This is a genomic window from Rhizobium sp. 862_C5_N1_2, assembly GCF_051811205.1.
Taxonomy (GTDB): Bacteria; Pseudomonadota; Alphaproteobacteria; order Rhizobiales; family Rhizobiaceae; genus Rhizobium; species Rhizobium leguminosarum.
The window spans coordinates 1,067,138-1,291,105 of record NZ_JBPWPT010000001.1 but is presented as its reverse complement, the minus strand read 5'-3'; the positions used below and the strand labels follow the sequence as shown (position 1 = coordinate 1,291,105).

Annotated in this window: 221 protein-coding genes, 1 tRNA gene and 2 pseudogenes (2 of these 224 only partly in view); 121 read left to right on the top strand and 103 right to left on the bottom strand. The window is 61.3% G+C overall.

All coding sequences use genetic code 11. From position 1 onward, the window contains the following. The 4 genes from ppx to ACD590_RS06525 all read right to left on the bottom strand — a co-directional run. Positions 1–1,110 carry the 5' portion of an exopolyphosphatase gene (gene ppx / locus ACD590_RS06540; RefSeq protein WP_018241494.1) on the bottom strand. 411 nt of this gene lie to the left of the window's left edge, so the window shows 1,110 of its 1,521 coding nt (coding positions 1–1,110); the start codon lies at positions 1,108–1,110; its stop codon lies off the left edge, out of view. A gap of 12 nt (positions 1,111–1,122) precedes the next feature. Then, entirely contained in the window at positions 1,123–3,327 is a 2,205-nt protein-coding gene (locus ACD590_RS06535; RefSeq protein WP_018241493.1) for an RNA degradosome polyphosphate kinase, read from the bottom strand. A 66-nt stretch (positions 3,328–3,393) separates the two neighbouring features. After that, positions 3,394–4,107, bottom strand: coding sequence for a DnaA regulatory inactivator HdaA (gene hdaA / locus ACD590_RS06530; RefSeq protein ID WP_018241492.1), 714 nt, complete (start codon positions 4,105–4,107; stop codon positions 3,394–3,396). Further along, entirely contained in the window at positions 4,100–5,224 is a 1,125-nt protein-coding gene (locus ACD590_RS06525; protein ID WP_018241491.1) for an AI-2E family transporter, read from the bottom strand. The genes hdaA and ACD590_RS06525 overlap by 8 nt, the downstream gene beginning before the upstream one ends. Before the next feature lie 245 nt (positions 5,225–5,469). On the opposite strand from ACD590_RS06525, the gene purM reads away from it, so the two are divergent. Beyond that, on the top strand, positions 5,470–6,543 hold the full coding sequence (gene purM / locus ACD590_RS06520) for a phosphoribosylformylglycinamidine cyclo-ligase (RefSeq protein WP_018241490.1): 1,074 nt from the start codon (positions 5,470–5,472) through the stop codon (positions 6,541–6,543). Then, positions 6,540–7,211, top strand: coding sequence for a phosphoribosylglycinamide formyltransferase (gene purN / locus ACD590_RS06515; RefSeq protein WP_018241489.1), 672 nt, complete (start codon positions 6,540–6,542; stop codon positions 7,209–7,211). Before purM ends, purN begins: the two co-directional genes overlap by 4 nt. Here purN and ACD590_RS06510 read toward each other — a convergent pair. Next, a complete protein-coding gene (locus ACD590_RS06510) occupies positions 7,208–8,377 on the bottom strand; it encodes an alpha-D-ribose 1-methylphosphonate 5-triphosphate diphosphatase (RefSeq protein WP_018241488.1) in 1,170 nt (389 codons plus the stop codon). The two genes, purN and ACD590_RS06510, sit on opposite strands and share 4 nt — an antisense overlap. A 236-nt stretch (positions 8,378–8,613) precedes the next feature. Here ACD590_RS06510 and ACD590_RS06505 point away from each other — a divergent pair, with 236 nt between their 5' ends. After that, positions 8,614–9,234 carry a PadR family transcriptional regulator gene (locus tag ACD590_RS06505; RefSeq protein WP_245484456.1) on the top strand — a complete coding sequence of 207 codons (621 nt, stop codon included), beginning with the start codon at positions 8,614–8,616 and terminating at the stop codon, positions 9,232–9,234. A gap of 4 nt (positions 9,235–9,238) precedes the next feature. Beyond that, the gene (locus tag ACD590_RS06500; RefSeq protein WP_018241486.1) at positions 9,239–10,537 is read left to right on the top strand and encodes an FAD-dependent oxidoreductase; all 1,299 of its coding nucleotides are present in this window, start codon (positions 9,239–9,241) and stop codon (positions 10,535–10,537) included. Between the two features lie 67 nt (positions 10,538–10,604). Here the strand turns inward: ACD590_RS06500 and ACD590_RS06495 are convergent, their stop codons facing one another. Together ACD590_RS06495 and ACD590_RS06490 are read right to left on the bottom strand one after the other, a co-directional pair. Then, the gene (locus ACD590_RS06495) at positions 10,605–11,195 is read right to left on the bottom strand and encodes an NUDIX domain-containing protein (protein ID WP_018241485.1); all 591 of its coding nucleotides are present in this window, start codon (positions 11,193–11,195) and stop codon (positions 10,605–10,607) included. Next, on the bottom strand, positions 11,192–13,396 hold the full coding sequence (locus tag ACD590_RS06490; RefSeq protein WP_439002331.1) for a molybdopterin-containing oxidoreductase family protein: 2,205 nt from the start codon (positions 13,394–13,396) through the stop codon (positions 11,192–11,194). Before ACD590_RS06490 ends, ACD590_RS06495 begins: the two co-directional genes overlap by 4 nt. 16 nt (positions 13,397–13,412) lie before the next feature. Between ACD590_RS06490 and ACD590_RS06485 the strand changes: the two genes are divergently transcribed. Then, positions 13,413–14,282: a 23S rRNA (adenine(2030)-N(6))-methyltransferase RlmJ gene (locus ACD590_RS06485; RefSeq protein WP_018241483.1), complete on the top strand. Its 870-nt coding sequence runs from the start codon at positions 13,413–13,415 to the stop codon at positions 14,280–14,282. 62 nt (positions 14,283–14,344) lie between these two features. Continuing rightward, a complete protein-coding gene (locus ACD590_RS06480; protein WP_018241482.1) occupies positions 14,345–14,941 on the top strand; it encodes a glutathione S-transferase family protein in 597 nt (198 codons plus the stop codon). A gap of 77 nt (positions 14,942–15,018) precedes the next feature. Here the strand turns inward: ACD590_RS06480 and ACD590_RS06475 are convergent, their stop codons facing one another. Then, the gene (locus ACD590_RS06475; RefSeq protein ID WP_018241481.1) at positions 15,019–15,654 is read right to left on the bottom strand and encodes an outer membrane protein; all 636 of its coding nucleotides are present in this window, start codon (positions 15,652–15,654) and stop codon (positions 15,019–15,021) included. Positions 15,655–16,019: 365 nt separating this feature from the next. Between ACD590_RS06475 and ACD590_RS06470 the strand changes: the two genes are divergently transcribed. From ACD590_RS06470 to ACD590_RS06450, 5 genes are all read left to right on the top strand, one after another. Further along, a complete protein-coding gene (locus ACD590_RS06470) occupies positions 16,020–16,787 on the top strand; it encodes an SDR family oxidoreductase (RefSeq protein WP_439002330.1) in 768 nt (255 codons plus the stop codon). Then, positions 16,784–18,826 carry an excinuclease ABC subunit UvrC gene (uvrC, locus tag ACD590_RS06465; RefSeq protein WP_018241479.1) on the top strand — a complete coding sequence of 681 codons (2,043 nt, stop codon included), beginning with the start codon at positions 16,784–16,786 and terminating at the stop codon, positions 18,824–18,826. Before ACD590_RS06470 ends, uvrC begins: the two co-directional genes overlap by 4 nt. Before the next feature lie 215 nt (positions 18,827–19,041). Then, the gene (gene pgsA, locus ACD590_RS06460) at positions 19,042–19,632 is read left to right on the top strand and encodes a CDP-diacylglycerol--glycerol-3-phosphate 3-phosphatidyltransferase (RefSeq protein ID WP_003547103.1); all 591 of its coding nucleotides are present in this window, start codon (positions 19,042–19,044) and stop codon (positions 19,630–19,632) included. Further along, positions 19,629–19,883 (top strand): molybdopterin converting factor subunit 1, encoded by a 255-nt coding sequence (gene moaD / locus ACD590_RS06455; protein ID WP_439002329.1) that lies wholly within the window; start codon positions 19,629–19,631, stop codon positions 19,881–19,883. The genes pgsA and moaD overlap by 4 nt, the downstream gene beginning before the upstream one ends. Before the next feature lie 258 nt (positions 19,884–20,141). Continuing rightward, on the top strand, positions 20,142–20,603 hold the full coding sequence (locus ACD590_RS06450; protein ID WP_130652145.1) for a molybdenum cofactor biosynthesis protein MoaE: 462 nt from the start codon (positions 20,142–20,144) through the stop codon (positions 20,601–20,603). Positions 20,604–20,705: 102 nt separating this feature from the next. On the opposite strand, the gene ACD590_RS06445 is transcribed toward ACD590_RS06450, so the two are convergent. After that, positions 20,706–21,602: a branched-chain amino acid ABC transporter permease gene (locus ACD590_RS06445; RefSeq protein WP_018241477.1), complete on the bottom strand. Its 897-nt coding sequence runs from the start codon at positions 21,600–21,602 to the stop codon at positions 20,706–20,708. Positions 21,603–21,667: 65 nt separating this feature from the next. Between ACD590_RS06445 and ACD590_RS06440 the strand changes: the two genes are divergently transcribed. Together ACD590_RS06440 and ACD590_RS06435 are read left to right on the top strand one after the other, a co-directional pair. After that, the gene (locus tag ACD590_RS06440; RefSeq protein ID WP_439002328.1) at positions 21,668–22,213 is read left to right on the top strand and encodes a CGNR zinc finger domain-containing protein; all 546 of its coding nucleotides are present in this window, start codon (positions 21,668–21,670) and stop codon (positions 22,211–22,213) included. Then, positions 22,210–22,713 carry a hypothetical protein gene (locus ACD590_RS06435; RefSeq protein WP_018241475.1) on the top strand — a complete coding sequence of 168 codons (504 nt, stop codon included), beginning with the start codon at positions 22,210–22,212 and terminating at the stop codon, positions 22,711–22,713. Before ACD590_RS06440 ends, ACD590_RS06435 begins: the two co-directional genes overlap by 4 nt. Positions 22,714–22,797: 84 nt before the next feature. On the opposite strand, the gene ndk is transcribed toward ACD590_RS06435, so the two are convergent. Both ndk and ACD590_RS06425 read right to left on the bottom strand, forming a co-directional pair. Beyond that, entirely contained in the window at positions 22,798–23,220 is a 423-nt protein-coding gene (gene ndk / locus ACD590_RS06430) for a nucleoside-diphosphate kinase (RefSeq protein WP_003547097.1), read from the bottom strand. 81 nt (positions 23,221–23,301) lie between these two features. Next, positions 23,302–23,991 carry a glutathione S-transferase family protein gene (locus ACD590_RS06425; RefSeq protein WP_439002327.1) on the bottom strand — a complete coding sequence of 230 codons (690 nt, stop codon included), beginning with the start codon at positions 23,989–23,991 and terminating at the stop codon, positions 23,302–23,304. Positions 23,992–24,130: 139 nt separating this feature from the next. Between ACD590_RS06425 and ACD590_RS06420 the strand changes: the two genes are divergently transcribed. From ACD590_RS06420 to ACD590_RS06360, 13 genes and pseudogenes are all read left to right on the top strand, one after another. Then, the gene (locus ACD590_RS06420) at positions 24,131–24,640 is read left to right on the top strand and encodes a DinB family protein (protein ID WP_018241473.1); all 510 of its coding nucleotides are present in this window, start codon (positions 24,131–24,133) and stop codon (positions 24,638–24,640) included. A 210-nt stretch (positions 24,641–24,850) separates the two neighbouring features. Continuing rightward, a complete protein-coding gene (locus ACD590_RS06415; protein ID WP_026188346.1) occupies positions 24,851–25,900 on the top strand; it encodes a GGDEF domain-containing protein in 1,050 nt (349 codons plus the stop codon). A 135-nt stretch (positions 25,901–26,035) separates the two neighbouring features. Next, a complete protein-coding gene (locus tag ACD590_RS06410; RefSeq protein ID WP_439002326.1) occupies positions 26,036–27,919 on the top strand; it encodes an ABC-F family ATP-binding cassette domain-containing protein in 1,884 nt (627 codons plus the stop codon). Positions 27,920–28,047: 128 nt separating this feature from the next. Beyond that, positions 28,048–28,893 (top strand): annotated as a pseudogene (locus ACD590_RS06405) (polysaccharide deacetylase family protein). Positions 28,894–29,362: 469 nt separating this feature from the next. Next, the gene (locus ACD590_RS06400) at positions 29,363–30,193 is read left to right on the top strand and encodes a transporter substrate-binding domain-containing protein (protein ID WP_018241469.1); all 831 of its coding nucleotides are present in this window, start codon (positions 29,363–29,365) and stop codon (positions 30,191–30,193) included. Positions 30,194–30,217: 24 nt separating this feature from the next. Further along, positions 30,218–30,964 carry an amino acid ABC transporter permease gene (locus ACD590_RS06395; RefSeq protein ID WP_439002325.1) on the top strand — a complete coding sequence of 249 codons (747 nt, stop codon included), beginning with the start codon at positions 30,218–30,220 and terminating at the stop codon, positions 30,962–30,964. After that, positions 30,961–31,743 (top strand): amino acid ABC transporter permease, encoded by a 783-nt coding sequence (locus tag ACD590_RS06390; RefSeq protein ID WP_018241467.1) that lies wholly within the window; start codon positions 30,961–30,963, stop codon positions 31,741–31,743. Before ACD590_RS06395 ends, ACD590_RS06390 begins: the two co-directional genes overlap by 4 nt. 11 nt (positions 31,744–31,754) lie before the next feature. Then, positions 31,755–32,537, top strand: coding sequence for an amino acid ABC transporter ATP-binding protein (locus ACD590_RS06385; protein WP_026188345.1), 783 nt, complete (start codon positions 31,755–31,757; stop codon positions 32,535–32,537). Between the two features lie 9 nt (positions 32,538–32,546). Further along, positions 32,547–33,905: an MmgE/PrpD family protein gene (locus ACD590_RS06380; protein ID WP_439002324.1), complete on the top strand. Its 1,359-nt coding sequence runs from the start codon at positions 32,547–32,549 to the stop codon at positions 33,903–33,905. A 14-nt stretch (positions 33,906–33,919) separates the two neighbouring features. Next, on the top strand, positions 33,920–35,224 hold the full coding sequence (locus ACD590_RS06375; protein WP_026188343.1) for an LLM class flavin-dependent oxidoreductase: 1,305 nt from the start codon (positions 33,920–33,922) through the stop codon (positions 35,222–35,224). Between the two features lie 54 nt (positions 35,225–35,278). After that, positions 35,279–37,321, top strand: coding sequence for a prolyl oligopeptidase family serine peptidase (locus ACD590_RS06370; RefSeq protein ID WP_439002323.1), 2,043 nt, complete (start codon positions 35,279–35,281; stop codon positions 37,319–37,321). Between the two features lie 98 nt (positions 37,322–37,419). Next, complete coding sequence (locus tag ACD590_RS06365; RefSeq protein WP_018241461.1) at positions 37,420–38,346, top strand: Gfo/Idh/MocA family protein; 927 nt, start codon at positions 37,420–37,422, stop codon at positions 38,344–38,346. Positions 38,347–38,418: 72 nt separating this feature from the next. Continuing rightward, positions 38,419–38,922, top strand: coding sequence for a hypothetical protein (locus ACD590_RS06360; RefSeq protein WP_439002322.1), 504 nt, complete (start codon positions 38,419–38,421; stop codon positions 38,920–38,922). Positions 38,923–39,007: 85 nt separating this feature from the next. Here ACD590_RS06360 and ACD590_RS06355 read toward each other — a convergent pair whose 3' ends face one another. Both ACD590_RS06355 and ACD590_RS06350 read right to left on the bottom strand, forming a co-directional pair. Further along, positions 39,008–39,457 (bottom strand): DNA polymerase III subunit chi, encoded by a 450-nt coding sequence (locus ACD590_RS06355; RefSeq protein ID WP_018241459.1) that lies wholly within the window; start codon positions 39,455–39,457, stop codon positions 39,008–39,010. Next, positions 39,457–40,947: a leucyl aminopeptidase gene (locus ACD590_RS06350; protein WP_018241458.1), complete on the bottom strand. Its 1,491-nt coding sequence runs from the start codon at positions 40,945–40,947 to the stop codon at positions 39,457–39,459. The genes ACD590_RS06355 and ACD590_RS06350 overlap by 1 nt, the downstream gene beginning before the upstream one ends. A 144-nt stretch (positions 40,948–41,091) precedes the next feature. On the opposite strand from ACD590_RS06350, the gene ACD590_RS06345 reads away from it, so the two are divergent. The 7 genes from ACD590_RS06345 (at position 41,092) to rsmA (ending at position 49,565) form a co-directional block, all read left to right on the top strand. Next, the gene (locus tag ACD590_RS06345) at positions 41,092–41,865 is read left to right on the top strand and encodes a phosphatase PAP2 family protein (RefSeq protein ID WP_439002321.1); all 774 of its coding nucleotides are present in this window, start codon (positions 41,092–41,094) and stop codon (positions 41,863–41,865) included. Between the two features lie 100 nt (positions 41,866–41,965). After that, entirely contained in the window at positions 41,966–43,147 is a 1,182-nt protein-coding gene (gene lptF, locus ACD590_RS06340) for an LPS export ABC transporter permease LptF (protein WP_026188342.1), read from the top strand. Next, positions 43,144–44,232, top strand: a complete 1,089-nt coding sequence (gene lptG, locus ACD590_RS06335) for an LPS export ABC transporter permease LptG (RefSeq protein ID WP_018241455.1) — start codon at positions 43,144–43,146, stop codon at positions 44,230–44,232. The genes lptF and lptG overlap by 4 nt, the downstream gene beginning before the upstream one ends. Then, entirely contained in the window at positions 44,232–46,574 is a 2,343-nt protein-coding gene (locus tag ACD590_RS06330; protein ID WP_193446076.1) for an LPS-assembly protein LptD, read from the top strand. The genes lptG and ACD590_RS06330 overlap by 1 nt, the downstream gene beginning before the upstream one ends. A 184-nt stretch (positions 46,575–46,758) precedes the next feature. Beyond that, on the top strand, positions 46,759–47,703 hold the full coding sequence (locus ACD590_RS06325; RefSeq protein ID WP_028733611.1) for a peptidylprolyl isomerase: 945 nt from the start codon (positions 46,759–46,761) through the stop codon (positions 47,701–47,703). Positions 47,704–47,709: 6 nt separating this feature from the next. Then, positions 47,710–48,738, top strand: a complete 1,029-nt coding sequence (gene pdxA / locus ACD590_RS06320; RefSeq protein ID WP_439002320.1) for a 4-hydroxythreonine-4-phosphate dehydrogenase PdxA — start codon at positions 47,710–47,712, stop codon at positions 48,736–48,738. Beyond that, positions 48,738–49,565, top strand: a complete 828-nt coding sequence (gene rsmA, locus ACD590_RS06315; RefSeq protein ID WP_439002319.1) for a 16S rRNA (adenine(1518)-N(6)/adenine(1519)-N(6))-dimethyltransferase RsmA — start codon at positions 48,738–48,740, stop codon at positions 49,563–49,565. Before pdxA ends, rsmA begins: the two co-directional genes overlap by 1 nt. Before the next feature lie 43 nt (positions 49,566–49,608). On the opposite strand, the gene gmk is transcribed toward rsmA, so the two are convergent. From gmk to fabD, 7 genes are all read right to left on the bottom strand, one after another. Next, on the bottom strand, positions 49,609–50,271 hold the full coding sequence (gmk, locus tag ACD590_RS06310; RefSeq protein WP_018241450.1) for a guanylate kinase: 663 nt from the start codon (positions 50,269–50,271) through the stop codon (positions 49,609–49,611). Positions 50,272–50,274: 3 nt separating this feature from the next. Then, the gene (locus ACD590_RS06305) at positions 50,275–51,162 is read right to left on the bottom strand and encodes a YicC/YloC family endoribonuclease (RefSeq protein WP_047621529.1); all 888 of its coding nucleotides are present in this window, start codon (positions 51,160–51,162) and stop codon (positions 50,275–50,277) included. 18 nt (positions 51,163–51,180) lie between these two features. Beyond that, positions 51,181–52,398, bottom strand: a complete 1,218-nt coding sequence (gene mltG, locus ACD590_RS06300; RefSeq protein WP_026230833.1) for an endolytic transglycosylase MltG — start codon at positions 52,396–52,398, stop codon at positions 51,181–51,183. 180 nt (positions 52,399–52,578) lie between these two features. Then, entirely contained in the window at positions 52,579–53,841 is a 1,263-nt protein-coding gene (fabF, locus tag ACD590_RS06295) for a beta-ketoacyl-ACP synthase II (protein WP_018447415.1), read from the bottom strand. 93 nt (positions 53,842–53,934) lie between these two features. Beyond that, a complete protein-coding gene (locus tag ACD590_RS06290) occupies positions 53,935–54,171 on the bottom strand; it encodes an acyl carrier protein (RefSeq protein WP_003547058.1) in 237 nt (78 codons plus the stop codon). A gap of 287 nt (positions 54,172–54,458) precedes the next feature. Further along, positions 54,459–55,196, bottom strand: coding sequence for a 3-oxoacyl-[acyl-carrier-protein] reductase (fabG, locus tag ACD590_RS06285; protein ID WP_018241446.1), 738 nt, complete (start codon positions 55,194–55,196; stop codon positions 54,459–54,461). 30 nt (positions 55,197–55,226) lie between these two features. Continuing rightward, positions 55,227–56,171: an ACP S-malonyltransferase gene (fabD, locus tag ACD590_RS06280; RefSeq protein ID WP_018241445.1), complete on the bottom strand. Its 945-nt coding sequence runs from the start codon at positions 56,169–56,171 to the stop codon at positions 55,227–55,229. Positions 56,172–56,372: 201 nt separating this feature from the next. On the opposite strand from fabD, the gene ACD590_RS06275 reads away from it, so the two are divergent. The 6 genes from ACD590_RS06275 (at position 56,373) to ACD590_RS06250 (ending at position 62,127) form a co-directional block, all read left to right on the top strand. After that, the gene (locus tag ACD590_RS06275) at positions 56,373–57,416 is read left to right on the top strand and encodes an aldo/keto reductase (protein ID WP_018241443.1); all 1,044 of its coding nucleotides are present in this window, start codon (positions 56,373–56,375) and stop codon (positions 57,414–57,416) included. A gap of 369 nt (positions 57,417–57,785) precedes the next feature. Beyond that, entirely contained in the window at positions 57,786–58,253 is a 468-nt protein-coding gene (gene rpsF, locus ACD590_RS06270) for a 30S ribosomal protein S6 (protein ID WP_003547040.1), read from the top strand. A gap of 14 nt (positions 58,254–58,267) precedes the next feature. Further along, entirely contained in the window at positions 58,268–58,516 is a 249-nt protein-coding gene (gene rpsR / locus ACD590_RS06265) for a 30S ribosomal protein S18 (RefSeq protein ID WP_003547038.1), read from the top strand. A gap of 155 nt (positions 58,517–58,671) precedes the next feature. Beyond that, entirely contained in the window at positions 58,672–59,658 is a 987-nt protein-coding gene (locus ACD590_RS06260) for a DUF2232 domain-containing protein (RefSeq protein ID WP_018241442.1), read from the top strand. Positions 59,659–59,680: 22 nt separating this feature from the next. Beyond that, positions 59,681–60,259 (top strand): 50S ribosomal protein L9, encoded by a 579-nt coding sequence (gene rplI / locus ACD590_RS06255; protein WP_018241441.1) that lies wholly within the window; start codon positions 59,681–59,683, stop codon positions 60,257–60,259. 371 nt (positions 60,260–60,630) lie between these two features. Further along, entirely contained in the window at positions 60,631–62,127 is a 1,497-nt protein-coding gene (locus ACD590_RS06250; RefSeq protein ID WP_026188341.1) for a replicative DNA helicase, read from the top strand. Between the two features lie 24 nt (positions 62,128–62,151). On the opposite strand, the gene ACD590_RS06245 is transcribed toward ACD590_RS06250, so the two are convergent. The 3 genes from ACD590_RS06245 to ACD590_RS06235 form a co-directional block, all read right to left on the bottom strand. Further along, positions 62,152–62,454, bottom strand: a complete 303-nt coding sequence (locus tag ACD590_RS06245) for an AzlD family protein (RefSeq protein WP_018241439.1) — start codon at positions 62,452–62,454, stop codon at positions 62,152–62,154. Next, complete coding sequence (locus ACD590_RS06240; protein ID WP_130652132.1) at positions 62,451–63,155, bottom strand: AzlC family ABC transporter permease; 705 nt, start codon at positions 63,153–63,155, stop codon at positions 62,451–62,453. The genes ACD590_RS06245 and ACD590_RS06240 overlap by 4 nt, the downstream gene beginning before the upstream one ends. 67 nt (positions 63,156–63,222) lie before the next feature. Then, entirely contained in the window at positions 63,223–64,044 is an 822-nt protein-coding gene (locus ACD590_RS06235) for an AraC family transcriptional regulator (protein ID WP_439003517.1), read from the bottom strand. A gap of 190 nt (positions 64,045–64,234) precedes the next feature. Here ACD590_RS06235 and alr point away from each other — a divergent pair, with 190 nt between their 5' ends. Continuing rightward, positions 64,235–65,398, top strand: coding sequence for an alanine racemase (gene alr / locus ACD590_RS06230; protein ID WP_018241436.1), 1,164 nt, complete (start codon positions 64,235–64,237; stop codon positions 65,396–65,398). A 10-nt stretch (positions 65,399–65,408) separates the two neighbouring features. Here the strand turns inward: alr and ACD590_RS06225 are convergent, their stop codons facing one another. Then, entirely contained in the window at positions 65,409–66,044 is a 636-nt protein-coding gene (locus ACD590_RS06225; protein WP_018241435.1) for a LysE family translocator, read from the bottom strand. A gap of 164 nt (positions 66,045–66,208) precedes the next feature. Between ACD590_RS06225 and radA the strand changes: the two genes are divergently transcribed. The 4 genes from radA (at position 66,209) to ACD590_RS06205 (ending at position 70,781) form a co-directional block, all read left to right on the top strand. Then, positions 66,209–67,609 carry a DNA repair protein RadA gene (gene radA, locus ACD590_RS06220; RefSeq protein ID WP_012756823.1) on the top strand — a complete coding sequence of 467 codons (1,401 nt, stop codon included), beginning with the start codon at positions 66,209–66,211 and terminating at the stop codon, positions 67,607–67,609. A 90-nt stretch (positions 67,610–67,699) separates the two neighbouring features. Then, on the top strand, positions 67,700–68,326 hold the full coding sequence (locus ACD590_RS06215) for a CvpA family protein (protein WP_018241434.1): 627 nt from the start codon (positions 67,700–67,702) through the stop codon (positions 68,324–68,326). Positions 68,327–68,474: 148 nt separating this feature from the next. Continuing rightward, positions 68,475–69,965, top strand: coding sequence for an amidophosphoribosyltransferase (purF, locus tag ACD590_RS06210; RefSeq protein ID WP_018241433.1), 1,491 nt, complete (start codon positions 68,475–68,477; stop codon positions 69,963–69,965). Positions 69,966–70,040: 75 nt separating this feature from the next. Next, complete coding sequence (locus ACD590_RS06205) at positions 70,041–70,781, top strand: SDR family NAD(P)-dependent oxidoreductase (RefSeq protein WP_018241432.1); 741 nt, start codon at positions 70,041–70,043, stop codon at positions 70,779–70,781. Positions 70,782–70,894: 113 nt separating this feature from the next. Here the strand turns inward: ACD590_RS06205 and ACD590_RS06200 are convergent, their stop codons facing one another. Beyond that, positions 70,895–71,644 carry a glycoside hydrolase family 25 protein gene (locus ACD590_RS06200; RefSeq protein WP_018241431.1) on the bottom strand — a complete coding sequence of 250 codons (750 nt, stop codon included), beginning with the start codon at positions 71,642–71,644 and terminating at the stop codon, positions 70,895–70,897. Positions 71,645–71,975: 331 nt separating this feature from the next. Here ACD590_RS06200 and cysS point away from each other — a divergent pair, with 331 nt between their 5' ends. From cysS to rarD, 7 genes are all read left to right on the top strand, one after another. Then, entirely contained in the window at positions 71,976–73,367 is a 1,392-nt protein-coding gene (gene cysS, locus ACD590_RS06195) for a cysteine--tRNA ligase (RefSeq protein ID WP_439020854.1), read from the top strand. Further along, a complete protein-coding gene (locus ACD590_RS06190; protein ID WP_018241429.1) occupies positions 73,364–73,840 on the top strand; it encodes a GFA family protein in 477 nt (158 codons plus the stop codon). The genes cysS and ACD590_RS06190 overlap by 4 nt, the downstream gene beginning before the upstream one ends. Continuing rightward, positions 73,837–74,325 (top strand): GFA family protein, encoded by a 489-nt coding sequence (locus tag ACD590_RS06185; RefSeq protein WP_026188340.1) that lies wholly within the window; start codon positions 73,837–73,839, stop codon positions 74,323–74,325. The genes ACD590_RS06190 and ACD590_RS06185 overlap by 4 nt, the downstream gene beginning before the upstream one ends. After that, complete coding sequence (locus tag ACD590_RS06180; protein WP_018241427.1) at positions 74,322–74,798, top strand: GFA family protein; 477 nt, start codon at positions 74,322–74,324, stop codon at positions 74,796–74,798. Before ACD590_RS06185 ends, ACD590_RS06180 begins: the two co-directional genes overlap by 4 nt. Beyond that, positions 74,795–75,757: a prolyl aminopeptidase gene (gene pip, locus ACD590_RS06175; protein ID WP_018241426.1), complete on the top strand. Its 963-nt coding sequence runs from the start codon at positions 74,795–74,797 to the stop codon at positions 75,755–75,757. The genes ACD590_RS06180 and pip overlap by 4 nt, the downstream gene beginning before the upstream one ends. Positions 75,758–75,880: 123 nt before the next feature. Then, positions 75,881–77,494 carry a citramalate synthase gene (gene cimA, locus ACD590_RS06170; protein ID WP_065277867.1) on the top strand — a complete coding sequence of 538 codons (1,614 nt, stop codon included), beginning with the start codon at positions 75,881–75,883 and terminating at the stop codon, positions 77,492–77,494. Positions 77,495–77,713: 219 nt separating this feature from the next. After that, positions 77,714–78,628: an EamA family transporter RarD gene (rarD, locus tag ACD590_RS06165; RefSeq protein WP_018241423.1), complete on the top strand. Its 915-nt coding sequence runs from the start codon at positions 77,714–77,716 to the stop codon at positions 78,626–78,628. A gap of 465 nt (positions 78,629–79,093) precedes the next feature. Here rarD and ACD590_RS06160 read toward each other — a convergent pair whose 3' ends face one another. Further along, the gene (locus ACD590_RS06160) at positions 79,094–79,717 is read right to left on the bottom strand and encodes a TIGR00730 family Rossman fold protein (RefSeq protein WP_018241422.1); all 624 of its coding nucleotides are present in this window, start codon (positions 79,715–79,717) and stop codon (positions 79,094–79,096) included. A gap of 154 nt (positions 79,718–79,871) precedes the next feature. On the opposite strand from ACD590_RS06160, the gene ACD590_RS06155 reads away from it, so the two are divergent. The 5 genes from ACD590_RS06155 to ACD590_RS06135 all read left to right on the top strand — a co-directional run bounded on the left by ACD590_RS06155 (position 79,872) and on the right by ACD590_RS06135 (position 86,241). Then, positions 79,872–81,896 carry a LysM peptidoglycan-binding domain-containing protein gene (locus ACD590_RS06155; protein WP_439002318.1) on the top strand — a complete coding sequence of 675 codons (2,025 nt, stop codon included), beginning with the start codon at positions 79,872–79,874 and terminating at the stop codon, positions 81,894–81,896. A 313-nt stretch (positions 81,897–82,209) separates the two neighbouring features. Beyond that, complete coding sequence (locus tag ACD590_RS06150) at positions 82,210–84,087, top strand: ABCB family ABC transporter ATP-binding protein/permease (protein ID WP_018241420.1); 1,878 nt, start codon at positions 82,210–82,212, stop codon at positions 84,085–84,087. After that, on the top strand, positions 83,985–84,920 hold the full coding sequence (locus ACD590_RS06145; RefSeq protein WP_280758191.1) for a phosphatidylserine decarboxylase: 936 nt from the start codon (positions 83,985–83,987) through the stop codon (positions 84,918–84,920). Before ACD590_RS06150 ends, ACD590_RS06145 begins: the two co-directional genes overlap by 103 nt. Positions 84,921–84,938: 18 nt before the next feature. Further along, positions 84,939–85,784: a CDP-diacylglycerol--serine O-phosphatidyltransferase gene (gene pssA, locus ACD590_RS06140; RefSeq protein WP_018447395.1), complete on the top strand. Its 846-nt coding sequence runs from the start codon at positions 84,939–84,941 to the stop codon at positions 85,782–85,784. A gap of 310 nt (positions 85,785–86,094) precedes the next feature. Beyond that, positions 86,095–86,241 carry a hypothetical protein gene (locus tag ACD590_RS06135; protein WP_018447394.1) on the top strand — a complete coding sequence of 49 codons (147 nt, stop codon included), beginning with the start codon at positions 86,095–86,097 and terminating at the stop codon, positions 86,239–86,241. 225 nt (positions 86,242–86,466) lie between these two features. Here ACD590_RS06135 and ACD590_RS06130 read toward each other — a convergent pair whose 3' ends face one another. Together ACD590_RS06130 and ACD590_RS06125 are read right to left on the bottom strand one after the other, a co-directional pair. Then, positions 86,467–87,231 (bottom strand): SOS response-associated peptidase, encoded by a 765-nt coding sequence (locus ACD590_RS06130; RefSeq protein ID WP_439002317.1) that lies wholly within the window; start codon positions 87,229–87,231, stop codon positions 86,467–86,469. Positions 87,232–87,272: 41 nt separating this feature from the next. Next, on the bottom strand, positions 87,273–87,593 hold the full coding sequence (locus ACD590_RS06125) for a YnfA family protein (protein WP_439002316.1): 321 nt from the start codon (positions 87,591–87,593) through the stop codon (positions 87,273–87,275). Positions 87,594–87,776: 183 nt separating this feature from the next. Between ACD590_RS06125 and ACD590_RS06120 the strand changes: the two genes are divergently transcribed. The 8 genes from ACD590_RS06120 to ACD590_RS06085 all read left to right on the top strand — a co-directional run bounded on the left by ACD590_RS06120 (position 87,777) and on the right by ACD590_RS06085 (position 92,876). Beyond that, positions 87,777–88,193: an NUDIX hydrolase gene (locus tag ACD590_RS06120; protein ID WP_439002315.1), complete on the top strand. Its 417-nt coding sequence runs from the start codon at positions 87,777–87,779 to the stop codon at positions 88,191–88,193. A 34-nt stretch (positions 88,194–88,227) separates the two neighbouring features. Further along, entirely contained in the window at positions 88,228–88,671 is a 444-nt protein-coding gene (locus tag ACD590_RS06115) for a TIGR02301 family protein (RefSeq protein WP_439002314.1), read from the top strand. Positions 88,672–88,774: 103 nt separating this feature from the next. Further along, the gene (locus tag ACD590_RS06110; protein WP_003546972.1) at positions 88,775–89,032 is read left to right on the top strand and encodes a hypothetical protein; all 258 of its coding nucleotides are present in this window, start codon (positions 88,775–88,777) and stop codon (positions 89,030–89,032) included. Between the two features lie 18 nt (positions 89,033–89,050). After that, the gene (locus ACD590_RS06105) at positions 89,051–89,803 is read left to right on the top strand and encodes a hypothetical protein (protein WP_026188338.1); all 753 of its coding nucleotides are present in this window, start codon (positions 89,051–89,053) and stop codon (positions 89,801–89,803) included. A 98-nt stretch (positions 89,804–89,901) separates the two neighbouring features. After that, positions 89,902–90,801 (top strand): CAF17-like 4Fe-4S cluster assembly/insertion protein YgfZ, encoded by a 900-nt coding sequence (ygfZ, locus tag ACD590_RS06100; RefSeq protein WP_439003516.1) that lies wholly within the window; start codon positions 89,902–89,904, stop codon positions 90,799–90,801. After that, entirely contained in the window at positions 90,798–91,406 is a 609-nt protein-coding gene (locus tag ACD590_RS06095; protein WP_018241411.1) for a YfbR-like 5'-deoxynucleotidase, read from the top strand. The genes ygfZ and ACD590_RS06095 overlap by 4 nt, the downstream gene beginning before the upstream one ends. Continuing rightward, positions 91,403–91,933 (top strand): tyrosine phosphatase family protein, encoded by a 531-nt coding sequence (locus ACD590_RS06090; protein WP_439002313.1) that lies wholly within the window; start codon positions 91,403–91,405, stop codon positions 91,931–91,933. The genes ACD590_RS06095 and ACD590_RS06090 overlap by 4 nt, the downstream gene beginning before the upstream one ends. Positions 91,934–91,991: 58 nt before the next feature. Beyond that, positions 91,992–92,876, top strand: coding sequence for a mechanosensitive ion channel family protein (locus ACD590_RS06085; RefSeq protein ID WP_018241409.1), 885 nt, complete (start codon positions 91,992–91,994; stop codon positions 92,874–92,876). A gap of 103 nt (positions 92,877–92,979) precedes the next feature. Here ACD590_RS06085 and ACD590_RS06080 read toward each other — a convergent pair whose 3' ends face one another. Together ACD590_RS06080 and ACD590_RS06075 are read right to left on the bottom strand one after the other, a co-directional pair. Next, positions 92,980–93,495: a superoxide dismutase family protein gene (locus ACD590_RS06080; RefSeq protein ID WP_115157003.1), complete on the bottom strand. Its 516-nt coding sequence runs from the start codon at positions 93,493–93,495 to the stop codon at positions 92,980–92,982. 219 nt (positions 93,496–93,714) lie between these two features. Continuing rightward, positions 93,715–94,056: a hypothetical protein gene (locus ACD590_RS06075; RefSeq protein ID WP_131702310.1), complete on the bottom strand. Its 342-nt coding sequence runs from the start codon at positions 94,054–94,056 to the stop codon at positions 93,715–93,717. Positions 94,057–94,496: 440 nt separating this feature from the next. Between ACD590_RS06075 and ACD590_RS06070 the strand changes: the two genes are divergently transcribed. From ACD590_RS06070 to ACD590_RS06060, 3 genes are all read left to right on the top strand, one after another. Continuing rightward, entirely contained in the window at positions 94,497–96,401 is a 1,905-nt protein-coding gene (locus tag ACD590_RS06070; RefSeq protein WP_130759554.1) for a putative bifunctional diguanylate cyclase/phosphodiesterase, read from the top strand. Between the two features lie 137 nt (positions 96,402–96,538). Further along, positions 96,539–97,198: an HD domain-containing protein gene (locus ACD590_RS06065; protein WP_197728771.1), complete on the top strand. Its 660-nt coding sequence runs from the start codon at positions 96,539–96,541 to the stop codon at positions 97,196–97,198. Between the two features lie 9 nt (positions 97,199–97,207). Next, positions 97,208–98,065, top strand: coding sequence for an MOSC domain-containing protein (locus ACD590_RS06060; RefSeq protein WP_130759553.1), 858 nt, complete (start codon positions 97,208–97,210; stop codon positions 98,063–98,065). A gap of 100 nt (positions 98,066–98,165) precedes the next feature. Here the strand turns inward: ACD590_RS06060 and ACD590_RS06055 are convergent, their stop codons facing one another. The 12 genes from ACD590_RS06055 to rpoZ form a co-directional block, all read right to left on the bottom strand. Further along, complete coding sequence (locus ACD590_RS06055) at positions 98,166–99,161, bottom strand: aldo/keto reductase (protein WP_130759552.1); 996 nt, start codon at positions 99,159–99,161, stop codon at positions 98,166–98,168. A 101-nt stretch (positions 99,162–99,262) separates the two neighbouring features. Continuing rightward, positions 99,263–100,033, bottom strand: a complete 771-nt coding sequence (gene recO / locus ACD590_RS06050; protein WP_018241402.1) for a DNA repair protein RecO — start codon at positions 100,031–100,033, stop codon at positions 99,263–99,265. A 124-nt stretch (positions 100,034–100,157) separates the two neighbouring features. Then, positions 100,158–100,643 (bottom strand): response regulator, encoded by a 486-nt coding sequence (locus ACD590_RS06045; RefSeq protein WP_018241401.1) that lies wholly within the window; start codon positions 100,641–100,643, stop codon positions 100,158–100,160. 147 nt (positions 100,644–100,790) lie between these two features. After that, complete coding sequence (locus tag ACD590_RS06040) at positions 100,791–101,543, bottom strand: Crp/Fnr family transcriptional regulator (RefSeq protein ID WP_020049310.1); 753 nt, start codon at positions 101,541–101,543, stop codon at positions 100,791–100,793. 72 nt (positions 101,544–101,615) lie between these two features. Beyond that, positions 101,616–102,557, bottom strand: a complete 942-nt coding sequence (gene era / locus ACD590_RS06035) for a GTPase Era (protein WP_439002312.1) — start codon at positions 102,555–102,557, stop codon at positions 101,616–101,618. Positions 102,558–102,564: 7 nt separating this feature from the next. Next, positions 102,565–103,284 carry a ribonuclease III gene (gene rnc / locus ACD590_RS06030; RefSeq protein WP_003558092.1) on the bottom strand — a complete coding sequence of 240 codons (720 nt, stop codon included), beginning with the start codon at positions 103,282–103,284 and terminating at the stop codon, positions 102,565–102,567. Then, a complete protein-coding gene (gene lepB / locus ACD590_RS06025) occupies positions 103,281–104,024 on the bottom strand; it encodes a signal peptidase I (RefSeq protein WP_018241399.1) in 744 nt (247 codons plus the stop codon). The genes rnc and lepB overlap by 4 nt, the downstream gene beginning before the upstream one ends. 177 nt (positions 104,025–104,201) lie before the next feature. Continuing rightward, positions 104,202–104,606: a holo-ACP synthase gene (gene acpS / locus ACD590_RS06020; protein WP_018241398.1), complete on the bottom strand. Its 405-nt coding sequence runs from the start codon at positions 104,604–104,606 to the stop codon at positions 104,202–104,204. 38 nt (positions 104,607–104,644) lie between these two features. Next, entirely contained in the window at positions 104,645–105,235 is a 591-nt protein-coding gene (locus tag ACD590_RS06015) for a DUF2062 domain-containing protein (protein WP_018241397.1), read from the bottom strand. Positions 105,236–105,396: 161 nt separating this feature from the next. Beyond that, positions 105,397–105,546 (bottom strand): DUF3563 family protein, encoded by a 150-nt coding sequence (locus ACD590_RS06010; RefSeq protein ID WP_003558084.1) that lies wholly within the window; start codon positions 105,544–105,546, stop codon positions 105,397–105,399. 183 nt (positions 105,547–105,729) lie between these two features. After that, positions 105,730–107,964: a RelA/SpoT family protein gene (locus tag ACD590_RS06005; protein ID WP_130759550.1), complete on the bottom strand. Its 2,235-nt coding sequence runs from the start codon at positions 107,962–107,964 to the stop codon at positions 105,730–105,732. Between the two features lie 206 nt (positions 107,965–108,170). Continuing rightward, positions 108,171–108,575, bottom strand: coding sequence for a DNA-directed RNA polymerase subunit omega (gene rpoZ, locus ACD590_RS06000; protein WP_018241396.1), 405 nt, complete (start codon positions 108,573–108,575; stop codon positions 108,171–108,173). 297 nt (positions 108,576–108,872) lie between these two features. Between rpoZ and ACD590_RS05995 the strand changes: the two genes are divergently transcribed. Then, positions 108,873–109,454 carry a LabA-like NYN domain-containing protein gene (locus tag ACD590_RS05995; RefSeq protein WP_018241395.1) on the top strand — a complete coding sequence of 194 codons (582 nt, stop codon included), beginning with the start codon at positions 108,873–108,875 and terminating at the stop codon, positions 109,452–109,454. A gap of 72 nt (positions 109,455–109,526) precedes the next feature. Here ACD590_RS05995 and smpB read toward each other — a convergent pair whose 3' ends face one another. Together smpB and dapA are read right to left on the bottom strand one after the other, a co-directional pair. Next, the gene (smpB, locus tag ACD590_RS05990; protein ID WP_018241394.1) at positions 109,527–110,006 is read right to left on the bottom strand and encodes an SsrA-binding protein SmpB; all 480 of its coding nucleotides are present in this window, start codon (positions 110,004–110,006) and stop codon (positions 109,527–109,529) included. Between the two features lie 101 nt (positions 110,007–110,107). Then, positions 110,108–110,992, bottom strand: a complete 885-nt coding sequence (dapA, locus tag ACD590_RS05985) for a 4-hydroxy-tetrahydrodipicolinate synthase (RefSeq protein WP_018241393.1) — start codon at positions 110,990–110,992, stop codon at positions 110,108–110,110. A gap of 214 nt (positions 110,993–111,206) precedes the next feature. On the opposite strand from dapA, the gene ACD590_RS05980 reads away from it, so the two are divergent. Beyond that, entirely contained in the window at positions 111,207–113,282 is a 2,076-nt protein-coding gene (locus ACD590_RS05980) for a lytic transglycosylase domain-containing protein (protein ID WP_439002311.1), read from the top strand. A gap of 65 nt (positions 113,283–113,347) precedes the next feature. Beyond that, complete coding sequence (locus ACD590_RS05975; protein WP_439002310.1) at positions 113,348–114,244, top strand: alpha/beta fold hydrolase; 897 nt, start codon at positions 113,348–113,350, stop codon at positions 114,242–114,244. A gap of 103 nt (positions 114,245–114,347) precedes the next feature. Here the strand turns inward: ACD590_RS05975 and ACD590_RS05970 are convergent, their stop codons facing one another. From ACD590_RS05970 to ACD590_RS05955, 4 genes are all read right to left on the bottom strand, one after another. Then, a complete protein-coding gene (locus ACD590_RS05970; RefSeq protein WP_115157013.1) occupies positions 114,348–115,412 on the bottom strand; it encodes a porin in 1,065 nt (354 codons plus the stop codon). A 556-nt stretch (positions 115,413–115,968) separates the two neighbouring features. Beyond that, a tRNA-Ser gene (locus ACD590_RS05965) sits at positions 115,969–116,059 on the bottom strand. 168 nt (positions 116,060–116,227) lie between these two features. Next, complete coding sequence (locus ACD590_RS05960; protein WP_026188336.1) at positions 116,228–117,445, bottom strand: NAD(P)/FAD-dependent oxidoreductase; 1,218 nt, start codon at positions 117,443–117,445, stop codon at positions 116,228–116,230. A 185-nt stretch (positions 117,446–117,630) separates the two neighbouring features. Further along, positions 117,631–118,746, bottom strand: coding sequence for a Gfo/Idh/MocA family protein (locus ACD590_RS05955; RefSeq protein ID WP_018241388.1), 1,116 nt, complete (start codon positions 118,744–118,746; stop codon positions 117,631–117,633). 208 nt (positions 118,747–118,954) lie between these two features. Here ACD590_RS05955 and ACD590_RS05950 point away from each other — a divergent pair, with 208 nt between their 5' ends. The 8 genes from ACD590_RS05950 to ACD590_RS05915 all read left to right on the top strand — a co-directional run bounded on the left by ACD590_RS05950 (position 118,955) and on the right by ACD590_RS05915 (position 127,467). Next, positions 118,955–119,830, top strand: coding sequence for a MurR/RpiR family transcriptional regulator (locus tag ACD590_RS05950; protein ID WP_027685308.1), 876 nt, complete (start codon positions 118,955–118,957; stop codon positions 119,828–119,830). Positions 119,831–119,922: 92 nt separating this feature from the next. Then, the gene (locus ACD590_RS05945) at positions 119,923–121,857 is read left to right on the top strand and encodes a bifunctional 5-dehydro-2-deoxygluconokinase/5-dehydro-2-deoxyphosphogluconate aldolase (RefSeq protein ID WP_130759547.1); all 1,935 of its coding nucleotides are present in this window, start codon (positions 119,923–119,925) and stop codon (positions 121,855–121,857) included. A 202-nt stretch (positions 121,858–122,059) separates the two neighbouring features. Further along, entirely contained in the window at positions 122,060–123,910 is a 1,851-nt protein-coding gene (gene iolD, locus ACD590_RS05940; RefSeq protein WP_130759546.1) for a 3D-(3,5/4)-trihydroxycyclohexane-1,2-dione acylhydrolase (decyclizing), read from the top strand. A 64-nt stretch (positions 123,911–123,974) separates the two neighbouring features. Beyond that, on the top strand, positions 123,975–124,895 hold the full coding sequence (iolE, locus tag ACD590_RS05935) for a myo-inosose-2 dehydratase (RefSeq protein ID WP_018241384.1): 921 nt from the start codon (positions 123,975–123,977) through the stop codon (positions 124,893–124,895). Positions 124,896–125,106: 211 nt separating this feature from the next. Further along, a complete protein-coding gene (gene iolB, locus ACD590_RS05930; RefSeq protein ID WP_130759545.1) occupies positions 125,107–125,904 on the top strand; it encodes a 5-deoxy-glucuronate isomerase in 798 nt (265 codons plus the stop codon). An 89-nt stretch (positions 125,905–125,993) separates the two neighbouring features. Then, entirely contained in the window at positions 125,994–126,203 is a 210-nt protein-coding gene (locus tag ACD590_RS05925) for a DUF1127 domain-containing protein (RefSeq protein WP_027685313.1), read from the top strand. Between the two features lie 66 nt (positions 126,204–126,269). Next, entirely contained in the window at positions 126,270–127,106 is an 837-nt protein-coding gene (locus tag ACD590_RS05920; protein WP_439002309.1) for a helix-turn-helix transcriptional regulator, read from the top strand. Between the two features lie 199 nt (positions 127,107–127,305). Continuing rightward, positions 127,306–127,467, top strand: coding sequence for a hypothetical protein (locus ACD590_RS05915; RefSeq protein WP_165420880.1), 162 nt, complete (start codon positions 127,306–127,308; stop codon positions 127,465–127,467). Positions 127,468–127,573: 106 nt separating this feature from the next. On the opposite strand, the gene ACD590_RS05910 is transcribed toward ACD590_RS05915, so the two are convergent. Then, on the bottom strand, positions 127,574–128,941 hold the full coding sequence (locus ACD590_RS05910; RefSeq protein ID WP_113543789.1) for an MATE family efflux transporter: 1,368 nt from the start codon (positions 128,939–128,941) through the stop codon (positions 127,574–127,576). An 85-nt stretch (positions 128,942–129,026) separates the two neighbouring features. Then, on the bottom strand, positions 129,027–129,467 hold the full coding sequence (locus ACD590_RS05905) for a glyoxalase superfamily protein (RefSeq protein WP_018241378.1): 441 nt from the start codon (positions 129,465–129,467) through the stop codon (positions 129,027–129,029). A gap of 355 nt (positions 129,468–129,822) precedes the next feature. On the opposite strand from ACD590_RS05905, the gene ACD590_RS05900 reads away from it, so the two are divergent. Continuing rightward, entirely contained in the window at positions 129,823–130,155 is a 333-nt protein-coding gene (locus ACD590_RS05900) for a hypothetical protein (protein WP_018241377.1), read from the top strand. Here ACD590_RS05900 and ACD590_RS05895 read toward each other — a convergent pair. Next, positions 130,106–130,369, bottom strand: a complete 264-nt coding sequence (locus tag ACD590_RS05895; RefSeq protein ID WP_018516529.1) for a hypothetical protein — start codon at positions 130,367–130,369, stop codon at positions 130,106–130,108. The genes ACD590_RS05900 and ACD590_RS05895 overlap by 50 nt on opposite strands. Positions 130,370–130,460: 91 nt before the next feature. Here ACD590_RS05895 and ACD590_RS05890 point away from each other — a divergent pair, with 91 nt between their 5' ends. Further along, positions 130,461–131,327, top strand: coding sequence for a LysR family transcriptional regulator (locus tag ACD590_RS05890; RefSeq protein ID WP_439002308.1), 867 nt, complete (start codon positions 130,461–130,463; stop codon positions 131,325–131,327). Positions 131,328–131,391: 64 nt separating this feature from the next. Here the strand turns inward: ACD590_RS05890 and ACD590_RS05885 are convergent, their stop codons facing one another. Further along, positions 131,392–131,838 (bottom strand): baeRF12 domain-containing protein, encoded by a 447-nt coding sequence (locus ACD590_RS05885; protein WP_026188334.1) that lies wholly within the window; start codon positions 131,836–131,838, stop codon positions 131,392–131,394. Positions 131,839–132,000: 162 nt separating this feature from the next. Here ACD590_RS05885 and ACD590_RS05880 point away from each other — a divergent pair, with 162 nt between their 5' ends. From ACD590_RS05880 to ACD590_RS05870, 3 genes are all read left to right on the top strand, one after another. Continuing rightward, the gene (locus ACD590_RS05880) at positions 132,001–132,402 is read left to right on the top strand and encodes a DUF2177 family protein (protein WP_028734296.1); all 402 of its coding nucleotides are present in this window, start codon (positions 132,001–132,003) and stop codon (positions 132,400–132,402) included. 234 nt (positions 132,403–132,636) lie between these two features. Then, positions 132,637–133,038, top strand: coding sequence for a pilus protein PilZ (locus tag ACD590_RS05875; protein ID WP_003578226.1), 402 nt, complete (start codon positions 132,637–132,639; stop codon positions 133,036–133,038). A gap of 95 nt (positions 133,039–133,133) precedes the next feature. After that, the gene (locus tag ACD590_RS05870; RefSeq protein ID WP_018241372.1) at positions 133,134–134,249 is read left to right on the top strand and encodes a pyridoxal phosphate-dependent aminotransferase; all 1,116 of its coding nucleotides are present in this window, start codon (positions 133,134–133,136) and stop codon (positions 134,247–134,249) included. 124 nt (positions 134,250–134,373) lie between these two features. Here ACD590_RS05870 and ACD590_RS05865 read toward each other — a convergent pair whose 3' ends face one another. Next, complete coding sequence (locus ACD590_RS05865) at positions 134,374–134,640, bottom strand: SEL1-like repeat protein (RefSeq protein ID WP_018241371.1); 267 nt, start codon at positions 134,638–134,640, stop codon at positions 134,374–134,376. 443 nt (positions 134,641–135,083) lie between these two features. On the opposite strand from ACD590_RS05865, the gene ACD590_RS05860 reads away from it, so the two are divergent. The 3 genes from ACD590_RS05860 (at position 135,084) to ACD590_RS05850 (ending at position 137,461) form a co-directional block, all read left to right on the top strand. Beyond that, the gene (locus ACD590_RS05860; RefSeq protein ID WP_003558027.1) at positions 135,084–135,422 is read left to right on the top strand and encodes a DUF2147 domain-containing protein; all 339 of its coding nucleotides are present in this window, start codon (positions 135,084–135,086) and stop codon (positions 135,420–135,422) included. A 269-nt stretch (positions 135,423–135,691) separates the two neighbouring features. Continuing rightward, positions 135,692–135,871, top strand: coding sequence for a hypothetical protein (locus ACD590_RS05855; RefSeq protein ID WP_018241368.1), 180 nt, complete (start codon positions 135,692–135,694; stop codon positions 135,869–135,871). Positions 135,872–135,958: 87 nt separating this feature from the next. Then, the gene (locus tag ACD590_RS05850; RefSeq protein ID WP_018241367.1) at positions 135,959–137,461 is read left to right on the top strand and encodes an AMP nucleosidase; all 1,503 of its coding nucleotides are present in this window, start codon (positions 135,959–135,961) and stop codon (positions 137,459–137,461) included. A 9-nt stretch (positions 137,462–137,470) separates the two neighbouring features. Here ACD590_RS05850 and ACD590_RS05845 read toward each other — a convergent pair whose 3' ends face one another. Further along, positions 137,471–137,686, bottom strand: coding sequence for a hypothetical protein (locus ACD590_RS05845; RefSeq protein ID WP_245268222.1), 216 nt, complete (start codon positions 137,684–137,686; stop codon positions 137,471–137,473). Between the two features lie 155 nt (positions 137,687–137,841). On the opposite strand from ACD590_RS05845, the gene ACD590_RS05840 reads away from it, so the two are divergent. From ACD590_RS05840 to ACD590_RS05825, 4 genes are read left to right on the top strand one after another with little or no spacing between them, the layout of a single operon-like run. Next, entirely contained in the window at positions 137,842–138,201 is a 360-nt protein-coding gene (locus tag ACD590_RS05840) for a YciI family protein (protein WP_018241365.1), read from the top strand. 10 nt (positions 138,202–138,211) lie between these two features. Next, positions 138,212–138,571: a YciI family protein gene (locus tag ACD590_RS05835; RefSeq protein WP_018241364.1), complete on the top strand. Its 360-nt coding sequence runs from the start codon at positions 138,212–138,214 to the stop codon at positions 138,569–138,571. Positions 138,572–138,574: 3 nt separating this feature from the next. Next, positions 138,575–138,934, top strand: a complete 360-nt coding sequence (locus ACD590_RS05830; RefSeq protein ID WP_130759543.1) for a YciI family protein — start codon at positions 138,575–138,577, stop codon at positions 138,932–138,934. A 9-nt stretch (positions 138,935–138,943) separates the two neighbouring features. Further along, positions 138,944–140,185, top strand: coding sequence for an RNA polymerase sigma factor (locus tag ACD590_RS05825; RefSeq protein ID WP_130759542.1), 1,242 nt, complete (start codon positions 138,944–138,946; stop codon positions 140,183–140,185). On the opposite strand, the gene ACD590_RS05820 is transcribed toward ACD590_RS05825, so the two are convergent. Further along, a complete protein-coding gene (locus ACD590_RS05820; RefSeq protein WP_130759541.1) occupies positions 140,153–141,115 on the bottom strand; it encodes a lysylphosphatidylglycerol synthase domain-containing protein in 963 nt (320 codons plus the stop codon). The two genes, ACD590_RS05825 and ACD590_RS05820, sit on opposite strands and share 33 nt — an antisense overlap. A gap of 180 nt (positions 141,116–141,295) precedes the next feature. Between ACD590_RS05820 and ACD590_RS05815 the strand changes: the two genes are divergently transcribed. From ACD590_RS05815 to ACD590_RS05800, 4 genes are all read left to right on the top strand, one after another. Then, entirely contained in the window at positions 141,296–142,789 is a 1,494-nt protein-coding gene (locus ACD590_RS05815; RefSeq protein WP_130759540.1) for an ArnT family glycosyltransferase, read from the top strand. A 137-nt stretch (positions 142,790–142,926) separates the two neighbouring features. Then, positions 142,927–143,943, top strand: coding sequence for a glycosyltransferase family 2 protein (locus tag ACD590_RS05810; RefSeq protein WP_130759539.1), 1,017 nt, complete (start codon positions 142,927–142,929; stop codon positions 143,941–143,943). A 12-nt stretch (positions 143,944–143,955) separates the two neighbouring features. Then, positions 143,956–145,455, top strand: a complete 1,500-nt coding sequence (locus ACD590_RS05805) for a glycosyltransferase family 39 protein (RefSeq protein ID WP_130759538.1) — start codon at positions 143,956–143,958, stop codon at positions 145,453–145,455. 1 nt (position 145,456) lies between these two features. Further along, positions 145,457–146,944 carry an ArnT family glycosyltransferase gene (locus ACD590_RS05800; RefSeq protein ID WP_130759537.1) on the top strand — a complete coding sequence of 496 codons (1,488 nt, stop codon included), beginning with the start codon at positions 145,457–145,459 and terminating at the stop codon, positions 146,942–146,944. 6 nt (positions 146,945–146,950) lie between these two features. Here ACD590_RS05800 and ACD590_RS05795 read toward each other — a convergent pair whose 3' ends face one another. Next, positions 146,951–148,318, bottom strand: coding sequence for an aspartate aminotransferase family protein (locus tag ACD590_RS05795; protein ID WP_439002306.1), 1,368 nt, complete (start codon positions 148,316–148,318; stop codon positions 146,951–146,953). 57 nt (positions 148,319–148,375) lie between these two features. On the opposite strand from ACD590_RS05795, the gene ACD590_RS05790 reads away from it, so the two are divergent. Beyond that, positions 148,376–148,507, top strand: coding sequence for a hypothetical protein (locus ACD590_RS05790; protein ID WP_281052007.1), 132 nt, complete (start codon positions 148,376–148,378; stop codon positions 148,505–148,507). Positions 148,508–148,584: 77 nt separating this feature from the next. On the opposite strand, the gene ACD590_RS05785 is transcribed toward ACD590_RS05790, so the two are convergent. After that, the gene (locus ACD590_RS05785) at positions 148,585–149,085 is read right to left on the bottom strand and encodes a hypothetical protein (RefSeq protein WP_130759536.1); all 501 of its coding nucleotides are present in this window, start codon (positions 149,083–149,085) and stop codon (positions 148,585–148,587) included. 258 nt (positions 149,086–149,343) lie between these two features. Between ACD590_RS05785 and ACD590_RS05780 the strand changes: the two genes are divergently transcribed. Further along, a complete protein-coding gene (locus ACD590_RS05780) occupies positions 149,344–149,865 on the top strand; it encodes a tetratricopeptide repeat protein (RefSeq protein WP_130759535.1) in 522 nt (173 codons plus the stop codon). A gap of 118 nt (positions 149,866–149,983) precedes the next feature. Here the strand turns inward: ACD590_RS05780 and ACD590_RS05775 are convergent, their stop codons facing one another. The 14 genes from ACD590_RS05775 to ACD590_RS05710 form a co-directional block, all read right to left on the bottom strand. Continuing rightward, on the bottom strand, positions 149,984–150,544 hold the full coding sequence (locus tag ACD590_RS05775; RefSeq protein ID WP_130759534.1) for a hypothetical protein: 561 nt from the start codon (positions 150,542–150,544) through the stop codon (positions 149,984–149,986). A 79-nt stretch (positions 150,545–150,623) separates the two neighbouring features. Further along, a complete protein-coding gene (locus ACD590_RS05770; RefSeq protein WP_130759533.1) occupies positions 150,624–151,928 on the bottom strand; it encodes an AAA family ATPase in 1,305 nt (434 codons plus the stop codon). A 15-nt stretch (positions 151,929–151,943) separates the two neighbouring features. Then, on the bottom strand, positions 151,944–152,888 hold the full coding sequence (locus ACD590_RS05765) for a type II secretion system F family protein (RefSeq protein WP_113543783.1): 945 nt from the start codon (positions 152,886–152,888) through the stop codon (positions 151,944–151,946). Positions 152,889–152,895: 7 nt separating this feature from the next. Next, positions 152,896–153,849, bottom strand: a complete 954-nt coding sequence (locus ACD590_RS05760) for a type II secretion system F family protein (protein WP_113543782.1) — start codon at positions 153,847–153,849, stop codon at positions 152,896–152,898. Then, positions 153,846–155,294, bottom strand: a complete 1,449-nt coding sequence (locus tag ACD590_RS05755; RefSeq protein ID WP_113543781.1) for a CpaF family protein — start codon at positions 155,292–155,294, stop codon at positions 153,846–153,848. The genes ACD590_RS05760 and ACD590_RS05755 overlap by 4 nt, the downstream gene beginning before the upstream one ends. A gap of 19 nt (positions 155,295–155,313) precedes the next feature. Then, positions 155,314–155,886, bottom strand: a complete 573-nt coding sequence (locus ACD590_RS05750) for a L,D-transpeptidase (protein WP_113543780.1) — start codon at positions 155,884–155,886, stop codon at positions 155,314–155,316. After that, complete coding sequence (locus ACD590_RS05745) at positions 155,883–157,025, bottom strand: pilus assembly protein (protein ID WP_113543779.1); 1,143 nt, start codon at positions 157,023–157,025, stop codon at positions 155,883–155,885. Before ACD590_RS05745 ends, ACD590_RS05750 begins: the two co-directional genes overlap by 4 nt. A gap of 28 nt (positions 157,026–157,053) precedes the next feature. Next, positions 157,054–157,677 carry a TadE/TadG family type IV pilus assembly protein gene (locus ACD590_RS05740; RefSeq protein WP_047621478.1) on the bottom strand — a complete coding sequence of 208 codons (624 nt, stop codon included), beginning with the start codon at positions 157,675–157,677 and terminating at the stop codon, positions 157,054–157,056. Further along, complete coding sequence (locus tag ACD590_RS05735) at positions 157,671–158,150, bottom strand: TadE/TadG family type IV pilus assembly protein (protein WP_130759532.1); 480 nt, start codon at positions 158,148–158,150, stop codon at positions 157,671–157,673. The genes ACD590_RS05740 and ACD590_RS05735 overlap by 7 nt, the downstream gene beginning before the upstream one ends. Continuing rightward, positions 158,147–159,748 carry a TadE/TadG family type IV pilus assembly protein gene (locus ACD590_RS05730; RefSeq protein WP_047621476.1) on the bottom strand — a complete coding sequence of 534 codons (1,602 nt, stop codon included), beginning with the start codon at positions 159,746–159,748 and terminating at the stop codon, positions 158,147–158,149. Before ACD590_RS05730 ends, ACD590_RS05735 begins: the two co-directional genes overlap by 4 nt. Before the next feature lie 93 nt (positions 159,749–159,841). After that, positions 159,842–160,147, bottom strand: a complete 306-nt coding sequence (locus ACD590_RS05725) for a hypothetical protein (RefSeq protein WP_047621631.1) — start codon at positions 160,145–160,147, stop codon at positions 159,842–159,844. Further along, positions 160,131–161,618, bottom strand: coding sequence for a type II and III secretion system protein family protein (locus ACD590_RS05720; protein ID WP_113543778.1), 1,488 nt, complete (start codon positions 161,616–161,618; stop codon positions 160,131–160,133). The genes ACD590_RS05725 and ACD590_RS05720 overlap by 17 nt, the downstream gene beginning before the upstream one ends. 57 nt (positions 161,619–161,675) lie before the next feature. Continuing rightward, complete coding sequence (gene cpaB / locus ACD590_RS05715; protein WP_113543777.1) at positions 161,676–162,593, bottom strand: Flp pilus assembly protein CpaB; 918 nt, start codon at positions 162,591–162,593, stop codon at positions 161,676–161,678. A gap of 99 nt (positions 162,594–162,692) precedes the next feature. Then, a complete protein-coding gene (locus ACD590_RS05710) occupies positions 162,693–162,887 on the bottom strand; it encodes a Flp family type IVb pilin (protein WP_113543776.1) in 195 nt (64 codons plus the stop codon). Between the two features lie 258 nt (positions 162,888–163,145). Here ACD590_RS05710 and ACD590_RS05705 point away from each other — a divergent pair, with 258 nt between their 5' ends. Next, complete coding sequence (locus tag ACD590_RS05705) at positions 163,146–163,676, top strand: A24 family peptidase (protein ID WP_018447340.1); 531 nt, start codon at positions 163,146–163,148, stop codon at positions 163,674–163,676. 92 nt (positions 163,677–163,768) lie between these two features. Here the strand turns inward: ACD590_RS05705 and ACD590_RS05700 are convergent. After that, positions 163,769–164,035, bottom strand: a pseudogene (locus ACD590_RS05700) (hypothetical protein); the annotation flags it as partial. On the opposite strand from ACD590_RS05700, the gene ACD590_RS05695 reads away from it, so the two are divergent. Next, positions 163,943–165,292 carry a glutamine synthetase family protein gene (locus ACD590_RS05695; protein ID WP_130759531.1) on the top strand — a complete coding sequence of 450 codons (1,350 nt, stop codon included), beginning with the start codon at positions 163,943–163,945 and terminating at the stop codon, positions 165,290–165,292. The pseudogene ACD590_RS05700 and the gene ACD590_RS05695 overlap by 93 nt on opposite strands. Positions 165,293–165,311: 19 nt before the next feature. Here the strand turns inward: ACD590_RS05695 and ACD590_RS05690 are convergent, their stop codons facing one another. After that, positions 165,312–166,256, bottom strand: a complete 945-nt coding sequence (locus tag ACD590_RS05690; RefSeq protein ID WP_018241337.1) for a diacylglycerol/lipid kinase family protein — start codon at positions 166,254–166,256, stop codon at positions 165,312–165,314. A gap of 302 nt (positions 166,257–166,558) precedes the next feature. On the opposite strand from ACD590_RS05690, the gene ACD590_RS05685 reads away from it, so the two are divergent. Beyond that, positions 166,559–167,803 carry an MFS transporter gene (locus tag ACD590_RS05685; RefSeq protein ID WP_197728770.1) on the top strand — a complete coding sequence of 415 codons (1,245 nt, stop codon included), beginning with the start codon at positions 166,559–166,561 and terminating at the stop codon, positions 167,801–167,803. Here the strand turns inward: ACD590_RS05685 and ACD590_RS05680 are convergent. After that, positions 167,762–168,166, bottom strand: a complete 405-nt coding sequence (locus ACD590_RS05680; protein ID WP_018241335.1) for a winged helix-turn-helix transcriptional regulator — start codon at positions 168,164–168,166, stop codon at positions 167,762–167,764. The two genes, ACD590_RS05685 and ACD590_RS05680, sit on opposite strands and share 42 nt — an antisense overlap. Positions 168,167–168,269: 103 nt before the next feature. Here ACD590_RS05680 and ACD590_RS05675 point away from each other — a divergent pair, with 103 nt between their 5' ends. Together ACD590_RS05675 and mgtE are read left to right on the top strand one after the other, a co-directional pair. Next, the gene (locus tag ACD590_RS05675) at positions 168,270–169,283 is read left to right on the top strand and encodes a zinc-binding alcohol dehydrogenase family protein (RefSeq protein ID WP_130759530.1); all 1,014 of its coding nucleotides are present in this window, start codon (positions 168,270–168,272) and stop codon (positions 169,281–169,283) included. Positions 169,284–169,588: 305 nt separating this feature from the next. Further along, entirely contained in the window at positions 169,589–170,962 is a 1,374-nt protein-coding gene (gene mgtE, locus ACD590_RS05670) for a magnesium transporter (protein ID WP_130759529.1), read from the top strand. Positions 170,963–170,985: 23 nt separating this feature from the next. On the opposite strand, the gene ACD590_RS05665 is transcribed toward mgtE, so the two are convergent. Beyond that, positions 170,986–171,507 carry an Lrp/AsnC family transcriptional regulator gene (locus ACD590_RS05665; RefSeq protein ID WP_173883546.1) on the bottom strand — a complete coding sequence of 174 codons (522 nt, stop codon included), beginning with the start codon at positions 171,505–171,507 and terminating at the stop codon, positions 170,986–170,988. A gap of 96 nt (positions 171,508–171,603) precedes the next feature. Between ACD590_RS05665 and ACD590_RS05660 the strand changes: the two genes are divergently transcribed. Continuing rightward, positions 171,604–172,509: a DMT family transporter gene (locus ACD590_RS05660; protein WP_018447334.1), complete on the top strand. Its 906-nt coding sequence runs from the start codon at positions 171,604–171,606 to the stop codon at positions 172,507–172,509. Between the two features lie 97 nt (positions 172,510–172,606). Here the strand turns inward: ACD590_RS05660 and ACD590_RS05655 are convergent, their stop codons facing one another. Both ACD590_RS05655 and ACD590_RS05650 read right to left on the bottom strand, forming a co-directional pair. Further along, on the bottom strand, positions 172,607–173,221 hold the full coding sequence (locus ACD590_RS05655) for a L,D-transpeptidase (RefSeq protein ID WP_017990864.1): 615 nt from the start codon (positions 173,219–173,221) through the stop codon (positions 172,607–172,609). A 135-nt stretch (positions 173,222–173,356) separates the two neighbouring features. Next, positions 173,357–175,021, bottom strand: coding sequence for an electron transfer flavoprotein-ubiquinone oxidoreductase (locus ACD590_RS05650; protein ID WP_439002305.1), 1,665 nt, complete (start codon positions 175,019–175,021; stop codon positions 173,357–173,359). Between the two features lie 252 nt (positions 175,022–175,273). Here ACD590_RS05650 and ACD590_RS05645 point away from each other — a divergent pair, with 252 nt between their 5' ends. After that, complete coding sequence (locus tag ACD590_RS05645; protein WP_130759527.1) at positions 175,274–176,062, top strand: SDR family oxidoreductase; 789 nt, start codon at positions 175,274–175,276, stop codon at positions 176,060–176,062. Between the two features lie 10 nt (positions 176,063–176,072). On the opposite strand, the gene ACD590_RS05640 is transcribed toward ACD590_RS05645, so the two are convergent. After that, a complete protein-coding gene (locus ACD590_RS05640; RefSeq protein ID WP_130759526.1) occupies positions 176,073–176,951 on the bottom strand; it encodes a phosphotransferase family protein in 879 nt (292 codons plus the stop codon). Positions 176,952–177,257: 306 nt separating this feature from the next. Between ACD590_RS05640 and ACD590_RS05635 the strand changes: the two genes are divergently transcribed. The 6 genes from ACD590_RS05635 (at position 177,258) to ACD590_RS05610 (ending at position 184,742) form a co-directional block, all read left to right on the top strand. Next, positions 177,258–178,568, top strand: coding sequence for an efflux RND transporter periplasmic adaptor subunit (locus ACD590_RS05635; protein ID WP_130759525.1), 1,311 nt, complete (start codon positions 177,258–177,260; stop codon positions 178,566–178,568). Further along, complete coding sequence (locus ACD590_RS05630; RefSeq protein WP_439002304.1) at positions 178,565–181,681, top strand: efflux RND transporter permease subunit; 3,117 nt, start codon at positions 178,565–178,567, stop codon at positions 181,679–181,681. The genes ACD590_RS05635 and ACD590_RS05630 overlap by 4 nt, the downstream gene beginning before the upstream one ends. Positions 181,682–181,899: 218 nt before the next feature. Next, the gene (locus ACD590_RS05625) at positions 181,900–183,192 is read left to right on the top strand and encodes an Hsp70 family protein (protein WP_018446190.1); all 1,293 of its coding nucleotides are present in this window, start codon (positions 181,900–181,902) and stop codon (positions 183,190–183,192) included. A gap of 68 nt (positions 183,193–183,260) precedes the next feature. Further along, positions 183,261–184,163, top strand: a complete 903-nt coding sequence (locus ACD590_RS05620) for a uracil-DNA glycosylase (RefSeq protein WP_018241324.1) — start codon at positions 183,261–183,263, stop codon at positions 184,161–184,163. A gap of 131 nt (positions 184,164–184,294) precedes the next feature. Then, a complete protein-coding gene (locus ACD590_RS05615; RefSeq protein WP_439003515.1) occupies positions 184,295–184,486 on the top strand; it encodes a hypothetical protein in 192 nt (63 codons plus the stop codon). A gap of 97 nt (positions 184,487–184,583) precedes the next feature. Beyond that, positions 184,584–184,742 carry a hypothetical protein gene (locus ACD590_RS05610; protein ID WP_017990856.1) on the top strand — a complete coding sequence of 53 codons (159 nt, stop codon included), beginning with the start codon at positions 184,584–184,586 and terminating at the stop codon, positions 184,740–184,742. A 99-nt stretch (positions 184,743–184,841) separates the two neighbouring features. Here ACD590_RS05610 and ACD590_RS05605 read toward each other — a convergent pair whose 3' ends face one another. Both ACD590_RS05605 and ACD590_RS05600 read right to left on the bottom strand, forming a co-directional pair. Beyond that, entirely contained in the window at positions 184,842–185,714 is an 873-nt protein-coding gene (locus ACD590_RS05605) for a hypothetical protein (RefSeq protein WP_130759523.1), read from the bottom strand. 244 nt (positions 185,715–185,958) lie between these two features. After that, positions 185,959–186,897 carry a DMT family transporter gene (locus tag ACD590_RS05600; RefSeq protein ID WP_047619748.1) on the bottom strand — a complete coding sequence of 313 codons (939 nt, stop codon included), beginning with the start codon at positions 186,895–186,897 and terminating at the stop codon, positions 185,959–185,961. Between ACD590_RS05600 and ACD590_RS05595 the strand changes: the two genes are divergently transcribed. The 4 genes from ACD590_RS05595 to ACD590_RS05580 all read left to right on the top strand — a co-directional run bounded on the left by ACD590_RS05595 (position 186,896) and on the right by ACD590_RS05580 (position 193,688). Further along, positions 186,896–187,153 carry a hypothetical protein gene (locus ACD590_RS05595; protein ID WP_028733907.1) on the top strand — a complete coding sequence of 86 codons (258 nt, stop codon included), beginning with the start codon at positions 186,896–186,898 and terminating at the stop codon, positions 187,151–187,153. The two genes, ACD590_RS05600 and ACD590_RS05595, sit on opposite strands and share 2 nt — an antisense overlap. Before the next feature lie 89 nt (positions 187,154–187,242). Further along, complete coding sequence (locus tag ACD590_RS05590; RefSeq protein WP_309506630.1) at positions 187,243–188,349, top strand: methyl-accepting chemotaxis protein; 1,107 nt, start codon at positions 187,243–187,245, stop codon at positions 188,347–188,349. 188 nt (positions 188,350–188,537) lie between these two features. Further along, on the top strand, positions 188,538–191,186 hold the full coding sequence (gene pepN, locus ACD590_RS05585) for an aminopeptidase N (RefSeq protein WP_439020853.1): 2,649 nt from the start codon (positions 188,538–188,540) through the stop codon (positions 191,184–191,186). Between the two features lie 192 nt (positions 191,187–191,378). After that, the gene (locus ACD590_RS05580) at positions 191,379–193,688 is read left to right on the top strand and encodes a PAS domain-containing sensor histidine kinase (RefSeq protein ID WP_130759520.1); all 2,310 of its coding nucleotides are present in this window, start codon (positions 191,379–191,381) and stop codon (positions 193,686–193,688) included. A gap of 20 nt (positions 193,689–193,708) precedes the next feature. Here ACD590_RS05580 and ACD590_RS05575 read toward each other — a convergent pair whose 3' ends face one another. The 6 genes from ACD590_RS05575 to ACD590_RS05550 all read right to left on the bottom strand — a co-directional run bounded on the left by ACD590_RS05575 (position 193,709) and on the right by ACD590_RS05550 (position 201,883). Next, entirely contained in the window at positions 193,709–194,056 is a 348-nt protein-coding gene (locus ACD590_RS05575; protein WP_018241318.1) for a hypothetical protein, read from the bottom strand. A 98-nt stretch (positions 194,057–194,154) separates the two neighbouring features. Further along, on the bottom strand, positions 194,155–197,112 hold the full coding sequence (locus ACD590_RS05570; RefSeq protein WP_439002302.1) for a bifunctional [glutamine synthetase] adenylyltransferase/[glutamine synthetase]-adenylyl-L-tyrosine phosphorylase: 2,958 nt from the start codon (positions 197,110–197,112) through the stop codon (positions 194,155–194,157). 133 nt (positions 197,113–197,245) lie between these two features. Continuing rightward, positions 197,246–198,655 (bottom strand): sensor histidine kinase, encoded by a 1,410-nt coding sequence (locus ACD590_RS05565; protein ID WP_018446198.1) that lies wholly within the window; start codon positions 198,653–198,655, stop codon positions 197,246–197,248. Beyond that, positions 198,652–199,407, bottom strand: coding sequence for a response regulator transcription factor (locus tag ACD590_RS05560; RefSeq protein ID WP_018241315.1), 756 nt, complete (start codon positions 199,405–199,407; stop codon positions 198,652–198,654). Before ACD590_RS05560 ends, ACD590_RS05565 begins: the two co-directional genes overlap by 4 nt. 66 nt (positions 199,408–199,473) lie before the next feature. After that, the gene (locus ACD590_RS05555) at positions 199,474–201,069 is read right to left on the bottom strand and encodes a Do family serine endopeptidase (RefSeq protein ID WP_018241314.1); all 1,596 of its coding nucleotides are present in this window, start codon (positions 201,067–201,069) and stop codon (positions 199,474–199,476) included. A 337-nt stretch (positions 201,070–201,406) separates the two neighbouring features. After that, entirely contained in the window at positions 201,407–201,883 is a 477-nt protein-coding gene (locus ACD590_RS05550) for a MarR family winged helix-turn-helix transcriptional regulator (RefSeq protein WP_197728238.1), read from the bottom strand. A 58-nt stretch (positions 201,884–201,941) separates the two neighbouring features. Here ACD590_RS05550 and ACD590_RS05545 point away from each other — a divergent pair, with 58 nt between their 5' ends. Beyond that, a complete protein-coding gene (locus ACD590_RS05545) occupies positions 201,942–202,361 on the top strand; it encodes a cupin domain-containing protein (protein WP_018241312.1) in 420 nt (139 codons plus the stop codon). Positions 202,362–202,451: 90 nt separating this feature from the next. On the opposite strand, the gene ACD590_RS05540 is transcribed toward ACD590_RS05545, so the two are convergent. From ACD590_RS05540 to ACD590_RS05505, 8 genes are all read right to left on the bottom strand, one after another. Then, positions 202,452–202,907: a cytochrome c-type biogenesis protein gene (locus tag ACD590_RS05540; RefSeq protein ID WP_028733901.1), complete on the bottom strand. Its 456-nt coding sequence runs from the start codon at positions 202,905–202,907 to the stop codon at positions 202,452–202,454. Then, positions 202,904–204,901: a heme lyase CcmF/NrfE family subunit gene (locus ACD590_RS05535; RefSeq protein ID WP_439002301.1), complete on the bottom strand. Its 1,998-nt coding sequence runs from the start codon at positions 204,899–204,901 to the stop codon at positions 202,904–202,906. The genes ACD590_RS05540 and ACD590_RS05535 overlap by 4 nt, the downstream gene beginning before the upstream one ends. Beyond that, a complete protein-coding gene (gene ccmE / locus ACD590_RS05530) occupies positions 204,898–205,395 on the bottom strand; it encodes a cytochrome c maturation protein CcmE (RefSeq protein ID WP_222283952.1) in 498 nt (165 codons plus the stop codon). The genes ACD590_RS05535 and ccmE overlap by 4 nt, the downstream gene beginning before the upstream one ends. Further along, positions 205,392–206,537: a c-type cytochrome biogenesis protein CcmI gene (ccmI, locus tag ACD590_RS05525; RefSeq protein ID WP_425338006.1), complete on the bottom strand. Its 1,146-nt coding sequence runs from the start codon at positions 206,535–206,537 to the stop codon at positions 205,392–205,394. The genes ccmE and ccmI overlap by 4 nt, the downstream gene beginning before the upstream one ends. 183 nt (positions 206,538–206,720) lie before the next feature. Further along, positions 206,721–207,143, bottom strand: coding sequence for a lipA protein (locus ACD590_RS05520; RefSeq protein WP_018482550.1), 423 nt, complete (start codon positions 207,141–207,143; stop codon positions 206,721–206,723). Positions 207,144–207,261: 118 nt separating this feature from the next. Next, complete coding sequence (locus ACD590_RS05515; protein ID WP_003546769.1) at positions 207,262–208,665, bottom strand: sensor histidine kinase; 1,404 nt, start codon at positions 208,663–208,665, stop codon at positions 207,262–207,264. Continuing rightward, positions 208,655–209,326 carry a response regulator transcription factor gene (locus ACD590_RS05510; protein WP_018241306.1) on the bottom strand — a complete coding sequence of 224 codons (672 nt, stop codon included), beginning with the start codon at positions 209,324–209,326 and terminating at the stop codon, positions 208,655–208,657. The genes ACD590_RS05515 and ACD590_RS05510 overlap by 11 nt, the downstream gene beginning before the upstream one ends. 55 nt (positions 209,327–209,381) lie before the next feature. Beyond that, positions 209,382–209,630, bottom strand: a complete 249-nt coding sequence (locus tag ACD590_RS05505) for a hypothetical protein (RefSeq protein WP_018241305.1) — start codon at positions 209,628–209,630, stop codon at positions 209,382–209,384. 374 nt (positions 209,631–210,004) lie between these two features. On the opposite strand from ACD590_RS05505, the gene ACD590_RS05500 reads away from it, so the two are divergent. Then, positions 210,005–211,228, top strand: coding sequence for an MFS transporter (locus ACD590_RS05500; RefSeq protein ID WP_222283950.1), 1,224 nt, complete (start codon positions 210,005–210,007; stop codon positions 211,226–211,228). Between the two features lie 282 nt (positions 211,229–211,510). On the opposite strand, the gene ACD590_RS05495 is transcribed toward ACD590_RS05500, so the two are convergent. Together ACD590_RS05495 and ACD590_RS05490 are read right to left on the bottom strand one after the other, a co-directional pair. Continuing rightward, complete coding sequence (locus ACD590_RS05495) at positions 211,511–211,816, bottom strand: Dabb family protein (RefSeq protein WP_003546748.1); 306 nt, start codon at positions 211,814–211,816, stop codon at positions 211,511–211,513. Positions 211,817–211,836: 20 nt separating this feature from the next. Next, the gene (locus ACD590_RS05490; RefSeq protein WP_018241304.1) at positions 211,837–212,523 is read right to left on the bottom strand and encodes a hypothetical protein; all 687 of its coding nucleotides are present in this window, start codon (positions 212,521–212,523) and stop codon (positions 211,837–211,839) included. Positions 212,524–212,679: 156 nt separating this feature from the next. On the opposite strand from ACD590_RS05490, the gene ACD590_RS05485 reads away from it, so the two are divergent. Continuing rightward, positions 212,680–212,811 (top strand): hypothetical protein, encoded by a 132-nt coding sequence (locus ACD590_RS05485; protein ID WP_018241303.1) that lies wholly within the window; start codon positions 212,680–212,682, stop codon positions 212,809–212,811. A gap of 124 nt (positions 212,812–212,935) precedes the next feature. Here the strand turns inward: ACD590_RS05485 and ACD590_RS05480 are convergent, their stop codons facing one another. The 4 genes from ACD590_RS05480 to ACD590_RS05465 form a co-directional block, all read right to left on the bottom strand. Beyond that, positions 212,936–213,496, bottom strand: a complete 561-nt coding sequence (locus ACD590_RS05480) for a TetR/AcrR family transcriptional regulator (protein ID WP_018446208.1) — start codon at positions 213,494–213,496, stop codon at positions 212,936–212,938. Positions 213,497–213,518: 22 nt separating this feature from the next. Beyond that, entirely contained in the window at positions 213,519–213,980 is a 462-nt protein-coding gene (locus ACD590_RS05475; RefSeq protein WP_112906387.1) for a nuclear transport factor 2 family protein, read from the bottom strand. 107 nt (positions 213,981–214,087) lie between these two features. Next, positions 214,088–215,041 (bottom strand): pyridoxamine 5'-phosphate oxidase family protein, encoded by a 954-nt coding sequence (locus tag ACD590_RS05470; protein ID WP_222283949.1) that lies wholly within the window; start codon positions 215,039–215,041, stop codon positions 214,088–214,090. Between the two features lie 60 nt (positions 215,042–215,101). After that, positions 215,102–215,713 carry a glutathione S-transferase family protein gene (locus ACD590_RS05465; RefSeq protein WP_028733894.1) on the bottom strand — a complete coding sequence of 204 codons (612 nt, stop codon included), beginning with the start codon at positions 215,711–215,713 and terminating at the stop codon, positions 215,102–215,104. Between the two features lie 143 nt (positions 215,714–215,856). Here ACD590_RS05465 and ACD590_RS05460 point away from each other — a divergent pair, with 143 nt between their 5' ends. Further along, entirely contained in the window at positions 215,857–216,756 is a 900-nt protein-coding gene (locus ACD590_RS05460) for a LysR substrate-binding domain-containing protein (RefSeq protein WP_439002300.1), read from the top strand. Between the two features lie 89 nt (positions 216,757–216,845). Here the strand turns inward: ACD590_RS05460 and ACD590_RS05455 are convergent, their stop codons facing one another. Beyond that, on the bottom strand, positions 216,846–217,214 hold the full coding sequence (locus ACD590_RS05455) for a DUF983 domain-containing protein (protein WP_222283994.1): 369 nt from the start codon (positions 217,212–217,214) through the stop codon (positions 216,846–216,848). Between the two features lie 322 nt (positions 217,215–217,536). Further along, a complete protein-coding gene (locus ACD590_RS05450) occupies positions 217,537–218,940 on the bottom strand; it encodes a PLP-dependent aminotransferase family protein (RefSeq protein ID WP_439002299.1) in 1,404 nt (467 codons plus the stop codon). Between the two features lie 387 nt (positions 218,941–219,327). Between ACD590_RS05450 and ACD590_RS05445 the strand changes: the two genes are divergently transcribed. Then, on the top strand, positions 219,328–220,233 hold the full coding sequence (locus ACD590_RS05445) for a S1C family serine protease (RefSeq protein WP_018241295.1): 906 nt from the start codon (positions 219,328–219,330) through the stop codon (positions 220,231–220,233). Positions 220,234–220,305: 72 nt separating this feature from the next. Here the strand turns inward: ACD590_RS05445 and ACD590_RS05440 are convergent, their stop codons facing one another. After that, a complete protein-coding gene (locus ACD590_RS05440) occupies positions 220,306–221,307 on the bottom strand; it encodes a LacI family DNA-binding transcriptional regulator (protein WP_439002298.1) in 1,002 nt (333 codons plus the stop codon). A 208-nt stretch (positions 221,308–221,515) separates the two neighbouring features. On the opposite strand from ACD590_RS05440, the gene ACD590_RS05435 reads away from it, so the two are divergent. From ACD590_RS05435 to ACD590_RS05425, 3 genes are all read left to right on the top strand, one after another. Then, positions 221,516–222,430 carry a sugar phosphate isomerase/epimerase family protein gene (locus ACD590_RS05435; RefSeq protein ID WP_047619719.1) on the top strand — a complete coding sequence of 305 codons (915 nt, stop codon included), beginning with the start codon at positions 221,516–221,518 and terminating at the stop codon, positions 222,428–222,430. 42 nt (positions 222,431–222,472) lie between these two features. Continuing rightward, on the top strand, positions 222,473–223,396 hold the full coding sequence (locus tag ACD590_RS05430; RefSeq protein WP_439002297.1) for a TIM barrel protein: 924 nt from the start codon (positions 222,473–222,475) through the stop codon (positions 223,394–223,396). A 107-nt stretch (positions 223,397–223,503) separates the two neighbouring features. Further along, positions 223,504–223,968, top strand: the 5' end (the start) of a protein-coding gene (locus ACD590_RS05425; protein ID WP_439002296.1) for a Gfo/Idh/MocA family protein. Its footprint extends 699 nt past the window's final position; the window shows 465 of its 1,164 coding nt (coding positions 1–465); the start codon lies at positions 223,504–223,506; its stop codon lies off the right edge, out of view.

The window sequence follows — 223,968 nt, the reverse complement described above, 5'->3', positions numbered from 1 at the left end:
GCTGATATCGGCAAGCAGACAGGCGGCCTGGCGGTAGCGGCTTTCCTCTTCAGTTTCCTGGATGCCGAAAAGGGGCATCATGCGGCCGGTCCATTCCGCCAACTCGCGGGCATGCTCCGGCGAACGGGCACGCAGAATTGCCAGTTCTCCGGCGGCGGCAAGCAGCGGATCGGCGCGGCGCTCGGCCTCCGACAGCAGCGAATAGAGATATCCCTCGCGCACACCCTGCGCCGAGAAGGAAATCAGCGACGGCTTCATTGCACTCAGCACTTCCTTCATGGCGACGGCGCCGAAAGGCAGCAGCGAACGGCGGTGCTTGGAAACGGCCTGCAGTGCCGGCTCCCTGGAGTCGCGCGCGGTCACCACCTGGTCGAGGAACTGCATCATTCCTTCGAACGACACCTCATAGCCCTGCATCATGTGCAGCGGATAATGAGTGATTTCCATGTGCAGCTTGGCGATGTTTCGCCAGGTTCCGCCGACGGCGTAGAAGGTGCGCCCCTCGCCTTTCGACAGCAGCTTTGCCGTCTTCAACTGCTTGCGGGCAAAGGTCTGGGCCTTGGAGAGCGAACCGCCGGCATATTCCGACAGGCGCAGGCCGCCGAGCGGCAGCGTGATGCCCTTGCCGAACTCCTTGCCCTTGATATCGATCAGTTCCAGCGAGCCGCCACCGAGGTCGCCCGCAATGCCGTCAGGATTGTAGAAACCGCTGATGATGCCGAGCGAGGCGAATTTCGCCTCCTCCTCACCCGAGAGTACGCGGACCTTGCGTTTAAGGATGGTTTCCGCCTGATGAATGAAATCAGGACCGTTGCTCGCCTCGCGCGCAGCCGCCGTCGCCAGCACATACATGGTGGCAGCGCGGGCCTGGTCTGACAGAGCCTTGAAACGGTGCAGCGCCGCCAGAGCCCGCGCGACGCTGTCTTCGTCCATCTTGCCGGTAAGAGCGACGCCCTTGCCGAGGCCGCAGAGGACCTTTTCGTTGAACAGGACGGTTGGCGAACGGGACATGCCTTCGTAGACGACAAGACGAATCGAATTCGATCCAATATCGACGACGGAGACCGGGGCGATCCCCGGAAGGCGCCCCTGGGCTTCAGATTCAACCATTTAGGTCCAGTTTTACTTGTTGTTGCGGCCTTCGAGCAGGCCGGCGATCAGCTTCGGCGCACTGGACTTCAGAGCTTCACCACGGCCCGACAGGCTCGGATTGGTCATGAAATACTGCTGCGCATTGAACGGTTCTTCGCCCCTGCGCACTTCCATGCGTCGCGACGTACCGTCGGGCAATATCTCGTAGCTTTGTTGATTGTCAATCACGTTGCCGAGCATAATCTGTGACAAGACCTGCTCGTGAACAGTCGGATTCGTCAACGGAACCATGGTTTCGACACGGCGATCGAGGTTTCTCGGCATCATGTCGGCCGAGCCGATGTAAACCAGCGCCTTGTCGGACGGCAGGCCGTGGCCATTGCCGAAGCAGAAGATGCGGCTGTGCTCGAGGAAGCGGCCGACGATCGACTTGACGCGGATCTTTTCCGAAAGGCCGGGCACCTGCGGACGCAGGCAGCAGATGCCGCGCACGACGAGGTCGATCTCGACGCCGGCATGGCTGGCGCGATAGAGCGCGTCGATGATGTCGGGGTCGACAAGCGAATTCATCTTCATCCAGATCGCGGCCGGCGCGCCGTTCCTGGCATGCTGAATCTCTTCCTCGATGTGGCGCAGGATGCGCGGGCGCATCGTATAGGGCGAGATCGCGAGCTGCATGCCCTGCTCCGGTTCGCCGTAGCCGGTAATGAAGTTGAAGATGTTCGCCATGTCGTGGGCGATGACGGGATTGCAGGTGAAATAGGACAGGTCTGTATAGATCTTCGCGGTGATCGGGTGGTAGTTGCCCGTTCCGAGGTGGCAATAGGTTCGCAGCTTGCCTTCCTCGCGCCGAACGACCATCGACATCTTGGCGTGGGTCTTGAGCTCGATGAAGCCAAAGACGACCTGCACGCCGGCGCGCTCGAGATCGCGCGCCCAGCGGATGTTCGCCTCTTCGTCGAAGCGGGCCTTGAGCTCGACCAGCGCCGTCACCGACTTGCCGGCTTCGGCGGCGTCGATCAGCGCGCGGACGATCGGGCTGTCGTTGGAGGTGCGGTAAAGCGTCTGCTTTATCGCCAGGACGTCAGGATCGCGCGCAGCCTGGAGAAGAAACTGGACCACGACGTCGAAAGATTCGTAGGGGTGATGGACGACCATGTCCTTTTCGCGGATGGCGGCGAAGCAGTCGCCGGCATGTTCGCGGACGCGCTCGGGAAATCGCGCATTGTAGGGGGCAAACCTGAGATCTTCGCGAGGCGCCTTGGTAATCTCGGACAGGGTGTTCAACGCCAGAAGGCCCGGCAGAACGGCGACGCGATTATCAGGGATATTGAGCGCCTGGACGACGAACTGACGCAGCGAGGCCGGCATTTCCGAGTCGGTCTCGATGCGGATGACCTTACCGCGGCGGCGGCGTTTCAGCGCCGTTTCGAAGAAGCGGACGAGATCCTCGGCCTCTTCCTCGACTTCGATATCGCTGTCGCGGATGACGCGGAACGTACCGGAGCCCTGCACCTCGTAACCCGGGTAGAGCCGGTGGATGAAGATGTTGGCGACATCTTCCAGCGTGATGTAGCGGATCGTGTTTCCATCATCCGGCAGACGGACGAAGCGGTCGAGCGCCACCGGCAGGCGCAGCAGCGCCGTCATCGGCTCGCGGCCATTCTTGCTAACGAGCTGCAGACCGATCGAGAAGCCTAGATTCGGAATGAAGGGGAACGGGTGGGCAGGATCGATCGACAACGGCGTCAGGACCGGGAAGATCGCCTGTTCGAATTCGGCGGCCAGCCACTGGCGGTCGGCATCGCTCAAGGCGCCGGGGCGTACGATCAGGATGTCTTCCTTGGCGAGATATTGTTGCAGGACGGCCAGCGAGGCCTGCTGCTCCATCTGCAGATGGTCGATCTCCTGCAGGATCGAATCGAGCTGCTCGGCCGGCGTCTTGCCGTCGGGACTGCGGATGGCGATGTTCTGGCGTACCTGGCCCTCGAGGCCGGCGACACGCACCATGAAGAATTCATCGAGGTTGGCGGCCGAGATCGACAGGAAGCGGACGCGCTCGAGCAGCGGATGCTCGGTATTCAACGTTTCTTCCAGGACACGGCGGTTGAATTGCAGCCAGGAGAATTCTCGGTTGATGAAGCGCTCGGGGCTCTTGAGCAGCTCTTCCAGCGGGGGGGTGTTGTCGTTGATTTCCGGAGTGAGTTCCTGATGTTCTGCGACTGCGCTATCCATGGTCCGCTTACCCCGTTTTCAATCGCCAAAGGCAATTATATCAGTTTGACGACGGAACTGTGACAGTCAATCGGCCGGTTCCGAATTTCCCAATTCATTCAATACTTCGGCAGCAAGAGACCGGGTGATTTTGGTGCCTCGCGACAGGGCCAGCCGGTCAAGCCTTTCGACGATCGTCTGGGCCGCGTTCAGCGACCGCTCCATCCGGTTCACGATATAGAGCACGAGTTTGTCATCTATATAAAGCTGCCGGTCGGCGAAGAGCTTGACGATCACCTGCGACAACAGCGCCTCATCGGGTTCGCCGATCTCGACGACGGTTGCCGCTTTCAGGCGCGAGCGCAGATCGGGCAGCAAAACTGGCCACGACATCGGCCAGAGGCGGCTGGTGATCAACAGGCTGGTGCCGTTTTCGCGCACGCTGTTGATGACATGGAAGAGCGCGTTGTCGTCGAAGCCGAGGCGGTCGGCGTCCTCGAACAGCACCGGGCCGGCGGCGGCGGCAACCGCGGCGTCCGAGCCAAGCTCGGGATGGATGTCGACGGCGCCGCTCAATTCCCGCCAGATGCGGGCGAGATGTGATTTTCCCGAGCCGACGGGGCCGGCGAGCACGACAACCGGTGATGGCCATGCCGGCCAGGCATCGACGATCGAAACGGCGGCGGCAAGACGCTCCGAGATCAGGAGGTCGTCGCGCCCGCTTGCGGCATCGTGCGAAAAGACCAGCGGCAGCTGCTCTCCGGCTTTGCGCTTCGGATCAGCGTTCTTCACGTCATTCATTGGGAACTGATTTCGTCTTCCGGGCGCGGCCACTGAGCGACCCGCCAAAATAAAGATCGCTCTGAAGGTAGCGTGAAAGCGCGAAACGAACAAGGACGCCGACGGCGGCGGCGGCCGGCACCGCGACCAGAAGCCCTACGAAACCGAAGAGCGCGCCGAAGGCAAAAAGCGCAAACATCAGCCAGACCGGATGCAGGCCGACGCTCGAGCCGACGAGCTTCGGCTGCAGAATGTTGCCTTCTAGGAACTGGCCACTGAAGAAGACGACGAGCACCAGGCCGATCCAGGGATAATCGGGCCAGAATTGCACAAGCGCCACGCCGATGGCGAGCACGAGGCCAACCATCGAGCCGACATAGGGAATGAAACTGATCATGCCGGCGAAGAGGCCGATCAGCAGGCCGAAATTCAGCCCGACAAGAGAAAGGCCGACGGCATAATAGATGCCGAGGATGAGGCAGAGCGAGCCCTGGCCGCGGATGAAACCGGCGATCGCCTGGTCGATCTCCTTGGCGATCTGGCGGACATCGCCGACATAGTCGCGCGGGATCCACTGGTCGACCTTGGCAACCATACGGTCCCAATCGAGCAGGATATAGAAGGCGACGACGGGGGTGACCACGAGCAGCGATATGACGTCGACGATCGCCTTGCCCGAATTCCAGATCTGCGCGAAGAGCCCGGTGAGGAAGCCCATGCCCTCCGACAGGATGCCGGAGAGATTGTCCTTGATCGTGCCCATCTGGTTCTCGACCCAGTCCGGCAGCAGCGAATTCTGCGCCTGCGTGATGAACTGCTGTAATTGGCTGATATAACCCGGCAGACGCTGAGCGAAATCGTTGAACTGGCTGATGAGCACCGGAATGAGGATCATCAGCGCCAGCGTGAAGACGATGACGAAGGCGACGAGAATGCCGATGGTCGCCATCATGCGGCTCAGACCCAGGCGTTCAAGCCGGTCAGCCACCGGATCAAGGAAATAGGCAATCGCCATGCCGGCGATGAAGGGCAGCAGGATCGAGCTGAAGACATAAAGGAAGACGATGAAGAAGACGAGCACTACCAGCCAGAAGAAAATCTGACGCTTGAGACTGTTGCCGCTGACATGCTGTGGCATCGCTTCCCCGCTGATCACTCGCCGCCGCCAAACGCCGCACCCGAACCGGAGCGGCCATTCAGCACATAGGATGCAGGCGCAAAGATGGTCAACCCTGTCGTGCCAAATCCCCGAAAGGCTGGAGGAAGACGCGGGAAATTGGGGGCTTTTGCCATGCAACGCTTGCATAAACGCCCCTGTCATGCAATTGCGACCGGCAGATGACGCGGCACGTTTGCCGCTTGAAATAGCCATCGGAGACCAGCATGAGCCAGTCTGGGAAAAACGGCCTGACATATAGCGATGCGGGCGTCGATATCGATGCCGGAAACCTCCTCGTCGAGAAGATCAAGCCGGCGGTGCGCTCGACGCGCCGTCCCGGCGCCGACGGCGAGATCGGCGGCTTCGGCGGGCTCTTCGACCTCAAGGCCGCAGGCTTTACCGATCCGGTTCTCGTTGCCGCCAATGACGGCGTCGGGACCAAGCTGAAGATCGCGATCGATGCCGACTATCACGACACCGTCGGCATCGACCTGGTCGCCATGTGCGTCAACGATCTCGTGGTGCAGGGCGCCGAGCCGCTGTTCTTCCTCGATTACTTCGCGACCGGCAAGCTCGACCCCGACCAGGGCGCGGCTATCGTCGGCGGCATTGCCGCCGGCTGCCGCGAGGCCGGCTGCGCGCTGATCGGCGGCGAAACGGCCGAGATGCCCGGCATGTATTCCTCCGGCGACTACGACCTCGCCGGCTTTGCCGTGGGTGCTGCCGAACGCGGCAAGCTCCTGCCATCAGGCGATATTGCCGAGGGCGATGTCATCCTCGGCCTTGCCTCCTCCGGCGTCCATTCCAACGGCTTTTCGCTGGTGCGCAAGATCGTCGAACTGTCCGGCCTCGACTGGAGCGCAGCCGCACCGTTTGCCGAAGGCCGGCTGCTCGGCGAAGCCCTGCTCGAGCCGACCCGCATCTATGTGAAGCCGCTTCTGAAGGCGATCCGTGAGACCGGCGCCATAAAGGCGCTGGCGCACATCACCGGCGGCGGTTTCCCGGAAAATATTCCGCGCGTCCTGCCGAAGCACCTGGCGGCCGAGATCGATCTTGACGCCGTCAAGGTTCCGCCGGTGTTTTCGTGGCTCGCCAAGACGGGCGGCGTCGAATCCAGAGAAATGCTGCGCACCTTCAACTGCGGCGTCGGCATGATCGCCGTCGTCGCCGCTGAGAACGTCGCGGCGGTGTCCGAGGCACTCGAAGCTGAGGGCGAGACTGTCATCACGCTCGGCCGCATGATCGTCCGCGACGAAGGCGCTGCCGGCACGGTCTACAAGGGTACGCTTGCCATATGAGCTCGCCGCGCAAACGCGCCGTCGTCTTCATATCAGGCAGCGGCTCCAACATGATGGCGCTGGTTGCGGCGGCGAAAGCAGCCGACTACCCGGCCGAGATCGTCGGGGTGATCTCCGATAAGGCGGATGCCGGCGGGCTTGCCAAGGCTGATGCCGAAGGCATTTCCACCTTCGCTTTTCCCCGCAAGGACTACGCCAGCAAGGATGCGCATGAGGCGGCGATCTTTTCGGCGCTCGACGAGCTTAAACCCGATATTCTCTGCCTGGCAGGCTACATGCGGCTGCTGACGGCGACATTCATCCAGCGTTACCAAGGCCGGATGCTCAACATCCACCCTTCCCTGCTGCCGCTATTTCCCGGCCTGCATACGCATCAGCGGGCGATCGACGCCGGCATGCGGATCGCCGGCTGCACGGTGCATTTCGTCACCGAAGGCATGGATGAGGGGCCGGTGATCGGCCAGGCGGCTGTGCCGGTTCTCTTGGGCGATACGGCCGAAAGCCTTGCCGCGCGCGTGCTCACCATCGAACACCAGATCTATCCGCAGGCCTTGCGGCTGTTTGCCGAAGGTCGAGTGGCGATGGAAGGCGGCAAAGCCGTCGGCGCGGAGGCCGCGACCGCCGCACCCAAGGCTCAACTGATTTCGCTCATCGGCGACCGAGCTTAAGCCGCCAAAGCCCTTAACGGATGGAGGGTGCCGTCGCTGTAGACGAAGCGACCGGCGCGGAAGGTGGCGCGGATGCGATTGATATCGCCCGGCTCGACCACGACGAGATCGGCGCGCTGGCCGACGGCGATCTCGCCGCGATCCGACAGGCCGGCGGAACGGGCCGCATTGCCGGTCGCCATGGCAACGGCTGCCGGCAGGCCGCCTTCCACCATGTCGGCAAGCTTGAAGATGCCGGGCACGAAGGCAGCCGGATGGTAATCGGCGGCGATGACGCTGAGCAGCCCGGCCTTGGCGGCGTCGAGCGCGCTGAGATTGCCCGACATAGACTGGCCGCGCAGCGCGTTCGGCGCACCCATCAGCGTCCAGAGACCGCGGCGGCGCGCCTCTTCCGCTGCAGCTGCGGTGACGGGAAACTCGCTGATGGTGACGCCAAGATCGTGCATCTCGGCGACTTTTTCGACGCTGTCATCGTCATGTGAGGCAAGCGACAGCTTGTGCCTCAGCGACAGCGCGACGATCTCCTTCAGCTTGGCCTCGATGTCCGGATTGTTGCGCATGGCGATGCGCTTGGCGACGATCTCCGCGGCCATGTCCTCGGAGATGGCGCGGCGCTCGGAAATGCTGAGGATGTAGCTCTGCAGGTTGTTGTACTGGCCCTGGCCCGGCGTGTGGTCGGTCAGGGAGACCATGTCGATCTGGTCGGCATTCAGCAGGCGCTCAAGCGCGGGAGCTGCCCCGACATTGGTGATTTCGTAACGGGCGTGAACGCGGTGATCGATCAGCAGATCATCCCGCAAGCGATTGATGCCCTCGATCACTGCGGAGGTGGTCTCCAGCGAACGGACATGGCCGTAGACGCTCTCGGTCGCAAAGGAGACGGCGGCAAACGCCGTCGTGACACCGGCGGCGGCAAGCTTCTTGTCGAGTTCGTGGATGCCGAAATCGATCGGCATCGTCGCGTTTGGCCGTGGGGCGATCTCGCGCTCGATCATGTCGCCGTGCAGATCGACGAATCCGGGCATCAGCAGCCGCCCGCCGCCATCGATGGCAGCACCGGCGACCGGCTCCGGCCTGATCTCGGCGATGGCGCCATCCTCAACACGCACGGAACCTTCACTCACCACCTCGTTTGGGAGAACGAGGGTGAAATTGCTGAGCCACATGGGCTTTCTCCTGACCGCATCCGAGATTGACAAACCGCAGCGGATAGAACCGCTTCGTGACAGTCGTATGAAATTTCCAACGTTGTCACCTTAAAGCTGAAACTTGCGCTTTGGAATTGGTTGGATGCGCTCGCCCCTCGGATTCACGGCCATAGATCCAGCCGGCGCCTGTCCAGGAGCCAACGCCCCTGGTTACCGCGTTGACTAGTTATAAAATAACTAGTAACACTATGACTATGAAAACGATCAAACGCTCTCCAATCGCGCTCGCCGTCCTTGCAATGCTCATGGAAGAACCGCTGCATCCGTACCGAATGCAGCGACTCATCAAGGAGCGCGGCAAGGACGAGGTGATCAATGTCACGCAGAGGGCGAGCCTTTATCAAACAATCCAGCGGCTCGAACGCGAGGGTTTGATCACCCCGCAGAAAACAGTTCGGGATGACAAGCGTCCCGAGCGGACCGTGTACGAGATAACCGAGAAGGGCCGCGAGATCGCGCTGGAATGGATGCGGGCGATATTGTCGACCTTAACGCGGGAATATCCGGAATTCCCCGCAGCCATGTCATTTCTTCCTCTGCTTACGCCTGATGATGTGGCGAGCCAGCTTGAGCTCAGAGCAAAAGCCATCGAGTCAGAACTTCGCCGGATAGACGAAGTCCTGCAGGAAGCGCAGGCCGTTCCAAGGCTCTTCCTTCTCGAGATGGAATATCTCCGAGTGCTTCACGCAACCGAATTGTCCTGGGTCAACAGCGTTGTCGGGGACCTCAGCGCCCAGCGCATTACCTGGACAGAGGAGTGGCTGAGGCAGATCGCCGCCAAGTTCTCCATCGACCCCAAACTCGACCAGGATTAGCACCATGAAGGTTTTGATTATCGGCGCCGGGACTGGCGGTCTAGCACTCGCACATCTGCTTAAGCAGGCTGGGGTTTGCATAGCGGTGTATGAGCGCGACCTTGCGCCGAACACCAACAGCGGTGGTTATCGCGTTGGCATCAGCCCGGCTGGAAGCCGAGCGCTGAAAGCCTGTATCCCCGGTGAACTCTACGATCTCTATGTCGCCACCTGCGCCAGGTCGCCGCGCTATTTCAACATGCTCACTGAACAGCTGGGCGAAGTGCTGAGCTTCGATATCGATGATGCAGGCCCGAACGCTCTCGACGATGAAAGGAATGTTATTCGAAAGACGCTGAGGCGGGTTCTGCTCAGGGGACTTGAAGATGACGTCTTCTTCGGGAAAGCGCTTCAAGGTTACTCAAATAACGCCGACGGGTCGGTCACCGCCAGCTTTCAGGATGGAAGCCTCGCGACGGGAGATGTGCTGGTGGGCGCTGACGGCACGAACTCCGCGGTACGCAGGCAACGCTTGCCGGAAGCGCGTTTGGAAGACACCGGAATCGTATCGCTCGGGGGCAAAATTCCTATGACGGTCGAGACGAAAGCTCTGCTGTCGGACAAAATGTTCAAAGGCATGTCGCTGATTATGGCACCGATGGGCTTCGGCGCAATCATTCACTCGCTCGAGTTCGTCGACAGCCGAAGCGACCCTAGTGTCGCTGCTCGTTGGCCGGATTTCGTCGAGGCACTCGACGAGGACAGCATCGGCTGGGGCATATGGGGCGCTCGGCAGAATTGCCCGCGGGATCCGGCCGGCCTGAGCGGCGAACAATTGAGAGAGCTGGGGCTGGAGCTCGCTCGGGACTGGCATCCGCATTTGCGTACTCTGATCCGCATGACGGAGCCGTCGACGATCCGCGATATCAAGGTGAGGACCTCGGTCCCGCTGACGCCTTGGACGAGTTCGAATGTCACTTTGCTCGGTGACGCCGTCCATACGATGACACCCGGACGAGGCGCGGGCGCCAATACAGCGCTTCGCGACGCCGCTCTGCTTGGACGCATGCTGGTCGAAGCGGACCAGGGACGAAAGCCGCTCGTCGAAGCCATACATGCCTACGAAGTCGAGATGCTTCGCTACAGTACCGAAGCAGTCCGAGAATCGAAAAAGCAGATGGATGCCGGCGATCTGGCCCATCGGCCGATTGTCGGCAGACTTCAGCTCGCTGTCATGCGCGGCGTGATGCGCATCATCAACGCGATGCCTGCACTCAAGCGGCGCGCCTTTCGGCAGATGATGCGAGTTCGCGGGGAAAACTAAGACGGTCGCGGATCATCTCGATCCGCCCGAGGCAACTTGACGAACCAGGCCTCCATCGCCCTGCCCGCTATCGAAGTTTGCCCCTGTTCAACAGTGCCCACTGTAGAAGCACGATCGTTTTGGCGTCGAAGATCTCGCCGGTTTCGATCATCGCCGCAGCCTCGTCGAGCGGGGTTTCGAGGACCTCGATATCCTCGTGTTCCTCGTCCAGACCGCCGCCTTCCGCCACGCGGTCGGCAGTGTCGATGAGGGCTGCGAAGAAGTGGACGACTTCGGTGATGGCACCCGGCGAGGTATAGGACTTGAACAGGAAGCGCGCATCGCGCAGGCGATAGCCGGTCTCCTCCATCGCCTCGCGACGGATCGCCGCTTCGGGATGGTCATCGTCGAGAAGGCCGGCCGGCACCTCGATCATCCAGGCGGGATCGCCGTTGAGATGGACGGCAAGGCGGAACTGGCGGACGAGAACGACGAGGTCGCGCTTGGGATCATAAAGCAGGATGCAGGCAGCGGGCGTGCGGTGATAGATCTCCCGCTTCAGCCCTTGGGTTGCGCCCTTGCGGTCGATATAGTCGAGCAGATAGCTGCTCAGCCGCGTCCACCCATTCGACAGTGTTTCTTCGCTGACGATCTTCACCCGGGATTTCGGCTGCATCATGCTGGGTCCCTGCGAAGCCAGACCTTGTTGTCGTGCACGGCCGCCCCACCATAGGGCGCGACAGGGTCGGCGCCAGTCAAGACATTGATACCCTCGCCGTCGACATGCGCCTTGTTTGGCCAAAGCCCCTCGGCGATCAGCACGCCGGATTTCACCTCGGTGGTGACGCGGGCGTGAATGCGCAGATCGCCGCGGCTATTGCCGATGCGGACGAGATCGCCATGGGCGATACCGTTGGCTTCGGCGTCGGCTGGATTGACCATCACTTCAGGGCGGCCCTCCTTCTGGCGAGAGGTCTTGGTCTCGGAGAAGCTCGAATTCAGGAAGTTGCGCGCCGGCGACGTGGCGAGCCGGAAGGGATGCTCAGGATCGGCGACTTCGATGACATCGACCTGATCCGGGAAGGGCGGAAGTTCGGCATGTGGCCCGAGCGCGCCGATAGAAACCGGCGGCTTGTTGGGAGCCGGCTGATTGATCCAGTCCGGGCGGAAATGGAACTTGCCATCCGGATGGGCAAAGCCGTTCAGATAATGCGCCTCCTCGAAAACGGGCTGGCGATCGAACCATTTGTATTCGAGGAAATGGTCGTAATCCGGCAAGCCACTCGATTCGAGAATGCGGTCGACCATTTCGCGGGCAGTGAAGCCGAAGCCGGGGCGATCGGCGACACCGAGGCGTTTGGCCAGTTCCTCGATGACGAAGAGATTGGTGCGCACGGTTGGCGGCGGCTCGACCAGCTTCGGCCCCAGCAGGATATGGTTCTGGCCGCCGGCCCGGTAGATGTCATCGTGCTCGACGAACATCGTTGCCGGGATGACGATATCGGCGACCTCGGCCGTCTCGGTCATGAACTGCTCGTGGACGGCAACGAAAAGATCGTCGCGGGCAAAGCCGCGTCTGACGAGGCGCTGCTCGGGCGCGATGTTTGCGGGATTGGTGTTCTGGATCAGCATTGCCGTCACCGGGCCGCGATGGCGTAGCGCCACCGGATCGCCGGTCAGGACGCGGCCGATCTGCGACTGATCGAGCATGCGGATATCGGCATCCTTCATCGACCGGCCGGTCAGTTCGGCGCTGTTCATGCGGAAGATGTCGCTGTTCGAATGGAAGGCACCGCCGCCCTCATATTGCCAGGAGCCGAGAACGGTGGCGATCGAGGCAGCCGCATGCATGGCGACCGCGCCGTTGCGCTGGCGAGTGAAACCATAACCCAGGCGGAAGAAGGTTTTCTTCGTCGTGCCGACGAGGCTGGCAAAGGCTTCGATCGCCTCGACAGAAAGGCCGGTGATGGCAGCGGCCCATTGCGGCGTCTTGGTTTTCAGATGCGCCTCGAGACCGGCGGGATCATCGGCATATCTCGCCATGTATTCACAGTCGGCGTAACCGTCGCGGAAAGCGATGTGCATGACGGCGCAGGCGAGTGCGGCATCGGTGCCCGGTTTGACGATCAGCGCCATGTCGGCCTGCTTCATCGTCGGATTATCGTAGATGTCGATGACGACGATCTTCGCGCCGCGCTCCTTGCGCGACTTGATGGCGTGGGTCATCACGTTGACCTGCGTCGAGACCGCGTTGGTGCCCCAGATGACGACGCAATCGGTGCGGCCCATCTCGCGCGGATCGGGACCGCGCAGCGTGCCAGTCGCCATGGTGAAGCCGGTCCAGGCGGGGTTGGTACAGATCGAGGAGAAGAAGCCGGAGTAACGCTTGGCATGACGCAGGCGATCGTTGGAATCGCGCTGCACCCAGCCCATGGTGCCGGCGTAGAAATAGGGCCAGATCGCCTCGCTGCCGTCCCTTGCCTCGGCCTTCACAAAGGCTTCGGCGATCTCATCCAGCGCATCGTCCCAGGAAATCTGCTGCCACTGCCCTGCCCCTTTGGCGCCGGCGCGGCGTAGAGGATGCATTAGGCGGTCGGGATGGTAGAGCCGCTCGGCGTAGCGGGCGACCTTGGCGCAGATGACGCCGGACGTGTAAGAATGGTCATTGGCGCCGCGCACACGGCCGATGCGGCCATCCTCCGATATATCGACCTCCAGCGCGCAGGTGGAGGGACAGTCATGCGGACAGGCGGTGTGGCCCACCCTTTTGTCCGGCTTGGATGATTTGGCGTGGATGGGGGTCGCAATGTTCATGGCATTTGTATATTCCAAGGCTTGCACGGCCAAAAGCCACAAAAATTCCCCATGACGCGAATTCATACGGACATCAGCAAAAATGAACTACCGCCACATCTATCACGCGGGCAACTTTGCCGATGTGCTGAAACATGCCGTGCTGACGCGGCTGATCCGCTACATGCAAAAGAAGGATGGCGGATTCCGCGTGCTCGACACGCATGCCGGCATCGGGCTCTACGACCTTTCCTCCGAAGAAGCGCAGAAAACCGGCGAATGGGTCGATGGCATCGGCAAGCTGATGGAGGCAGACCTCGGCCCTCAGGTTTCCGAACTGCTGGAGCCCTACCTCTCGGCAATCCGCGAACTCAATCCTGAGGGCGGCATCCGTTTCTATCCCGGATCGCCGAAACTTGCGCGCATGCTGTTCCGGCCGCAGGACCGGCTGTCGGCGATGGAACTGCATCCCGAGGACTACGTCAGGCTGCACCGGCTGTTCGAGGGCGATCACCATGCCCGCATCACCGAGCTCGACGGCTGGCTGGCGCTCGGCGCGCATCTGCCGCCGAAAGAGAAGCGCGGCATCGTGCTCGTCGATCCGCCCTTCGAGGAAGAGGACGAATATCAGCGCCTGGCCGAGGGGCTGGAAAAGGCCTATCGGCGCTTTCCCGGCGGCACCTATTGCCTGTGGTATCCGCTGAAGAAGGGCGCGCCGATCAAGGAATTCCACGAGACGCTGCAGGCCCTCGACATCCCGAAAATGCTCTGCGCCGAACTCACGGTTCGCAGCGACCGCGGCATTACGGGACTGACGGGCTCAGGCCTCGTCATCGTCAACCCACCTTTCACGCTGAAGGACGAGTTGCACCAATTGCTGCCCGCATTGAAGGACCATCTGGCGCAAGACCGTTTCGCCTCGCACCGTGCCTTCTGGCTGCGCGGAGAGAACAAGGCCGTCAAGGACGATTGACCGCTTAAGCTGCTTGCGGAATAGTCCGCGCCGCAGCTCCACAATCTCATCAGGTGTCCCCCATGAAGCTCCTTTGTTCGCCCGCCTCGCCCTATTCCAACAAGGTGCGGATGGCCGCGCATTTTCTGAGCCTGGAGTTGAACGCCATTCGGGTCGACACCAATACCGCACCGGCAATCCTGGTGGACAATAATCCGCTCGGCAAGATCCCGACGCTTCTGACCGATGACGAGGTCTCGATATACGACAGCGTGGCGATCATGCATTATTTCGACCGGCTGACGAAGGGCGGGCTCTACCCTTCCAAGAAGGGCAAGCGCACGGATGCGGAAATCCTCGAGGCGCTCTGCGACGGCATCTGCGATTGCCTGCTGGCGATCGTCTACGAGCGGCGCTTCCGCGACGAGGAAAAGGTTCACCAGCCGTGGATCGACCGGCAATGGAAGAAGGCGACGAGCGGTCTCGCTCATCTCAGCGCCAATCCGCCGAAGCTCGGCAAAAAGCTCAACGGCGGACATTTTGCACTGGCGGCCACGCTTGATTATCTCGAGTTGCGCTTCAAGGACCAGTGGGAAGCCGATCATGCGCCGCTGACTGACTGGCTGCGGCAGTTCGACAAGAAATTCCCTGCCCATAGCGAGCTCAAGTCCCAGGGCTGAGCGCTTCAGAACAATGAGCAGACAGCAAAAAGCCGGGCGACGTGCCCGGCTTCTTTATGTCAGTATGTTCAGTCGGCTTAGAACTTGACGCCGATACCGAGCTTGACGCTGTTCTCGTCGTAACCGCGCGAGAAGCTGCCGGAGTCGAGGTCGTAGTCCTTGCTCTGGTAGTCGGTGTAGCGATATTCCAGGCGCGTCGTGATGTTGTTGGTCACGAAGGCTTCGACGCCGGCGCCGACCGTATAGCCATAGTTCGTCTTGCTTTCGTCCGAGGTGTCGTCGGAAACCTTGACGTCGCCGATGGCAAGACCGGCCGTGCCGTAGAGCAGGAAGGGGTTCATGTCGTAGCCGACGCGGCCACGGACGGAGCCGTTCCAGCCATACTTGTTCTTGACGCCGCCTGAGGAGACGTCGTCGCCGCTGTAGCCGAGATCGGATTCAACGCCGTAAACGATCTGGCCCTGCTGCCAGTTGTAGCCGGTGAAGACCTGGCCGCCGAAACCATAGGTGTGACGGTCGGAACCGAAGTCACCCATGTTGTAGGTGCCAGCGCCGCCGAGATAAAAGCCTTCCCAGTTGCCTGCCGGCTTGACTGGAGCGTCCTGGGCGACCGGTGCTTCCGGAACCTGGTCGACGGCATCGGCCGCCTGAGCTGCCGAGACGCCCGCAATTGCAAAAACGGAGGCCATGAGGCCAGCAATGAGTACACGCATACTTAGTCTCCTTTCAGTCCCGCGCCGCTTGTCATCTGTCTATCAGTGAAGCATTGGCGGGATATTGCCAGATGTCCCTTCCGGATCGAGACTGAAATTGGAACTCAAATGCGGATTTGAAAGAGCCAAATTGTGATATCATTGTGGCTGCCGCATGGCTGAAATTCGATGTTGCTTTGGCGCAACATACACTTCATTAACCCTACTGAAGTGTTAAACTGAAAATACTTATTTTAAGAAATCGTATTCTTAAATAATACATAGAATATCCGGCTCCCGGACGCAACCGCAACGGCCTATTTATATAATCTCCGTCGGCCCCTATATAGTCTGCAGACAGACTCGCGGGATCAGAAGGCAAGATTTTGAACCACAAAAGACTTCGCTCGGCCCTTATAACAGGGGCTGCTAAAAGAATAGGCCGGGCAATCGCCGAAGACCTTGCTGCAAATGGCTTTTCCGTTGCGATCCACGCGAACGGCTCCATCGGTGAGGCCGAAGAGCTGGTGGCGGAATTGCGGCGAAAGGGATATCGGGCGACCGCCCTGCAGGCCGACCTCACCGATATCGGCGAAACAGCCGCCTTGGTCGCGAAGGCGTCGGAAGCGCTCGGGCCGCTCGATCTGCTCGTCAATAATGCGTCGGTCTTCCAGCATGATTCAGCGCGTAGTTTCAATGCCGCCACCTGGGCATTGCACTTCGACCTGCATGTACGTGCGCCCTCTATCCTTGCGGCCGCCTTCGCGCAGCAGATGCCCGCTGAGGCATCGGGGCAGATCGTCAATATCATCGACCAGCGGGTTTGGGCGCTGAGGCCCAGCTTCTATTCCTATACCCTCTCCAAATCCGCGCTGTGGACGGCGACGCAGACGCTTGCACAGGCATTGGCGCCACGCGTCCGCGTCAATGCCATCGGCCCCGGCCCCTCGATGCCGAGCGAGCGGCAGGCGATGGAGGACTTCCAAGCGCAGGTCTCAGCCCTTATCTTGCAGCGAGGGCCGGCGCTGGAGGAATTCGGACAAACGATTCGCTTCCTTTACGACACGCCCTCGATCACCGGCCAGATGATTGCCCTCGACGGCGGCCAGCACCTCGCCTGGCAGACGCCCGATGTGGCGGAGATTACGGAATGAACGGACGAAAGCTGCCGGATGGCGGCGTTCTCTACGACGAGACGGATGAGAGCGAAGACGATATCGAAGTGGAAGGCGACGTTTCCGCCGCCGCCCCGCTTGCGGCGACGGTCGACTGGAATGCGGGCAGCCTCAATGAAACCGGGCTCATCGGCGCGGAACTGATCGGCGAATTCGTCAAGCGGCTTCCCAACAGTCCCGGCGTCTACCGCATGTTCAATGCCGAGGGCGACGTGCTCTATGTCGGCAAGGCGCGCAGCCTGAAGAAGCGCGTCAACAATTACGCCGTCGGCCGGGTGCATTCCAACCGCATCGCCCAGATGGTGCGCCAGACAGCCAATATGGAATTCGTGACGACGCGCACGGAAACCGAAGCGCTGCTTCTGGAAGCGAATCTGATCAAGCGCTTGCGGCCGCGCTTTAACGTGCTTTTGCGCGACGACAAGTCCTTTCCCTATATCCTCATCACCGGCGACCACCGGGCGCCGGCGATCTTCAAGCATCGCGGCGCAAGGGCGCGAAAGGGCGACTATTTCGGACCTTTCGCTTCGGCAGGCGCGGTCGGGCGCACGATCAATTCGCTGCAGCGCGCCTTCCTGATCCGCACCTGCACCGACAGCGTCTTCGAAACGCGCACACGACCCTGCCTGCTCTACCAGATCAAGCGCTGTTCGGGGCCGTGCACCCACGAGGTCAGCGATGGGGGTTACGGCGAACTGGTGCAGGAGGCGAAGGACTTCCTGTCCGGCAAAAGCCAGAAGGTGAAGTCGCATATGGCCGAGGCCATGAACCAAGCGGCCGAGGACCTCGACTTCGAGCGGGCGGCGATCTATCGCGATCGCCTGGCCGCACTTTCGCATGTGCAGAGCCACCAGGGCATTAATCCGGCCGGCGTCGAGGAGGCTGACGTATTCGCCATCCACCATGAGGGCGGCATCTCCTGCATCCAGGTGTTCTTCTTCCGCACCGGCCAGAACTGGGGCAACCGCGCCTATTTCCCAAAGGCCGACCCGCAGCTTTCCGGCGCCGAAGTGCTGAATTCCTTCCTGGCGCAGTTCTACGACGACAAGCCGGTGCCGAAGCAGATCATGCTGTCGCAGACGGTCGAGGAGCTGGAGCTGCTCGCGGCAGCGCTCAGCGAAAAGGCCGGCCACAAGGTTTCCATCCTCGTGCCGCAGCGCGGCGAAAAGCGCGATCTGGTCGACCATGTCGTCGGCAATGCGCGCGAGGCGCATGGGCGAAAGCTTGCCGAGACTGCGTCGCAGTCGCGGCTGCTCGAAGGTTTCAAGGAAACGTTCGGGCTTACCTATGCACCGCAGCGCATCGAGATCTACGACAACTCGCATATCATGGGCACCAATGCCGTCGGCGGCATGGTGGTCGCGGGGCCGGAAGGTTTCGTCAAGAACCAGTACCGCAAGTTCAACATCAAATCGACCGACATCACGCCCGGCGACGACTTCGGCATGATGAAGGAGGTGATGACGCGGCGTTTCTCGCGGCTGATCAAGGAGGAAGGCATTCCTGACCGGACGGCGCAGACGGCCACTCCCGATGCAGCCGACATGCCCTTCCCCACCTGGCCCGATGTGATCCTCATCGACGGCGGCCAGGGTCAGATGACAGCGGTGCGCGCCATCCTTGCCGAACTCGGCATCACCGACAGCGTGACGGCGATCGGCATCGCCAAGGGCGTCGACCGGGACGCCGGGCGCGAACGCTTCTTCCCGCCGGGACGCGAGAGCTTCACGCTGCCGCCGCGCGATCCGGTGCTCTATTTTATCCAGCGCATGCGCGACGAGGCGCACCGTTTCGCGATCGGCTCGCATCGGGCACGGCGCAAGAAGGAAATGATCAAGAACCCGCTCGACGAGATCGGCGGCATCGGGCCATCGCGCAAACGCGCGCTGCTCCAGCATTTCGGCACGGCAAAGGCGGTTTCGCGCGCAGCCCTGTCCGACCTGATGGCGGTGGAAGGCATCTCGGAAGCCGTCGCCAAGCAGGTCTATAACCATTTCCACGACGACGCCGCGAAATAACCGGCGTCCGTCGCAAATTCCACGCAAAGGCGGTGAAAAGACAGAAAGAATGTTGACGGTCCGCAGCCAAAGCCGTCATCTACCGCATCGGCCCGAAAATCGGAATCGACTTTCGGAAAGCTCGATGCGGATATTCTAAAGTGTTACAGCGTCCTTTGCGCGCCTGAAAAGACGTGCGGCGCTGTAGCGGCGCATCAATTCAGAGAAACGATCCCATGGCATCGCGTGCGTACAGCATTCCCAATCTTCTGACCTACGGCCGTATCCTCGCCGTGCCGCTGATCGTTCTCTGCTTCTTCATCGAGGGCAGGCTGTCGATCAGCAACACGGCGCGTTGGGTGGCGCTGTGGATCTTCGTCATCGCCTCGCTCACCGATTTCCTCGACGGCTATCTCGCGCGCATCTGGAACCAGACGTCGAATATCGGCCGCATGCTCGATCCGATCGCAGATAAGCTGTTGGTCGCTTCGATCCTTCTGCTGGTCGCGGCCGACCAGACCATCGCCGGCTGGTCGATCTGGGCGGCGATCACCATTCTCTGCCGCGAGATCCTGGTTTCGGGCTTGCGCGAATATCTGGCGGCGCTGAAGGTCAGCGTACCGGTGACGCGGATCGCCAAGTGGAAGACGACGCTGCAGCTCGTCGCCATCGCCTTCCTGCTCGCCGGCCCGGCCGGAGACGAAATTTTCCCCTATACGACGCAGACGGGCATTGCGCTGCTGTGGATCGCGGCGCTGCTGACCATCTATACCGGCTACGACTATTTCCGCGCCGGCGTGAAACATATCGTGGATGACGAGGAATGACGCGGCTTGTCTATTTCGCCTGGGTGCGCGAGCGCATCGGCAAGGGCGAGGAGGAGATTGACCTCCCCTCCTCCGTCGTCACCGTCGCCGATCTCTTGAATCATTTGAAGACGCTGGGTGAAGAATATGAGACCGCACTTCAATATCCCGACGTGATCCGCGTGGCGCTCGACATGGTGCATGTCGAACATGACGAGCCGATATCAGGGGCGCGCGAGATCGGGATCTTTCCGCCGATGACGGGGGGATGAGGCAGTGATGGTGGTGCCACATCACCCCCCTCTGCCCTGCCGGGCATCTCCCCCACAAGGAGGGAGATTGGCTGGGCGCACGGGTTTCCTCCAACAATCGACATTTCAGCCCGGCGAAACGGTACGTGGGCAGGAAGAGCGCGCCACTTGTGATCTCCCCACCTGTGGGGGAGATGCCCGGCAGGGCAGAGGGGGGCTTCCGCGGCACAGCCTTTCGGCATTCTTTGCAGCAACATCAAAGCAGCGGAGGATTTCGCTGTGACCGTCACTCCCACCATCCGCGTCCAGCGCGAAGACTTCGACCTGCAGGCCGAGGTCGATCTGCTTTCCAAAGGCAAATCCGGCATCGGCGCCGTCGTCACCTTTTCCGGCCTCTGCCGCGATGAAGGCGGCACGCTTGCAGCCCTCGAACTCGAGCATTATCCCGGCATGGCCGAAGCAGAGATGCGGCGCATCGGCGATCTTGCCATCGCGCGTTTCGGACTTCTCGGCCTCACCGCCATCCACCGTTACGGGAGGATCGCCGCCGGCGAGAATATCGTGCTCGTCGTCGCAACCGCACCGCATCGGCAGGCGGCGTTCGACGGCGCCAATTTCGTCATGGATTTCCTGAAGACTGCAGCCCCCTTCTGGAAGAAGGAGCACGCTAGGGATGGCGCCACCGGCGACTGGGTCGCGGCGAAAGACGCCGACGACGCGGCGCGCGACAAGTGGAAGTAAATTAGCGCATTTCCTGATTTATCCGAGTGACGGAAATGCTCCACCTTTTTGTTTCACGCAATTCCAGACGCAAAACCGCTGCGCACTTTTACTGGAATTGCTTCAGAGAACCACGCGCTCCCTGCGGCTCATGACCAAGAGCAGGACGAGCAGCGAGAAGATGACGAGATCCCGCCAGACGAAGGGGCCGTAGGCGCCCCACATGGTTTCGACGACGGCAAGCCCGGCGGCGCCGCCTGCCGAGCGCAATGGATCGGAATAGCCGCCGACAGCTGCGATCAGCAGCACCTTCAGCCCGAACATCAGGCCGGCGCCGAAATCCATCGAGCCGTAATAGAAGGTGGCGAGGATGCCGCAGATAGTGGCGACGAGGGCGGCGGCCGCATAGGCGACGAGGAAGACGCGGTCGGCGCTGGTGCCGCAGAGCTCGGCGGCCAGCGGATCATCAGTGACGGCGCGCCAGATGCGGCCCCAGCCCGTGCGCCTGAGGATCAGCGTACCCACAGCGACAATGGCGCACATCAGCGCCGTGTTGATCAGCTGGATATGGGTGAGCGTCACTTTGAACAGGCCGTCGCTCCAGAAGACGACCGTTTCGTTCAGAAATGGCGGCAGCCAGATGGCGCGGGTATTGGCGGCAAGCCGGGCGGTCTCCATCAGCACGATCATGATGCCGAGGGCAGCGACGATGACCGTATTCGGCGATTTATTGACCAGCGGCAGCATGATCGAACGGCCGATCCATAGGCCCGCCGCCAGCGAATAGACGATGGAAGCGCAGGCACCGACGGCAAGTGCCGCCGGCAGCACCAGCCAAAACCTGACATAGGCGAGTTCGCTGAAGAGCAGCAGGATCTGGCCCGCGAAGGCGAAGATCGCCCCATAGGTGATGTCAGCCCGCTTCGTCACACCGAAGGCTACGGCATAACCGAAGGCGAGCGCGGCATAGAGAGCAGCGAGCGGAACCGCATTCGCCAGTTGCTGCAGAAGATAGGCCATTCCAGACACTCCGCGTCACCAAAATTATAACTGGTAAAACCTATTTCGCTAGTTATAATTTCATGATGAGCTTTTCCTGGACCCCTCACCGCTTTGCCGGCGGCGCGCTGGCGCTCGATGTCGTCAACAGCGTGGTTCTGCGCCACGATGCAATGCGGCGGATCGACCGCTTCGCGGACAGGGACCAGATGCGGAGCTTTCCGCGCGCCGCTGCCGAATTCTGCGCCGAGCGCGCCCTCTTCGGCGACATCGCGCCGGTGGCTAGGGAAAACGAGGCGGATTTCATCGCGCTGCGGGAAGCAATCGACCTCTATTTCCGCAAGCGTATACTGAATGGCGGCGACGACCAATTGCTGGCCAGCCTGCTGGAGGCGCTGGCGAAGGTGTTGCGCGAAGCAAGCCCTGGCAGCGTGGCCGCGGCGACCGCCCATTCGGCGCTGCGGCTGATCGCCATGCCTGATCCCCAACGCATGAAGATCTGCGGCAATTGCGGCTGGCTGTTCATCGACCGCAGCAAGAACAGGAGCCGAGCCTGGTGCGACATGGCGGTCTGCGGCAACCGCGCCAAGGCGAACCGTCACTATCGCCGCAAGAAGGAGGAGACGCCATGAGGAAATATATGATCGTAACGGTGGCAGCAGCCGGCCTTCTGCTTGCCGGCTGTCAACGCCAGGCTGAAAACCTGGTCGAGGTCACCGGCCATCTCTTCGTCTTCAACTATCGGGTGGCCAGCGCCACCTATCTGCTGACGCTGAAGAAGACAGGGCCTATCCCCGACGGTTCTGTCATCATCGCCGAATTCGAAAATCCTGAAGGCGGCGATCCGCTGGTGCTGAACCAGAAAATCTACCCGATCGACGACAAGATCGCGCTGCAGAGCGAAAAACTGCACTGCGTGCGCAAGGACCGCCCCTATTCCGTGAGTGTCCGGCTGGTCGACAAGGACGGCAAGGTGCTGCAGGAATTGAAGACGCAGTTCCGGTCCGACCTCGACCAGACCGTCCTGCCGAGCAAGCCGCTCGTCCTCGGCGCGCTTTATGAAAAGAACCCGGAGGTCTTCAAGCCTGACGGCAGCGTCGATTTCTCGAACACCGACAAATGCCCGGCATAGAGAAGTGCATAGAAAAAGCCGGAGCAAGGCCCCGGCTTTCGAGAGTCAATTCAAGGCATTGCCGGCGAATGCCGAAGCGCAGCCTCAGCCGACGATTTCGGTATCGGAGAACCAGTACTTGATTTCCTGGGCGGCCGTTTCAGGAGCATCCGAACCGTGAACCGAGTTTTCGCCGATCGACAGAGCGTGAACCTTGCGGATCGTGCCTTCGTCAGCGTTTGCCGGGTTGGTCGCGCCCATGATTTCGCGGTTCTTGAGGATCGCGCCTTCGCCTTCGAGCACCTGAACGATAGTCGGGCCGGAGGTCATGCCTTCGACCAGTTCGCCGAAGAATGGACGATCCTTGTGAACGGCGTAGAAGCCTTCGGCTTCGCGACGGCTCATCCAGACGCGCTTGGAAGCGACGACACGCAGGCCGGCATCTTCGAGCATCTTGGTGATGGCGCCCGTCAGGTTGCGCTTCGTTGCGTCCGGCTTGATCATCGAGAAGGTGCGTTCAATCGCCATAGTCAAATCCTCTGTTTTCTCGGGAAAAGTGGGCGGTCTTTACCCGCCCCAACGCCCGAAAACAAGAGGTAGGCGGCAATTTCACGCCGCTGTCACAGTCCTGCCGCGGCTTTGGTGAAGATCGAGGCAGCGTTCGAACCAAAGCGTGACGGGATCGTTGGCGGCCAGCATGGCGAGACCGGCGGAGACACGCAGCCATTGCAGCGCGCCGAAGACGATATAGTCGGCAAAGAGCGGTGTCTGCCCGCCGATGAAGGGCTGGAACTTCAGCATGTGCCACAGCGGCTCCAGCTTGGCGCCGAAGGCTGCTTTCTCCGCCTCGCTGTCGGCGGCAACCACTTCCAACGGCTTGCCGAGCCGAGCCTCTCGGCTTTGACGGAAATAGGCCTTGTCTTCCTCGTCGAGGTTCGCATGGATATCGAGAAGGGCGATGCGCATGATCGCCGGATGGATGATCATCTGCGAATAGCCTTCCACCATTCGCGATAGCGCCTTGCCGCCCTCGCCGTTGAACAGTGACGGCCGCTCAGGATAGGTTTCCTCCAGATAAAGGGCGATGTCGAAACTGTCGGGGATCAGCCGGCCGTTATCGTCGAGAACGGGCACAATCGACGAGACGCCGCCGCCGATCGCGCGGATGCGGGCATAGGTCGTCGGAATCTCCTCGAAATCGAGCCCCTTATGCGCCAGCGCCATCACCGCCTTCCAGCAATGGGGCGAAAAGAAGCGCCGCTCGTCGGCGCCACAGAGGGAATAGAGGGCTCTGGTCATAACAGTCCTTTCGAGATCGCAGCTCGATCCATTCCACGACAGAAAGCGGCTGCGATCAAATCAGGAAATTTCATGGGCGCATCACTGCGATTTCCGGGAAAACGGGCTAGACTGCCGCGACCAATCCGGGAGGGACTGAATGCTCAGACATTACAGGATGTTCGCCGCCTATAATCGCTGGGCCAACACGCAAGTCTATGCGGCTGCCGCCGAACTCAGCGATGCGGAATTCCGCAGCGACCGCGGCGCTTTCTTCGGCTCGCTTCATCGCACGCTCAATCACCTGCTCGTCGCCGACCGGATATGGATGAAGCGCTTCACCGGCACCGGCGAAGCGCCGACGACACTCGATGCCGTGCTCTTCGGAGAACTGGATGCTCTTGCCGCCGCACGCAAAGCAGAGGACGAGCGGATCATTGCCTGGACAGGCATGCTGGACGATAGAACCCTCGCCGCCAACTTCACCTATGTAACGGTGGTACAGCCGGTCGAGATCACCCAGCCTCTGTCGGCAGCGCTCGCGCATTTCTTCAACCACCAAACCCATCATCGCGGCCAGTGCCATATGACGCTGACGGCGCTCGGCAGGCCGAGCCTCATGCTTGATCTCATCTACTTCCTGCGCAGCGAGGGCCGCGAGTGGATGTGAGGCCCGTTCCAAATTAAAGAGTGAGAGCATGATGTCATCCGGAAAACCGCTCACACTTTTCGGCATCATGTTCCGGCCATCAAGACTGAATTAACCGCCTTCGCCGGTTCTGCCGCCAATCCAGGGCTTCGCCGTTGAAAATTCAGCCTCTCTTAAAAGCTTGCGGGCATAGCGGATGTGAGAGATGAGGCCGGGCCGCGAGGGATCGTCATGCAGAATGCAAGCGCAAACGCACTGGTGCCGCGCGAGGCTGTGCGCCCGACGCCGATGGCGGATATTCAGAAGATCGCCCAGCACATGGCGCGCCTGAACGTCGCGGCACTACCGCGTAATTACGAACTCTTTCACGAGGCGATCATCGGGCTCAATGCCGGCCTTGCGCAGGATATCGCGGCACTCGGGCCGCAGCCGCAGCAGCCGATGCTCGACGAACTCGGCCTGAAATACCGCCTCGTCAGCCATTGCGGGCTGGCGGGCGAGACATCACGCAACGAAGCGAGCCGGATGTTGCGCGACGTGGCGGAAAGACTTGCCGAAGGGCTGAAACACAAGAACGCCTTTGCGCGCGCCTGCGGCACGATCCTGAAATCCGTTTCCGGCCATGACGACCAGAGCCTTGCCGCTTTCCTCGGCGAGGTCGACTACCTCACGGCTTCGCTTTCGACCGTTCTTGCAGCGGAGATGGAAATCGGCGCGAAGCTGCAGGACGATATCAAGACGCTGGAAACGCTGGAGCGCGGTATTTCGGCTATGCAGTCGGCCGCGATCGCCGACAGGATTACCGGGCTTCCGAACCGCATCGCACTGAACCGGATGATCGCCGACCTCTACGAGCGGGAAGAAGGTGCCGCCGGCAGCGCGCTGATCATGGTCGACATCGACAATTTCACCGATCTCAACAACAAATACGGCACCCAGGCAGGCAACAAGCTCCTGAAGAAACTCGCCGGCCTCCTCCAAAAGTCGATCAAGAAGAACGATTTCGTTGCCCGCACCGAGGCTGACGAATTCGCCCTCTTGTTTTCCAATGTCGGCATGCAGGATGCAATGACGATCGCTGAACGCCTGCGCTCCTCCGTCGAGGACAATCTGGTCTTTGCGACATCCGACAAGGCCGATCCCGGCAGGCTCACCATCTCGATCGGCGTGGCGCTCAGCACAGATGCGGCAACGCCAGGACAGTTACAGGCCAATGCCCGGGTGGCGCTTCTCGCCGCGCAATCGAACCCCCGACTGCCGGTGCAGACTTTCGGCCGCTGAGGCGGCGGACGAGCGCGCTTGCGGTGGGACAAGCAGGCTTGTCCCCGGGATAAGCAGGCTTGTCAGCGCACAAGCAAGCTTGGCGCGGGATAAGCGCTCTTGCCTTGGCGAGCGCTTTCGGCCAAAACGCCGGCCATGATCACGCTCACCGACATTTCCGCCCGCATCGCAGGGCGCCTGCTTCTCGACAATGCCAGCGTTTCGCTGCCTTCAGGTACGAAGGCAGGGCTCGTCGGGCGCAACGGCGCCGGCAAGTCCACGCTTTTTCGCGTCATCACCGGCGATCTCGGCTCGGAGAGCGGATCGGTGTCGATCCCGAAGGCCGCACGCATCGGCCAGGTGGCGCAGGAAGCACCGGCGACTGAGGACGCTCTGATCGAGATCGTGCTTGCCGCGGACAGGGAACGCACCGCCCTCGTTGCCGAGGCGGAAACCGCGACCGACCCGCACCGCATCGCCGAAATCCAGATGCGCCTTGTCGATATCGACGCGCATTCGGCCGAAGCGCGCGCGGCGAGTATTCTTGCCGGCCTCGGCTTCGACAAGGCAGCGCAAGCCCGCCCCGCCTCCTCCTTCTCCGGCGGCTGGCGCATGCGCGTCGCCCTTGCCGCCGTGCTGTTTTCCGAGCCGGATCTGCTTCTGCTCGACGAGCCGACCAACTATCTCGACCTCGAAGGCACGCTGTGGCTGGAAGACTATGTCAGGCGCTATCCGCACACCGTCATCATCATCAGCCATGATCGCGACCTCTTGAACAATGCGGTCAATGCGATCGTCCATCTCGACCAGAAGAAGCTTACCTTCTATCGCGGCGGATACGACCAGTTCGAGCGGCAGAAGGCGGAAGCCGACGAATTGCAGACGAAGGCCAAGGCCAAGAACGACGCGGCACGCAAACATCTGCAGGGCTTCATCGATCGCTTCAAGGCCAAGGCTTCCAAGGCCCGACAGGCACAATCGCGTGTCAAGGCGCTCGAGCGGATGGGAACGGTCGCTGCGGTGATCGAGGACCATGTGCAGCCGATCACTTTTCCCGAGCCGGAAAAGCAGCCGGCTTCGCCGATCGTCGCGATCCAGAGTGGCGCCGTCGGCTATGAGCCCGGCAATCCGATCCTGAAGAACCTCAATCTTCGTATCGACAATGACGACCGGATCGCCCTGCTCGGCTCGAACGGCAACGGCAAATCGACCTTCGCCAAATTCATCTCCGGCCGGCTCGCGCCGGAGAGCGGTGAAGTGAAGATCGCGCCGAGCCTGAAGATCGGCTTCTTCGCGCAGCACCAACTCGACGACCTCATCCCCGAGCAATCGCCGGTGGAGCATGTGCGCCGGCTGATGCCGGGTGCGCCGGAAGCCAAGGTGCGCGCCCGCGTCGCCCAGATGGGGCTTGCGACCGAAAAGATGGCGACGGCCGCCAAGGATCTTTCCGGCGGCGAAAAAGCCCGCCTGCTGATGGGGCTCGCCGCCTTCAATGCGCCGAACCTGCTGATCCTCGACGAGCCGACCAACCACCTCGACATCGACAGCCGCCGCGCGCTGATCGAGGCGCTGAACGACTATGAAGGCGCCGTCATCCTGATCTCGCACGATCGCCATCTGATCGAGGCGACGGTCGATCGGCTGTGGCTGGTCAATGGCGGTACGGTGACGACCTTCGAAGGCGATATGGACGAGTACCGCGACCTCATCGTCACATCCGGTAAAAAAAAAGAAGAAAAGCCGCAGCTAACTGAAGACGCGACATCGAAGGCCGACCAGCGCAAGCTCAATGCCGAACGTCGCGCCTCACTGACGCCACTTAAGAAAAAGATCAACGAAATCGAATCCTTGACGGCGAAGCTGGAGAAACAGATTCAGGCGCTTGACGCGGAACTTGCGGATCCGGTCCTTTACGAGAAGACGCCCGCTAAAGCCGCCGAGAAGGCAAAACAGCGCGGCGAAGCTGCTGCAAAACTGGCTGCCGCCGAGGAAGACTGGCTGATGCTGTCGGCCGAATACGAAGAAGCGATGGCGGGATAGCCACAGGTCTCATCGAATGCGTGGCGAAGTGCCGCGCATCAACGCAATTTGGGCCATTATCAACCGATCGTTAACCATAATCCGAAAGGTTGTCTCAACATTCGTTACCGATTTGTTGAGCCCTTTCCATGTATCGTCTTTTCGTTCTGTCCTGCATGGCCCTCACGGCCGCCCTCTCCGCCTGCAGCACCACCAGACAATCCGCTCCTGACACATCGATCAAGACCTCCTCGGTGATCGCGCCCGAAGAGCGGAAACTTGCCTATGCCGGCGACGATGCGACGCCGCGCCTAACCGGCTGGCACCATCTGGCCGGATGAACGCTGGAGGTCTCCTCGCTCGCCGATCTCAAGCTCCAGGACAAGGAAGTGATCCTCAGCTTCGACGATGGCCCGATCCCCGGCCGGACCGATAAGGTGCTGGCAATCCTCGACCAGTTCGGCGTCAAGGGCGCCTTCATGATGGTCGGCGAGATGGCCGAGATGCATCCGGCGCTCGCCCGCAAGGTCGCCCAGGACGGCAACACGATCGGCAGCCACACTTATGACCACGCCAACCTCGCTTCGCTGAGTTTCGACGCGGCGATGGCCGAGGTGATCAAGGGCGAATTGGCGGTGACCAAGGCGACCGGAACCGATGTCTCCTTCTTCCGCTTCCCTTATCTTGCCGAGAGCCACAGGCTGCGCGCCGCGGTCGCCATGCGCGACATGGTGGTCATGGATGTCGATATCGACAGCAAGGACTACTTCACCACGACGCCGGTCTCCATAACGCAGCGGACAATGAACCTCTTGCACAAGCGCGGCCGCGGCATCATCCTGATGCATGACATCCACAAACGCACGGCGACGATGCTACCAACCCTGCTCTCGAAACTCGAAACCGAAGGCTACAAGGTGGTGACGCTGAAATTCAAGAAGACGCCGGCGCCGAACAACGTCCTCGCCTCGGCCGATTTCGTGACGATCCGCTAAAGCGGGTTGCCCAGTCGGGATTAGCCGCAAGACGGCCGGAGTTCGGCCGAGCAAAATCCGATTTTTGATGCCATTACCGGGCGGGAAGGTTGCCGATCAGCAACCCTCTCGTGCACAAGATTTTTCAACGAACGCGCCAATTTCAGAAAATAAAATCTACATAATCCATCACAATGATGATTTTCTCTGAGACAGAACGTTCCTTCTCTCTCTCATCGGTTCCCTATGCCTTTCAAAGCCGTCCAGTTGCCGATTCGCGCAGGAAAGCGATGCGGTCAGCGTCCTTTTCTATCAGCGCGGAGAAGCATGACCAATATTGCGCGGGAAGCCGACGTCCATCTCATCACCAGCCTTTTCGGCTTCACCTCAAAGTGGTGCACATCCACGCCATAGCAGTCGAGCCAAAGAGTGCTGCAACTGCTCGGGGACCTGAACCGGTCCTTCTACCTTCCCAAGACGGAGCTCAAACATGTCACGCAAATTTCTCCCGAAGGCGCTCCTCGCCATGTCGATTGCCTTGCTGGCGGCAACGCAGGCATCCGCGGATGCCACGCTCGACCGCATCAAAGCCCGCGGCACCCTTACCGTTGGCGTCATCCTCTCGGGGGCGCCCTTCGGCTATATCGATCCCACATCGCAAACGCAGAAGGGATACAATCTCGATATTGCAAAAGCGCTCTCGGACGATCTTGGCGTCAAGCTGGAAACAGTCACCGTCACGCCCCCGAACCGGGTGCAATTTCTCCAGCAGGGCAAGGTCGATATCCTGATTGCGAACATGCAATATACCGAGGACCGCGCCAAAGTTCTTGATTGGGTGGCGACGCCGTATGATCGCAGCGGCGGTGCTGCCGTCGGACGCAAGGACAGCGGCCTGAAGGACTGGGCAGATCTCAAGGGAAAGCCGGTCTGCGTTTCGCAAGGGTCGAACTTCACGCAGCCGCTCATCGAACAATACGGCGCCGAGGTAAAGGGCTTGCCGAGCCAGCCGGAATCGCTGCTGGCGCTGCAGGGCGGCAATTGTGTCGCCGCCGTCCATGTCGGCGCAACCGTCGGCCTTCTGCTGGAGGACCGGCCAGAGGAGTGGAAGGACTACACTATTCTCTTCCCGACCGAACTGCTCCCTTCCGACTCGGTGATCTGGGTGCGAAAAGGCGAAAAGGAGACGGCCGAGGCACTCGATAAGTCGATCCGGCAGCTCCATACGTCAGAAAAGCTCCTGGAATTTGCGAAGGCGAACCGGCTCCGCAATACCGACTATCTCGAACAAGAGCGCAAGACCCTGTCGGCTGGCAAGTAAGACAGGTTACACTGGCGGATCGACATGCAGGACACCAGCATGACCAGCCTGTTCGTCAACCTGACGAACAGGCTTGGCCTTAACTACGAGTTCCTGGCGACGGGGTACGAGGCGCAGATATGGCGTGATGGTTTCATCACCACGCTCTTTCTGATTGCCCTCTTGATTCCCGTCAGCCTGATTGCCGGGCTGCTGTTTGCCGCCTGCCTGACATCCGGCAAGCCCTGGCTATCGACGCCGGTCCACGCTTTCGTGGAAATCACCCGAAACACGCCGACGCTGGTACAGTTGATGTTCAGCTTCCTCGTTCTCAATACATTCGTATCGAACCTGGTCGGCGGGACGCAGAACAATCCGCTGACACCCTTCTTTTGGGTGGTGGCGGTGGTCGGACTGCACATCGCCGCCTTGCATGCCGAGGCGATCCGCGCAGGTATCGAGGCGGTGCCGTCGGCCACGGTGGAAGCGGCGCGCGGCATCGGCTTCAGCACGCTGCAGATCCTCCGTTACGTCGAAGTTCCCCTGGCATTGAGGGCATCGCTGCCCGCGATCGTCAACAATCTCATCAATCTCGTGAAGTTGACGACGGTGGGTAATGCGATTGCAGTCAGCGAGATTACCTATGCCTCGATCATGGTCTGGACGCAGCGCGACAACGTGGTGTCACTGATGATCGTCATCCTGCTGTTCTTCAGCATCATCAACCTTGCCGTTGCCCGCATCGGCCTGTGGGTGGAGCGCAAGCTCGCCATTCCGGGGTATGGCCTATGACGACTGCGGTACTTTCCGAGCAGCGCAGGAGTGGTCGCCTGCTGCGCAATATCGGCTTTACGGCACTCCCGCTTGTTATCGTCCTCTGGTCGCTGGCCGACCTGACGCTGGGGCGCGAACTGGTGACGTGGCTTCCCTATCTCGGCTCGGGCTTCATGATGAACGTCGTCATCAGCCTGTGCGCGATGACGCTTGGAACGACCGTCGGAGCGGTGTTCGGCATACTGGAACTGGTTCCCTTCAAGCTGGTGCGCTACCCGGTCGTCGCCTATGTGCAAGTCTTCCGCAATGCCCCGCATCTCGTGCTGATCTTCGCGACGACTTACATCTTTCCCTTCGAAATCGTGGTGGCCGGCAACTATCTGCCCTTCCCGGATTGGATGAAGGCGGTGATCGGCCTTGCCATACCGGCCAGCGCCTATGTGGCCGAGATCACCCGCGGCGCCATCCTTTCGATCCCGACCACGCAATGGGAAGCGGCAAAGGGGCTCGGTTTTTCGCGCGGCCAGGCCCTGCGCTGGATCATACTGCCGCAATGCCTGCGGCGCTCGCTGCCGCCATGGATGAACATATTGGCCTCCATCACCATGGGCACGTCGCTCGCCTCGCTGGTTGGCGTGCACGAACTATTGCATGCGGCAACCGATGCCAGCACATCCGTGCGCCGCCTCGATTTCACGATCATCGCCTATATCGTGGTGATGGCCGCCTTCTTCACGCTTTGCTACCCGATCGCCCGCCTGACCCGACGCCTCGAGCGGCGCTTCAAGACGGCCTGAGGATTTGAATGATGAACGCAAAAACCGACGAAACGATCGTGCGACTGGAAGACGTGCACCTGTCCTTCGGCCAGACGGAGGTGCTGAAGGGCATAGACCTCACCGTCAACAAGGGCAATGCGGTTTCCATTATCGGCCCGTCCGGTTCGGGAAAGTCGACGATCCTGCGCTGCATCAACGCATTGGTGGCGCCGCAGCGCGGCCGCATCACGGTCGACGGCACCCGCGTCGATCAACTGGCCAAGGAGAGCGAACGCATCGCGCTGCGCAAGCGTATCGGCATCGTCTTCCAGCAGTACAATCTCTTTCCGCACCTGAGCGTGCTGGACAATATCGTGCTGGCCCCGACCCGCATCCTCGGCGTCGAGCGGCGCGAAGCGGAAAAACTCGCACGCGAACTGCTCGACAAGGTCAGGCTTTCGGAAAAAGCCGGCGCCTATCCCGGCCAGCTTTCCGGTGGTCAGCAGCAGCGCGTCGCGATCGCCCGCGCGCTGGCGATGAAGCCGGAACTGGTGCTGTTCGACGAAGTCACCTCGGCGCTTGACCCCGAGACAGTGGGCGAAGTGCTGTGGGTGATCCGCGACCTCATCCGCGACGGCATGACCAGCATCCTTGTGACCCACGAAATGCGGTTCGCCGAGGAGATCAGCGACATCGTCGTCTTTACCGAGAACGGCCGCATCGTCGACCAAGGCTCGCCTGAACAGATTTTCCACACCTTCGACAATCCCCGTATCCGCCAATTCGTCGGCGGGCTCGCCAGTGGGCGCGGGCCAGTGCGCGAAGGCATCTAGGATTTTTTCATGACGAGCACATTCGCGCCCCTGACTTCGGCATTTGCCCAGGCGATCATCTCCTCGGATCCATCGAAAGATCCCGTGGCATTGGACGCGGCGCGCACGGCGATCATCGATTTTCTCGCCTGTGCGATCGCAGGCGCCGGCGACCGCACGACCGGCATTCTGGCAGATACCGTCGGTGCCAATCTGGCGGGCGAAGCGATCCTGCTCGGCAGCTCGCGCCGAACCGATCCGCTGGTCGCGGCGCTCGTCAACGGTCATGCCGGCCATGTGCTCGATTATGACGACGTGCATGCAAGCGTGCGCGGCCATCCGACGACCGTGATCATCCCGGCCCTGCTGGCGTTCGCCGCCGAGCGCGAATTTTCCGCAGATGCGCTGATCGCCTCCTATATCGTCGGGCTCGAAGCCATGGCGCGGCTGGGGTTGTCGCTCGGCTCAAAGCACTACGAGAACGGTTTCCATGCCACGGCGACGCTCGGGACGATCGGCACGGCGGCGGCAATCGCCCATCTGACCCGTGCCTCCATCGACGAGACCGCCGTCGCGCTGGGCCTTGCGGCAACGCAATCGTCCGGCTTGCGGCTGCAGTTCGGTACGGACGCCAAACCTTTCCACGCTGGCATGGCGGCGCGATCCGGGCTCCTGTCGGCGAGGATGGCCGCTGCGGGTTTCGGCGGCGCGCCGGATTTCCTCGACAATCCGGTCGGCTTCCATTCGGTCTATGCCTTCGGCGCGGAACGCCCGTCCGCCGTGACCGAGAACTGGGGTTCGCCATGGCAGATCGTGACGCCCGGGCTGACGCTGAAGGCCTATCCCTGCTGCGCCGCCAGCCATCCGGTCGCGTCTCTCGGCATCGGCCTCAACCGGGAAGGTCTGGAGGCTGATGCGATCGAGCATATCACCGTCACCTACCCGCCCGGCGCCGATGCCGCCCTGGTGGTGAGCAAGCCCGACAATGGGATCGAGGCGCGCTTCAGTCCCGAATACGTGTTCGCCGCCGCCCTCATCGACGGGGCTCTGCGGCTCGACCATTTCGACGAGCGGCCTGTCTTGCCGCGCCTGATGGACCTTGCCCGGCGCGCCGGCCGCCGCCACGACGAGACTGCGCCGCGCATGTCGAGCGATCCACGCACCCGCTTCGTGATCGTCGATATCGTGCTTCGCGACGGCAGCGCGATACAGCGCCGCTTCGACGGCCTGCCGGGGCTGAGCGATCCGGCCGAAAAATTTCGCGACGCAACTGCGCGCAATCCCGCCTTCGCGGATGTCCCGTCGCTCGTCCGGACAATGAGCAGCACGGCCGACCTTCGCCAACTTCTGGCGCTGCTCAACCAGGATGCCGCCCAAAATCCAGAATGACGAAGGATATTGTCATGACTCGCAAAAGAGAAATCCACCTGGGCCTGTTTCTGCAAGGGGCCGGCCACCACGTATCCGGCTGGCGTCATCCTCACGCCGAGGCGGGAAGCGAGAATTTCGACTTGCTGAGACGCGTGTCCCAGATCGCCGAAGCAGCGAAATTCGACATGGTCTTTCTGGCCGACGGATTGACCAGCGGCATCGATGCTCATCCCTCGACGATCGCGCGTTTCGAGCCTTTGACGCTGCTTTCGGCGCTCGCCGTGGTGACAGACAAGATCGGCCTCGCGGCAACCGCATCCACGACCTATGGGGAGCCCTATCACACTGCCCGCGCCTTCGCCTCGATTGACCACTTGAGCCACGGCCGGGCCGCCTGGAACGTGGTCACGACATCCTATGCCCGCACGGCGAACAATTTCTCCAAGGCGCACCCGGAGCACGATGAGCGTTACGCCGTGGCCGAGGAATTCGTCGACGTCGTGCGCGGACTGTGGGACAGCTGGGATGACGACGCCTTCGTCAAGGACAAGCAGAGCGGCGTCTATGCCGACCCTGCCAAGCTCCATGTGCTCGATCACAAGGGCAAGTATTTCTCAGTCAAGGGGCCGCTGAACATTCCGCGCGCACCGCAGGGCCATCCGATCCTGATCCAGGCCGGCTCATCCGGCCCCGGCCAGGATCTTGCCGCCCGCACCGCCGACGTGGTGTTCACCGCGCAGCAGAGCCTCGAAGAGGCGCAGGCCTTCTACAAGAGCGTCAAGGAGCGCGTCGCGCGCTTCGGACGTCAGCCGGACGAGGTCGCCATCATGCCGGGCTTCCTGCCGGTGATCGGCCGCACCGCCAGGGAAGCCGCGGACAAGCTTGCAGAACTCGACAAGTGGACTGACATCAAAAGCGCCATGCCGCTTCTGGAAGAACGCATCGGCCACAGCCTTGCCGATTACGATGTCGATGGCCCTCTGCCGGACCTTCCGATCTCCGACCAGTTGCGCAGCCGTGCCGAATTGCTGACCGCGCTTGCAAGGCGCGAGAACCTGACCATCCGTCAGTTGGCGCTGCGCGTTGCCGCCGGCCGCGGCCACCATATCGTGCTTGGCACGCCGGTCGAGATCGCCGACCGGATGCAGCAATGGTTTGAAAGCCGCGCCGCCGACGGCTTCAACGTCATGCCGCCGTTTTTTCCCGAAGGGCTCGAAGACTTCACGCAGATGGTCGTGCCAATCCTGCAGGAACGCGGCCTGTTCCGCACCCAATATGATGGCTCGACACTGCGCGAGCATCTCGGCCTTGTGCGGCCGGCACTATTTTCGCCCTAACTGTGCGAAATATTGGCTAGATACATCACGTCAATGGAATCAGGCAGGTCGAACATGAACCTTCATCTCGAAACGGACGATGATCCGCGTACCCGCCAATTCATCGACGAACATAACGGGCTTTCCGACAAGGCACTGAGAACACCGGAATTCGCTAGGGATCGCGATGCGATAAAAGCATTGATCGAACGGCAGGACAGGCTGATTGTCCCGATGCGCCGAGGCGGGTGGCTGTTCGATTTCCGGCAGAGCAAGGATAATCCGCTCGGCGTCTGGCTCCGCCTGCCCGCGGATCAGCAGCCCTTGCCCGATGCCGGCTGGGAACCAGTCTTCGATCTCGATGCCTTCTGCGTGCGCGAAGGCAAGCGCTGGAACTGGCGCGGCGCCGTCACCTGCCCATGGGAACCGACACGGGTACTGCTCACACTTTCGGACGGCGGCTCCGACCTTCTCCGGCTGCTCGAATTCGACGCCGGGCGGAAACAGGTTGTCGAGGGCGGCTTCGATACGCCGGCTGCACGATCGCATGCCACTTGGCTGAGCCGCGACGAAATCTGCTATTTCGGTTCCATCGACCGATTTTCGGCGACCCGCTCCGGATGGCCACGGGTCGGGCGGCGATTGAAGCGCGGTCAGCGACCGGAAGAGCCTGCCGTCATGTTCGAAGCAGCAGATGAGGACGTCTACGGCTTCAATCTCATCATCGACCCTGCTCTATCAGGCGCTTCGGCGGATCATGGATTGATCGACATTTTCGTCGCCGCCCACGAGATCGGCGTCGCCAGCGCTTTCCTGATCGCCAACGACGGGACGCAGCGGCGCATCGATCTGCCTAAGGAAGCCGATTTCCAGTTCAATCATGATCATTGCCTTTGGCGGGCAAAGACCGATGAGCGCGTTGCGACCGGCAGCCTCGTGCTGCAGCGCTTCGATCCCCGCTCGGAGACAGCTTTGCTTGGGCCGGAGCGGATCCTGTTTCAGCCTGGCGAGGGCCAGTCGGTCTCGCAGATGATGCTGATGCGCGAGTGGTGCGTCTTCCTCATCTCCGATCGGCTGCGTCCGCGTCTCGTGGTGCTGGACCTGACGAGGCCCGACGCCGAGCAGCGCGAAATCGCACTGCCGGCGGACATGCAGACGGCTCATTTCAGGCCGCTCCATGCGGATCTGCATCTTGGCGACGATACGCTCTACATCGTCGGCCAGGGCTTCCTGCAGCCTCCGGCCTGTTACCGCCTCGAGCTGTCGGATCGCGGCAAGCAGGCCGAACCGATTTTCGTCGCCACAGCGCCGAGCTATTTCGATGCGACCGATATGTCATCCGAACTGCTGGAGGCTGTTTCCGAGGACGGAACGAAGGTTGCCTACCGGCTGGTCCTGCCGAAGCAGTGGACCAAGGGCGCGCTGCCGGTACTGCTTTACGGCTATGGCGGCTTTGATGTTTCGCTATCGCCGAACTATTCCGGCGTAACAGGACGCTGGCTGGAGCAAGGCGGCGCCTATGTGCAGGCCTATATCCGCGGCGGCGGCGAATTCGGGCCCGACTGGTATCGCAGCGCCAAGCGGCAGGGGCGAGACCGGGCGTTTGCCGATTTCGTCGCCATCGCCCGCGATCTCGTCGCCCGCGGCTATACCGTGGCGTCGCGGATCGCCTGCCAGGGCGGCAGCAATGGCGGTCTGCTGACCGGCGTGATGCTGACGCGCTATCCCAATGATTTCGGCGCTGTCTGGTGCCAGGTGCCGGTCCTCGATATGACACGTTTCCACCTGTTCAGCGCAGGGCAAGCCTGGATGGACGAATACGGCGACCCGGAGACGCCGGTGGACCGGGATTTCATGCTCGGCTATTCGCCGCTTCACAATGTCAGGCCGGCGACCGAGGTCACCTATCCGCCGATCTATGTCGAAAGCTCAGCCAATGACGACCGTGTGCATCCCTCGCATGCGCGCCGCTTTGCCGCGCGGCTGGAGGAAGAAGGACACCGGCCGCTCTTCCATGAATTCGGCTCCGGCGGGCATGGCGGCGACGGCAACTCCGAAGAGCGCGCCGCCCGCGCAGCGATGGGTTACAGCTTCCTTCGCCAAACTATCATGCGATAGGATGTCATAGAATGGAGGAGGAGAGCTTGTCGGCACGCCTCTTTCTGATACAAACGCGTCAATAATCATACTTTTCATACAGGCTCGAGCGAAACACCATGTCTCCTATCAATCTCGCCATCGTCGGCGTCGGCAAGATCGTCCGCGACCAGCACCTTCCCTCCATCGCCAAGAACCCGGATTTCGCGCTCGTCGCCACGGCAAGCCGCCACGGCACGGTCGAAGGCGTCAAGAGCTATACGACGATCGAAGCGATGCTCGACGCCGAGCCCTCGATCGATGCCGTTTCGCTCTGCATGCCGCCGCAATACCGCTACGAGGCAGCCTATAAGGCGCTCGTCGCCGGCAAGCACGTCTTCCTGGAAAAGCCGCCCGGCGCCACGCTGAGCGAAGTGGCCGATCTCGAAGCACTGGCGAGCAAGCAGGGGGCGTCGCTCTTTGCCAGCTGGCATTCGCGCTATGCGCCGGGCGTCGAGGCCGCCAAGGCGTTTCTTGCCTCGACAACGATCAAAAGCGTGCATGTGATCTGGAAGGAGGATGTCCGCCACTGGCATCCGAACCAGGAATGGATCTGGCAGGCCGGCGGCCTCGGCGTTTTCGATCCCGGCATCAATGCGCTGTCGATCGTCACCCATATCCTGCCGCGGCCGATCTTCATCACCGAGGCCGTGCTCGAATTTCCCGAGAATCGCGATGCGCCGATCGCGGCCGACATTCACTTCCGCAATGCCGACGGCCTGCCGGTTCACGCCGAATTCGACTGGCTTCAGACCGGCAAGCAAAGCTGGGACATCGTCGCGGAGACGGCAGCCGGCCAGATGGTGCTCGCCGAGGGCGGCGCCAAGCTTCTGATCGACGGCGCGCTGAGATTCGCCGAGCCGGAGCAGGAATATCCCTCGCTCTACCGTCGCTTCGCCGAAATCATCAAGGCCGGCAAATCGGATGTCGACCTCGCGCCGCTACGCCACGTCGCCGACGCCTTCATGCTCGGCAAGCGGAAATTCGTCGACGCGTTCCACGACTGAGGGTCGTAATAACGTCATAGAAACCGGCAAGATTTGCCGGCCTATGGCAATAATGTTCGGGGGCAGCCGCTCATGAGCAACAAAATCCGCCGCATGGGCCGATTTTTCCGCGTGTTGAAGATTGGCATCCTTGCGGTGCCGCTTCTCGGCCTTGCAGCATGTTCGGGCGAACAGGTCGTCATGCCTCCTGATGCACCGGGCGTTTCCCGATCCGAGGAATATTCCTTCGGATCGGCGACCCAGGCCCAGGATTGGCAGGCCACCAAAAAGGTGCTGGACCAACTGGAAGGGCGGTTCGGAGAGAAATCCGTGCGTATCCTGGCGCGCAATCTCGACAGCACCACCAACCCGCAGAGCATCAAGGCTTATTATGCCGAACGCCTTGTCCATCAAGCCGGCTGGGCGGAAATGCCGGTCAGCCCTTTTGCCGACAGCGCGTGGGCATTCGCTTTCGTCAGTCCGAGCGGAAAGCGGGTTTTGGCAGTGGAGGCGCTCAATCCGTCGGAAGGTGCGGGAGGGATCGTCCCCCTCAACATCCTGACGAACCTCGACGAGGACAAAGGGTTGAACGGGTAACGGCTTCCATCGGCCGGTGAGAGGGAAGTTGGACGACTTCATGCAACAATTCAAAGTGTTACAGCGTCGTGTCGCGGTAAACCGCTCAGGCCTTTTTCTCCCACCGCCCCTCTGACGTCTGCTGCCAATAGGTGAGGTTATGCCCCTCGCCCTTCAGCTTCTTCCATTGCGCACGGGCGGCTTCCAGCTGCACCTGGTCGTGACCGTCGAACATGAAGACGATTCGCTCATAGGCATCGGCCGGCGGCGGCTCGGCGCCGTCGACGATGAAACGCACGGTCGCCGCATTGGCATTGTCTGATGTCACCGTCAAAAGCACCGGCTGGCTTTCGGCAAAATCCGCCTCGTCGGTGCCGTGCGGCAGGAAGCTCTCCTCGCGGAAAGTCCAAAGATGCTGATCGAGAGCATCACGCCGCGCCGGCTCGCGTGTCTGGACGGCAACGCGCCAGCCGCGCTCGACGCTTTTGTCGATGAGCGGCGGAAGCGCGTCCTCCAGCCTGGTTTCGGTCAGATGATAGAAGAGAACGTCGGTCATCAGGATTCATAATGGGCGCGAACGAGCTCGTCGAGCAGGCGCACGCCGAAGCCGGAACCCCAGGACTGGTTGATCTCGTCCTGCGGCGAGCCCATCGCCGTGCCGGCAATATCGAGATGCGCCCAAGGCGTCTCCTGCACGAAGCGCTTGAGGAAATGCGCCGCCGTGATCGAGCCCGCCTGTCGCCCGCCGGTGTTTTTCATATCGGCGAACTTGCTGTCGATCAGCTTGTCGTAGTCCCTGCCGAGCGGCATGCGCCAAAGCTTCTCATTGCTCGAAAGGCCGGCTGCCGTCAGTTGGGCGGAAAGCTGGTCGTCATTGGAGAACAAGCCGGCATGCACATTGCCGAGCGCCACGACGATCGCCCCGGTCAGCGTGGCGAGATTGATCATGAACTGCGGCTTGAAGCGGTCGTTGCAGTACCAGAGCGCATCGCAAAGCACGAGGCGACCCTCGGCATCGGTGTTGATCACCTCGATCGTCTGGCCGGACATCGACGTGACGATGTCGCCTGGACGCTGGGCGTTACCGTCAGGCATGTTCTCGACCAGGCCGATGATGCCGACCGCGTTGACAGCGGCCTTGCGGGAGGCGAGCACATGCATGAGGCCGGTGACGGCTGCCGCACCGCCCATATCGCCCTTCATGTCCTCCATGCCGGCGGCCGGCTTGATCGAAATGCCGCCGGTATCGAAGACGACACCCTTGCCGATGAAGGCGACGGGACGATCCTTGCCCTTGCCGCCCTTCCACTGCATGACCGCCAGGCGCGGCGGGCGCACGGAGCCCTGGGCGACGCCGAGAAGAGCGCCCATCCCAAGACGGCGCATCTCCCGCTCCGTCAGGATTTCCACTTCGACGCCGAGCTTTTCCAGTTCCTTCGCCTTGGCGGCGAACTCGACGGGGCCGAGCACGTTCGGTGGTTCGTTGACGAGGTCACGGGCAAGATTGACGCCACCGGCGATCGCTTCGGAATCGGAAAACGCCTTCTTGGCACCACCCGGATCGGCGGTGACGATCGTCACCTTGACGGATTTCGCCGGTTTTTCCTCCTCGTCGCCCTTCTTTGTCTTGTAGGTATCGAAGCTATAGGCGCGCAGCAGCATGCCCAGCGCGAAATCGGCGGCTGCCCGCGCGCTCGTCTCGAGCCCGGGCACGTCGATGAAGACAGCGGCCTTATCGGTATTCTTGATTCTCGATGCTGCGGCACCGCCGGCCTTCAGCCAGTCATGGGCGGTGAGTTCGGCGACCTTGCCAAGCCCGATAACAACGATGCGGTCGACGGGCGCACCTTCGGGGGCGACAATATCGAGCGCGCCCATGGATTTCGCGGAGAATCGGGCGATCCTGGCAGCCTTGGCGATCACGCCTGCCGGGTCGACTGTTTCGGCACCGGCAGCGCTGTCGGCCTCCGCAGTCTTCAACAGGATCGCCAGGCCGCCACTGAGCTTTGCCGACTTCGAGAATGAAATTTCCATCTTTACTGACATGTCTTCTCCGCTGGGATTCTTTGAAATCCGTCCCTGGCGGATAATTTCGCGTTTAGCGGGTCTGTCAATGCCTTGCGACAATTGTTATGGTCGCCCGCGGCCATCACGGCCCTCATGTTTTCGTCAGTTTCGTAGATATTCGCGTTGACAGTTTTTTCGAAAAATCGATGGCGGGACCTCGCAATCCGCCTGCCGAAAACGACTTTCGGTGCATTCATGCTGCTGTTTTGGACGTGGTGGGCGCTGCTTGCCGTCTTTCGGGCTTTCCCCGAAATAGACATCTATTTTTCCCAGCTTTTTTTCGTAGGCGCAGATTGTGACGCGGCTGCCGCCGCCGGGAGCATCTGCGGCGGCTTTCCCTATCGCGACGTCGCGGCCTTCGACCTGCTGCGCACCCTCTTCTTCCGCTTGCCCTATGTGGTGGCGATCGTGATGCTGTGGAAACTCGTCGAATGCTACCAGCAGCGTGGCGCAACCTTTAACGCCGAGCGGGCGCAAAAGCTCAAAGTCGCGCTCGGAACGCTGCTGATCGGGCCGGTGCTGCTCGTCAATGTCATCCTGAAGGAGCATTGGGGCCGGCCGCGGCCGATACAGACGGACATTTTCGGCGGTGCGCTGCATTTCGCCCAGGCAGGTTCGCTTGCCGGAAAATGCGTTTCGAACTGTTCGTTCATATCAGGCGAGGCAGCAAGCGCCGGCTGGCTCTTCTGCCTTCTGCTCTTCGTTCCGAAGCCCCTGCGTTATGCGCTGGCGGCGCCTGTGGCCGCGATCTCGATCCTCACCCCGGCGATGCGGCTATCCTTCGGCGCGCACTATCTTTCCGACGTCGTTCTTGGATGGCTTTCGTCGCTTGTCGTCTTCGCCGCGTTGCTGGCGTTAACTGAGTCGCAACAGCATCAAAAAAATTCTGAAAATTGAATGAATTTTTGACACCAGCTTGTCGCAAAAGCGCGACAAAGAGCGTAGAGGGATTCTCCTGCAAAGCCGTTTGGGCGTGCAGGTGCTTTCAAGGGCAGGCATGAAACTACTCGAGACATACATATTGCGGCGCGTCGGCCAGATGTTTCTCGTGGCGCTCCTGCCCGTTCTGGCGATCATTTGGACGACTCAGGTTCTGCAGCGCATCAATCTGGTTACCGACAGCGGCCAGTCGATCGGCTCGTTCGCCAAGCTCGCAACGATGATCCTGCCGTCGATCATTCCCGTCGTGCTGCCCTTCGCCCTCGTCATCGCGATCACCCAGACGCTGACGACGATGAACAACGATTCCGAGCTGACCGTCATCGACGCGGCCGGGGCGCGGCGCAGCGTGTTGATCCGCCCGATCCTGCTGCTTGCCGCCGTCATCAGCGTCTTTTCCTTCTTCGTCGACAACGTCGTCGAGCCGCGCGCAAAAACCGTCGTGCGCCAGATGATCGCCGAGACCTATGCTGATCTCCTCTCTTCGGTGATCGAGGAAAAGACCTTCCGCAAGCTTGATGAAGGCCTCTATGTGCAGATCTCGCAGCGGATGGCCGGCCGCATGCTGAAGGGCCTTTTCGTCGCCGACGAGCGCGATCCGGCCTACGAACTGATCTATTATGCGAAGGAAGGCGCCGTCGACGATACGGGCACGACCCTGATCATGCATGAAGGCGAAGTGCACCGCAAAACACCCGATGGCAACGTCTCGGTCATCAATTTCGATTCCTATTCCTTCGACCTCTCGGACATGACGGAGAGTCGCGGTCAGGCGACGTTGCGCGCCAGCGACCGTGACCTGTGGTTCCTGTTCAATCCAGATCCGGCCGACAAGGACTATACGATCCGGCCGCAAAGCTACCGCGCCGAACTGCACCGCCGGCTGACGGACTGGATCCTGCCCGTTGTCTTTGCCCTGTTTTCACTGGCGATCGCCGGCGATGCGCGCTCGCACCGCGAAGCGCGGCTGCATCCGATGGTGAGCGCTCTCGCCTATGCCTTCGCGATGCGATGGGCGGCCTTCTACGCGGCCAATCAGATCGACACCGACCCTGAATATATCGCCGTCCTCTATGCCATACCGATTGTCAGCAGCATCGTCTCGATCGTCTTCCTCGGCCTGCACAAACGACTGGTCATGCCTTCGTTCATTCGGGACCGGATTTCGTCTTTCTGGAGACAGATGCAGGAAAGGCTGCTTGCCGCGACCGGCAGGACCGGCGGGGGCACTGCCCAATGATGTTCGGGACATTGTCGCGTTATTTCTTTCGCCGCTACCTAGTAACGACGGGCTGGTTCCTGATCGGCGTCTCGGCGATTTCTTTCCTCCTCGATTTCAGCGAGACGGCAGGCCGCATGTCCGGTCTGCCCGGCTACACGATCAGCGGCGGCGTGCTGATGACCGCCGTGCGCCTGCCGCTCATCCTGCAGCAGACGGTGCCGTTCATCGCGCTGTTCGTCGGCATGACGGTGCTGATCGGCCTCAACCGCAAATATGAGCTCGTCGTGACGCGCGCAGCCGGGATTTCGGTCTGGCAGTTCATGTTCCCCTTCATCGCCGGCTCGCTGGCGCTCGGCCTGTTGACGATGGCGGCGCTCAACCCGCTTGCGGCCTGGGGACAGCGCCAGGCACTGCTGGTCGAATCCGACTGGCGCGGCGAGAACGCAGTTCTGCGCAAAGCCCCGCAGATTCCGTGGCTGCGCCAGATCAGTGGCCGGGACGATGTCATCATCGGCGCCCAGACGGTCCAGGATAACGGAACCAAGCTGATCGACGCCGTGCTGATCCATTTCGATTCAAGGGGTCAGGTCATTCTGAGACAGGACGCGGCCACGGCAAAATTGGAAGATGGTTACTGGCAACTTAACAACGTTGTCGAGCGCCAGCCTGGCGAAATCCCGGTGCGTAAAGCTTCGGTTCAACTTCGCACCAATCTGAAACAGGATTTCGTTCAGGAGCGGCTGACAGCGCCGGAAACAATTGGTTTCTTTGACCTTTCCAACCGGATTGCGGCGGCCAAATCCTTCGGCATCTCAACCAAGGCGTTGGAGACGCAATTCAACTCCCTGTTGTCCCAGCCATTGCTGCTGGTGGCCATGACTCTCATTGCTGCAACAGTGTCCCTAAAATTTAGCCGGTTCAACCAATCCCGCTCCGTGATTCTGGGTGGCATCCTTTCGGGCTTCATGCTTTATGTCATCACCGTGCTTGTAAAGGCATTCGGAAGCAGTGGAGTCGTGCCTCCCTTCGTGGCGACGTGGATACCGGTGGTCGTCGCGCTGGCCTTGGGTGCGACTATTCTGCTTCATCAGGAGGACGGCTAGTGGCGGTAGGCGACCGCAAGTATTTTAGTAAACAGCTGGTTGCCCTGCTTGTCGGCGCGACTCTATGTTCCTATTTCGGCAGTGTCCCGGCCTCATACGGCCAGGTCAGCGCGCCCGAACAAACGATCGAGAAGAAGATTCCTGCAGAGGCCAAGCTTCTGCTTTCGGCCAATGAACTCGTCTATAACCGTGACGCCGATCTGGTGTCGGCGGTCGGCGGCGTGCAGATCAATTATGCGGGCTACAAGATGGTCGCGCAGAAGGTCGAGTACAATCAGAAGACCGGCCGGATGACGGCGATCGGCAATATCGAGCTGGTCAGCCCCGACGGCAACCGCATCTACGCCGACAACCTTGACGTGACCGACAATTTCGCTGACGGGTTCATGAACTCGCTGCGCATCGAAACTGCCGACAATACCCGTATCGTCGCCGAAACCGGCGAGCGCGTCGGCGGCACGCAGATGATTCTCAACAAGGGCGTCTACACGGCCTGCCTTCCTTGCGCCGAAGATCCGAAACGCGCGCCCTTCTGGCAGGTCAAGGCCAAGCGTGTGATCCAGAACGGCGTGACCCACACGATCCGCCTGGAGAGAGCCCGCTTCGAGCTGCTCGGCTATCCGATCGCCTTCGTGCCGGTCATGGAAGTTCCCGACAATACGGTGAAGCGCAAGTCGGGCTTTCTCTTCCCGACGATGAGCCTGTCGCAGAATCTTGGCTTCGGACTTTCCGTTCCTTATTATTATGTGATCTCGCCGAGCATGGACGCGACGGTCACCGCCACCGGCTACACCGCCCAGGGCTTCCTCGTCGAAGGCGAATTCCGCCAGCGCTTCGAAAATGGCACGCATATCCTGCGCGTCGCCGGTATAGACCAGGCAAAGCCGGACAATTTCAGCTCCGGCACCAGCGATGCCGAAGCCGGCCAGCGTGGCATGGTGGCATCGAAGGCCGAATTCCGCATCAATCCGCGCTGGACGTTCGGCTGGGACGTCATGATGCAGAGCGACAACAACTTCTCGCGCACCTACAAGCTGCGCGGCCTGACCAGCACCGATCGTACCAACCAGATCTACCTGACGGGACTTGGGAAACGCAATTATTTCGACATGCGGGCGTTCTATTTCGACGTCCAGGATGCCGACCGGAAGAACACTGCCGAAAAACAGCAGGCGATCGTCTATCCGTCGCTCGACTATCACTATGTGGCGCCGCAGCCGCTTGCAGGCGGCGAGCTTTCGGCTGATGTCAACCTGACGAATATTTCGCGCACCCATGACGACTTCTATACCGTCGACGGCTTCGACCGCTTCCGCGGCCTGAAGGGTCAGACCTCGCGGCTGACTGCCGAGCTGCAGTGGAAGCGCACCTACGTCACGCCGACCGGCCTCGTGATCACGCCGCTGCTGGCCGCGCGCGGCGACGCCTTCGCGCTGAACATGGACGATCCCACAGGTTACGCCGGCAACTACGACGACGGCAATTCCGCCACCCGCTCGATGGTCACGGCCGGGCTGGAGATGCGTTATCCGATCCTGATGACGACTGACAATAGCACTCATGTCCTCGAGCCGATCGCACAGATCTATGCCCGCCCCGACGAGCAACTCGCAGGCCGCCTGCCGAACGAGGATGCGCAGAGCTTCGTCTTCGACGCCACCTCACTGTTCGACCGCGACAAATTCTCGGGCTACGACCGCGTCGAAGGCGGTACCCGCGCCAATGTCGGCATCCAGTACACCGGTACGTTCGACAGCGGTTACAAGCTGCACGGCATTTTCGGCCAATCGTACCAGATCGCCGGTCAGAACTCGTTTGCGACCGATGACCTCGTCAATGTCGGCGCCGATTCCGGCCTTGAAACCACTCGCTCCGACTATGTCGGCCTCGGTGGCATCGAGACACCGTACGGCGTTTCCGTGACCGCCTCCTACCGCCTCGACGAGAAGGATTTCGATTTCCGCCGCGGCGACCTGACGACGGCCTACCAGAACGACACCTTCTCTTCGCAGGTGACCTTCACCCATCTCAGCGCCCAGCCGGCATATGGCTTCGACGAGGACAATGACGAGATCCAGACCAGCAGCAAAATCAAGTTCAAGGATTACTGGTCGATTTTCGGCGGCATCGCCTGGGATCTGAACAATGATGTGATTAGCCGCCGGACGCTTGGCCTATCCTATGAGGACGAATGCACGATCTTCACGATCGCCTATACCGACAGCAGGGATTCCGACGACGAGTCGGCAAGCGACTGGACGATCGGCGCGCGGCTGACCTTCCGCACACTCGGCGACATCAAGGTCGGCTATTCTGGAGACAGCTCGGATGGCCTCAACTGACGGACGGCGGGCGCAAACATGGCCTGAAGCCATTCTTTCGCCGTAAGCCTGTGCAGGACATTGCCGCCAGTCGGTATCTGAGGCATAGGGGTTTCGCGCCGTGATGGAAGCGATTTCCGCGTGTCTCGCACTGTGGTAAGAACGCCGCGAACAACGTCTCGCGGCGCTATCGGGAGGTCATCAGATGATTGACGCGAAAAAGGCCATAACCAAGTTCCTCGCCGGGGCAGCGCTTGCATTGCTGACAGGCCTTGCCGGTCCAGCGTTTGCAGCAAGTGAAGTCAAGGCGGTGGTGAACGGCACCGCCATCACCAGCGGCGATGTCGCCAAGCGCCAGGCCTTCCTGCGCCTGCAGCATACGAAGGCCGATGCCAAGGCCGCTGAGGAGCAATTGATCGACGAGGCGCTCAAGCGGCAGGAAGTCGCCCGCGTTCATATGTCGGTTTCGCAGCAGGACGTCGATGCGTCTTTCGCGCGCTTTTCGAGCGGCAACAAGCTTTCCCCCGAGCAGATGTCGCAGATCCTCGATCGCGCCGGTGTCGGCGTCGACCATTTCAAGGGTTTCATCGCCGTGCAGATGAGCTGGCCGCGTGTGGTCAACGCCCGCTACGGCTCGACGTCGCGGCTGTCGAACTATGATCTCGTCTCGCGCATGATGCAGAACAACAAGCAGAAGCCGGTGACGACGGAATATATGCTGCAGCAGATCATCTTCGTCATTCCGCAAGCCAAGCGCGGGGCCATCACCGGCAAGCGCAAGGGCGAGGCCGAGGCGTCGCGCTCGAAATTTCCGGGCTGCGACCAGGCAAAGGTATTTGCCGCGACGATGCGTGACGTTTCCGTGCGCGATCTCGGCCGCATGCTCGCCCCCGAGATCCCGCCGGATTGGAAGCCGTTGGTCGAGCAGGCCAAGGGCAACACGACAGGGACCCGCGTCACCGACAAGGGCGTCGAATACCTGGCAATCTGCAGCCAGCGGCAGGTCTCCGACGACCAGGCCGCCGAAATGGTCTTCCGCCAGGAAGATCTCGACAAGTCCAAGGGCGGCAAGGACGCCAGCCCGGAAAACGAAAACAGCAAGAAATACCTGGATGAACTGCGCAAAAAGGCGCAGATCGCCTATCGCTGACCGACAATGGTGATACCGTTTTCGCGACTGCTTGCGCTGACCCAGGGCGATCCCGCCGGCATCGGGCCGGACATTACTCTGATGGCCTGGCTCCGGCGGCGTGAACTCGGGCTGCCGCCTTTCTTCCTGATCGGCGATCCTGATGTCTTGGCGCTGAGAGCCCGCCAGCTCAATCTGGCGGTTTCGATCCGCGAGATCGATAAAGCCAGCGAGGCCGCCGGCATGTTTGCCGACGCGCTGCCCGTCATGACCATACCGGCCGGCATCGAGGTGGTGGCCGGCGAGCCGCATGCGGCAACGGCGAAAGGCACGATCGCGGCGATCGAGAAAGCCGTGTCGCTTGTCATCACCGGCGAGGCGCTCGCGGTCGTCACCAATCCCATCGCTAAAGCCGTGCTCTACGAGGCGGGTTTCCGATTTCCCGGCCATACCGAATTTCTCGCCGATCTCGCCGCCAGGGCGAGCGGCCGGCCGGTGACACCGGTGATGATGTTATCTGGACCGAAGCTCCGGGCGATTCCCGTCACCATCCACATTCCAGTCCGGGACGTGCCGCAGGCGCTGACAGGCGAACTGATCGTGGAGACCTGCCGGATCGCCCATGAAGACCTGAGGCAGCGTTTCGGCATCGAGGCGCCCCGGCTCGCCGTTGCCGGCCTCAACCCGCATGCGGGCGAAGGCGGGGCGATCGGCAAGGAGGACGAGGATATCATCCGACCGGCGATCGAGCGCCTGCGCGACGAGGGCATCGATGCGATCGGCCCCCTGCCCGCCGATACGATGTTCCATGACGAGGCGCGGGCGCGATACGACGTCGCCGTCTGCATGTATCACGACCAGGCACTGATCCCAGCCAAGGCACTTGGTTTCGACGACAGCGTCAACGTGACGCTCGGGCTTCCCTTCGTGCGCACCTCGCCGGATCACGGCACCGCTTTCGGCATCGCCGGTAAGGGACTGGCGCGCGAGCAGAGCCTTGTTGCAGCGCTGAAGCTCGCCGCCCAACTCGGCCGCAGTGCGGAAAGCCGCCGCTGATGGCAGCACTCGATGGCCTGCCGCCGCTTCGCGACGTGATCCAGCGTCACGGCCTCGACGCGCGCAAGGCGCTCGGGCAGAATTTCCTGCTCGATCTCAACCTCACCCAGAAGATCGCCCGCACGGCGGGGGCGCTCGACGATGCGACCGTTTTTGAAGTCGGCCCCGGCCCCGGCGGGCTGACGCGCGCGATCCTGGCGCTCGGCGCCAGGAAGGTTATCGCCATCGAGCGGGATACACGCTGCCTGCCGGCGCTCGCCGAGATCGCGGATCATTATCCCGGCCGGCTGGAGGTGATCGAAGGCGATGCGTTGAAGACGGATTTCGAGACATTGGTGCCGGAAGGCCCGATCAAGATCATTGCCAACCTGCCCTACAATGTCGGCACGCAGTTGCTGGTCAACTGGCTGCTGCCGAAAGCCTGGCCACCGTTCTGGCAGTCGCTCACGCTGATGTTTCAGAAAGAAGTCGGCGAGCGCATCGTCGCCAACGAAGATGACGACCATTACGGCCGTCTCGGCGTGCTCTGCGGCTGGCGAACAGAGGCACGCATGGCCTTCGACGTGCCGCCGCAAGCCTTCACGCCGCCGCCGAAGGTGACGTCGACGGTCGTGCAGCTGACCCCTCGCGAAAACCCGATCCCCTGCGTTGTCGCCAATCTGGAAAAAGTGACGCAGGCCGCTTTCGGCCAACGTCGCAAGATGCTGCGCCAAAGCCTGAAATCGCTCGGCGGCGAGAGCCTGCTTGTCAAGGCCGGGATCGATCCGGCGCGGCGGGCGGAAACCCTATCTGTCGAGGAATTCTGCCTTCTGGCAAACAGCATGTAGGGCAATTCCAGGAACGTGCGAAGCGGTTTCCCCAGGAGCTGCTCTAAAGCGAGGGCGTCTCTTCCAGCAATGCACGGACGAAGTCGAACATGCCATGGCGGCGGTCGCGGCGCAGGCGTTCGGCCTTGACGATCGACTGGACGGCGTCGAGGGCGGCGTTGAGATCGTCGTTTATGATGACGTAGTCGTATTCGCGCCAGTGGGCGATCTCGGCGCGGCTATTGGCGAGGCGCGTCTGGATGACCTCCTCGGAATCCTCGGCACGGCGATGCAGCCGCGACTGGAGTTCCGTCATGGTCGGAGGCAGCACGAAGATCGAGACCACGTCGGCCGACATCTTCTCCTGCAATTGCTGGGCGCCCTGCCAATCGATGTCAAAGAGCATGTCGCGGCCTTCGGCCATGGCCTGCTCGACCGGCTCGCGCGGTGTGCCGTAGAAATTGCCATGCACCTCGGCCCATTCGAGCAGCGCGTCGCTATCGCGCAGCCGCTCGAACTCGCGCACACTCTTGAAGTGGTAATGCACATCCTCGACTTCGCTCGGGCGGCGCTGACGTGTGGTGACGCTGACGGAAAGACCGATTTGCCTGTCGGTCTCCAGAAGCGTGCGCGCGATGGTGGACTTGCCGGCGCCCGACGGCGACGAGATGACAAGCATCAGACCGCGGCGGGCGATCTGCACGGGCGAGGATTTCGCCGGGTTCATGTCTTACTCCAAATTCTGGACCTGCTCGCGGAACTGGTCGATCACGACTTTCAACTCGATGCCGGCAGCGGTGACCGCCGAGGCGTTCGACTTCGAGCAGATGGTATTCGATTCGCGGTTAAATTCCTGTGCAAGGAAGTCCAGCCGGCGCCCGGCAGGCCCACCTTTCACCAGGAGATCGCGCGCTGCGGCGACATGAGCCTTGAGACGATCGATTTCCTCGCGCAGATCCGCTTTGGTCGCCAGCAGTGCGGCTTCGGCATGCAGCCTGTCGCGGTCGAGTGCGGCCATGCCATCCATCAACAAGGCGACCTGCGCGACCAGCCGCGCGGCGATCTCCTGCGGCGAGCGAGACGGATCGAGCTCGATCGTTCGTGTCAGGCCTTCGATCGTCGTGACATGGTCGAGGAGGATACGCGTCAGCGCCGAACCTTCCTGTTCGCGCATTGCTCTCAGATCGGAAAGCGCGGCCAGCAAGCCGGCAGCGATCTCGGCATCACGGGCGGCAAGCGCCTCCTCGCCATCCTCGCTTTCGCGGAATTCCACGATGCCGCGCACCAGGAGCAGCGTATCGAGCTTCAGTGGCGACGGATCGATGACACCGTCCAACTGCTCGCGCATGGCAAGCACGGCAGCGAGCGCCTCCTTGTTCAGCACCGCCTCGAAACGGTTCTCGTCGGCGGTGACGGATAGCGATGCCTGCAGGTTGCCGCGGCTGAAGCTTTCGCCGGCGAGACGGCGGACGTCTGCCTCCATGCGTTCGAGGCCAGGCGGCAGGCGCAGGCGCAGGTCGAGGCCCTTACCGTTGACCGAGCGCAATTCCCATGCCCAGCGCCAGCGGCCGCTCGTTCCCTCGCGCCGTGCAAAACCGGTCATGGACTGCAAAGCCATGCGTGCCTCCCGAAAGTATCAGTTGATCTTCTTTTTCTTCGGCGGCACGACGGTGGCGCCATTATCCGCCGGCTGCTCTTCCGGCTGGCCGTCGACTGCGATGTTCGGGTCCGAGCCCTTGTCGGCTTCGAGCTTGCGCCAGCGCTTGACGTTGGCATTGTGCTCCTCGAGCGTCGCAGCGAAAACGTGGCCACCGGTGCCGTCGGCGACGAAATAAAGGTCCTGCGTCTTCCAGGGATTGGCGACGGCTTCCAGCGCATCCTTGCCGGGATTGGCGATCGGCGTCGGCGGCAGACCCTTGATGACATAGGTGTTGTAAGGTGTGTCCCGCTTGAGGTCCGACTGGTAGATCGGCCGGTCGGCGGGTTTGCCCTCGCCGCCGAAGAGACCGTAGATGATCGTCGGATCGGACTGCAGGCGCATGCCCTTGCCGAGCCTGTTCAGGAAAACGGAGGCGACGTGGGCACGCTCGTCGGGAACGCCGGTTTCCTTTTCGACGATCGAGGCGAGTGTCACGAATTCCACTTTGGATCGCAGCGGCAACGAGGAGTCGCGCTTGTCCCAGATCTGATCGACGAGCTTCTGCTGCGCAGCCGCCATCTGGTCGATGATCTCCGCGCGCTTGGTGCCGCGCGAGAATTTGTAGGTATCCGGACGCAGGCTGCCCTCGGTCGGCAGTGCGGCCGGCAAGTCACCTTCGAGCACGGTGTCCTGCAGCATGCGGTCAAACATCTGGCGGACCGTCAAGCCCTCAGGGAAGGAAACGGAATAGAGGATGGACTTGCCCGATTTCAGAAGCTCCATGATATCGCTCATGGAGGCCTTCGCCTTGATCTCGTATTCACCCGCCTTCAGGCTCTCACCGGCAGAAAGATGCGTTGCCGTGAGATAGCGGAAGATGCGGGCATCGCTGATAATTGCGTTGCGCTCGAGGTTCGAGGCGATTTCGGCCAGACCAGCGCCGTTGCGGACGATGAAATTGGTGTTGGTCTGCAGCGGACCGGGGTTCCGATAGGTCGATGTGGCATAGTAGAAGCCGATGACGGCGACGACGCAGACCAGAACCGCCAGCGTCATGATGAAGTTGAGGAAAAGAACGACCTGGCCGCGGGCTTTCCTGGACCGCCGCGGCGGCTCCGGGACACGCTCAGGACGCAGGGCTTCGTTCGGCGACTTCGGGATGATCGGTCCCTTCTGCGCCTGGCTATCGTTGCTCTGGTTCGTCGTATCGCTCACCGGCAATCCTCTAAAACTTGACCCTCACTTCGCTATTTCGCGAAGCAATGCGGCAAAAGCAGGTTCTGCCGCCGTTCAAAGACGCCGTTGCCGGTCGTTATGCTTTCGCACGCCCTCCTACGCAACGTAGAGGACGGCCGGTTGCGGTGTAAGGGAGACCCGCTCCACCGCACAGGACTTTTATTGCGCGTAACGGCGCAGCACGAGCGACGCGTTCGTGCCGCCGAACCCGAACGAGTTGGACAGCGCCACATTGATTTCCCGCTCACGAGCCTTGTGCGGAACAAGATCGATCGCCGTCTCACGTTCGGGGTTGTCGAGATTGAGCGTCGGCGGCGCGATATTGTCGCGGATGGCGAGCGTGGTGAAGATCGCCTCGATGGCGCCGGCTGCACCGAGAAGGTGTCCAGTCGCCGACTTGGTCGAAGACATGGAGATCTTCGACGCCGCGTTGCCGACCAACCGCTCGACAGCGCCGAGTTCGATCGTATCGGCCATGGTCGAGGTACCGTGGGCGTTGATGTAATCGATATCTGCCGGCGTCAGCCCGGCGCGCTTCAGCGCCATCGCCATGCAGCGGCCGGCACCCTCGCCGTCTTCGGACGGCGCAGTGATGTGATAGGCATCGCCTGACAGGCCGTAGCCGACGATTTCGGCGTAGATCCTGGCGCCGCGCGCCTTGGCGTGTTCCAGTTCCTCGAGCACGACGATGCCGGCGCCTTCGCCCATGACGAAGCCATCGCGGTCGCGATCATAGGGGCGCGAAGCCTTCTGCGGGTCGTCGTTGTGCTGGGTCGACAGCGCCTTGCAAGCGGCAAAGCCTGCAAGCGAAATGCGGCTGACGGGGGATTCCGTGCCGCCGGCGACCATGACGTCGGCGTCACCCAGCGCGATCAGCCGCGCGGCATCGCCGATCGCATGCGCACCCGTCGAGCAGGCGGTGACGACCGAATGATTGGGTCCGCGCAGCTTGTGGCGGATCGAGACCTGGCCGGAGACGAGGTTGATCAGGCGGCCGGGAATGAAGAAGGGCGAGATACGGCGCGGGCCCTTGTCGCGCAGGGTGTAACCCGCCTCGACAATGCCTTCGATACCACCGATGCCAGAGCCGATCAGCACGCCGGTGGCGATCTGGTCCTCATCGGTTTCAGGATGCCAGCCGGCATCGGCAAGCGCCATGTCGGCGGCGGCCATGCCGTAGATGATGAAGGGGTCGACCTTGCGTTGCTCCTTCGGCTCCATCCACTGATCGACATTGAAGGTGCCGTCGGTGCCGTCACCGATAGGAATACGGCAGGCGATCTTGGCGGGAAGGTCATCGACCTCGAATTCGGTGACGAGGCGGGCGCCGTTCTGACCGGCAAGCAGCCGCGACCACGTCACCTCGGTTCCGCATCCCAAGGGTGATACCATGCCGGTACCGGTGATGACGACACGTCTCATCGCGTGCTTTCCCCCGCCTCTTATGTTCTATGGAGAAGTATGCCGAAAAGAAAAGGGCGGACTCCAGGCCCGCCCTTTCTCAAATTCACAGGATCAGGCCTGGGCCTTCTCAATAAACTTCACTGCATCGCCGACCGTCAGGATCGAGTCGGCAGCGTCGTCAGGAATTTCAACGCCGAATTCTTCTTCGAAAGCCATGACAAGTTCGACCGTGTCGAGCGAGTCAGCGCCCAGATCGTCGATAAAGCTGGCGCTCTCGACGACCTTGTCGGCATCAACGCCAAGATGATCAATAACAATTTTCTTTACGCGTTCTGCGATATCGCTCATGTCGGTTTCCTCGACCTTATGTCCTGATCGGAATGCCATCGCGGCACCCCTACCCTGTTTCAGCCTGCGATGTTTTCAGACATCCTCGGCAAACTCGTTTACCCGGCTTCAGAGATGTCCCAGGCTTGCAAAAAAGCCCGCCGGTCCGTCTGCTTTCTCGGGACGACTGTTGACAGTCATGGCCCGCTTAACATGCTTTATGTCTGCCGCAAAGCCAGAAAATCAACGGTTCGTGATTGCTCAACATGCTATTGGCGGAAATATTCCCATGCCAACAGTTTGTCGTTTCAGATCATCGCCATGCCGCCGTTTACGTGCAGCGTCTGACCCGTCATGTAAGCAGCCTCGGAGGACGCAAGGTAAGCAACCGCCGAAGCGACCTCGCCGCCCGTGCCCATGCGCTTCATCGGGATCGCCCCCATGATCGCTTCCTTCTGCTTGTCGTTCAGCTTGCCGGTCATGGCGCTCTCGATGAAGCCCGGTGCCACGCAATTGACCGTCACGTTGCGGGTGGCAATTTCCTGCGCCAAGGACTTGGTGAAGCCGATCATGCCGGCCTTGGAGGCGCAGTAATTGGCCTGCCCTGGATTGCCGGTGACGCCGACGACGGAGGTGATGTTGATGATGCGGCCATAGCGGCGACGCATCATCGGATGCGTCAATTCGCGCGTCAGGCGGAACGTCGATGTCAGGTTCACTTCGAGGACGGCGTCCCAATCCTCGTCGCTCATGCGTACAAAGAGCCCGTCGCGGGTGATGCCGGCATTGTTGACGAGAATATCGACGCCTTCGAGGTCGGCTTCGGCCTTCTGGCCGAGCGCCTTGACCTCATCGCGGTCGGACAGATTGGCCGGGAAGATCTTGACGCGCTCGCCGAGATCGGCGGCCAGCGCTTCCAGTTTCTCGACGCGGGTGCCGTGCAGGCCGACGATAGCGCCCTGCTTATGAAGAAGGCGGGCGATTTCCTCGCCGATACCGCCGGATGCGCCGGTGACGAGAGCCTTGCGGCCGGAAAGATCGAACATGGAAACGTTCCTTATATCTGGAGATACCAATCAGGCCATGAGGGCGGCGACGGCCGCGTCGATATCCGCCGGACCGTTGACGGAGATGCCGTTGATCGTCTTGTCGATGCGGCGGGCAAGGCCGGTCAGCACCTTGCCGGAACCGAGTTCATAAAGCGTCGTGACGCCATTTCCGGCGAACCATTCCACCGTCTCGCGCCAGCGGACCTGGCCGGTCACCTGCTCGACCAGGAGGCTGGCGATCTCGTCGGCGCCTGTCACGGGCGCAGCACGGACATTGGCGATGACAGGCACGACCGGATCGGATTTGGCGACCGTTGCCAGCGCTTCGCGCATGGCGTTGGCGGCCGGCGCCATCAGTGTCGAATGGAACGGAGCGGAGACCGGCAGCAGGATGGCGCGCTTGGCGCCCTTGTCGGTCGCAAGGCCGGCCGCCTTTTCGACGGCTGCCTTCTCGCCCGAGATGACGATCTGGCCGCCGCCATTGTCGTTGGCGATCTGGCAGGCGCCGGCAGCGGCCGCTGCCTCGCAAACGGCAACGACGTCGGCATGTTCGAGGCCGATGATCGCGGCCATAGCGCCGACGCCGACTGGGACGGCCGCCTGCATGGCATTGCCGCGGATGCGCAACAGCCGCGCGGTGTCGGCGAGCGAAAAGGTGCCGGCGGCGCAAAGTGCCGAATATTCGCCGAGCGAATGACCGGCGACGTAGGCGATCTTCGACTTCAGATCCAGCCCTTTGGCTTCGAGAACGCGGACGACGGCGATCGAGACGGCCATCAGCGCCGGCTGGGCATTCGCCGTCAACGTCAACGTATCCTCGGGACCGTTGAACATGACGTCCGAAAGCTTTTCACCGAGCGCCTGATCGACCTCTTCGAAAACGGCGCGAGCTTCCGCGAAATTCTCGGCGAGATCCTTGCCCATGCCGACGGCCTGACTGCCCTGACCGGGAAAAGTGAAAGCGATGGTCATTTTCATGTCCCTGATTACGCCCCTTAAGGCTGTTTTGCCTCCAATTGACATTCTTTCCGGCAGAGTCAAGTGGCGCCTCATTCTCCGCAAAGCCTTTCGCACCGGCGCAAAAGCCCGGTTTTTGCTCTTGCGCTCCGCCAAATCCAGCCTAGATTTGCGCGGACCTCCCCGAGGCTTTCACCTCTCTCCCAAGGTTTTTTCATGAAGTACAATTCACTAGGCCGCACTGAGATTTCCGTTTCAGAGATTTGCCTTGGCACCATGACCTGGGGTTCGCAGAACAGCGAAGCCGATGCTCATGCGCAGATGGACTACGCCGTCGAAAAGGGCGTCAATTTCTTCGACACGGCCGAGCTTTATCCGACCACCCCGGTTTCGGCGGCGACACAGGGCTGGACCGAAGACTATATCGGCAGTTGGTTCAAGAAGACCGGCAAGCGCGGCGATATCGTGCTCGCCACCAAGGTCGCAGGCCGCGGCCGCGACTATATACGCGGCGGCGAAGGTGCCGATGCAAAGAATATCCGCCTGGCGCTCGAGGCCAGTCTGGCGCGGCTGAAGACCGATTATATCGACCTCTACCAGATCCACTGGCCGAACCGCGGCCATTTCCATTTCCGCCAGAACTGGAGCTACAATCCCTTCAACCAGGATCGCGACAAGGCCGTCGCCAATATGCTCGACATCCTGGAAACGCTCGGTGCGCTGGTGAAGGAAGGCAAGATCCGCGCGATCGGTCTTTCCAACGAGACCACCTGGGGCATACAGAAATATCTGACGCTCTCCGAACAGAAGAACCTGCCGCGCGTTGCGAGCGTCCAGAACGAATATAATCTGCTCTACCGCCATTTCGATCTCGATCTCGCCGAGCTCTCGCATCACGAGGATGTAGGGCTGCTCGCTTATTCGCCGCTCGCCGGCGGCATCCTCTCCGGAAAATATGTCGATGGTGTCAGGCCGAAGGGTTCGCGCGGTTCGATCAACCCCGATATCGGAGGCCGCCTGCAGCCCCTGCAAGAGCCGGCGACCAAAGCCTATCTGCAGATCGCGGCCAAATACGGTCTCGATCCGGCAGCGATGGCGCTTGCCTTCTGCCGATCAAGGCCGTTCATGGCTTCGGTCATCATCGGCGCGACGTCGATGGAGCAGTTGAAAGTCGATATCAGTGCGGCCGACCTAACGCTTTCGGACGAGGTGCTCACGGAGATCGCCAAGGTGCACCGGCAGTATCCGCTGACGCTTTGATCATATTCCTTTAACGCCTGCCCGACGCCGAACGGGATGAGAGCATGATGTCGCCCGAAAACCGCTCACAGTTTTCGGCATCACGCTCTACTCACCGGTCTGGTTCGATTGTCCGATTGCGCTTGCCTTTCCCCGAAAAATCCGTATAAGCCGCGCTGTTCGTTAACCCGGTCTTCTGGCTGGTGGCTGAACGGAGGGCCGGTTTCCTTTCGGAAATCGTTCGGAACGGAAGCGTTCCAGCCTCCCGTGTCTCCGCTCTCGACCGTCTCGGAAACGCTTTCTTGCCTGGGTCCGCCCAATCAGGAGCAGTCGTTGAGGCTTAGCCGCCGAATATCGGGTTGAACCAAACGCAAGAAAGGCAAAGCTGTCATGGCTCTTTATGAACATGTATTCCTTGCCCGGCAGGATATTTCCGCTCAGCAGGTCGATGCCCTCGTAGAACAGTACAAGGGTGTGATCGAAGCGAATGGCGGTAAGGTCGGGCGTATCGAGAACTGGGGCCTCAAGTCCCTCACCTACCGCATCAAGAAGAACCGTAAGGCGCACTACGCCCTGATGGACATTGATGCCCCGGCTGCTGCCGTCCAGGAAATGGAACGTCAGATGCGCATCAGCGAAGACGTTCTTCGCTACATGACGATCGCCGTCGAGAAGCATGAAGAAGGTCCGTCTGCCATGATGCAGAAGCGCGACCGTGACGACCGTCCGCGTGAAGGCGGCCGTGGCCCGCGTGAAGGCGGCTTCGGTGATCGCGACCGCGGCCCGCGTCCGCCGCGTGAAGGTGGCTTCGGCGACCGTGACGACCGTCCGCGCCGTCCGCGCGAAGACCGTGTATAAGGGAGATCTGAGATATGTCTGAAACTTCCTCCGCTCCGGTCCGCCGCCCGTTCCATCGCCGCCGCAAGACCTGCCCGTTCTCCGGCGCCAATGCGCCGCGGATCGACTACAAGGACGTACGCCTGCTGCAGCGCTACATTTCCGAGCGTGGCAAGATCGTTCCGTCCCGCATCACGGCCGTTTCCCAGAAGAAGCAGCGCGAACTCGCCCAGGCGATCAAGCGCGCCCGTTTCCTCGGCCTGCTGCCCTACGTCGTCGCCTAATCGGTCGACGCCGACACCTTTAGGGAAGGCATTCGTGCCTTCCCTTCTCCCTTCCGCGATGGGCGCGGATCGGAACTCTTAAAACCCATGTTGAGACGTTTCTGAATTTGATTCAGCAACATCCTCTAACTGCTTGATGAAGCAGGACAGCGACCTTGAAACGACCGAACATTAGAACGCTGCTGATCGGCGCACTCGCCGGATTGACCGCCGCCCTGCTGGTGCTGGGCGCGAGCATGCAGCCGTCGTTTTTCAGCGCGCTTCTCTACACGGCCTCGGCGCTGCCGATCCTGATCGTCGGGCTCGGATGGGGCAATGCCGCCGCGGTCTCGGCCGTCGTCACCGCTGCGGCCCTCGGGGCGATCTTGATCTCGCCCTCCTTCGCGCTGATCATGACGCTGGTGACGCTTCTGCCGGCCGGTTGGCTCAGCCATCTCGCCAATCTGGCGCGTCCGGCCGCCGAACTCGGCGGCCCCGACCATCTGCTTGCCTGGTATCCGCTCTCCGATATCCTGCTGCATCTCTGCGGTCTGGTGACGCTCGCCGTCATCGTCATCGGTGTGATCATCGGCTACGGGCCTGAGATTACCGATCCGATCGTCGATCTGCTGATCACCTCGCTCAAGCAGCAGCAGCCGGAATTCATGCCCGATCCGGCGGCGACTGCGCAGACCAAGTCGCTGATCCTGCTGATGCTGCCGGCTTTGCAGGGCGGCATGTGGGTCAGCATGTTATTTGCCGCCTATTACTTCGCCGTGCGCATCGTCTCAGCGTCCGGCCGCGGCCTTCGCCCGCGCGAGGATATTCCCTCGTCGCTGCGCATGAACCGCAACTCGATCTTCATCTTCCTGGCCGGGCTTGCCGCCTGCTTTTTCGGCGGCATTCCGGCGCTGGTCGGTGCGACCGTGATCGGCACCTTCGGCGCCGGCTTCATGCTTTCCGGTTTCGCCTCGCTGCATTTCCGCACGCGCGGCAAGGACTGGCGCATACCGGCTCTCATCCTCTGCTATCTGGCCTCGATGCTCATGCTGCTGCCAGCTCTCCTCATCCTCGTTCTCGGTCTCAGCGATACGCGCAAGGCGATCGCGCTGACCCCGACGAAAGATGCTGATGCCCCCAAACAATCCGATACGAAAATCTGAGACACAAGAAAGGAAAAAGAAAATGGAAGTCATCCTTCTCGAACGCATCTCCAAGCTCGGCCAGATGGGCGAAACCGTAAAGGTTCGCGACGGCTTTGCCCGTAACTACCTGCTGCCGCTCGGCAAGGCGCTGCGCGCCAACGCCGCCAACAAGACCCGCTTCGAAGCCGAGCGTGCGACGCTCGAAGCCCGCAACCTCGAGCGCAAGTCGGAAGCCCAGAAGGTCGCCGACGTTCTCGACGGCAAGTCCTTCATCGTCGTGCGTTCCGCCGGCGAAACCGGCCAGCTCTACGGTTCGGTTGCTGCCCGTGACGTCGTCGAGATTCTCGCCGCCGAAGGCTTCAACATCGGCCGCAACCAGGTTCACCTCAACACGCCGATCAAGTCGATCGGCCTGCACAAGGTCGAACTGCAGCTGCATGCCGAAGTCGAAATCCACGTCGAGCTGAACGTTGCCCGTTCGGCCGAAGAGGCAGAGCGCCAGTCCAAGGGCGAAGAACTCACCTCGGTCGACGCGATCTACGGCGTCGACGAAGACGCGCTGCGTCCGGAAGACTTCTTCGATCCGGAAGCCGACGGCGTCGACGAAGACGAAGCATAATTTCGTCGGAGCGATCCGCGACAGGGAAGCCCGGCCACCGCGCCGGGCTTTTTCGTTTCCATCCCTTCCATAGGCGTAGTGGACTGGGTCGCTTTTTAAGGGGATTGTCCGGATGTTTTTGCTGCGTGCCTTATGGCATCGCGCTAAAGTAGCGTTCTCCGAAACGGATGGGCTGAGTCGGCGCCATACCGTGTCGTGCGGGTGACACTGCCAGTATTTCTCCTTTGTGTCGCCCAAGACTGTGGAGAAGTCGAACAACGTGCACAGCGTTCAGGATTTAGGCGAAGCGAGCCCCCGCTCCTTTCGTAGCCTCTTGATTTTCGCGTCCGGAATTGCAAATCCGGAGCTGGAAAAAGACAGAACGGATGATGATGAACGACGCCGCTCGAAAGATTACAGCTGTTGCCCCGTCGGAGCAGCATTATCGCGAAGCACCCAACAATATCGAAGCCGAGCAGGCGCTTCTGGGTGCGATCCTGATGAACAACGACGCCTATTACCGGGTGTCGGACTTCCTGAAACCGATCCATCTCTATGAACCGCTGCACCGGAAGATCTTCGAGGTTGCCGGCGATATCATCCGCATGGGTAAGATCGCCAACCCGGTGACGATCAAGACCTTCCTGAAAGCCGACGAGAAGGTCGGCGACATGACGGTTTCGCAATACCTGGCGAGTCTCGTCAGCAATGCCGTCACCGTCATCAATGCCGAGGATTACGGCCGGGCGATCTACGACCTGGCGCTGCGCCGGGCGCTGATCACCATCGGCGAAGATGTCGTCAATATCGCCTATGACGCGCCGCTCGACATGCCGCCGCAGTCTCAGATCGAGGATACGGAACGCCGCCTCTTCGAATTGGCGGAGAACGGCCGCTACGACGGCGGCTTCCAGGCCTTCAACGATGCGGTTGCGCTAGCCATCGACATGGCGGCTGTCGCCAAGGAACGTGACGGCGGGCTTTCCGGCATTTCCACCGGCATCCATTCGCTGGATTCCAAGATGGGCGGCCTGCAGCGTTCGGACTTGATTGTGCTGGCCGGACGCCCCGGCATGGGCAAGACCTCGCTTGCCACGAACATCGCCTACAACATCGCCGCCGCTTACGAAGGCGAAGTCCAGTCGGACGGCAGCATGAAGGCGAAGAACGGTGGCGTCGTCGGCTTCTATTCGCTCGAAATGTCGTCGGAACAGCTCGCCACCCGTATCATCTCCGAGCAGACGGAAGTCTCCTCCTCGAAGATCCGCCGCGGCGACATCAACGATGCCGATTTTGAAAAGCTCGTCGCCTGCTCGATGATGATGCAGAAGGTGCCGCTCTATATCGACCAGACCGGCGGCATCTCGATCGCCCAGCTTTCGGCGCGCGCCCGCCGCCTCAAGCGCCAGCGCGGCCTCGACGTGCTTGTGGTCGACTACATTCAGCTGATGACCGGTTCGGGCAAATCCAGCGACAACCGCGTGCAGGAAATCACCCAGATCACCACCGGCCTCAAGGCGCTCGGCAAGGAGCTCAACGTTCCGATCATCGCGCTGTCGCAGCTCTCGCGTCAGGTCGAAAGCCGCGACGACAAGCGGCCGCAGCTGTCCGACCTTCGCGAATCCGGCTCGATCGAGCAGGATGCCGACGTTGTGCTCTTCGTGTTCCGCGAGGAATATTACGTCAAGAATTCGGAGCCGCGCGACATCCACGATCCGAAATATCCGGAATGGGAAGCGCTGTTCGACAAGGTGAAGGGCACGGCCGACGTCATCATCGCCAAGCAGCGCCACGGGCCGACGGGCACGGTGAAACTCGCCTTCCAGTCAGAATTCACGCGCTTTGCCGATCTCGCCGATCCTTCCTTCACACAGTACGAGGAACATTGACGCGGTTTTCCGGGTCAATTTCCCTTAGAAAACTGCGGCCCGCAACAAGGCCACCGCCACAACGCCGACGACGACGCTGGCAAGCATCGGCAGGCGGCGGGCGGCCAGCGCCGTTGCGGCACATGCCAGTGTCTCCGCCCAGCCGGTCGCAAAGGCGGTCGGAGCTATCACGGCCATCAGGACCGCCGGCGGGATCGCCTCAATCGCCGTTTTCCAGCGTTCGTCCAGCTGCACATGACGGATGAGGACGAGACCACTGATGCGCGTGAAAATCGTCGCGAATGCCATAGCGAGGATGGCAAGCAGGGTATTGATATCAAGCGTCATGCGGCCTGCTCCTGTACCCGACCCTTCCAGAAAGCCATCACCAGTCCGGCCAAAGCACCGGCTGCGATATACCAGACGCCCGGCACGAAATGATGGACGACAACGGCTGCAATTCCGCTCGCGGCCAGAATTGCGCCCGTTTCCGGTCCCTTCCAGAAGCCCATGACCAGCACGACAAACACGGCCGGAAAGGCGAAATCGAGACCGATGACCGCGGGATCGCCCAGAAAGGCGCCGAGCAACGCGCCTGCCAGCGAAGAGCCGACCCAGGCGGCATAGAAGGGCATGACGATACCGGCATACCATACGGGCGTCAGCCGTGTGCTGCCGGCGCGGAACTCCGCCATGGCCCAGAGTTCGTCGGCAAGGAACAACATGGCGGCATAGCGCCTGATGGTGGAGAAGGACTGCATCTTCATGCCGATGGAGGCGCTCATCAGCACATGGCGGATGTTGACCAGCAGGGTGGCAAAGCCGACGCCGACCCAGCTTGCCGGATGCGCCCATATATCCATTGCCACGAACTGCGAGCCACCGGCAAAGACCAGCGCGCTCATCAGCGCTGTTTCCAAGACCGAAAGCCCCTTGGTGGCCGAAATCGCGCCGAAAACCAGGCCGATCGGAGCAACGGCGACGACAAGTGGAAAGATGGCGCGCATTCCGGCAAGAAATTCGCCGGCCGGCCGGCTCTGCTGCAACATGGCAACCTCCCGATTAAGATCGCGGAGCAGTAGCCCAGCCCGACCCAGCCGTATTGAACGTAAGTGATCAGCCCGTTCGGAATTGACCGGGTGTTACGCCTGTGCGCGCCTTGAAGTGCCGGGTGAAATGCGCCTGATCGGCAAAACCGCATTCGAACGCAATATCGGCCGGCATGCGCCCCTGCCGCAGCAACCTGCGGGCCACCTGCACGCGCCGGTCCGTCAGGAAGGCATGCGGCGTGATGTGGTATTCCTTGCGGAAGGCGCGGATGAGATGCGCGCGGCTCAACCTCGCCACCCCGGCCAGTTCCTCAAGGCCGACGTCGCTGTCGAAATTCTCGATGAGGTATTCGCGGGCGCGGGCGACGGCGCTTCGCTCCTGCGTATCGACAGGCACGACCATGGTGCTGCCGTGGCGCGCAAAGATCGCCGCCAGCACCGAGAACATGCTTTCATCGGACTCCAATGCACCTGCACCCCTTTCGAGCGTGCGATGGGCGGAGTGAAAAGCATTGGCGAGCTGCGGATCGCGTGGAAGCCCGCCGGAAAAAGACGGCGTCGCGTGAAAGGCCTTGCCGGTCACATCCTCCAGAATATCGATGAATAATTTCATGTCCGGACAGATCATGCGGTAACGGTAGCCCTCGCCGCCGGGAGCACCGTCATGAATGACGCCGGGATCGATAAGATAAAGGTCGCCGGGGCCGGTTTCCTCCCGCCTGCCGCTCAGCGTGGCGATCTGGCTGCCGCTTTCAATCGCGCCGATGCTGAATGTATCGTGCGCATGCGGCGCATATTCATGAGTGAGGAAGGTAGCGCTCAGACACTCCATGTCGCGGAAGCGGCTGTCCCGCCAAAAGCGGGCCGATTCCACGTTGGCGAGCGGCATAGCCTCCGCCGCCTCTTTCTGAGATACGTTCTGCATGCGGGTAGATTAGCGCCGAAGCCGCCATGCGTCTTGAACAAAAGTGATCGTACAGGCGGCAAAGGATGGTATGTGACCGCCCGCGCTTTCCCTTGGTCGCAATGCTCACTAGACTGGGTGAGGTGATTTTCCCTTCATTTCTTCACGGCGATTCATGACAGATTTTCCCATTCCCTTCGACGACGACGATCTTTTCGCTTCCGCAGGCCTGCGGCTGACCGTCGACTTGACCGCGCTGACGGAGAACTGGCGCGATATGGCGCGCCGCTCCGGCGCAGCGCGCGCCTCGGCCGTCGTCAAGGCGGATGCCTATGGCATGGGCATCGAGGATGCCGGCGAAGCGCTCTATATGGCGGGCGCCCGCGACTTCTTCGTCGCGACCGTCGACGAGGGCGTCACCCTTCGCCTCTATGCGCCGGAGGCGCGCATATTCGTGCTCTCCGGCATCTGGCCGGGCACCGAGCGGCGCTTCTTCGACAATGATCTGGTGCCGGTGATTTCCTCCGACGAGCAACTCGCCTTCTGGATGGCGGTGCTGGCCGATTACGGCGACTATCCCTGCGCGCTGCATGTCGATACTGGTTTCAATCGGCTCGGACTGCATATCGACGATGCGATCGCGCTCGTCGACGACGTTTCGCGGCCGGCGAGTTTCGCGCCGGTGCTTGTCATGAGCCATCTCGCCTGCGGCGACGATCCCAGCCATGCGATGAACCGGCGGCAGCTCGAATCATTCCACAGGGTTAGCGCCGCCTATGAAGGCATCGATTCAAGTCTTGCCGCCTCGGCCGGCATCTTTCTCGGCGAGGATTATCACTTCGACCTGACCCGCCCCGGCATTGCGCTTTATGGCGGCGAAGCGGTCTGCGGCATGACGAACCCGATGCGGCCGGTGGCAACAGCGGAAGCGCGCATCATCCAGGTGCGAAATGTCGAGGCCGGCGAGACCGTCAGCTATGGGCGAGCGCTGCAGCTCAACCGCAAAAGCCGGCTGGCGATCGCCTCGGCCGGTTATGCCGACGGCTATATGCGCAGCCAGTCGAGCGGTGGCGTGCCGCTGCGCCAAGCGGTGCCGCAAGGCGGGCAAGGCTTCATCGCCGGACACAAGGTGCCGGTTGCCGGCCGCATCACCATGGACCTGACGATCTTCGATATCACCGACCTGCCTGACAATGCCGTGCGCGCCGGGGATTATGTCGAGCTGTTCGGCAAGAATATGCCAGTCGACGACGTGGCGCGGGCAGCAGGCACGATCGGATACGAGATCCTGACCAGCATGGGGCTCCGCCACGAGCGGCGCTATGTCGCCGAGGAGTAGAGTTCGCCCGTCAACGGCTGCTGAGCGCAAGCCGGACCCCGAGCGCCACGAAGAGCGCGCCGAGGCTGCGATCGAGCCATAGCCCGACTTTCTGATTATGCCTGAGCGCATCGGCAAGGCGCCCTCCGAGAAGGACGAGCGGCGGCTCGATGAAGGCAGCGACGACAATGATGAGCCCGCCATGCAGCAGGAGTTGGGCCCATGCCGGTCCTGCCCCTTCGACGACGAATTGCGGCAGGAAGGCCAGGAAGAAGATCGCCACCTTCGGATTGAGCAGCGACACAAGGATTCCTTGCCGGTAGATCCTTGCGACCGGCATTTCTTCACCGTCAGCCTTTATCAGTCCATTGCCGCCGCCGGCGCGCAAAGCCTGAATGCCGAGCCAGACGAGATAAGCGGCACCGATCCATTTGACTGTCGAGAAGGCGACGGCGGAAGCGGCAAGTATGGCCGAAAGGCCGAGTGCCGCCATCAGGACATGCAGACAGGCGCCGGACCAGACGCCGAACAGCGCGGAAAAACCGGCACGTTTTCCGCTTCTCATCGTGTGGCCGAGGATGAAGGCGATATCGGGGCCAGGCGAGAGGTTGAGCAAAACCGCCGCCGACAGAAATGCAAGCCAGTGTGCGAGCGAATAATCGAACATCTTCCACCGTTCCGGATGACTAGGAGCAAAGGATAGGCACGGGTGCGCTGATGGGGAAATCATTAGTTTTGATCCGTCACGACAGCCATTATCTCAAGCACGATATTGATTCGATGAGGCGGCGCGTCTGCTTCACTTGGAAACCCGGACTGAAAGAGTAATTGATGGCGAAGGCCAGGACACAATTCATCTGCCAGAGTTGCGGCACGGTTCATAACCGCTGGGCCGGCAAATGCGAAAACTGCGGCGAGTGGAACACCATCGTCGAAGAGGACCCGATGGGCGGGATCGGCTCCGGTCCCGGCAAGACACCGAAAAAGGGCCGCCCTGTAGCGCTGACGGCGCTGTCGGGCGAGATCGAGGAGGCGCCTCGCATCCATACCGCCATGTCGGAGCTCGACCGGGCGCTCGGCGGCGGCTTCGTGCGCGGCTCGGCGGTGCTGATTGGCGGCGACCCCGGCATCGGCAAATCGACGCTGCTGATGCAGGCAGCCGCCGCCCTTGCCCGGCGCGGCCACAAGATCATCTACGTCTCCGGCGAAGAAGCCGTGGCGCAGGTCCGGCTGCGGGCGCAACGCCTCGCGGCGGCCGATACCGACGTGATGCTGGCGGCCGAAACCAATGTCGAGGATATTCTGGCGACGCTCGCCGAGGGCAAGCGGCCGGACCTCGTCATCATCGATTCCATCCAGACGCTATGGAGCGAACTTGCCGAATCCGCGCCGGGAACGGTGACGCAGGTGCGCACCGGCGTCCAGGCAATGATCCGTTTCGCCAAGCAGACGGGCGCCGCCATGGTGCTCGTCGGCCATGTGACCAAGGACGGGCAGATCGCCGGACCGCGCGTCGTCGAGCACATGGTCGACGCCGTGCTCTATTTCGAAGGCGACCGCGGCCATCACTACCGCATCCTGCGCACGGTCAAGAACCGCTTCGGCCCGACCGACGAGATCGGCGTCTTCGAAATGTCAGACAAAGGCTTACGCGAAGTCGCCAATCCCTCGGAGCTCTTCCTCGGCGAGCGCAACGAGAAATCGCCGGGTGCTGCCGTCTTCGCCGGCATGGAGGGCACGCGTCCCATTCTCGTCGAAGTGCAGGCGCTTGTTGCGCCGACCTCGCTCGGCACGCCGCGGCGCGCCGTGGTCGGCTGGGATTCGGCCAGGCTGTCGATGATCCTGGCGGTGCTTGAGGCTCATTGCGGCGTCCGGCTCGGCCAGCACGACGTCTACCTCAACGTCGCCGGCGGTTACCGTATCTCCGAACCGGCGGCCGATCTCGCCGTTGCCTCGGCGCTCGTTTCCTCACTTGCCGGTATTGCCCTTCCTGCCGATTGCGTCTATTTCGGCGAAGTCAGCCTGTCGGGCGCCATCCGACCGGTTGCGCACACCGCCCAGCGTCTCAAGGAAGCCGAGAAGCTGGGTTTTTCCGCAGCACTGCTTCCATCCGCCTCCGCCGAACTGCCGAAGGGCTCCGGCGGGCGCTGGAGCGAAGTCGGAAGCCTGCCGGATCTGGTCGCGCGCATCGCCGGATCGAAGGGAGCGCTGCGTGTGGAAGACGATGTTTGATCCTTTCATTGCCAGGAATGGTGATGATATAGGAGGCACACGATAAGGCACGACACGGCCGCCAAGCGGCAGTCCTGGAGTTGAATTTACATGCCCATTACGATTTTCGACGGTATTGTCATCGGCGTCGTGCTCTTCTCCGCCGTGCTGGCGATGGTCCGCGGCTTTTCGCGCGAGATCCTCTCGATCGCCAGCTGGGGCGGTTCGGCCGCCGCTGCCTATTACCTCTATCCCTACCTGCTGCCCTACGCGAAAAAATATACCGATGACGACCGCATCGCGATCGTCGGTTCGGCAGCGGTCGTCTTCCTGATTGCGCTCATCGTCATCTCCTTCATTACGATGAAGATCGCCGATTTCATCATCGACAGCCGCGTCGGCGCGCTCGACCGCACGCTCGGCTTCCTGTTCGGGGCAGCGCGCGGCGTGCTGCTCCTGGTCGTCGCCGTCGCCTTCTGGAACTGGCTGGTCGATGTCGACCACCGCCCGGCCTGGGTTAACGAAGCGAAGTCGAAACCTTTCCTGGATTCGATGGTCGTGAAGCTGAAATCCGTTCTGCCGGAGCAATTTGCCCAGATGATACCGGAAAGCATCCGTGATAAGCTGCAGCCGCCGACACAGGGCGCCGAAGGTACCACTCCGCCGGCGGGCGACCAGGCTCCGGCGGAAGACGCACCGACCGCGCCTGCAGACGGCGCACAGCAGCCGGCGAATTGACACAGTGTTCAAGAGCTTGACCCGCCTTCCGGCAATTGCCATTTGAGCGGAACATGAAATGAGGGTCCGGCCGGGCATTCCAGCTCCGCCGGGCTCAGCTATTTCTGGAAATGCCGATCCATTCTTGTGAGAGCAGAGGCCCGCAGAAATGAACCAGTCCCATTCCTTCCCGACCGACGATCCGCTCGACGGAGATACGCTGCATGAAGAATGCGGGGTTTTCGGAATTTTGGGACATCCCGATGCCGCCGCGCTCACGGCTCTTGGCCTGCATGCGCTTCAACATCGCGGACAGGAAGCAGCCGGCATCGTCTCCTTCGACGGCAAGCGCTTTTATCAAGAGCGCCATATGGGCCTCGTCGGTGACCACTATACCAATCCGATGACGCTCGCCCGCCTGCCCGGCAGCATTACGATCGGTCATACCCGCTACTCGACAACCGGCGAAGTGGCCATGCGCAACGTGCAGCCGCTCTTTGCCGAACTGGAAGAAGGCGGCATCGCCATTGCCCATAACGGCAATTTCACCAACGGCCTGACGCTGCGCCGCCAGATCATCGCGACCGGCGCCATCTGTCAGTCGACGTCCGATACTGAAGTCGTCCTCCACCTCATCGCCCGTTCCCGCCACGCTTCCACATCCGACCGCTTCATCGATGCCATTCGCCAGATGGAAGGCGGCTATTCGATGCTCGCCATGACGCGCACGAAGCTGATTGCCGCGCGCGACCCGACCGGCATCCGCCCGCTGGTGATGGGCGAACTCGACGGCAAGCCGATCTTCTGTTCGGAAACCTGCGCGCTCGACATCATCGGCGCCAAGTTCATCCGCGACGTTGAGAACGGCGAGGTCGTCATCTGCGAAATCCAGCCTGACGGCTCGATCAGCATCGATGCGCGCAAGCCCAGCAAGCCGCAGCCGGAGCGCCTCTGCCTGTTCGAATATGTCTATTTCGCCCGCCCGGACTCGGTCGTCGGCGGCCGCAACGTCTATACGACGCGCAAGAGCATGGGCATGAACCTTGCCAAGGAATCGCCCGTCGATGCCGACGTGATCGTGCCGGTGCCGGATGGCGGCACGCCTGCGGCGCTCGGCTATGCCCAGCAGAGCGGCATTCCCTTCGAATACGGCATCATCCGCAACCATTATGTCGGGCGCACCTTCATCGAGCCGACGCAGCAGATTCGCGCCTTCGGTGTGAAGCTGAAGCATTCCGCCAACCGGGCGATGATCGAAGGCAAGCGCGTGGTGCTGGTTGATGATTCCATCGTGCGTGGGACGACGTCTCTCAAGATCGTCCAGATGATCCGTGAAGCCGGCGCGCGCGAAGTCCATGTCCGCGTCGCAAGCCCGATGATCTTCTTCCCGGATTTCTACGGCATCGACACGCCTGACGCAGACAAGCTACTGGCAAATCAGTATGCCAATGTTGAAGCCATGGCCAAATATATCGGTGCGGACTCGCTCGCCTTCCTGTCGATCGACGGCCTCTATCGCGCCGTTGGCGGCGAGGATCGCAATCCGGCCCGGCCGCAATTCACCGATCACTATTTTACCGGCGACTATCCGACCCGCCTGCTCGACAAGAACGGCGAGTCCATGGGCAACAAGATTTCCATGCTCGCCAGCAACGGCTGACACGGCTCGGCTTTCCCATTATCCATCCCGAGGGGTTCACCGCACCCCTCTCCCCTCGTGAGGGAACACGACATCATGAATATCAATCTTGAGGGCAAGATCGCACTCGTCACCGGTGCGTCGCGCGGCATCGGATATTTCACGGCGCTGGAGCTTGCGAAAGCCGGCGCACATGTGATTGCCTGCGCACGCACGGTCGGCGGGCTCGAGGACCTCGACGATGCGATCAAGGCCATTGGTGGCGCGGCGACGCTCGTGCCCTTCGACCTTGCCGACATGAACGCGATCGACGCGCTCGGCGGCTCGATCTTCGAGCGCTGGGGCAAGCTCGACATCCTCGTCGCCAATGCGGGCGTGCTCGGCGTCATTTCGCCGATCGGCCATATCGAAGCCAAGGTGTTCGAGAAGGTGATGACCATCAACGTCACCGCGACATGGCGGTTGATCCGCTCAGTCGACCCACTGCTTGCTCGCTCGGATGCCGGTCGTGCGGTGATCATCTCTTCGGGTGCTGCCCACAAGTGCCGCCCCTTCTGGGGCGCCTATTCCGCTTCCAAGGCTGCGGTCGAAGCGCTGGCACGTACATGGGCCGGCGAAAGTCAAAGCACACCGCTGCGGGTCACCAGCGTCGATCCGGGAGCGACACGCACGGCGATGCGAGCGCAGGCGGTGCCGGGCGAAGATCCGCAGACGCTACCGCATCCCTCCGAGGTCGCAAAGGCGATCCTGCCATTGCTGGGGCCTGGTGTGACCGAGACGGGTAAGCTGTTCATTGTGCGGGAGAACAAGCTCGTCGATTACCGCCTGCCGGAATAAGCACCTGCATAATTCCTTAAGTCGGAATCGATTCAAGGACAAAATGATGCGGCAATTCAAAGTGCTACAGCGTCCTTTGCGCGTCCGAAAAGACGCGCGGCGCTGTCGACGTCTCAGTTCGCTGCAACGGCTGGGAACAGATGCGCCAGGCCCGCTTCCGACGGGCAAAGCGCATTGAGGTCAACCGGTCCCTGGATGCCGTCCAAGGTGCCGTTGTCGGCAAATTGCCAGATTGACCAACGACTGCACTCTTCCTGTCTCGGTTCCCTGAACACACTGCGCAGCCACAGATAGTGGTCAGGAAAGCGCGATTCATTGCCTTTCAGAAATTGATCGAAGAACTCCTGAGTGACGTAAAAAATAGGTTTCTCCGGAAAAGTGCCCTTCAGCTCGGTGAAGAAGGCGTTCACCTCGGCAGCCATTTCCTCGAGCGTCGGGATTTTGTTGCAATTGCCGACAAACTCCAGATCGATGGCGATGGGCAGAGTTCCCTGCTCCTTCGGCACAGTCGCCAGGACATTCTGCGCCTGATCCTTGCCCGGTCGGCAGAAGGTGAAGAAATGATAAGCGCCCCTGACCAATCCAGCATCTCCGGCGCGCTGCCAGTTGTCGGCGAATTTGGAATCCCGATGATCTCCACCTTCGGTCGCCTTCATGAAGGCGAAGCGGACATTCGCCTGCGAGGCAACCACCTTCCAATCGATATCACCTTGGTGATGGCTGACATCGATGCCTTGGATCGGATAGCTGCTTAAGGAGGGATTGTTGAAGCGAAGCATTCCGAAATCGTATGCGAAATATGCCGCGAATGCGACAACCAGAATTGCAGTCGCTCCGATCGCCGATCGAGCCAGTCTCCGCATCCCTTCCTCCCAATTAACAACAGTTTCTCAACCGGCTATGCGAATTTTGCGCCGCGAAAATGGCGAGGGAATTTCAAGGGCGCGCCAACGGGTTTCATCATCGCATGGATGGATCCTGTTGCCGCTGGATCGCTCTTCGCCCCCCTTGACCGGAAGCGCGAACCGGGCCATAAAACCCGCCATGAAAACGGTTATCTGCATTATCTGCCGGAAGATTATTCGCTAGCGCGAGCGCTGGCCCGGCCGTTTTCGTCTCCCAAATAGTCAAGATGCGAAACGCCCCGGTCCGCCGGTCGCGATATTTTTCTGATCGTGCATTTGGGAGAGTGAAATGGACGCGACGCCGGAACTGAAGCTGTACAACACGCTGACACGGGAAAAATCGGTGTTTTCGCCGATCGATCCCAACAATGTCCGCATGTATGTCTGCGGCCCGACCGTCTATGACTTCGCTCATATCGGCAATGCCCGGCCGGTCATCGTCTTCGACGTGCTGTTCCGGCTGCTGCGCCATGCCTATGGCAAAGACCACGTCACTTATGCCCGCAACATCACCGACGTCGACGACAAGATCAATGCGCGGGCGCTTCGGGACCATCCGGGCCTGCCGCTCAATGACGCGATCCGCGCGGTCACCGAAAAGACCGAGACGCAATTTCACGCCGATGTCGCCGAACTCGGCTGCCTGGAGCCGAGCTTCGAGCCGCGCGCCACCGACAATATCGTTGAGATGACCGAGATCATCGAGAAGCTGATCGGCAACGGCCATGCCTATGTCGCATCGGGCGAAGTGCTGTTCGACACCAAATCCATGGCGGATTACGGACAGCTTTCGAAGCGCCCGCTCGACGAGCAGCAGGCCGGCGCGCGCATCGCCGTCGACGCACACAAGAAGAATCCTGGCGATTTCGTGCTCTGGAAACTGTCGAGCCACAACGAGCCCGGCTGGGAGAGCCCCTGGGGCCGTGGCCGGCCCGGATGGCACATCGAATGCTCCGCGATGAGCAAGCGTTATCTCGGTGATGTCTTCGACATTCACGGCGGCGGGCTGGACCTGATCTTCCCGCATCATGAAAACGAAATCGCCCAGTCGCGCTGTGCCCACAGTACCGAGGTGATGGCAAATGTCTGGATGCATAACGGCTTCCTGCAGGTCGAAGGCCGCAAGATGTCGAAATCCGAAGGCAATTTCGTCACCATCCACGAGTTGCTGCACACGGAAACCTTCGGCGGCCGCAAATGGCCGGGCGAGGTGCTGCGCCTTGCCATGCTGATGACGCATTACCGCGAGCCGATCGATTTCTCGATCAAGCGACTGGAAGAGGCCGAACGTCTGCTCGCCAAATGGCCGGCAGCAGATGCCGGCGATGCGACGCCTGATGAAAGCGTGCTGAACGCGCTTTCGGACGACCTCAATACAGTGGCGGCGGTGCAGGCATTGCATGCGTTGGCGCAAGCTGCCCACACGGATCCTGCCTTGGGCGCCACTTTTGCGGCAACGGCCGACCTTCTGGGCCTGCTGCCGAAAAAGATGGAGATCGACGAAGCCGTCGCATCGGCAATCGATGCGCTGATCGCAATGCGTCTCGAAATGCTGAAGGCGAACAACTTCACTGAGGCCGACAAGATCCGCGACGAGCTGACGGCGAAGGGCATCCAGCTGAAGGACGGCAAGGACCCGGTGACGGGCGAGCGCGTGACGACGTGGGAGGTCAAGAGATGACGACCTTTAGCGGCGGCTGCCAATGCGGAGCGATCCGTTTCCGCGTCAGCGGCGACATCAAGGATTCGTCGATCTGTCATTGCCGCATGTGCCAGAAGGCGTTCGGTGCCTATTATGCACCGCTGGTCTCAGTACGCGGCGCCGATTTCGAATGGACACGCGGAGAGCGCAAAAGATTCCGCTCTTCCAATTTCGTCGAGCGTGGCTTCTGCGGCGATTGCGGCACGCCGCTGACCTACGAGGCGCCGGATGGTATGGCGATTGCCGCCGGCGCCTTTGACGACCCTTCGGCGTTTCCGCCGGTGATCCAATTCGGCATCGAGGGCAAGATCGGTTTCGTCGATCATCTGCATGAATTGCCGGGGCACCGGACGGAGGAGGATGCGCAGGCGGCCCCCTTCCTGCTCGAACTCGTCTCCTACCAGCATCCCGATCATGAGACGCAGGCATGGCCACCGAAGGAGCTCAGATGACGGCGGAATCAGACAGAAGCGGCGGGTGTCAGTGCGGGGCGGTGCGCTACCGCGCAAAAGGCGAACTCGGCTATCCCCATCTTTGCCATTGCCGCATGTGCCAGAAGGCGGCCGGCAACTATTTCATGCCGCTGGCCGCCGCGATGCGCCGCGATTTCACCCTGACGCGCGGCGAACCGAAATGGTTTCAGTCCTCGGATCTGGTACGGCGCGGCTTCTGCGGCGATTGCGGCACGCCGCTGTTCTACGACATTCCGGAGACAGATTTCATCAATCTCACACTCGGATCGCTGGATAATCCCGATACGGTCAAGCCGGTGATGCAATCGAACACCGGCCGCAAGATGTCCTGGTTTCACGCGCTCGACGGCCTGCCGCTTGAACCACAGTCTGAAACACCCGACCGCGAGAATGCGATTGCGGCAAGCAACCATCAGCACCCCGACCACGACACGAAAAGCTGGCCCCTCGGAGAAAGCTCATGACGGACACGATAAAGACAGGCGGATGCCAGTGCGGCGCCGTGCGCTTCCGCATCTCGGGCAAACTAGGACGCCCCTCGATCTGCCATTGCCGCATGTGCCAGAAGCAGTTCGGCGGTTTCTTCTCGGCGCTCGTCACCGCGCCTGAGGAAGGGATGGAATGGACGCGCGGCGAGCCGAGCTACTTCCAGTCCTCGGTCAACATCGACCGCGGCTTCTGCAGCAATTGCGGCACGCCGATGACCTATCGTCATCCGGGCGGGCTGGAGCTTGCGATCGGCACCTTCGACGACCGCAGCGACCTCGCACCGCTGATCCAGGTCAACTATGAGGCCCGCCTGCCCTGGGTCGAGGAAATCTTCGAGGCGCCGGTGCTGAAGGATCAGGATTTCTACGCACGGCAGGAGGCGATCATCTCCTTCCAGCATCCCGATCACGACACAGAAGTCTGGCCCGCGAAAGGCGTGAAGATATGACCGAGATACTGCGCATGCTCTATCCCGAAATCGAACCCTATGCTTCCGGCCATCTCGATGTCGGCGACGGCCATGTGATCTATTGGGAGCGCTCGGGAACGCCTGGCGCCAAGCCCGCCGTCTTCCTGCATGGCGGCCCGGGCGGCGGCATCTCGCCCGCCCATCGCCGGCTTTTCGATCCCGCTCGCTACGACGTCATGCTGTTTGACCAGCGCGGTTGCGGCAGGTCGACACCGCATGCGGAACTCCATGCCAACACGACCTGGCACCTCGTTGCCGATATCGAGCGGCTGCGCGAGATGGCCGGCGTCGACAGCTGGCAGGTGTTCGGCGGCTCCTGGGGCTCGACGCTGGCGCTCGCCTATGCCGAGACGCATCCAGAGCATGTCTCCGAGCTCATCCTGCGCGGCATCTATACGCTGACCAAGGCCGAACTCGACTGGTATTATCAATTCGGCGTCTCGGAGATGTTCCCTGACAAGTGGGAGCGCTTCGTCGCCCCCATTCCGCCGGAAGAGCGGCATGAAATGATGCATGCGTATCATCGGCGTCTGACGCATGAGGACAGGAACGTCCGCCTCGCGGCCGCGCAGGCCTGGAGCATCTGGGAAGGCGAAACGATCACGCTGTTGCCGGAACCTTCGACGAGCTTCAAGTTCGAAGAGCCGGAATTCGCCTATGCATTTGCGCGCATCGAGAACCATTTCTTCGTCCATGCCGGCTGGATGGATGAGGGACAGCTGATCCGCGATTCCGGCAGGCTCGAGGATATTCCCGGCGTCATCGTGCATGGCCGCTACGACATGCCCTGCCCGGCCAAATATGCCTGGCTGCTGCACAAGGCCTGGCCGAAGGCGGAATTCCACCTGATCGAGGGCGCGGGCCATGCTTATTCGGAACCGGGGATTCTCGATCGACTGATCCGGGCGACGGATAAGTTTGCCGGGAAGCAAGACTGATCGCTGGAATTGGGGCAGCCCTCACCCAGCCTCTTTCCGTGAGAAAACCGGGAGAGGTGGCGGCAGCCGGATGAGGGGCAGCATCCGCACTTCATAACAACCCGCTTGGCGGGAGGAAACGACATGAAAGAACGCATCTACCTCTTCGACACGACACTCCGGGACGGGCAGCAGACGCCCGGCATCGATTTCTCCGTCGAGGACAAGATTGCGATCGCGGCCATGCTGGACGAGTTCGGCCTCGACTACGTCGAGGGCGGATATCCCGGCGCCAATCCGACGGATACGGCCTTCTTCAGTGAGAAGCGCACCAGCCAGGCCAGCTTCGTCGCCTTTGGCATGACGAAGCGGGCGGGCGTTTCGGTCTCCAACGATCCCGGCATTGCCGGGCTGCTTCAGGCCAAAAGCGATGCCATCTGTTTCGTCGCCAAGAGCTGGGATTATCACGTCGCGGTGGCGCTTGGCTGCACCAACGAGGAAAACCTCGAATGCATCGCCGAAAGCGTCAAGGCGGCGGTTGGCGCGGGCAAGGAGGCGATCGTCGATTGCGAGCATTTCTTCGATGGCTTCAAGGCCAACCCGGCCTATGCGCTCGCCTGCGCCAAGACGGCCTATGAGAGCGGCGCCCGCTGGGTGGTGCTCTGCGACACCAATGGCGGTACGCAGCCGCCGGAGGTGCGGGCGATCGTCGAGGCGGTGATCGCCTCGGGCGTTCCCGGGCACTGTCTTGGCATCCATGCGCATAACGACACCGGCCAGGCGGTCGCCAATTCGCTTGCCGCCGTCGAAGCCGGTGTCAGGCAGATCCAGGGCACGCTGAACGGCATCGGCGAGCGCTGCGGCAATGCCAATCTGGTGACGCTGATCCCGACGCTGGCGCTGAAGAGCGCCTACAACACACGTTTCGAAACGGCGATCGACGAGGAGCGGCTGCTCAACCTCACCCGGCTCTCGCATGCCTTCGACGAGCTGCTCAACCGCTCGCCCGACCACCAGATGCCCTATGTCGGCGCTTCCGCCTTCGCCACCAAGGCCGGCATCCATGCATCGGCGCTGATCAAGGACCCGCGAACCTATGAACACGTGCCGCCGGAAACCGTCGGCAACTTCCGCAAGGTCATGGTCTCCGACCAGGGCGGCAAGGCGAACTTCATCAATGCGCTCAAACGGCGCGGAATCGCGGTCGCCAAGGACGATCCGAAGCTCGACCTGCTGATCTCCATCGTCAAGGAACGCGAATCCATCGGCTATGCCTATGAGGGCGCGGATGCGAGCTTCGAGCTGCTGGCGCGCCGCACGCTCGGCACGATTCCGGAATTCTTCACCATCGAAGGCTTCCGCGTGATGATCGAGCGCCGCTTCGACAGTCTCGGCCGCGTGAAGATCGTCTCGGAGGCGGTAGTCAAGATCACCATAGACGGCCAGACGCTGATGTCGGTTGCTGATGCCGAAGGCCCGGTCAACGCGCTCGACCTCGCGCTACGGAAGGATTTCGGCAAGTACCAGCACGAGATCGACGATCTGGTGCTCGCCGATTTCAAGGTGCGTATCCTCAACGGCGGCACGGAGGCGATCACCCGCGTGCTGATCGAATCCACCGACAGCGACGGTGTGCGCTGGTGGACGGTCGGCGTCTCGGAGAACATCATCGACGCCTCCTTCCAGGCGTTAATGGATTCCGTCATCTACAAGCTGATGAAGAACCGGCAGCTGGCGGGCAAGATCGCGGCGGAATAAACCTATTCCGCCGGCTCGGCGACGAGACCCCAGCCCTCGCCCGAATACCATTCGCTTCCTTCGGCCTCCGCTCTCCACCACAGGGCGTCGGATATCTTCTCGTCCATCGCTTCGTCTCCCGCTTCAAATCCTCTCACCCTTCATTCAATGAAATGAATTGGCCTATTCACGGCGCTTAAGCTAGGCCGGATCAGAAGAAGAACAAAGATGGAAACACCGATGTCGACCGATGCATCCGTTCCCTTGGCCAAGAACGAAGACAGTCCGCGCGGGTTCGCCTTCGCGCTGACGGCCTACCTGCTCTGGGGCTTCCTGCCGATCTACATGAAGGCGGTGGCGCATATCTCGCCGGCCGAGGTGATCGCGCATCGCATCGTCTGGTCGCTGCCGCTGGCGGGCATCGTGCTGCTCGTGCTCGGGCGCACTGGGGATATCCGCACAGCACTCAGCTCGCCGCGCATGCTGGCGATGGCGGCGCTGACGGCGTCGCTGATTACCGTCAACTGGGGCACCTATGTCTGGGCGATCGGCGCCGGCCATTCGCTCGATGCAGCACTCGGTTATTTCATCAATCCGCTGTTCAGCATCTTCCTCGGCGCGGTGTTGCTCAAGGAAAAGCTGCAGCCGTTGCAGATCGCGGCGATCGTGCTTGCGGCGCTTGCCGTCGGCATTCTCGCGCTGGATAGCGGCGGCATCCCGTGGGTGGCGCTGACGCTGGCGATCAGCTGGGGTTTCTACGCCCTGTTGCGCAAGACGCTGCCACTCGGGCCGAACCAGGGCTTCTTCCTCGAAGTGCTGATCCTCAGCGGGCCGGCCCTCCTCTATATCCTCTATCTGGAATTCGGCAGCGGCCAAGGCCACCTCTATCGCACCGGTCTTGCCGACACGACCCTGCTGCTCGGCTGCGGCGTCATCACCGCCGTGCCGCTGATGATTTATGCGAACGGCGCCAAGCTGTTGAAACTCTCGACGATCGGTATCATGCAGTATATCGCGCCGACGATGATCTTCCTGATCGCCGTCTTCGTCTTCCACGAGCCGCTCGGTACGGCGCGCATGATCGCCTTCCCGCTGATCTGGGCGGGGCTGTTCCTCTATAGCTGGTCGATGCTGAAGGGAAGTCGCGGGCGCTAGAGCCTTTCCTGGTCAGATTGCAGCATTCTGCCGGAGCAGGTTTTCGTCAGGGCAAAGGCGATTGGCGACGGGCATACCCCTAGGTACGTCCGAGCCGATCGCCTTTGCCCTGGCGGAAAGATGCCCGGCCCACCGGCCGCACTGCTTCGCCATGCGAAGCAATAGCTGCGTCCGGCGATTCTAAAGTCTTGCAGATTTGCCCGGCAAATCTGCGGGAGGGTTGGCTGAAACGGGCCGGCTGATCGACCGGCCGGCTTGGCCGTAGAGCTTGGCTACGACGCGCGCCGGCCGGTCGACCATCCGACTCCGTTTGAGCCAACAGAATGCTTCAAGCTGACCTGGAAAGGCTCTAGAGCCTTTCCAGCAAAAATGCGCAGCGGTTCTGCGTCCGGGATTGCGTAAAACAAAAGCTTGGAGCGGTTCTGCGCTTGCGCGACAGCCGAACCGCTCCAAAGGCGCGCCCGCCTACATCTTCGAAATCACCTCGTCCTCGCCGTTACGATCGGCAGCGAGTTGGGCTGCCTGGGCCATGATCGCCGGAATGATGCCGGAGATCTCGTCGACGACGAGCGGCTGCACCCGATGGGCGGTGTGCAGGAAGCCTTCTTCGGTCATATGGCGCATCAGCTCCATCATCGGATCCCAGAAACCGTTGACGTTGGCAAAGACCATCGGCTTCTCGTGGCGGCCGAGCTGCGCCCAGGTCATGATCTCGACGATCTCCTCCAGCGTACCGATGCCGCCGGGCAGCGCGACGAAGGCATCGGAGCGCTCGAACATGGTGTGTTTGCGCGCATGCATGTCAGGGGTTACAATGAGTTCGTTGAGTTGACCAAGCGAATGGCGAGTCGCTTCCATATCGATCAGGAATTCGGGAATGATGCCCGTGACCTGACCGCCGCCTGAAAGCACGCCGCTTGCAACCGCGCCCATGATGCCTTTGGTACCCCCGCCATAGACGAGGCGCAGGCCGTATTCGGCGATCTCTCTTCCGAGAGCACGCCCGGCCGCCATGTGGGAAGGATCGCGTCCCGGCCTTGAGCCGCAGTAAACGCAGATGGATCGAATCGATACAGATTGTTCGGTCATAGAGGCAAACAACTATTCCATTTCAATGCAGTCAAGAAAATTGACTGAAAAGCAGCGTGCCTAGCTTGCCTAATTGCTTTGAATGCTTGTGAAAAGCAACGGGAATCGCTAGCAATTTCGGTTACTACGGCAAATTGCCGCTCTGGGAGACATAATGATGAAGAACCGTGCCGGCTTGCTGGCCCTTGCAGTGCTCGTAATCGCAATCCTACTGATGGTGTTTTTCGTCATGCCGCGCATCGGCGGCGATGCAACCAAGGTCGGCGACGCCATCAACCAGGCGAGCACGGAGCTCAAGAACACGGTTAACGAGGCCGCAAAGACATCGCGCTCCGCCGTTGCCGACTCGGCTGCGGTCGCCGACCAGGTGGGTCGCCTTTCGGCGGATGCTGGCATGTCGCTCAGCGAGCTCAAGGCGCTGTTTGCCGACGGCAAAGGCCCCGCCATCGATGTCTTCACCGCCGCCAAGACCAAGGCCGTCAGCGCGCTGACCGCACTTGCCGATTTCACAATTCCCGAGGGCCTCGATCCCGCGACCCAGACCCTTGCCACCAAAGCCAAGGACGGCGGCGCGAAAGCGCTCGCCATCGTCCAGTCGCTGCCCGAGAATATCGCCGATGCGCTTGCCGCGATCGCCAAGGCCGAAACTGCGCTAACCGGTGCGCCGGAGGCTGCCCCTGCGGCGAACACGGCAGCGGAGAATACCGGCCCGAAGCTTCCGGCCTTCGACGTATTGCGCGTTGAGCCCGACGGCTCGACGGTGATTGCCGGCTCCGCCGAACCGAACGGCAAACTCGAGGTGCTCGACGGCGAAAAGGTGGTGACGACGGCCAATGTCGATGCGAGCGGCGATTTTGCCGCCGTCCTCGACGATCCGCTTCCGGCGGGCGACCACCAGCTCGTGCTCAAGTTCACGGGCAAGGACGGCAAGAGCATGCTTTCCGAAGAAGTCGCGACCATTTCCGTGCCGAAGGACGGCAATGGCGCCAATCTGCTCGCCATGGTTTCCAAACCCGGCGCAGCGAGCCGCATCATCACCGCGCCGAAGGCCGGAACCGAAGTTGCCGATGCCTCCAATCCGATGGCGCCGCCTGCGGACAAGCCGGCAACGGGCGAAAGCTCGGCTGCGCCTGCTGCAACACCTGCACCAACCGGCGAGCTGGCGTTGCAGACGCCGAACCTCACCGACACCTCCTCCAATGGCGCAGCTACGGCACCGGATAAGACCAATGTGCCCGATGTGATGGTCAATGCCGTCGAAATCGAGGGCAACAAGATCTTCATCGCCGGCACGACTCGTTCCAATGCCAAGGTCATCGGTTATGCCGATGACAGCCTCGTCGGCCAGGATACCGCCGGCTCCGACGGGCATTTCGTCATCGACGGTGTGGTGTCGCTCTCGGTCGGCGACCACAAGATCCGCGTCGATGTCGTCGATCCCACAGGCAAGGTGATCGTGCGTGCGGCGGTGAACTTCAATCGCCCGGCCGGCGATCAGGTAAGGGTCGCCGCGCAATCGGTCCCCGCCGACGCGAACGGCGCTTCCTCGATGGTGCCGCTCGACGAAGGCGAGCTTGGCAAACTCAAAGCGGAGGCCGGCAAGGCCTACGGCCTGCTGAAGGGACTGTTTGCCGATGGCAAGTTGCCCGGGGCCGAACAGCTTGCGGCGGCGCGCTCGGCAACGGAATTCGCGCTGCGCTCCGTCGCCGACTTCCGCCCGGCCGCCGATGCGCCGGACAGCTTCAAGCAAGCGTCCGGCTCGTCCTCGCAGATCGCCGGCAATGCGCTGAAGCTGCTACAGGGCCTGCCTAAGGATGCAAAGTCCGTCGGCGCCGCGCTCGAAAGACTGGGCGGGATGATCGCCGAACTCACCGCTGCACCCGCGCCGGCAGCGCCATCTGCAAACGATGTCGGAAGCAGCCAGCCAAAGACGATCGAACAGGCGCCGCTGACGGCGAACAACGCGGCGGTCATCATTCGCCGCGGCGACACGCTGTGGCAGATCTCGCGCCGCACCTATGGCCTCGGTGTTCGTTACACGACGATCTACATCGCCAACGAGGACAAGATCATCAATCCCGATCGCATCCGCCCCGGTCAGATCTTCGGCCTGCCCAAGGATGTGTTGCCGAATGCCGAAGAGCTGCACCGCAAGCGCCTTTCCGGCCAGCACCTCTAAGCAGCAGACATCATGACGAGGCCGGGCAGGCTACTGCATAATTTCTTAAATCGGACTCGGTTTAAGGATAAAATCATGCAGCAGTTCAAAGTGCTACAGCGTCCTTTGCGCGTCTGAAAAGACGCGCGGCGCTGTCGTCGCCCGGCCTGTCTTTTCCTCAGCCCTGCAATTGTTGTATTCGTCCGCCTGGCACCCTATCTGGCGGTGGCGGCTGCGGGCTATGGGAAGCGCTTTCAGGCACATCCCGGTTCCGTGCTTTTGCCGGCATCGAAGCGCCCCAATCGCGGCAAGCCCATCCGGGCTGGAGACAAGCATGGCAAACGGCAAGACAGTCTCGGAATCCAACCTGCTGCAGACGCTTCTCAACCTCTGGCCCTATATGTGGCCAGCCGGCCGGCCCGACCTCAAGATGCGCGTCGTCTGGGCCTCGGTCTTTCTGCTGATCTCCAAGTTCGTCCTGCTGCTCGTTCCCTATTTCTTCAAGTGGTCTACCGATGCGCTGAACGGCAGGATGGATCTTGCCGGCTCGGTGCCGCCGCTGCTGGCCGGCGCCATCGCGCTGGTGATCGCCTATAACATCACCCGGCTGATCCAGCTTGGCCTCAACCAGCTGCGCGACGCGCTCTTTGCCAGCGTCGGACAACATGCCGTGCGCCAGCTCGCCTACAGGACCTTCGTGCATATGCACGAGCTGTCGCTGCGCTTCCATCTGGAGCGCAAGACTGGCGGGCTTTCGCGCATCATCGAGCGCGGCACCAAGGGCATCGAGACGATCGTGCGCTTCACGATCCTCAATTCGGTGCCGACGGTCATCGAATTCCTGCTGACGGCAGTGATCTTCTGGTGGGGCTACGGCTTCTCCTATCTCGCCGTTACCGCCTTTACCGTCTGGGCCTACATCTGGTTCACGATCCGCGCATCCGACTGGCGCATCGCCATCCGCCGGTCGATGAACGACAGCGATACCGACGCCAATACCAAGGCGATCGACTCCCTCCTCAATTTCGAGACCGTCAAATATTTCGGCAATGAGGAGATGGAGGCCAAGCGCTTCGACAAATCGATGGAACGCTATGAGAAGGCCGCGACCGATGTCTGGACCTCGCTCGGCTGGCTGAACTTCGGCCAGGGCGTCATCTTCGGCATCGGCACGACGATCATGCTGGTGCTGTCGGCGCTGGCCGTGCAGCGCGGCGAGCAGACGGTCGGGGATTTCGTCTTCGTCAATTCGATGCTGCTGCAGCTTTCCGTGCCGCTCAACTTCATCGGCTTCGTCTATCGCGAAATCCGCCAGGGGCTGACCGATATCGAGCAGATGTTCGACCTGCTTGAGGTGAAGGCCGAGGTCCATGACGCGCCCGATGCAACGGAGCTTCGGATCGGCCAGGGCGCGATCTCTTTCAAGGACGTGCACTTCTCCTACGATCCGGCCCGCCCGATCCTGAAGGGCATTTCCTTCGAGGTGCCGGCCGGCAAGACGGTCGCCGTCGTCGGCCCGTCGGGTGCCGGCAAATCGACGCTGTCGCGCCTGCTCTATCGTTTCTACGATATCCAGAGCGGCGCGATCACCGTCGACGGCCAGGATATCCGCACGGTGACGCAGAAGAGCCTGCGTACGGCGATCGGCATGGTGCCGCAGGATACGGTGCTCTTCAACGACACGGTCGCCTACAACATTCGCTACGGCCGCACATCGGCCAGCGACGGCGAGGTCTTTGCAGCCGCAGAGGTGGCGCAGATTGCGCATTTCATCGAAATGCTGCCCGAGGGGTTCGAAACCAAGGTCGGCGAGCGCGGGCTGAAGCTTTCGGGCGGAGAGAAGCAGCGGGTGGCGATCGCCCGCACCATCCTCAAGGCACCGCCGATCCTGATCCTCGACGAGGCGACGTCGGCGCTCGACACGACGACGGAACGGGAAATCCAGGAGGCACTCGACCTGGTTTCGAAGAACCGCACGACGCTTGTCATCGCCCACCGGCTTTCGACGGTGATCGGCGCCGATGAAATCATCGTGCTCAAAAGCGGCGAGATCGCCGAGCGCGGAACACATGCCGCCCTCCTCGAAAGAAACGGCCTTTATGCCTCGATGTGGAACCGCCAGCGCGAAGCGACACAGGCGGAGGAACATCTGAAGCAGGTGCGCGAAAGCGACGACCTCGGCGTGATAACGCGGCTTGCTCCGGCAAGCTGAGCCGGGAGACCGACGCCGGCCGGCTTTTGTTGTTCAGAACCCCGGCATGGGAACCAGGGCCGAGGCCGCAGCATTGCCCCGGAGACGGTTTTTCGCTAACCAGCAAAAATGAAAACGCAAGGAGACCGGCAGCCATGAGCCTGTTCAACACGGTTCGCAACACGATCGTTCCCGTGCACAAGGAGGGTTATCCCTTCGTTGCCGCCTTCTTCGTCGCGTCGCTGGTCTTGGGCTGGATCTTCAAGCCGCTCTTCTGGATCGGCATGATCTTCACGCTCTGGTGTGCCTATTTCTTCCGTGATCCCGAGCGCGTGACTCCGCAGGATGACGACCTGGTGATCTCTCCCGCCGACGGCAAGGTCTCGGCGATCCAGATGGTGACCCCTCCGGCAGAGCTCAACCTCGGCTCCGAGCCGATGCTGCGCATCTCGGTCTTCATGAACGTCTTCAATTGCCATGTGAACCGGGCGCCGATGCGCGGGCGCATCGTCAGCATCAACTACCGCTCCGGCAGCTTCGTCAACGCCGAGCTCGACAAGGCGAGCGAGGACAATGAGCGCAACGGGCTGGTGATCGAAACCCGGCACGGCCAGATCGGCGTCGTGCAGATCGCCGGCCTCGTGGCGCGGCGCATCCTCTGCTGGGCGAACCCCAACGAGCCGGTGGATGCCGGCGAGCGCTTCGGGCTGATCCGCTTCGGCTCGCGGCTCGATGTGTTCCTGCCCGCCGGTGCCGCGCCACGCGTCTCGCTCGGCCAGACGGCGGTTGCGGGAGAAACTGTCATCGCCGAATTCGCCTCCGCCAAGGGTCCCGTCATCAGCCGCCGCAGCTAGGAACGATTGGAACGCGATATGGAAACGCCTTTTCCGCCTTTCGAGCCCAATGGACCGGATGATTCCGCCCGCGGCCCGCGTCTGCGCGAAATCCCGCTCCGGCTCGTCTTTCCGAACCTCATCACCATTCTGGCGATCTGCGCCGGACTGACCGGCATCCGGCTGGCTTTTGAGAATCGTTACGAGCTCGCCGTCTCCATGGTGCTGCTCGCTGCCTTCCTCGATGGCATCGACGGACGCGTAGCGCGGCTGATGAAGGCGACTTCGAAGTTCGGCGCGCAGATGGATTCGCTTGCCGACATCGTCAATTTCGGCGTCGCGCCCGCCCTTGTCGTCTATGTCTTCGCGCTCGACCAGGCACGCTCGCTCGGCTGGATTGCCGCCCTGATCTATGCGATCGCCGCCGGGCTTCGCCTTGCTCGCTTCAATGTCATGGCCGAACGCGAAAACAAGGCGAGCTGGCAATCGGAATATTTCGTCGGCGTGCCGGCGCCGGCCGGCGCCATGCTGGTGCTGCTGCCGGTCTATCTCGGCTTCCTCGGGCTGGCGACGGACCGCACCTTCGCCTATCTCTCGTCGATCTACACCGTGCTCATCGCCTTCCTGCTTATCAGCCGGCTGCCGGTCTGGTCGGGCAAATCGGAAGGCAACCGCCTGCGGCGCGATCTCGTGCTGCCGATGATGCTCGGCGTCGTGCTCTATGTGGCTCTGCTGATGAGCTACACCTGGGAAGTGATGGTCTTCACCGTTGCCGCCTACCTCGTATCGCTTCCCTTCGGCGCCCGGAAATGGCGGCGGAAATACGGGACGCTGACGATCGAGGAGCCGGGCATCGGCGACGACGATATCGGCCGGCACATCTGACCTCCGAGCATTTCCGGATTTCTTCGAATGACGGAAATGCTTCTCTCCCTTCGTTCTGACGGATCCCCGGGAAAAGCATGCGCTTTATCCGGGTGAAAACCGTTCCGCGCTTTTCCCCGAAAACCGCTTTCGGACTTTTATTGGAACTGCTCTCTTCAGTAAGTATTAACCAACGTAGGCTTCAGTTAAGCCTCGCGAATTATGGTGGGCGTTTACAAATCCTGATAAGCGACGCCCCCGTTTTGTCGCTATTCGTGACGAAACATCAAACTATAAAATACCCAGGGAAGAACCACGCAAGGAGAGTATCGTGACTTCGAAGAAGAGCAGTACCGGCGAACAGCAGGTGGCCAAGCCAGACCTCGCCGCCAACTATCGCCCCGTCGGCCTGAAGGCTGTTGCCGCAGCATCGCTGATGGCCAAGCATAAGCCGACCGGCGTCAAAAAATCCGCTTGAGGCGGAAAGCTTCAAATCGGAATCATGCGTGCTTTCGGGTTACATGCGTTAGGCACCGCTGACGAAGTGAGTGACGAGGCGATCGCCGGAAATCTCCCGACAACGCTCTGGCGACATAAGCACAACCCGAAAAACCTGATGGACGAAGCGACGCATCGCCGCCGCCTATGTGAGACGTCGGCGCCGATCGGTCACCGACGGGCCCGCAGGTGCGGCGGATAGTGTTCAGAAGAAGCTGAGCTGGCCGTCGTCAGGCTTTTGCTTCTCGGGCGCCCTCAGCGGCTTTTCGATGACGACCGGCTCCTGCAGGTCGGGACCCATATTGGCGACCTTGTTGACCTTGTCGGAGACCGGGACGGCCTCGAAGAAATCATCCTGAACGGGCTGCAGCAGGTCGGCCACCTCGCGCGGTTCCTGGGTCTTGCAATCGAGCCAGCGGGAGAAATCCTCAGGTCTGATGACGACAGGCATGCGATCGTGGACCGCTGATATGGCTGAATTGGCTGCTGTCGTCAGGATCGCGCCGGTATCGACCTCGGAGCCGTCGGCCGACGACCATGTCTCCATCAACCCGGCAAAGGCGATGACCCCACCCTGGCGCGGCCTGATCCAATAGGGCTGCGGCCGCTCGCCGCTTTCCTTGGACGGGCGATGCCATTCATAAAAACCGGAGGCCGGAATGAGCACGCGACGATGACGCATGGCTGCGCGGAAAGAGGCTTTGCCGATCGCGGTTTCGGAGCGCGCGTTGATTAGCAGCGGGAAATCCTTCGGGTCCTTGACCCAACCCGGCGTGAGGCCCCAGCGCACGAGCACGGCGCGCCGGTCGGCCAAGTTGCTGCCCTGCTCCCTGCCCTGGCCTGATATGACGACGAGGATCGGTTGCGTCGGCGCGATGTTGTAACGCGCCGGAAAGTCGTCGAGATCGAGACCGGAGAAGACGTCGCGCAGGTCGGCGCTGGAGATTGTCAGGGCGAAACGTCCACACATCGGCTTGTCTTTGCACCCGGCTGGTGTTCGGTCAAGACACCTCAGCCTCTCGGCGCGAAGAGGATGAAGCTGGCGCCGGCAAGGCAGATCAGCGCACCGCCGATATCATAACGATCAGGCACGCGGGCTTCGACCAGCCACAGCCAAAGCAGCGAGGCGAGGATATAAATGCCGCCATAGGCCGCGAAGGTACGGCCGGCGACCTCGCTCGGCACCAGCGTCAGAAGCCAGGCGAAAAGCACCAGAGAGACCATACCCGGCGCCAGCCACAAGATGGACTTTTCGAGCTTCAGCCATGCCCAGAAAGCAAAGCAGCCGGCGATCTCGAAGACGGCAGCAAACGCAAAGATAATGTAGGTCACGGAAGCCCTTTCGAATCCTTCGGCTTTTTGCTTCATGCATGTCGCTATCTCAAAACCGCTGCACACTTTTGAGCGACATGCATTGGCAACTATCCCTGCGAAAAGTGTGGAAGCCAAGCAGCGCCGGCATGCAAATGTCGGTTCATCGGATAGGATAGGCGATTCACAGCAAGAGCAGTCCCGATGACCTCCACCGCCAAACCCGGCTCCGCCGCCATTCTCGAACGCGATGGGCGATTCCTCCTGGTGTTGCGCCGCAACCCGCCTTCCGCCGACATGTACGCCTTTCCCGGCGGGCGCGCCGAGTCCGGCGAAACGCCGGAGCAAACGGCATTGCGAGAATTCCATGAAGAGACCGGGATTTCGGCACGGAATCCGCGGTTGTTTTCGACCTACGACCTGAAGACGCATGCGGCCGACGGCAGCGTCAACAGCCATTTCCTGCTGTCGGTCTTCCGCGTCGACGCGGATCGGGACGCGGTGGCGGAAGCCGCCGACGATGCAGCCGCCGTCGGTTGGTACACGGTGGAGGAAATCCGACGGCTGCCCGTGCCGCAGAGCGTACTTGAATGCGCTGAGCGGCTGGCGGGCGGCGAATAGACGTGGAAACTTTCAAGCACGCCTTGTTGCCGTCATGCTCAGCGTATCAACTATGAACATGATTCCCGTTCGACGCGTTTTTCTGTCCCTGCTCGTCCTCGCCGGCCCCACGATGGCGCAGGGCAAGAATACGCCGCCTCCACAGGAGGAGCAGATTGCACCGCCGATCGTGAACGTGCCCTATGACGACAAGCTGGCGCGGTTCGCCGAGGTGCTGGGTTCGGTGCATTATCTGAGAACGCTCTGCAAGGCGCCTGGCGGCGACGAGTGGCGAAACGGCATGCAGCAGCTGCTCGATTCGGAGACCGGTAACGAGCAGCAGCGCAAGGAAAAGCTCACAGCGGCCTTCAATCGCGGCTATCGCGCCTTCGCCTCGGTCTATACGGATTGCACCCCGGCGGCCATCGTGGCAGAAGAGCGCTACCGTAACGAAGGTGCAACACTTGCCACAGAAATTACCTCGCGCTTTGGAAATTGACGTTTAATTAACCTGTTTTCGCATGCGGACGTGTCGTTTTGGGAAAAGGCTGTTAGTGTTGTTAACGGTGCAGTAAGACATGAGAAGTGCTGAGGAAAAAACAATGGAAGCAAGCCTCAACGACATCGACGACATGATCGTCCACGAAAAGATGCAGGCAGCTCTGGAGTACCAGAACGAGGCTTGGGCCGACGGCATGGCCGACGGGATCGAGCCTGAAATCATCGCTGATGCCGCCATTGCACATGCGCTGCGCGAGACGATCAGATTGCACGGGGAAAAGAGCGCCGAAGCCCTGCTGGATTCGCTGCGTGAGCGCATGCTTGCCGGCGAATTCTCCGCGAACCGCACCCTGCAATAATTGTTATCAGAGAGTTTGATGCACACCGGTAAAGAGAAAGTTTCGCGAATTTCGCTCGCGCCGGTGCTGCTTGCGTTCAGCCTCGCCGCCGGCAATGTTTTCCTTGCGCCGGCCGCCTACGCGCTTTCCGAACTGCACAACATCCCCGGCCAGGCGGCCAACGAGACGCCGCCCGCACAGGGAAGCGCTCAGGGACAGAGCCAGCCGCAGACCACTCCCGGCGTTCCCATGGCCGATCCGCTGGTCAACAGCCAGAACAATCAGGGTGTCGACAAGACGCCCGGCGCCCAGGATAATTCCAAGCCCACCGAGGTGATCTACGACATCAGCAAGGTGCCAGAGCCGGTTCGCAAGATGCGCGAGCAGATCGTCGAAGCGGCCGCCTCCGGCGATCTCGAACGGCTGCGGCCGCTGATGGGCACCGGCGCCGACCAGACACAGGTGACTGTGGGCGAACCGACCGACGATCCGATCGGCGCGCTGAAGGATCTGTCGGGCGATCCTGATGGCGACGAGATCCTTGCCATCATGCTCGATATCGTCTCGACCGGCTTCGTGCATGTCGGCCAGGGCACAGCAGACGACATGTATGTCTGGCCCTATTTTGCCGAGAAGGACCTGAAGTCGCTGACGCCGCCGGAGCGTGTCGAGCTGCTGCGCATCGTCACGGCCGGCGATCTCTCCGACATGCAGGAGTTCGGCGGATATAATTTCTACCGCCTCGGCATTACGCCTCAGGGCAAATGGAAATTCTTCACAGCGGGTGATTGATGCCCGTCTCGCCTGCGCTTTTCACGTTACGCATGGCGCTTGCGATCCACCTCATGAAGACATACCTCTGAGCGATGACCAACGCGACAGGTTCCGCCATGCCAGCCGTATTCCTGAATGACCGCTCATTGCTCCTTGTCAGCGGCGCGGAAGCCCAATCCTTCCTGCAGAACCTGATCACAACCGATATCACCTCGCTCGGCGCCGACGAGGCACGGCCCGGGGCACTCTTGACCCCGCAGGGCAAGATCCTGTTCGACTTCATGATCTGGCAGGACGGCGACGGCTACATGATCGAAACCGATGCCGGCCAGCGCGACGGCCTGCTGAAGCGGCTGACAATGTACAAGCTGCGCGCCGCCGTCACACTTGCGACAAGCACTGAAGAGGGCGTCACCGTTTCCTGGAGCGAGGATGCCGAGGGCAGCCAGGGCGTCCGGGACAGCCAAGGCGTCCGGGACAGCCAGGGCGTCCGAGACAGCCAAGGCGTCCGAGACAGCCGCTTCGCCAAGGCGGGCGTCACGCTGATCCGCCGGCCCGGCAAACATGGCGATGGCAAAGAGGCGCTCTACGACGCGCTGCGCATCAGCCACGGCATCGTCACATCAGGATCGGACTTCGCCCTGCAGGACGCCTTCCCGCATGACGTGCTGATGGATTTCAACGGCGGCCTCTCCTTCAGGAAAGGCTGCTATGTCGGGCAGGAGGTCGTCTCGCGCATGCAGCACCGCGGCACCGCGCGCCGGCGCGTCGTCACGGTGTCCGCCGCGACAGCCTTGCCGGAGACCGGGACGGAGATCACCGCCGGCGGCAAGCCCGTGGGAGCGCTCGGTTCTGTCGAGGGCGGCAGCGGCCTTGCGATCGTGCGCATCGACCGCGCCGGCGCCGCGATGGCGGCAGGTACGCCGCTGCTCGCCGGCGAAACGCCCGTTTCCCTCGTCCTGCCGGCATGGTCCGGCCTTGTCTTTCCCACAAGCGGCGACGAGGCCAGCGCGTGACAACGACGAAAGCTCCGCGTGCCTGGCAACGCATGCTGTCCGGGCGCAGGCTCGACCTGCTCGACCCCTCGCCGCTCGATGTCGAACTCATCGACATCGCCCATGGGCTTGCCCGGGTTGCCCGGTGGAACGGCCAGACCTCCGGCGATCATGCTTTTTCGGTCGCCCAGCACAGTCTCGTCGTCGAGGATATCTTCCGCCGCTTCAACGATGCGCGGCCGCAGGAGTGCCTGATGGCGCTGCTGCACGACGCACCCGAATATGTGATCGGCGACATGATCTCGCCGTTCAAATCGGTGGTCGGCGGCGGCTACAAGACGGTGGAAAAGCGGCTGGAGGCGGCCGTGCACTTGCGTTTCGGCCTGCCGCCGCATCCCTCGCGCGACCTCAAGGACCGGATCAAGAAGGCCGACACGATCGCCGCCTATTTCGAGGCGACCGTGCTTGCCGGTTTCACACCCGCCGAGGCGCAGAAATTCTTCGGGCAGCCGCGCGGCATCAGCAAGGACATGCTGATGATCGAGCCCCTGCCTGCGCTCGAAGCGCAGCGATTGTTCTGCGCGCGCTTCGCGGCGATCGAGGCCGAGCGGGGGATGGTATCGTGACCTTCATCGTCGTCTCGCCGCTGTCGCGCATCGCGGAAATGGCGGTGCGTCACAAGGCGCGCGACATGATCAGCCTGATCGCCAAGAATCAGGCCTTTCACCGGCCGGGGGTGATTGCGGTCGAACGTCATCTGACACTTGGTATGAACGATATCGTCTTCAAGGGCACCGGCGATCTCGTGGCGCCTGACGAGACGCATGTCCGCGGGATTATCGACTTTGCCGCATCGTGGCAGCAAGAGACGCCGCTGCTCATTCATTGCTGGATGGGCGTGTCGCGATCACCGGCCGCAGCCCTCATCGCCGCGCTGTCGCTGGCACCGGATCAGAGCGATGAAACGCTTGCTCGCCGACTTCGAGCCGCCTCACCTTTCGCGACGCCCAACGCCCGGCTGATCGAGATCGGTGACGCGCTGCTCGGCCGCAGCGGCCGGCTGGTCGCGGCGGTACGGGCAATCGGACGTGGTGCGGATGCCGACGGCAATGCGCCCTTCGTGCTTGCGATCCGGGACACCGTTGGCGGTTGACGCTGCCGCCAGCCGCTCCATCTAGCCCCCGACCACGCACAATCGACAGGGCCAGATCATGGAACAACAGGCAGCCGATGTCCTCCTCGCCACGCAAACGGCACTCAGCCAGGCAAGCGCGCTTGCGGTGCAATATTCCTTCTCCGTCCTCGGGGCGGTGATCCTGCTCGTTCTTGGCTGGGCGCTGGCCGGCTTTACCAGCCGCTGGGCCTATGAAGGCCTGTCGCGCGTTCATGGCATTGACGAGACGCTGGCGCGTTTCTTCACCAATGTGCTGCGCTATGCGCTGCTCATCCTGGTGTTCATCACCGTCCTCGGTCAATTCGGCGTCCAGACCGCCTCGATCATCGCAACCCTCGGCGCAGCGGGCCTGGCGATCGGACTAGCGCTGCAAGGGACGCTGCAGAATATCGCCGCCGGCATTATGCTGCTGATCCTCAGGCCTTTCCGCGTCGGCGAATATATCGAGACCAGCAGCGTGGCCGGCACGGTGCGCGAAATCGGATTGTTTGCCACCGAGCTCAAAACCGGCGACGGGCTCTACCGGTTGGCGCCGAATTCGACGCTCTGGAATACGCCCATTACCAATTTCACCCGCGAGCCCACCCGGCGGAACGAGCTGAAAATCAGCGTCGCCTATGAGGATGACATCGATCTGGCAATGGAGACGCTGATGAACCTTGCCAAAGCCGATTCCAGGGTGCTGACGTCACCGGCACCCAGCGTCTTCATCGACAGCCTCGGTGATGGCACGATCTCCGTCGCGCTGCGCTACTGGGCAAAGACAGGTGACTGGTGGCTGGTCAGCCGTGACATGGTGAAACGCGTGAAACTCGCCTTCGATGACAATCCTGACGCCGTGCCGGATGCTTCAGATGCCGCGCCGGCAAAAAAGTCCAACGGCAAGGTGACGGCCGAAAAACCGACGCCGACGCGGCAGTAAGACATTGCAGCGCCACCGATCTTTTTAAGACCCGTGGCGCTGTGCAGTTTGAATTGCTAATTTTGTCCCTAAATCGATGCCGATCTAAGAATTGCGCCGTAGCCTATTGGATGACGCCGCAGGAGAGTCTTTCCCCGGCATCACCCGAAGGCTGGCTGCGATAATCATCCGAATTGGCGTGCACCATCAATGCGCGGCCGCGAATGCCGTCAGTCTTGCCGTCGAGCGTGACCATGCTGTCGAAGATCTGTGCCCGCAACCTGCCGTCCTGCCCGACATATTGATTGGGCATATCGCCGGCGTGCGGTCCCTTGGCGGCAAGGATGCCATGCTCGGCCTTATCAGGGTTGAAGTGACCGCCCGCTGATTCGTGATGGGTTGCGGCGTCGCAGCGGCCGGTCTCATGAACATGGAACGCCACCCATTTGTTCGCCGGCAATCCCGATATCTCGACTTCGATCAGGACGCCGCCATTGGCGGCAGCCGTCAGTTGCGCGCGACCGTCCTCCTTGCCGTCCTTGCCGACGAAATTGGCGACCGCCGTTTGCTTGTCCTGAGCGCCTGCCTGCAATGCAACCGCAAGCAGGCTCAAGGTGGCGATAATGCGCATGGCTTTCATGGAGATCTCCTTGCGTCCGGTTGTCCTTCTGAACGTGTCAAACCGGAAGGTGTTCCTGAGCCGCGCGTCCGATAGGACGCGCTAAGGACGCTCCAGCACTTTGCGTGGCGCATTATCCTTTCCGAAAATCACTCCGATTTTCGGGTTATGCGCAGGAATATCGAACGAGAAAAGCCGGCCAACCGGCCGGCTTGCAGATCTCTCGAATTGAGACGCCGCTCAGGCGACGGCGTCGAAATCGAATTGACCGTAGGTCTTGCGGTAGAGATCGTCGGACTGATCGCCTGATGTCGGCGCGGCCTGCTGCAGCGGATAGGGAACGGCGATGCTGCTTGCACTGCCGCTATCACGGGTGTCCATCATCAGCGCAATCAGGCTGCCGGAAAATTTCGGCTGCGTGTCGCTGGCATTATCGTCTTCCAGGAGTTCCTTGATGATGCCGGGCTTCTCATCGGCGGCACGTTCGCCGCGGCTGAGTACGCCGTCGCCATTGGCATCGAGCCGCGAAAGCGTCGCCAGATATGCGTATGAGGTGTCTGAAACGGATGTGGTGCTGGTCATACAAACCTCCATTCACCGCCTTCTGCCGGTGGTGTTTGTACGCAATACGAACGTTGGAAAATCACTGTTGACTCGGTGGTTAAACTGATTTGCGCAGTGCGTCAATAAGTTGTTAACTTCTCATTAACGATGATTGACAAAAGTAAACGGAACGCTTGAGCGCAGGCCTCCGCCAGTGTCAGAGGGCCGTTTTCCTGCGTATTTCAGCTATTTTTCACATATAAAACAAACGTCTAACGGAGCGATGTCGCTGCTGCACTGCAACCGAATATTAATCCGGCCCATACAAAATGGACATCACGCATCACTAGCAGGCGTCGAGCTTATAAAAAATCAACCTCTGTATTCATTTTAGAAAGGTCTTTCATGTCCGGCGAAATGAGGCACGTTCATCAAACGAGGACGCTTTCCTCCGCTGTCGTCCCGAGAGACGCCTGCACATGAAAGCTGAAGCGCTCTTCTGGCGGCAATGCACCGAGGCAGTCACCGCCGATGGATCGATCGATGCGCAGCGCCTGATGGATCTTGTGATCGCGACCTATCGCGTCCATGAAAGCGACTATGACGAAATCGAGAGAAGCGCGGAAACGCTGCTGAGGGAAAACCATGCGCTGAGAGGCAATATATCAGCCCTTAGCCAGACGTTCGACGGACAGAAAAAACTCTTCGAAGTCATTCTCAACAACCTGCCGCTCGGTCTCAGCGTCTTCGACGCCGACCAGCGGCTGACGCTTTCCAACATCCGCTTCCGTCAGCTCTTCGACCTGACGGACGAAGATGTCGTTGCCGGCGCGACAATCGCCGATCTCACGGCTAAAATGCGCGGCACGGAGAGCGTCAGCACCAAACCCGGCCGGCGGACCGGGCGACATTCCTCCGCAACCGCAAGAAGCAATAGCCTCCGTCGGCGCGAATGGTTGATGGACGATGGCCGCATCATCCAGAGCATGGTGACCATCCTTTCCGACGGCAGCAACATTTCCATTCACGCCGACATTACCGAGGATCGAAGGGCAGCCGAACGCATCACCTATCTCGCCCACCACGACCCGCTGACCGGCCTTCCGAACCGCATCCATTTCCGCGAGCAGGTCGATGCGACACTCGCAGAGCGCAGGCCAGATCAGCAGATTGCCCTCGTTCACCTCAATCTCGACGGTTTCAAATCGATCAACAACACGATGGGCGTTTCGGCCGGCGACAAAATCCTGCAGCAGGTCGCCGAGCGCATCCGAGCCTCGGCCGGTTCGGAAAACACCCTGGCGCGCCTCGGCTCGGACGAATTCGCCATCCTGCAGACGGGCAAGCAGCAGCCGCGGAACGTGACGGCGCTTGCCGAGCAGATCCGCCGCGAGCTTTCCGCGCCATTCCTCCACGGCGAGAAACAGCTGGAGCTCAGCGTCTCCATGGGCATCGCAATCGCCCCTGGAGATGGCGAAGAAACCGATATCCTGCTGAAAAATGCCGGCGTGGCGCTGTCACATGCCAAGGCGGACGGGCGCAAACGCGAGCGCTTCTTCGCCAGTGAGATGGAAGCGCAGATGCAGTTGCGACACGCGCTGGAGGCAGACCTCCGAGCAGCCGTTGAGAAAGAGGAATTCGAGCTGCATTATCAGCCGCTCTATGACCTCTCGCAGCGACGTATCTGCGGCTTCGAAGCGTTGATCCGCTGGAACCATCCGGTCCGAGGCCGCGTTCCGCCGATGGATTTCATTCCGCTGGCAGAGGAGGTCGGCCTCGTCGTCGATATCGGCCGTTGGGTTTTGCGTCGGGCCTGCAACGATGCAGCGCAATGGCCGGAGGGCATCAAGATCGCCGTCAACGTTTCGGCAATCCAATTCAGCAGCAGCGACCTGACGCGAGATGTCAGCGAGGCACTTGCCGCCGCCGCGCTGTCGCCGTCGCGGCTTGAACTCGAAATCACCGAGAGCGTGCTGATGGAAAATCTCAGCGAAGTGCTGCCGATCCTGCATGCCCTGAAGGAGCGCGGCATCCGCATCTCGATGGACGATTTCGGAACCGGCTATTCCTCACTGAGCTATCTCTCGAGCTTCCCCTTCGACAAGATCAAGATCGACAAGTCCTTCGTCAACGACATCGTCGACAACAAGGAAGCGCATGCGATCATGCATGCGATCATCCTGCTCGGCGATGCGCTCGGCATGCGCGTCACCGTCGAGGGCGTCGAGACGGCCGCGCAGCTGGCGCTGCTCGAATGCGAGGAATGCGACGAGATCCAGGGCTATCACATCAGTCCGCCGCGACCGGCGCGTGACGTGCCCCATCTTCTCTCCCTGCCGCCGAAGAACGGCGGCGTGACCCAACTTCCTGGAGCCAAGCACTGAGATCCCCCTCGATTGCGACTCGCATGGCAAGCCGCTACAAAATCGGCTGCGACTCCTGAGATCTTCGTTGTCGCATCCTTTTACCGCCCGCATTCAATTCAGCGCCGATCCCCTATCGGCGGAAAACGATCTTCCTCATGACAGGTGGCGCTATGTTCGCGGCTGAAGCCTTCTCCCCACACGAAACGCTTGCGGCGGCGCTGATTGCGCATGCGGCCGATGGCGACGACGGCTCGCACGACCTTGCCCATATTCTGCGCGTCTTCAGAAATGCCATGCGCATCCATGCGGGAGAAGGCGGCGACGGGCGGGTTCTTGCCGCTTCCGTGCTGCTGCATGACTGCGTCGCCGTCGAGAAGAATTCGCCGCTGCGGGCAAAAGCATCGGCTTTGGCGGCTGAGAAGGCATCGGCGATCCTGGCGGAACTCGGCTGGAGCGAGGCGGATATCGAAGCCGCGGCCCACGCAATCACTGCACACAGTTTCTCCGCCGGGGTGGCACCGCAAACGCTGGAGGCGAAGATCCTTCAGGATGCCGACCGGCTGGACGCGATCGGCATGGTCGGCGTCGCCCGCTGCTTCTATATCGCCGGGCGACTGGGATCCGGGCTCTACGATCCATTCGACCCGGCGGCAGCGGACCGCCCGCTTGATGATAAGCGTTATGCCATTGACCATTTCCAGACGAAGCTGTTCAAACTGGCGGAAGGTTTCCAGACCGAGACCGGCCGCAGGCTGGCCGCCGCGCGTGATAAAAGCCTGCGCGACTTCCTCTCGGCCTTCATGGACGAAATCTAGGAGCACAACATGCGTGTCAGCGACCTCTTCATCTACCCGCTCAAGAGCGCCCGCGGCATTGCGCTGCCGGCCGCCGACATTGACGCCTATGGGCTTCCCGGCGACCGGCGGGCGATGATCACCGATGTCCAAGGGCACTTCATCACCCAGCGCGAGTTGCCCGACCTCGCACGCATCGAGGTACGACCGGAGGCGACCGCCTTTCGGCTGCTGATGCAGGGGAAAACGGACATATCGGTAACACCGCCTCAGCCCGAAAACCGCATGGATGTGACCGTGTGGAAATCTGCCGTCAGCGCCGCCGTCGCCGATCCGGAGAGCAACCGGCAGCTTTCCGAATGGCTTGGCCGCGAGGTGCGCCTAGTCTTCTTCGACGGCCAGGCACGGCGGACGGCAAATGCTGAATGGGCCGGCGAAGCCACGCCCGTCACCTTTACCGACGGTTATCAGATCCTGGTGACGACGACGGGCTCGCTGAAGGCATTGAATGCCGATCTCGCCGCCCATGGCGAAGGCAGTGTCGGCATGGAACGCTTCCGTCCGAACATCGTCATCGATACCGACGAGGCCTGGCCGGAGGACCGCTGGGCGGCGATCGAGATCGCCGGCATCCGCTTCGATCTCGTCAAACCCTGCTCCCGCTGCATCATGACGACTCAAGACCAGTTGACCGGGTCCCGCGAGGGACCAAACCCAATGCCGGCCATGGGCCGCATCCGCATGTCCGCCGACCGGCGCGTGCCCGGCCCGCTTTTCGGCTGGAACGTCACGCCGCGCGGCAACGGCAAGGTCACGATCGGTGACACCGTCAACATCGTTGAAGAGAGGCCGGAAGGCTGGGCGCTCAAACGTCGAGCTGCAGCCTGAAGCGCATCGCTTCAAACCGGATTCATCCGATGCGCTTTGAGTCTTTGACTTATGCATGTCGCCCAAAAGCATGCTTTTTGGGCGACATGCATTAAAACCCTCAGAAGCGATCGAGCGCGGCATCGATCTCCGCCATGACATCGGCTGGCAGTGGTCCCTTCTCCAGCGCGCCAGCATTTTCCTCCACCTGAGCGACGGTGCGGAAGCCCGGAATGGGAAGGGTGCGCGGCGAGCGTGCCCAGAGCCAGGCAAGCGCGCCCTGCGTCAGCGTGCGGCTGCCTGACGTCAGGAGATCGCGGACGGCATCGAGCCGTGCGGCGAATTCCGGGGCCATACGTCCATCCTTGAAATAGACCATCCAATCGAGGGCAGCACCGCGGACATCCCTCGCGCCCACCGCTTTGTCGGCGGTGAACTTGCCGGTCAGCAGCCCCATCGCCAGTGGGCCACGATTGATGGAGATCAGGCCTTTCCCCTCGATCACCGCAATCATCTCCGGCACCGGTTCGAAAACATTCATCGTATGCTGGATCGAGACATAGCCCTGTCGGCCGACATGACGGGCGGCACGATCCGGAAAATCGGTACTCCAGCCGAACGCATCGATCTTGCCTTCGGTGCGAAGCGCCTCCAGCGTATCGAAGACGGCATCCGATTGATCCATCGGAAAATCATTGAGGTGGAACTGCAACAGATCGAGGCGATCGCGCTTCAGGCGGCGCAACGAGGTCTCGACCGAACGGCGGATGAAGGCCTCGTCGGCAAAGGCGCCGGTTGCCTGCTTGCTTGCCGGATCGGTGGCGAAGCCGAACTTGGTGGCGATGACGACATCGTCGCGATTACCGATCGCCCGGCCGAGCACTTCCTCCGAGTGGCCGGCGCCGTAGTTCGAGGCCGTGTCGAAGAAGCGGATGCCGAGTTCGATGGCACGGTCGATCGCCTCCACGGATTCATCGTCGTCGACATCGCCCCAGCCGAGCGGCGTGTCGCCGGCGAAGAAGGGGCCGCCGATCGCCCAGCATCCCATGCCGAGACGCGGAATTTCGCGGCCGTTCCAGAGCGTGATCGTCGTCGGTGATGCGGTCTTGGTCAGCATGGGGTCCTCCTTGATTGGCAATCCTGTGAAGACATAGGAAGCGCTCATCAGCAGGTAAACCGCCAAATCCGGAGGATGTTTTGCACCCGTAAAAAACGAGGTCAGGCGGAAATACCGTTCGGGCCGGAAAGCGTCCGCAAGGCTGGATTAAGCGCCTTGAGCGCCGCCTGAACGAAACCGTCGCGGGCAGCTGCCGCCTCGATGCCGCGCGGCTCGTAGACATGACGATGCAGAAAGAACCCTGTCAGGCGGAATGCAGCCGAGAGACTATCAAAGTCGGCTGCATGGTTGTCTTCGATGCTGAGGAACGGCGGCAGGAGCAGCATTTTGTCCGCCCAGGGCTCACCCGCGGTGCGGCTGACGGCGCGGCCGGATTTCGGCGAGACATAGACGAGATCGGAACGGGCGCCGGTCGCAGCGCATTCGGCAAGATCGAGGCCGAAGCCGAGATCATTCAGCACAGCAAGCTCGAAACGCACGAAGAGTTCGCCGGCATCGGCCGGATTATGCAGGTGATCGAGGATGACCTCCAGCGCTTCGAAGAGGTGTGGATGCGGGTCACGCTCCGGCAGCAGCCGCAGCAGCGCGCCCATCGCCTGGACACCGTAGACGGCGGTCGCCGTTTCCATCAGGCGGGCGGCGCGCAGTGTCACCGGCTCGACTCGGAATTCACCGAGATGTTCGTCAAGCCGGGCACGCCAGTTGACCTCGACGGCATTGCCCGCCTGCAGCACCGGCTGCATGGCGCGCGAGCGGCCGGAACGCACCAGGCCGAGATGGCGGCCGCGATCACGCGTCATCACCTCGGCGATGACGCTCGTCTCGCCGTGGCGCTTGACGCCCAGAATGATCGCCTGGTCCTGCCATTGCATCGAAAGAAGTCCCTGCGGGTGACGAATCCATCCTACTGCATAATTCAACGCGTTACAGCGTCCTTTGCACGTCTGAAAGACGCGCGGCGCTGTCAGCAAGGACTGGATTCTGTCACGGACCGTGTCAGGCGACAGCCGGGAAAAGTCTCTGCAGGAATTCCCGCATCGCCGTTTCGTCGAACGGCTTCACCAGAAGCGGTATCTGTTGCAGGTCGGGCGGGAAATCGCCGGTATCGGAATAGCCACTGACGAAGCCGAAGGGGATGCCGATATCGAGCAGGTGGCGGGCGAATCCGAAACTCATGCCCTCGCCGAGATTGACGTCGAGAAGGGCGAAATCATATGTCTCCGCCGCGATGGCAGCCCTTGCCTGCTCCACACTGCCGACGATATCGATGCTCTTGACGCCGGCCAGGCGCAAGATGTCCTCCGCCTCCATCGCGATGATCAGACTGTCTTCAAGAACCAGAACACGGACTGCGCTCATGATTCCATGCCCCTCGTCGGCCGCCTGTCGCAGCGCCCCGGCCGTTTCGCCAACATCATTGCCCTCCGGTGCCCCGCATGGCACGCCATCGGTGAATTCCGCCACCTTTTCTGAGTAAACCATTTTTCTGTCCGGTCGGTAAGAATCAAAATCGGAGGATAAGATGACGACCGACTTTATTTTCCCTGCTGCTAATCTGCATTTAAAAAAGACATAACCAAACTGATTGGCCGGAGCAATTCCAGCCAAACGCCGAAAGCCAGGAATGCTCTAGATGAACGGGCGTTTGCCCTCTCCGAGCCCTTCCCAGCCGGCGATCGCCATCAATTCCTCGCCGTTCAGCACCTCGCAGCCGCGTTCCTGCCAGCGGATCAACCCACGTTCGCTGAGCTTTTTCAAAGTCTTGTTGGTATGAACGATCGAAAGACCGAGCGTGTCGGCAATGTGCTGCTGGGTGATGGGGATGAATTTGCGGCCGTTGAAGATATTGAGCTTCCGACCACGCTCGAACAGGAAAGCGATCAGGTAGGCTGCTCGTTCCAGCGCCGTGCGGCGGCCTATGCTCAAGAGATGCTCATCCAGGATGCGCTCCTCGCGCGCGGCGATCCAGGTAATGTCGAAGGCGAGCGAGGCGTGCTTGTTGTAGAGCGTCATCAGCCTGTCACGCTCGAAGACACAAAGGGAAACGGGAGAAAGCGCTTCGACGGAATGCTGCATCTCGCCGGCGATCGTTCCCTGCAGGCCGATCAGGTCGCCCGGCATAATATAGTTCAGAATCTGGCGGCGCCCGTCCTCCAGCATCTTGTAGCGGAAGCCCCAGCCGGCGAGCACCGTGAAGAGATGAGCGCTATGCGCGCCCTCGACGAGGATGGTCGAGCCGGCATCGACTGCAAGCTCACCCCTTTTGAAGCTCGAGACGAATTCCAGCTCGTCGCGGCTGAATTCCCTGAAATGCGGCAGCGGCCGCAAGGGACATTGCTCGCAAGGGGTCTTGAACGAATTGATGGGTCTCGACGTCGCCATACTTGCCCTTGCCGTCGCAAAACCGGCGCGCCAGCAGGGGCCAGCGTCTACCCGATGAAATCCTTGCCATGCTTATTTCGGAAAATCGAGACCCATTTCGCGGAACCGCTCGGGATCATCCCCCCAATTCTCGCGAACCTTGACGAACAAAAAGAGATGGACCGGCTGTTCGAGGATCTCAGACAATTCCTTGCGCGACGCAGTCGATATCGCCTTGATGGTTTCACCACCCTTGCCGAGCGCGATCTTCTTCTGACTGTCGCGCTCGAGATAGATCACCTGCTCGATGCGCACCGAGCCGTCCTTGCGCTCTTCCCACTTCTCCGTTTCGACATGCGAGGCATAGGGAAGCTCCTGGTGCAGGCGCAGAAACAGTTTCTCGCGGGTGATCTCGGCCGCGAGCTGGCGCATCGGCAGATCGGAAATCTGGTCTTCCGGATAATACCACGGCCCCTCCGGGAGCGTTTTCGCCAGATAGTCCATGAGGTCGTCGCAGCCGGAGCCGTTTTCGGCTGATATCATGAAGGTGCGCTCGAAAGCGATCTTCTCGTTGGCGGCAGCGGCCAGCGCCAGCAGATCCTCACGGTTGACGCGGTCGATCTTGTTGAGCAGCAGGATCTTCGGCTGCCGGACTTCATTGAGGCCTTCGAGGATGGCTTCGGCATCGCCGCGCAAGCCGCGCTCGCTGTCGATCAGCAGCACGATCAGATCGGCATCCCTCGCACCGCCCCAGGCCGAAGTCACCATGGCGCGGTCAAGCCGGCGGCGCGGCTTGAAGATACCAGGCGTATCCATGAAGACGATCTGGGCATTGTCGTGGATCGCGATGCCGCGAACGATGGCGCGCGTCGTCTGCACCTTATGGCTGACGATCGAGACCTTGGCGCCGACGAGGCGGTTCACCAGCGTCGACTTGCCGGCATTGGTCGGACCGATCAGCGCGACGAAGCCCGAATGCGTCGGACCATTGGCTTCTGCGGCAGCTTCGGCCGCGATATCTTCTTCTTGTGTCATTGTCCCGTCAGTTTCCGGCAGACGATTGCTGCCAAATGCCTTCGCGCTCGAGCATCTTCGTTGCCGCGACCTGTTCGGCGGCACGCTTCGACCGCTCTACGCCGGTTTCCGGCTTAATGCCAGCAACTTCCACCGTCACCTTGAAGCGCGGATCATGATCCGGTCCGCTGCGTTCATCAACCCGGTAGATCGGCGTGACACCGAATTTCGCGTGCGACCATTCCTGCAGCTCGGTCTTGGCGTCGCGCTTAGCGCCATCGGCCCGCACTGCCCTGCCCTGCCAGTAACGCAGAATGAACCGGCGGGCAACTTCGAGGCCGCCGTCGAGATAGATCGCGGCGATCAGGCTTTCGACGACGTCGGCGCGCACGTTCATCATGCGCTTGCCGGTCAACTTCTTCACATCGGCGCCGGTGCGGATATAGAGGTGAAGATTGAGTTCGTCGGCAACCGCAGCGCAGGTTTCAGCGCTGACGAGTTGGTTGAGGCGAACCGAGAGCTCGCCTTCTCCCGCCGTCCCGAAGGTGCGAAACAGAAGCTCGGCGATGCAGAGCCCAAGAACTCTGTCGCCGAGGAATTCGAGCCGTTCGTAATTGCCGCCCTTTTCGGTACGGGCGCTGGCATGGGTCAGCGCGCGATCCAGGCGTTCCTTTTCAGCGAAGTCATGACCGATCAGGCCTTCAAGCTTTGCGCGGTCCGCCGCAGAAAGCGTCTGCGCCTTGCTCATTCAACAACCTTGAAGAGGCGGTCCCAACGCATGTTCGTCGGCCACTTCCAGATTTCGCGGAAGGAGGTATCGTTGCCAAGCGAGAAGAAGATAACGCTGGCGCGGCCGACAAGATTTTCGGCGGGCACGAATCCGACGTCGAAGCGGCTGTCGAGCGAGTTGTCGCGGTTATCGCCCATCATGAAATAATGGCCTTCCGGCACGATGAATTCGCGGGTGTTATCGCCGCGCGACACCGGAGACTGATCAAGCGTGTCGTAGGTCTTGCCGTTGTCGAGCGTTTCGCGGAACACCGGCACATCCGCGCCCGGATCAAGCTTGTAATCCGAAGTGAAGCTGCCGTCCGCCACCTTCGGAACCGGCTTGCCGTTGACGTAGAGCACGCCGTCGGTAACCTGGATATGGTCGCCCGGCAGGCCGATGCAGCGCTTGATGTAATCGATCTCGGGGTTTGGCGGGAAGCGGAAGACGACGATGTCGCCACGCTTCGGATCGGCGCCGAACAGGCGGCCGCTGAAGAGATCAGGCGAGAAGGGCAGCGAATATTTCGAATAGCCGTAAGCGAACTTGTTGACGAAGATGTAATCGCCGACGAGCAGCGTCGGCATCATCGAACCGGACGGAATGGTAAAGGGCTGGAATAGCACCGTTCGGATCACCATCGCCAAAATCAGCGCCTGGATGATGACTTTGATATTTTCCCAGAGGGCGTTCGGCTTGGCTTCGACTTTTTCGGACACGCAGTCTTATTCCTTCAAGACGCCGCGGCGGCGCAATTCTTTCTGTCGTTCTCTCTAGCGGCTTCGGCCGGTTGCGGCAATGGCGACAACATCAAAAGCGACGAGAGGTCGCGTCAAACGCTTCCGGGGTCGCGTCAAACGCTTCCGGGGTCGCGATCAACGCTCCCGCGGTCACGATCAGAGGCTCTCGGGCAACGCCTCGATAATGACGAAGGCCTGCGCCAAGGGATAATCATCCGTTATTGTCAAATGAATGGCGGGCCTGTGGCCCGCGGGCAGCAGCGATTCGAGGATCAGGGCGGCCGCGCCTGATAAAACCATGGTCGGCTTGCCGCTTGGCAGGTTGACGACGCCCATGTCCTTCCAGAAGACGCCCTGCGCTATGCCGGTGCCGAGCGCCTTGGAACAGGCCTCCTTGGCGGCGAAACGCTTGGCATAAGATTCGGCACGGTTTGCCCGGCGGTCGGAACGCGCGCGCTCGATCTCGGTAAAGCAGCGATGGGTGAAGCGCTCGCCGAAGCGCTCGATGGATTTCTCGATACGGCGAATGTCGATCAGATCGCTGCCAATGCCGATGATCATGCCGGAACCTTCCGTCGCTTAAGAATTCTTGATCGGGTTCATATGCTCGGCATGTCGCCGGCCGGAACGGCAAGGCGCAGGCGCGCCCGCTCCATCAGCCGTATATGGCGGCGCGTCTGAAAACCCTTCACGGTGTAGAATGTCAGCGCATAGAGCGCAACGGAGGTGACGGCCGCCGGCGGAATGGCGCCGACCAGCATCGGCTCCAGCACCGGTTTCCATAGCTCAGTGAAGTTCAGCTTGTGGAAAAGGGCGGCGAGATCCACCGTCTGACCGGCCAGGTGATCCTCGCGGCTCAACAGCAGATGTCCGATCTCCCAGGTGATGCCCCAGATGAAGGGATAGGTCAGCGGATTGCCGAAGGCGGCGCAACCGAGGGCGGCGGCCACCATGCTGCCGGAGAGGAAATAGGTGATGACGAAAGCCATGACGAAATGCACGCCGATGAAAGGCGTCCACGAGACGAAGACACCCGCAGCGACGCCGGCGGCAACCGCATGCGGCGAAGCGCTCAGGCGCAGGACGCGCATTGTCAGGTAACGGATCGGGCGAAGGAAACCCTTGCGAGGCCATAAAAGCTCCCGCATCTTTTCCTTGAATCCCGCAGGTTTGCGACGGCGAAACAACATGGCCGGTATTTAGTGCAGCGCACACGGCCATGACAAGAGCGGCAAATGATACCGCTCGAAAAACAGCCCCTCAGTTCTCTCTGCGAAGAGGAGCTTCTTCATGCCGAGGGGCGTCCGTTATGCATAACGTCCCTCACCCGCCTCAAGTATTAAGTTCAGTATCAGCGATTGCGGAACAGACCGCGGTCGACCTGGCGCTGACGAAACTCGAGATCGATACGATCGAGCGAGCCGTTCAAATATGCCATTTCACGTTCCTGCGTGGTCGGAGCGCGAAAGGCGCGAGCGAATTTCTTGATAGGGTCAAACATTACCTTGTCTCATCTTCTGTTTGCGTTTCGAAGACCAGAAGATAGGCTCGGCAAAGGTTAATTACCACCGCCGCAACATGGAGACAGCCATGCGCTGAGCGCATCGCTTGCCTTTTTGATGCGCCGCCAAGATCATAAAATGTGCAATTTTCCGTCCAAACCCCTGAAGGGCTTAACAAAAGCTTACTCGTAGAGCCGCCGGACCGTGGCGATGCAATCCAGTTCCTTCATCTGGGCGAGCAACTGATTGAGCTGGCGCAGATCCCAGACCTCAACCTCGAGCATCATTTCGGTGAAATCGGCAGCCACCCGCACTGTGTTCAGCAAGCGGATATTGACGTCGAGGCCTGCGACCGTCTGGGCGACCTTGGCAAGCGTGCCGGGTTCATTCAGCCCATTCACCATGATGCGCGCCATGAAACGCGACTTGTTGGCTTCGTCGAGATCCCAGCGCACGTCGATCCAGCGGTCGGGCTGATCGTCGAAGCGCTGCAGGCTCGGCGACTGGATCGGATAGATGGTGATGCCCTTGCCTTGGTCCATGATGCCGACGATGCGATCGCCGGGCACGGCGCCGGTTGGAGCGAACTTGACGTCGACATTGCCGGACAGTCCGCGGATCGGCCCGATATCGGCATCCGCGTCGATTTCCGCATGGCCACCGTCGTGCCCGGCCTTGGTCTTGCCGGGGATCTTGAAGATCATGCCGGCGGCGCTGCGGACGTTGAACCAACCGTCGTCGCCGGAGGGCTTCACGGTGACGCGCTCATCCTGATGATCGGGATAGACGGCGCGCAGCACGTCGAGCGAGGACATCTCGCCGCGACCGACGGCGGCGATCGCATCCTCGACATCCTTCTGGCCAAGACGGTGCAGCGCCGGCTTCATCGCCTCACGCGAGAAGATCTTGCCGGCCCTATTGAAGGTGCGCTCGAGAATGCGGTGACCAAGGCCGGCATATTGCTTGCGGATCGCCATGCGGGTGGCCCGGCGGATGGCGGCGCGCGCCTTGCCGGTCACAACGATCTCCTCCCAGGCGGCGGGCGGAACCTGCACGCCGGAGCGGATGATCTCGACCTCGTCGCCATTGGCAAGTCGCGTCACCAGCGGCATGATACGGCCGTTGATCTTGGCGCCCACGGTGGTATCGCCGATATTGGTGTGCACCGCATAGGCGAAGTCGATCGGGGTGGCGCCACGCGGCAAGGCAATCAGCTTGCCCTTCGGCGTGAAGCAGAAGACCTGATCCTGGAACAGCTCGAGCTTGGTGTGCTCGAGGAATTCTTCCGGGCTGTCACCCTCGGCCAGGGCCTCGATCGTATGGCGCAGCCAAGAATAGGCATTGGATTCGCGAGAAAGGATGTCGCCATCGGCATTGGTGGCGCCGTCCTTATAGAGCGTGTGGGCGGCGATGCCGAATTCGGCGATTTCGTGCATGCGCTTGGTGCGGATCTGCAGTTCGATGCGCTGGCTGGAAGGACCGACGATTGTGGTGTGCAGCGAACGGTAATCGTTCTGCTTCGGCGTCGAGATATAGTCCTTGAAGCGGCCGGGCACGACGCGCCAGCGCGTGTGGACGATGCCGAGCGCCCGATAACAGGAAGGGATATCCTCGACGATCAGGCGGAAGCCGTAGACATCGGAAAGCTGCTCGAACGAAAGCGACTTCGACTGCATCTTGCGGAAGACCGAATAGGGCTTCTTCTGCCGGCCCTTGACGTAGGCGCTCGTCAGGCCGCTTGCCACCAGCAGGTCGCGCAGTTCGGCCTCGATCTTCTTGACGATGCCCTCGTTGCGCTTCGAAAGCTCTTCCAGTCTTTTGGTGACGGTCTCATAGGCTTCCGGGTTCATATGCCGGAAGGAGAGTTCCTCGAGTTCCTCGCGCATGTCCTGCATGCCCATGCGGCCGGCGAGCGGCGCATAGATTTCCATCGTCTCCTCGGAAATGCGGGCACGCTTGTCGGCCGACATGTGATCGAGGGTGCGCATATTGTGCAGGCGATCGGCCAGCTTGACGAGCAGTACGCGCACATCGTCGGAAATGGCGAGCAGCAGCTTGCGCAGGTTTTCCGCCTGCTTGGCCTTCTTGGTGACGAGATCAAGCTTCTTGATCTTCGTCAGACCCTCGACCAGGCGGCCGATATCCTCGCCGAAGAGTTCATCGATCTCGGCGCGTGTCGCCGTCGTATCCTCGATCGTATCGTGCAGCAGAGCAACCGCGATCGTCGATTCATCGAGGTGCATGTCGGTGAGGATGGCAGCGACCTCGAGCGGATGGGAAATATAGGGATCGCCGCTCGCGCGTTTTTGCTGGCCGTGCTTCTGCATGGCGTAGACATAGGCTTTGTTCAGCAGTGCTTCATTGGCATCGGGCTTGTATTGCTGAACCCGCTCCACGAGCTCGTACTGCCGCATCATTCCAAAGCCACTCCGATAAAAATAAAAGCGCGCCAATCAACGATTGGCGCACACATGGGCAATAATATGCCTAAGCAATAAAGGTGCAAGATTGACGATTGGTAATCGTCGCTCTTTTGCATCGCATGAAGCATTTTTCCGGATCGCATCAATGCGACCGGGAGGATCATACTCAAGCGATGCGACCGGGGATCCGGCCGACGCGCTTAGTAGTCGTCGCTTTTTTCCGGCGGCACGAGGCCTTCGATACCGGCAAGCAGCTCTTCTTCCGACATCTGGTCGAAAGTGATCGTCTCCGGCAGGTCGTCCTGCTCTTCGCTGTCGGCTGCGGCGACACTGCCGGCGGCGATCATGCTTGCCGGATCGGGCTCGGGCTCGTCGACTTCGACATGCTTCTGCAGCGAATGGATCAAATCTTCCTTGAGGTCGTCGGGCGAAAGCGTCTCGTCGGCGATTTCGCGCAGGGCCACAACGGGATTCTTGTCATTGTCACGATCGATGGTGATCGAGGCACCCTGGGAAATCAGCCGGGCGCGGTGGCTGGCGAGCAGAACCAGCTCGAAGCGGTTCTCCACCTTGTCGATGCAATCTTCAACTGTGACACGGGCCATTGCCTGTCCTTTACGGTCGTCATTTCGGGATTAGCACGCCCGATACAATTAAAACCGGGCAAATACAAGTTTTTCATTCCGGCTCCCCTCGTCTTTATCCGCGGCTGAGCTAGATTTCCATGGAGAATGTCATAATTCCACCGAAGGTTGCTTGGAATATGTCGAATCGTGCCCTAAATCTTTCATATATGAATAATTCATAAAGTAAGGATCAAATCGAAATCGAAACACAAGCTATTGTTTTTATTGAAGTTTGGCACCTGCGAATTTCGATTGCTCTCATTGGATTGGTAAGCGATGTTTGACCCACGCGAAAAAATTGCACTCTTCATTGACGGCGCCAACCTCTACGCTGCATCCAAGAGCCTGGGATTTGACATAGATTACCGCAAGCTCTTGAAAGCATTCCAGAAACGCGGATACCTGCTGCGCGCATATTATTATACCGCTCTGATCGAGGATCAGGAGTACTCATCGATCCGGCCTCTGATCGACTGGCTCGATTACAACGGCTACAAAGTCGTCACCAAGCCTGCCAAGGAATTCACAGATTCCATGGGTCGCCGAAAGATCAAAGGCAACATGGACATCGAGCTTGCGATCGACGCGATGGAACAGTCCGAAACGGTCGATCATCTCGTCATCTTCTCGGGCGACGGCGACTTCACGAACCTGGTCGAGGCGTTGCAGCGCAGAGGCCGCAAGGTCTCGGTGATCTCAACCATGGCAACCCAGCCGCCGATGATTGCCGACGACCTGCGCCGTCAGGCCGATCATTTCATCGATCTCTTGTCTCTGAAGGCTGAAATCGGTCGCGATCCCTCGGAGCGGGCGCCACGCCAGGCCGAAGTCGCCCCGGCCAGCGATTTCGAAGACTGATCTCGTCGGGCGTCTCGAAGTCGCGCGATAAGGGCCGGATTGGACTGGTGATCGTCAGCCACGGCGTCGTGGTCAGCCTCTATCCTTCAGCAGGCGGCTCTTCTGCCGATTCCAATCGCGTTCCTTCTCCGACTCGCGCTTGTCGTGCAATTTCTTGCCCTTGGCCAGCGCCAGCTCCATCTTCGCCCGACCGCGATCGTTGAAATAGATCTTCAACGGGATCAGCGTCATGCCTTCGCGGTTGATGGCCGAGCGCAGGCGATGGATTTCACGGCCCGACAGCAGCAGCTTGCGGCGTCGGCGCGGTTCGTGATTGAAGCGGTTGGCTTGCAGATATTCCGGCAAGTAGGAATTGATCAGCCAGATCTCGCCGCCCTCATCCGAGGCGTAGGATTCGGCGATATTGGCCTTGCCTTCGCGCAGCGCCTTGACCTCCGTGCCCATCAGCACGAGGCCGGCCTCGTAGGTATCGATGATCTCGTAGTTGAAGCGGGCCTTGCGGTTTTCGGCCACGACCTTGTTCACCACGCGCTGGCTGCCTTTGGGGGCCATGACGACATTCCAATTTCTTTTTAGGGCGCGAAAAGCCGCGCCCTCATTTCTTGCCCTTTATGTAAGGGAGAGACCCCGTCTTGTGAAGAAGGCCGGTCCCGTCAGTTCAAAAGGCCTGCATGGCGCATGGCGGCGTCGATCGCTGATTCCGTTGCCGGCTCCAGCGTCGAAAGCAGCGGCGAGCGGACGTTGCGGCTCATCCGACCAAGCTTGGAGAGCCCGTATTTGGCACCGCAAAGACCCGGCTCAAGGAAGATCGCCTTGTGCAGCGGCATCAGCCGATCCTGAAATTCCAGCGCGCGGGCATAGTCGCCTGCCAGTGTCGCCGCCTGGAAGTCGGCACAGAGGCGCGGGGCGACATTGGCGGTTACCGAAATACAGCCGACACCGCCATGGGCGTTGAAGCCGAGCGCCGTCGCATCCTCTCCGGACAGCTGCCTGAAATCCGTGCCGCAGGTGATGCGCTGTTCGGAGACGCGCTCGATCTTGCCCGTTGCATCCTTGACGCCGACAATATTCTTGTGCGCCTTGGCGAGCGCACCCATCGTTTCCGGCGTCATGTCGACCACCGAGCGGCCGGGGATATTATAGATATAGATCGGCAGATCGACGGCCTCGGCGATGGCTGAAAAATGCGCGATCAAACCCTTCTGCGTCGGCTTGTTGTAATAGGGAGTGACGACCAAAACGGCGTTCGCACCGACCTTTTCGGCATGCTGGGCGAGCTCGATCGCCTCCCGCGTATTGTTCGAGCCGGCGCCGGCCATGACGGGAACGCGCTTTGCGGCAACTTCGATGCAGAGTTCCACCACCCGTTTGTGTTCGGCATGCGACAGCGTCGGGGATTCGCCCGTCGTGCCGACCGGGACGAGACCGGCGCTGCCTTCCTTGATCTGCCAGTCGACATGCGCGGCGAAGCTATCTTCGTCGATCAGTCCGGCATCGGTGAAGGGGGTGACGAGGGCGGGAATGGACCCATTGAACATGCAAAGCTCCTCACGACCAAATCCTTGCTTCGGCCGCATTCCATGAATAAGAGTTGCGCACCATAGAGCGCCGAAATCATCGCGACAAGCGCGTAGAGTTCGGTTTAGGGCAAATTCCGATAGCAGATGTGAATGAATTTTACCTGGTACGGTAAGGTTTCGTTAAGATGCCTCTAGCCTAATGGCAGGGCGTGTTTTCGTTGCGAGATCCCGGATGAAGAAAGCTGTCCTGATTCTGTCCGCCTTCGGCTTTGTTGCCGCCGCGTGGGGCAGTGTTGCGTCGCCGCTTCCCGGCGAGAGCACTCCTATGCCTGATGTCAAGCCGCTCGGCTTCATTCCCGAGACAGCCATACCGGAATCGATGACAACGGGCGCCATTCCGCGCAACCCGGCTATCGCGCCTGTCAGCGGCGACCTGAAAGCCGGCCTGGATGCGCTTTCCGACAAGGACCCGCAACTGGCTCTTTCGATCCGTGACAGCATGCGCGACGCTACGCTCGACCGGCATATCCTCACCTGGGCGATTGCCGTTTCCGGATTGAAGGGCGTTCCCTCCTATGAAATCGCCAGCGCCGCGCAGGAGCTCAAGGGCTGGCCGGGTCTTTCGCGGCTGCGCGCCTATTCCGAGCGCGCGCTCTATGACGAAAATCCCGCCCCTTCCGCCATACTTGCCGCCTTCGGCGATACCGCGCCTGAGACGATGCAGGGCGCCGTCATCCTCGGCCGGGCGCTGGTTGCATCAGGCAAGCAGGCGCAGGCGGCAAAATATATCCGCAAAGTCTGGCGAGGGGAGGCTCTCGACAAGGCGACCGAGGACAAGATCCTCGTCGAGTTTTCCGCGCTGTTGACGCCCGCCGACCATAAGGCGCGGATGGACTATCTGATGTATCGCGGCCGGGTGGCGCAGGCCAAGCGCTTCGGCGACATGGGCCAGGCCCAGTCGCTCTACAAGGCCTGGGCTGCCGTTGACGCCAAAGCCGGCAATGCCGGCGCCTTGCTCAACGCCGTCGATGCGAAGTGGCGAGCCGATGCCGGGCTGTTGTTTGCGCGGATCGAATATCTGCGCAAACAGGACAAATATGCCGAGGCGGCAGCACTTCTCGAGCAGATGCCGCCCGAGCGTAGCGAACTCGTCAATTCCGGCGAATGGTGGAACGAGCAACGTATCGTCAGCCGTGGTCTCGTCGACCAGGGACAATTCAAGCCGGCCTATCGCATCGTCGCAAACTACGCCGCAACGAGCCCGACGGATATCGTCGAGGCTGAATTCCACGCCGGATGGTACGCGCTTCGCGGCCTGCAGGACCCGACAACGGCAGAAAAACACTTCCGCAAGATCCTCGAGACCTCAAACGGGCCGATCTCGGTCTCACGCGCCTGGTATTGGCTGGGACGCGCAGCGGAGGCCGGAGGCCCCGGCAAATCCAGCGAATTCTATGCGAAGGCCGCGAATTTTCCCGGCACCTTCTATGGCCAGCTCGCGGCGGAAAGGCTGGGGCGAAAGACGCTTAATGTCACCTATCCTGCACCGAGCACGGCTGACCGGCAACGCTTCCAGGCACGCGAAGCCGTGCAGGCGATCGCCCGACTGGAGGCCGCCGGCCATGGATGGCGGGCCGCCATTCTCTATCTCGCGCTCGCCGACCAACTGCAAAGCCCCGGTGAATTGGCTGTCCTTGCGGCACAGGCCGAGCAATCCGGCGATCATCATCTGTCGCTGCAAATCGGCAAGATCGCCTATGGGCGCGGCATCGATGTCGCAGCGCTTGCCTTTCCGATCGGCGTGATCCCGGCGAACGCCAATATATCTGGCTCCGGCAAGGCACTCGCCTATGCCATCGCCCGGCAGGAAAGCGCCTTCAACCCGGCCGCCGTTTCGGCGGCGAATGCGCGCGGCCTGCTGCAGCTTCTGCCGGGCACGGCCCAGGCGGTAGCCAAGCGCAATAACATCGCCTTTTCCAAGGACAAGCTGACGGCCGATGCCGGCTATAACGCGACACTCGGTGCGCATTATCTCGGCGAGCAGATCGACGCCTTCGGCGGTTCCTATATCCTCACCTTCATTGCCTATAATGCCGGGCCGAAGCGGGTGCCGGAATGGATCGGCCGCTACGGCGATCCGCGCGGCAGGCCGATCGACGAGATCGTCGACTGGATCGAGCGCATCCCCTTCCCCGAAACGCGCAACTATGTGCAGCGGGTGATGGAGAATTACGAAGTTTACAAGGCTCGCCTCGGCCAGCCCACCGATATCGAGCGTGACCTGATCGGCGGACGCAGCGCCTCCTGAAGCCGTTTGGCGCGGCTTGAAAAGCAAGTTACATCTTCGGGGTCAAACAGGTCTCGAGGGATGTGATGCCGGATACGGATGCAGGTGGTTTCCAGGAGCGATTTTTCACTTCTTCTGATGGCCTGAGGCTTTATGCCCGCGACTACCCACCCGACCAGCCAGCAACCGCCGGATGGCTGCCGGTAATCTGCCTGCCCGGCCTGACCCGCAATACACGGGATTTTCATCCGCTTGCGCTGCTTCTCTCCCGGGATATGACAGCACCGCGCAGGGTGATCGCACTCGATTCGCGCGGGCGGGGAAACTCGGCATGGGACGACAACAAGGCGAACTACAATCTCGCCGTCGAGGCTGGCGACGTCATTGCCGCCTGCGCAGCGCTCGGCATCGAGCGGGCGATTTTCATCGGCACGTCGCGCGGCGGGCTGATCCTGCACCTGATCGCGGCGACACGGCCGGATCTCCTCGAAGCCGTCGTCCTCAACGATATCGGACCTGTACTCGAGGCTGAGGGGCTGGCACGGATCCGCGATTACCTCAACAGCGGCAGGAAGCCGGCGGACTGGAACGAGGCAGTCGATCTATTGAAGGAAAATCATGGCGCGGCGTTTACCGCGCTTGCGGAGCAAGACTGGCGCGAGATGGCGCTTGCCCTTTATCGCGATATCAGCGGAAGGCCGATCGCCGATTTCGACCCAGCGATCGCGGAGGCACTGAAATCGATCGATTTCAGCCAGCCGCTGCCTGATCTCTGGGGGCAATTCGAAAGCCTGAGCCGGCTGCCACTCATGCTGATCCGCGGCGAAAATACGTCGCTGCTTTCACAGGAAAGCGCCGGCGAAATGGCGCGGCGGCATTCGGGCTTGATCCGACATACTGCCGAAGGGCAAGGCCATGCCCCGCTCCTGTATCTCGATAACATCCCCACAGCAATTCGCACTTTTCTCGCCACCTGCCGATAACCTCATCGACACTGGTCAGCTGGCACAACGTGCCAGTCTCGCCCAAATACAAAAAGCCCGGCTCGAGAGCCGGGCTTTCCTGATTGACCGAAGTCAGATCAGATTAGAACGAACGCTGCAGACGGAAGTAGCCCGTCGTGGAGTCGTCAGCATCTTCCGGATCGAGGTACTGAACCGAAGCCTTGGCGTAGAAGTTGTCGACGATCTGGTAATCAACGGTCAGACCGACCTTCCATGCATCACCGGCACCGTCGTAATCGGTAGGAACGGTTTCAAACGCGCTGGCACCGCCGATGTAGTTGGCGTAGTACTGAACACCCGGGGTGATTTTCAGCTTGTCGGTTGCCTTGATGGCGTATTCGGCAGCAACTGCCCATTCAGCCGTCGAGTAGTAGGAGTTCGGGCCGGAAGAGTACACAGCAGCGAGGCCGAGCGTACCGGGACCGATGTCAACCGTACCCATTGCACGGACAGCGCCGTCTTCGTTGTCGACGTCCCAGCCGGCAGTGACCTGGTAGCTGAAGGCACCAGCCTTGCCACCGATACCAACGGCAACGCCGACATTGTTCGGACCATCGTTCGGAACAAGGAGGCCGGTGACGGGATCCACGTCACCCTGATAAACGCCGTCTTCCAGTTCATCGACGCTGATGCCAGCGTAGAAATCGCTGGTTTCATACTGATAGCGGATCGAGTTGTGGAGCGTTACGACCGAGCCGATGTCGTCGGTTTCGCCGGAGAGGCCATCGTCCCACCAGCTGTAGAACAGACCGGCGCGGAAGCCGGCGATGTCGAGGTAAGCGGAGTCGAGCTTGGACGCCTGAACCGTGGCGTTGTCAGCATTGAACTGCATGACGATGACGCCGGTCAGCGGACCATATTCGGTATCGCTCTTGGCCGTGAACTGAACCTGACCGCGGGTGACAGCATCCCAATCCGAATCGCCGCCGACGTCTTCGCCAACGTTAACCTGGAAACGGATGTAACCGTTGATCTTGAGGCAGGTTTCAGTGCCCGGGATGTAGAAGTAGCCGGTGCCGTAAGCGTCGCAGACGCGAACATATTCAACCGGTTCCGGTTCGGCAGCAACGATAGCGTCAGCAGCCTGAGCACCGGAAACTACTGCGAGAGCAGCAGCGGAGCCGAGAAGAAGGCTCTTGATGTTCATAAATGACCTCCAATTCAAAGTTTCGATCGGGTTTGGGATCTTTCGCTGAGCAGCGTTCCCTGCCCCATCCCCGTGTTTCAAGAAGTGGACGATCAGTCGCCCTTGCTTCCGAGGTTGAAAATACAAGACGGAAGCCGTCACGCAATCACCAACTTACTCGGATGGGGGATTTGAGGGAGCCTTCCCGACATTCTGTTGCTGAAAGGACACAAGTCGGGCAACCAGCCTCGATTTCCTTTATGCTTTGTTAAGAAAACGCTGATTTTGCGGAGGCTTAGGTCCAGCCAACAAAGAATTGGACATGCGCCCTGCGACACATTCGTGACACTTTTTTGGCAAAATGCGGCTCTTGCGGGGATTCAGGATTGCCGAAAGCGTAACCGGACGTGCACCGATCCACTTTCGCCACCTGCCGGTGGCTTGAGCGCGGGAGGTGATTCCCGCAGGCGATTCTCTCGCTCAAGGCAGAGAGATTTTTCGTCGCCGGCCTAGCCGACTAAGCGAACGTGATTCCCTGCCGGAAACTAACGATCGACGCACACTCAGGAAATCGGAATGGCGGAGAAGATGGGATTCGAACCCACGATACGCTTTTGACGTATACTCCCTTAGCAGGGGAGCGCCTTCGACCACTCGGCCACCTCTCCGGTGCGGCCTAACTATGGCGACCGCTCTGTGAATGCAAGGGTTTTTTGAGTTTTCACCAGAAGAAATGCAGCGGCTGGCATTTCGGCCGGTTACGCAAACAGTCCACATTTCCTGCCGCGTTCCGCGGAATTTGATCGCGCTTCGTTCTCGTGATGAAGAAGCCGAGCTCAGCCGAGCAGGCTCTTGAGGTCAGCAGAAGGGTCGGCGAGAATCGTTTTATCGGGGTTGGTCCCGGATTCCAGCAGCTTTTTGCCGGTCACATAGGCTTTCGCGTCGTTGATCGCATCGACGGCGATCAGCCGACCTTCCCTGAAGTACCAGACCGAATGGGCGCCTTCGCGGGTGCCGGGGCGCAGCAGCGTCTCGTCATAGCCGAGATTGAAGCCGGCAATCTGCAGCTTGACGTCATACTGGTCGGACCAGAACCACGGCTTCGGCGCATAAGGCTCGCTGCCGCCAGCGATGACGGCCGCCGCTGCTTCGGCCTGGTCGACGGCGTTCTGCACCGATTCGAGCCTGATGCGGCCGCCCTCCCAGGGAAGTGCGGCGCAATCACCGGCCGCAAAGATCGCCGGATCGGAGGTGCGGGCGAATTCGTCGACCACAATGCCGTTGGCGACTTCGAGGCCGGCTTCCTTGGCGAGCTGGTCGTTCGGCGCGACGCCGATGCCGACGACGGCGAAATCGATGTCGATCACCGATCCGTCTGAAAGCGCGGCACCAACGACACGGCCATCCTTGCCGACCAGATGCTTGAGCCCTGTCTTCTCGCGGATCACCACGTCATGGGTCTCGTGAATCCTGCGCATGATGTCGGCGGTCTCCTTCGCCGCGACGCGCTGCAGGATGCGGTCGGCCATCTCGATGACGGTGACTTCCAGGCCGCGATGGCGGGCAACGGCTGCCGCCTCGAGACCGATATAACCGCCGCCGATGATGAGGACGCGGCGACCGGGGCGCATCTCGTCAGCAAGCAGGTCTGCATCGCGCTTGTCGCGGGCAACATAGACGCCTTCGAGATCGCCGCCGATTGCGGCCGGCAGCCGGCGCGGCGTCGAGCCGGTGGCCAGCGCCAGCGTGCCGTAATCAAGAACGGAGCCGTCCTGCAGCAGAACCTGCTTGCTGTCCGGCTTGATCTGCTCGGCCCAGGTCGACAGGCGAAGGTCGACGTCATTGTCCGCATACCAATGCTCGGCACGGAACAGTAGGCGGTCGAAGGCCATTTCGCCGAGCAGGTATTTCTTTGAAAGCGGCGGGCGCTGATAGGGCGCGACGTCTTCCGCGCCGATGAGGGTGATCGGGCGCGTATCCTTCAACGCACGCAGCTTGGCCGCCAATGCGAATCCGGCCTGTCCCGCGCCGATGATCACCAGTCTATCCGTCACGATCTCACTCCTGAAGCTGCGCCCGACAACCACGCCAAGGCCTATCCCCTACACCGCCGCGCGTCTTTCAGACGCGCGAACGACGCTGTCGCATTTTGAGTTTCTGCATAATCCCTGAAATCGATTTCGATTTCAGGGATTATGCAGTAGCCCGTGCGCCGTCAACGGAAAGCGGCCTCTTACATTCAGGCGATCTCGATCCAGCGGCGCTCGTGGAAGGACTGTGCCATGGCATGTACCGACTTCTCTATCCTGAGACCGTCTTCGAATGTCACGATCGACGACGGTCCGCCTGAAATTGCCCGGATCAGCTCGCGGCATTCGATGATCTTCAGATCGTTGAAGCCGAGGCCATGGCCGGGCGCTGGAATGAACCGATCATAAGGCCGATGAGCGGGTGCCGCCAGTATCTTGCGGAAACCCTGTTCGGAGCCGCGACCCTCGGCCTGATAGAGTTCGAATTCGTTCATGCGCTCCTGATCGTAGACGATCGAGCCCTTCGAGCCGAAAATCTGCATGGCGATGCGGCCCTTACGACCCCAGGCGGCGCGATTCGCCATCAACACGGCTGAGATGCCGCCGCCAAGCCGCATCAGCACGTTGGCGCCATCGTGGTTTTCGACGGCACGGCGACCACCCTCGCTCAGCGGGCGGTCGGCATAGGGTTTTACCATATCCGTTATGACGGCCTCCACATGGCCGAAGAGATACCAGAGCAGCGACAGCGGGTGCACGGCGAAATCGTCGAGCGCGCCGTAGCCGGCGGAAAGCTCGCTCTTCCAATAAAAGAAGACATCGGGATCGGCCATGAAATCCTCGTCCATCTCGACGCGGATATGATTGACCGTGCCGATGGCGCCCTCGCCAATCAGCGTCCTGATATGCCGCATGACGGGATTCTGAATGTAATTATAGCCAAGAGCGGCAACCTTGCCGGATCGCTTCGCCGTTTCCAGCATGCGCTCGGCATCGGCATAGGCCGGCGCCATCGGCTTTTCGCACCAGACATGCTTGCCGGCCTCAAGGGCAGCAATCGCCATCTCGGCGTGGAACTGATTGGGCGTAGTGACGGAGACGACGTCGACCTCGGGGTCGGCGATCAGCGCCCGCCAGTCGGCCGTCGCCTTCTCGAAACCGAATTCACCGGCACGAGTCTCAGCGAGCCCGGCATTGGCTTCGGCCAGATGCACAAGACGCGGACGCTCGACATCGCCGAACACCGTCTTTACCGCGTTCCACGCCAGCGCATGGCACTTGCCCATATAACCCGTGCCGATCAAACCGATGCCGAGTGGCTTCATTTCCGTCTCCTCCAGAGCTGCGCGCGGATTTTTGGAATATTTGGATCATTTTGACAAGGGACCTATTCACAAGCATTTCTGCGCCATTCCCGAATGGAACTGTTCAAAAGCCTTCAATTACAGGGGATTAAAAACAATTAGCCGTGCCGTTTGAAATCGTTTATGTTCAATAATATGGAATATTTGTTTCATCTCCCGAGCTGCAAGCATGGATAACGATCCCCAGAGGCACGCGCGCGTACCGCGAGATTTCGAAAGCCTGCGCAGTACCATCATCGAGCGCAAGGCGAACATGCCGAAGCGGCTGGCGCAGGTCGCCGCCTTCGCCCTCGGCAATCCCGACGAGATCGCCTTCGGCACGACGGCGAGCATCGCGGCCGCCTCCGACGTCCAGCCCTCGACGCTGGTGCGCCTGGCGCATCATCTGGGTTATGGAGGGTTTTCCGACCTGCAGAGCATCTTTCGCGAAAGATTGCGCGACCGGACGCTAAGCTACGAAGAGCGCCTCGTTACGCTGGAGCAATCGAGCGGCGACGATGAGGACGCCAATCTGCTCTCCGGATTCATCGCCGCGGCAAACCAGTCGGTCAATCGGCTGGCGGCGACGGTGCAGAGCGATACTTTCACCAAAGCCGTGAATATCCTTGCTAACGCCGAGACGATCTATCTGATCGCCAAACGGCGCTCCTATCCGCTGACGGCGCACATGACCTACGCTTTTTCCAAGCTCAACATCCGCCACCAGATCGTCGCCTCGCCGAACGGCGTTGACCCTGAGATGGTGCAATTCGCAACACCGAAGGATGCGGCGATCGCGGCGAGCTTTTCGCCCTACGCGGCCGACAGCCTCAACCAGAGCCAGGAGCTTGCCGACCGCGGCGTCCCCGTCATCGCGATCACCGATTCGGCCTTCTCGCCGCTTGCCGCCTGCGCCACGCACTGGTTCGAGGTGGCGGAAGCCGATTTCGCCGGCTTCCGCTCGCTTTCGGCCTCGATGGCGCTCACCATGGCACTGCCGGTTGCAATTGCCGAGCGCCGGCGCAAGCATCAACAGTCGAAACCTGTAAAAGGCAAAATGGAATAAACATTCCGAATTGACAAAATATCGGAACCAATGTTTCATTATTGAAAATTCGCAGGCACTGGAAGCCGCGCAAAATCTAGCGGGAGGACATCATGGTACAATCGAATCCGGGTTCACAGCCGGAGCCGGCGCTTGATGTGATCACCATCGGCCGTTCCTCGGTCGATCTTTACGGCCAGCAGATCGGTTCGCGGCTGGAGGATATCGGCTCCTTCGCCAAGTCCGTTGGCGGCTGCCCGGCCAATATCGCCATCGGCACGGCACGGCTCGGCCTCAAATCTGGCCTCATCACCCGCGTCGGCGACGAACAAATGGGACGCTTCATCCGCGAGCAGTCGGCGCGCGAAGGTGTGGCGACAGACGGCATCGTCACCGACAAGGAGCGACTGACGGCGCTGGTGCTGCTTGCGGTCGAGGCCGAGGGCGTGTCGCCGATGATCTTCTATCGGTCGGACTGCGCCGACATGGCGCTCGATGAAGGCGATATCGACGAAGATTTCATCAGATCGTCGCGCGCCGTTCTCGTTTCCGGCACGCATTTCTCGCGGCCGAATACCGAGGCCGCCCAGCGCAAAGCGATCCGCATCGCCAAGGCGAACGGCCGCAAGGTGATCTTCGACATCGATTACCGGCCGAATCTCTGGGGCCTTGCCGGCCATGCGGAAGGCTTCGAGCGCTACGTGAAATCCGACCGGGTCTCCTCGAAGATGAAGGAGACGCTGCCGGATTGCGATCTCATCGTCGGCACCGAAGAGGAAATCCTGATCGCGTCCGGCGCCGACGATGTGCTCGGCGCGCTGAAGGAGATCCGCCGCCTTTCGCCGGCGACGATCGTGCTCAAGCGCGGCGCCATGGGCTGCATCGTCTATGACGGGCCGATCGCCGACGATCTTGAAGCCGGCATCATCGGCCAGGGTTTCCCGATCGAAGTCTTCAACGTACTTGGCGCCGGCGACGCGTTCATGTCCGGCTTCCTGCGCGGCTTCCTGCGCGACGAGCCTCTGAAGACCTGCGCCACCTGGGCCAATGCCTGCGGCGCCTTCGCGGTCTCCCGACTGCTCTGCTCGCCGGAATATCCGACCTGGGCGGAACTCGACTTCTTCCTGACGACCGGCAGCAAACATCGGGCGCTGCGCAAGGACGAGGAGATCAACCATATTCATTGGGCATCAACCCGGCGCGGCGAAATCCCGCTTTTGATGGCACTGGCGATCGACCATCGTTCGCAGCTCGTCAGCGTCGCCGATGAACTCGGCGTCGGCCACGAGAAGATCGTCGCCTTCAAGCGGCTGGCAGTCGCGGCAGCGGCGCGGGTTTCGAACGGCCGCGACGGCTACGGCATGCTGATCGACGAACGTTTCGGCCGCGACGCCTTCTTCGATGCGGCGACGAAGAATTTCTCCTGGATCGGCCGGCCGGTGGAATTGCCTGGCTCGAAGCCACTGCGCTTCGAATTCAGCCAGGATATCGGCTCGCAGCTGGTGGAATGGCCGCTCGCTCATTGCATCAAGTGCCTGTGCTTCTATCATCCCGATGATCCGGCTGAATTGAAGACGGAGCAGCAGGAGAAGCTGCGCACGCTGTTCGAGGCTGCCCGCAAAGTCGGGCGCGAGCTGCTGGTGGAGATCATCGCCGGTAAGAACGGGCCGCTCACCGACGATACCATTTCGACCGCGCTGGAGGAGCTCTATGCGCTCGGCATCAAGCCGGACTGGTGGAAGCTCGAGCCGCAGGCATCCCGTGAAGCCTGGAAAAAGATCGATGCGGTGATCGCCAAAAATGATCCATGGTGCCGCGGTATCGTGCTCTTGGGGCTCGAGGCGCCCGCCGACGAGCTGATCTCCTGCTTCGAGGCGACGCTGGCGGCTCCCTCCGTGAAGGGTTTCGCCGTCGGCCGAACGATCTTTGCCGATCCGGCACGCGCCTGGCTTTCGGGCGAAATGAACGACGAGGAGGCGATCGCCGACATGGCCGGTCGCTTCCGGCAACTGACGGAGGCGTGGCTGAAGACCCGCGGACATCAGTAGGAACCGAATTGAGACCCCTCCCCAACCCCTCCCCATAAGGTGGGAGGGACTTAACTTGGGGCACTACCTCACCCCGCGAGCGTCCTTTTGGACAAGACGTTGCGGCGAGAATGTAGAGAGCCCGGCAGGTTAGCCCCTCCCCTCGTGGAGAGGAGTTGGGAAGGGGAAAACAGATAGAGAGTCAAAAGTCCGGGAGGACCCGATGGGCAAGACGATACGGTTGACGATGGCGCAGGCCGTCGCGCATTTCCTGAAAGTACAGATGACGATCGTCGACGGCAAAAAGGTGCCGATCTTCGGTGGCGTCTGGGCGATCTTCGGTCACGGCAACGTCGCCGGCATCGGCGAGGCGCTCTATCAGGTGCGCGGCGAATTGACGACCTATCGCGCCCACAATGAACAGGGCATGGCGCATGCCGCGATCGCCTATGCCAAGGCGAATTTCCGCACGCGCTTCATGGCCTGCACGAGTTCGATCGGCCCCGGCGCGCTGAACATGGTAACGGCCGCCGGCGTGGCGCATGTCAATCGTATTCCCGTTCTCTTCCTGCCGGGCGATGTCTTCGCCAACCGCGCGCCGGATCCGGTGCTGCAGCAGATCGAAGATTTCGGCGACGGCACGGTTTCAGCCAATGATGCCTTCCGTTCGGTTTCGCGCTATTTCGACCGCATCACCCGACCCGAGCAGATCATCACGGCGCTGAAGCGCGCCATGCAGGTCCTGACCGACCCGCTCGATTGCGGCCCGGTGACATTGTCGCTCTGCCAGGACGTCCAGGCAGAAGCCTACGATTATCCGGAAAGCCTGTTCGATGAAAAAGTCTGGACGACCCGCCGGCCGCAGCCGGATGCGGACGAGCTGGCGAATGCCATCGCACTGATCAAGGCGTCGCAGAAGCCGGTGATCGTTGCCGGCGGCGGCGTGCTTTACTCTCAGGCGACGAAGGAGCTTGCTGCCTTTGCCGAGGCGCATGGCGTTCCCGTCGTCGTCACCCAGGCCGGCAAGTCGGCGATCAACGAGACCCATCCGCTGGCGCTCGGCTCGGTCGGCGTCACCGGCACGTCGGCGGCCAATGCGATCGCCGAAGAGACGGATCTTGTCATTGCCGTCGGCACACGCTGCCAGGATTTCACCACCGGCTCCTGGGCGCTGTTCAAGAACGACAGCCTGAAGATGATCGGCCTCAACATCGCCGCCTATGACGCAGTGAAGCACGACAGCCATCCGCTGGTGACTGACGCCCGCGAAGGGTTGAAGGCGCTTTCGGCAGGGCTTTCGGGCTGGAAGGCGCCGGCCGCACTCGCCGAGAAGGCGACTGCGGAGAAGAAGGTCTGGATGGAGGCCGCTGCCAAGGCGATGGCGACGACCAATGCCGCCCTGCCCTCCGATGCCCAAGTGATCGGCGCGGTGGCTCGCACGCTCGGCGGCGAGAATACGACGGTGCTTTGCGCTGCAGGCGGCCTTCCCGGCGAATTGCACAAGCTCTGGCCGGCGACGGCGCCGGGCAGCTATCACATGGAATACGGCTTTTCCTGCATGGGTTACGAGATCGCCGGCGGGCTCGGCGCCAAGATGGCGCATCCTGAACGGGATGTCGTCGTCATGGTCGGCGACGGTTCCTACATGATGATGAATTCCGAGCTTTCCACCTCGGTCATGCTTGGCCTCAAGCTTAATATCGTCGTGCTCGACAATCGCGGTTATGGTTGCATCAACCGGCTGCAGATGGGAACCGGCGGCGCCAACTTTAACAATCTGCTGAAGGACTCCTATCACGAGGTGATGCCGGAGATCGATTTCCGGGCGCATGCCGAAAGCATGGGCGCCATCGCCGTCAAGGTCGCCTCGATCGCCGAGCTGGAGCAGGTGATCGCCGACTCGAAGAAGAACGACCGGACCTCGGTCTTCGTCATCGACACCGATCCGCTTGTTACCACGGAGGCCGGCGGCCACTGGTGGGATGTCGTGGTGCCTGAGGTCAGCTCGCGCGAACAGGTCAACGAAGCGCGCAAGGGCTACGTCGAAGCACGCGCCGCCCAGCGCATCGGCTAATTATCGCCGTCATTTTTCGGAAGAGCGGAGCCGCTCTTCCGCAATGCTTTTAAGGAGAATGTTGATGAAGGCCAAACTTGGCATGTCGCCCATCGCGTGGTGGAACGACGATCTTCCTGAACTCAGCGACGATGTGTCCCTCGAGGAATGCCTGCGGCAATCGCGCAGTGCCGGCTTTACCGGGATGGAGCAAGGCCGCCGTTTCCCTAGCAATCCGGAAGAGATGCTCCCGATCCTGCGCGCCGCCGACGTGACGCTATGCGGCGGCTGGTTCTCCGGCACGCTGGTCAATGAGGAGCTTTCCGCCAACAAGGACCGCATCGCGCCGATGATCTCGCTGTTCAAGGCGGTCAATGCGCCTTGCATCGTTTATGGCGAAGTCGGCCGCTCGATCCAGGGCGACCGTTCCAAGCCGCTCGCGACCAAGCCGCGCCTCTCCGATGACGAGATGAAGGCCTATGCGCGCCGTGTCACGGAATTCGGGGAATGGTGCGCCGAGCAGGGCATGCCGCTTTCCTATCACCATCACATGGCCGCCGTGGTCGAAACCGAGCCGGAACTCGACGCCTTCATGCGTTACTCGGGCGAAGGTATTCCGCTGCTGCTTGATGCCGGGCATCTTGCTTTTGCCGGTGGCGACGTGTTGCGCGCCATCGAGAACCACCACGCCCGTATCAACCATGTTCACGTCAAGGATATCCGCAAGCCTGTCGTGGATGGGCTGGACCGCAGCCGGCAGTCCTTCCTCGATGCGGTGGCACTTGGCGCATTCACCGTGCCGGGCGACGGCTCGCTCGATTTCGGTGCCATCGTCCAGCGGCTGGCCGATCACGGCTATGAAGGCTGGTTCGTCGTCGAGGCCGAACAGGATCCGCGCAAGGCCCCTCCGCAGAAGATGGCCGAGATCGGTCACGCCGAGTTGATGCGCGTCATGACGGCTGCTGGCTATACCGTGGAAACGGAAGGCTTCCCCAAGGGGTCGTAAAGCCTGGTTGTCCGGAGCGTCCTCCCACAAGGGGCTCGCCTTTCCGGACCGCTGGAGCAAGAAGCCCTCTCATCCGCCCTCCGGGCGGCTTCTTCCCGGTGGGGAGAAGAGGAACGGAAAGGGCGCGGCATGTCGCTTCTCCCCTCGGGGAGAAAGGTGGCGGCAGCCGGATGAGGGAGCCGCACCCGCCAACTTACGAGGAAAAACACCAATGCCAAATCTCAAGGTGAAACCGTCCGGCACGCGCGGCCGTGTCACGCATGTCACTCCGGAAAATGCCGGATGGACCTATGTCGGCTTCGATCTGCATCGGATGAAGCCGGGCGAGACCGTTTCGGGAGAGACGGGCGATCGCGAAGTCTGCCTCGTCTGGGTAACCGGCAAGGGCAAGGCATCTGCCGGCACCAAGGATTTCGGCACGCTCGGCGGTCGCATGAGCCCGTTCGATGGTGCGCCGCATGCGCTCTACATCCCGATGGAATCGACGTGGTCGGTGACGGCGGAGACCGATCTGGAACTCGCCGTCTGCTCGGCGCCCGGCGGCGGTACCTATCAGGCAAAGGCAATCCCGCCCGGCACGCATCCGCAGGTGACGCGCGGCAAGGGCACGAACGTGCGCTATGTCAACAATATCATGCCGGAAGACGACAGCTCAGCGCATTCGCTGCTCGTCGTCGAGGTGATCACGCCAGGCGGCCACACCTCCTCCTATCCGCCGCACAAGCACGACCAGGACGACCTGCCGAACGAAAGCTTCCTGGAAGAGACCTATTACCATCGCCTCAACCCGCCGCAGGGGTTCGGCTTCCAGCGCGTCTACACCGACGACCGCTCGCTCGACGAAGCGATGGCGATCGAGGACGGCGATGTGACGCTGGTGCCGAAGGGCTACCACCCCTGCGCTGCCTGCCATGGCTATGATCTCTATTACCTCAACGTCATGGCCGGCCCGCAGCGGATCTGGAAACTCCACAATGCCGCCGAGCATGAGTGGCTGCTGAAGGCGTGAAGGCGTCCTCAGATCGCTAAATAATCTGACAGCGCGAAACTGCCGCTGATGGTTCACTGCCTCCATCCAAACACGGATGGAGGATCACAATGCATAACTCGAATTCCACAATCTCGGCCCGCAATATGCGGCCCGGCCTGTTCCTTGCTATAGTCACCGCAGCACAGTGGCTGGCGCGCAAAATGAACGAACGGCGCAACTGCAATGCGTTGATGGAGCTTTCCGACGAACAGCTGAAGGATATCGGCCTTTCCAGGGGGCAGACGGAAAGCGACGTCCACGTCTATAGTCGCTACTGAAACTTAAGCGTGATATTGTGCCGCCAGGTCGCCTCATCGGGCGGCCTGTCTGACCTGGAAGATGCAATGTCCCAGTTTTCAACAGCACCGCTCCTGAAAACGAAGACGGTCACCATTCGTGACATCGTCTGCAATGGCGAATGCCGCCACAGGAGCGACGAGGAATGCGCCCACAGGACGAGCCTCGTCTATCCCTATCGCGGCGTCTTCATGCGGCATGTCGGCCGCAATTATACGGTGGCCGAAGCCAATCAGGTCCTGTTCTTCAATGCCGGCCAGGGATATCGAATCAGCCACCCTATCGAGGGTGGCGACGCCTGCATCGATTTGGCGATCGACCAGACCATGCTCGAAGAGCTTACGCCGAAGGAGCAGGCGCAGCCCGGCGAGGTCTTTTCCTTCCGCCGCCAGCGCCGGCGGATCGATCCACGCGCGCAGGCGCTGGTCGCGCTCCTGCGTCATGGTTTGCGGCGCAACGTCGCCGAGACGCTGGAGGCCGAAATATTGGCGCTGACGCTGGTGCGCCGCTCGCTCGGCGAGCGCACATCGCATGCGGCGGGCGCCAGCGCCGGCCGGCAGAAACTCGTCGACCGGGCAAAGCTGGTGCTTTCCTCCGATCTCGCGCGGCGCTGGACACTTTCAGAAATCGCCTCAGAAGTGGGCGTCTCGCCGGTTTACCTCACCCAAGTCTTCCAACAGGTCGAGGCGACGCCACTTTACCGCTACCAATTGCGGCTGCGGCTTGCCCGTGCACTCGATCTGCTCGGCCAGTATGAGGATCTGACCGCGCTCGGTCTCGATCTCGGCTTTTCCAGCCACAGCCATTTCAGCGCTTCCTTCAAGCAGTCCTTCGGGCAGACTCCGGCCGAATTCCAGCGTTCGGCGCAGCTGCGGCGCAGGTGAAAGCCTACAGCGCCGCGCGTCTTTTCAGACGCGCAAAGGACGCTGTAGCACTTTGAATCCCCGAATAATTCCTTAAATCGATCCCGATTTAAGGAATTATGCGGGGTCGATCGCTAAAGATTTCGACAGCGGCAATGCGGTCTTCGATGATCTTATGAGCCTGTCCCGATCCGGGGACGACCAACAGGAGGATCACCAGATGAAGAACACCACATGCGCTGCCTGCGACTGCGAACTCGGCACGGAGACCATCACCGTCAAGCTCGGCGGCAAGACTGTCGAAGTCTGCTGCCAGGAATGCGCCGAGGCGTTGAATGAGGCGGAAGCTGCGACATCGGCCGCTTCGAATGGCAAGGAATAGCCGACAATCGGCAAAAGCCGCGCTCCGGAGCGCGGCTTTTCCGTCTAAATCTTTGTTTTGCGCAATTCCGGACACAAAACCGCTGCGCACTTTTACTGGAATTGCTCTAGACGGGCAGAAGCCCATAACGCAAGCCGCGGCGTTTCGCGTTCTGCGACAGCACCAGGAAAGCAAGGATGAACATGCCTGCCTCGGCAAAGACCGGCACCATCCAGATTCCCTGTTCACCGAAGACGAAGGGCAGCAGGAAGGTGAGCGGCAGGGTGAGCAGATAGGGCCGCGACAGACCGAAGATCGCAGCGCGCGGCGCATCGCCGATCGACTGGAAATAGGACGACAGGATCAGCATCTGCCCGAAGAGAAAATAGGCGCCGATCGTCCAGGGCAGAATTCGCCTGACCTCGGCGATGATCGCCGGATCGGTGACGAAGACCGCACCGAGGCGGCTAGCCAGCAATTCGACGGTGATCTCCACCAGGGTGCAATAGACGAGTGCTGCGAGCATGGCGATCTGCAGGCTGCGGCCGACGCGCAGCCCGAGGCCGGCACCGTGATTGTTGCCGGCAATCGTCTGCAGCGCGATGCTGAGTCCGAGCAGCGGCAGATAGGTGAAGGTCATGATCCGGGTGATGATGCCGTAGGCGGCCACCGTCGCGACATAGTCATGCGCGCTCCAGAGCGAGACGTTGATTAGAATGGCGGCCGAGGCCAGCGATATGCCGATGAAACCGAGGCTCATCGGCGCGCCGAAGGCGACGATGCCGCGCCATTCGGCGAGAGCCAACCCCGGGAAAGGCCTCAGTGCCGCCGGCCGGCGCCAGCGATAGGCGAGCACGGCTGCGAGGCAGACGAATTGCGACGCGATGGAGCCGACCGCCGAACCGAGCACGCCCCAATGCATCACCGCCATGAACAGCCAATTGGCGAGGATGTTGAGCAGCGAGGCCGACAGCGTCACCAGCGTCATGAAGCCGATCTTGCCTTCGCAGCGCAATGCGTCGAGATGCAGCGATAGGAAGAAACTGATCGGCGCAAAAGCGATCATCGCGCCCATGAACAGCATCGCGCCATGGGCAACAGTGGCATTGCCGGCAGCACCGGTACCGATGACCTGTCGGCCCACGCTCCAGTAGACCAGATTGAGGATGAGGGTGACGGCGAGTGCCAGCGCATGCGCGCCGGCAAACACCCGACGTGCCCCATCGCGATTGCCGGCACCCAGCCGGCGGGCGAGGATACTCGCCATGCCGTTCGAGACCAACGATTGCAGAGCGATCAGTAGCATCAGCCCCGGGAAAATCAGGCTGACGGCAGAGAGCGCGTCCGGGCCGACATAGGCGCCGAGGAAATAGGCGTCGACGACGGTGAACAGGCCGCTGACGGTGGTGATCGCGACGATCGGTGCCGCCGTTTTGATGAAGACGCCCGTCAGCCAGCCGGTAAGAAAGGCATTGCCTTGGGAAAGATCGGTCATGGAGAAATCCGTGCGATATGAGGCAGGGTCCGATCCGGCTTAAAAGTCATGCGGATCCGGACGGCCTCAAAAGGACAAAAACAATCTAGAGATCGAGCACCAGATGCGGCACGCCGTTCGAGGTCTTCCTCGGCGAGACGCCGTCGGCATCGATCTGCGCGTTCACACGCTGGCGAAAGGCCGAAAAGCTCTCGAAGGTGACGACATCCACCGGCTCGTCGAAATGGATGGTGATCCTGTGCAGATCGCCGCCCGGCAGGGCCGAAAGCGCCAGAACTTCGCCGGTGAAGGGCTGATTGAGATAACGGCCGCGAATATGCGCGCCGACGAAGAGCGGCGTCTTCGGAGCGGTATTGGGCTTTGCCGCCAGGGCTGCGAGCGTATTCCAATCGCGTGCGCCATGCTGGCGTGCAATCATTTCCAGGGCCGCACTGTGGGTGAGCGGGGTGCCGCGATCATTCATCGCCTGGCGCAGGCGCTTGGCCTGGGCCTTCAATTCTTCAATGGCAGGATAGGTCGTCGTCATGGCGTGAGCCTTCGAAAGGCATGCTCTTCGACTGCGGATGGGAGCTCGCATTGCCGCCAGTCAGCATGCACAAGGGGCCGTGACCATGATCGCGAGGGCTTCACCATGGATTTTCATCCGCGAGCGGCCGGTGCCTCGAACCGGCCTTTGTATGCGCGAACGCCGCCGACATGTCAAGAATGGCGCGGATGCGCTGGGGAATGCGCAACTTTGGGGCAAATCTGCACGAAATCGGTGCGATTTTCCCGCAGGTTTCCCAGAGTCATTCAATTTTACCGATGTTCTTCAGCAAGTGTCAGCATTCTTCCGCTAATATCTTGTCGTAGAACAAGCGGAGGCTAAAAGGGCCTTTCAGATGCACCTCGACACAGAACACCCCAAGCCGGAACGTGCTTACAGGGAATTCAATCTCGACAGGCCCGGCAACATCATCTTCGTCGGCCATCACCTCAGCACCGGAACGCAGGTGCGCTGCCTGATCCGCACGATCACGCTTGCCGGCGCATTGCTCGAAGTCAGCCCGAACCTGGAAATACCGAGCCATTTCTTCCTCGAAATCCTCGGCATCCATGACGAGATCGGCGCGACCGTGGTCAAACGCGAAGGCGAATTGGTGACGATCAGCTTCAACATGCTGATCAATCCGGAATTCCTGCACCACGTGTTGCGATTGAACTTCGAAACCTGAGGCTTTTTCCGATCCGTGAATCATCGCGGCACGTCTCCTTTGTTTCGCCGCTTCGTCTTGCGGCGAGACGTGCGATGATCGGAACGGCCCAGAGAAATCCGCGCCATTCCGGACGATCAAGCGGGTCGGCAAGCGGATCGGTCAAGGGACCGCGGCGGATCCGCCGATTGCGGATTTCGATTTCCCTGAAGAGAACAACCCAGTTGAGATCCATAGCTTCATCCTCCATCTATTTCCTGGAGCACTTGAGCTAAGCCTTCGCGCCCTTCCGATGTAGAGGCGCCGGAGAAAGGGGGTTTTCATCCATGAAAGATGCGAGCTGGGACGACCTGCAACTTTTCTTCCATGTTGCGACAGGCGGCGGGCTTTCGGCGGCGGCGGCCCGCACTGGGCTCAGCGCGCCGACGATCGGCCGGCGCATGCTGGCGCTCGAACGGGTGACGGGGCGCTCGCTGTTCAGCCGCGGCCCTACCGGCTATCTGCTGGCCAAGGATGGGCAGGCGTTGCTCGATCGCGTCCGGCTGATGCAGGATGCGGCGCGCGCGATCTCCGACTGGCGCGGCGAGGTGCTGACGCTGCCGATCGTCTCGACGGCCGCCGACAGCTGGACCTCGCGCTTCATCGCCGACCATCTGGCCAACGTCTGGACGCCGAAGGACAGTTTCCGCATGTGCTACAAGACCCGCGACACGGGCGTCGATTTCACTTACCGCGAGGCGCATATCGCCATTAGCCATAGCCGGCCGGAGAGCGGCAACGTCGCCATCCGCCGTTCGGTCCAGGTGGCGCATGCGGCCTATCAGTCGGCCGGCTATGACGAGACGAATTGCAACTGGATCTCGCTCGGCACCGATACCGCCGTCACGCCGGCCGACAAATGGACTTTCGAGCAGCCGGATTATTGGATCACCAGCTGGACGAACACGCCGCATATGCTGTTTTACCTCATCCGCGGCGGTGCCGGCCGCGGCGTGCTTCCCAGTTTCATCGGCGATCAGGAGCGCAGGCTCGTCCGCGCCGGGCCAGTGATCGACGAACTGACTTACGAGATGTGGATCGTTGCGCATGACGACGAACGGCAACGGCCGGAGGTCAGGATCGTCATCGACCGTCTGGCGGCGCTCTTTGCAGATCATGAAGAGCTGTTTGCCGGGCAGAGACCGTCCGCTTGACGCGGCGGAATGAGAAACGCGGGCCATTCGACCCGCGTTCACTAATAGGTAGGCTCTTGCCGGCTCAGGCGGCGAGATGCCGCTCGATCTCGTCGACCGGCATATTGGTATAGTCTTTCGCCACTTCCGCGGTGATCACCGCCTGCGTATCGGCGCGGAGTGCCGGCCGCAGCGTGCCAAGCGCCTTCGGCGGTGCAACGAGGACGATGCGACGGGCCTTCTTTTCCTGCACCAAGTCGTCGAGCTTTCCCGCCACCTGTTTCAGAAATTCGGCTTCGGCCTGATCCTGCCAACTGGTCTCCTCGACAGCGCTGCCGCTCAGTCCGTCTGCAGCATGGGTTCGGCCAGGCTTATCGGCGCCAATCTCGCGATCCGGCGCGCTCGGCTGCGTCAGGGTTTCCAGCACCTTCAGGTTCACCAGTTGGGCATCGCCGGCATTCTGCATGATCAGAGCCTTGGCTCCATCGCAGACCACGACCCATGATTCCCAAGGGATTTTGACATCAGTCATCTTCAACTCCTCGCTGTCGTCATTCGAAGCGCGCCGTGCTTCATCGATCAAGACACAACGCTCGGCCATTGAAAGAGTTCGGGAAAATTGCGCCGAAATCGAACGGGGCGGCGATCCGGCCGGTCCTTGCTGCGTAGAAAGGCCAAGTTCGGGAGATTGACAATGAAGACATCACTGCTCGCCTATGCCGGCGCCTTTCTCACCCTTCTCATCTGCGACGGGATATGGCTCGGCCTCATCGCCCGCAACTTCTACCGCGACCAACTGGGAACGCTGATGCTGCCCTCGCCCAATCTTGCGGTCGGCGCACTGTTCTACCTGTTCTTCGCCGCCGCAGTGGTTGTGCTTGCAGTGCTGCCGGCGCTGTCGGCAGGCTCGATCGCCACCGCATTTCTCCACGGTGCCATTCTGGGACTAGCGGCCTATGGAACCTATGACATCACCAATCTTGCCACGCTTCGCAACTGGCCAGTCGTCATGAGCCTGGTCGACATGGCCTGGGGCACGGCTCTAACGGCGCTGACCGCCGCCGGCGGATATCTTACCGTCAGATTTTTTGGCTGAAACGGGAGGCTCGGAATGGAAACCGCGTCCCGATAATGAACATGAAGGCGTCCCGCTTGGGAACAAAGTTTGAACTCGTTAAAATTGTAATTTTATATTTGACGAATGTGCAAAACATTCATGTGACCTTGGTTGGGATCAAGACCAGTTGCTCGATCAAGCCAGCCTGAATGAGATCAAGGTCAGCTTGATTGAGATAAACCCCCAATGCGTCCTGACTGACGGAGAATGTGAATGACTATGCTCCGCGCTACACACCTTGCCACGGTCAAATCCGCCGTCTACGACCTGCGCTGGGAAGAATTCAGCGTCAAACGGCCAGCCCGCATCGTCGCCGTCCGGCCATGCCTCACAGGCGTCTCCATGCGAAGCGCCGAGATCATCGATATCTCCCAGGGTGGCGCCACCTTCGTCGTCTCGACCACGGCCGGCCTGCCAAAGCACTATTATCTCAACATTCTTGGCCTCGCCTATCGCATCGGCTGCGCCGAGGTCTATCGCCATAAGGAACGCATCGGGGTGCGGTTCATCAACATCATGGACCCCGAGGTTCTGCGCCGCGTCGTCCGCACCGATTTCCTCGTCGGCAACATGGAGGCAATTGCCGCCCGGCGTGCGCCGATCTTCCGCGCCTGAACAGGCCGCAGTTGCGGAAATAATCTTGCTTGCGTTGGCCGTGCCCGGGCCTATTGTTTCGCCAATTGTCATTATGTCCGGGAAACTGCCGTCGCATGTCCGCCTTTTCGCGCTTCACACCTCTTGCCAGCGCCCTGCCTTCCACAGTCCCTTTCGTCGGCCCCGAGGCGATCGAGCGCCAGCGCGGGCTTGCCGTTTCGGCGCGCATCGGCGCCAATGAGAACGGCTTCGGCCCAGCCGCCTCCGTGTTTGCAGCGATGCGCGAGGAAGCCGGCAATATCTGGAAATACAATGATCCGGAGAACTTCGCGCTCAGGGAAGCGCTTGCAGCCCATCTCGGCGTCTCGGCCGCCAATGTCGCCATCGGCAGCGGCATCGACGAATTGCTCGGTCAGATCGTCCGGCTGGTGATCGAGCCGGGCGCGCCCGTCATCACCTCGCTCGGCGCCTATCCGACCTTCAATTTCCATGTCGCCGGTTTCGGCGGTCGGCTGGTGACCGTTCCCTACGCAAACGACCGCGAGGATCTCGACGGCCTGCTCGATGCCGTCAAGCGCGAGAATGCGCCGCTCGTCTATTTCGCCAATCCTGATAATCCGATGGGCAGTTGGTGGGATGCCGACAGTATCGTTGCTTTCGCCCGTTCGCTGCCCGAGACGACACTGATGGTGCTCGACGAGGCCTATAGCGAAACGGGGCCGGCAGGTTCGCTGCCGTCGATCTCCTCGCTGATCGAGCTGCCGAACGTCGTTCGCACCCGCACCTTCTCCAAGGCCTACGGACTTGCCGGCTCACGCACCGGCTACGTGATCTCGACAGCAGGCACGGCGCAGGCCTTCGACAAGATCCGCAATCATTTCGGCATGAACCGGCTGGCAACGGCCGCAGCGCTCGCCGCCCTCAAGGACCAGGCCTATCTCGTCGAGGTGGTCGGGAAAATCCATGCGGCGCGGGAGCGGATCGGCGGTATCGCCCGGGCGAACGGTCTTGAGCCCCTGCCCTCGGCCACGAATTTCGTGGCGATCGACACCGGCCGCGACGGTGCTTATGCCAGGGCGATCGTCGACGGGCTGATGGAGCACGGGGTTTTCATCCGCATGCCTGGCGTGGCGCCGCTCAATCGCTGCATTCGCGTCAGCGTCGGGCCGGAAGCGGATATGGCGTTGCTCGAAGAGACGCTGCCGCAGGTCCTGAAAGAGATCGGCCGATAAAACGGAAAAACCGCGGCCGGTGGAGGATCCGGTAGCGGTTCCGTTCTCCCTGCGTCGGCCCCGTCCAAAGCGCCCCGCCAGCTCCCTCTTTCCGAGGTTGTTATTGCTGCTCTTGTCGAATTCCTTAGTGAACCGTCATCCACTCGCGGGCGGCGCGCAGCGCTGCTGCGAGCTGCATCTTGTCCATGGCGGCGGCCACGTCGGCACGAAGCTCGGCGGCGCGATCGTTGCCCTTGATTGCGGCGATGTTCAGCCATTTGTGGGCTGAGACGAGATCGACTTCGCAGCCGCGGCCGGTCGCATACATCAGACCCATTTCGCAGAAGACATCGGCGCTGTTGTCGCCACCCATGGTGGCCGTTTCAGCATTGTGCATTTCAAAGCGTGCCATCGGTTTTATCCCTGTTAGCCTGTTTATGACTTACCCTGTTTTACCTCTGGGCCTTGCCGTCTATCGCGGCTTGTGGCCCTTGCGGTCCGGCGGGTTTGCCCCGCTCGTTTGATGGGTTCACTATGCCAAACGGCTTTCAAAAAACGCCTAAAATGCATGATTAATTTGAGACAAACAAAGTGCAAACACTTGGTAAAATTGGATTTTCGTTAAACATCGGACTCCCTGCGAATTAAGGATTTTCGAGCGGATTTTACGAAAGATTCAGATTTGAAAATAAAGGGATTGTTCATCATGAAATCAGCAGGCGATCTCTTTGGAAGCTGGACGAACGGCTTTTTCTCGCGTTTTTCAGCCGGCCAGCATGATAGCGATTGACCCTGTTTACCTTTACGTTCGCGTCAGTTATTTTCGCCGCGATCAAGGACATCATGGAGGAAAAGATGATCCGCAGCTTCGTTCTCGCCGGCGCCATCGCAATGATCGCGGGTATCGCGCATGCCGAGGAGCCGATCGTAGGCAATTGGAAGACGGCCGCCGGCGATACGGCGGTGATCGCATCCTGCGGCGGCAGTTATTGCGTGACACTGAAAACCGGTAAATATGCCGGCCGGAAGATCGGCACACTGGCGGGAACCGGCGGCAGCTATGCCGGCGAGATCACCGACCCGGCCGCCGAGAAGACCTATAGCGGCGCGGGCAAGGTTTCCGGCAATTCGCTGAGGATGCAGGGCTGCGTGATGAAGATCCTCTGCAAGTCGCAGACCTGGACGCGGCTCTGAGGCCATAAGAAGGCGCAACGATCATCCCAAACGCTGAAGCATGCCGGCACGCCGGCATGCCTCGAAGCCCTTTGCGGTCTCCTCCGCTACGCCAGCCGGCGAATTCTTATGGCGTCGAATTCGCCCAGCGACCCCTTCTAATCCTCTCCGCAACCTGGCCGAGCCTGCCCGGCAAGCTGAACGGCTGATGAACCGGCATCTCAGCACTCGTTCAGCCATCGCATGGCAAAACTATTGTCACGATAGAGTTGCGTGTCGGGGACAAGGGGATGAACATCTATATTCTGGCAAGACGCTTTAGCATCATCACGCTGTTTGCGGCGATCTTCGCTATCACGTTTTCGGCGGTCGTGGTGCACCAGGGTGGCGGCGGGGCGCAGTCGCATTTCGGGGCGAGCTATACCTGCCTGGAGAGAAACGGCACCTTCTGCGCGCCTACGGTGCGATGACTGGAATCCGACACGGAAAAGGATAAAAAAACGGAATCCGCCGGCGCGCGTCGTTTGCTTGTCAAAAACAACTCTCTATAATGCGTCATGAACAAACGAATCTCCCCTTTGTCGCCCCTCGAAATATCCTCTCCACCACCTTTCCAGCCTGAGAGTTTCGATGATCCCGCCAAGGCGGTCGAGACGCTGATGGCGCTTTACGAGCGCAATACGGCGTTCCTGATCGAGAGCTTCGCCGAACTTGCGCAGGGCGCTCCGATCTCCTCGCGCTACCGCGCTTTTTATCCGCAGGTCAGCATCGAGACAACAAGCTTCGGCCATGTCGATTCGCGGCTTTCCTATGGCCATGTCACGGCACCCGGCATCTATACGACGACAGTCACCCGGCCGAAGCTCTTCAAGCATTACCTGAAGGAGCAGCTGGCGCTCTTGATGAAGAGCCACAATGTTCCTGTCATCGTCTCGGAATCGACGACGCCGATCCCCTTGCACTTCGCCTTCGGCGAGGGTGCGCATGTGGAAGCATCGACGACCGCATTCGTCGACATTCCGATGCGCGATATCTTCGACACGCCCGACCTCAATACCACCGACGACGAGATCGCCAATGGCGAATATATCCCGCCGCCGGGAGAGCCCTCGCCGCTCGCGCCGTTCACCGCGCAACGCATCGACTACTCGCTCGCCCGATTGTCGCATTATACGGCGACGCATGCCGAGCATTTCCAGAATTTCGTGCTGTTCACGAACTATCAGTTCTATATCGACGAATTCTGCAGCTGGGCGCGCAAGATGATGGCGGAGGACGGTGACGGCTATACTGCTTTCGTCGAGCCCGGCAATGTCGTCACCCTGCCCGGCTCGAAGGCACCGGAAACGGATGCCGCCCTCACCCGCCTGCCGCAAATGCCGGCCTACCATCTGAAGAAGAAGGGCCATGCCGGGATCACCATGATCAATATCGGCGTCGGCCCGTCCAACGCCAAGACAATCACCGACCACGTCGCAGTGTTGCGTCCGCATGCTTGGCTGATGCTCGGCCACTGCGCCGGTCTTCGCAACAGCCAGCGGCTCGGCGATTATGTTCTGGCCCATGCCTATATGCGCGAGGACCATGTTCTCGACGACGACCTGCCGGTCTGGGTCCCGATCCCGGCGCTGGCCGAGGTGCAGGTGGCGCTCGAAGCCGCCGTTGCCGAAATCACCGGCTATGAGGGTTTCGAGCTGAAGCGCATCATGCGCACCGGCACCGTCGGCACGATCGACAACCGCAACTGGGAACTGCGCGACCAGCGCGGGCCGGTGAAACGGCTCTCCCAGGCGCGCGCGATCGCGCTCGACATGGAATCGGCGACAATCGCCGCCAACGGCTTCCGCTTCCGCGTGCCTTACGGCACGCTGCTATGCGTCTCCGACAAGCCGCTACACGGCGAATTGAAGCTGCCGGGCATGGCAACGGCCTTCTATCGTACACAGGTCAACCAGCATCTGCAGATCGGCATCCGCGCCGTCCAGAAGCTTGCCGCCATGCCGAAGGAAGCGCTGCATTCACGCAAGCTGCGCAGCTTCTTCGAAACTGCCTTCCAATAGGCCGTTTGCTCATCTGCCCGTCACGACAGGCGACGAACCGTCTGCCAGCATCTGCGGCCTGCCGGCGGCGAGGTTCAGCCCTGATATCAGCAGGGTGAAGGCCACGAAGACGAAAGCGATGCGCAGAAGAACCTTCAGCGCATCGGCATCGTCGAGTACGAGCTGACGCTTTTCACGACGGCGTGCCCAGATGTGGCTTGCCAGGGCGATTTCAAGAATGCTCATTACAGGTCTCCTCGACAGGTTTCGATGAAGCCTTGTCGAGTGCTGCCTTGCGATTTCGACAGCCGGCCGGCACAAAGATTTTTTCCGCCGCTGTCGAAATGCGTGGAGCTCGGTCGTCCAGGGTTATTGAAACGCTCACAAGGAGGCTGTCCGCGATGAAATATCTCTGTCAGGTCTGGTTCGATGGCGGGGTACTCGACGCCATGACGAAAGAAGAGAAGGCCGAACTCGACACCAATTCCTTGAACTATGACAAGGACCTCGTCGAAAGCGGCCATATGATCGTCGCCCAGGCACTGCAGTCGCCGAAATCGGCAGTGACTGTCCGAGTGCGCAACCGCGAGATGTCGGTGACGGACGGTCCCTTCGCCGAGACGAAGGAGGCGCTCGGCGGCTTCATCCTGATCGAGGCCAAGGATCTCAACGAAGCGATCCGCATTGCCGCCGGCATCCCGCTCGCCAGGCTCGGCGCGATCGAAGTGCGGCCCATTCATTCCTTCGGCAAAGACGCGTGAGGAGACGGCGATGAAATATCTCTGCCAGGTCTGGTTCGAAACCGCAAAGATCAGTGCCATTTCAGCCGAGGACGGCGAAAAGCTGACACGGGATTCGATCATCAACGACGACAGGCTAAGCGACAGCGGCCACCTGCTGGTGGCGTTGGCGCTACGCGAACCTTCGACGGCAATGACGGTCAGGGTCCGCAACAATGCGGTGACGACGACCGACGGTCCCTTCGCCGAAATCAAAGAGCATCTCGGCGGCTTCGTGCTGATCGAGGCGAAAGACATGGAAGAGGCAACTGATATCGCCGCCACTTTTCCCGTAGCGCGATACGGCTCCATCGAAGTGCGGCCAGCCTATTCGATCAAGGAGGAATGCTGAGCCATGCGTTACATCTGCCTGATCTACAATTGCGCCGACACCGACGGCACGCTGACTTCAGCCGAGACCGACGAACTCATCAGGGCGCATTTCGCCTTCGACGAGGAGCTGCGCCGCGACGGCATCATGATCCATGCCGATGCGTTGGAGATGCCTGAGACGGCGACCGTGCTGCGCGTTCGGAACAACACGCTGTCGGCCACCGACGGCCCCTATGTCGAGACGAAGGAGCATTTGGCCGGCTTCTATGTCATCGAGGCACCGGATATGGTGAAGGCTAGGGAAATTGCCGGTCGGATCCCTTCGGCACGTTACGGCGCCGTCGAACTGAGGCCCGTGCGAATGCTGACCCTGCCGGACTGAGGTGCCCTTTTGGAACGCGTCATCGAGGAGATCTACCGAACGCAATCGCGCCGGGTGCTGGCGACGCTGATCCGCCTGCTCGGCGATTTCGACCGGGCGGAGGAAGCGCTTCACGACGCCTTCGCCGCGGCTGCCCGGACATGGCCAGCGGACGGCACTCCCGGCAATCCCTTCGCCTGGCTCGTTTCCACGGGGCGCTTCAAGGCGATCGACACGATTCGGCGGCGGGCGCGTTTCGATGCTTCACAGCATCACATCGAGGACAGCCTCTACTCGCCCGACGCAACTTACATCGGCGATATGGAACCGATCGAGGACGACATGCTGCGGCTGATCTTCACCTGCTGCCATCCGGCCATTCCGGCCGATGCGCAGATGGCGATGGCACTCAGAGAAATCTGCGGGCTAACCACCGAAGAAATCGCCCACGCCTTCCTCACTCCAGCGCCGACGGTAGCCCAGCGGATCGTGCGCGCCAAGAGCAGGATCCGGGCTGCGAAGATCCCCTACGAGGTTCCGGGCCACGAGGCGCTGCCGCCGCGGCTCGACCAGGTGCTGCACGTCATCTACCTGGTCTTCAACGAGGGCTATTCCGCCTCTTCGGGTGAAGACGTGGTCCGGGCCGACTTGACCGCAGAGGCGATACGTCTGGCGCGGCTGCTTCTGGCGCTGCTGCCGCATCCCGACGTCTCCGGCCTGCTGGCGCTGATGCTGCTGCAGGATTCCCGTCGCACCGCCCGCCGCGGCGAGCAGGGATCGCTGGTGCTGCTTGCCGATCAGGACCGCTCGCTCTGGGACCGTGCGAAGATTGCGGAAGGCCTGGCGCTGCTCACAGAAGCAATGCGGACGGGAGAGGTCGGCACCTATACGCTGCAGGCGGCGATCGCCGCCGAGCATGCCAAGGCGCCGGCTGCGGAAGAGACCGACTGGCGACGGATTGCCTTCTATTACGATCTGCTTCTGGCGGCGCAGCCCTCCTCGATCGTCGAGCTCAACCGCGCCGTGGCGATCGCGATGGCGGAAGGGCCGGCAAAGGGGCTGGAACTGGTCGATGCCATTCTGGCACGCCGGGAGCTGCAGGCCTATCACCTCGCCCATTCGGCACGTGCCGATTTCCTTCGCCGTCTCGGCCGGAATCAAGAGGCGATCGCGGCCTATGAAACGGCGCTGTCGCTCTGCCGGCAGGAGCCGGAGCAGGCGTTTCTGCGAAAACGGATTTCAGAGCTTGCCGCGACGTCCGAGCGGCAGTGAGATCGCGGTGCCGGTCAACGCCGAGACGATGATCAGCAGGTGGGCATTGACGCTCGCCTGTGCCAGCGCGGCAAGGGCCAGCCGCTCGCTCGATGCTCCCAAGGCGATGGCGCCGGCGGTGATGCCGGCCGGATAGGTGCCGACGCCGCCGGGCGCATGCATCGGCAACACGGAAGAGAGTTCACCGCCGAGCGCGCCGCCGAAACTCGCCGCCATTGGCAGCACGCCCATCAGGCCGAGCGCCCATGCCAGCACCATCACCTTCACCAGCCAGTTGACGATGGTCATCGCCCAGGCGCGCGCAAAGGCGATGGCATCGAGCGGCAAGCCGTTTTCGATCTCGGCGACGAATTTCTGCGCTTTCTTCGGTAGCAGCTTGGCGGCAAGGCGCAGCAGCGGCTTGCGGGCGGCGAAGGCTGCGACCGGCAACAGCAGGAAGGCTGTCCAGAGCGACCAGGCCACAGCCGGATCGGCTGATGCAACGGCAAAACCGATGCCGGCAGCGGCCAGGAGGGCATGCAGGTCGAGCAGCCGCATGACGAACAGCGCCGAGGTTCCGCGCGTCAGCGGAATGCCGAATTCGGTGCGCATCAGCAGCGGAAAGCTGGTCTCGCCGGTGCGGAAGGGCAGCATGATGTTCAGCAGGTTGTGGATCTGCGTGACGCGGAAGAGGACCGCGAACCGGCCGGCCGTTTCGTTCGGAAAATAATCATAGATGCGCCAGGTGCGCAGGAAATAGGTGCTCGTCAATAGCACGAGCGCGCCGATCACCGGACCCGCGCCGACATCGGCCCACTGCCTGATGATAACAGGCCAACCCCAGAACCATTGGATGAAGAGGCCATAGGCTGCGACGATGGCGACCGTCAGCACCGTCATGCGATTGCGCATAAACCAGGATTGCCGGCTTTCAACGATCGAAGTCTTCATGTAGTAGGCATTCCTCGCTTGGGTCGGCATGGGCCGATACCATCGCCAGGCCTTTTAAGAGAAATGAAGGTTGCGCACAACGGCGGAGTGATGGCGATGGTGGTGAAAACGCCTCCACGCCGACGATCCGAGCGGCCGACCGGTAAATGATGGCGCCTTGCCGGCTTGACGTGGAGATCGATGTTGAAGCGGATTACCAAAAGCATTACCAGCGCAAGCATTTTTCTGGCAGCCTATTTCCTGCTGAACATCGCGCTTCGCATCGCCTTGCCGCATACGCTCGATCTCGACGAGGCGGAGCAGTCCTTCTACTCGCAATATCTGCTTGCCGGCTACGGTCCGCAGCCGCCCTTCTACAACTGGATCCAATATGCCATCGTTTCGGTGACCGGCATATCGATGTGGGTGCTCTCGGTGCCCAAGAACATCATTCTCTTTGGCTGCTATCTCTTCTACGGGCTTGCTGCCCGCGAGGTGCTGAAGAGCCGTTCGCTCGCAGCCGTCGCCATGCTGAGCCTGATTACCCTGCCGCAGGTTGGCCTGATGGCGCAGCGCGAACTGACCCATACGGTTGCCCTGCTGTTTGCGACCTCGCTCTTCCTCTTCGGTTTTTTCCGCACGCTGCGCCAGCCGACGATCGGAAGCTACCTCCTCATCGGCATCGCCACCGGCATCGGGCTCATCTCGAAGTATAATTTCGCCATCCTGCCATTTGCCGCCCTCATTGCCGTGCTGCCGGAGCGGGAATGGCGCAGCCGTCTCATCGACTGGCGTTTGCTGCCGGCGGCCGTCCTTGCCATTCTGATCGTGCTGCCGCATGCGCTCTGGCTGCCTGACAATCTCGCCAGCGCGTCTGCGCCGACACTGGAGCGGATGACCGCCGAACACCTGGCCCCGGCCGGCCTCCCCCGCATCGGGCAAGGACTGCTGTCTCTCATCATCGCCGTCCTCGGCTTCGTCGCATTGCCGATCGTTCTCATCGCGGCCGCTTTCCGGCGCGACTTCCTTCGCGCGCTCTCCTCTTCCAGCCCGATGATCCGGGTGATCGAGCGGATGATGATCATCAGCCTGCTCGCCTTCGTCGGCGTGGTCCTCTTCGCCGGCGCCAGCGATATCCACGAGCGCTGGCTCGACCCATGCCTGCTCGTCCTTCTGATCTATCTTTTCCTGAAACTGGAAACCGCAGGTCTCGATCTTTCCGCCGGTCTTGCGCGCTTCCGGCCCGTGGTGCCGGTCTTCATGGTCGTCATCCTGTCGATCCTTCTCTTCCGGATCGTCGGCATTCAATATATCGGCACTTATACAAGAACGAACGTACCCTTTTCCGGTTACGTGGCTGAATTGACCGCGACCCGCAAGCCGGTTCTCATCGTGGCGGGAACCAAGTTCGTGGCCGGCAACATGCGGCTGGAGTTTCCCGATGTTCCCGTCGTGATCCCGTTCTTCCCCGGTCCAGGGGTTCCCGAATATGCGGACGCGAAGGGGCCGGTGCTGGTTATCTGGCGCGGCGAGACCGCAGATGATCCAACAATTTCCCCCGGTTTCGCCAATGACCTCGTCAAATCGGGCATTCATCTGCAAGAGTTGAAGACGCTGACGCTGCCCTATCTCTTCGGTGACGGCAAACGCAGCTTCTCCATTGGTTACTCCTGGGTGGAAGGCGGCGCGAAATAGCGCCCAGGCAGATCAGCCGATTGCGGGAAACCGGCATTGCCCGCTGGCAACCGGCGGACACTTCATGTAGTAGCCTTCCGCAAGTGCGGCGGCAGCATTAAAGATTGCTCGGCCGTCCGGCCTTTTGGAGATGAAAGTTGCAGACAACGGTAGAGCCCATTCGCGGTACGAATGACCCGGTACAATCGCTCGAGCTGTCGCTGGTCGTACCCATTTTCAACGAAGAGGAAAGCGTCGGCCCGCTCATCGAGCGTGTCGTGGCTGCGATGGTTAGCTACCCCCATCGCTGGGAGCTGATCCTCGTCGATGACGGCAGCACGGATGCGACGCTCGTCAACGCCCGCAAGTACGTCGGACGCGAGGGGCTGGCGCTCAGGATCGTCGAGTTGCAGCGCAACTTCGGTCAGACTGCCGCCATGCAGGCCGGCATCGACACGGCCCAGGGCCGCCTGATCGCGACGATGGACGGCGACCTGCAGAACGATCCGAACGACATTCCTTCGATGGTCTCCGAGCTGGAACGGCGTGAACTCGACCTCTTGGTCGGCTGGCGCAAGAACCGCAAGGATGGTCTGTTCTTGCGCAAGATCCCCTCCTGGTGCGCCAACTATCTGATCGGCCGCATCACCGGCGTCAAGCTGCATGATTACGGCTGCAGCCTGAAAATCTACCGTGCCTCGATCATCAAGCAGGTGAAGCTGATGGGCGAGATGCACCGCTTCATCCCGGCCTGGGTCGCCGGTGTGGTGCCGAGCTCGCGCATCGGCGAGATGGCCGTCACCCACCATGCCCGCGAGCACGGTGTTTCGAAATACGGCATTTCGCGCACCTTCCGCGTCATCCTCGACCTGCTGTCGGTGATGTTCTTCATGCGCTACAAGGCGCGGCCGGGGCATTTCTTCGGTTCGCTCGGCCTAGGTCTCGGCGCGCTCGCCATGCTGATCCTGCTCTATCTCGGCTTCGACAAGTTCATCATGGGCAACGATATCGGCACGCGCCCGATGCTGATGGTCGGCGTCGTGCTGCTGCTGTCGTCGGTGCAGATGATCACCACCGGCATCTTGGCGGAAATGATTGCGCGCACCTATTATCGCGACGACGCCTCTCCGAACTACATCGTTCGGCAGATCTTCGACGATCAAAGCCAAGCCTAAGCCGGCAGCACGATGCTGGAGCGCGTGACGAGCACGATCAGAACCGCAGGCCTGCTGCTTGCAGCCTATTTCGTGCTCAACATCGCGCTGCGCATCGCGCTTCCGCATTCGCTGGAGCTCGACGAGGCCGAGCAGTCCTTCTTCTCGCAATATCTGCTGGCCGGCTACGGCCCGCAGCCACCTTTCTACAACTGGATGCAATATGCCGTCGTTTCGGTGGCCGGCATGTCGATCGGCGCGCTTGTTGTCCCGAAGAACATCCTGCTATTCCTATCCTATCTCTTCTACGGCCTTGCCGGGCGGCGGGCGCTGAAGGATCAGGCGCTTGCCGCCGTCGCTATGCTGGCGCTGATCACCCTGCCCCAGGTCTCCTACATGGCCCAGCAGGACCTGACCCACACGACGGCGCTGCTCTTTGCCAGCTCGCTTTTTCTCTACGGCTTCTTCCGCACGCTCGACCGGCCCGATATCGGCAGCTATCTCCTGCTCGGGCTTGCGACCGGCATCGGGCTGATCTCGAAATATAATTTCGCGCTGATGCCTGTCGTCGCTTTGATCGCCATCCTGCCCGATGCCGAATGGCGGCGCAGGGCGCTCGACTGGCGCATGCTGGCGGCGATCACTGTCGCACTCGTCATCGTCCTGCCGCACGCGGTCTGGCTGCAGGGCAATCTCGCATTCGCCTCCTCCGACACTCTGGTCAAGATGGCCGCCGGCAGCGAACCGGCCGGCGCCGTGCGGATCGGCAAAGGCCTTGTCGCCTTTCTCGTCGCCATCATCGCCTTTGCGGCGCTGCCGGTGCTGATCTTCGCCGCCACCTTTCGCCGGGATTTTGTCCGGGCGCTTTCGGCGGGCAACCGCTGGACGGGGATGATGGAGCGGATGATGCTCGCAAGTCTCGCCGGCATTGCTCTCATCGTGCTTTTCACCGGCTCCACCACGGTTCGCGAGCGCTGGCTCGACCCGTTCCTGCTGGTGCTGCCGATCTATTTCCTGGCGAAGATGCAGGCGGCCGGGCTCGACCTTTCCGCCGGGCTGCGCCGCTTCCGGCCGGTGCTGCCGGTGCTGATGGCCTGCGTGCTGATCGCCCTCGGTTTCCGTGTCGTCGGCGCCGGGCTGATCGGCACCTACAGCCGGCCGAATGTGCCGATGGCGGGCTTTTCGCGCGAAATGACGCGACAGGCGCAACCCGCACTTGTGATCGCTTCCGACCCCTATATCGGCGGAAACATGCGGCTGCAATTTCCCGATGTGCCGGTGGTGATCCCGGATTTTCCGGCACCGGGCATTCCGGCCTATGCCGAGGCCAAGGGGCCGGTGCTCATCGTCTGGCGCGGCAAGAAAACGGCGACGGCTGCCGATGCGATCATGCCGGAGCGGTTTTCATCAGCGCTGACGGCGGCCGGCATCGCGCTGCAGGAGATCGGCTCGCTGTCGCTTCCCTATTATTTCGGCCGCCAGGGCGACAATTTCGCGCTCGGTTACGCCTGGGTTCGGCCGGAGAGCAAATAGAATGACCGAGAGCAACCGTCGCGACATCAGTTGGATCTTTGCCCTGCTGGCGGCCTATTTCGTGCTTCAGGTCGGCGTGCGGCTCGCAACCTCGCATTCTCTCGATCTCGACGAGGCCGAACAGGTCTTCCGCTCGCAATGGCTTGCCGCCGGCTACGGCCCGCAGCCGCCCTTCTACAACTGGCTGCAATACACCGTCTTCCAGTTCGCCGGTGTCTCGCTAACCGCCCTTTCGGTGGTGAAGAACCTACTGCTGTTCAGCTCCTACGTGCTCTACGGCCTGACCGCGCGGCTTATCCTGCGCGACAAGGCGCTGGTGGCGATCACCACGCTCGGGCTGCTGACGATCCCGCAGATGGCTTTCGAGATGCAGCGCGACCTGACGCATACGGTCGCCGTGTTCTTCTCGGCCAGCATCTTCTTCTACGGCTTCATCCGCAGCCTGAAGCAGCCGAGCCTCGCCTCCTATCTCATCGCCGGCATCGGCATCGGTTTCGGCCTGCTCGCTAAATATAATTTCGCGATCTTGCCGGCGGCAGCCCTGATTGCCGCGCTTTCGGATGCGCGCCTGCGGCCGCGGATCTTCGACTGGCGACTGATGCTGACGGCGGCGGTGGCGCTCGTCATCATCCTGCCGCATCTCTTCTGGCTGAAGGACAATCTCGATTTCGCCACCGCACGCACCCTGGAGAAGATGACCGCGAGCGGCCATGCGAGCTATCTCACCCAGGTGGCCATGGGCGTCAGTTCACTGGCTCTCGCCATCATCAGCTTTGCCGGATTGACCGCGGCGGTATTCGCGCTCGTCTTCGGTAAGAGCCTTCGTCCGACACTCGGCTCCGGTTCGGAATGGACGCGGCTGCTCGAGCGGATGATGCTCGTCTTCTTGGCCGGCATTCTGCTTCTGATCGTCTTCGGCGGCGCGGCCGGCATCAAGGATCGCTGGCTGGTGCCGATGCTCTTCATCCTGCCGCTCTATTTCTGCCTGAAGATCGAGGCGGCAGGCGTCGCGACAGACAGGGCATTCCGGCGTTTTATGCCCATCGTCGCCGTCATCATGATCGGTGTGCCGGCGGCCCTTTACGGAAGCGTCGCGACTGCACGCTTCACCGGCCATTACGAGCGGCTGAACAGGCCCTATGCCGGCATGCTGGAAAACTTGCGCAAGCAGGCCGAACCGGCGGCGGTCCTTGCCGGGGACAGCCTGCTCGCCGGCAATCTCAGGCAGGATATTCCCGGCGTGCCGGTCCTCTCCGTGGATTATCCCGGCTTCCACCCGGATCTTGCAGGTCGGCGACCGCTTCTCCTCGTGTGGCTCCTCCCGCAGAAGGGGGGCAGCGAAGCGCTTCCGCCTGATATGGCTGAATGGCTGCAGGCCAATCTCGGCGCGTCCGCACCGCAGGCGTCGGTGATCGACGTGCCCTATTTCTATCGGCGCGGCGGCGACAGCTACCGTTTCGGCTATGCCTGGGTCAATCAGCCGGGCTGAGCGAAATCAGGATTTCAGTTCCTTCCAGGCCAAATCCAGCGCCAATCGGGTGATCCTCGCCATCTCGTCCACCTCTGCGTGGCTGATGACGAGCGGCGGCGAGGCGAGCATGCGGTCGCCGGTGGCGCGCAGGACGAGGCCGTTCGCCAGCGCGTGGTTGCGCACCAGCGCACCGACCTGATCGGGGTTGGCATAACGTGTGCGCGTGCTCTTCTCGGCGGCAAGCTGCAGGCCGCCCATCAGGCCGATGCTGTCGGCCTCACCGACGAGATCATGTTCAGCGAGCGCTGCCCAGGCCTTGCCGAAATAGGGTCCGATATCATCGCGCACCCGTTCGACCAGTCTTTCCTCTTCGATGATGCGCAGGTTCTCGAGTGCGGCGGCGGCGCAGACCGGGTGGCCGGAATAGGTGAAGCCATGATTGAAGTCGCCGACCTCGTTGATCAGCACATCGGCGATGCGGTCGCTGACGAGCACGCCACCGATTGGCAGGTAACCGGAGGAAAGCCCCTTGGCGATCGGCGCCAGATCGGGCTCGACGCCGAAATGCTGGTGGCCGAACCAGGCGCCCAGCCGGCCGAAACCGCAGATCACCTCGTCGGTCACCAGCAGGACATTGCGCGCCTTGCAGATGCGGTCGATCTCCGGCCAGTAGGTTTCCGGTGGGATGATGACGCCGGCCGCCCCCTGCACCGGCTCGGCGACGAAGGCTGCGACATTCTCCTCGCCCAGCTCATCGATCTTCGCTTCGAGCTCGCGGGCGACCTTGAGACCGAATTCGGCGGGCGTGAGATCGCCCCCCTCGCCGTACCAGTAGGGCTGGCCGATATGGACGATACCAGGTATCGGCAGATCGCCCTGCTCGTGCATGTATTTCATGCCGCCGAGACTGGCGCCGGCGACGGTGGAGCCGTGATAACCGTTCTTCCTCGATATCACGATCTTCTTCGACGGCTTGCCGACGGCGCTCCAATAGACACGTGCCATGCGAAACCAGGTGTCGTTCGCCTCCGAGCCGGAGCCGGTGAAGAATATGTGGTTGAAACGCTGGCCGGCATGGGAGGTGACCTTTTGCGCAAGCAGGGTCGCCGGCGCCGAGGTCGTGCCGAAGAAGGTGTTGTAATAGGGCAGCTCGTTCATCTGCCTTGCGACCGCATCCGTGATCTCCCGGCGGCCATAGCCGATATTGACGCACCAGAGGCCGGCGAAGCCGTCGAGATATTTCCTGCCGTGATTGTCGAAGATGTGGACGCCCTCGCCGCGCTGGATAATGCGCGTTCCCTCGGCATTCAGCTTCTTCATGTCGGCGAAGGGATGCAGGTGGTGTGCGGCGTCGATCGCCGCCAGGTTCGAGGGTGGGTAGGTATCGGGCATGGTGGTAAAGACCCTCGCGGATTGAAAGGCTGATGTCGATGGGATGGGAGCTTGGCCTTGTCCCGGAGGATTTTCAAGGTCATGGCAAGCTACAGGATAGACGGCAAGGCCGATGGCGGCGATCCGGGCGAAACCGAAAATCTTCAAGGCGGCTGCGCCAAGCTTCGGCTTCTCCTGCGCCTTGGCTAGAGCCGGTATTGCCTGCGCTGCCGCAACTCGAGGTACGTCTTGCCGCGCCTCCGGCGGGGCGGTTCAACCCTTTTCCATCACGCCGATATTGCACGCTTGATGACTGTTAAGTGGCAGCAAATGCAAGCCAAAAACACGGATATGAAAAGGGAGGTCCCAAGCGGTTGGGATAGCGGCAGGAACGACCAGTCGCCTCGTTGAAATTGAGGCAGCGCAAAGTCGGAAAGGCCGGCCTGGCCAACGGCTGCCCGCCCCATAGTTAGACCGGTCGCGATCAGCGCAATATGGGCATGGATGAAGCCTGAACGGTGGTGTCTTTGCGGCTGCATGGCCACACGAACCCCGAAAATCGATGCCAGCATCAACAGGACCGTGGCGCTCCAAATTCCAACGCCGGGTACCGCCAAAAGCAGATAGGTGGGCTCGCGCATAACCGGAAGTATTGTCATATACAGCCACCAGGCGGTGGCACTTGAGGGGTGGCTTTCCAAGAGCGGTATGCTGAGAACGAAGATCGATGCTATCGCATAAGCCAGCGATGGCCCAAGTCGCATCAGCGTGAAAATAGCGATCCGCATACGGCGTTCCATCCTTTGACCTGACGAGCCGGATAGGCGACGTTGATTGATTTCCACTCAAGGAGTCACGCGGCAGATGATGCCTACTTCAGATAGCAGGCGTTTTATCATACTGTCGCATTCCGTCGAAGACCGCATCTGTCGCTTTTTTGCGACTATTTGCTCAAATTCTTGAGTTGTTAGCTTTTTTTTACGATGATTTTCGGTGAACACATCCGAGTCTCAGGTAAGAATGTCTGATGGGGGATCAAATTGCCAATGTTGCAGATCAGAGCCGGAACTAAATGCATTGCGTTTTTGATAGCGACTGGAGCGATTTTAGCTGGTTGCCAGTCATCCAGCGTTGATGGTCTGGCTGCTTATGGCGATAGTGCAAAGACCCTCGAGGATGACTCAGCCGTCGCCTTCTATAAGAACGACGAGTTGATAACCACCGGCAAACTGCAATTTCAGGAAAAGAACTACGGAAAATCTTACGCCATTTACAAGCGAGCAGTCGACGTTTTTCCGCAGGATCCGGCCGCTTGGCTGGGCTTAGCAGCATCCGCTGACATGGTTGCCCGCTTCGACACGTCCGACCGCGCCTACCAGCAACTCTCGCGAATGATCGGCAACACCCCGGTCTACTACAACAATATCGGATATTCTCACCTTTTACGCGGTGACTTGCGCACTGCCAGACGGTATTTCCTGAAAGCCTATGAGCTTGATCCCGGAAACGAAGTCACTGCCCGTAATCTCGAATTGATGAAGAACAGCGTAAATTACGCTCAGCGGTGATGGACCCTGCAGCGATCGGCAATCTGGGTCGAGATGAGATTGCCCTGGCGCATTGCGAGCATCGGCGCCCCCTGGCAGCATCCACCGATTGCTTTGGAGATTTCGGCGAACGCGGTGTTTACCGGGCCTTCCGAAGGATGAGCTGGCCTTCCGGCGAGAGTGTGCGCTCGTAACGCGGCAGGTCACTGACGGCAATGCCCCCGGCTTCGAGGGACGCAAGGCTGCTATCCGAAGCTTGAGCTTCCGCCGGCACGGCACGGGGTGCGAAAAATTGTGCTGGCTCCTTGCCGGGTGCGCTAAGGACCAAAGCTGAACCCATCCGAAGACCACTTGTGTCGTTTCGCCGTTCGTTCATCATAGTCTTTTGCAGCTCATCCATCCCCTGGCGGATAAGTGCGACTTCGTCAGCCTTGGCATTATCCGCGATGTTGCGCGACTGCTTTTCCATCTGTCCCCTCAGACCATCGATGGACCTCTTAAGCGCGGCGATGGTCTCGCGGCTCTCGCGAACATCGGCTGAGTTTTTGGCGGTATAGACGAGAACGCCAGCATTCACAGGCAAGAGCATCAGCAGCAAACCGACGAATAGCGAGCTTTTTGAGCCCCGCTGCTCTATCACTCGCAAATTGCTTGGTATTGCGCGGTCTGCTTCGACCTCAATGCCCGGAATGCTAGTCATTCGTTTACTCCCCGTAAGTCATCAAATCTGCGTTGGACACATTGTCCAGGAAGACGCCGTGTCAGTGACAAGCCCGCAATCATTCCGACGTAAATACACCTTCCCACGCCCGTTCGAGCATATCGAGCGAAGCGTTTCCTGCTATCCCGTTGAAATCGCAGTAAGAACAGACGAAATCCAGAAGATATTTCGGATGGTAGCAAGACGCCAGCACATCGCCGTTGTACTTGCGATCGTAGAACAGGTTCAGGTCTGGATCACAGACAGCCAATCCGGCGCCGCTGGCATAGGATTTGAAAATTCTGATATATTCGTCGCGCGACGGAGTGTTCACAAAGATCTTGTATTTGAGCCGCCGCAAGCCCGCCTCGTCGGAAAGGTCCTTCGGTGCGATATTCGTCGAAAACACCACCAGCTCGTCAAAGGGTACCCTGAATTTCTTGCCGGTGTGCAGCGTCAGGAAGTCATATCCGCGCTCGAGCGGCACAATCCAGCGATTGATGAGCGCCTGCGGCGCCACTTGTTGGCGCCCGAAGTCGTCGATGATGAAAACGCCGCCGGACGCCTTCAAGTGTATGGGCGCTTCGTAGACATTCGGTCCTTCGTTGAAGGTGAGGTCGAGCTGATCGAGGGTCAATTCCCCGCCCGTCTTGATCACCGGACGGCGGCATTCGATCCATCGTTGATCCGCTTTCGGATGGGATTCCGTGTCAGCCTCCGATACGGGGTGATGCACTGCTTCGTCATAGAAACTGATGACATGGCCGCCGACCTCGATGGCATAGGGCACCCAGATTGTTTGGCGGAACAGTTGCGACGTCCGCTCGGCGATGCTCGTCTTTCCGTTGCCGGGTGGTCCGTAAAGCAGGATAGAGCGACCGGAGTTGATGGCCGGGCCGAGCTTTTCGACCAAGGCGTCCGAGAGCACCAGCCCGTCAAGGCTGTCGTTCAGCCGCTCCGGGGTCACGCGCTCGTAATGGATGGACTGCAAAGCTACCTGCCGGCAGAACGCGTCCAGCGACACCGGCGCCGGCCCGACATATTGGCATTGACGCGACGCCGCGTGGGCATATTCGAACCCCTTCATGGAAAGCGCATATCGAATATCGGATCTCACATCCTCACCAGCCAAGCCGCGAGCCTCGAGGTATGCGAGTTTCACGAGCTCCTTGATCAGGATATTGACGATCACTTTCGGCAATTTCATGCGGTCAGCCAGATGAGATGCCGTGGTTGTATCCTGCTCGGCCGCGCATTTTGACGCCAGCCGAAGCAGGAACGACGGATCCAGTCCGGTTTGTTCTATGCTTGCCGGTGCCATTGGCATACGCGGATCGAGGGAAATGATGGCATCCTTACGATTCTGTTCGAGCGAATACTGCATATGACCTCGCTTGGCTCAACCGCCGGGTTTCATGCCGATGAGAAGACTGACGACACGGATAACAATGGGAACGAGAACTATGATGAGGCTTACCGGAAATAGAAACGCGCCGAGCGGCAGCAGCATCTTGACCGGCAGGGCGTTTGCCTTTTCCTCGGCGCGAACAATACGGAGGTCGCGCATTTCCTTGCAGTAGACCCGCAGCGTCTGCGTTACGCTGGTCCCGAGCTCTTCCGATTGGCGAAACAGAACGGAAAGGGCCCGGGCTTCGTCAATCCTCAGGCGGATAGCGAGGTTCGCGAGCGCCTCGCGCAATCGCCGGCCGCCCCGCACTTCCAGCATCATGATCGAGAGATGCAGGCCGAAGTCCTGCTGCTTGGCAACGAATTCCCGGGCAACACGGTTCGCCGCCGCCTCGATGCTCATGCCCGCATCGAGGCAGACGATCAGCATATCCATGAAATCGGGAAAGAGGCGGCGGTACTCCCTCTCCTTGGCGGCACCACGCCGGTCGATATAGATGTTGACCAGAATGAAGGTCATGCCCGCAGCAAACATGGCAACGATCAGCGTCGCCATCCGCGACATGTCCGGCGCGACCCGGTTTAAAACCCAGACCGCCGCGACCAGCACGCTGATACAGACCATCGCGCGAACCACCTGGAAGGCGGTCACGGCGCCGGCAGCGAAATACCCCGCCCGGATCAGCCGGTTCTGGGTGGAGTTCACATTCGTGTCACGTCGAGTAATCTCGAAATAGCGACGGATCAGGCGGTTTTCCGCCTCGCCGAGATCGGCAATCGTCGTATCGCCAAGCTGGAACTCCTCGCCTGATGCCGCCGAGCTCTTCGACACCCGAACCGAGACCTCGCGCTGTCGAAAAAACAATTCCGATGCAGCTGCAGAAAATATCAGCACTGCAAAGAAGACGATGAGGTAAATTCCATACTCACTCGACATGACCGCCTCAGTACTCGAAGTTGACCATCTTGTAGAGAATGACATTCCCGATCGCCATGACGGCCAGCAGCGCGCTCACCACGACGGTTCCGTGGCCGCTATCCCAGAGGGGATCGAAGTAGGTCGGCGACAACGCCTTGATCATCGCGTAGAGCAGAAACGGATAGACCGACATGAAGATCGCCGTGATGCGTCCTTCCGAGGAAATCGCCTTGACCTTTGCCTTCAGCATCGTCCGGTCTCGCAGCGTCTTCGAAAGGTTCTGCAAGATCTCCACGAGGTTTCCGCCGGTTCCGGCCTGTACGCTCAGCGATATCGCAAGCAGGTTCAGATCCTCGACGCCGACCCGGTCCGCCAAGTTGACAAGGGCATCGTCCAGCGTCACGCCGTAGGTGAGTTCATCCGAGAGGAGGCCGAACTCGGTGCCGATCGGATCAGGCATCTCGCGTGCCACCAAAGAAATCGCCGCCGGCAGCGGGTGGCCGGCGGCCAAGCTGCGATTGGCGACATCGAGCGCTTCAGGAAGCTTAAGTTCGAATTTTCTCATGCGGCGCGCCCGGGCGCGCCAGACGACGAGTGCAGGGATGAGGAGGCCGATCAAGAGAAAGACGGGGATCCTAAACAAAGTGCTCGGCACGAGGAACCGAACGGCCAGCCACGTCAAAAGGGCGCCCGCGATCGCGAAGAGAGCAAATCGCCTGGCATCGAACTTGATTCCCGACTGGGCGTAAAACTGCAGCAGCCGCTGCATGATGGGGGTTTGCCGCCAACTGTCGCCGGCACCGCGCTCCTTCAGCATATCGCTATAGGTCTTACGATGATCATCGCTGACCTCGAGCAAGCTCAGCCGATGGTTCACGGCGCGGTGTCGTTCGGAGCTCTTGAAGTAGCCGCGCATGATCGCTTCGACAGCAACCAGGGCGGCGGTGAAAACGGCCGCATAAAGGAGAGTCAGGGTCATTGGACAGGTCCCGTTTGCAGCGGTTTGCCGGGATCAAAAATCGTCAAAGGGATCTCGATCCCGAGTTCGGCAAATTCCTCGACGAACCGCGGGCGGATGCCGGTGGCGCGGAATTCTCCATGAATCCGCCCGCCTTCATCGGTGCCGATTTTCTTAAATTTCATAATCTCCTGCATCTGCACGACTTCGCCTTCCATGCCGGTGATCTCGGAAATCGAGACGACCTTGCGGCTGCCGTCGCTCAGGCGCTGGACCTGCACAATCATGGTGATGGCGGACGAGATCTGCGAGCGAATGCTCAACTGCGACATCGGCATCCCTGCCATGCCGACCATCTGCTCAAGCCGGCCGACGGCGTCGCGCGGCGTGTTGGCGTGAATGGTCGTCATCGACCCCTCGTGACCGGTATTCATCGCCTGCAGCATGTCGAACGCCTCGTCGCCGCGTACTTCGCCGACGATGATGCGGTCGGGACGCATGCGCAGGGCGTTCTTCAAAAGCTCGCGTTGCCGGATCTCGTTGCGGCCGTCGAGCGTCGGCGGTCGGGTTTCCAAACGCCCGACATGTGGCTGCTGCAGTTGAAGCTCGGCCGCATCCTCGATGGTGATCAGGCGCTCCCTTGGAGAAATCTGCGACGAGAGGGCGTTCAGCAAGGTGGTCTTGCCAGAACCGGTGCCGCCTGAAATGACCATGGACACCTTTCCCTTGACCGCGGCGCTGAGAAGGATGCGCATCGCATCGGCCATAGCGCCATATTGCACGAGGCGCTCCATTGTCAGCGGCTTACGCGTGAATTTGCGAATGGAAACGAGCGGTCCATCGACAGAAATCGGCCTGATGGCGACGTTGACACGCGAGCCATCCTTGAGGCGCGCGTCAACCATCGGCGTTGACTCGTCGACACGGCGGCCAACCGCCGAGACGATCTTGTTGATCACCCGAAGCAGGTGATCCTCGTCTTTGAACCGCACGGCGGTGCTCTCGAGCTTGCCGCTACGCTCGACATAGACGCTGTTGTAGCCGTTGATGAGAATATCTGCGATCGTGTCATCGGCCAGCAGCGGCTCGATCGGTCCCAACCCAAGCATCTCGTCGGTGATATCGCGGATCAGATCATTGATTTCCTTGGCATTCAGCGGAAAGTTGTTACTCCGAATATAGTCCTTGACCAACGGCCGGATCTCGGTGGCGATCTCCTCGTTATCGAGTGTGTCGAGGATCCCGAGGTTGATGCGATCGAGCAGGAAGCGGTGCAGATTGACCCGCTCGGAAACCATGTCCGGCCCGAACGAAGCCTCTTCGCCACTCGCTGTGGCGCTGTCAGAGGCCGGCTGGGCAGGTATGTTCTCAACTGCGCCGACCAAAGACAGTTCGGCCGCATCCAGATGTTCCCGGCTTTCCGGCTCCCGCTGCTTGTAGAAACGCCCCATGATACCGTTCGCCATGTTTCCCGCCCCTGAACTATTACTTTACAATGACCGTGGAGCCGACTTTCACCCTCTCATAGAGATCGATGACGTCGGCATTGCTCATGCGAAAACAGCCCGATGACGCGAAACCGCCGACCGTCGACTGCTCGTTCGTTCCATGAATGCGGTAGAGCGTGTCGGTCCCGCCCTTGTAGAGATAGATCCCGCGAGCACCCAATGGATTAAGCGGTCCGGCAGGTACCAGGTCCGGAAGTCCGGCTGAGCGCGCCTTCATCTCGGCAGGCGGGCGCCAGTCAGGCCACTCTGCCTTGCGTCCAACCTTGACGGTACCGCTCCAGCGAAATCCGTCTCGTCCGACTCCGATTTTGTAACGGATCGCGCGTCCTTCGGAGATGACGAGATCCAGCGTACGATTGCCGCTGACGATGACGATTGTCCCAGCCGCATAGCTTTTTTCGATCGTCACCACGGCGCTTGTCGTCGGCCCAAGGCTTCGCGGCACAAGCCCGCCTGCCGCAGCGTTTCCGACAGCGGCCAGAATTGCCAAAACCGCAAGACCGACATCGGCGGCGCGGGACCTTATGCGCCCACTGTCGATCGCCGTCATCGCACCAGTGCTCCAAGTTTGCCGACCGCGCCGCAGAAGCGCGCCCGGGAATTCACTTGAAATGGCAGCACGCCGCGGTTGACTGCCTCGCTCAGAGTATCCCAGTCATCCGCAATGACATGCGTCGGGATCTCCTTGAAGATCTTCTCCGTTTGTTGTCGGCGCAGGCCGAGGCCGAAAAGCTTGCTGCGGTATTTGTTGATGACGATGAATATCTGATCCGAGCTGCCGCGCAGCCGTACCAGATTGGCAAACAAATCCTTGGCTTGAGAAAGCGCAGGGACCGTCATTTCGGTGACGATGCAGATGCTGTTGACCGAGCTGAGCACCTCGTATTTCCACGGCGTGTCATAATAGGGAATGTCGATGATCGTGTGGTCGCTCTCGAAGGCGGCCACGTCGAGCATACGCAGCACGAGTTCCCGGCCCTTGGGTGCCAGAAGGACTGCTGGCTGCTTGAAGGACAGCAGTGAAAAGCCGCCCGAATGACGCTTTCGAACCAGATCGATGAATTCCAGATCGACCCGGGAAGGATTGGCGATGACTGGTTTTAAGTCGTAGTCGTTGACGAGGTTGAGATAATAGCCAAGCATCCCGGAGCAAAAATCCGTGTCGAACAAGTCAACCCGCGGCGTCGAGTTCTTGGTCGGCTGGGCCAGCGCATGCGCAAGCGACGAAGCGATCATGCTGGCGCCCGCGCCACCGACGGCTGAGACCACGGCATGCACCCGGCTGTCGCTGGCCCCAGTGCCTGGCGCATGGGTCGAAATCATGTCGATCAGTGCGCGGCGCTCGAGCGGCTTCTTCAGCCAGTCATTGCCGTTCAGGCGGAAGAGCAGCCGCAGCATGTCGTCCGGCAGCTCTTCGGAAACGACGACGAGCGGAATGTCCCGATAGGTGGTGCGAAACGCGAAGAGCTCCGGCTGGTGCAGCAATTTCCCGTTGTCGACGTCGAGAACGATCAGGTCGAACTGCGTCGGATCGAACCGGCCCTTTTCTCCGAGCGCCTTCAGCGAGAGATGGCGGACATCGTAACGCGAAAGCGACCCGAACGTATCGAGCATGAAGCTCGCTGCAGCCGCGTCGTCGGAGAGAACCAGGATCTTGGTGGATGCGGCAATGTTCATGTGAGCTGTCATTTCGCTTTCCTACGCATACTTTAAGGAGTCAGCAGGTTGAGCACGTCTTTAGATCTTCCGTCGTGATCGTCACCGGATGGGCCGGGATGGTGATGTCGTTAAGTCCCAACAGCCCGCCGAGGATCGGCAGATCGAAGGTGATGTTGCGTACCTCCAGCCGCATCGTCAGCACGGGCCCGTCCGGCCGGCCCCAGTAGCCGAGCCCCGATCGCTGGTAGGTGACCATCAGCTTATCCGGCGTGATGCGCCAATTGAGGTCGCAAATGCCGGGGTGAGGATCAGTTCCCGCGTTGCAAAGGCCGTCACTTCCCAGGACGATCCGGTTCAATGCCGCCGTGCAGTTCGCCAGAGCCGGCCCGCAGGTCGAGGATATCGTGGCATCGTTCGGCGCCGCTTTGCCGTTGTTGAGTGGATCGGCAGCTCCGATCGGGAAAACGGCATTGAAATTCGTCGTCACCGGATCGGATACGGCCGCCAGACGGGCACCATATTGCAGTGCCTTGACGGTCTGGTTCCACTGCGACATGGCATAGCCGAACTCGATGAAGGCGGCGAATACCAGCATGACGATCGGAAAGGTCAGCAATGCTTCGACAAGGCTGGCACCACTGCTATCCTGCCAGAAGGTCTTGATCGCCCTAGAGGTCACCATCCGATGTATCTCTCTTCATGGAATGAGCTGATCGTGATGGCGTCGATTCCGAGAAAGCCGAACACCGGCGAGGTCTCGTAGAGATGAGCAGTTGAGATGGTGATGTTCCCGTCTGCATCGGGTGCAGTGATGGTAATGTCGGCAGCGTCCTTCCAGCCGGGGACACGGGGTTTAGCGTTTGCCGCAGGTGTTTGCGTTCCGTAAAAGGCGATCGTCTTCGCAGTCGCCTGATTGCATGTCGGCACATAGGTTCCCGACACCGGCCGGCATCGCGAGAGGTAGCGCCCCGCATCGCGCAAGCCTGCGTCGATCTGCATACGCTCCCAGAAGATGCTGCCAAACTCCAGTATCCCCGCCGCAAAGAGCGTCACAAAGGGGATGGCGAGCAGCGCTTCGGCAAGCACCGCGCCTTCCTGCCGCCGCCAGAAGCCGGGGCAAAGCCGATGCCTGATAAAGTTGCGGAGCGCCATCATCTGACCAGCTCCGCTTCTTCCCGGAGGAAATCTTCGAGTGTGCCCCGTCCACCCTTGCCGCTGATGTCGATCACTTCGAGCGACAGATAGCGTTCGCTGCCGGCCTTGATCGCCGGTTTGGTCATGAACATGCGGGCGAAGGCAACCGCCTGCGTCTGCTTCTGACCGTTCAGATGGCCGATCGATGCTTCGTAGCCGCAATTGACGATCGCGGCGAAGATCTCACGACGATCGCCATACTCGTCCGCCGTGTAGTTCGAAAGGGAAGGTCCCGAATAGCACTGGCCGCCGCCTGTCGTCGGATTGCCGACCTCGCCGTTCGCCGAGGCATGGTTGAGTAGCGCCGGGGTGTTGAGTTCGTAACGATAGACATCGTAGGCGGAGGGCCGGCTCGGTGTTCCGGTGGCTGTCGGCGGATAGCTGGAATGATTGCTGAGAATGGCGCTGACCGACGGCGGCGTCCCGCCCTGTGCGACGCTCCAGTAGTTTGCGTAGTTCCAATTGTTGCTGCTGCTGATCTTGCCGCCGCCAAGCGTGCTCATGGCTGAACCGTAGCCCAACGGCACCGCCTTGGTGACATCACCGACCGCGCTGCCGACCATTGCCGGGTCGTAATCCTTGCAGCCGTTCTGTCCCGTTTGCTTTTGTGCGGAGCGCACGTTCTGGGCCGGGCGATAGCGGCCGTCATTGCGCGAGCCCTTGAACGACCCCTCATAAATGCCGAAGCGCGTATTGACGCCAGCCTCCACAGGCCCGGCGACGGCACCCGTCTTGGTATCCAGGCTGTCCTGCGTATAGCAGGCTCCCGGATTGCCGGTGGCGAGAGCCTCCGCCAGCACGTTTGCGCCATTGCCCAGCGGTGTCCGCAGGAACCCGAAATTACCAGGCCCGGGATTGGACGAAGACGTGCTGTTCATTTCGATCTGCCGGCCGTAGAGATTGCCGGCCGCGAAGTTGGTGTGGAGATCCGCCGCCGCCTGTTCGTTGGCGGCCGGGCTCGTATTGCCGGCCGGCTCGTAGGGATTGCAGATGAAGAGCGGCGTGATGTCACAGGCGCTGGCATGGTATACGGCCACAGCATCGGCAGCGATGTTGATCGTATTGCGGGTGAAGCCAACGGGGATCGGAAAGATCGTCTGCATCGCCTGCGGCTTGGCGATGACCCAGGCGTAGGACGCTTCGCTGGCCGTGGTCGTTTGCATCGAAGACGGGATGGGCGTGTCGTCGTTGGCCGGGATGCTCTTCAGAAAAAGCACGGTGACAGTGCTTCCGGCATCGTTGCCGGCGTGGTAGGCCACGGTAATATGCGAGCCAAGCGACATGCCGGCCCCGCCCCCGGAAAAAGCCGCGCTATTGGCGATTTTCTCGATCGACGTCTGCGCCCTCGAAATGGCATCATCGCGGCCATCAAGTTCGCGGGCTCCGGCCAACGCCATCGCATCGACCGCGTTCTGGAGATCGGTATGCAGGTTGCTGCTGCGGCCGACGTCGATGATCAGCAGCGAAAAGCCGAGAAGCATAGGCATGGCGATGAGCGTCAAGGCGATAACATAGCCACGATGATCGTTCCAGAACCGTCTGACAACCCTGCTCAGCATTGGCATACCCCCATCACGGCGCTATCGCCGTGACGACCCTGTTTCGTGCATTTTCCCTTCCGGCGCGCTACCGCCGTTCATGCCTTTCGCCAGCTATTGGCTAACGGTGGCCACACTGGACGCCCCATTAGCCCCCATGGCCGGCGACGGCGGAACAACGCCCATCCCGCCGTTCTGGTACTGCGTGACCACCCTGCGGATCACCTTGCCGTCGCTTGCGATTCGGGTTCGCTGGGCTTCCGGCGGGAACGGGTCCTCGATATGGATGGCCTTGTTTGCTTCCACAGCATTCCCGAGCCCGAAGGTGATCGAGTCGCGATGGTTCATGTAGTCGGCGCAACCGGAAGCAAGGCCGGCGGCTGCAAGGACGAAAAGGACGCGCTTAGCGTTTTGTAACAACAACTTGGCCTCCCTGGTTCAGGTCGAGACGATGGCCATAGGGCCCAGTCACGCCGACGCCATTGCGAAAGCGTCGGAGCATGTCCTTGTCGACTTCCAAGACACCGAGCGCGAAAAGCTCGACGTCGTTGGACGAACGCGTCTGATCGAGCGGACTGTACAGGTCCTCACCCGGGCGGGCCGGTCGCACAATGTGCGGGGTGACGACGATAACGAGGTCGGATTCCTTCTTCTGGAAACTCGTCGAACGGAACAGTGCGCCGAGGATCGGTATCTTCCCGAGGCCCGGCAGTTGCTGGATATCTTTGGCATTGATCGACTGCAGCAGGCCCGCCATGGCAAAGCTCTGGCCGTCACGAAGCGCTACCGTCGTGCTGGCAGCGCGTGAGATGAAACCCGGATTGCCGTTGACGCTGATCGACGGATCAAGCTCGGAAACCTCTGGCTCGATCTCCAAATTGATGACGCCGTCGTCAAGCACCACCGGCTTGAAGGTCAGCCGCACACCAAAGGGGCGATAGTCCGTCTCGGTGGCGACTGTCGTGCCGTTGTTCGTCGTCTTCAGGATCGGCACTTCACCGCCGGCATGGAAGCTGGCGGTCGAGCCGCTCATTGCGATGAGGTTCGGCTGAGCCAGACGACGAACCAATCCCTTCTGCTCGAGCGCGTTGATGACTACGTCGATGCGGCCGCCCGAAATTTCCAGAACCTTGGCGATCAACTGGCCGAATGGCAGCATACCCGTTGCCGCACCCTTGGGGTCAAGGAGGGTACGGGCCAGGCTGCCGTCATCATTCACGCCGATACCCTGGCTGGTCGTTGCCTTGCCGATGCCGTTGTTGCCGTGCCCGGACCAACCGATCCCGAGGTCACGACCCGTCGTGCGTGAGGCTTCAATGATACGGACCTCCAGCATCACCTGCTGGCTGTCGCTGACGCGCAACTGGTTCAGCACCGGTTGGTCGGAATAGGACTGGGCGACTTCCATCACCCGCTGCAATTCAACGCCGTCACGGACCATGCCTGTCAGGCGAATGCGATTGTTGGAGTTGACCACGGTAACCCGGGCCGAGGGCGCGGCAGAGCGAATGGCGGCGGCGACTTCGGTGAAATCGCTGGCAACGCGGATGTCGATGACACCGAGAAGCGACTTGTCGTCGCCATAGACCGAGATATTGGTGGCGCCGATCTGCTTGCCGCGAATGAACAGCGACCGGTCGGAGAGCGGCACCACGTCGATCATATCGGCGCTGCCGATAACGAGATCGCCGAAGGGCTGGCCGGTATTGAGCGTCAGCGTCGCGTTCGGAGGCAACGTCACACGCTGGACCGATTTGCCAAGCGTGACGGACTTTTCCTGTGCGTTGGCGCAGCCGGCAAATCCGGGCCCGAAACACACACAGGCCGAAAACACTGCCGCCAGTGCCGCAAGACTTTTCGTCCTTGCGATTCTTCTCTTGCCGTTCGCCATGCCTGAGTTAGCCCCCCCTCATTCGGCTGGCCGCACCTGCGGCAGGCCGCATAATCATCACTGGACCAGGCCGACTCGGTGCTCCTCGCGCTTCGTCGTGTTCCAGACCCCCACTGTCACCCACTTAGGCTCGACCGGCAATACCGGCTCAACCTTTGGCTCCACAATCTGCACTTGTTTTTCGGGTTCTGGCAACTTATTCTTTTCCAGATCATTGCCGAGCTCCGCCGCCATCGCCCCGCCACCGAGGTCGGCGACGGTGATCTGTCGTGTTTGCTCGATAGAGGAAGAGGCAATATTGCGAAGCGCCAGCGACAGCGTGCCGATACTGGAGCCGAGAGTAAGGCGCTGCGCCTCATCGGTCGTGACCTCAAAGGTAACGGTTTTCACGACGGACGGCTCGTCCTTGCGCTCGTCTGCCGTCTGGTCCACCGCCAGCACCTTGACGCCTTGCAGCAGCACATCAACCAAGCTCTGATCGTTGCCCGCCGGCCCGCGTACGACCCGTGTCAGAAGCACGTCGACGCGATCGGAAGGCCTGACGAAGCCGGCAACGCCGAGCACGTCGTTGACGCGGATGGAAACCGCCTTCATGCCCTGGTCGAGCGCCGCCGACAGCGTGGCGCGTTCGCCGGCACCAGTGATTTTCGAGGATAGCACCGGCTCGCCGGGGTCGATCGCCGCCATGGCATAACGCGGCTGGGCATCGCTGCCGACGACCGCCTCGATGTTGACGAACGAGCCTGCGGGCGTTTCATTCGAGGGCCACGGAATGGCCCTGAGATTTTCGGATCGGATCCGGTCGCCGAAGCGCATTGGCTTGTCGGCGACAACGAGTGTTCTTTCCTCGGCCTTCATGCCGTTCATCGCCAGCAGCCGGGCCTTCTGATCGGAGAGATACTCGCGCATGCCGAAAACGGCTGCCGCTGCGAGCACAAACGCAATAACGAGACTTAAAATCGTTGAGGAACGCATCGCGGTTACTCGCTACACTGGACGGAGCGCATCCATTCATTGATGCTAATTTAGGAGAGAGGGGTTAACAAAAACCCCTCGCTTCTTCGAACGCCGATATCAGGCTGGGACAGCAAGCTCAGCCGTGAACCACCCTGCCCATGCCGTCCAAACGGCAGCCAGATTGGTGCCGGCCAATGTCACCGCCGTGATCACGCCACCAACCAGCAAGGCAAGCAGAATGAGGTATTCAGTGAGTGCGACGCCGTCTTCTTCCCGCGCGAAAGCGCGTACGCTGTTTACAAAGGCTTTCATCGAGAATTTCCTCCCAGATAAGTTGTGCGCCGTATTCCCCCCGGCCGCCCTGTCGTCGAGACCACCTCTTCGACTGGGACCATTAATAATCTCTTAACTCTAATTTAGTCAATCGTTTTATACGCAAGCTCTCGACATCTATACTTTATGGTTAAGACCAAAGTCCCGGTGCCCATTCGTAAAAACCGACTCAGTCGTCTGGATTTACTGTAGAGCAACTTGAAAATCAGGCTATAATAGCCCAAGAGGGTGAATACCATGCCGCAAATGATCGATGTTATTAGTTCGCTTTCGGTATTTCTTTTTCTCTACGCCGCCTGGACCGATTTCCGCACATGGAAGATCCCCAACACGATCGTGCTCGCGCTCGTTGCACTTTATGCATTGCGCACGGTCGCCGTGATCCTTGGCTCACAGGATGTCGGCGCTGCGCTGTTTGCTTCAAGCGGAATTGGCGGCGACGTCGGAGCCGGTCTGCTGATGTTCGCCCTTGGGGTGGCGCTCTGGGCGTTCCGGCTGTTTGGCGCAGGAGACGCCAAGCTTTTCCTGCCGATCGGCCTTTTTATCGGATGGCACGGAATGCTGCCGTTTTCGTTTTTGCTCCTCGTGCTCGGCGTCGTGACGCTCCTGGTCCTGCGGCTGCCGGTGCCGCTGCCCGTCGCACATCTCGCCTTTTTCATGCGCGTCGAGGAAATCCGGGCGAGCCGGAAGGTACCTTATGGTGTCGTCATGGTTTTCGCCGCGCTCCTCACCTTGGCTTTGCCCATTATCCGACAGCAGCTACGTTGACCCGGCATCGACATAGCTGCTTTCTCGCAAGAGCCCCATTGCCAAAGGAGGATGTTGCGCGCCTTGCGGATGCGGTCGATCTCTGGCCAATAGGCATTCAGCTTCCTGATGTCCGCGAAGGGATGCAGATGGTGCGCGGCGTCGATCGCGGCAAGCTTGGAGGGGGGGGCAAGTGTCGGGCATGGCTGGGAAAAGAGCCCCGCGGATTGAAAGGCCTCTATCGATGGGATAGGAGCTTGGCCTTGCCCCGGAGGATTTTCAAGGTCATGGCGAGCGACAGGATGGACGGCACTGCCGACGGCGACCCACGTTTCGAGATCCTGATCGTCGGCATGAACGGCGACCTGCGCGGCAAGCAGCTTCCGCCCAGCGCCGAAGACAAGGTCTGGGCCGGCGACATCCGCCTGCCGACGTCGACGCAATCGCTCGACATCTGGGGTGACGACAATGACGACATCACCGGCCTGTCGCTGACGATCGGCGACCCTGATGGCAAGCTCGCCCCCGACCGACGCAGCCTGGCGCCGATGCCCTGGGCGCCGGAGGGCTCGATGCAGGTGCTCGCCACCATGCACGAATTCGACGGCAGCCCGAGCTTCATGGATCCGCGCGCCATCCTCGCCGCAGTGCTGGAGCGCTATGCCACGCGCGGCCTCACGCCTGTTGTGGCAACCGAGCTGGAATTCTACGTGATGTCGGGAGACTGGCGCGAGACCGGACGCCCTTCCCCGCCCGAAAGCCTTACTTATCGCGGCGAACCAAACGGTTTCCAGCTCTACGACATGAGCGCTGTCGACGCGCTCGACGGCTATCTCAGGACGCTGAGGGCCTATGCGAGCGTACAGGGGCTGCCGGCGGATGCGACGACGGCGGAATTTGGTCCGGGCCAGTTTGAGGTCAACCTGCTGCACCGCGCCGACGCGCTGGCAGCCGCCGATGATTGCCTCTATCTCAAGCGCATCGCCGAACAGGCGGCGCGCCGCCACGGGTTGAAATCGACCTGCATGGCCAAGCCCTATTCCGACCATGCCGGCTCCGGCCTGCATGTGCATGCGAGCATCATCGACCGGCAAGGCTGCAACATCCTCGACGCCAAGGGCGGCGAGCCGAAGCGGCTCAAATCGGTGACAGCGGGCCTGCTTAACACCATGCGCGAGGCGCAGCTGATCTTCGCTCCCTTCGCCAATTCCTACCGGCGCTTCCAGCCGGGCTCGTTTGCGCCTGTTGATCTGACCTGGGGCAGCGGTCATCGCGGCACGGCGATCCGCATACCCGACAAGGATGGGCCGGCCGCACGCATCGAACACCGCGTCGCCGGCGCCGATGCCAATCCCTATCTGCTGCTCGCCGCAATCCTTGGCGGCATGCTCACCGGTCTCGATGGCGAACTCGACCCAGGCGAAGAGACGACGCCCTCGCACACGCCAGTGAATTCGACGCGACTGACGCATGATTTCCTCAGCGCCGTCGAGACCTTCCGCACCTCGCCTTTCATCGCCGATATCTTCGGCCCACGTTACCAGGCGCTCTATGGCGATACCAAGCGGAAGGAAGCGCTCGCGCATCTGCGCACGGTCTCGGATTTCGACTACCGCACTTATCTGCCGCGGTTCTGAAGCCTCTGTCGCGGCCGAGTTACGCAGCCGGCTCGCGGCGTTCGCTGGCGTCCACCTGCGCCGCAAGACCCTGCTTGACGAGGACCTTCAATTCGCCCGGATGCAGCCGGATCGAGACATCGCGTTGGAGCGGCAGCAACTCGCCGTCCATGACGCAATTGGCCTTGAAGCGCAGTTTGGGGAAATGCAGGTGCACTTCGGCCGGGTGCAGCACCATGACATCGGCATTCTCGCGGACCTTGCCGCGCAGCATGTCGATGGCGAGTCGGGCGACACCCAGAGGCTTCAGCGGATTTGCCGTGTAGAAGCCGAGTTCGCCGCTTGTCAAATTATCGGCGTAGAGCAGCGCATTCTCACCGAAGGGATTGTTGGAGACCGAGATCGCCGACACCCTACGGCGCTCCCGCATGCCGGCCGCCTCGAACTCGACCTCGAATTCCGGCGGGTTGAAGATAACACCCAAAGCCGCCTTCGTGCTTGCCCGGATCTTGCCCAGCCGGGAACGATAGCTGTAGGCGTTGCGGTAGCGCACCATGCGGGCATGCAGGCCGGCGGAAAACTGGTGGATGAAGGGACGGCCGTTGGCGCTGGCGATATCGACATTGTCGACCTCGCCGGAAGCAAGCACATCAAGCGCCTGCCAGATATCGAGCGGCACCCGCAGCGAGCGGGCAAAGAGGTTCATCGTGCCGGCGGGCACGACGCCGAGCGCAATTCCGTTTTTCCAGGCGATCGATGCCGCTGCCGAAATCGTGCCGTCGCCGCCGCCGGCGACGATACCGTCGATATCATCGCGCTTGGCCGCCCGCTCCATGGCGGGAATGATTTCCTTTCCTGAGAAGACGATGGCGTCGAAATCGTGTCCCGCTTCGCGGAAAGCCGCTTCCGCCCTCTTCTCATAGGCCAGCATGTCGGTGGTCTTGAAGGTACCGCCGTCGCGATTGAAAAAGCCTACAAGCTTCATGAGAGCTCCCGTCTCTGGCGCGGAAAATGCTCCTGCCTTGCCCTTGAGATGGTTGCAGTATCGGCGATTTCAAGCGCAGCCATCTTTCCGGAGAAAGGACAGAAATGCAAAAATTGCAATAGACGTATGCACATAGCAGGACGCTGCACTGCAAAAAATGCACTCGACGGCGGCCGAGAGGTCACGGATAGATGGCGTATTGGAGACCTCGTCTCCACCTCCCGCCATTTCCCACCGATCGGCTCGCGGCCGCGTCTGCGCCAGGGGCCATTGCCAAGCAGAAACCGCCTCGAGGAGCTCTCGTGAGTGAGATTGCCGCCAATATTTCAGTCGATAGTCGGGACTCCATTGATAGCCAGGATGAAGAGTTGCCGTCGGCAATGACCGTGGCGCTGGTCCAACTGGCGCTGGCCTGCGGCGGCTTCGGCATCGGCACAGGCGAATTCGCGATCATGGGGCTGCTGCCCAATGTCGCCGACACCTTCTCAGTCACGACGCCACAAGCCGGCTACGTCATCAGCGCCTATGCGCTCGGCGTCGTCGTCGGCGCACCCGTCATTGCCGTGCTCGCCGCGAAGATGGCGCGCCGCACCCTGCTTTTGACGCTGATGCTGATCTTTGCCGCCGGCAACATATCAAGCGCCATGGCGCCGACCTTCGAAAGCTTCACGCTGCTGCGCTTCGTCAGCGGCCTGCCGCACGGCGCCTATTTCGGCGTCGCTGCCCTTGTCGCCGCCTCGATGGTGCCGGTGCATCGCCGCGCCCGTGCCGTTGGCCGCGTCATGCTCGGCCTGACCGTTGCGACACTTCTCGGCACGCCGTTGACGACATTCTTCGGCCAGTCGCTCGACTGGCAGGTGGCGTTTTTCTCGGTCGGCGTGCTCGGCCTGCTGACGGTGGCGCTGATCTGGTTCTACGTTCCGAGGGACAGGGTTTCCGAGGAAGCTGGCTTCCTGCGCGAACTCGGCGCCTTCCGCCGGCCGCAGGTGTGGCTGACGCTCGGCATCGCCGCCGTCGGTTACGGCGGCATGTTCGCGATGTTCAGCTATATCGCCTCGACGACGACTGAGGTGGCTATGCTGCCGGAAACAGCCGTTCCGATCATGCTGGTCCTTTTCGGCGTCGGCATGAATGCGGGCAATTTCATCGGCTCGTGGCTCGCCGACAAATCGCTGCTCGGCACGATCGGCGGGTCGCTCATCTATAATGTCGTCGTGCTGACCACCTTCTCGCTGACCGCCGCCAACCCCTATATGCTCGGCCTTTGCGTCTTCCTCGTCGGTTGCGGTTTTGCCGCCGGTCCGGCGCTGCAGACGCGGCTGATGGATGTCGCCGCCGATGCGCAGACGTTAGCGGCAGCTTCCAACCATTCCGCCTTCAACATCGCCAATGCGATCGGCGCCTGGCTCGGCGGTCTCGTCATCGCCGCGGGCTACGGTTTTGCGGCGACCGGCTATGTCGGTGCGGTGCTATCCTTTCTCGGCCTCTTCGTCTTTGCAGCCTCGCTACGCCTCGAGCGCCGCGACCGGAGCGCGCAGGCCGTCTGAGGCCAGGCGCAGCTCGCGGCCCTCCGGGCTGCAGAAGACATAATCGTCACCCCAGGCGGCCAACGCCTGGATGACAGGCTTCAGCGTCATGCCGAGCGGCGTCATTGCATATTCCACCCTCGGCGGCACGACCGGATAGACGGTGCGTGATACCAGACCGGACTCTTCCAATTCACGCAGTTGCTTGGTCAGCATGCGCTGGGTCACGGCCGGCAGCTTACGCCGCAATTCATTGAAGCGCAGGGTTCCTTCCATCAGATGAAAGAGGATGACGCCCTTCCACTTCCCGTCGAGGTAAGTCAGCGTCGCTTCGACCGGGCAGCCGGGGAAATTCTTGACGAGCTTGGCGCGCGGCAATGACATTTTACAGTATCCTTTTGGGTACTGCGTACAGAATTTGTGCATTCTTGCGTTGTCAGACCATAGTGCGCATCTAGCTTCCGTGCAACGAACACAGGAGTTTCCCATGCGCGCCGTCGCCTATAAAACGCCCCAACCGATCTCCGCCGAGACCTCGCTGATCGATGTCGAGCTGCCGATGCCGGAGGCTAGGGGCCACGATCTGCTCGTCGAGATCAAAGCCGTTTCGGTCAATCCCGTCGACGTGAAGGTGCGCGCCCATTCCGCGCCGCCCGCGGACGAGCTCAAGGTGCTCGGCTGGGATGCCGCCGGCATCGTCAAGGCCATCGGCACTGATGTCACCCTGTTCAGCCCCGGCGACGAGGTGTTCTACTCCGGGGTCATCAGCCGCCCGGGCAGCAATGCCGAATTCCATCTCGTCGACGAGCGTATCGTCGGCACCAAACCGAAGAGCCTCGATTTCGCTGCTGCGGCCGCTCTGCCGCTGACCTCGATTACGGCCTACGAAGCACTGTTCGACCGGCTAAAGGTGCAGGACGCGGTTTCAGGAGCGGGACGCTCCATCCTGATCATCGGCGGCGCTGGCGGCGTCGGCTCGATCGCCATTCAGATCGCCCGAGTATTGACCGATCTGACGGTGATCGCCACGGCCTCGCGGCCGGAGACGCAGGACTGGGTGAGGGAACTCGGCGCGCATCACGTCGTCGACCATTCCAAACCGATCGCGCCGCAGGTGGCAGCGCTCGGCATCGGCGCGCCGGGATTCATATTCTCGACCACCAATACCGACAGCCATATTGGCGACATCGTCGAAGCGATTGCGCCGCAGGGCCGCTTCGCATTGATCGACGATCCGAAGACGCTCGACATCGTGCCCTTCAAGCGAAAGGCCGTCTCAGTTCATTGGGAGTTGATGTTCACCCGCCCGCTCTACGGCACGCCTGACATGATCGAGCAGCATAAGCTGCTGAACAGGGTTTCCGAGCTCGTCGACGGCGGAAAGATCCGCACGACGCTTTCAGAGATCGTCGGACCGATCAATGCGGCAAACCTCAAGACGGCGCATGCCATGATCGAAAGCGGCAGGATGAAGGGCAAGGCTGTACTTGCAGGATTCTGAGATTCCAGCCAGCAGGCCCGGTATTTCCCGCAAGGTCGTATAAACCCGCCTGGAATGCCACATCGCAGGGTGCGACATTCTGGCGTTAAGCATTTACCCCGCTTGACTTTTTCGGCGTTCGGGACCACCTAGCACTCACGTGGACGACACTCGTCAGCCACGGATTTCAACGGAGCCATCATAACGATGCCAAGCGACAGTAGCAGTCGATTGCCTTTGCCGTACGCGACCCTCGTGCGCTGACCGACTCCTGTCGGCTCGCCCGATCGGACGCTACGGCGGATCGACGGAAAGGCGAGCCTCAAATGAATATCAATCGCTTCCCTCTTCGGGCAGGCCATGCCGCCCGTGCCTTCATCAACAACAGCCGCGGCGCAACGATCGCCGAACGCGTCGAAGCGTTGAACGCGCTGAGCGTCCAGGACGCCGGGCGTGTTCTATGCGGCATGCCGCTCGACTATGCGGTCAACATTCTCGACCGACCGGAGCTTCGCAACGCCGCACAGATTCTTGCGCTGATCAGCGCCGAGGACGCCGCACGGCTGCTGCACGGCATGTCCAACGACCGCGTCGCCGACGTGCTGCTTGAACTCGACGGCGAGACGCGCGCCCGGCTGTTCTCCAGCCTCGACGAACCGGTGCGCATCGCGATCCAGCACCTGATGGGCTATCCGCCGCGCACGGCCGGCGGCATCATGACGACGGAGTTCGTCAGCGTGCCTGATAGCTGGACCGTCGCCCGCACACTCGACCATGTGCGCCAGGTCGAACGCTCGCGCGAGACCGTCTACGCCATCTATGTGCTGGACGAGGCCAGCCATGCGCTGCTGCATGTGGTGACGCTGCGTCGCCTCATCACCGGCGAGCCGGACGCTTCGATCCTCTCGGTGGCACAGAAGGGCGCGCCGGTTTCGGCGGATCCGCTGATGAAGCAGGAGGATGTCGCCCGGCTGATCCGCAAGCACGACCTGCTCGCCCTGCCCGTCACCGACGAACATGGGCAGATGCTCGGCATCGTCACCGTCGACGACGTGATCGACACGATGATATCGGACACGACGGAAGCGGCCCAGAGGTTCGGCGGCATGGAGGCGCTCGGCCAGCCCTACATGAAGATCAGCTTCGCTGGCATGATCCGCAAGCGCGCCGGCTGGCTCGCAGCCCTGTTCCTCGGCGAGATGCTGACGGCAAGCGCCATGCAGCATTTCGAAGGCGAGCTGGAAAAGGCCGTGGTGCTGACGTTGTTCATCCCGCTGATCATGAGCTCGGGCGGCAATTCCGGTTCGCAGGCAACCTCGCTGATCATCCGGGCGCTGGCGCTCGGCGAGCTGAAGCTTTCGGACTGGTGGAAGGTGCTTTTGCGCGAACTGCCGACGGGCGTCGTGCTCGGCGCGATCCTCGGCCTCGTCGGCTTCGTCCGCATCGTCTTCTGGCAGTCGGCCGGGCTCTACGATTACGGCCCGCACTGGCAGATGGTCGCCGTCACGGTGTTTGCCGCCCTGATCGGGATCGTCACCTTCGGCTCGATCTGCGGCTCGATGCTGCCCTTCGTGCTGCAGAAGCTCCGGCTCGATCCGGCCAGCGCCTCGGCCCCCTTTGTCGCCACGCTGGTCGATGTCACCGGGCTCGTCATCTACTTCTCGGTGGCGCTGCTCATCCTCAGCGGGACGCTGCTCTAACCTGCAAGCATGCCCGAGGGGAATTATTTTCCCTCGGGCAGTTTCAGCGGCCCATGCGTCTTGATGCTGCGGATGGCGAAATTCGAGCGGATGTCGCTGACATTCGGCAAGGTCAACAGCGTTTCGGTCAGAAGCCGTTCGTAGGCGGCAAGATCCTCCACCACCACTTCGGCAAGGAAATCGGCCGTGCCTGAAATCAGGAAGCAGGAAACGATCTCGGGGATGGCGAGCAGCGCCTTCTGCTGCGCCTCGGAATTTTCGCGGCTGTGCTGGACGACCTTGAATTCGACGAAGACGGTGAGGCCGAGACCGACCTCCTTGCGATCGATATCCGCCGTGTAACCGCGGATGATCCCGGAGCGTTCGAGATTGCGGATGCGGCGCAGGCAGGGCGACGGCGAAAGGTTCACCTTCTCGGCGATCTCGACATTGGTGGCCCGCGCATCCTCCTGCAGGCACTTCAGGATGGCGATATCGAATTTATCGAGATTTGGCATTTTCGCGATCCCTGCTGGCATCAATTGGCAGAAGATTGCGCATAGCATGATTTTTGAGCTAGAGATAGCAAGGACATGCCCTGACCTCTGGCGCTAGTCTTCTCTTCAACCGGACAGGCTCCGGATGAAGGAAAGGACAGGACGATGACCACCATTGCTTTCACGAACGACAAGTCGCCGTCGCAGGTACTGGGTTATGCCGGCGGCACTATTACCGTGCTGATCTGGGCGACATGGTTTCTTGTCACCCGCCACAGCGCAGCAACGCCGCTCGGCTCGATCGACATCGGGCTGATCCGCTTCGGAATTCCGGCGCTGGTGCTTTCACCCGTCTGGCTGAAGACGGGGCTGCTGCCGAAGGCCCTGCCACTTCACCTGCTGGCAATCATGGTGTCAGGCTCCGGCGCCGTCTTCTTCCTGCTGACGACGCTGGCAATCCACTCGACGCCGGCCGCCTCCTCAGGGATCCTGCTCGGCGGCTCCATGCCGCTTGCCGCGGCGCTGATCGGCATTATGCTGTTTCGCGAAAGACCCGACAGCACCCGCATCGCTGGGCTCGTTGCGATCGTCGCCGGCGTGCTGATCCTGCTCACGCGCAGCCTTGCGGACGCCTCGCTGCCATGGACGAGCTTCGTGCTGTTGCCGGCCGGCGCCGTTCTCTGGGCAAGCTATACGCATGCCTTCCGCCGCTCGGGCCTGACCGCCGTGCAGGCGAGCGCCTTGATCGCCGTCTGGTCCTTCCTGATCATGGGCGCGCTCGCCCTCATCTTCGGCATCTCGCTGCCACAGGTTCCTCTTCAGGAGATCGGCCTGCAGGTGCTGAGCCAGGGCGTTCTTTCCGGCCTCGTCGCCATGGTCGCCTACGGCACCGCCGTCAGAACACTCGGGGGAACACAGGCCGCCGCCTTCACGGCGCTGACGCCGGTGCTCGCAACGCTTGGCGGCGGCTTGCTGCTTGGCGAAGCCATCGGCATGACGGAAATCAGCGCCGCCGTGATCACCGGCATCGGCGTGGCGCTTTCGACGGGCATTGCGGCACCGCGCCGCTGAAATCCAACACCAACGGCAGATGAAAGCCGCCTGCAGCCATCGCTGCGGCGGCTTTTTCAATGGAGACGGCGTCCTTACCGAGCTTCGAACGGCCAAGTCAGGCCTGGATGACGACGACCCTGGCGCCGACCTCGACGCGGCTATAGAGGTCGATCACGTCGTGGTTCATCATGCGGACACAGCCGCTCGACATGGCCAGACCAATCGATTGCGGCTGGTTGGTGCCATGAATGCGAAAATGGGTGTCGTTGCCGCCGCGAAAGAGATACATGGCCCGCGCACCGAGCGGGTTGTTCGGGCCGCCCGGCATGCCGCCGGCAAGCTTGCGATAGCGCTCTTCACGGCGCTGCATGTTTTCGGTGGGCGTCCAGCTCGGCCACTCGGCCTTGCGGCCGATATAGGCGTTACCTGCAAAGGCCAGCCCCTCGCGACCGACACCGACACCATAACGCATCGCCCTGCCCCCGCCGAGGACGTAATAGGCGCGGCGCGCGGGTGTATCGACGATCACGGTGCCGGCAGCATGGGTGGTTTCGTAGGCCACTTCCTGGCGGCGGAGCTCCGGCTTGATCTTGTCGATCGGCACCTGCTTCAACGGGAATTTTTCGTCCGGAAGTGCAGCATAATTGGTCTGGCTGTTCAGACCGGTCGAAGAGCAGCCGGCCACGAAAAGCGGCAAGGCGATCAGGAAGCCCCGGCGGGAGATCGTCATGAATGTGTCCTTAGTGCGTCAACACGATGTCGCAAGCTAAGGAAATTATGGTTAACGAACGGCTAACAGCCTCCGGCAGGAGGCGATCACGAAGGCGTCAGCACGTGAAATTGTCGGCCGCGAGGACAAGCCGCCTCACATGTTCGGATAGACCGGCCCCTCGCCGCCCTGCGGCGGCACCCAGTTGATGTTCTGGTTGGGGTCCTTGATGTCGCAGGTCTTGCAGTGCACGCAGTTCTGGGCGTTGATGACGAAGACGTCCTTGCCATCCTTTTCCACCCATTCATAAACGCCGGCCGGACAGTAACGCGTCGACGGGCCGGCATAGATGTCGTGTTCCGAACTCTTCTGCAGCGCCATGTCCTTGACCTGCAGATGCACCGGCTGGTCTTCCTCGTGATTGGTGTTCGACAGGAACACCGAGGACAGCCGATCGAAGGTCAGGACGCCATCGGGTTTCGGATAGGCGATCGGCTTGTGCATCGAGGCAGGTTCGAGCGACTGCGCATCGGTCTTGCCATGTTTCAGCGTGCCGAAGACGGAAAGGCCGAACAGCGTGTTGGTCCACATGTCGAAGCCGCCGAGCGCTACGCCAAGTGCGGTGCCGAACTTCGACCACAGCGGCTTGACGTTGCGCACCCGCTTCAAGTCCTTGCCGATGTCGCCCTTGCGCCATTCATTCTCGATCTCGATCACTTCGTCATGACTGCGGCCTGATATAATCGCTACGGCGATCTTCTCGGCGGCCAGCATGCCCGACAGCACCGCATTGTGGCTGCCCTTGATGCGCGGCACGTTGACGAGACCGGCCGAACAGCCGATCAGCGCGCCGCCGGGGAAGGAAAGCTTCGGCACCGACTGGTAGCCGCCCTCGGTGATGGCGCGAGCGCCATAAGACAGCCGCTTGCCGCCCTCGAAGGTGGTGCGGATCGCCGGATGGGTCTTGAAGCGCTGGAATTCCTCGAAGGGATAGAGATAGGGGTTCTTGTAATTGAGGTGGACGACGAAGCCGACCGCCACCAGATTGTCTTCCAGGTGATAGAGGAAGGAGCCGCCGCCGGTCTTCATGCCGAGCGGCCAGCCGAAGGAGTGCTGCACCAGGCCCGGCCGATGGTTCTCGGACTTGACCTGCCAGAGCTCCTTGATGCCGATGCCGAATTTTTGCGGTTCACGGTCTTTCTGCAGATCGAACTTGGCGATCAGCTGCTTGGCGAGCGAACCGCGCACGCCCTCGCCGATCAGCACATATTTGCCGAGCAGTTCCATGCCGCGGGTATAGTTCGGCCCGGGTTCGCCGTTCTTCTCGATGCCCATGTCGCCGGTGGCAACGCCGGTCACCGCACCCTCGTCATTGTAGAGCACTTCTACTGCGGCAAAACCCGGATAGATCTCGACGCCGAGTTCTTCGGCCTTGGTCGCCAGCCAGCGACAGACGAGCCCAAGCGAGACGATGTAGTTGCCGTGATTGTTCATCAGGGGCGGCATCAGCACATTCGGCAGGCGAACAGAGCCGGCCGGACCGAGCAGCAGGAAGTGATCTGAGGTGACCTTGGTCTTGAACGGATGATCGGCCTCGTCGCGCCAGCCGGGCAACAGCCGGTCGATGCCGATCGGGTCGACCACGGCGCCCGAGAGGATATGCGCACCAACTTCCGCGCCCTTCTCCAGCACGACGACGGAGAGTTCCGGATTGACCTGCTTCAACCGGATCGCCGCCGCAAGACCGGCAGGACCGGCGCCGACGATCACCACGTCGAATTCCATGCTCTCGCGTTCGGGCAGCTCAGTCGTCTCGGTCATTCACTCGTCTCCGCTTGGCGGCACGCGGCCGTCATCCCCGTCATGGCACTTTCTTGTCAAAACGAGAAAGCATTGTCGAGCCGGGATACGACAGCCAATCTTCCAATTCGCACAATGATGACGTCTCATAAGGCAGAATTACATAACGCTTACGTCAACGTCAATTATCAAACGCTGCCGAACCGGTCACATTCCCTTTCCTTTTCTGCTGCTTGCGCCTTATACATCGCTCTGACATATCGGAGGACAATCATGGATCTCGGCATCAAGGGCAAACGGGCACTCGTCCTCGCCTCTTCGCGCGGCCTCGGCCTCGGCATCGCCGTGGCGCTGGCGCGGGAAGGCGCAAACGTGCTGCTCTGCGGGCGCAGCGGCGAACAGCTGGACGCCAATTGCAAGGCGATCAATAGCGAAGGCAAAGGCCGGGCCGACTGGATCTGGGCCGATCTCGGGGACGAACGCTTCGTCGAAATGACGACGACGGCGGTGAGGGAGAAGTTCGGCGGGCTCGATATCCTCGTCAACAATACCGGCGGACCGACGCCCGGCACGACGGAGGACATGACGGGCGAAAAGCTCGAAAGCTATTTCCTCTCCATGGTCGCTCGGGTGATCACGCTCACCAATGCGCTGCTGCCCGGCATGAAGGCGCAGGGCTGGGGCCGCATCCTCACCGTTGCCTCATCCGGCGTGATCGAACCGATTGCCAATCTGGCGCTGTCGAATACGCTGCGCCCGGCCCTTGCCGGGTGGAGCAAGACGCTTGCCTCCGAAGTGGCGAGCTTCGGCGTCACCACCAACCTGCTCCTGCCGGGCAGTATCCTGACGGCGCGGCTCGACGATCTCGATGGGGCGGCCGCAAAGCGGACTGGCAAGAGCCTCGAGGAGATCCGTACCGACAAGGAAGCGCGCATTCCGGTCGGCCGCTACGGCAGGGTCGAGGAATTTGCCGCAACCGCTGCCTTCCTGTGCAGCCAGCCGGCAAGCTACATCACCGGCTCGCTGATCCGCTGCGACGGCGGCGCGGCGCGGTCCGTCTGAGCATTCCCTCTCAGCCGACGCGGGCCGCCGCCGCCCATGCCGCGGCACTTCGGATCATCTGTTCGACGTAAGCCGGATCGTCCGCAAATTCGGCGAGTTCGGAAAGACGATGGAAACCCGTCAGGATCGCAATGCGCCGCCGGTCGAGCCTGCGTCCAGTCAGCATTTCATAGGCCGATACGATGCGGGCGGTCAGATCGGGCGAGATGAAGTTCGAATAGATGAATTCCTGGTGCAACGGGCCAAAGCCTGAATCGCCAAAATCATAAATGCCATTCAGCCGCTTTTGCGCATGGTCGAAGGCCATGTTCCAGCCATGACCATCGAAGAAGCCGTAGATGCTGCCGTAAGGATCGGGCGGCAAGGCTTCGAAATCGGAAATGATGGCCTGGGCAAAGCTCTTGATGTCAGGCGGCAGCAGCGGCAAAGCCCTCGTTCGCACCGTCTCCGGCGATTGCCATGGCTGGATCGCGCCGGCACCGGCCGAGCGCAGGCGATCGGCATCGAGCACGTGCAACTCGGCGTAAAAGCGGGCGAGATCTTCGGCGAGATGCTGACGATCGCCTTCACCAAGCGCATCGTAATCTTCGGCGATGAGATGTTCGCCGTCGAGCTTGGCATGGCTGGAGAAGATCGGCGGCCCGTCATGAATGCGCATGTCTGGAACCGCCATCGACAACGACGGCCGAACGATGTCGAGCAAGGCGGCTTCCTTCTGAAGCGCTCTTTCCGCGCCGAGATTGCGAGGAAACTTGAAGATCAGCGTGTCGTCAACGTCGACCGCCATCGAATCCCAGCCCTTCGCCGCCAGCTTGAAGACGGAGGCCGTGAGTTCAGGAAACACACTTATGATGAGAGAACGAAATTCGCTGGCGTCCAACTCGGTCATGACGACCTGCCTTCTCTAGTTTTTTCCGTGTTCTTCGCGGGGGGCAAATGACGGCGCACGGATCGACATCGTCTTGTCGCGAGCCGCCTGCCCTCCGCCGTCAAACGGCATCGGGTTACACTGGGACTATATTAGTCTAGTTTGAATATTACGGAATATTCATTACAAAAATTTAAGCCGTTATAACCACTTAGTGATCACGACCCGGGAATTATGTCTTTTTTGCGCCGCAATATAAGTGGCTCAATCGGGGCATAAAATTCGCAACCTTGCCCCCGCAACCTTGCCCAAAGACCGGTATCGCCCATGAAGAAATTTTGGATCACCATCAGCGTTATCGCCGTTGCCGCCGTCGGCGTCTGGCAATTCGGGAATCGGGTCCCTTATGCCTCTCGCATTCCCTACCTCTCGCAGTTCATCAAGCAGCCGGAAACCGGCAATGGCGGCGGGCAGCAGGCACAGGCAGATCAGGGGCAAGCCAATCAGGGGCAGGATGGTGGACAACATCAGGGCGGCGGGCGCAGACGCGGTGGTGGCGGCCCGACCGTCGTCAAAACAGTCGCAGCCGTGAAGACGACGCTGCCGATGGATGTGACGGCGTCCGGCTGGGCCGATGCCGATGACAATACGACCATTGCCGCACAGGAACAGGGCCTGATCGTCAGCATCAATGCGCAGGATGGGGCGACCGTCAAAGCCGGGGACCTGATCGCCAAGCTGGACGATCGGACGGCCAAGGCGACCGTCGACAAGGACAATGCGATGATCGTGCGCGACACGGCAACCCTTTCGGAAGCCGAAACCGCATTGACGCGCGCGCAGGACCTCTTCGATCAGAAGGCCGGCACCCAGCAGAGCCTCGACCAGGCGGTCGCCGCCCGTGATACCGCTGCAGCCACGGTCGACGCCGACAAGGCGTCGCTGGCCTCCGATCAGATCTTGCTCGAGCACACCGATATCCGCGCTCCCTTCGACGGCCGGCTCGGCGATATCGCTGTCAGCAAGGGCGCTTTCCTCAGTGCCGGCGCGGCAATCGTCACTATTGCGAAATACGATCCGATCTACGTGAAATTCCACCTGCAGGAACGCTATCTCAGGGAGCTGAAGAGCGCCTTGGCAGCCGGTCCGGTCGAGGTCAGCACCTCCCCCAATTCCACAAAGGGGCAAGTGCGAAAGGGCGAAATCAGCTTCTACGACAACACGGTCGATACGGCCTCGGGCACGATCCTCGCCAAGGCGAAATTCGAGAATGCCTCCGGCGCGCTCTGGCCAGGCCAGTCGGTCAACATCGTCGTGCATTTCAACAATGACCAACAGCAGGTGGTGGTGCCGACGGTTGCCGTCAGCCCTGGTCCGGAGGGTTTCTTCGCCTTCGTCGCCAAGGACGGCAAATCGCATCTGACGGCCGTCACCGTTGCCCGCGCAAACGGCGGCTTCACCGCCATAGAATCGGGTCTTCAGGCAGGCGATCACGTCGTCGTCGAGGGCCAGGGCCAGCTCAGCGACCAGCAGGCGATCAACGAGCAGTTCGATGAAAAGACGCTTGATGTCGCCTCCGCCGAAGAGCCTCGGCAACAGCAGCCCTCCGAGACGATCGCGGTGGGAGCTCAGCAATGATCCCGAATTTCTGTATCCAGCGCCCCGTCGCGACGACGCTGCTTGCGATCGGCGTCATTCTGGCCGGTCTTGCCGGTTATCAGCTCGTACCCGTCGCAGCGCTACCGCAGGTCGACTTTCCCACCATCAACGTTTCGGCGCAGTTGAGCGGTGCCTCGCCGCAGACGATGGCGACCTCGGTTTCGACACCGCTGATCAAGCAGTTCGAGACCATTCCCGGGATCACCGAAATCAGCGCCTCCAGTTCGCTCGGCAGCACCAGCATCGTGCTGCAGTTCGACCTCAGTCGTAATATCGATGCGGCCGCAGCCGACGTGCAGGCCGCGATTTCGCATGCCACCCGGCAACTGCCCGACAATCTGACCACGCCGCCCAGTTATCGCAAGACGAACCCGGCCGATGCGCCTGTCATGCTGCTCTCGGTGCAGAGCAACACCATGCCGCGCAGCAAGCTTGACGACATCGCCGAGAACATCATCTCGCCGTCGCTTTCGACGCTTCCCGGCGTTGCCCAGGTCAGCGTCTACGGTGCGCAGACCTATGCCGTGCGCGTCGAGGTCGATCCCAATAAGCTTTTGACCCGCGGCATCGGCATCGACACCGTGAACAAGGCGCTTGCTGCCGCCAACAGCCAGCAGCCTGTGGGAACGCTGCAGAACAATTCGCAGAGCATGACCATCACGGCGAACACGCAGCGCACCAGCGCCGAACAATTCCGTTCGCTCGTCATTGCCAATCCGAACGGCGCGCCGATCCACCTCGGCGATATTGCTGATGTGCAAGACAGTGTTGAGAACCAGTATACCGGCAGCTGGTATGACGGCCAACGCGGCATCATCCTCGCCATCCAGCGCCAGCCGGATGCCAACACGGTCGATGTCGTCGATGCGATCAACGCCAAGCTGCCGCAGCTTCACGCCGAAATCCCGCCCTCGGTCAACACGGTCGTCATGAACGACGCCGCAAAGCCGATTCGCGATGCCATCTCCGACGTGAAGTTCACGCTGCTCCTAACGATCGGCCTCGTCGTTCTCGTCATCTACCTCTTTACCGGCCATGCGACAGCAACGATCATTCCCGGGCTTGCCGTTCCGCTGTCGCTGATCTCGACCTTCGGCATGATGTATGTGCTGGGCTACAGTATCGACAACATCTCGCTGCTCGGGCTAACGCTCGCGGTGGGGCTCGTGGTGGATGACGCCATCGTCATGCTCGAGAACATTCTGCGCCATGTCGAGGAAGGCATGCCCGTGCGGGAAGCGGCGATCAAGGGTGCGGGCGAAGTCAGCTACACCATCATTTCCATGTCGGTTTCGTTGATCGCGGTCTTCATCCCGATCCTGCTGATGGGCGGCGTTGTCGGCCGCGTGTTCAACGAATTCGGCATGGTGGTTGCGATTGCGATCATCTCTTCGGCAATCGTCTCGCTGACCGTGACGCCGATGCTCGCCTCGCGTCTGTCCAACCACCAGAGCCGCCCGCCGCTCATGATCCGCATCTTCGATGCCGGCTTCGAACGGACGCTGCGCGGCTATGACAGGGCTGTCGGCTGGTGCCTTCGCCACCGCCTCACGATCCTCGGCGTTTTCCTCGCCTCGGTGGCACTGACGATCTATTTCTTCATGACACTGCCGACAAGCTTCTTCCCGCAGGAGGATATCGGCCGCCTGACGATCAGCACGCAGGCCCGGCAGGACATTTCCTATTCGGCCATGGCGGCGCTGCAGCAGCAGGCGGCAGCCGCCGTCAAGGCGAACCCGGCGGTCAACCATGTGATGTCGACGATCGGCGGCAACCCCAACAAGCCACAGAACAACGGCTCGATGTTCGTCGAACTCAAGGACAAGGACCAGCGTGCGCCGCTTGACCAGACGCTGCGCGAGCTGCGCACGGCGATCAACAAGATCCCCGGCCTGCAGGCCTTCGTGACACCGAACCAGAGCCTGCGCTTCGGCGGTCGCCAGACGGCCAGCCAATATCAGCTGGTGGTGCAGGCGCTGAGTGCTGATCAGACCAACCTGTGGGCCGGCAAGATCCAGGCGGCGATGCGTAAGGACCGGCTGTTCACCGACGTGACCTCGGATGCCCAGAACAACGCCCTGCAGGCCAACATCGTCATCGATACCGAGCGGGCAGCCGCCTACGGGATCGACAATGATACGCTGCGCACGACGCTGCAGGAATCCTTCAGCGGATATGCAGCGGCGGAAATCCAGTCGACCGGCGACAGCTACGACGTCATCGTCGAATACGACACGAGCAAGCCCTGGGACGACCAGAAGCTCTCGGAAATCCGTGTCGCCTCGGCCAATGGCAGCCTGGTGCCGCTTTCAAACTTCGCGCATGTCGAGCGCACGGTCGGCCCGGTCACCATCAACCAGACCGGCCAGCTGGTCTCGACCACCGTTTCCTTCAACCTGCCGGAAGGCGTCTCGCTCAGCGACGCGACGGCGGCAATCGACCAGATCAAGACGGAAATGAGCATGCCGGCCGACGTCTTCACCTCCTATGGCGGTACAGCGCAGATCTTCGAGCAGTCTCAGGGCAATACGCCATACCTGATCCTTGCGGCGGTGCTGACCATCTATGTCGTGCTCGGCGTACTCTACGAGAGCTTCATCCACCCGCTCACCATCCTCTCCGGCCTGCCGGCCGCGGCATTCGGTGCGCTGCTGGCGCTTGATATCATGGGTTTCGACCTGTCGATCATCGCCCTTATCGGCCTGCTGATGCTGATCGGCATCGTCAAGAAGAACGCGATCATGATGATCGACGTGGCGGTGGAGACCATGCGCACGACCGGCGAAAAGGCGACGGTGGCGATCCACGAGGCCTGCGTGCGACGCTTCCGACCGATCATGATGACGACCTTCTGCGCCCTGCTCGGCGCCCTGCCGATCGCGCTCGGCACCGGCGCCAGTTCCGAACTGCGCCAGCCGCTCGGCATCGCCGTCGTCGGCGGCCTGATCGTCTCGCAGATGCTGACGCTCTTCATCACCCCGGTCATCTTCGTCGAGATGGACCGCTTCGGAAGCTTCCTCGGCCGACTGATCGGCCACAAGAAGGTCGAGGAGCCGGAGGTGCAGGAGGCAAGGGCAATGGCCGCCGAGTGATGACGGCCCTCTGAGTTCGGCATTGCCGATTGACCCTTGCGGCGCACTTCTTCTTCCAACCGGGAGAAGAAGTGCGCCCGCGATCACATCAACTTCCGCTCCTCTTGAATGTGTCACGCCTCTGTGGCATCACCCGCCCTCCTGAATCCGGGCGTCCTACGCCCTTTCGCGGAGCAACGCTCCGTCTCCAATAACAATCGGCATGAAGAGGTGCGGGCATGGCTCAGGCGCTGGGTTTCGACTTCGGCACGACGAATACGGTTCTCGCCATGGCGGATGGCGGGGCGACGCGCTCGATGGCGTTCACGAGCACGGAGGGTACGGCCGACAGCATGCGCACGGCGCTTTCCTTCATGAAGGATGCGCAGCTCGGCGCTTCGGCGCTGAAGGTGGAGGCGGGCCATGCGGCGATCCGCCAATTCATCGACAATCCCGGCGAATGTCGCTTCCTGCAGTCGATCAAGACCTTTGCGGCGAGCGCGCTGTTCCAGGGCACGCTGATCTTCGCCAAACGGCATAATTTCGAGGATCTGATGGAGGTCTTCGTGCGGCGCCTGCGCAACTATGCCGGCGACCACTGGCCTTCCGATGTCAGCCGTATCGTCACCGGCCGGCCGGTGCATTTTGCCGGCGCCAGCCCCGATCCGGCGTTGGCGACCGAACGATACAATGAGGCGCTGTCGCGCTTCGGTTTTCCCGAGATCCATTATGTCTATGAGCCGGTCGCCGCTGCCTTCTACTTCGCGCAGAACCTGAAGCAGGATGCCACCGTACTGGTTGCCGATTTCGGTGGCGGCACGACCGACTATTCGCTGATCCGCTTCGAGACCGTTGCCGGCAAGCTGACGGCAACACCGATCGGCCATTCCGGCGTCGGCGTCGCCGGCGATCACTTCGACTACAGGATGATCGACAACATCGTCGCACCGCTGATCGGCAAAGGCAGCCATTTCAAGAGCTTCGACAAGATTCTCGAAGTGCCGTCCAACTACTATTCCAGCTTCGGCCGCTGGAACCAGCTGTCGATCTTCAAGACGACGCGCGAATTCGAGGATCTGAAGAAGCTGGTACGCACCAGCCTGGAACCGGAAAAGCTCGAAATCTTCATCGACCTCATCGACCATGACGAGGGCTACCCGCTCTATCAGGCTGTGTCGGCGACGAAGATGGCGCTCTCGGCCGCGGAGGAGGCGCCTTTCGATTTCGCGCCGCTTGGTCGCGGTGGGCATCGCAGCATCAAGCGCAGCGATTTCGAAGGCTGGATCGCCGATGATCTCGCCCGCATCGAAGGCGCGCTGGACGACGTGCTCGACAAGACCGAGACGAAGCCTGCGGAGATCGATAAGGTGTTCCTCACCGGCGGCACCTCCTTCGTGCCGGCGGTGCGCCGCATCTTCACCGAACGCTTCGAGCGCGACCGGATCGAAAGCGGCGGCGAGCTGTTGTCGATCGCCCACGGCCTGGCGCTGATCGGCGAACGCGAGGACATCGCACAATGGACTGTGCAATAGCACCGGCAAGGGTGGGCAATCTGCCGCCCACCCTTTCAATGCCCCTGTCACTCCGCTAAGCTTGCCGCATGATCTCCGCCAACGACCTCTCCCCCGCCGAGCTTGCAGCGCTTCTGCATTTCCATGCGGATGCCGGCGTGGAATGGCTGCTGGAGGAAGAGGCTATCGACCGTTTCGCCGAGTTCGAGGCGATGAAGGCCGCCCGCCGCCCGGCGGCGGCACAGGCGCAGCCGCAACGTCCTGCCGCTGGGGAACGCCCTGCCCCAGGCCAGGTACCGCCGCGTCCGAATACAGCGGCACGCCCGGCGCCTGCCGAACGTGCATCTTCCAGCCCGCAACCGGCGATCCCGGATGGCGAGGCGGTGCAGCAGGCGCGCTTCGTCGCCGAAACCGCGCGATCGCTCAGTGAGCTCAAGACCGCGATCGAATCTTTCAACGGCTGCAACCTCAAGCACAGTGCCCGCTCGACCATCTTTGCCAGCGGCAATGCCGAAAGCGGGATCATGGTGATCGGCTCGGCGCCGAGCGCCGAAGACGATCGCGAGGGTGTGCCCTTCTCGGGAAAATCCGGCCAGCTGTTCGACAAGATGCTGACGGCGATCGGGCTGACGCGCTCAGCCATTCTGTTGACGCAGGTCATCCCCTGGCGACCACCTGGCAATCGTGCGCCCTCGGCGGCGGAAATGGACATCTGCCGCCCCTTCATCGAGCGGCAGATCGCGCTTGCCGAACCCAAGGCGATCCTGCTGCTGGGCAATTTTTCGGCGCGCTTCTTCTTCGGCGAAAGCGATACGATTCACGGCCTGCGCGGCCATTGGAAAGAGATTGGCGTTGCGGACTGTGTCATTCCTGCCATAGCCAGCCTGCATCCGCAGGATCTGTTAACCGCACCTGTAAACAAGCGGCTGGCCTGGAATGACCTGCTCGCCTTTCAAGCGAAGCTTAAGTCCCTCTCTTTGCTTAGAAATTAGCCAAAGTTGAATAATTTGTGAATCAATCTATGCGATTTTCGCATGGCTGCATCCCGCCGTGATGCATTGCGGAATCTATGTTGCATCGCAATATCAGCTGTGTCTTGGGAGGAATCACAGGAACCAAGGCCATGAACAAGCGTTTTCGTCCTATCCATAGCGGGTTTGAAACCCTTCGCCTCGCCGGCGACCAGGTTCGTTTCACTCAAGGCTACAGCCGTTTCGGCTTTGCCACGAACGAACAGATGATTGCCCGCGGCACCGGCATCAACAGCCGCACGGCGCGCCCGAACGCCATTTTTTCGGACTTCCAGCAATATTGAGCAGGAATTCAACGTGTCGCAGCGTCCTTTGCGCGTCTTAAAAGACGCGCAGCGCTGTAGGCGCTTCGCCTGCCCTTCGTCTCAAGAGTACCCCAACATGTCGACGATCCTGATATCGCTTCTGCGCAACATCGAAACATTCGAGCATATCCGCGTTGCCGTCTGCGCCGCGCGGGAATATGAGCGCGAGCTTTCGGTCAAGCCGGCCGATGCCGGAACGCGCAATGGCGCAGGTACAGCGGCGATCGTTCTCTAGAGCAATTCCGTTTTTCCGAGTCACGGAAATGCTCTATCTCCTTGTTTTCGCGCATTCCGGACGCAAAACCACTGCGCACTTTTACTGGAATTGCTCTAATCAGATGGCCATCTCGTCGATCTGGGCCTTCGCCCATTCGAAGGCTTCGTCGACATAGGCGAACTTGACCGCCTGCCAAGCGCAATATTCCTCGACGAAATCCCGCGATATCCATAGGTGCGTCTTGCGCGGCTCGTCATACCAGCCGACGCAGCCGCGTTGCGCCGCTTTTGCCAGCAGCCGCTGCAGATGGGTGCGCGACATCATGAAATCGGCAGCGAGCGCACGGGTTTCGACACGGCCGACAGACAGCCTCCCCGGCTCGCTGCTTTCCAAATCCATCCGGGTGATGAAGTTGTCGACGACGAGGCCGCCGGCTTCCGTCCAGAGGAAGAGCGCCACCTGCTCCGGCGGTTCGCGCCAGGCGGCATCTTCGAGGCAATGGCGGGCAATGCGCGGCTGAATGAGCCGCATCAGTGATGGATTTGCCTGAAAAAACACTGCCCTTTGACCGCCGTCGAGCAGGTCGAGTGCACCGAGATTGGAGAAAAGCCAGGCAAACATCCCCTGATGGCTGACGTCGGCCGGTTCGAAATGACGTGGCCGCCGCCGCTCGTCGCCGGGCGTGTGAGTTATGAAGCGGTAAGTATAGAGTTCCTCGATGAAGGCGAGCACGGTGTTGCGGCTCGCCACCTTGTGCGCGGTGATGCGCCCGGTCAGCCGCACGGCGGTGAAACCCGACGTCGGGTCGCGCGGATCATATTCCAGGTGGAGGGCATAGGCAGTCTGGGTCAGAAGCCAGCGCTGATGCGAGGCGAGCAGTCGCGCCAGCCGCGGACCAGCATCAAACATGCCGCGCATCTGCCCAGCCAAAAAGCGAATGCTCATCAGAAAGGAAGAGTTCCCCACCAATTGCTCCGCTGTGAATGCCATTATGCTTTTCTCCACCTCCGCTCGCCGGCCAGCGTTCGGAGCAACGACACCCAGAGCCCCTCCGGCATCAGCGGCCATTCAGACATGCACAGCTTGGAATAAATGATACTCTCTCATGTTCAACAATCATATTCCACCGGCCGGCGGTATCCCAAGAATTCACCATTCTTTTCACCCTGTGAGCGCAAGTTTCAACCCACCGCAATCGCCGCGTTAAAACCTTCCATATCATACGCTTGCCGCGTCAGGCTTGCGGCGTCGTGGCCTTGCGCGCCTCTCTCTGCTCGATGCCCAACTGATGCTCGCGAAAGATGATGAAGATGCCGGCGGCGATGACGATGACGGTGCCAATCAGCATGGTAACGCTCGGCACGTCGCCGAAGACAAAATAGGCGACGATACCGCCGAGCAGGATCGACGTATATTCGAACGGCGCGATGGTGGAGACGTCGGCATGGCGGTAACTTTCCGTCAGCAGGATCTGCGCGACGCCGCCGCAAAAACCGGCGGCGATCAGATAGAGCGCTGTCGGCCATGGCAGGATGAGCCAGCCGAAGGGAACAGAAGCCAGCGAGAAGACCGAGGCGGTGATCGAGAAATACAGCACGATCGTCGCCGTCTTCTCTTCCTCGACGAGGCGGCGCACCTGGATCATCGCCATGCCGCCGAGAACGGCCGAGAGCAGCACGCAGAGTGCGCCGACGGCCTGTTCTGCTTCCATGCCGCCGTCGCGAAACAGCGTGAGTTTCGGCCAGGAAACGATGGCGACGCCGACGATGCCGACCAGGACGGCGCTCCAGCGATAGATGCGCACGGTCTCGCCGAGAAAAACGGCAGCGAAGATGACGGCGACAAGCGGCAACGCGTAGCCGAGCGCGATCGCCTCCGGCAGCGGCAGATGCAGCAGGCCATAGAAACCGAAAGCCATCGACAAGATGCCGATCGTGCCGCGCTTCAGGTGACCGATTGGGTTGGCCGTGTAGAAGGCGGCGCGCAGCTGCCTGTTATAGGCGAGATAGGCCATGATCGGGAAGAGCGCGAAGAACGACCTGCAGAAGGTGACCTGACCGGGCGGGATGTCTGAGCCGGCCAGCTTGATGAAGGTCTGCATGGCCAGGAAGACCACGACCGACGAGACTTTCAGCGCAATGCCTCTCATCGGGTTTCTGAGAACCGAGTGCATGATCCTGGCTCTTAATACTGCTCAAGCGGAACGGGGGGACGCGTTCGACTCGGGAACGCAGCGGGTGACGTCTCCCATCGTAGCGAAAGAAAAAACCGATTGGCGAAAAAACCGCAAGCAACATCAGAGAATCACAGAAACGCCGTCAGCGGCAGGCTCAACCGTGCTGCTTATGCGCCACCGCTCTGAAATTTCTCGTTTTGAGCCATTCACCCCGAAAATGTTCATCTCGCGGGGCCAGCCGTTAACCAATTGAAAACCATAGGCAAGCATCGTTTTTTATCGCTGATCTCGAAATTTTCTTCACCACACAAATAATTGCCCGCTCCTTCCAGGATCCTTTTGATGAAGCCGCTTAGCGCCGAAACCATTGCCCAGTCGCAGAATGCGACACCGCGGTCCATGCGCGTCGTCACGGACGGCATCAGCACCGATCTCGAGCGCTTCAGCGCCGACAACACCAATATCGTCAAGCAGATTAAGCTGCTGGCGATCAATGCGCTGATCGAGGCAGCCAGAGCCGGCGAGACCGGAAAGGGCTTCGCTGTCGTTGCCAACGAGGTGCAGCGGCTGGCGCAGATCGCAACCGACATTACCGGCAGGTTCGAGAGCAACGTGCTTGGCCGCATCGGCCTCAGCCGCGCCATGGCGGATTCGCTGGTCGAGGAGATGGAGGGCGTTCGCCTGACCGATCTGGCGCAGACACTGGTGCAGCTCATCGTCCGCAACCTTTTCGAACGCACGGCCGACGTGCGCTGGTGGGCGACGGACCCGGCACTCTGGCAGGCACTGCAGGAACCGGGCCGGGAAACCGTCGCCTTTGCGGCGGAGCGTCTCGGCGCCATCAACCGCTTCTACACCGTCTATCTCGATCTCGTCATGACCGATCTCTCGGGCAAGGTGATCGCATCCGCCAATCCCAAGTTCCAGCGCAAGATCGCAGGCACGAGCCTTGCCGGCGATCCGTGGTTCCGGACGGCGTCGGCCTGCTCCTCCGGCGACGCGTATATCGTTGACGACGTCAAAGCGAGCCCGCTGCACGACAACAGGCATGCGCTCGTTTATGCCACAGGCATCCGCGAAGGGGGCAAGCTCGACGGGCGGCTGATCGGCACGCTCGGCGTCTATTTCGACTGGCAGAACCAGGGCCAGGCGATCGTCGAGAAGGAGGCCAACCTGCCGCCGCAGTTGGCGGAAAGAACGACTGTCATGCTGCTCGACGGCAAGAGCCGGGTCATCGCCACCACCAATCCCACCTTGCTCTTTTCCCATTTCGCGCTCGCCAACCCGTCCGGCCAGGCGAAAGGCAGCTACTACGACAATAACGGCTCGATCGTCGCCTTCGCGCGCACCCTCGGCTACGAGGATTACGACGGGCTCGGCTGGTACGGCGTCGTCGTGCAACAGACGGAAAACGACGCGACGATCAAGGCGGCACTCAATCTGAAGTAGTGTCCATCTCCTTGTGGCCGTGTTCATCCGTTGCCAATAAGATATTTTGCCCGCGAACTTGGCGTTCGCGGGCAATTTGCTTTAAGTTTAGTTCAGACTTTAATGTAATCATGCCCGGCAAAATTTATGGCAGAGTGCGCCCGCCTCTGTATTCCGCGGTTGTCCAATAACGGTCTTCAGGAAACACCATGCGAACAGATACCGGCCAGGTCATTCATCTGGCAGATTACCGTCCCACCGACTTCGTGCTGGAACGCGTGGACCTCACTTTCGAACTCGACCCGACGGAGACAAAGGTCGAGGCGCGTCTGATCTTTCATCGTCGCCCGGGCGCCGATCCGACAGCGCCCATCGTTCTCGACGGCGACGAACTGACGTTGTCGGGGCTGCTGTTTGACCAGGTGGAGCTGGACCCTTCGCGTTACGACGCAACACCGGAAGGCCTGACGGTGCGCGACCTGCCGGAGAGCGCGCCCTTCGAACTGACGATTACCACCATCATCAATCCTGAGGCCAATACCAAGCTGATAGGCCTTTACCGCACCGGCGGCATCTACTGCACGCAGTGCGAGGCGGAGGGGTTCCGCCGCATCACCTATTTCCCCGATCGGCCTGACGTGCTTGCGCCGTTCACGGTCAACATCATCGCCGACAAGGACGCCAACCCGCTGCTTTTGTCGAACGGCAACTTCCTCGGCGGCGCCGGCTACGGCCCCGGCAAACATTTCGCCGCCTGGTTCGATCCGCATCCGAAGCCGAGCTATCTCTTCGCGCTCGTCGCCGGCGATCTCGGCGTCGTCGAAGACACGTTCACGACGATGTCCGGCCGCGAGGTGGTGCTGAAGATCTATGTCGAGCACGGCAAAGAGCCGCGCGCAGCCTATGCCATGGACGCGCTGAAACGCTCGATGAAGTGGGATGAAGAGAGGTTCGGCCGCGAATACGACCTCGATATCTTCATGATCGTCGCCGTCTCGGATTTCAACATGGGCGCGATGGAGAACAAGGGCCTCAACGTCTTCAACGACAAATACGTCCTTGCCGATCCCGAGATCGCGACCGATGCCGACTATGCCAATATCGAGGCGATCATCGCGCATGAATATTTCCACAACTGGACCGGCAACCGCATCACCTGCCGCGACTGGTTCCAGCTGTGCCTCAAGGAAGGTCTGACGGTCTATCGCGACCACGAATTCTCGTCCGACCAGCGCTCGCGCGCCGTCAAGCGCATCGCCGAAGTGCGCCACCTGAAATCGGAGCAGTTCCCCGAAGATGGCGGCCCGCTCGCTCACCCGGTGCGGCCGACGAAATATCGCGAGATCAATAATTTCTACACGACGACCGTCTACGAAAAGGGCAGCGAAGTTACGCGCATGATCGCGACGCTGCTCGGTAAGGACGGCTTCAAGAAAGGCATGGACCTCTATTTCGACCGCCACGACGGCCAGGCCGTGACGATCGAGGATTTCGTCAAATGCTTCGAAGATGCAAGCGGGCGCGACCTCAGCCAATTCTCGCTCTGGTACCATCAGGCCGGCACTCCGCTCGTCACCGCATCGGGCAGCTATGATGCGGCAGCCGGCAGCTTCACCCTGTCGCTCGAACAGATGATCCCGGCAACGCCCGGCCAGCCGAGCAAGGAGCCGATGCATATTCCGCTCAGCCTCGCGCTGTTTGGCGAAAACGGCGGCAAGATCGAACCGACTTCGGTCGACGGCGCGGAATATACCGGCGAGGTGCTGCATCTCACTGGCCGCACACAGACGGCCGTGTTCCATGGCATTGGCACGCGGCCGGTCGTTTCGATCAACCGCAGCTTCTCGGCGCCGATCAACCTGCATTTCGATCAGAGCCCAGCCGATCTCGCCCGCCTCGCGCGCCATGAGACCGATCATTTCGCCCGCTGGCAGGCGCTGACCGATCTGGCGCTGCCGAACCTCCTGAAAGCGGCTCGTGACGCCCGCGAGGGCAAGCCTGTTGTCAGCGAGGCGACCTTCGTCGAGACGCTGATCGCGGCCGCCGCCGACGAGAGCCTCGAGCCTGCCTTCCGTGCCCAGGCACTGGCTCTGCCGAGCGAATCCGATATCGCCCGCGAACTCGGCGGCAACAACGATCCCGATGCCATCCATGCCGGCCGGCAGGCGATCCTGAAACAGATCGCCGATACTGGAAAGGACGTCTTTACCGGCCTCTACGCGGCGATGACGGCATCAGGCGATTTCAGCCCGGATGCGAAGAGCGCCGGCCTGCGCGCGCTGCGCAATACCGCCCTCACCTATCTCTCACATGCCGAACAGACGCCGGCGCGCGCCAAGTCCGCCTTCGATGCGGCCAACAACATGACCGATCTCAGCCATGCGCTGACGATCCTCGCCCATCGTTTCCCCGATAGCGCCGAGACGCGCGAGGCGCTCGCCACCTTCCGTGACCGCTTCGCGGAAAATGCGCTCGTCATCGACAAATGGTTAGCGATCCAGGCCGGCATTCCGGGTGCAAAGACCCTGGGCCGTGTCCGCGGCCTGATGGACGATCCGCTCTTCAAGCGGACCAATCCCAACCGGATGCGGGCACTGGTCGGCACCTTCGCCTTTGCCAATCCGACCGGATTCGGCCGCGCCGACGGCGAAGGCTATCGTTTCCTCGCCGAGCAGATTCTCGATATCGACCAGCGCAACCCGCAGCTTGCCGCCCGCATCCTCACCTCGATGCGCTCCTGGCGCTCGCTGGAACCGACGCGTGCCGATCACGCCCGCTCGGCCCTCATAGAGATCGAGCGGGCCGCCGCTCTTTCGACCGACGTGCGCGATATCGTCGAGCGCACACTTAAAGGGTGATTTGCTTCGACCGGCCGTCCCGAAAAATTCGGCGGCCGGTCGCCCAGCACGTCGAATCGCCTGGAAAAACCCGAAATTATAAATAGTTAACGGATTTTTACCTTTGCCTCTGGACAAGGCGAATCACCCATGATTCTCTAGGTCAGGTTCGAGCGAGCGGCGCGCGAATCACACGAGGGACAAGGCGAAGAGATGATGGACGTGCGGCGGGCAACCGTGGCCGAAGGACGGCTGCGTGTCGATTTTGACGGGCTGAAAGCCTGGCGCGACAGCCTTTCCGGTCATGCGAGATCGGAACCACTTCTCCGTTATCTGCCGAAGGCCGAGCTGGTCTTGAAGCGAGCCATTCCGGCGCTGATCGTCGCCTTCCTCTTCGTCGTCGCCGCCTCGCATTTCTTCGGCATGATGAGCGAGTACGGGCGCCTGGAGGCCTCAGCGCGCCATGCCACCGCCCTTTCGGCGGCGACCGCCTCTGCCGTGTTTGCCGATGCGGCCGACATATTCGACAACGGCGATATGACCGAGGCGCAGGCCCGCCTCGCCAAATTCCTGCCGCAGGACCGGCTCGACAGCGGCGCCTTCGTGCTGCTCGTGCAGGCAAGCGGCAAGGTTTTTGCCGCGACCACCGCCGGGCTTTCGCATGTGGGCAGCAATGTCGGTGATTTCTTCCCCGAAGTCTCGGCGATCCGGCGCTTCGGCGATCGCGCCGGCGTCATCGAAACGACGATCGGCGGCGTGCCGCACTATGCCGAGATCACGCTGGTGGGCAATGCCGGCGGTTATGTCGTCGCCGCCACCTCGCTCGACGAGATCGGCCGGCTCTGGCGCGAGGAGCTGGCGCTCAACGTCACGCTGTTTGCCGGCATCTCCTCGATCCTGCTCGTCATCCTCTATGCCTATTACACGCAGGTGAAGCGCGCCCGCGATGCCGACGACATCTTCCTGGAATCGAACCTGCGCGTCGAGACGGCGCTGTCGCGCGGCCGCTGTGGCCTCTGGGATTTCGATTTCGAGAACCGCGAATTCTTCTGGTCGCGCTCGATGTACGACATGCTCGGCCTGCCGGGCTCCGACAAGACGATGGGCTTCGGCGAAGCCGCCCGGCTGATGCATCCCGATGACGGCGGGCTCTACGAGATCGCGCGCGCCATCGGCAAGGGCGCTTCCGGCCAGGTCGATCAGATCTTCCGCATGCGCCATGCCGGCGGCCACTATGTCTGGATGCGGGCCCGCGCCCAGGTGATCCGCAGCAATTCCGGCCGCATGCACCTGATCGGCATCGCCATGGACGTGACTGAACAGCATCGGCTCGCCCAGCGCTACGCAGAAGCCGACCAGCGCCTGGCCGACGCCATCGAATGCACCTCGGAAGCCTTCGTGCTCTGGGACAAGAACGATCGCCTCGTCATGTGCAACACGCATTTCCAGCAGGCCTATGGCCTGCCGGACAGCGTGCTTGTGCCCGGCACCGAGCGCTCGACCGTCAATGCCGCCGCCGCCCGTCCGGTCATCGAGCGGCGGATTTCCGATGCCGACGGCTCCGGCTATTCGCGGACGACGGAAGTACAGCTTGCCGACGAGCGCTGGCTGCAGATCAACGAGCGGCGCACCCGCGACGGTGGCAGGGTCTCCGTCGGAACCGACATCACGCTGATGAAACGCCATCAGGAACGGCTGCGCGAATCCGAACGCCGGCTGATGGCAACGATCGGCGATCTTTCGGCTTCGCGCCAGACGCTGGAGAGCCAGAAAGCCGAGCTCTCGACGGCCAACGCCAACTATCAGGCGGAGAAGGAACGCGCCGAAGCCGCCAACAAGGCGAAATCGGAATTCCTCGCCAACATGTCGCACGAGCTGCGCACGCCGCTCAACGCCATCCTCGGCTTCTCGGAAATCCTGCAGAACCAGATGTTCGGGCCGCTTGGCTCGCTGAAATACGACGAATATGCCCGCGATATCCATGACAGCGGCAAACATCTCCTCAACGTCATCAACGACATTCTCGACATGTCGAAGATCGAGGCCGGCCACGTCAGACTGCATTGCGAGCGCATCGATCTTGTGCCTCTGATCGAGGAAAGCCTGCGTTTCACCGCCATTCCGGCGGCTGAAAAGAACATCGTCATCGAACAGCGCATCTGCTCCGGCTTGACGCTGACGGCCGACCGCCGGGCGATGAAACAGGTGCTGCTCAACCTGCTCTCCAATGCAGTGAAGTTCACCAACAGCGGCGGCCGCATCGCGGTGCGTACACGCCGCGTCGACGGCTTCGTCGTCGTCACCATCGCCGATACCGGCATCGGCATTCCACGCTCGGCGCTTGCGAAGATCGGCCAGCCCTTCGAACAGGTGCAGAACCAGTATGCCAAGAGCAAAGGCGGCTCCGGCCTCGGCCTCGCCATTTCCCGCTCGCTGACCTCACTGCATGGCGGTCGCATGAAGATCCGCTCACGCGAGGCCGTGGGTACGGTGATCTCGCTGCGGATTCCGGACGACGTCTAGCAATTGGCTTTTCAAATCGTTCATCGATTTTCCGAGCGATCCTGGGACTGCTTTCGCCCCTGCCTTTCCTTTATCTGGCGAATCTCGGCAAGCTGGCCTTTGAGTACGACCAAGGCGTCTTGTTCCTCTTGTGAAAGGTTCTCCAACGGAACATGTTTCAGCAGTACCTCAAGCGCATCGCCAATGCGGCCGATCTGCCGACCATAGCTCCCCACCTCGTCCAGAATCGTTTGTTCCGTTTCGGGCGCCGGCGTCGATCCAAGATCAATGTTGACGAAGCCGATCTGTGATCCCTGCTGATAAAATGTCCACGGATTGATGGCCTGCCAGAGTCTTTCAGGCGCCAGTGCTAAATTGAAGGTTTTCATTTTCCATTCCCCGCGATTGAAACGGCAACATAGGAGAAGTCGGTCAGTCAGGCGATTGCTGCGCGGACAATCTCTGCATATTTCCGCGACGAGAGCTGTCAGGCCTTCACGATGCTCAGAAATATCTTCCTGACCGCTTTTGCCAGCCGCTTCACCTCCCCCTCCAGCGTCTTGATATCAGGGCAATCGCCGGCGCGGTAGACGAGTTCAACGAGGCCTGATGGCGCGTCCTTGGGATCGAATAGGCCGTCAATGCAGAGGCGGATCAACTGCGAAAGACCGGTATAGAGCGCAAAGGCCTCAAGGCAGGTATCGAGATCTGCCGGCGCCATCAGCCGGTCGCCAAGGGCTTTCAAGGCCTCGCCAGTGCTAAGCCCGTTCACGGGCGTGCCGACACCTTTGGACGGAGCGATCAGCGCCAGGTACTGGGCGATGAATTCGAGATCGATGACGCCGCCGGGGATCTGCTTCAGGTCCCATGGACCGCCCGGCGGCTTTTCCTTGTCGATCAGTTCGCGCATTTCGGCGACGTCATGCGCCACCTTGGCAATGTCGCGATCGGTCGACAGCACCTCCCGGACGATCAGTTCCGCTTCGGCGATCAGGCTCTCATTGCCGCAGATCAGCCGGGCGCGGCTGAGCGCCATATGCTCCCAGGTCCATGCCTCTTCGCGCTGATACTTGCCGAAGGCATTGATACGGGTGGCGACCGGCCCCTTGTTGCCGGATGGGCGCAGCCGCATGTCGACCTCATAGAGCACACCTTCGGCGGTCGGCGCCGACAAGGCGGCCATCAGCCTCTGGGTGATGCGGGTGAAGTAACGGGTCGCGTCGAGCGGCTTCGGCCCATCGGATTCGGAGGCCGTGTCATCATAATCATAGAGCAGGATCAGATCGATGTCGGAACCGGCCGTCAGTTCGAAACTGCCGAGCTTGCCCATGCCGGCGACCGCGATGCGCCCGCCGGGATAGTCGCCGTGCGCGGCCTGCATCTCGCCGATCACGGCATCGAGTGCCGCTGCGATGATGAGGTCTGCGAGATGGGTGAAGGCGCGCGCCGCCATCTGGCCGTTGATCGCGCCGGTGAGCAGGCGGATGCCGATCAGGAAGCGCTGCTCGGCGGCGAAGATGCGCAGCCGGTCGAGCACCTCTTCATAGTGGCGGGCCTGGGCAAGCGAGCCCTTCAGCCGTTCGCCGAGATAATCACGGGTCGGCAGCTCTGCCATCAGGCCGGGATCGAGCATGCCATCGAAGACATGCGGCTTGGCGGCGATCACCTCGGCAAGCCGGGGTGCTGAGGACATGATGTTGACGATCAGCGACAGCAGCGCCGGGTTGCTGCCGAGCAGCGAGAAGAGCTGGATGCCGGAGGGAAGACCGGAGATGAAGCTATCGAAGCGCAGCAGCGCCTCGTCGGCGCGCTTGCTTTCGCCGAAGACCCGCAGGAGCTCCGGCGCCAGCTCCGTCAGCCTTTCACGCGCCTCGACCGATTGCGTGGCGCGGTAGCGGCCATAGTGCCAGGTGCGGATGATGCGGGAAATATCGGACGGTCTGTTGAAGCCGAGTTTCTTCAAGGTCTCCAGCGTGTCGGGATCGTCGCCCTGGCCGGTGAAGACGAGGTTTCCGGTATCGGTGGAAAGCCTGCTCTCCTGCTCGAAGAGGTGGGCATAACGCCGCTCGACCGTCTTCAGCACGCCGACCAGCCGTTCGGAGAAGCTCGGCGTGTCGGAAAAGCCCATCATGAAGGCGATGCGCTTCAGGTCGGCATCGGTCTCCGGTAGCAGGTGGGTCTGCTCGTCGCGCACCATCTGGATGCGGTGCTCGACATCGCGCAGGAACCAGTAGGCCTCCGTCAGTTCGTCACGGGTTTCCGCGTCGATCCATTTCGCCTTGGTGAGTTCACCGAGCGTCTCCTCCGTCGCCCGACCGCGCAATGCCGGCATGCGACCGCCGGCGATCAGTTGCTGGGTCTGGACGAAGAATTCGATCTCCCGAATGCCGCCGCGGCCGAGCTTGACGTTATGGCCCTTGACCGCGATCGCACCATGGCCCTTATGCGCGTGGATCTGCCGCTTGATCGAATGGATATCGGCAATCGCCGCGTAATCGAGATATTTGCGGAAGACGAAAGGGGCGAGCCCGCGCAGGAAATCGCCGCCCGCCGCAAGGTCGCCGGCAACGGCGCGCGCCTTGATGAAGGCCGCCCGCTCCCAGTTCTGCCCCCTGCCCTCGTAATAGATCATCGCCGCATCGACCGGGATCGCCAGCGGCGTCGAACCGGGATCGGGGCGCAATCTGAGATCGGTGCGGAAGACGTAGCCGTCGGCTGTCCGCTCCTGCAGGATGCGCACCAACCGGCGCATCATCCTCGGGAAAACCTCGATCGCGTCATCCGGGTCAGGCACGATGCCCGCCTGTTCGTCAAAGACGACGACGAGGTCGATATCGGAGGAATAGTTGAGTTCCGATGCGCCGAGTTTGCCCATGCCGAGCACGATCAGCCCGGAGCCGTCGCTCGGTGCTGCCAGATCCCGCAGCCGCAGCTTTCCACCCTCATGCGCCGCCAACAGCAGATGGTCGATCGCGGCGGCAACCGAAGCTTCGGCAAGCTCGCTCAGCCAGGCCGTCGTCGCCCGGCCGTCGAAGATGCGTGCGAGATCTGCGAGTGCGACGAGGAAGGCCACCTTGCGCTTGATGATGCGTAGCCTGCTCATCACCACGGATTCCGAAGGCGCCGCCCCCTCGCCGTCCCTTTGCCAGCAGCGCCGCGCCTCGGCGACCAGCGCCTCGATCTGCGGCTCTAGCGGTTCAGTGACGGCGCCAGCGAGGATGGCGGGATCGAGATTGACGATTTCACGTAGATAAGGCGACAGCGTCAGAACGGCCGCGATGAAATCGCGAAGCGGGCTCTCCGTCTTCAGCATCGCAGCCACTGACGGCTCGCTCTTGCCGGCCTCCTGAAGGTCGGCCAGTGCCAGCTTCAACTCCGTCTGGTTCAGCGGACGCAGCAGCCCTTCGGCGACATCCTTCAGACCATGCGTCGATTTCGTCAGCATGCACTCTCCCTGCTTTAGCGCCTAGGGAAACGACCACGCAGAATCGCGGGAACGCCTCCCTGACCGGCATTAAACTAGGGTCTTGGCGGAAAACCGCCAATACGCGATTCAGCCGATCATCGGCATCGAGTCATCAGGCAGCCTTGGCAGGGAAGATCATGCTGACGGTCAATCCGCGCTGTTCGGGCTTGTCAGGATCGGTATCGGAGAGTTCCAACCGGCCGTTGTGCAGCTCCATCACGGCCTCCACCAGCGAAAGCCCCAGCCCTGTGCCGGGCTTCGACCGGCTTTCATCGAGGCGGACGAAGCGCTTCACCACGTCGTCGCGCCTGTCGGCCGGAACGCCCGGCCCATGGTCGGCGACAGAAAGGCAGATGCCATCCGGGCGACGGGCAAGCTTCAGCGACACCTTGCCCGCCCCTTCGGTATCGGAGGAATATTTGATGGCATTGTCGAGCAGGTTGAAGATTGCCTGGCCGATCAGCTCGCGATTGCCCTGGACCTCGACATCAGGCTCGATGCTGAAGCTGAGGCCGAGTCCGGCCTCCTCCGCCGCCGGTTCGTAAAGCTCGGCGCTATCGGAGACGATGGTCGAAAGCTCCACCGGCGACATCTCGGCCGCGACCGATCCGGCCTCGACGCGGGAGATCATCAACAGCGCGTTGAAGGTGCGGATCAGTTGGTCCGATTCGGAGATGATGCCTTCGAGCGCGGTGCGCCGCGTCTCGCCATCGGCGATATCGAGCGCATCGGCCGCCTTGTTGCGCAGCCGCGTCAGCGGCGTCTTGAGATCGTGGGCGATGTTGTCGGAGACTTGCCGCAGGCCCTCGTTCAGCTTCTCGATGCGCTCCAGCATGGTATTCAGAGACATCGACAACCGGTCGAATTCATCGCCCGATCCGCCCACCGGCAGGCGCTGCGACAGGTCGCCGGCCATGATCTTCTTGCTGGCATCCGACATGCGGTCGATGCGTTTCAGCGCGTTGCGGCCGATGGCGAACCAGATGATGATGGCGCCAAGCCCCATGATCGCCAAGGCTACCATCAGCGCCTGGCGCACCAGCAGACGGAAACGCTCGGGGTCGCCGAGGTCGCGGCCGATTAATATTCGCAAGCCGTTGTCGAGCACGAAGATATTGGCGATCGCCCTATGTCGGCGCTCGACGCCACTGTCGGTATAACGCTGATAGATGAAGGGCGCGGAGGTCCAGCCGATCTCCTCGAAGACACCCGGCTGAACCGAGGCGACGTTGCCGGCGAGAATATCGCCCGAGGGACCGGCGATGATGTAGAGATTGGCGCCCGGCTGGCGGGCACGCCGCTCCATCGTGCGCAGCAGGAGGTTCATGCCGCCGGTGTCAAAGGCGCGCTGCACCTGCTCCACCTCCTGCCTGACGGCGTCGCGGATCTGGCCCGTCAGCAGCCGTTCCGACATCGCCGTCACATAGAAGACGAGCGTCGCGGCGCAGATGGCGAAAAGCAGGATGTAGAGTGCCGAAAGGCGGACTGCGGTGGACTTGAAGAGAACCTTGAAACGGCTCATCCCTCATCCTTGATCATGTACCCCGCGCCGCGAATGGTCTTCAGCAGCGGCTGGCTGTAGTCCTTCTCGATCTTCGAGCGCAAGCGCGAGACATGGACGTCGATGACGTTGGTCTGCGGGTCGAAGTGGTAGTCCCAGACGTTTTCGAGCAGCATGGTGCGGGTCACCACCTGGCCGGCATTCTTCATCAGATATTCGAGCAGGCGGAATTCGCGCGGCTGCAGCGGGATCTCCTTGCCGCTGCGGCGCACCTCGTGGGAGAGCCGATCGAGTTCGAGATCGCCGACGCGATAGACGACGTCCTGATCCGGCGTGCCCTTGCGACGGCCGAGCACCTCGACGCGCGCCAGCAACTCGCTGAAGGCATAAGGCTTCGGCAGATAATCGTCACCGCCGGCACGAAGGCCGGTCACGCGGTCATCAACCTGGCCCAGCGCGGAGAGGATGAGCACCGGCGTATGGATGGCCTTGCGGCGCAACTCACTGATGACGGAGAGCCCGTCGCGGCGCGGCAGCATGCGGTCGATGACGATGACGTCATAGGTATTTTCCGACCCCATGAACAGACCGCTCTCGCCGTCGCTGGCGTGATCGGCGACGATGCCCGCCTCGCGAAAGGCTTTCGTAAGGTAGACCGCGGCTTCGAGATCATCTTCGATGATGAGAATCTTCATGCGGCCGACATTACCCACCGGCTGCGTTTCGGCAAGGCTCAAAGCATCTTCCTGCGGGGCGGCGCTCATGGCGATCATCCTTCAAAGGTCAGAAGAATCGAGCCGCGCGGACTTTCGTCCGCACGGCTCCCGTTGTCTTGAGGATCAGCCCTGGCCGTTGATCGGAAGCGCGACGAAACGGCTTCCTTCGTTGGACTGGATCTGGAAGAGCGCGCGGGTGCGACCGTCCTTCTTGGCCTGGTTCAACACCTTGACGACCTCGTCGGGGCTGGAGACCTCCTGGTTGTTGACCGAAGTGATCTTTTCGCCTTCCTTGATGCCCTTGTCGGCGGCGTCGGAGTCCGGGTCGATGGCGGTGATCGCCAGGCCCTTGCCGTCATCGGACGGACCGACCGTCAGGCCGAGATCGGCAAGCGCCTTCTCGGAAGCCGGCGCCTCGGGCTGCTGCGGCTGGCTGTTGTCATCGGCGGACGCATCCTTCTGGTCGACCGGCAGCGTGCCGAGTTCGACGGTGAGAGGCTGGGCCTTGCCAGCACGCCAGACCGAAAGCTCGACCTTGCTGCCCGGCTGCATCGCGCCGATGCGGCGGCTGAGATCACGGGCATCCTTGATCGTCTCACCATTCAGCGCGGTGACGACGTCGCCAGCCTTCATGCCGGCCTTGTCACCCGGCGAACCGGCCTGCGGGGCAACGACCAGGGCGCCGCTCGGCTCGGAAAGGCCGATGGATTCGGCGATGTCCTTGGTCACCGGCTGGATCTGGACACCCAGCCAGCCGCGCGAGACCTGGCCGTCCTTCATCAGATCGGCGACGACATCCTTGGCGGTCGAGGCAGGAATGGCGAAGGCGATGCCGACGCTGCCGCCCGACGGCGAGAAGATCGCAGTGTTGATGCCGACGACCTCACCGCTGAGGTTGAAGGTCGGACCGCCGGAGTTGCCGCGGTTCACGGCGGCATCCACCTGCAGATAATCGTCATAAGGACCGGAGCCGATATCGCGACCGCGAGCCGAGACGATGCCGGCTGTGACCGTGCCGCCGAGGCCGAAGGGATTGCCGACGGCAACGACCCAGTCGCCGACGCGGACATTGTTGTCGTCGGCCCAGTTGACGTAGGTGAACTTCTTGCCCTTGCCGTCAACCTTCAGCACGGCGAGATCGGTGCGCGGGTCCTTGCCGATCAGCTTGGCATCGAGTTCGGTGCCGTCATTCATGACCGCGACGAAGGCCTGACCATCGGAAACGACGTGATTGTTGGTGACGATGTAGCCGTCCTCGGAGATGAAGAAGCCGGAGCCTTGGGCCACGGGGCGGAGGCGGCCCTTGCCGCCCGGACCATTCGGACCACCATTCGGTCCGTTCTGGCCGAAGCGCCTGGGATGGCCCTGCTGATCATTCGGATCCTGACCGAACTGCTTGAAGAACCGCTTCAACGGATGATCGTCGGGAAGGTCGTCGAAGCCGCGGCCGTTGAAATCGAAGGAGAAGCCGTCATTGTTGTTGTCGGAGACGGGATTGACGCGATTTTCGACCCGGACGGAAACGACAGCCGGTGAAACGGCGTCGACGACATTGGCGAAGCTCGGAACGGCGGGCGCCTGAACTTTGACAGCTTCAGCATAAGACCGGGTAATTTCGAGCGGAACGCCGGTTGCGAGCACAGCGGCTGCGATACCGGCGACGGTAGAAGCCTTGAGCACAGTGGCGAGGGACGGACGTCCGTTGAAATTCTTGAGCATTGGAGCACCTTCTCTTGTTCTTAGTTCTCAGAGCCGGCGATGCCGGATCAGTCGATGAGTAAAGATATAGGACGCCGCACCTTACTGCGAACTGTCCGGCCAATGAAAAGTTGGTAATGTTTGCAATGTTTGGCAAACGGCCGAACGTATATGGGCCTTCACCCGCGGCGGCTCCGGCTCAGGTAGACTGCGCTACACGCGCTCCTTTGCGGAAGCGGCCTTCAATTCCCGTGGACTTCGGTCGGCTAATATTTATGCTTTCAGGCCGGCTCACCTTCAGAGGTACGGTTCTCGATCCATTCTGAGACAGTCCTTACCACCGTCGCAAAGTTGAGTTTTAGCGGTTTGTCGGTTCTTGTGCTTTGGTCGACAGCTGCTTCAGCACATCCACGAAGTCATCGAAGCGCTCCTTTCCAACCTCTTTGGACCATTGCTCATGCAACTGCCGAAGACATCCGAAAATGGCTGCGACTACTTCATGTCCCCGTGGCGTCAGATAGACCAGTCGGCGATCGCTGCCGTCGGCTGCACGACGCTCGACATAGCCCAGGTCTTCAAGCTGGCTGAGCAGATAGTTCACAGCTTGTCGCGACATCCGCTTCTGACGCGCGAGCTCGGACGGTCTGATGCCATCCGGCAGCGGAAACGAGAACACGGCAAAATGCGTCTCCTGGAAGTCAACAAACCCCGCCTCGTGAATGGCTTGCAGCATACGGTCGCGCACATGCTGCCAGACAACGCGCAGCAGCGCGCCGAAGAACGGCGGACCGGGCAATGCGTCGGGAATTGAATGCGGGGACAATGGGATTGACATATATGTAAAGTCACTTTACGTTTTGATGTAAAGTTACTTTACATTGTGGGGACCTTTGATGGAAGCGGTGCGAAACGATATTGTGCGGATCGGGCAACTCGAACTGCGTTTTCTCATCTGTGAAGTCGGCGCGACGGTGTTTGAATTCACAGTGCCATCTCGGGCGCGCGTCCCCGCTCCGCACAGTCATCGGGATGCTGACGAATTCCTCTACGGCCTTGAAGGCGCGCTCACTGTCATCGTCGACGGCCAAACGCACGAGATTCGCGCCGGCGACGCCATATTCATTCCGCGAGGGGCGGTGCACCATCACGAGAACCTGCATGATGGCGCAGCCAAGGTCTTGGCGACCATCACGCCGGGTACAATTGGACGGCGTTATTTCGAGGAAATTGCCGAGGTGGTGAACGTGCCCGGCAAACCGGACCTCGCGAAGGCCAATGAGATCATGCTCCGCCACGGACTGGTCCCGGTCTGATCAGCTCACCCAAGCCTCGCAATTTTCCAGTTGATTGCGCATCACCCGCCGCGGCGCACAAGTCGCGCTGGGGAGTTGCCGGCTGGCCGGTTATTTTTTCAGAAGCTCGCTCAGCCGCGCCTGCTCGTCCGCCGTTAGCTTGCTGCCGGTCGGCTTGCCCGCCCTCTTGCGCGCAAAGACCAGCAGTGACAGCCCGCCGGCCAGCACCAGCAGCAGCGGGGCACCCCAGAGCAGCACCGTCTTCATGCCGACACGCGGCTTCAGCAGCACGAACTCGCCATAGCGCGAGACGATATAGTTCAGCACCGCCTCGTCGCTGTCGCCATCGGTGATGCGCTCGCGCACCAGCAGGCGCAGATCCTTGGCCAGATCGGCGTTGGAATCGTCGATCGACTGGTTCTGGCAGACCATGCAGCGCAGTTCCGCCGAAAGGGCGCGGGCCCGTGCCTCGAGCGCCGGATCGGCCAGCACCTCATCCGGATTGACGGCAAAGGCGGGGGCGGCCATCAGCAGCAAAGCAAAAGCCAGGAGCAGACGCCGCATCATTCCGCCGGCTCCATTGCGGGAGCTGCCGGCTTTGCCGGCTTCGCCTTGCGGCGCGGGGCGCCGACACGCAGGCGCCGGTCGCTGAGCGAGACGAGGCCGCCGAAGGCCATGAACACCGCGCCGCCCCAGATGCAGAGAATGAACGGCTTCCACCAGATGCGTACGACGATGCCGCCGTCCTTGGTGGCATCACCCAAAGAGACATAGAGCTGGCTCAGCCCGAAGGTCAGGATGCCGGCCTCCGTCGTCGGCATCTGCCGGGCGGTATAAAGGCGCTTGGCCGACCAGGTATCAGCAACCGCGACGCCGGCACGGCGGATGGTGAAGTGGCCGCGGTCTTCGGTATAGTTCGGTCCGGTCCCTGGCTGCATGCCGTCGAAGTGCAGGCTGTAGCCGCCGGCCTCCGTCACCTCGCCCGGCTTCATCTCGATGACGTGCTCGCTCTGGAAGGTCGTCACCGCGACGATGCCAAGCACGGTGACGCCGAGCCCGGCGTGGGCAAGGGCGGTGCCGAAGGCCGAACGCGGCAGGCCGGAAAGCCGGCGCCAGGCAAGACGGCCCGCGACCTTGCCGATGCCGGCGCGATACCAGAGATCGGCGACGGCGCCGAGGATCAGGAACAGCCCGGCGGCGAGGCCGAGCACTGACAGCACCGGCCCGCCATGTTCGATGTAGAAGAAGATCACTGCGGCAAGGAAGGCAAGACCTGCCACGACATAGAGCCGCTGCAGGGCACCGAGCAGATCGCCGCGCTTCCAGGCCAGCATCGGCCCGAAGGGGACGATGACGATCAGCGGCGCCATCAGCAGGCCGAAGGTCAGGTTGAAGAAGGGCGGCCCGACGGAAATCTTGTCGCCGGTCAGCGTTTCCAAGAGCAGCGGATAGAGCGTGCCGGTGAGCACCGTGCCGCAGGCGACCGTCAGGATCAGATTGTTGACAACGAGCGCGCCCTCGCGCGAGATCGGCGCAAACAGCCCGCCTGCCGACAGCCGCGGCGCGCGGAAAGCAAATAGCGACAGCGCCCCGCCGATGAAGATCAGCAGGATGCAGAGAATGAAAACGCCGCGGGATGGGTCGCTGGCAAAGGCATGCACCGAGGTCAACACGCCGGAGCGCACCAGGAAGGTGCCCATCAGCGACAGCGAAAAGGTGAGGATGGCCAGCAGCACCGTCCAGATCTTCAGCGCCTCGCGCTTTTCCATGACGAGGGCAGAATGCAACAGTGCGGTACCGGCGAGCCATGGCATGAAGGAGGCGTTTTCCACCGGGTCCCAGAACCACCAGCCGCCCCAGCCGAGCTCGTAATAGGCCCAGTAAGAGCCCATGGCGATGCCAAGCGTCAGAAAGGTCCAGGCGGCAAGCGTCCAGGGCCGCACCCAGCGGGCCCAGGCGGCGTCGATCCGCCCTTCCAGCAGGGCCGCGACCGCAAAGGAGAAACAGACGGAGAAGCCGACATAGCCGAGATAGAGCAGCGGCGGGTGGATCGCCAGACCGACATCCTGAAGGACCGGGTTGAGATCGCGGCCCTCGGCCGGCGCCGGATCGAGCCGGAGGAAGGGATTGGAGGTCAACAGAATGAACAGGGTGAAGGCGACCGATATCCAGGCCTGCACGGAAAGTACATTGGCCTTCAGCGTCTCCGGCAGATTGCGGCCGAAGACGGCGACCAGAGCGCTGAACAGCGTCAGGATCAACAGCCAGAGCATCATCGATCCCTCGTGATTGCCCCAGACGCCGGAATATTTGTAGAGCAGCGGCACCAGAGAATGCGAATTCTCCCAGACGTTCTCGACCGAAAAATCCGAGACGACATGGGCATAGGTCAGCACGCCGAAGGAGAAGGCCACCAGCGAGAACATCGCCAGCGAGCCGATCGTTGCCACATCCATCATCGCCCGGTCGTGACGGCGCGCCCCGATCACCGGCACGATGGAGAGGATGAGCGCCGTTGCCAGCGCCAGCACCAGCGCGTAATGGCCGATCTCAATGATCATGGCGTCGCCTTCACTTCCTGGCCCTGAGCTTCCTTGCGTGGGCTCTCCTGGCCTTGGCCTTCCTTCCACAGCCCCTGGGATTTGAGCCTGTCGGCCACGTCCTTCGGCATATAGGTCTCGTCATGCTTGGCAAGCACGGTGTCGGCGACGAAGACGTTCGTGCCAGTGGCAAACATGCCTTCGGTGACGACGCCCTGGCCCTCGCGGAAGAGATCGGGAAGGATGCCGGTATATTTGACCTTCACGGCATTGGTGCTGCCGTCGGTGACGGCAAATTCCACCGTCGAACCGGTGCCGCGCACGACACTGCCCTCGCCGACCAGGCCGCCGAGCCGGATCCGGGTTTCCGGCGCCACCGGCGTCTTGGCGAGATCGGCCGGCATGTAGAAATAGGCGACCGACTGGCTGAAGGCGAACATCACCAGCAGCACGGCGGTGAGGATGAAGCCCATGCCGCCCGCAATCACCGCCAGGCGCTTCTGCTTGCGCGTCATTGCGTCGCTCCCTCCGTGGCTATGCCGAGTTCCCTGGCAAGCGCCAGCAATTGCCTGCCCTCTTCGCCAGGCAGCGGAAAGGCCGCAAGTCCGCGCTTCAGGGCGCCGGCGGCGCGATCCTTGTCGTTCAATACGGCGTAAGAGCGGACGAGCCGCACCCATCCCTCGAAATTGTTCGGATCCTCGCTGAGCTTGGCGTCGAGGCTCTCGACCATGCCGCGGATCATCTGCTGCCGGTCGCCGGCACTCATGTTCTCGGCCGCCGCCACATCTTGCTGCGTCGGATTGCCGGGAGCGCCTGGTGCAGCCGGATTGGCGCCTGCCGGCGCGCCGCCGTTCATGGCGATATGCTGGTTGACCAGCGGCAGCCACGGCGCATCTGATGGCGATTGTTTCGCCAGCGCTTCGAAGGCCTGGCGCGCCTCATCGGGCTGTCCCGCCTGCTCCATGCTGAGGGCGATGTAGAAGCGGGCACGCGGATTGTCAGGCTGCAGCGTCAGCGATTGTTCCAGCACTTGCCGTGCCTCCTCGGTCACCACGCCGTCGGAGACCGCCATCAGCGTCTCGGCAAGGCCATCGAGCCGGACCGGGCTCGGCCCGAGAAGCCGGATGGCATTGCGGTAGGCCACTTGCGCATCGTTGACGCGCATCGTGCGGAAATAGATCGGCGCCAGCACATCCCAGCCCTTGCCGTCATCAGGTTTCTCAGCCAGGTGCCGTTCCGCCTTGGTGATCAGCACCGCCACGTCGTTGCCAGGGTTTTCCAGCCGCGCTTCCAGCGGCTGCGAGGGCAGGTCCGGCCTGCCCGTCGTCAAATAAAGACAGAGCCCGAGAACCGGCAGGACCAGGAGGACGAAGGCCTCGGTGAAACGGTGATGCCGTGCGGGTTTCGGCGTCTCAGCCGGCTCGTCGGCAGAGACGGCGATCAGCCGCCGGCCGATTTCCGCCCTGGCGTAGTCGGCCTCCTCCGGGGTGATCAGCCCGCCATCGAGATCGCGGTCGAGTTCGCGCAACTGGTCGCGATAGACAGCCGCCTCGCCCGCACGGATATTATCCGCCGCCTTCGCTCCGCGCAGAAGGGGGTAGAGCAGGATGACGGCGAGGGCTGCCGTCAAAGCGGCAACGAGAATCCAGAACAGCATGTCGCCCAAATACGTGAAGCGCGCCTTCATTCCAACTGCCAAAGCCGGAATGACGAAGATTTGAGGCTAGCGCATAACCCCGAGAATCGGAATCGATTTTCGGAAAAGATTATGCGCCATTTAAAGTGATAGAGCGTCCTTAGCGCGTTCTGTCGGGACGCGCGGCGCTCTATTGGCCGCAATTCAGAGCGGCGACCAGCTGCCGTCGTCGTTGCGGCAGGCAGCGCCGCGCGCCACCGTGTCCTTGCCGTCGACGGTCAGCGTATGGGTATATTGCCGGCAGTTCTGCGAGCCGACCTGATAGGGTGCCGCCGCGACGACCTTGCCGGTGACGTCCTTGCCGGTCCAGAGCACCGGCTGGCCGACGGCGGCTCCTTCCAGCGCCCGATATTCCGCCTCGAGCGCCCGCTGCTTGTCGCTGTCGGTCAAGCTCACGCCGCTGCGGCCGACAATGCCGCCCTGCAGCGCGGTGATGAAGGCGGCCGATGCCGAGGGTTTGCTCGAAAAAATCCCGCGCGAAGCGGCACTCTTCGTCGTCGTGCAGCCGGACAGCGCGACGGCGACGAGAAGAGCGGAAACGATCATGCCTTGCGAGCGTAAAATCATTGCGTCGAACCACGATCAGGGGTCAATTTCAGCCGATCGAAGTGCAGCGTCCCCGTGTCAGCATTAAGGCAAAGCATGCTATACATTTGCCAGTATCTTTGTGACATCAAGCAGTTGCTCATGCAACATCCTTTGTGACGCCAGGCAGGATAAGCTTCGCCTTCAGCCCGCCCCATTCACCGCGGGAAAGCTCGAGCCGTCCCTGGTATTCGTTGGAAATCTCGGTGACAATCGAAAGGCCGAGCCCGGTTCCGGGCTTGCTTTCGTCGAGCCTGCGGCCGCGCTTCAGCGCCTCGCGGATCTGGTCCGGCTCCAGGCCAGGCCCATCATCCTCGACGGCGAGCTCCACCCAATGGCGGCGCGCGCTCGCCTCCACCCCCTTCACGTCCTCGCCGGCCTCGACGGCCGAAAGCCGCACCCTGCTCTTGGCAAAACGCGCCGCATTTTCCAGGAGATTGCCGACGGTCTCCTCGAGATCCTGCTGCTCCATGGCAACGGCCAGATGCGGCGGCGAGACGACGAGATCGAATTCGGTATCGACGTTCAGACGGCGCATGACGCGCACCAGCCGCTCCAGCGCCGGCTCTGCATCGGTGCGGGCGAGCACGGATTCGCGCTGCGCGGCGATGCGCGCCCGATTGAGATAGGACTGCACCTGCCCCTGCATCGCTTCCGCCTGGCTGCGGACAAGCTCACCATGGGATTTCTCCAGGACCCGCGCCTCGTTGAGAAGCACGGCAATCGGCGTCTTCAGCGAATGCGCGAGATTGCCGACCTGCATGCGGGCGCGCTCGACGATGCGGCGGTTGCTGTCGATCAGCGCATTCACCTCGTTGGCAAGCGGCAGGATTTCGCGCGGGAAGTCGCCCTTCAGCTGCTCGCTCTCGCCGGCGCGGATGCGCTCCAGCGCGGCACGCGCCTTGTCGAGCGGCTTCAGGCCGTAGAGAATCGCCAGCGCGTTGACGATCAGGCTGCCGACACCGAAACCGGCAAGCGCCAGATAGAGGCTGTGGGAAAAGGTGCGCACGTCGTCCTCGACGACATCGACATTACCGGTGACGCGGACGCGCGCTGCACGCCCGTCAGTATCGAGCACCACTTCGGTCTCCGCCACCTGCACGCGGTTCCCGGAGGCGTCCGTCACCTGATAGTAGCGCTCGTAATTCTTGTCGAAGGGCGCCTCGACGACCGAGGGAACCGGAATGAGCGCCGAGCCGAGCGAAGGCGAGACCAGCGGAGCGGTCGTATAGGTGCCGAGCGGCTCCACCACCCAGTACCAGCCGGTCTTTGGCTGGGCAAAACGCAGGTCGCCGAGCTGCGGGCTGCCGCTGAGTGCGCCCTGATCGCCGATCGTCACCGAATTGATGACGTTATAGAGCTGCGCCCGCAACAGATCTTGGAAACCGCGTTCGGCGCTCTTGCGGTAGAGGGTGGAGATCAACAGACCGATCACCACCAGCGCCACTGTCGACCAGACCGTGGTCAGCAACAAAACACGTGCGGTGAGCGACTTAATTCGCATGTTTCGGCGCTTGGATGCGGTAACCGAGACCGCGCACCGTTTCGATCAAGTCGACGCCCATTTTCTTGCGCAGGCGGCCGACGAAGACTTCGATCGTATTGGAATCACGGTCGAAATCCTGGTCGTACATATGCTCGACCAGTTCCGTGCGCGAGACGACCTCGCCCATGTGATGCATGAGATAGGCGAGCAGGCGATATTCGTGCGAGGTCAGCTTCAGCGTCGTGCCGTTGACCGTCGCCTTCGAGGACTTGGTATCGAGCCGCACCGGCCCGCAGATGATCTCGGATGAGGAATGCCCGGCCGCACGCCGGATCAGCGCCCGAATGCGCGCCAGCACTTCCTCGACATGGAAGGGCTTGGTGACGTAGTCGTCGGCACCGGCATCGATGCCGGCGACCTTGTCGCTCCATCGGTCGCGCGCCGTGAGAATCAGCACCGGCACGCCGCGGCCGGCGCCGCGCCATTTTTCAAGAACGGTGACCCCGTCCATCTCCGGCAGGCCGATATCGAGGATGATGGCGTCATAGGGTTCGGTGTCGCCGAGGAAATGGCCTTCCTCGCCGTCGAACGCCTGGTCGACGACATATCCCGCCTCCTTCAGCGTGTCGGCCAGCTGCCGGTTCAGATTAACGTCGTCTTCGACTACCAGGATGCGCATCGGTCCGCCTTCGTCCGCTTCAAATCGATCAATGTCCTGAATAAGCCGATTCCGCTTACATCGGAACCTTTACCGTCACTTTGCGTGGGCGCTGGCCGTTGCCCTGCACAAGAACGGTGATGATGCAGGTATCGCCCACCGGTTGCACGGACAGCAGCTGGCCGCCCGTCTGCTCGACGACCTGGGCTGCGGCGGCGCTGCAATCGCCTCCCACACGCAGGACAAAACTGCCCGTGGCGTCCGGTGAGGGCGCCGATACCACCAGTCCGGCGGCCAATGCTGCGACGCTCAGAGGAAAGGCCATGTGTTATGCTTTCAAGGTAATGCCAACTTGCCTCGAATATGTACTCACGCGACCTGAATGGCAAATGAATGCGCTGTAATGCAGGGTGTTTAGAACTGTTCTCGACTTTACGGGACAGCCTGTTTCAGCGCCTGGAAATCGCCGCCGCGGCAAGCTCCGGCGGCGCCGTTGCGTCCAAGAACGATAGCCTCCAGCCTTGGGATCCACGCATTCTTCGTCAGCCCCGTAAAGGCGGTGAGTTGACGGGACCGACTCCACGGCCGTCATTTGCGAATCGGCCGCGCCGTTCCGATTCCTGCCGACCGCAGCTTTCACGGGCCGGTTGAAACTGTTATGTCCTTGCTGCCCCCGCATTTAAGACCGTTTCAGCGCCAATGCCAAAATCCTCCCGCTTCCGCTCGGCGCAGACGGTCACCGTCCTTGCCGTTACCCAGCTGATCGGCTGGGGCACGACTTTCGACATGCTCGGTGTCATGGGCCGCGTCGTGGCGCCGGATCTCGGCCTGCCGAACGAGGTGGTATTTGCCGGCCTGACGATCATGATGGTGGTCAGCGCCATTGTCGGTCCGGCGACCGGCCGCTGGCTCGGCCGCTATGGTGCTGCCCGGGTACTTTCGGCCGCCTCGCTGACCTTTGCGCTTGGCCTGCTTGTGCTTGCCGCCGCAAACGGCATCGTGCTCTATGCCTGCGCCTGGGTCATCATCGGCATCGGCGGCGCATTTGGCCTCTCGGCACCGGCCTATACCGCCGTCGTCGAGCGCGAAGGGGCGAACGGCAAACGCGTCATCGCCATCCTGATGCTGTTCACCGGACTTTCGAGCGCCATCTTCTGGCCGATCCTCAGCCTGCTCAACGAGGCGGTCGGCTGGCGCCTGACCTTCCTGGTCTGCGCGGCGCTGCAATTCCTCGTCTGCCTGCCGCTGCATCTCTTCGCCCTGCCGAAGCCGCTCGCAACGCATATCGAAGGCAGCGCGGCCGAAATCGCCCCGGTGCCGCTGTCGAAGGCCGAGCAACGCAAAGTCTTCCTGCTGATTGCCGCGGCGACGACGATCTCGACCTTCATCACCTTCGGCATCTCCCCATCGCTGCTCGAAATCTTCCGCCAGTCCGGCGCCTCGCCAGCCCTAGCGCTGCAGCTCGGCTCGGCACGCGGCGTCCTTGGCATCTCGGCACGTTTCCTCGACATGCTGCTTGGCCGGCGCGGCAACCCCATGCTCAGCGCAGCCATGGGCATCAGCCTGATGATGATCAGTTTCCTGATAATGCTGGTCGCCAGCCCGTCGACACCGCTGCTCGTCACCTTCATCCTGCTCTACGGCTTTGGCGCCGGCGTCATGACTGTCGCCCGCGCGCTGCTGCCGCTGGCGCTGTTCTCACCGCGCGAATTCGGACTGCAATCGGCCAGGCTGTCGCTGCCGCAAAATCTCGCCAACGCCATCGCCCCGGTCATCTTCACCGCCATCCTCGACCGCGCCGGCACCGGCCCGGCGCTCGCCGCCTGCGCCGCTCTCGCGGCCTTGTCGCTGGCCTTCGTGCTGATGCTGATGGCGCTGGTGCGCGGCGCCCATGCATCGCAGCCGAGCCCGGTCGCTCCGTGACGGCCTGCACCCTAAAGTCAGCCATTCTTAATCTGTCTTGATTATCATCCGCGCAGAGACGAGAACACTTTCCGTCCACACATCGCGGCCATTGGGGCGACCTGATGACGAACGGACGCCCGCTTTTCCCGAGTCTTTTGAATCGTTTGCCGCCGCTTTTTCGAAAGTTGAATCCGGTGGCTCAGAAGTTGAGTCAGCTTCGCGACGAACCGAATCCGGACAATCATTCATCCATTTGAAATTTAAACGGAATGCGGCTCGGCAGCCGGATGCCTGCAGGCGTCAGAGCGGCCGCGTCACCGCCGTGCGACTGTCGTAGTCGGCGGCGATGCGCTTTTCGCGGAGCGGCCGCACGCGGTCGATCGAGAGCTGATAATCGGGATGCGCCTTATAGGCGGCAAGGGCCGCTTCATCGTCGAATTCGCCATAGACTACAAGATCGATCTCGGTGCCCAGCTGATCGGTCTTCACATTGGTGCCGATTTCCAGCAGCCGCGCATGCGGAATGCCGGTCAGTATAGAAAGCCCGGCCCTCACCTCCTGCAGATGTTCCTCCTGCACGGTGAAAAAGACGATATGGCGGATCACGCGGAAGCTCCTGTCAGATTTCAGAGTCTCAGCCGGGCGATAACACGCGAGCCCCAGGCCTTCAACCGCGCGCGCATGCGATGCGCAGCATCGGGACGTATCGCCGCATCGAAGGCCATGGCATAGCTTGCCAGCTTTTCCGCCCGGTCGGTGCCATTGACGATGCGGCGGGCATTCACCCAGTCCGCGGTCGTCGCGTTCAGATGATCGGCGAGCTTGTGGCCGGTAAAACTGCCCTGCAGCATACCTTCGATCAGGATCGTCACCGCCGCATCCATCTCCATCGCGCGGTCGGGATCGGCAACGAGGTCGATCCCGGTCAGCACGCTCATCGCCTCATAGTTCCGCTTATGGGTGAGCTGCACCAGGCCGCGGCCGAGCCAGCTGCAGCCATCCTCGTCCGGCCGCCAGTAGGGTGTCTTCACCCAGGAGAGCCTGCCTGCCGCGAAGGCCGTCTCCAGGATCTCGACCGCGCGCGCATCGCTTTCCGCCAGCGTCTCCCGCACCGGCTGCATCGTGTAGGCGGTCTCATGGTAAGCGGTTGCGAGGATATAGGCGAGCCACCGCCGGTCGGCCCCAGCAAACCGCTCTTCCCAGGCGTCGAGAATCGCCGTGATGCCCACTACCTGAGGCTGAGTCAGGTTTCCTTTGAAGAGCTGGTGGCGTACCGTATCGAAAAAGAATGTCCGGTCCATGTGGACAACCATTCCGCGCTTCCCTCGAATATCATGGTTAAGACCGTCTTAATCGATTAAATTCGATTTAATCGTTTAAAGTGTTTAAACCACTGATTTACACGCCTTTTGTCTTGTGCAATGCATCTCACTGCCCCGAAGCCTTACTACGAACAGAGGAGACTTCCGATGCAGACGCCGGCCAATACCCAAACCACCATTCCCCAGCATGTCGTCGACCAGATGGAAAACGAATGGCGCCAGATTCGCCCTGAACGGGAAAATACGCGCCCGGCCCAGCAGCCTCAACAACAACGCTGAAATATACGCAAAGCAGTACCAATGTAAGCTCGAGCGCCGCCCAGCGCCCGATCAATGCCCCGGCCAGTCGATCGTGGCCGGGTGAATTTTCACAGGGCAGTAGACGTCCCAGCGGTTTGCCCCCTCATCGCATCACAGCATCGAGCCGTTTTGCCAGCGTGTCCAACGATCGGGTGAAAACCATCTTATCGTCCAGCGCACGCGACAGCACCAGCGCTCCCTGAATACCGGAGACGCTCTCCTCGGCGAGCATTTGCGCCTGCTCCTCAGTACAGCCTGCCCGCATCAGCGCCGAACGCAAGGCTTCGATCCAGCGGCTGAAATAGTCGCCGATCGCTGCCGAAAACCGCTCGCGGGTCTCGTCAAGCGCAAAGGCACCGACCAGGCAGATGCGGCGGCCGGAGCGGAAGTAGTCGTTTATATTCGTCCACATCGCCGCGATCGCCTCACGGGCATCCCCATTTCTCAACGGCTGATAGATCGCATGTTCGAACCATGCATCGACATCGGCGAGCACCGATCTTGCCATCTCCTCCTTACCGCCGGGAAAGAAGTGGTAGAGGCTGCCCTTGCCGATGCCGGTGCGTTCGGTGATGCGGCTGAGCGACGTGCCTTCATAGCCGAGCTCGCGGAAGATTTCGGCGAGCAGCGGGACGATGTCGGCGCGTTCGTAGACGGTTTTCACCCGCGAACTTCCCTTGGCTTGATCAGAGACCGAGTTCGGTCAGACCGGGATGGTCGTCCGGCCGCCGGCCGAGCGGCCAGTGGTACTTGCGCTCCGATTCCCGGATCGGCAGGTCGTTGATGCAGGCGAAGCGGCGCTGCATCAAGCCGGCGGCGTCAAATTCCCAGTTCTCGTTGCCATAGGAGCGGAACCAGTTGCCGCTGTCATCATGCCATTCATAGGCGAAGCGCACGGCAATGCGATTGTCGGTGAAGGCCCAGATCTCCTTGATCAACCGGTAATCCAGCTCCTTGGCCCATTTGCGGGTGAGGAAAGCGACGATTTCGGCGCGGCCGGTGATGAATTCGGCGCGATTCCGCCAGCGGCTGTCCGGCGTATAGACGAGCGAGACGCGCTCGGGATCGCGGCTGTTCCAGCCATCCTCGGCAAGGCGGACTTTCTGGGTGGCGGTCTCCAAGGTGAAGGGCGGGACAAGGCTGGACATGATCACTCCTGTACTGAACGGTTTTCACTGTACTGATTGGTACAACTATTGGCAAGCCGCTTCGAAGCGATGTTCGCCCGGGATCGAGAGGCAGCCAAGGGGCACCCTCACCCGCGGGAACGGCGCAGCAGATCCACACTCTCCTTCCGCCACCGCAACGGCAGAGCATCCGGGCGAAGCACGATCTCTTCCGGCGTGAAACGCCATAGCCGTTCGGCTCCCTGAAAGGTGGCGATATCGGGCGAATCCAGCAGCACTTCGGCATTTCCCGTCATCTGCAGCATATCGCCGGTTTCGAAATCGACGAAGACCAACCCCGCCTTCGAATTGACGAGGATATTGCCAAGCGTGTTGAAGAACCGATTGCCGGCAAAATCGGGAATGGTCAGCACGCTGTCGGCGCCGACACGCACGAAGCCGGCATTGCCGCCGCGATGGGACACGTCCACCTGCCGCTCGCCATTGTCGCGGTCGACGTAGGAGGCGACGAAAAACGTATCGGCGCCCTCGACTATCCCCAGCGCCCGATCGTCGAGTTGACCGGAATGAAGCGGTTGCGTCGCCGTCGGCATATCGGGATCGCGGATAAAGGCGGCAGAGCGAGGCTGGATATATTGCGGGCAATTGCCGAAGCTCTGGCCGACGCGAACGTCAAAACCTTTAGCGTCCGTCCTGCGGATCACGCCGTTCAGGCGGTTACGCCGCCGGGTCTCGAGCTGGATGCCAAGCATGGCGATCGCGTCGCCATCCTCCATGCCGGCATCGGCAGGATCGGCCGGGTCGCGCGGCAGGCCGACCTCAAGGATCTCCGGCTCAGGCGAGGCCATGAAGCCCGGTCGCTCAGCCCTTACCGTTGCCCAGACATCACCCTTGGCATCGACGGCGCCGAGCACGACGAAAGGCAGCATCGGAAAAAAGGCGCGGTGCTGTTCCGGCATGGCCTTGCGGACGAAATTCCGTCCCGGCCCGTCCATGCGTTCGACGACACCGACGCTGCGCTGGATGGCGAGTTCACCCTCATGCCAGGGTGACGGCGCGTCCTGTTCTGTCTGCTCCAGCATCTCGATCTCCTTGCAGGTATCGTTGGGGAAAGCGGGACTGTAGTCCGTCCCGGCGGCTTCTCATGCGGCAAGGCCGATCTTCGTCCTGCGAAAACCGACGAAGCCCGGCAGCGCCTCGATACGCGCAAGCCAGGCGCGCACCGCCTGATAGGCCGAGGTGTCGACATTGCCCTCCGGCGCATTGGCGATGTAGCTGTAGAGTGCAATATCGGCGATCGTCGCATTGTCGCCGAGCAGAAAGCGGCGAGCGTCCAGTTCCGCCTCGACCAGTGCGAGAATGCGGTGCGCCCGGGCGATTACCTCGTCGGTGCGAAAATCGGCGCCGAAGACGGTAACCAGGCGCGCAGCACAGGGTCCGTAGGCGATCTCGCCCGCAGCAACTGAGAGCCACTTCTGTATCCGGGCCGCTGCCACCGCTTCTTCCGGCAGCCAGTCGGTGCGGCCGTATTTGCGCGCGAGATAGACGAGGATGGCAGAGGAATCGGCGATGACGACCCCATTGTCGTCGAGGACCGGCACCTGGCCAAAAGGATTCAGCTTCAGAAAGTCCGGCGCCTTGTGAGCGCCGGCTGCCAGGTCGACCTCGACCAGTTCATAGGGCACGCCAAGCAGCGACAGGAACAGATGAGCCCGGTGTGCATGACCGGAGAGCGGGTGATGGTAGAGTTTCATGATGGTTCCTCTGGTCTTTCGATCGACGGGACGCGGTTGGCGATGGCCGCTTCGAACCATCTGCGGCGTAATTTACCGCCTTCCACCAGACTGCAGTAGAATGCTAATCTGGAAGGCATATTACCAATTCATGGAAGGATAGAATGGACCGCCTCGACGCCATGACCGTGCTTCTTGCCGTTGTCGAACAGGGCAGCCTGTCGGCCGCCTCACGGCATCTGCGATCCCCGCTCGCAACCGTCAGCCGCAAGGTTTCGGAACTGGAAGCACATCTCAACGCCCAGCTGCTGCAACGGAGCAACCGGAAGATCACGCTGACGGAGGCCGGCCGCTCCTATGTCGAGGCGGCGCGGGAAATTCTCGATCGGGTGGAAGAGGCGGAACGGACGGCGGCCGGCGAATATAGTGCGCCAAAGGGCGAATTGACGATGACCGCGCCGATCGTCTTCGGTCGGCTGCATGTCTTGCCTGTCGTGGTGGATTTCCTGAAAGCCTATCCCGATATCAATCTGCGGCTGATGCTTGGCGACCGACTGTCGAACCTCGTCGAGGATCATATCGACGTGGCGCTTCGGATCGGCAACCTGCCGGACAGCAACCTGATCGCCACAAGGCTCGGTGCGATCCGCCGCACCGTCTATGCCAGCCCCGATTATCTCAAGCGGCACGCCCCACCCCGGCATCCAGGCGATCTCGCCGCGCATGACTGCGTCACCTTCGAGGGCATGGCCTCGATGCTGAGCTGGACATTCACCGAGGGCAAACGCGATCTCACGGTACCGATCCGCTCGCGGCTTGCCGTCAACACCGCCGAGGCGGCGGTAGACGCAGCTGTTGCCGGCCTCGGCATCACCCGCGTGCTCTCCTACCAGGCCGCACGCGCCGAGAGCGCCGGCCTGCTGGTGCCGCTGCTTGCCGATTTCGAATCACCTCCGGCGCCGGTGCATCTCGTCTATCCCGCGCAGGGACTGGTGCCGCTGAAGCTGCGGGCGCTGCTCGATTTCACAACGCCCCGCCTGCGCGCGACGCTCAACAGGCCCTAAAGCGCGTCTCGATCTTTCAGATTCGTCCCTCAGGCTTTCGGTCTTTGTTTTGACGCATGTCGTTTTCGCAAGACCGCTGCACAATTGCTTTAGGCGAGCTTGCCCTCTTCCGCCTTGTAGAAATACTGGCTGGCGACCAGCCAGCCCTTCAGCGGCCGCAGCGGCGGAATGCAGGTGGCGAGCATGAAAGGGCCGGTGATCAGAAGCTGCACCCAGATCGGCGCCGAAAAGGCCACCTCCAGCCAGACGCCGAGCAGCACGCTCGGTATGCAGGCGAAGCAGATGACGAAGAAGGCCGGACCGTCGGCCGGATCGGCGAAGGAATAATCGAGGCCGCAGACCTCGCATTCCGGCTGCAATGTCAGGAAGCCCTTGAACATATGACCCTGGCCGCAGCGCGGGCAGCGCCCCCTGATGCCGGTCTGTATCGGAGGAAGTGGGGGATATTCCGTATCCATGACGATCTCGCTTTCCTGTGCCGCGGACATTGATGCAATCAATGCCTCTAATGAATGCATGCAATATAATTACATTGGAAAGAAATTGCCAGTCAATTCGCCAGAATGCCGCAGAGTTCCCAGCGCAGGCCGGCAGCAAAGCTGACTGCAGATTTCTGAAGCAGCATTTGGGGCCGTAGCCAGGCTTGGCAGCCTGGGCGGATCAAACGGGAACGTGACGGATATGCTTCGCCATCCCCGGACAGCTTGGGTGCGGCCGATCAGATTCCCGACCGCTTCCGGATTTCGTCGGTGCCTAATCAGCCCATGGCGGAATTCTGCGTCAGAAGAACGACGCCGCCATTTCCGGTGGGCCTTCCAGCGCGTGGGCCATGAATTCCAGTGCGCCCTGCAGTTTCTCCCGGGTGATCGGTCCGCCAAGGCAGACGCGTACGGCCTCGGGTGCGACGCCTTCGACCGTGAAGGCATCGCTTGCGACGACGCCGATGCCGGAAGAACGTGTATGGCTGCCGAAGGTGGAGCGGGTCCAGCCGTTGGAGAGCGGCAGCCAGATGTTGAAGCTGATCGGATCGGCGCGGTAGCTGCCGGCCGGCAGGATGGCAGCAACCATTTGCTGGCGGGCGGCCGCCTCAGCACGGATGAAACGCAGGATCATATCGGCAGTGCCGTCCTCGATCCAGCGGGTGGCGAGCGCCACGGTCAATGGCGAGGCCATGACATTGTTAGCGCGCATGGCGCTGACGAAGGGCCACACGGCCTTGCTGTCCGGCGCCACGACATAGGCAAGGCGCAGACCCGCGCCGATGCATTTCGCCAGCCCGCCGATATGCCAGGTCAGATCGGGCGCCATGGCGGCGAGCGGCGCCGGGCCTTGCTGCGGAATAAAGCCGTAGGCATCGTCTTCGACGATCGGCACGTGATATTTGCGGGCAACGGCGCAGATCTCCTCGCGGCGCCTGGCCGGGATGGTCAGCGTCGTCGGGTTCTGCAGCGTCGGATTGAGATAGAGCGCTTTCGGTTTCAATCTCTCACAGGCGTCTGCAAAGGCGTCCGGCAGGATACCGTCCTCGTCCATCGGCAGGCCGGTCAGATTGAGCCGCAGCTGGGCGGCGATCGAGCGCATACCGGGATAGGTGATGACTTCCGAAAGCACGGTCTCGCCCGGTTTTGCCAGCAGGCCGAAGATCGCCAGCAGGGCCGGATGGGCGCCTGGTGTGACGAAGATCCGCTCCTGCGAGGGCACCAGCCCGCGACGGCTGAGCCAGGAGGCTGCAGCCTCCTTGTCCATGCTGGAGCCGCCGAAACCCTGGTAGCGCAGCAGCGGAATGAGGCTCGCCACCACTGCCGACATGCCCTCGCGCATGCGGGCGATCAGTTCCGGATCATCCGGTTCCGGCGGCATGTTCATCGAGAAATCGACGACGGAGGCGCGGCGGGGATCGGGCGCGGCGTCGGGTGCGAAGCCCTGGCGCTCCTTGTCCGCACCACCGGTGACGAAGGTGCCGCGGCCGACATGCGAATCCACAAGCCCGCGCTTCTGCGCCTCGACATAACCTCTGGCTACCGTCGTGAAATCGACATTCAGCCGCTTGGCGAGTTCACGTTGCGGCGGCAGCCGGTCCCCAACCACCAGGTGCCCGCTGCGCAGATCCATTTCGATCACATCGGCGATCGCCATATAACGGGGGCTGCTGCTGCGGCTGAGATCGGGATGCCAGTCTTTCATGTCGTGATCCGTGTCAGTCTGATTCCTGATAGGATTGACCGTATATTGTTGCACAGTGCCACTGTCATCAAAAAATATCATACCCACAAGTTTGAAGAGGATGGTCGACGGAATGACGCAGCGTTGCGCTGTGTGAGATTTTACGAAAATCGCAGATTCCAACCGATTTGATCGCGGATTGAATGCGTTGCGCATTCCCTTACGGAATCGGCGGGTCTCCGCACCGATAGCCGCTTGGATCTTTCCACGTTTCCCGCGCATCATCAAATGCGGTGGCGGAAATTCCCTCCGCCACAGCCTTGCCTCCGCCCATCCATCTTCTTACTTATTCAGGGTGGAATGCGCCGGATTTCGGCCTTTCGCGCCGGCGCCCATCGGGATGAAAGTATGAATATCGATCCGATTTTGCGGTCAGTCGTGGCCGTACGTTCCTCCATTCCGGAAGATGCCTTCACGGCGGAGACGCTGGGCACTGTCCGGGAAGGCAGCGGCGTGGTTATTCGCGACAACGGGCTGGTGCTGACCATCGGTTATCTCATCACCGAGGCCGAAGAGGTCTGGCTGACGACCCATGACGGGCGCGTGGTTCCCGCGCATGCGCTTGCCTATGATCAGGAAAGCGGCTTCGGCCTGGTCCAGGCGCTCGGGGCCCTGAATGCCCCGGCGGTGGATCTCGGTGACGCGGCGACAGCCAAGCCCGGCGATCCCGTCGTGCTTGCCGATGGCATCGGAGAATTCGTCGAGGCAAATATCGTCGCCCGGCAGGAATTCGCCGGCTATTGGGAATATCTGCTGGACGAGGCGATTTTCACGGCACCGGCCCATCCCTCATGGGGCGGTGCGGCGCTGATCGGTTCGGACGGCAAGCTTCTCGGCATCGGTTCGCTTCGCCTGCAGATGAGCGATGGCGACGAGGTTGCCGATATCAACATGGTCGTGCCGATAGACCTTTTGCCGCCAATCCTTGACGATCTCTTGAACCGCGGCCAGGTCAACAAGCCGCCGCGGCCTTGGCTCGGCGCCTTCTCTGCCGAGAGCAATGGCGGCGTGGTGGTCATGAGCGTGGCCGAAGGCGGTCCGGCCGCCCAGGCGGGCCTGCGTCAGGGCGATATCATTTCGGAGATCCGCGACGAAGAGGTCGATGGCCTAGCCGATTTCTACCGCAAGCTCTGGAGCAGCGGCCCGGCCGGCGCCGAAATCCCCATGCGGATTCTCAGGAACGGCCGGGAAGCCTGGCTGCGCATCAAATCCGCCGACCGCAACAGCTTTCTCAGAAAGCCGCAGCTGCAGTAAGGCTGCGCCCAGTGTCGTGAGAAAGCCGCTAGAGCTCAGTCGAGCGGATTCTCCGGGCATCCTTATCCCGGCTCAGAGATTTTCCGATGTGATCGTCAGGAAGCGCACCGGCTCGGCGCTGACCTCCACCTCGATGAGACCGAGCCTGCTCAGGGCAAGGTCTATCGATCGCCTTGCCTGTACCTCCGGCGCCTGGTCGAGCACGATCGACATGATGCCACGACTGAGATAGTCCTGCGTCTGCTCCGTCAATTCGTGGCCGACCCAGAACGGCCGCCTAGCCTTGTTTGCCTCGAGCACCCTGGCAACACCCTTGTTGTCGCCGCCGGCACTATAGACGCCGATGATGCCGGGCTCCCGCCGGAGTGCCGCTTGCAGCAGCTCCATAGCGTTGTGCTCATCATCAAGGTCGAACATGACCTCGATGAAACGATGTTCGTTTGAACCATTCTCGGAGAGATAGTTGGAGAAGCCGCGGATCCGCTCCTTATGGTTCTCATAGGCGCCGCTGTGGCAGAGAGCGACGAACGAACCGGGGCGCTGCGCCAGCATGCCCGACATGTAGTGAGCCGCGGTGCGTCCGGCAGCATAATTGTCGATGCCGACATAGGGCAGTTCGGGGGCCGGACGGGTCATGATTTGAACGACGGGGATGCCGAGACCGGCCGCCTTCCGCACGCTGGTGACGACATCGGCATGGTCGGGTGCAACCACGATCAGCGCCGATCGGCGTGCCGTCGGGTTGGCGATGTAGCGGGCGAATTGCGCCGGCTCGTTCTCGCGGACGAAGGTGCGGTGAACGGTGATGCTGTCGTCGAGCGAGGCGGCGATGCGCTCGAACGCCCGGTTCAAACGCGAATAGAAGCTGGTCTCCGGGCGAACCAGGATCACCTCTATCCGGATCAGGCCGCGATGGGCGACCGGCAGGCTTTGCCGGTATTCAAGCCGCCTTGCCGCCAGGAAGACCTTCTCCACCGTCTCCGGCCGCACGCCGCCGCGGTCGTTGAGAACGCGCTCGACGGTCGCGGTGCCAACGCCGGCTTGCCGTGCGACATCCTTCAAAGTCACCTTCATCAGGTCTCACTCACTCCCAAAGCTGACACAGCAGAGCATCGGCATGCTCTGGGGTCAATGATCAAATTTGATCAAGGAAGCATTGGAGTATCGGGGCGCCGCAGCAGTATCGTGCCAGCAATCCGGGAGGAGCACCGGTCGGTCCAAAATGAACGAGATCAAGGATCATCCGCCGGCGCGAAGCGGCCGGGGATGACGGAGGAGCCAGATGAAGATCGCACTCGACCCGCATATGCACCGTCACCTCAACCTGCGCGACCTCTGCCGCAAGGCAGCGGAGCTCGGCTATGAGCATATCGAGCTTTCACCGCGCGACGATTTTCTGCCCTGGTGGGTGCGCCCGCGGGCACACAAGGAACGCATTGCGGAATTCAAGGCGGCCCTGAAGGATCACGGCGTCCAGCTCGCCTCGATCCTGCCGATGTATCGCTGGGCGAGCCCGCATGAGGATGAGCGGCAAGCCGCAGTGCGCTACTGGAAGGAAGCGATCGCGATCGCCGCCGAAATGGGCTGCGATACGATGAACTCGGAATTCGGCCGCGGCCCGTCGCCGGATCGCAGCCACCGCGCCAGCTGCTGCGGCGGCATGCATACCCACGAGCACAGCGAGGCTGCCTGGTGGCGCTCGATAGAAGAGCTCGTTCCGGTGTTCGAGCGCGAGGGCGTCACGCTCAACATGGAACCGCATCCGGAAGACTGGTGCGAAACGCTGCATCCGGCGATCGACATGCTGAAGACCATCGGCTCGAAGAACGTCAAATTCCTCTACTGCGCGCCGCATACCTTCTATTTCGGTGACGATATGGCGCGGATGATCCGCGATGCCGGCCCGCTGATCGCCCATGTGCATGTGGCCGATACCTATAATCACAAGGCGTCATCCGGGCTGCGCTACATCATCAATCCACCGGGCGCGAAGGTCACCATCCATCAGCACATGGATATGTACCAGGGCGAGATCAACTGGGATGTCTTCTTCTCCTCGCTCGCCGCAGTCGGGTTCGACGGCATCATCACCGCCTGCGTCTTCGGCTGGGAGGAGCGCGCCGACGATTCCGGGCGCTTCATGCGCTCCGAAATTCAAAAATATGTCGACAAATACTGGCCCGGGAAACTTGGCTGATCGCCGACATCCGCCCCGGCACCCACTATCAGGAATAAAACTGTGACCATCACGATTACGACAGCCCCCTGCTGCTGGGGCGTTGATGACGTCAACAATCCAAACCTTCCCTCCTGGGAACGCGTCTTCGACGAGGCGGCGGCAGCCGGCTATGGCGGCCTTGAACTCGGGCCCTATGGTTACGTGCCGCTCGATGATGCGCTCGTCGCAAAGGCGCTCACCGAGCGCAATCTCTTCATCGTCGCCGGCACGATCTTCGACGATCTGGTCTCTCCTGAAAATCGGGAGACATTGCTGCGGCAGACGGACGAAATCTGCGCCGTTATCACCAGGCTGCCGCAGCCGGAACAGGTGGCGGGCCAGCGGTTCAGGACGCCCTATCTCACGGTCATGGACTGGGGGCACGACGAACGGGACTATGCTGCCGGCCATTCCGATCGTGCGCCGCGTCTCGATGACAAGGCCTGGGCCGGGATGGTCGCCAACATCACGGCGATCGCCGAACTCGCTCGGCGGAAATACGGCGTGCGCGCCGTCATCCACCCGCATGCGGGCGGCTATATCGAATTTGCCGATGAGATCGAGCGGGTGGCAGGTGACATTCCGCAGGAGATCGCCGGCTTCTGCCTCGACACCGGCCATAGCTATTATGCCGGCATGGATCCGGTGGAGATGCTTCGCCGCTATGCCGACAGGCTGGACTACGTCCACTTCAAGGACATCGACCAGGGCGTCTTCGACCGTGTGCTGGGCGAGAGGATCCGCTTCTTCGAGGCCTGCGGACAGGGCGTCATGTGCCCGATCGGCCGCGGCGTCATCGATTATCCCGCCGTCAAGCGGACGCTCGAGGAGATCGGCTATCACGGCTTCATCGCCGTCGAGCAGGAGCGCGATCCGCTCAATGTCGCCGGCAGCCTCGAAGATGTGAAGCAAAGCCGCGATTACCTCAGGTCGGTCGGGTTCTAGAGCATTTCCGTTTTTCTTCGAAACACGGAAACGCTCCATCTCTGTTTTGCGCAATTCCGGACGCAAAACCGCTGCGCACTTTTGCTGGAATTGCTAGGGAAAAAACTATGATAAATAACAGGAAAAAGCCGATCCGCTGGGGCATGGTCGGCGGCGGCAAAGGCAGCCAGATCGGCTATATTCATCGCTCGGCGGCGCATCGCGACGACGTCTTTGTCCTTGTGGCGGGTGCCTTCGATATCGATCCCGAACGCGGCCGCGCCTTCGGCCTCGATCTCGGGCTCGACGAAGCCAGGAGCTACCGGGACTATGCGACTATGTTTGCAGCCGAAGCCGGGCGGGCCGACGGCATCGAGGCCGTGTCGATCGCGACACCCAACAACACCCATTTCGCGATCTGCAAGGCAGCACTCGAACATGGTCTGCATGTGATCTGCGAAAAGCCGCTTTGCTTCACGATCGCCGAGGCCGAAGAACTGAAGACGCTTTCCCAGGCGCGCGGCCGTATCGTCGGCGTGACCTACGGCTATGCCGGCCACCAGATGATCGAGCAGGCGCGCGCCATGGTCAGG

What these genes read in the sequence shown, in the direction of transcription:
- ACD590_RS06390 (WP_018241467.1), top strand. Translation starts at nt 30,961, where the DNA reads ATGACGACTGCGGTACTTTCCGAGCAGCGCAGGAGTGGTCGCCTGCTG.
- ACD590_RS05445 (WP_018241295.1), top strand. Translation starts at nt 219,328, where the DNA reads ATGAATATCGATCCGATTTTGCGGTCAGTCGTGGCCGTACGTTCCTCC.
- ACD590_RS06275 (WP_018241443.1), top strand. Translation starts at nt 56,373, where the DNA reads ATGAAGTACAATTCACTAGGCCGCACTGAGATTTCCGTTTCAGAGATT.
- ACD590_RS06120 (WP_439002315.1), top strand. Translation starts at nt 87,777, where the DNA reads ATGACCTCCACCGCCAAACCCGGCTCCGCCGCCATTCTCGAACGCGAT.
- ACD590_RS05705 (WP_018447340.1), top strand. Translation starts at nt 163,146, where the DNA reads ATGCCGCAAATGATCGATGTTATTAGTTCGCTTTCGGTATTTCTTTTT.
- ACD590_RS05550 (WP_197728238.1), bottom strand. Translation starts at nt 201,883, where the DNA reads ATGTCAATCCCATTGTCCCCGCATTCAATTCCCGACGCATTGCCCGGT.
- ACD590_RS06155 (WP_439002318.1), top strand. Translation starts at nt 79,872, where the DNA reads ATGATGAAGAACCGTGCCGGCTTGCTGGCCCTTGCAGTGCTCGTAATC.
- rplI (WP_018241441.1), top strand. Translation starts at nt 59,681, where the DNA reads ATGGAAGTCATCCTTCTCGAACGCATCTCCAAGCTCGGCCAGATGGGC.
- cysS (WP_439020854.1), top strand. Translation starts at nt 71,976, where the DNA reads ATGGACGCGACGCCGGAACTGAAGCTGTACAACACGCTGACACGGGAA.
- purF (WP_018241433.1), top strand. Translation starts at nt 68,475, where the DNA reads ATGAACCAGTCCCATTCCTTCCCGACCGACGATCCGCTCGACGGAGAT.
- rpoZ (WP_018241396.1), bottom strand. Translation starts at nt 108,575, where the DNA reads ATGGCCCGTGTCACAGTTGAAGATTGCATCGACAAGGTGGAGAACCGC.
- gmk (WP_018241450.1), bottom strand. Translation starts at nt 50,271, where the DNA reads ATGAACCCGGCGAAATCCTCGCCCGTGCAGATCGCCCGCCGCGGTCTG.
- ACD590_RS06505 (WP_245484456.1), top strand. Translation starts at nt 8,614, where the DNA reads ATGAAAACGATCAAACGCTCTCCAATCGCGCTCGCCGTCCTTGCAATG.
- ACD590_RS05915 (WP_165420880.1), top strand. Translation starts at nt 127,306, where the DNA reads ATGAAGAACACCACATGCGCTGCCTGCGACTGCGAACTCGGCACGGAG.
- fabG (WP_018241446.1), bottom strand. Translation starts at nt 55,196, where the DNA reads ATGTTCGATCTTTCCGGCCGCAAGGCTCTCGTCACCGGCGCATCCGGC.
- ACD590_RS05545 (WP_018241312.1), top strand. Translation starts at nt 201,942, where the DNA reads ATGGAAGCGGTGCGAAACGATATTGTGCGGATCGGGCAACTCGAACTG.
- ACD590_RS05655 (WP_017990864.1), bottom strand. Translation starts at nt 173,221, where the DNA reads ATGACGATCTCCCGCCGGGGCTTCCTGATCGCCTTGCCGCTTTTCGTG.
- iolB (WP_130759545.1), top strand. Translation starts at nt 125,107, where the DNA reads ATGCCAAATCTCAAGGTGAAACCGTCCGGCACGCGCGGCCGTGTCACG.
- dapA (WP_018241393.1), bottom strand. Translation starts at nt 110,992, where the DNA reads ATGTTCAATGGGTCCATTCCCGCCCTCGTCACCCCCTTCACCGATGCC.
- ACD590_RS05905 (WP_018241378.1), bottom strand. Translation starts at nt 129,467, where the DNA reads ATGACGACGACCTATCCTGCCATTGAAGAATTGAAGGCCCAGGCCAAG.
- ACD590_RS05765 (WP_113543783.1), bottom strand. Translation starts at nt 152,888, where the DNA reads ATGTCGAGTGAGTATGGAATTTACCTCATCGTCTTCTTTGCAGTGCTG.
- ACD590_RS06055 (WP_130759552.1), bottom strand. Translation starts at nt 99,161, where the DNA reads ATGCTGACCAAGACCGCATCACCGACGACGATCACGCTCTGGAACGGC.
- ACD590_RS05750 (WP_113543780.1), bottom strand. Translation starts at nt 155,886, where the DNA reads ATGACGGCGATCGACAGTGGGCGCATAAGGTCCCGCGCCGCCGATGTC.
- ACD590_RS06115 (WP_439002314.1), top strand. Translation starts at nt 88,228, where the DNA reads ATGCTCAGCGTATCAACTATGAACATGATTCCCGTTCGACGCGTTTTT.
- ygfZ (WP_439003516.1), top strand. Translation starts at nt 89,902, where the DNA reads ATGCCAGCCGTATTCCTGAATGACCGCTCATTGCTCCTTGTCAGCGGC.
- ACD590_RS05975 (WP_439002310.1), top strand. Translation starts at nt 113,348, where the DNA reads ATGCCGGATACGGATGCAGGTGGTTTCCAGGAGCGATTTTTCACTTCT.
- hdaA (WP_018241492.1), bottom strand. Translation starts at nt 4,107, where the DNA reads ATGAATGACGTGAAGAACGCTGATCCGAAGCGCAAAGCCGGAGAGCAG.
- ACD590_RS05680 (WP_018241335.1), bottom strand. Translation starts at nt 168,166, where the DNA reads ATGTCATTGCCGCGCGCCAAGCTCGTCAAGAATTTCCCCGGCTGCCCG.
- ACD590_RS05565 (WP_018446198.1), bottom strand. Translation starts at nt 198,655, where the DNA reads ATGAGCCGTTTCAAGGTTCTCTTCAAGTCCACCGCAGTCCGCCTTTCG.
- ACD590_RS06305 (WP_047621529.1), bottom strand. Translation starts at nt 51,162, where the DNA reads ATGGCTTTGCAGTCCATGACCGGTTTTGCACGGCGCGAGGGAACGAGC.
- ACD590_RS05660 (WP_018447334.1), top strand. Translation starts at nt 171,604, where the DNA reads ATGACCACCATTGCTTTCACGAACGACAAGTCGCCGTCGCAGGTACTG.
- ACD590_RS05440 (WP_439002298.1), bottom strand. Translation starts at nt 221,307, where the DNA reads ATGAAGGTGACTTTGAAGGATGTCGCACGGCAAGCCGGCGTTGGCACC.
- ACD590_RS06475 (WP_018241481.1), bottom strand. Translation starts at nt 15,654, where the DNA reads ATGCGTGTACTCATTGCTGGCCTCATGGCCTCCGTTTTTGCAATTGCG.
- ACD590_RS05690 (WP_018241337.1), bottom strand. Translation starts at nt 166,256, where the DNA reads ATGAAGCTTGTAGGCTTTTTCAATCGCGACGGCGGTACCTTCAAGACC.
- ACD590_RS05835 (WP_018241364.1), top strand. Translation starts at nt 138,212, where the DNA reads ATGAAATATCTCTGCCAGGTCTGGTTCGAAACCGCAAAGATCAGTGCC.
- ACD590_RS06150 (WP_018241420.1), top strand. Translation starts at nt 82,210, where the DNA reads ATGGCAAACGGCAAGACAGTCTCGGAATCCAACCTGCTGCAGACGCTT.
- ACD590_RS06205 (WP_018241432.1), top strand. Translation starts at nt 70,041, where the DNA reads ATGAATATCAATCTTGAGGGCAAGATCGCACTCGTCACCGGTGCGTCG.
- ACD590_RS05845 (WP_245268222.1), bottom strand. Translation starts at nt 137,686, where the DNA reads ATGAGCATTCTTGAAATCGCCCTGGCAAGCCACATCTGGGCACGCCGT.
- ACD590_RS05760 (WP_113543782.1), bottom strand. Translation starts at nt 153,849, where the DNA reads ATGACCCTGACTCTCCTTTATGCGGCCGTTTTCACCGCCGCCCTGGTT.
- ACD590_RS05635 (WP_130759525.1), top strand. Translation starts at nt 177,258, where the DNA reads ATGAAGAAATTTTGGATCACCATCAGCGTTATCGCCGTTGCCGCCGTC.
- alr (WP_018241436.1), top strand. Translation starts at nt 64,235, where the DNA reads ATGACAGATTTTCCCATTCCCTTCGACGACGACGATCTTTTCGCTTCC.
- ACD590_RS05955 (WP_018241388.1), bottom strand. Translation starts at nt 118,746, where the DNA reads ATGAAGCCACTCGGCATCGGTTTGATCGGCACGGGTTATATGGGCAAG.
- ACD590_RS06040 (WP_020049310.1), bottom strand. Translation starts at nt 101,543, where the DNA reads ATGGCGACGTCGAGACCCATCAATTCGTTCAAGACCCCTTGCGAGCAA.
- ACD590_RS05880 (WP_028734296.1), top strand. Translation starts at nt 132,001, where the DNA reads ATGAAGACATCACTGCTCGCCTATGCCGGCGCCTTTCTCACCCTTCTC.
- ACD590_RS05865 (WP_018241371.1), bottom strand. Translation starts at nt 134,640, where the DNA reads ATGGCACGCTTTGAAATGCACAATGCTGAAACGGCCACCATGGGTGGC.
- ACD590_RS05470 (WP_222283949.1), bottom strand. Translation starts at nt 215,041, where the DNA reads ATGCTGGAGCAGACAGAACAGGACGCGCCGTCACCCTGGCATGAGGGT.
- fabF (WP_018447415.1), bottom strand. Translation starts at nt 53,841, where the DNA reads ATGAGACGTGTCGTCATCACCGGTACCGGCATGGTATCACCCTTGGGA.
- ACD590_RS05505 (WP_018241305.1), bottom strand. Translation starts at nt 209,630, where the DNA reads ATGGCCTTTCCTCTGAGCGTCGCAGCATTGGCCGCCGGACTGGTGGTA.
- ACD590_RS05710 (WP_113543776.1), bottom strand. Translation starts at nt 162,887, where the DNA reads ATGAAAGCCTTTGTAAACAGCGTACGCGCTTTCGCGCGGGAAGAAGAC.
- ACD590_RS06160 (WP_018241422.1), bottom strand. Translation starts at nt 79,717, where the DNA reads ATGACCGAACAATCTGTATCGATTCGATCCATCTGCGTTTACTGCGGC.
- ACD590_RS05890 (WP_439002308.1), top strand. Translation starts at nt 130,461, where the DNA reads ATGAAAGATGCGAGCTGGGACGACCTGCAACTTTTCTTCCATGTTGCG.
- ACD590_RS05850 (WP_018241367.1), top strand. Translation starts at nt 135,959, where the DNA reads ATGAACAAACGAATCTCCCCTTTGTCGCCCCTCGAAATATCCTCTCCA.
- ACD590_RS06365 (WP_018241461.1), top strand. Translation starts at nt 37,420, where the DNA reads ATGTCTCCTATCAATCTCGCCATCGTCGGCGTCGGCAAGATCGTCCGC.
- ACD590_RS06245 (WP_018241439.1), bottom strand. Translation starts at nt 62,454, where the DNA reads ATGACGCTTGATATCAATACCCTGCTTGCCATCCTCGCTATGGCATTC.
- rpsF (WP_003547040.1), top strand. Translation starts at nt 57,786, where the DNA reads ATGGCTCTTTATGAACATGTATTCCTTGCCCGGCAGGATATTTCCGCT.
- pip (WP_018241426.1), top strand. Translation starts at nt 74,795, where the DNA reads ATGACCGAGATACTGCGCATGCTCTATCCCGAAATCGAACCCTATGCT.
- pepN (WP_439020853.1), top strand. Translation starts at nt 188,538, where the DNA reads ATGCGAACAGATACCGGCCAGGTCATTCATCTGGCAGATTACCGTCCC.
- ACD590_RS05540 (WP_028733901.1), bottom strand. Translation starts at nt 202,907, where the DNA reads ATGATGCGGCGTCTGCTCCTGGCTTTTGCTTTGCTGCTGATGGCCGCC.
- ACD590_RS05875 (WP_003578226.1), top strand. Translation starts at nt 132,637, where the DNA reads ATGACTATGCTCCGCGCTACACACCTTGCCACGGTCAAATCCGCCGTC.
- ACD590_RS06010 (WP_003558084.1), bottom strand. Translation starts at nt 105,546, where the DNA reads ATGTTTGACCCTATCAAGAAATTCGCTCGCGCCTTTCGCGCTCCGACC.
- ACD590_RS06510 (WP_018241488.1), bottom strand. Translation starts at nt 8,377, where the DNA reads ATGTGGCTCAGCAATTTCACCCTCGTTCTCCCAAACGAGGTGGTGAGT.
- ACD590_RS05910 (WP_113543789.1), bottom strand. Translation starts at nt 128,941, where the DNA reads ATGACCGATCTTTCCCAAGGCAATGCCTTTCTTACCGGCTGGCTGACG.
- ACD590_RS05650 (WP_439002305.1), bottom strand. Translation starts at nt 175,021, where the DNA reads ATGACCGAGACGACTGAGCTGCCCGAACGCGAGAGCATGGAATTCGAC.
- ACD590_RS06415 (WP_026188346.1), top strand. Translation starts at nt 24,851, where the DNA reads ATGCAGAATGCAAGCGCAAACGCACTGGTGCCGCGCGAGGCTGTGCGC.
- ACD590_RS05870 (WP_018241372.1), top strand. Translation starts at nt 133,134, where the DNA reads ATGTCCGCCTTTTCGCGCTTCACACCTCTTGCCAGCGCCCTGCCTTCC.
- ACD590_RS05815 (WP_130759540.1), top strand. Translation starts at nt 141,296, where the DNA reads ATGTTGAAGCGGATTACCAAAAGCATTACCAGCGCAAGCATTTTTCTG.
- ACD590_RS05730 (WP_047621476.1), bottom strand. Translation starts at nt 159,748, where the DNA reads ATGCTGAGCAGGGTTGTCAGACGGTTCTGGAACGATCATCGTGGCTAT.
- ACD590_RS06375 (WP_026188343.1), top strand. Translation starts at nt 33,920, where the DNA reads ATGACTCGCAAAAGAGAAATCCACCTGGGCCTGTTTCTGCAAGGGGCC.
- ACD590_RS05900 (WP_018241377.1), top strand. Translation starts at nt 129,823, where the DNA reads ATGCACCTCGACACAGAACACCCCAAGCCGGAACGTGCTTACAGGGAA.
- ACD590_RS06235 (WP_439003517.1), bottom strand. Translation starts at nt 64,044, where the DNA reads ATGCCGCTCGCCAACGTGGAATCGGCCCGCTTTTGGCGGGACAGCCGC.
- ACD590_RS05755 (WP_113543781.1), bottom strand. Translation starts at nt 155,294, where the DNA reads ATGGCGAACGGTATCATGGGGCGTTTCTACAAGCAGCGGGAGCCGGAA.
- ACD590_RS05435 (WP_047619719.1), top strand. Translation starts at nt 221,516, where the DNA reads ATGAAGATCGCACTCGACCCGCATATGCACCGTCACCTCAACCTGCGC.
- mgtE (WP_130759529.1), top strand. Translation starts at nt 169,589, where the DNA reads ATGAATATCAATCGCTTCCCTCTTCGGGCAGGCCATGCCGCCCGTGCC.
- ACD590_RS05720 (WP_113543778.1), bottom strand. Translation starts at nt 161,618, where the DNA reads ATGGCGAACGGCAAGAGAAGAATCGCAAGGACGAAAAGTCTTGCGGCA.
- ACD590_RS05580 (WP_130759520.1), top strand. Translation starts at nt 191,379, where the DNA reads ATGATGGACGTGCGGCGGGCAACCGTGGCCGAAGGACGGCTGCGTGTC.
- ACD590_RS05950 (WP_027685308.1), top strand. Translation starts at nt 118,955, where the DNA reads ATGGATAACGATCCCCAGAGGCACGCGCGCGTACCGCGAGATTTCGAA.
- ACD590_RS06495 (WP_018241485.1), bottom strand. Translation starts at nt 11,195, where the DNA reads ATGATGCAGCCGAAATCCCGGGTGAAGATCGTCAGCGAAGAAACACTG.
- ACD590_RS05840 (WP_018241365.1), top strand. Translation starts at nt 137,842, where the DNA reads ATGAAATATCTCTGTCAGGTCTGGTTCGATGGCGGGGTACTCGACGCC.
- ACD590_RS05490 (WP_018241304.1), bottom strand. Translation starts at nt 212,523, where the DNA reads ATGGTTGTCCACATGGACCGGACATTCTTTTTCGATACGGTACGCCAC.
- ACD590_RS05610 (WP_017990856.1), top strand. Translation starts at nt 184,584, where the DNA reads ATGTCGACGATCCTGATATCGCTTCTGCGCAACATCGAAACATTCGAG.
- cpaB (WP_113543777.1), bottom strand. Translation starts at nt 162,593, where the DNA reads ATGCGTTCCTCAACGATTTTAAGTCTCGTTATTGCGTTTGTGCTCGCA.
- ACD590_RS06370 (WP_439002323.1), top strand. Translation starts at nt 35,279, where the DNA reads ATGAACCTTCATCTCGAAACGGACGATGATCCGCGTACCCGCCAATTC.
- ACD590_RS06360 (WP_439002322.1), top strand. Translation starts at nt 38,419, where the DNA reads ATGAGCAACAAAATCCGCCGCATGGGCCGATTTTTCCGCGTGTTGAAG.
- ACD590_RS05830 (WP_130759543.1), top strand. Translation starts at nt 138,575, where the DNA reads ATGCGTTACATCTGCCTGATCTACAATTGCGCCGACACCGACGGCACG.
- ACD590_RS05645 (WP_130759527.1), top strand. Translation starts at nt 175,274, where the DNA reads ATGGATCTCGGCATCAAGGGCAAACGGGCACTCGTCCTCGCCTCTTCG.
- rnc (WP_003558092.1), bottom strand. Translation starts at nt 103,284, where the DNA reads ATGAGCAAGGCGCAGACGCTTTCTGCGGCGGACCGCGCAAAGCTTGAA.
- ACD590_RS05600 (WP_047619748.1), bottom strand. Translation starts at nt 186,897, where the DNA reads ATGCACTCGGTTCTCAGAAACCCGATGAGAGGCATTGCGCTGAAAGTC.
- ACD590_RS05995 (WP_018241395.1), top strand. Translation starts at nt 108,873, where the DNA reads ATGTTTGACCCACGCGAAAAAATTGCACTCTTCATTGACGGCGCCAAC.
- ACD590_RS06240 (WP_130652132.1), bottom strand. Translation starts at nt 63,155, where the DNA reads ATGTTGCAGCAGAGCCGGCCGGCCGGCGAATTTCTTGCCGGAATGCGC.
- ACD590_RS05620 (WP_018241324.1), top strand. Translation starts at nt 183,261, where the DNA reads ATGATCTCCGCCAACGACCTCTCCCCCGCCGAGCTTGCAGCGCTTCTG.
- ACD590_RS05575 (WP_018241318.1), bottom strand. Translation starts at nt 194,056, where the DNA reads ATGAAAACCTTCAATTTAGCACTGGCGCCTGAAAGACTCTGGCAGGCC.
- ACD590_RS05925 (WP_027685313.1), top strand. Translation starts at nt 125,994, where the DNA reads ATGCATAACTCGAATTCCACAATCTCGGCCCGCAATATGCGGCCCGGC.
- ACD590_RS05820 (WP_130759541.1), bottom strand. Translation starts at nt 141,115, where the DNA reads ATGAAGACTTCGATCGTTGAAAGCCGGCAATCCTGGTTTATGCGCAAT.
- ACD590_RS06485 (WP_018241483.1), top strand. Translation starts at nt 13,413, where the DNA reads ATGAACTACCGCCACATCTATCACGCGGGCAACTTTGCCGATGTGCTG.
- ACD590_RS05570 (WP_439002302.1), bottom strand. Translation starts at nt 197,112, where the DNA reads ATGCTGACGAAATCGACGCATGGTCTGAAGGATGTCGCCGAAGGGCTG.
- ACD590_RS06190 (WP_018241429.1), top strand. Translation starts at nt 73,364, where the DNA reads ATGACGACCTTTAGCGGCGGCTGCCAATGCGGAGCGATCCGTTTCCGC.
- ACD590_RS06250 (WP_026188341.1), top strand. Translation starts at nt 60,631, where the DNA reads ATGAACGACGCCGCTCGAAAGATTACAGCTGTTGCCCCGTCGGAGCAG.
- lptF (WP_026188342.1), top strand. Translation starts at nt 41,966, where the DNA reads ATGAAACTACTCGAGACATACATATTGCGGCGCGTCGGCCAGATGTTT.
- ACD590_RS06380 (WP_439002324.1), top strand. Translation starts at nt 32,547, where the DNA reads ATGACGAGCACATTCGCGCCCCTGACTTCGGCATTTGCCCAGGCGATC.
- ACD590_RS06060 (WP_130759553.1), top strand. Translation starts at nt 97,208, where the DNA reads ATGCGTGTCAGCGACCTCTTCATCTACCCGCTCAAGAGCGCCCGCGGC.
- ACD590_RS05740 (WP_047621478.1), bottom strand. Translation starts at nt 157,677, where the DNA reads ATGGTGACCTCTAGGGCGATCAAGACCTTCTGGCAGGATAGCAGTGGT.
- ACD590_RS06355 (WP_018241459.1), bottom strand. Translation starts at nt 39,457, where the DNA reads ATGACCGACGTTCTCTTCTATCATCTGACCGAAACCAGGCTGGAGGAC.
- ACD590_RS05800 (WP_130759537.1), top strand. Translation starts at nt 145,457, where the DNA reads ATGACCGAGAGCAACCGTCGCGACATCAGTTGGATCTTTGCCCTGCTG.
- ACD590_RS06180 (WP_018241427.1), top strand. Translation starts at nt 74,322, where the DNA reads ATGACGGACACGATAAAGACAGGCGGATGCCAGTGCGGCGCCGTGCGC.
- ACD590_RS06395 (WP_439002325.1), top strand. Translation starts at nt 30,218, where the DNA reads ATGCAGGACACCAGCATGACCAGCCTGTTCGTCAACCTGACGAACAGG.
- ACD590_RS05805 (WP_130759538.1), top strand. Translation starts at nt 143,956, where the DNA reads ATGCTGGAGCGCGTGACGAGCACGATCAGAACCGCAGGCCTGCTGCTT.
- ACD590_RS06525 (WP_018241491.1), bottom strand. Translation starts at nt 5,224, where the DNA reads ATGCCACAGCATGTCAGCGGCAACAGTCTCAAGCGTCAGATTTTCTTC.
- ACD590_RS06425 (WP_439002327.1), bottom strand. Translation starts at nt 23,991, where the DNA reads ATGACCAGAGCCCTCTATTCCCTCTGTGGCGCCGACGAGCGGCGCTTC.
- moaD (WP_439002329.1), top strand. Translation starts at nt 19,629, where the DNA reads ATGACGCGGCTTGTCTATTTCGCCTGGGTGCGCGAGCGCATCGGCAAG.
- ACD590_RS06385 (WP_026188345.1), top strand. Translation starts at nt 31,755, where the DNA reads ATGAACGCAAAAACCGACGAAACGATCGTGCGACTGGAAGACGTGCAC.
- ACD590_RS05675 (WP_130759530.1), top strand. Translation starts at nt 168,270, where the DNA reads ATGCGCGCCGTCGCCTATAAAACGCCCCAACCGATCTCCGCCGAGACC.
- ACD590_RS05775 (WP_130759534.1), bottom strand. Translation starts at nt 150,544, where the DNA reads ATGACTAGCATTCCGGGCATTGAGGTCGAAGCAGACCGCGCAATACCA.
- lptG (WP_018241455.1), top strand. Translation starts at nt 43,144, where the DNA reads ATGATGTTCGGGACATTGTCGCGTTATTTCTTTCGCCGCTACCTAGTA.
- ACD590_RS06350 (WP_018241458.1), bottom strand. Translation starts at nt 40,947, where the DNA reads ATGTCAGTAAAGATGGAAATTTCATTCTCGAAGTCGGCAAAGCTCAGT.
- cimA (WP_065277867.1), top strand. Translation starts at nt 75,881, where the DNA reads ATGAAAGAACGCATCTACCTCTTCGACACGACACTCCGGGACGGGCAG.
- ACD590_RS06290 (WP_003547058.1), bottom strand. Translation starts at nt 54,171, where the DNA reads ATGAGCGATATCGCAGAACGCGTAAAGAAAATTGTTATTGATCATCTT.
- ACD590_RS06200 (WP_018241431.1), bottom strand. Translation starts at nt 71,644, where the DNA reads ATGCGGAGACTGGCTCGATCGGCGATCGGAGCGACTGCAATTCTGGTT.
- ACD590_RS06410 (WP_439002326.1), top strand. Translation starts at nt 26,036, where the DNA reads ATGATCACGCTCACCGACATTTCCGCCCGCATCGCAGGGCGCCTGCTT.
- ACD590_RS05460 (WP_439002300.1), top strand. Translation starts at nt 215,857, where the DNA reads ATGGACCGCCTCGACGCCATGACCGTGCTTCTTGCCGTTGTCGAACAG.
- ACD590_RS06105 (WP_026188338.1), top strand. Translation starts at nt 89,051, where the DNA reads ATGCACACCGGTAAAGAGAAAGTTTCGCGAATTTCGCTCGCGCCGGTG.
- rpsR (WP_003547038.1), top strand. Translation starts at nt 58,268, where the DNA reads ATGTCTGAAACTTCCTCCGCTCCGGTCCGCCGCCCGTTCCATCGCCGC.
- ACD590_RS05945 (WP_130759547.1), top strand. Translation starts at nt 119,923, where the DNA reads ATGGTACAATCGAATCCGGGTTCACAGCCGGAGCCGGCGCTTGATGTG.
- ACD590_RS05500 (WP_222283950.1), top strand. Translation starts at nt 210,005, where the DNA reads ATGCCAAAATCCTCCCGCTTCCGCTCGGCGCAGACGGTCACCGTCCTT.
- ACD590_RS05555 (WP_018241314.1), bottom strand. Translation starts at nt 201,069, where the DNA reads ATGCTCAAGAATTTCAACGGACGTCCGTCCCTCGCCACTGTGCTCAAG.
- era (WP_439002312.1), bottom strand. Translation starts at nt 102,557, where the DNA reads ATGACACAAGAAGAAGATATCGCGGCCGAAGCTGCCGCAGAAGCCAAT.
- ACD590_RS05560 (WP_018241315.1), bottom strand. Translation starts at nt 199,407, where the DNA reads ATGATCGCCATGAGCGCCGCCCCGCAGGAAGATGCTTTGAGCCTTGCC.
- ACD590_RS06130 (WP_439002317.1), bottom strand. Translation starts at nt 87,231, where the DNA reads ATGTGTGGACGTTTCGCCCTGACAATCTCCAGCGCCGACCTGCGCGAC.
- ACD590_RS05455 (WP_222283994.1), bottom strand. Translation starts at nt 217,214, where the DNA reads ATGGATACGGAATATCCCCCACTTCCTCCGATACAGACCGGCATCAGG.
- ACD590_RS06400 (WP_018241469.1), top strand. Translation starts at nt 29,363, where the DNA reads ATGTCACGCAAATTTCTCCCGAAGGCGCTCCTCGCCATGTCGATTGCC.
- ACD590_RS05485 (WP_018241303.1), top strand. Translation starts at nt 212,680, where the DNA reads ATGCAGACGCCGGCCAATACCCAAACCACCATTCCCCAGCATGTCGTC.
- ACD590_RS06005 (WP_130759550.1), bottom strand. Translation starts at nt 107,964, where the DNA reads ATGATGCGGCAGTACGAGCTCGTGGAGCGGGTTCAGCAATACAAGCCC.
- ACD590_RS06480 (WP_018241482.1), top strand. Translation starts at nt 14,345, where the DNA reads ATGAAGCTCCTTTGTTCGCCCGCCTCGCCCTATTCCAACAAGGTGCGG.
- ACD590_RS05855 (WP_018241368.1), top strand. Translation starts at nt 135,692, where the DNA reads ATGAACATCTATATTCTGGCAAGACGCTTTAGCATCATCACGCTGTTT.
- ACD590_RS06185 (WP_026188340.1), top strand. Translation starts at nt 73,837, where the DNA reads ATGACGGCGGAATCAGACAGAAGCGGCGGGTGTCAGTGCGGGGCGGTG.
- ACD590_RS05640 (WP_130759526.1), bottom strand. Translation starts at nt 176,951, where the DNA reads ATGACCGAGTTGGACGCCAGCGAATTTCGTTCTCTCATCATAAGTGTG.
- ACD590_RS06110 (WP_003546972.1), top strand. Translation starts at nt 88,775, where the DNA reads ATGGAAGCAAGCCTCAACGACATCGACGACATGATCGTCCACGAAAAG.
- ACD590_RS06080 (WP_115157003.1), bottom strand. Translation starts at nt 93,495, where the DNA reads ATGAAAGCCATGCGCATTATCGCCACCTTGAGCCTGCTTGCGGTTGCA.
- ACD590_RS05465 (WP_028733894.1), bottom strand. Translation starts at nt 215,713, where the DNA reads ATGAAACTCTACCATCACCCGCTCTCCGGTCATGCACACCGGGCTCAT.
- ACD590_RS05665 (WP_173883546.1), bottom strand. Translation starts at nt 171,507, where the DNA reads ATGCTATGCGCAATCTTCTGCCAATTGATGCCAGCAGGGATCGCGAAA.
- iolD (WP_130759546.1), top strand. Translation starts at nt 122,060, where the DNA reads ATGGGCAAGACGATACGGTTGACGATGGCGCAGGCCGTCGCGCATTTC.
- ACD590_RS05520 (WP_018482550.1), bottom strand. Translation starts at nt 207,143, where the DNA reads ATGATTTTACGCTCGCAAGGCATGATCGTTTCCGCTCTTCTCGTCGCC.
- ccmE (WP_222283952.1), bottom strand. Translation starts at nt 205,395, where the DNA reads ATGACGCGCAAGCAGAAGCGCCTGGCGGTGATTGCGGGCGGCATGGGC.
- ACD590_RS05475 (WP_112906387.1), bottom strand. Translation starts at nt 213,980, where the DNA reads ATGTCCAGCCTTGTCCCGCCCTTCACCTTGGAGACCGCCACCCAGAAA.
- uvrC (WP_018241479.1), top strand. Translation starts at nt 16,784, where the DNA reads ATGAACGGACGAAAGCTGCCGGATGGCGGCGTTCTCTACGACGAGACG.
- ccmI (WP_425338006.1), bottom strand. Translation starts at nt 206,537, where the DNA reads ATGCTGTTCTGGATTCTCGTTGCCGCTTTGACGGCAGCCCTCGCCGTC.
- ACD590_RS05605 (WP_130759523.1), bottom strand. Translation starts at nt 185,714, where the DNA reads ATGGCATTCACAGCGGAGCAATTGGTGGGGAACTCTTCCTTTCTGATG.
- ACD590_RS05885 (WP_026188334.1), bottom strand. Translation starts at nt 131,838, where the DNA reads ATGACTGATGTCAAAATCCCTTGGGAATCATGGGTCGTGGTCTGCGAT.
- ACD590_RS06325 (WP_028733611.1), top strand. Translation starts at nt 46,759, where the DNA reads ATGATTGACGCGAAAAAGGCCATAACCAAGTTCCTCGCCGGGGCAGCG.
- pgsA (WP_003547103.1), top strand. Translation starts at nt 19,042, where the DNA reads ATGGCATCGCGTGCGTACAGCATTCCCAATCTTCTGACCTACGGCCGT.
- ACD590_RS05970 (WP_115157013.1), bottom strand. Translation starts at nt 115,412, where the DNA reads ATGAACATCAAGAGCCTTCTTCTCGGCTCCGCTGCTGCTCTCGCAGTA.
- ACD590_RS05745 (WP_113543779.1), bottom strand. Translation starts at nt 157,025, where the DNA reads ATGACAGCTCACATGAACATTGCCGCATCCACCAAGATCCTGGTTCTC.
- ACD590_RS05695 (WP_130759531.1), top strand. Translation starts at nt 163,943, where the DNA reads ATGGCGAGCGACAGGATGGACGGCACTGCCGACGGCGACCCACGTTTC.
- purM (WP_018241490.1), top strand. Translation starts at nt 5,470, where the DNA reads ATGAGCCAGTCTGGGAAAAACGGCCTGACATATAGCGATGCGGGCGTC.
- ACD590_RS05515 (WP_003546769.1), bottom strand. Translation starts at nt 208,665, where the DNA reads ATGCGAATTAAGTCGCTCACCGCACGTGTTTTGTTGCTGACCACGGTC.
- rarD (WP_018241423.1), top strand. Translation starts at nt 77,714, where the DNA reads ATGTCGACCGATGCATCCGTTCCCTTGGCCAAGAACGAAGACAGTCCG.
- ACD590_RS05590 (WP_309506630.1), top strand. Translation starts at nt 187,243, where the DNA reads ATGAAGCCGCTTAGCGCCGAAACCATTGCCCAGTCGCAGAATGCGACA.
- ACD590_RS06490 (WP_439002331.1), bottom strand. Translation starts at nt 13,396, where the DNA reads ATGAATTCGCGTCATGGGGAATTTTTGTGGCTTTTGGCCGTGCAAGCC.
- ACD590_RS05785 (WP_130759536.1), bottom strand. Translation starts at nt 149,085, where the DNA reads ATGCGGATCGCTATTTTCACGCTGATGCGACTTGGGCCATCGCTGGCT.
- recO (WP_018241402.1), bottom strand. Translation starts at nt 100,033, where the DNA reads ATGCAATGGCAGGACCAGGCGATCATTCTGGGCGTCAAGCGCCACGGC.
- ACD590_RS06045 (WP_018241401.1), bottom strand. Translation starts at nt 100,643, where the DNA reads ATGGTTTACTCAGAAAAGGTGGCGGAATTCACCGATGGCGTGCCATGC.
- ACD590_RS06065 (WP_197728771.1), top strand. Translation starts at nt 96,539, where the DNA reads ATGACAGGTGGCGCTATGTTCGCGGCTGAAGCCTTCTCCCCACACGAA.
- radA (WP_012756823.1), top strand. Translation starts at nt 66,209, where the DNA reads ATGGCGAAGGCCAGGACACAATTCATCTGCCAGAGTTGCGGCACGGTT.
- ACD590_RS06535 (WP_018241493.1), bottom strand. Translation starts at nt 3,327, where the DNA reads ATGGATAGCGCAGTCGCAGAACATCAGGAACTCACTCCGGAAATCAAC.
- ACD590_RS06435 (WP_018241475.1), top strand. Translation starts at nt 22,210, where the DNA reads ATGAGGAAATATATGATCGTAACGGTGGCAGCAGCCGGCCTTCTGCTT.
- pdxA (WP_439002320.1), top strand. Translation starts at nt 47,710, where the DNA reads ATGGTGATACCGTTTTCGCGACTGCTTGCGCTGACCCAGGGCGATCCC.
- ACD590_RS06215 (WP_018241434.1), top strand. Translation starts at nt 67,700, where the DNA reads ATGCCCATTACGATTTTCGACGGTATTGTCATCGGCGTCGTGCTCTTC.
- ndk (WP_003547097.1), bottom strand. Translation starts at nt 23,220, where the DNA reads ATGGCGATTGAACGCACCTTCTCGATGATCAAGCCGGACGCAACGAAG.
- ACD590_RS05770 (WP_130759533.1), bottom strand. Translation starts at nt 151,928, where the DNA reads ATGCAGTATTCGCTCGAACAGAATCGTAAGGATGCCATCATTTCCCTC.
- pssA (WP_018447395.1), top strand. Translation starts at nt 84,939, where the DNA reads ATGGAAACGCCTTTTCCGCCTTTCGAGCCCAATGGACCGGATGATTCC.
- ACD590_RS05780 (WP_130759535.1), top strand. Translation starts at nt 149,344, where the DNA reads ATGTTGCAGATCAGAGCCGGAACTAAATGCATTGCGTTTTTGATAGCG.
- ACD590_RS05735 (WP_130759532.1), bottom strand. Translation starts at nt 158,150, where the DNA reads ATGATGGCGCTCCGCAACTTTATCAGGCATCGGCTTTGCCCCGGCTTC.
- ACD590_RS05595 (WP_028733907.1), top strand. Translation starts at nt 186,896, where the DNA reads ATGATCCTGGCTCTTAATACTGCTCAAGCGGAACGGGGGGACGCGTTC.
- ACD590_RS05510 (WP_018241306.1), bottom strand. Translation starts at nt 209,326, where the DNA reads ATGCGCATCCTGGTAGTCGAAGACGACGTTAATCTGAACCGGCAGCTG.
- ACD590_RS05535 (WP_439002301.1), bottom strand. Translation starts at nt 204,901, where the DNA reads ATGATCATTGAGATCGGCCATTACGCGCTGGTGCTGGCGCTGGCAACG.
- rsmA (WP_439002319.1), top strand. Translation starts at nt 48,738, where the DNA reads ATGGCAGCACTCGATGGCCTGCCGCCGCTTCGCGACGTGATCCAGCGT.
- smpB (WP_018241394.1), bottom strand. Translation starts at nt 110,006, where the DNA reads ATGGCCCCCAAAGGCAGCCAGCGCGTGGTGAACAAGGTCGTGGCCGAA.
- ACD590_RS05795 (WP_439002306.1), bottom strand. Translation starts at nt 148,318, where the DNA reads ATGCCCGATACCTACCCACCCTCGAACCTGGCGGCGATCGACGCCGCA.
- ACD590_RS06015 (WP_018241397.1), bottom strand. Translation starts at nt 105,235, where the DNA reads ATGTTGTTTCGCCGTCGCAAACCTGCGGGATTCAAGGAAAAGATGCGG.
- ACD590_RS05630 (WP_439002304.1), top strand. Translation starts at nt 178,565, where the DNA reads ATGATCCCGAATTTCTGTATCCAGCGCCCCGTCGCGACGACGCTGCTT.
- ACD590_RS06085 (WP_018241409.1), top strand. Translation starts at nt 91,992, where the DNA reads ATGGAACAACAGGCAGCCGATGTCCTCCTCGCCACGCAAACGGCACTC.
- ACD590_RS06500 (WP_018241486.1), top strand. Translation starts at nt 9,239, where the DNA reads ATGAAGGTTTTGATTATCGGCGCCGGGACTGGCGGTCTAGCACTCGCA.
- ACD590_RS05615 (WP_439003515.1), top strand. Translation starts at nt 184,295, where the DNA reads ATGAACAAGCGTTTTCGTCCTATCCATAGCGGGTTTGAAACCCTTCGC.
- ACD590_RS05920 (WP_439002309.1), top strand. Translation starts at nt 126,270, where the DNA reads ATGTCCCAGTTTTCAACAGCACCGCTCCTGAAAACGAAGACGGTCACC.
- purN (WP_018241489.1), top strand. Translation starts at nt 6,540, where the DNA reads ATGAGCTCGCCGCGCAAACGCGCCGTCGTCTTCATATCAGGCAGCGGC.
- iolE (WP_018241384.1), top strand. Translation starts at nt 123,975, where the DNA reads ATGAAGGCCAAACTTGGCATGTCGCCCATCGCGTGGTGGAACGACGAT.
- ACD590_RS06440 (WP_439002328.1), top strand. Translation starts at nt 21,668, where the DNA reads ATGAGCTTTTCCTGGACCCCTCACCGCTTTGCCGGCGGCGCGCTGGCG.
- fabD (WP_018241445.1), bottom strand. Translation starts at nt 56,171, where the DNA reads ATGACCATCGCTTTCACTTTTCCCGGTCAGGGCAGTCAGGCCGTCGGC.
- ACD590_RS06225 (WP_018241435.1), bottom strand. Translation starts at nt 66,044, where the DNA reads ATGTTCGATTATTCGCTCGCACACTGGCTTGCATTTCTGTCGGCGGCG.
- ACD590_RS05860 (WP_003558027.1), top strand. Translation starts at nt 135,084, where the DNA reads ATGATCCGCAGCTTCGTTCTCGCCGGCGCCATCGCAATGATCGCGGGT.
- ACD590_RS05450 (WP_439002299.1), bottom strand. Translation starts at nt 218,940, where the DNA reads ATGAAAGACTGGCATCCCGATCTCAGCCGCAGCAGCAGCCCCCGTTAT.
- ACD590_RS06445 (WP_018241477.1), bottom strand. Translation starts at nt 21,602, where the DNA reads ATGGCCTATCTTCTGCAGCAACTGGCGAATGCGGTTCCGCTCGCTGCT.
- ACD590_RS05895 (WP_018516529.1), bottom strand. Translation starts at nt 130,369, where the DNA reads ATGGATCTCAACTGGGTTGTTCTCTTCAGGGAAATCGAAATCCGCAAT.
- ACD590_RS06420 (WP_018241473.1), top strand. Translation starts at nt 24,131, where the DNA reads ATGCTCAGACATTACAGGATGTTCGCCGCCTATAATCGCTGGGCCAAC.
- ACD590_RS05980 (WP_439002311.1), top strand. Translation starts at nt 111,207, where the DNA reads ATGAAGAAAGCTGTCCTGATTCTGTCCGCCTTCGGCTTTGTTGCCGCC.
- ACD590_RS06075 (WP_131702310.1), bottom strand. Translation starts at nt 94,056, where the DNA reads ATGACCAGCACCACATCCGTTTCAGACACCTCATACGCATATCTGGCG.
- ACD590_RS05625 (WP_018446190.1), top strand. Translation starts at nt 181,900, where the DNA reads ATGGCTCAGGCGCTGGGTTTCGACTTCGGCACGACGAATACGGTTCTC.
- ACD590_RS06070 (WP_130759554.1), top strand. Translation starts at nt 94,497, where the DNA reads ATGAAAGCTGAAGCGCTCTTCTGGCGGCAATGCACCGAGGCAGTCACC.
- acpS (WP_018241398.1), bottom strand. Translation starts at nt 104,606, where the DNA reads ATGATCATCGGCATTGGCAGCGATCTGATCGACATTCGCCGTATCGAG.